Here is a 230686-nt window from a genome sequence, read left to right on the forward strand (position 1 = left end):
CAAAGGTGCTTCCAACGAATCGGGTACCAGTCGCTATGAGTGGGAAAAGGAACTTCCCCTGTCCGAAGCGGAAGAACTGATGAAGCTTTGCGAACCGGGCATGATTGATAAGACCCGTTATCTGGTACGTAGTGGCAATCATATCTTCGAGGTTGACGAGTTCTACGGTGAGAATGAAGGACTTATTGTAGCTGAAGTAGAGCTGGGCACAGAAGATGAGGCGTTTGTCAAGCCCGGGTTTATTGGCGAAGAAGTGACCGGAGATGTACGCTACTATAACTCTCACCTGATGAAAAAACCGTATAAAACGTGGTGAATGTTAACAAATAAGCTGTATATTTGTTCTTAGTACTAAAAGAGCAGTATATGGAACAGTTGTACAATTATCTACCGAGGGAACTGATAACTTTCGTTCTGGTTACTTTATTTTCTTTACTTATCGGACTGTCGCAACGACGGATCAGTCTGAAGCGTGAAGGGGAAACAACTCTCTTCGGGACTGACCGTACATTTACTTTCATTGGTATTCTAGGCTATTTGCTCTATATACTCGATCCTACGGATATGCGTCTGTTTATGGGTGGTGGCGCTGTACTCGGTTTATTGCTGGGCTTGAACTATTACGTCAAGCAGTCTCAATTCCATGTCTTTGGTGTAACGACCATTATTATTGCGCTGATTACTTATTGTCTGGCTCCTATTGTGTCTACCCAGCCTTCCTGGTTTTATGTGATGGTGATTGTGACGGTGCTTTTATTGACAGAGCTTAAACACACCTTTACGGAGTTTGCCCAGCGGATGAAGAACGATGAGATGATTACATTGGCAAAGTTCTTGGCTATCAGTGGTATCATATTGCCTATGTTACCGCACAAGAACCTGATTCCGGATATTAATCTCACTCCTTATTCTATTTGGCTGGCGACGGTTGTTGTCTCCGGTATCTCATATTTGTCTTACTTGCTGAAACGCTATGTGTTTCATGAATCGGGAGTATTGGTTTCCGGCATTATCGGTGGATTGTATAGTAGTACTGCCACGATCTCGGTATTGGCCCGTAAAAGCAGAAAGGCTTCCGAGCAGGAGGCGAACGAATATGTAGCTGCTATGTTGCTTGCGGTCAGCATGATGTTTCTGCGTTTTATGATATTGATTCTGATCTTTAGCAGGGAGATATTTACATCTATCTATCCTTATCTTTTGATTATGTCTGTGGTAGCTGCAGTTGTTGCGTGGTTTATCCATTCCCGTCATCGACGCTCCAAGGATATGGCCGATGAGTCGGAAGATGAGGACAGCAGTAACCCGCTCGAATTTAAAGTTGCTCTGATTTTTGCCACTCTCTTCGTTGTGTTTACAGTGCTGACACACTATACTTTGGTTTATGCGGGTACAGGCGGATTGAATCTGCTTTCTTTTGTATCCGGACTTAGTGACATTACTCCTTTTATCTTGAACCTTTTGCAGAATACAGGGAGCGTAGCTGTACTGGTTGTTGTGGCTTGCAGTATGCAGGCTATTATCAGTAATATTCTGGTGAATATGTTTTATGCTTTGTTTTTTGCAGGGAAAGGTAGTAAGTTACGTCCCTGGATTTTGGGAGGATTCGGGACGGTGATCGGGGTAAATCTTGTGTTGCTTCTGTTCTTCTACTTTATTTAAAAAAGATTCATTAAAAAAGGCATCTGAGAAACAGATGCCTTTTTTAATGAATCTTTTTAGAAATCAATATCGTTCATGCTATTAACCAATAACTGATATTTAATATATCCTCCACTTTTAGAAGAATATTTGGTATAAATAGCGGTGATACTACCTTCAGCACCGTCTGCAGGCAGAGGCTGAAGTGCGAAGTTTGAATATCCGCTGACACGCAGGATATAGTTTCCACCTGTAGATGTCGCATTGTCATAAGCAAACCAGGAAGAACCATAATAGCGATTACCTCCATAGCTGTAAGCATAGGTTGGAGTCAATCCTTCTTCTGCATAATATTTATTTTCATATACAGCGGTGGTTGAACCGTTCGGGTAAGTTGTTTCCAGATATTGAGGATACTTGTCGCCGTCGTATGTGCCTTCTTTGTAAGTCAGTCCTTCGAAACGTACCAAACGTCCTAATGCATCATCATTCAATGCTGTTTTATAATTATTTTCATTGATAACCAATATGTCGTCTTCTGTCAGACTGCCGAGTTCACCTTTGAATACATGTTGATCTACAAATAAGGTATTCTCGAGATTACGGTTTGCATAACCTTTGGAAATGTCTTCTGCTGTCGGCATTCCACCTACACTTAACATATAACGATAGCTACCGATAGCCAGACCTTTGGTTTTAACAAAGAGAGTCTGCCCTACGTGAAAATAAACATAGTTGCTAACCATCAATTTCAGTTCAATGGCTGATTTGGATGATTCATCATAGATGTATACTGATTTGTATACATTACCGGCTTGGTCGCTTGAGATGACTTTTCCGCTGATGACATAGTCTTCTGTGATTTCCAGAGTTTTTCCCAGACTGGCTGCACCGTTTCCGTATTCTTTATAGAAAAGTTGCTTAAAGTCCTTGATGGAGATTAGTTTGCTATTTGAGAAGTCTTCTTTTGTCCAGACTTTGGCTGGAGCAGGCTCTTCAAATTCGTTGTAGCAGCTACTGAAACCGAGCACTACTACCGCAAGCATAAATAATTTAAATATTTTGTTCATAACTGTTCTTTTTACTTATGATGTCCTTAGAAACGGAAATAAATGTTCATGTAATAGGTTGTACCGAACATATAGAAATATTTCGAATCAAACGGTTGGTAAGTTTGATAACTTTCATCCTTGTTCTTTAGCAGACGAACTTGTTCATAACCGCCGGTCTTGATATTCTGGTTGTTGAGCAGGTTCTTTACTTCCAGGCTGAAACCAAGAGTATAGGCACGGTTAATGTACCAGTTCTTACCAACACTTGCATTTAATACGCAAGCCGAGTTGAATTTCTCCTGATTACGTAAAGTTGCGATGTCTTCTGCAGTCATTCCCGGAGTCAGTACGGCGTCTGTACGATAGAGCGGACTCATAGATAAGTACATATTATTATAATAGTTCATATCTAATGACGCGAATATGTTTTTAGGACCGCGGTAAGACAAGCCTACGTTCAGTGCAGTTTGCGGAGTGCTTTCTACACGGAAGTTCTTCCAGTATACTTTACCTTGGTTCTTGATTTCTCCACTATTATCCTGAATCTGTACATAATCCGGGTTATTGTCATAAGTGAATTGTCCCCAGCTGATGGCTGCATTCAGAGAAAGTCCTGCATAGATAGGTACAGAAGCTGCTGCTTCAAGTCCGAAGTGACGTTTGTTGATACCGCTCATTGCAAAGTTGGAGAAGGTAGCTTCTACGTCATCATAGTAAGAAAGCACTTTGGACTGATCCATAAACTTCGTGTAATATCCGGAGATACGTGCTTTAACATCACCCCAACGCAAGTTGTAAGAGGCATCTATACCAAATACCTTCTCACTTGAAATACCCGGCGTCGCAGAGTTACGTGTACGGGGAGAAACAAATGAAGCCTGGAAAGCAGGAGCATCCTGCATATAGATGATGTTGGCATCAATAGAATGGGCAGCAGAGAACTTATAGCTGAAGTTGGCTTTCAGTTTATAAGTCAGGTAATTCTGCTTTTTAGAGTCTCCTTGAGAATTGTCAAGGAACAACCCTTTTTTCCAAATACCATGACGCCACAGAGTAGTATGTCCGAGTTCTCCACCCAGATTGACTCCAAAGTTGCCGAAGTTTCTGCTATATTGTGCCCAGGCGCGTGCGTTGATAATATTTCCGTAGTAGTCGTAGCTGTATTTATCACCCTTCTTGACAGCTTGGGCATGACCGTACTTATCATAGTACTCCATGTTGTTTTGGTAAAGGATTGGGTTCATACCACCCATGTCACGTTCGGCAAACTTGTCTACGTCTACCCAGTAATCACCACCCAGCAAATCTTTCACTTCGCTATAGTATTCTGTGCGATTACGACGCAAGTTCAATCCACCGTTAATTTTAGAATTGTCACGGAAGATATGAGAGAATTGTGTGTAGAGATTCCAGTCTATCTGATCGGCATGGCGTTCTTCAATCATGTTGATGGCACGATGACCGGCTCCATAGGTCGGGTTCTCTTCCTGGCTTTGGTTGATATGATACAAGTTGTCCCAGTTGATGTGGCGGATGTTATTGGTATTTCCCATCCATGCTTCATACAGTTGTGCTCCGACGTAAGTATTGTTATAGAAACTGGGTAAATAACGGTAATAGTCAGGACGTGGATCGGGACCACCGTACCAAGTCAGCGCAGAGTAACCGTTCTGCCCGAAACGTACAGAGGTTGCAACGTTTAATTGTGAACGGTCATTGATGTCGAATGTATAATTCAACATCGTAATAGGTTCATGATAGCTGCGTACACGCGCGTTGACACGCTTTCCATTCAGCCAACCCCAGTTTGGATTGTAGTAGTTGTTGCCTACTAAGTCGTAGACTTCCTGGGTAGAAGCTTGTTGTGCACCACGTTCTGTGGGAGCACCCAGGATGCTTAATGCCAAGCGGTGTTGTGAATTGAATTGCTTTTCTACAGCGGCAAAATATCCGAAGGCATTGTAGTACACACCGTTTACATAAGAGTTTCCTCCCTGACGGGTTGATACGGAGAAGGCATAAGACCAGCCGTTATCCTGTAATCCGGATGCATAGGTCAGCATACCGCGGAAGCGGTACATGGAGTTACCGTTAACTACGCTGGCGCGAAGACCTTTGCGCATCTGTGAAGGACGGGTATTGATATTTGTTGTACCTGCGATACCGCCGATACCCATATCCCCCATGTTCAGTGCAGATGTGACTTCTTGATTACGAGTCGCATCATTCAAGCCGCTCCACAAAGACCAGGGAGTATATCCTGTCATTGCGTCGTTCAGTTGAATGCCGTTCATATAAACGTCGGAGTATTGAGAATCGTAACCACGTACATTGAAACGCATTTCACTGAATTTGTAGGAAGCGATGTTATTGAATACGTCTTTTGATGCGGACAGAGACGAGGGGAGTGATTGTGCATCCTCCAGCGTTTCTGTGTCAAATTCGGCAAAGATAGCATCGTCCATTGTTGGAGCAACGTTTTCAGGGATCAAAATGACGTTATTGAGATCTCTGATCAACTTATCTACACGGACAGCCAGAGTTAAAGGTTCGAACTCTGCAGCTTCGAAAGACAGCGTGTATTCTCCTTTTGCCAGGTTTTCGATAACGAAGTTACCCGACGCATCAGTCTTGGTTGTTACATCTCCCGGGGTTAATGTCACTTTTACGCCGTCTATGGCCGCACGTGTCGTACGGGAAACGACTTTACCTTTGACTCCACCATTGTTTTGTGCAAAAACAGTGAATGACATCAAAGATAATACCATGAATAGGATTGTTTTGATTTTCATATAAACTTATTTTTTTATTTACCTATATAGATATATACGGGGAAGTGGTCACTGTAACCTCCCTGGAAGTTATTACCTACGTATGTGCGCAATGGATATCCTTTGTATTGTCCTTCTTTCTGCACCATATAAAGTTGCTTGAAGATATTTCCATAGAATTTAGATCCGGGAGCTTTCTGCAATTTCAGCTTTCCTGTCGATCCTTTTGCTAAATTCTCGGATACTACAATATTATCAAAGATATTCCAGGCATCTCCGTAGGCTAGTGTTCCGTATCCTGCTTTGAGCATATCGGCATAAGGAGCGAAGAAGTCGCCTTCCTTCAAATCTTTCAGTTTGAATTTGGCTCCTAACCCTTGTGCTATACTTTTGTCGGTCGGATCATCATTGAAGTCTCCCATCATAACCACTTTCGTGTTAGGATTGGCCTTCATTACAGAGTCTGCAATGCTGCGCATCTGTTCGCCTACAGCGATACGTTTAAATTCCGAAGCTTCTTTTCCTCCCAGGCGTGAAGGCCAGTGCGCTACCATAAAGAAGAAGGGCTCGTTTTCAATCGTTCCCCAAAGCGTCAGGATATCACGGGTTTTGAAGTCCGGAAGTGAAGGGATGACTGTTCTTACAGCTTTTTCTCCTTCTATTTTAAACACATCGGGACGATACAGAAAAGCAACGTCTACACCGCGGGCTTCAGGAGAATCGAAATGTGAAATCCGATAGTTTGCCGGAGCCAGTTTGCGGGTTGCGATAATATCTTCCAGTACACTGCGGTTCTCTACTTCCGATACACCGATAATTACCGGATAATCCTTGTTGATAGCTGCAATATCGAAGAATACACGTTCCGTGTTAGCCAACTTCTTATTGTACTTGGCTGAGTTCCATTTCTTAGGACCTTCGGGAGTAAATTCATCATCGTGAACTTCCGGATCATTGATTGTATCGAAGAAGTTCTCAAGATTGTAAAATACAACCTTATACGGTTTCTGCGCAAAGCTGAACGATATCAGCAGCGCAAAGAGCGCGGTTACTAATAACAGTTTTTTCATAAGCTAGCTTATTAGTTAATCCCCCATTGAGTGGGATTATTTTGTTGTTTTACACTGTTGGATACTTGTGGGAAGAAGGTAAATCCTGTCATCTTTTCGATGTCTGCTACAGAAGTACAGATAGACTTAGGAGGTTCAATGTTTCCATATGATTTGTGATCTACCCAAAATCCTATTGATATCAGTTCACTGTCTGAACAATCTTTGATGTTCTTTCCTGTTTTTCCACTCTTCGTACGCAGAAGTACTTTGAAGTAGTTTGTAGGAACCGGAACTGTATTTCTTGCTCCATCTGTAGTGGTGGTTGCACCTGCCCCAAAATATGCGCCGGTAACTACATACAAGGTATCAGAACAGTTATTTGCTCGAACTTTTGTTTCAAGTTTTGCCCACATATCCTGATTCAAACGATTAAGCTGCGGGGTCATATTAGACATATAGAAGGTTTGAGCATTCATTTCGTCTGTTCCTAAGCGATCGGCTGATGGAAGCTGGTGACCACGGTCATAAGATCCTCCATAAGATCTTAATGTACAATCAGCCTGATAACTTTGAGGAATGATAGGATCGAAGGCCCAACGGTCTGTACGTTCTCCTGAACCTTTGAGGTATGCGTTATGTATTGGATAAGCTACCCACAAAGCTGCTTTCTTAGTCTTATCAAAACAAATGGAATAATTACGTATTGTCTTGTTATTTAAAAGAGCATAATGAGTTACATACTGATAATTAGCATTTTCCTTGAAATCAGGTACTTCAGCCCACAGGTTAAAAGCAGGTAGGTTCTGTTGTGATTCAGATAATTGTACTAAATCAAAGACTTTCGCCTCTTGGTCTGCAAACTGGAGTGAAACTTTTGCTACACGTTGTTCTTTACCTGTATTGCTATTATAATACACGTATAAAACATTGAGTCCGTCTTTTATTTCTCCGGATTTAGAGGATAAGGTCAGATCATTGCTACTGAAAGAACACCATGTTGTGCCCTCAGTGATTTCTGCATTCCATATTGTTCCAGGAGTACCTGTGATGATTATAGCAGACGATCCAGATGCCGATTTTACAGTGGAGGAAATTTTCCAGTAGGCATCACCTGACTGTGACGAGCCTCCACCGTTGGAGTCATCGTTGCTACATGCTGTCATTAATAAAATGAGCACTGATAGCAATAATGATGTATAGTATTTGGTGAATGATATCATTTTAAGATATATATTTAGAGACAAGTAACTCTTGGCAAGTATTACCTGCCAAGAGTTTACTAATTTCTATCAGATTTTAATATAATTGGAATCCACACATTACACCTCGAGCTTTGGCTCCATTCCCATCAAAATTAGCATCAGTTGCAATTGTGATTGTTGACTCAGGTGTTAAGTCTGTAAGGTTAAAAGTGTAATAGTCTGAATCAGTAAAGGTTACAATGAATGTTCCAGTTCCTGCTACACCAGTATTTGGCTCTGCTGTAATATTATCATCACCTGACACACTACCACCTCCATTAACTTTTATATAAACAGTCATTGTCTCTTTATTCCATGCGCTAGCATAGAAAGACAATTTTTTGTTGCCACTGATTCCTAAAGCTCCTGTTGTAAATGTTCCACTTTTTTTGCTGGTACCCAATTTCAGTCCTTCAATAGTAGTTTCATTAATAGATAAATCTTGAGAGTAGGCATTTGTTTTATCAGAACCTTGAGCGAATAAGAAGGGTGTCATGGAAGTATAAGTTCCTTTTGTATCACTTCCTCCTTTTGCTGAAACTTTTATAGGCACAGTAACACTATTGCCATTAGTAATGCTGATGGTGAGGTCTTGCTTAACATCATCACTGCTTTCGTTAGCATTTGATGTAACTATTACTTTCCCATTTTCGAGTTTTGCAGATAAAATACCGCTTAATTGGCTTATTGCAAGTGTATTACTGCCTTGATTAACAGTCGTTACTTCAATTGTTTGACTTCCACCTATAGAAGAAAAACTAACAGAAGATGGATCAACCGATACAATCATTGGTTTATTGGAAGCGAATCCGCTCACGTCTTCAAGATTACGAGGTGCCAATTGTCCTGCACTTTGGTAGATGGAAGCAATACCCGTCATTGATGCTGTTGTTGCTGCATATGGCTGATTATCGAACGGAGTTGCGTTCTTGTTTATATTGACAGTGAATGATGTCCCTGCAACATTGAATGTATGATTTTTGCCAGCACCAGCATCTTTCCACACTCCTCCTGTTGCAATATTGACATTTTCAACTGTAACAGGCATACATACAAATGCTGCTAGTTGAGATAAAGTGACTTTTACAGGTGTTACGGCATTGTTTGCAGAAATAACCTCAATATTATCTGCACTGAATCCTTCAACTTGAGGTACATCATAACGTTTATATATTTTGGCTACATCTTTTTGTAATGTTACTTTAATCTCTTGACCTAATGCATACTGAGTTACATCTATTTGGTTGTTATATAAAGAAAGTGCATTACCCGCTGTGGTAGCTCCTTTGGTCATCAGATAAAGAGTACCATAAGAGTAGTTCTTGCCTGCAGGATCACCACAAATAATACCTTGAATTACATAGTTTTCATCTACAGCTGTGGAAGTACTTGTCATTTTTGTTACTAAGTCTGCTATAGAAATAGGAGTTGCAGTAGACTCGGTAGCAACAAATGTTTTAGGCTCACCGTAAATAGTACTAGATGCAGTTGTTGCATAAGCACGGAATGCATATTGATTGTCTTTAGTCAGATTAGTAACAGCTACTGTCCAAGGATTTTCTTTTACCGATGCGGCTGTTTTAGTTGCTTTTGTCCAATCAATATCTGTTACAGTTCCAGTACTGAATTCAATATACTGTACACCAACTTCGGTGGCTTCAGAAATTTCAATATTAGCAACTGAACCACCTAATGTTGCAGTAGTAGCTGTGATGGCTTTTGCATCTGTGGTTGTTACTTTAGGTTCTCCTGCTGTTCCAAAATCAATTTCAGTACCACCAGCACCTGTTGCCAAAGTGATATCATCTAAACGAATAGCTGAAGCATCTAAAGCTGTGAATCTGATATATAGGTTTTCTGGAACTTGTTTTAATGTGAAGTTTGCTGTTGCAAAAAACCAATAAGGATAATCGGCATCGCCATTATTCTTAGTATATGTAATTGGTACCCAAGCCGTACCATCAGCACTTAATGCAACTTCAAATTTGGAAACATCAAAGGTATTGTCGTATGTTCCGTTATTGTTCACAGAACGGCTGGCTCCAAATGTCAATTGCAGATTCTTTTGTCCGGAAGTAAGCGTGATAGTATTAACATTGAAGCTTGTAGGAGTTTTGCCGAAAAATACAACGTTAGGTCCTGATGCACCTGCATAAGCATCTGTATTTGCTAATCCACTATTACGGACTGAAGCATTTACGCCTGTATAAGTAACGGATTCTGAACCGATCCCTGTTTTATTCCATCCTTCGTATTTGTCAACAAAAGGCCAATTTGTTTTATCAAGCTCAATTGTACCAACATTGTCGTTGTAGATTACTACAGATGGCTCTACGCTTCCGCTCGTAATCTTAACAGTCTCTGACATCAACACACCCACTTTGTTTGAAATCTCAATAACAACGCTGGCTTCATCATTAACGTTTTCCGGAATGCTAACCTGAATAGTAGCAGAACCTTCACCTTCATATTTTGATAGAGTAACCCATGATTTGTCATCCTTTACTGTAGCTTTCCAACTACGGTTGGTTGAAATGTCAAAAGAAGCTTGGCTTCCGTTGGCTGGTTGACCGTCTAAGCCGAAAATCAAGGTTGTAGGCGAAACTTCGAGGTATGGAGCCTCGGTATCATCATTGTCGTCAACGCAACTTACGAAAGCTGTGCTAACCATTACAAGCATAAGCCCGTAGAATAACTTCAGAAAGTTCAAATTTCTCATTTTGTTGCTTTGTTAATTAATTAATAAAATTTTTGTGAATCATTTATCATTTTGTTCTCTCTCGATAATAATAGTTTAGCAAAGTTATTTTTTTCTATGAAACGTGCAAAGTTTCTAACGTCTTTTTCATATTACAACTGTGTTAAATTTTAGTGACTTAAGAACCGGTAATGAGGTGATTTTCGACATTGACGAATAGATTGATTCTTTTTATCTTCAATATATAACATTGTGAAAGAATTTAGAGATGTTTATTACTTTTTTGAAAGATTTGCATTATGCCTTTATTGGACTTGCACTTGTTAGCAATTGCACTGTTTACGGAGTATTAATAGAAATATTTTTGAATGGACTTCATTTATAATTTGATAGATAGAATCTTAATGGTATAAATTTATTTTAATATTTGGATGCTGAAATACCGTATTGGGAATGAATGCGTCTTTTTACTTTCATCTTGATGGTGGAATCTTATTGTATAAACTATTTATTTCTTCTTTTGTGCTCTGATTGCCGAATGTTTTGTGATGATCTTGTTGCTCTGATCTTCATCCACAATTTCTCCCACCATCCACTTTCAGCTTTACTTAGCGTATCAGAAGTTATCGTGATTATCTTTTCTCTCAACTTGTTCTGTTCGGTTGCCATCGCATACTGCTTTTCCAACACTGAAATTCTACGCTTTTTGCATTGAAGGTCTTGCTCTTGTAGCTCAATGACTTCAAGATAAACTTTGCATACTTCGGATTGGTTATTGCAGAGCTGTTCCAGCGTATGAATGTAGTCTTTAGTGGGAAGGGTTTCGTGCCAACACAAGAATTTCTGAAGGCTCTTTTCGTCGATGATAAGAGTAGTCTCTGTGAAAGATGCGGTGATTGCTTCCATTTCTGCCCACAAACAGATGTCTTCTTCCTTGACTCCGTACTTGTGCGCCGCTTCGTCTATGCTAATCCATTTCGGCATAGTGTTTCTTTGTTTATGCGTTTAACAAAAAGAGCGAATAACTCTTGCCAAGCATGGTGCAACAAGCATCCCTGCATTTTGCTTTCTAGTCGGAGGGTTATGGGGTATGGGGATTATGTAGGGGAACCGACCGGATACAAAAAAGACATGGATGCTGTTGAACCATTATCCGGTCTTGAGGTCTTAGCAAAACCTTTAGAAAGATAATGATAACAACAGACATCCACGTCAATCGTTTATATATAACACATCTATAACTGATATGTTGATATACAGCCATCCACGTGGAGTATCTGTTGTATCATCCCTCTTCTAAATGAAATTGCTAAGTTTCAAGACCGAGAGATAATACGTTATTTACTCCAATTAAGTTGTAAAAACCACTACCTGCTTATTACATCTCGCTGATGCGCAGAAAGTGTACAGCAAAGATATATGTTTTTTCGGAATAAAGTGGGAGAATGGGAATAAATAAAAGAAGTCTGGTATTTAGAATGATTTTTTGTGTTTAGGCGATGTTATTTCAAGGTGTTGTTTGCCATTAATATCACTTAGCACATTTATCTCCTTCGTAAAGCAACGCTTTGTATCTTCAAAAGCTATGCTTTATGGTTGCTAAAGCATTGCTTTAAATAACCATACGGTAGATGTTACGAGTGTCGTCTTCACCTTCACTTTTTCCTTTCAACCTTTTATTTATCAGTGATCTCGGGTGAAGGGGCGGCTATTCACCTAGTGAGTGGAGAAAACATTGTAAGTGTTTGAAATAAACTATCAATGGTTTGAAACAAACATTGGGAAGAAAAAAATAATCTATTAGCATCTTTTTATTAGGTTATAGCTAATACGAATATCATTATAGCAAAAACAAATTAGCTTATAGCAAAGTGAACGATGTCTTTATGATTACATATGAAAATTGGGTGAAGGATCGGTGAAGGGCGACATGTTTCACCCGTTATCACTTATGAATAAAAGGTTTCGAAGAAAAGGTGAAGGCTACCCTTCTATTTGAAAACTTATAGTATGATGTATAAAAGTATCATGGCTTTGATGGGAAGGGGGCATTGCAGCGCAAGAATTTCTGACGTTATACAACTCATACAAGTCACTTGGTATATGGTTGATGCAAACTCGAGAGAAAGGGAAATCAAGGTGATGCCTGCATGGAAGTGGATGTTGCAATAAAATAAAAAACGATTCTCAGATATATCAGGAATTACTTGATATTAATGCCAAATGAAATATGGGTTCTAAATATAATATCTTTTAGTGTACAACTTAATCTCTTTTAGTGAATGAATTAATTCGTCCGCCTATAGGCAAAGTTGCGTTTGCCTATAGGCAACCTTTCGTCCGGCTATAGGCGGACGAAAAGATGCCTATAGCCGGACGAATTAATTTATGAATGCGGTGACGTTATTTTCTACAGAGAAAACCTTTATTCAATTATGCCGTTGTTCTTAAGATTTTGAAGATGTATTTATATTGTGCAGCCAAGAAAGACCTCTGCCATTCTATGGCCTAGAAATCGGTTTCTCTTTTCGTATAATCTTTTTTATCTCTTCTTTTACGATTCTTAACTCCGAAGATTTCGTAACAATAAAGAAACCATCTACTTTTACCCCGTATTTGTAAGAAATTGAAAGAAACTTCGTCTAATAAACTAAAAACTAAAACGATTCCGGACATGAAACACAGATTGTTGCTACTATTACTATTCGTAGCCCTTGTGATGACAGGTTGGGCACAAAACTCCGCTACGCCATCCTATACTGTCAAAGGGGTACTTTTGGATTCACTGACTCAGGATGGAGAACCATACGCTACTATTAAGATTACTAAAAAAGGAGCACCGGACAAGGCTGTCAAGATGGCGGTGACGGGTGCCAATGGTAGGTTTCAGGAGAAACTGAATGTAGGTGCGGGAGATTACGTCATTACTATTTCTTCGATAGGCAAGGCCCCCGTCACGAAAGAGTTCACTTTGAAACCATCGGTTAGAGTCATTGATTTGGGGACAATGCTCTCCGCTGAGGCTAACAATGAATTGAAAGGAGTGGAAGTCGTGGCGCAAAAGCCTTTGGTCAAGGTGGATGTAGACAAGATAGAGTATAATATTGAGGATGACCCCGACTCGAAATCAAACAGTATATTGGAGATGCTTCGAAAAGTGCCTTTGGTGACGGTGGACGGAGAAGACAACATACAGGTGAATGGTAGCAGCAGCTTTAAAATACACGTCAACGGGAAGCCCAACAATATGATGAGCAACAACCCGAAAGAGGTGTTGAAGAGTATGCCCGCCAATTCCATTAAATATATCGAGGTGATAACATCGCCCGGAGCTAAATATGACGCTGAAGGAGTGGGAGGTATCTTGAATATCGTAACAGTAGGCGGTGGATTCGAAGGATATACGGCAACATTCCGGGCAAATGCCAGCAACTACGGTGCCGGTGCCGGCGGCTACGCAATGGTGAAGCAGGGGAAAATGACTGTCTCTGCCAATTACAACTTTAATTACAATGACCGGCCCCGTGGATATTCGGACAGCTACCGTGAGAACTATGAGTCGGATACGGAAAAGTATCTTGAATCAAACAGCAGTTCCAAGTCGAAAGGCAACTTCCAGTATGGAAATCTGGAAGGCAGTTATGAGATTGACACCTTAAGGCTGCTGACGGTGGCTTTTGGAATGTATGGCAGCAATAGTAAAAATTATGGCGATGGATTTACCACCATGTATGGCGCTAACCATGAGGACATTGCCTACAGCTACCGGACCGGCAATCATGGAGATGGCTCCTGGTATTCCATCAATGGAAACATCGACTATCAGCGCACGTCCAGAAAGAACAAGCAGCGGATGATCACTTTCTCCTATAAGATCAATACGCAGCCTCAGACGAGTAATTCTAATACTGGCTATGAAGATATTCACGCCAAAGAGGAGGTGGATGACCTTGTGAAACGGTTGCTGTTAAAAAACAGCCAGTCGGACGGCAAAACCAATACGATGGAACAGACCTTCCAGGTAGACTATACGACTCCGATAGGTGAGTTGCATACCGTGGAGGCAGGTGCGAAATATATCTTCCGTCGCAATACCAGTGACAACAAACTTTATGAAGCAGCCGGAGGAAGTGATGATTATTTATATAACGAAGACCGCAGCAGCGACTATCGTCATTTGAATCATATTCTGGCAGCTTATCTCGGATATACGTTGAAATATAAGGATTTCACCTTCAAGCCGGGAGTACGCTATGAACAGACCGTACAGCGGGTGAAATATATCGTTGGACCGGGTGAGAATTTTCACACGAACTTCAGCGACCTGGTGCCATCCGTTTCTCTTGGCATGAAGCTCGGCAAGACTCAGAATATGCGTGCCGGTTATAATATGCGTATCTGGCGTCCGGGCATCTGGAATCTGAATCCTTATTTTAATAATCTGAATCCGATGTTTATCACCCAAGGTAACTCGAACCTGAAAAGTGAAAAAAGCCATGCGTTCGACTTGTCTTATAGCAATTTTAGTGCGAAGTTCAATATCAATGTGTCGCTGCGCCATTCTTTCAACAATAACAGTATTGAGAATATAAGCCGATTGATTACGGCACCCGAAGGGGAGATGTTTGACAATGATCCCACGCACATAGCACCGGAAGGGGCCTTGTACAGCACTTATGCCAATATAGGAAAGAGCCGGAACACAGGAATGAGCTTGTATCTGAACTGGAACGCGTCTCCTAAAACGCGCCTGTACGTCAATGGCCGTGGAAACTACAGCGATTTGAAAAGTGAAGCGCAGGGATTGCACAATTATGGATGGAACGGTTCTTTCTATGGTGGCGTCCAGCATACTCTTCCGTTGAAAATACGGTTAAGTCTGAATGGTGGCGGTAGTACTCCTTATATTAATCTACAGGGAAAAGGTTCCGGCTATTATTATTATAGTTTGGGTGCGAGCCGTTCTTTCCTGAAAGATGAGCGTTTGAGCCTGAATGTGTATTGCAGTAATATATTTGAGAAATACAGAAGCTATAACAATCATACAGAAGGCGTAAACTTCCTGTCGAAGAGCAGCAGCAAGTGGCCGAGCCGTAGCTTTGGAGTCAGTATCAGCTACCGGATTGGTGAACTGAAAGCCAGTGTGAAGAAAGCTGCCCGAAGCATCAATAATGACGATGTGAAAGGTGGTGGCGGCGAAGGCGGGAATACAGGTGGAGGAGGTGGTCAGTAGACCACTTCCACGCACGTTGTGATTTCTTTATTTCTGCCTTACATCCTGCTTATTGGTATTGAAACCTAACTTGGTAAGTCCTGCCTGTACATCGGGATGACTCATGAAGAGTTTCCATAACAGCCCTGTCCGGTAATTCTCGATCATGACTGCAATTGGTCCCTGGTCGATGGCAAGGTAACGTTGCGGATACCAGTTGTCTGTTTCGCTGAAAGCATCGTAGAATCCGAAAGGACCGAAGACTTTGTCCCCCATATTATACAGGTGGCGCATCACTTGCATCGAATATTCCGGTGTATAGACGATGGATGAAAGGGCGGCGGTGGGAGAGATAACCCCTTTGTCATCCTGTTCATTCGGTGAATGAGCAGCGTATCCATCGACGGAATAGCTGGCGGTCAGTCCCCAGCAGTCCGGTCCGAAACCTTTGTAGTGTTTGGGGTTGCGGATGCAGTAAGCACGGTTCACTAATGTCAGATTGCGCATTTCGTGGAAGTAGCTGGGACAGTATTCGTCTTTCAGACCGACGGGGTCGAGTCCGAGGAAGGAGTATTGTGCCCAGAAAAGCGGTCCGGCTTCCGTGCCCTGATAGCGGAGATGCAGTTCGATGCCTTCCACTTTATGCGGGGAGACGATAGCTCCGTTCTGCGCCCAGCCATCGTGATAGACGGCTGCCGGTACTCCGTGGGTAGGAGAGGCTGCGGCGAGGATATACATAATCATACATTCGTTGTACCCATGTATGGGGAAGTCCATTTCCCAGCCATAGGTGGGGCTCCAGTGCCAGTATAGCACATTTTGGTCACCGTTGCGGTACCAGTTCCAGTCAACGTCTTTCCATATTTGGTCAATGCGTGCTGCCAGTGCTTTTTCTTTCTCATTACCGTTGATGTAATACTGGTGTACGGCGAGCAGTCCTTGCATCAGGAAGGCAGTTTCTACCAAGTCACCTCCGTTATCCTTCTGTCCGAAAGGTTTCACCTTTCCCGTATCGCCATACCACCAGTGCGGATATGCTCCGTGAAAACGGTCCGCTTTTTCGAGGAAGGAGACGATGCGCTCCATTCGTGCCAGACCTTCTTCGCGGGTGACGTAACCCCGGTCTATTCCGGCAAGGATAGCCATGATGCCGAAGCCGCTGCCGCCGGAAGTGACTACATTGGCATCATTCTGCGGGTATACCCCGTCTACATGATACCGTTCGGGGGCAAGTCCGCTGTTGGGCTCGGCACCTTCCCAAAAGTAGAGAAAGGTGCGGCGCTGAACGGTGTCCATCAGGGCGTCGTCCGTGAGCTCGGAACTGGCGGTGGCTGGTCCGCCGGTCTTGTTTTTGCAGGCTCCTGCTGTCAGTATCAGGCAGAGGAGCGAAATATAGAGAGATAATTTTTTCATTGATTGTGGATTTAAATGAGAGAATAAAATTTAGGCACGGATTACACGGATTTCACGGTTTTAAGAGATTTCGCAGTTAAAGACCGTGTGAATCCGTGTAATCCGTGCCTATTGTACGATTTTTATTTTAGCGTGAATCGTGCGGATTTCACGTCCCGACTGTTTGTTCCGATCATTACTTCAAATTCACCCGGTTCTGCTACTAGTTGCAGGTCGTAGTTGTAATATCTCAGCATTTCCGGCGCAATCTTAAACTTGACAATTTCCGACTGTCCCGGTTCAAGGAATATCTTCTGGAAGCCTTTCAGCTCTTTCACCGGACGGGTAGTGCTGCCGACGAGGTCACGGATATAGAGTTGTACTACTTCCGATCCCGGCCATGTACCGGTATTGGTGACCATTACTGCTGCCGTCAGTTCTCCTGTCATGTCGATGGTCGAACGGCTCAGGTCGATATCACCGTAAGAGAAGGTAGTATAAGACAGTCCGTATCCGAACGGGTAAAGCGGTTCATTGTCCACATCCAGATAATTGCTGCGGAACTTTTCGAACCACTTGCCTTGTGCCAGCGGACGTCCCGTATTCTTATGTGCATAATACAGCGGAATCTGACCGACATTCTTCGGGAAACTCATTGTCAGTTTTCCACCCGGATTGACATATCCGAAGAGTGCGTCGCCGATGGCATAAGCAGCTTCGCTGCCTCCGAACCATACGTTCAGAATAGCAGGTACGTGTTCCTGTTCCCAAGTCAGCGTCAGCGGGCGACCTGTGAATAATACCAGTACGACAGGTTTTCCGGTTTTAAGCAACTCCTTCAGCAGGTTTTGCTGTACATCCGGAATATTCAGGTCTGTACGGCTGCTGCTTTCTCCGCTCATCTCGGAAGATTCTCCGAGAGCCGCAATGATAATATCCGACTGATTGGCTACCGTCAATGCTTCGTTCAGCAATTGCTCGTCTGTCCGGTTGTCACGGTTCAGCGAACGTCCGAACATCGTGGCGCGTTCTTCGTAAGAGGCGTCGCTGATCAGATTGCTCCCTTTGGCATATAGGATGTTTGCTTTTCCGGCAGTCATCTCTTTCAGTCCTTCTACCAGTGACGGACATCGGTCGAGTACGGCAGCTACGCTCCATGTACCCGGCATATTTGTCCGGCTGTCGGCCAACGGGCCTATCACGGCGATGTTACCTTTCGGGTTAAAAGGAAGAAGAGGTTCGGCAGGAGTTCCCGGACGCAGGGTCACGTTGTCATTCTTTAAAAGAACAAAGCTTTCTGCGGCAATTCTGCGGGCAGCATCTCGGTGCGCTTTCGTAAAGATATCACGTGCGGGACGTTTTAAGTCGCAGTACTTGTAGGGATTGTCAAACAATCCCAGTTTATACTTTGCTTCCAGAATACGGCGGCAGGCAGTATTCAGTGTTTCCATAGAAACTTTGCCTTCCTGAATGGATTTCTTGAGTGTGCTGACAAAGCCTTCGCTCACCATATCCATGTCTACTCCGGCATTGATGGCACGTGCGGAAACCGTTTGCAGGTCGCCGATACCGTGGTCGATCATTTCGGAGATTCCGGTATAGTCGGTTACCACAAATCCGTTGAACCCCCACTGACCACGCAGTACGTCCGTCATCAGCCACTTGTTGGCGGTAGCGGGCACACCGTCTACTTCATTGAACGAAGCCATTACACTACCTACACCGGCTTCTACAGCCGCTTCGTAAGGTAGCATATATTCATTGAACATCCGCTGGCGGCTCATGTCTACCGTGTTGTAGTCACGTCCGCCTTCCCCTGCGCCATACAGTGCAAAGTGTTTTACGCACGCCATGATTTCGTCATTCCGCTGCATATTCTTTCCCTGATAACCGAGTACCATCGCTTCGGCGATCATGGCTCCAAGGAAGGGATCTTCACCGCTGCCTTCGGAAACACGTCCCCAACGAGGGTCGCGTGAAATGTCCACCATCGGGCTGAATGTCCATGAGATACCGTCGGCACTGGCTTCTATGGCTGCGATACGTGCCGATTCTTCTATGGCGGTCATATCCCAGGTACAGGATAATCCCAGCGGGATAGGGAACATGGTTTCGTATCCGTGAATGACATCCATGCCGAATAGCAAGGGGATGCCCAAACGGGATTGTTCTACCGCCTGTTTCTGCACATCGCGTATTTTTTCTACTCCTTTCAGATTGAACAAGCCTCCTACTTCGCCCCGTTTGATTTTGGCGGCGATGTCGCTGCTCTTGGCTTGTCCCGTGGTGATTTCTCCGGTGACGGGTAGGTTCAACTGGCCTATCTTTTCTTCCACCGTCATATTCTTCATCAATGCGTCGATGAAGCGGTCCATGTCTTGTGGCGACTTCTGCGCTGCCGCACTCAAAAAGCCGGCAGCGAGCAGCAGAAGTGAAAAAAATATCTTCTTATTTATCATATCGTTCTATCAGTTTGATTTGTATATTAATTAATAATCCGGATTCTGTACCAGTACTCCTTTGGACTTGTCAATTTCTGACTGAGGCAAAGGCAATAATGCGTTCTTATCCTGGTAGTTTACTTTTCCGGCAGCGTGCAATACTTCCGAGGCGATTCCCCAACGTACAAGATCGTAGAAACGGTCGGGCTCCAGCCCGAGTTCCACGCGGCGTTCGTGGCGGATGGCTTCCCGCAATTCTCCCTGATCGTTGGTCGTTATTTTGGGCAGTATATTCGTATTGGTGCCTCTGGCACGTGCACGTACCATTTCCAGATAATCCACCGCTTCTCCGGGGATATTCTTTTCGTTGGCAGCTTCGGCAGCCATCAATACTACATCCGAATACCGGATCAGGCGGATATTCACCCAAAAGCCTTTGTTGGTATATTCCTTACGCAGTGCGGGGTCGGTATAAGCTTTTTTGTTGAAGTAAGCTCCCATAGCCGGGGAGACGGGGGATTCACCATAAGGTTCGTTGGTGTTTTCCGGGGTGATCGGTTCATCGTCCGTTTTGCGGAAGTAGAGCAGGGTGGCGTTTTTACGCGGGTCACCTGTCTCGTAGGCGTCTGCCAATAACTGGGTTGCCATGTGCCATCCCCAGCCTAAGTCCCACTGACCGGCTCCGCGAATGCCTTGCACTTCGCAGAACTGGCTGCCGATAACGTCACTCTGTGGAAGGGCGGCAGTGGCGGTACATTGCAGTTCGAATATAGAACCGCCGCTGTTCTCTCCGTCGTCGGTGAATATTTCGTTATACGGAGTTTTCAGATTATATAAACCTTTGTTGATGACGTCAGTAGAGGCTTTGTACATATTGTCCCAGTCACTGCGCATCATATAGGTGCGGGCATGAAGTGAACGGGCAGCTCCCCAAGTCAGGCGTCCGGTATATTCGGTGCTCCATGTTTCGGGCAATGACTCTTCCGCAGTTTTCAGGTCGGTATCGATCTGCTCGTAGATTTTATCGGCGGTAGTCTTCGGGATGTTGGCTTCCGAGGCATCGTTGATCTTGTAAGTCACCAAAGGTACTTCGCCAAAGGCTCTCACTAGATTGAAGTAACAATAAGCACGGAAGAAAGAAGCTTCCCCTTTGTTGATGATATCTTCGGTTTCCGTTTGTCCGGCAGTCTCTTTCTCGGCAATGGCGTCGAGGATATCATTACACTGGTAGATGATGGCGTAATTCTTTCCCCAGTATGAACCTAGCAAACCGTTAGTCGGGGTGTATAAGAAGTCATCGTACATTTCGGCTACATCCGATCCGTCACTCGGAATACTTCCTTTCTCGGAGTCTTCGGAGCGTAGATAATGGATAGCAATGGCGGGAGTGCCGGCTGTGATGTCGAAACTTCGCATCATGGTATAGACATTGTAGATTTTACCGTTGACCAGCGCATTGGGATTATCGTCTTCGGTGAATTGTCCCTGCGGACTCCGGTCCAGAAAGTCGCTGCAACTGCTTATCAGCAGAGTGGAGGCGGCAATAAAGGTGGAAAAAAGATATTTATTTAGTTTCATACAATTATAGATTTGATTCATTAAAGTTATATTCCGCATGGAAACCTGGGTGTGGCACCTTGCCACCCGCATGGAAACTTGGGTGTGGCACCTTGCCACGCCACTAGAAGGTCAGGTTGATGCCGAAGGTATAGACAGCAGGTACGGGGTAGCTGCCGTCGTCTACTCCGAAGGTGGTGGCGCTACCTCCCAGTTCCGGTGTGTAGCCGGTGTTGTGCTTCCATGTCTTCAGGTTCTGTATGTTGACATAGACTTTCAGTGCCTGCAAGCGTATTTTGGCAAGGAGGGCCTTGTCGAACGAGTAAGCAAGTTGCACGTTACGGATGCGGAAGAAGCTGCCGTCTTCGATGTAATACTCCGAATTCAGGTTGTTGATAGAATGTTTGGAGTTCAGCAACGGCTGGCTGTTGGAGGTACCTTCTCCGTGCCAGCGGTCCACGCGCTGTGACAGATAGTTGAACTGTGCAAAGTTATAATTGTCCCAGGTACGGAAAATCTCGTTACCGTGTTGTCCCATCATATCGATGCCCAATGACCAGTTCTTGTAGTTTACTCCGAGAGAAAGGCCATAGGTGAAATCCGGTGTCGGGTTACCTATCATTGTACGGTCTTCCGGAGTGATTTCTCCATCCCTGTTGACATCGGCAAACTTCAGGTCACCCGGAGTGACGGTAGCCAATGTGTTTTTGGGAGAGGCGTCGATATCTTCCTGCGACTGGTATACGCCTGCCACCTTGTAACCGTAGAAGAAACCGATAGGATAGCCCGCCATCGTGTAACTCTGCTGTTTGTCTCCGGCGATGATGGAGTATCCGTCCTGAACGAGGCTCTTCACCTTATTCTTGATGGTGGTCAGGTTGGCGCTGACAGAGTATCCCCAGTCACCGATCTGGTCACGCCAGCTGGCTGCCATTTCAACACCCATGTTTTCGATTTCTCCCAAGTTGCCGATGCCGGGTACTGTTCCGGAGATACCGGGCACTTCGGCAAGCAAGTCTTTGGTCCTTTTCTTATAATATACTCCTTCGAAGTGCAGACGGTTGCGCAGCACGTTCGTTTCGAAACCTGCTTCCCAAGCTTCTACTTTTTCCCAACGCAGATTGGGATTGGGCAGATAGGAGAGCTGGTAACCGGGATAGATAATGGACGGCTTGCCGAAAACAGCCGAGTAAGCATTTGACAACAGCGGTTCGGCAGGATAGGCCCTGTCCAGATTCTGATTGCCTAATGTACCGTAAGATGCTTTGATTTTCAACATATCGAGCCATTTGATATCCTTCATGAACTCTTCTTCGGTCATCAACCAACCGCCGCCTAGTGAGAAGAAGTTCTGCCACTCATTGCCGGTGTATGAGAAGGCGGAAGAACCATCGCGACGGAACGAACCGTTGAACAGGTATTTTCCTTTGTAGTTGTAGATCACACGTGCCAGCATGGATACCGTAGTCCGTTCCCATTGGGTACTTCCGTTGGTAGCTGTTGCGGCATCACCGATGCTGACAAACCACTTGTCCGGATCGTCAGGAATCACCAGACCGACACCTTGTTTACGTGCTCCGTCCAGTCGGCTCAGTGAATTGTAATACGTCGTGAAACCGGCTGTAGCGGTCAGGTTATGATTGCCGTGATCAAAACTATTGGTGTAAGTCAATAGATAATCACTCTGCACTTTCGTTTCATTTTCCTTGAACTGGCTGACTTCTGTCTTGCCGGTTCCCAATGTAACTACATCTCCTGCGGCAGTATCGTCATACACCTTCATGATAGGCAGATAAGTACGTCCGTTGTTGGAAGCATAGTCCATAGAGAACATCGCTTTGAAGTTGAAATGTTTCAGGAAGTCCACTTCGCCATAGATATTACCCGATGCCCGGTAGTTTTCGGCTTTGGTCGTATTGGCTTTCAGATCGACGTCTACCATCGGATTGTTGATCTGTGCTTTCTGAAATTCGGGCAGAACGCTGTACAGGCCATATTCCTTATTGTATACCGGTGCGATAGGGGCAGCACGAAGAGCGCCGAGTACCTGCTTGGAGTCTGCCGGAAGCGTGCGTGCTCCGTTGAACTGGAAGCCGACTTTCAGAAAGTCCGTGATCTTGTAGTCATTACTTGCATTGATAGTCACTTTGCTGAACTTCTCATGCTTGATGTTTCCCTGTTCGTGAGAGTAACCTACGCCCAGGTAGAAACTATGTTTCGGCGAAGCTCCGGTAATACTGATATTATTGTTGGTGATGAATGCAGTCTGGAAAATCTCATCCTGCCAGTTGGTGTTCGCGTTCCAGCCGCTGAAGTCGAACGGAGTGTCCTTCTGATTGGCAAGCTGTTCGCTGTATAGCTCCTGAAATTGCGGACCGTTGACCAAATCAACCTTATCTACTACTTTCTTGAAACCGAAAGAGGTATTAATGTTAACCAGTGTCTGTCCTTCTTTGGCTTTCTTGGTGGTGATGATGATGACACCATTCGCACCGCGAACACCGAAGATAGCCAGTGATGACGGGTCTTTCAGGATCTCCATAGATTCGATGTCCTCCGGATTAAGGAAGTTGATATTGTCATTGAATAGTCCGTCTACCACGTACAACGGTTTGTAGCCATTGATGGAGTTTGTACCACGGATACGGATTTCGGGGTCGGCACCGGCACGTCCGGAGTTTACGATTTGTACACCTGCCACTTTTCCTTGTAAGGAAGATAATGGGTTCGTTGCAGGTTTGTTGGCAATTTCTTCTCCTTTGACGTTGGTAATAGAACCTGTCAAGTCTCTTTTCTTCGCGCTACCGTATCCGATAACGACTGTCTCGGCTAGTACCTGCGAATCTTCTTTCAGGGTGACGTTGATCACATTCTGTGCTCCTACCTTGACACTCTGTGTAGTCATTCCTACATAGGAGAATACCAGTACGTCTTCTGGGGTGACAGAGATTGAATACTTACCGTCCATATCGGTGATGGTTCCGGTGGAAGTTCCTTGTACGAGCACCGATGCACCGATCAGCGGTTCATTGGCGGCATCTGTTACCGTACCGGTCACTGTCTTTGTTTGTGCAAAGGCGGATACGGAGGTCAGCAACAAGCAAGTGAGCGCCACTATGCTCTTAAACCTGATGGTTTTCTTCTGAAGATCTTGTAAAAGTCTAGTCCTCATTGCATTAAATTTTTCCATTCGTTACTATTTAGGTTGAAGTTTATTCTGCCGTCTTCCGGCGAAAGTAACAAAGTGAACAAATGAAAGGCAAAAAAGATTAGGGAAAGAGAGAGAAAGGGCAATTTTAACATTGTAATTATGATGTGTGAAAAAATTATTTGTCTTTTTGTTGCTTGTTTGTTTTATTCTATTTACATTTGTAAAACGAAACGAACTATGAAGCTACTTCTTTCTTATATTATAGGGTTGTTCCTGATTTTGTCTCTCTCTGCTTGTCATGATGGAGGTAATGCAACTACTCTTTTACATCAGGCAGACTCACTGATGCAAGAGTTCCCCGATAGTGCCCTGTCTCTCCTCGAATCCATTTCTCATCCTGAAAAGTTATCCGGCTCTGAAAGAGCTGATTATGCTATATTTTTGACACGGGCAAGGACTAAGTTGTATGTTCATGAGTCAAGTGATTCATTGATTCGGTTTGCAGTAGATTATTATAAAAGAAGTTGGAATAATGAGCGTAAGATGCAAGCCTATTATTATCGGGGTTGTGTGTATCGAGACATGCGGTGTATGGATTTGGCGGTAAAAGATTTCTTGCAAGCATTAAAGGTAATTCCTAAAGAGAGCGAGTATCTTTATTTGGGGGCCATTTATGAGAATCTGGCGGGATGTTATGCGGAACAAAATCTTTATAAGGATGCTATGCACGCCCATCATAAAGCGCATGAAATTTATATTAAGCAAAAGAAAGATGATGGTCTATTTTATGCTGTTAGAGGGATAGGGTATGTTTTTATGCTTCAACATCAATTGGATAGTGCTTTGGTCTATTATCAAAAAGCATTGGATGTTGCAGAGAATATAGGGGAAGATTATTATAAATCTATAATATTGAGTGAATTGGGAATTTTGCATAATGAAAAAGGGGAATTTCAAAAGGCTAACCAATATCTTTCTGCATCTATATCTTCTGCACCAACTGGTACTAATTTATTTTCTGAATATCTTCGAAAAGGTTGTATCTTACGTAATATCCATCAAATGGACTCTGCACGGTATTATTTGAATTTGAGTAAATCTTCTCCTTATATATTTAACCGTGGAGGAAGTTATGGAGAATTATATAAATTGGAGAAAGAAGAGAAAAATTATCCAGCAGCTATAGCGGCAGCTGATTCTTTTATTTATTATCTAGATTCAATTTATGATACAACAAAGGCAGCTGAGATAACTCGTTTGGCTGATCAATATGAAATCGAATTTTATCAGCAAAAAATTGCGGGAAGATATAAAATTGAGGTCTTATCACTTTTGCTGTTATTTATTATTGGAGGAGCGATTTCTCTTTGGATTGATAAACGTCGAAAAAAGAAGTATCTTGAGTTACAAAATCAATTAATGAAGAGTCGTACAGATATTCTATCTGGGGACTTTGAGGATCAGGGTAATGCTGAATCTGATTTTATGAGGATGTTGGAGCCGAGTTTAGAACTTTGTCTTCAGTTGTTTCGAAGGACAGAAACCCATGAGAAACTTCTTTCTTTGGAGAAAAAGATGGGCGTTGCTACCTCTTTGAGTATTCATGAAGGACAGATGATTTGTGAAAGCATTTATGAAACTTTTGGCGACATTATGCTTAAATTGAAAATTCAATATGCTGATTTAACTAAAGAAGACTTGCTCCATTGCGTATTTTTCTTATTGGGTTGCTCCAAAGAAACAATCTTATTATGTACACGTGCTTCTGAAGGAGCATTTAAAAGTCGGAAAAGTCGCATGAAGATTAAGTTAGGAGAAGAATTCTTTGAATGGATGACTATACGCCAATATCTTGTCTCATAGGTGTTTATGTTGGATTGTGACATTCCTGTAACTTTTCTGTAACTTGCAGTCGAGATCCATAGTTATCTTGTAACTTTATTGTGACCAGGCATCTGAATTTATTTAAATCTTATCCCTTACATTTGTATCATAACCAATAAAAATAAGTATTATGAAAGCAAAACTATTATTATTACTTTGTTGCTTATTTGCGATTGAAGGATGGGCAAATTCAAATGATATTCATTTACTAAAAGATAGCCGCTCTAATCCTATGGGAATACCTATTCAACCTACTTATGAGAAATGTGCTATTCTCTCTAATATTCTTAATGTAAGCTTCGGTAGAGCAAAAGATTATGCTATCATTACTGTAACGAATAAAGCTACAGGTGAAATTGTACATTCCAAAACTTATCACAACACTAGCATTGTCATGATTGATATGTCTTCTTGTGAAAAAGGAGAATATACTATTCATATAATTTTGAATGATTGTTTGTTGGAAGGTACATTTACTGTACAGTGAAACTGAACTGAATAAGGTAATGGATAAATGTACTTTTAGTCTTAGTGACAAGAAGTAACTTTTTGTGTTCCTTTTCTGTATAGTCGATATTTCTAATTGTAAAATATTAAGTTAGAGGAAGGAGGTAATTTCCTTTGGGATCTGTTATTTATTATTGTTGTAACGTATTTATCAACCTTTAAATTCAATCGGTTATGAAAGCAATTTTTTTTATGTTTTTATTATGTTGTATTTGCTGCTTATCATGTTCGGATGAGCAAAATACTCTTTCAGAAGAACAGAATGTTATTGAGAATAAGACTTTTGAAAAAGTGAGTAGTTTAGAATTGAAACAACAACTACTGGATTACTTGAATAATTCGGTAAAAACAAGAACTACTTTTAATAATGCTGAAATGAATTACGATTTAGGTATGCAAGAAATTTTGCGTCCACAAATCCAAACCTTTGGGGAGGAAATGATAGTTGTACGAAGTAAAATGGATGCTAATAATATAATGGCATTTTATAAAGAGAATGGTGTTATTGAAAACTGTCTTATAATTGAATGTGCACAAAATGCTGAAGATGCACTTGAAGAAACTATGTTCACATGTTATGATAGTAACAATATTCCTATTTTTAAAGCAATGGTTAATAAAAGAAATAATACATGTAATGTTCTTGAAATATATGATGGACTTGACGGTCTGACAGCCCGTGGTGGAAATTGGGGGTGCAATGTATCTCTTGGCTTGGCTGGTGCTTTATGGTCAACCGCTTTTGGAATGGTTACGGCTGGTGCGGGATTTGTTGTGGCGGTTGGTTGGTGTGTGTTACAAACTTGGCTATGTAGCTCCCGTGTAGTCTCTCGCCCTCCAACGGAAATACAAATAGATACAATAGAATTTAAGCCGATGGAAAGAGATGATGATAGTATAGCGAGAGACACAATAGGTAAACTATTGCCCCTGCGTTGATAATTATTTAATATGTACAGTAAATGAGAAATAATATCAAATTAGCATTGTTTTATATTTTAATATTAGGTCTGTTCTCCATTCTTTTATGTACAGAAAATAGTATTTGGTTTTCTGCTTCTATTGCAATGATTTGTACATCAACGGGAGTTTGCATAGGACAACTTATTAAGAAAAGAAAACGATTTCATGCTAGTACTGACAAATTATGGGTTCTATCAGGACTGTTTTTATTATCTATCATAATTTCATTATGCATTTATTTCTTTTTTGATAATAACCCCAATAAAGTGACATATATTTTACTGATGAATCTAGTTCTAGCTTTAGGTTCTATATTGTATATCTATATCACTAGAGAAAAAACATAAAATAATTAGTCGTATGAATTGATAATTAGAATATTTCAATTCATACGACTTTTCAAATATAGTATTATGAGAAAACTTATTTTATTTTTCCTATTTGTGTTTTCTGTTACAGTAGGATTTGCACAGAGTTTTTCCGGAGATAAACTGTTTATTTCGGTAGATGGTGGAAAAGGTGTATTGTTCGGTAAGTCAAACTTGTCACCTTTTGGTGTTAATTATCGTGGGGAATATAATGGAGGCTTGACGTGTAATGTGAAGACACTCTATCGAATTGATAAATTTTGGGTTGCCGGATTAAAGTTTAATCTCTCCGGTACTTCTGCCAATTATACACTTGATGATGAAACGAATGTAGCTGACAATGTAGAACTTTGGTATTTAGGACCGCAACTTGGATTCAAAATTCCAATAACCGAAAGAACTTTAATTAGTTGCGTATTGGGAGCCGGATATCTACATTATCGGGATGAAGGTCGAAGTAATAGTGAATTTAAATGTACTTCCGGTGTATTGGCCGGGAATATGGACTTTCTGGTAGAATATAAATTGACAGACCACCTTGCGGTAAACGGAGGCTTTTCTGTTTTAAGTGGAGACTTTAAGAAGATTGAAATGACAGCCGATGAGAAAAAGGAAACACTACGTCCAAACAAATTGGATAGACTCTATATGAGACGTCTTGATTTTCAGTTAGGACTAGTTTTCTGCTATTGAACATCTTAGGTCAAAAGATTAGCTGGATAGAGTGAACCTTGAAAGATATTTATTACTTTTGAGGTAAAGCTTGGTTTAGCTGAAAGGTATACGAACAGTCTGAATAATAAATAAAAATAGAACAATGAAATTCATGAAAAAAAATAGGCCAGATGTGATGATTATTATACTGCTTATTCTTTGGGGAATATATGAGATATTCGTAGTACCCTTTGAATATGATACTTTGGTATCTATTTTTGTTGGCTTTAATTTGGTGTATCTTTTTCCTTGGTGCTGTAAAGAAACAAGTGCTGAATATTTAAAGATAAGAAATGCTGCCTTACAATATGCTTTCACATTAATCATTGCAGTACTTTGTGCTTTAAAGATTGTCGGAGTTCTGTGTGAACGTATGTTTGATGTTGATGGTCTGAAAATGATATTTATTGGCGTCTTCTTTCAAAGTGTCTATTTCCTGATTGTTAAATTTAAACGTTCGAAGATACATGAAAGGTAATATTAAATTGGCATTATTCTTTGTTCTATTATTGGGACTCTTTACCATTCTTTTATGTACGGAAAGTAGTCGTTGGTTCTCGGCTTCCATTGCAATGATTTTCACAATGAGTGGTGTTTTTCTAGGGCAACTTATTAAGAACAGGAGAAAAAAGTAGTTAATAAACAGAGCGCTGTTTCATCCTTTTTCAAGATAAAACAGCGCTCTGCTTATTGATATTAACGCCTGTATGGCTCTCTTTTAGTACATCTGCTCCGCAGTCTCCATACATCGAATAACATCTTCCTTATTTCCACAGAAAGGACCGGATTTCTCGATCTTCAGCGTAGACATGGCGGCAGCAAACCGACCTGCTTCTTCGATGCTCGCACCCGATACCCGTTGATACAAATATCCGATAGTATAAGTATCTCCACAGCCGGTTGCATCTACTACTTGTCCGGGTTTATAAGCCGGAATGCGATAAAAATCCGTACCGTCGTAAATGAGAGACCCCATACTTCCTAAAGTGACTAATACTTCTTTCACTCCCCATTCGTGCAGTTTACGTGCGGCCTCATGCGGATCGGAAAGTCCTGTGAGCACTTCCATTTCGTGCTCATTTACTTTAAGGAAATGAATATATTGCAGAGCTTCCCGCTTGTCAGTCCAGTCTACCGGGTATACGTGCGTATCACGTACTTCACGCAGGTATCCTTGCGAATCGACAGCTATCAATCCTTTCCGGGATAACTCCTTAATCACTTCTAAAGAAAAATCATCTGCTAACAGCGAACCAAGATGATAAATTTCCGCCTCTATCTCCTGAAGCTGGGAAGCGGTGAAAGGATCGGCTTTAGCCAACACACGTTGTGTACGGTCATCCGGATTTTCTCCATAGATGTTCTCGAAGTATACAGAGTGCTGGCTGGGTAATGCGGTTACGCTGATGCCTATCCCGCGCAGCTGGTCTACTACTTTCATTTCCGTAGCGCCGACTGCTGTCACTAATGCATAATCTATGTCATTGAAATGGCGGATAGCGTGTGAACAATAGAAAGCTGTGCCTCCAGGCATATAGACTGTGCTTTGAGGAGTGACTACCTTATCCAAAGTGATATGGCCGATGCAGCAAAGTTGATGTTTCTTCATATATGTAATCAATTAAAAAGCCCCCAAGATATTTCTTGAAGGCTTTCTAGTTTATATAAATGTGTGCGGATGATAGGACTCGAACCTACACGCCTCACGGCACCAGATCCTAAGTCTGGCGCGGCTACCAATTACGCCACATCCGCATGCGTCGCTTTTTGTTTAGCGGTGCAAAGATAGGAAGATTTTCTGATTTGACAAATAATTAGGCAACAAAGTTACTCACTTAAGATTTCAAAAGCCTTTTCAATCAGTGTGTCCCTATGTTTAGATTGGTCATCCTCAGTCATATCGATAGCTATATCAGGCAAAATACCTTCTTCCAGCGGCTGCATATTTTTGTCGAAATGAGGACTGGCGGAGAAGCGGATGCTCCATCCGTTCGGCAGTTCCGATGTGAAAGGAAGTCCCGAACCGCCACCTGTCTGGTCACCGACCTGGATGATCTTGCCATTGTCTATGCTGCGCATCAGATTGACGAAATCATTGGTTGCACTGTAGCAACGGCGGTTGGTCAGTATAACGACTTTCTTCTGCCAGCGGATGCTGTTGGAAGGTTCCAGGTAGATCGGTTCCGGTTGGGAAAAGTCACTATGTCCTGTTCCCGTTTTATGCTGTATGAATCCGGTCAGGATTTTACTATTGGTAAATCGGGCGGCAATGCGGGAAGAATTAGTCAGATTACCTCCTCCGTTGTCGCGTACATCGATAATCAGTCCGTTGCAGGTTGCCAGATAGACAAGGATTTCATCCAGATTGCCATCGCCGACCCCGGAACTGAAACTTTCGTAGCGGATATATCCGATATTATTGTCGAATATTTTGTACTTCATCCCCGCCGATGTATAGTAGTCCTTGCTGGCACTGCCCAGGTAATACTGGTAAAGAATATCCTCCCGATAATTCCACGGATACCCCTGATACCATGCGTCGTAATAAGAGACACGCTTGGCAGATGAAAGATTGACATGACCGTCTTTCAGGATATAGAGCATCTCGCTGAGTTTATCGAAAAGGTCGTCATTGGACATACCCGGTACAATCAGTTTGCTGTATTTCTCATGAACCGCATCCCAGTCAATACCTTTCGAGTCCAGAAAGCAATACCGTTCGTCAATGATCTTCCATAGTTGCTCGAAGTTTCCTACGGGATCATCAGCGTAATCATCTTCTCCGATGCACCCCGTCTGTATCGGGAGGCAGCAGAGCAGTAAAAGTAGTTGTATAATTCTATTTCTCATTCTTAATCTTTCAGTTCTTGTCCATAAATTCTCCACTCTCCACTTCTCCTAGTACGCCCTCACCGACGGAGGCAGATTCGCTCCTTTTTTGTTGGAAACCCGATACAGGTCTTTCACAAATCCTACCATAAATACATGAGAGTAGGTATGTGTCTTGATTCCGTTAACATTGGATTGTTGCAAGTCTGCCAGATAACTGAAACGCATCTTGGTATATCCTATCGGCAGATCGACAGAAAGCATCTGACGGAGAGACGGTTGATTGTGGAGAGAGGTAAATTGGATAACTCCGCTGGAGTTGCCCAGTGAGAAGATTTCGTAATAAGACTGTCCGTAGTGCGGTGAGAACATAAGTCCGATCATCGGCACGTTGACTTGATAGCGGAGTACCATCGGATAGCGCTTGATTTTCAAATGCCAGATAGCCATTCCCGAAGCGTCCAGATTGACGTATGCCCGGGCAGAAGCCGGATTGTTCGAATTGCGGAGATTGTAGACAAATCCTCCGTTGACGTCAAACAGTCCTCCTGCCAGTAACTTGAAGTTCTCGGTGAGGCGGAACTGGTAATGGAGGCCATAGTTCCAGTTGACGAGTCCGGAGAAGGTATTGTTGTTGTCTGCGCGGTTGTGTGTATAGCCGACGTCTGCCTGAAAGAAGTTCTGCACAGAAACATTCCCGTCGAACAACTTTGTCATCCGGATCGTCTCGCGGGAAATACGGAAATCTATTCCTTTATATTCCTGAGGCGAAAGATAGGTGTCGAACACATTGGTAAATCCGACTCCGTACATGGTGGCACGTGTTACGTAGCGATGTGCTTGCAGACTGTCGGTCTGCGCCTGTAATCTTGTGCAGAGGGCGAACAGGAGGTATCCTGTCAACCCTAAGTATAATAAGTTTTTCTTCATTGGCACATTGGGTATTTTTTACCGCATGTATACATTAGCTAAAACAGCTTCATCTGTCCCGTAATCTCATCGATGATGTCCCCTTCGCTCTTATCGCTGTCCGGGTCCAGATTTTCCGGTTCTTCTTCCGGTTGTTCCGGTTGTTCGTTAGTCGGTTCCGGGAAACGGGTCGGTTCAAGTTCGTTGATGGTATCCACCGTATAAGTAGTGATACGCTTTCCTTTTGCCTTGAAGCCTTTGACTGCAATAAATTCTTCCGCGTCAATTACCATCGCTTCACGGAAACTATCGTGTCCGCCGAATATGACTTCCAGACGAGGATAGTACTCATCAGTCAGCAGGATCAGACGGGTATTCTTGTTGTCTCCCAGATAGTTCTGCTTGCGGTTGGAACCTTCAAAACAGAAACGTTTCAGATACGGATAGTTCTGCTGGTCGGCATCATAAAGCGCGGCAGTCCATATCTTGTTCGGGTCGAACTTCTCGACGATGCTGACATTATCTTCGTAGTGGTTGCTCAAATCGAAATTAGTGGTGTAGAACTCGCCATTGTTGAGCACTACCAGAATGGTGTCGTCGCTTTGGAATTCTCCCAGATATTCACCCCGTCCGTCGTAGTTGAGGCGCAGGATATCGCGGTCGAACCAGACTTTTCGTCCTCCGAGGGTAGAGCCTCCTTTCTGTTTCAGGGTAATCTTATGCACCGGCAGTCGGGTGAGGATCACTCCCTGTGCCTGACGTCCCTTGATGCTGATTTCACTGAAATCACGTTCGAAGATGATGCGTCTTACACGCGGGTTCGGCTTTAATGTCACTTTGATGATTTCGGCTTCTCCGTTCGGGTTGGCGCTGAAATAAGTGATGCGTGAGTCCGGCGTTCCTTGCGTGACATCGTATTCACGGTCGCGGACCACACCTGTCACGGCAAAACGTTTGATATACGTCGTTCCTTCTTTGCCGTCCCGGTAAGTGATATTGTAGATGGTGCGTTTGTCATTCTTCTTGAATACATTGACGTAAAGAATGTTTTTGCCCACAAACTTCTTGTCGGCTACCGGAGTGACGATATATTTACCATCCCGGAAGAAGACGATCACGTCATCGATATCCGAACAGTTGGCTACGAATTCATCCTTCTTCAGTGCTGTTCCGATAAATCCTTCATCACGGTTGATGTAGAGTTTCTCGTTGGCCTCTACCACTTTGGCGGCTTCGATGGTGTCGAAGTTGCGCAGTTCAGTGCGGCGCGGGAAGTTCTTTCCGTATTTGCTTTTCAGCATCTGATACCAGTTTACGGTATAGTCCACGATGTGAGCGAGGTGATCGTCGATTTCGGCGATCTCTTCTTTCATACGGGCGATCAGTTCATCGGCTTTGTCGGTGTTGAACTTCAGGATGCGCCCCATCTTGATTTCCATCAGTTTGAGAATATCCTCTTTGGTCACTTCACGGATAAAGCTCGGGTAGAAAGGAGTCAGGCGGTCGTCGATATGTGCGCAGGCGGCGTCCATGTCTTTGGATTGCTCGAACTCTTTGTCCTTATAGATTCGTTCTTCGATAAATATTTTTTCGAGGGAAGCGAAATGGAGTGATTCCAGTATTTCCCCTTTCTTGATTTCCAGTTCCTGTTTCAGCAGTCCCAGTGTGTTGTCTGCCGACTTTATCAGTACCTTGCTGACGGTGAGGAAGTGAGGCTTGCTGTCATCAATCACACAGCAGTTGGGTGAGATGCTTACCTCGCAGTCGGTAAAGGCGTACAGTGCGTCGATCGTTTTGTCCGATGAAGTTCCGGGTGCCAGGTGTACCAGTATCTCTACGTTGGCGGCTGTATTATCGTCTACTTTGCGTATCTTGATTTTTCCTTTGTCAACAGCTTTCAGGATGGAGTCGATGACGGTAGAGGTGGTCTTGCCATACGGAATCTCCGTGATGGCGAGTGTCTTGTTGTCCAGCTTGTTGATCTTGGCGCGTACTTTTACCGCTCCGCCGCGTTCTCCGTCATTGTATTTGGCTACGTCGATGGAACCGCCTGTCTGGAAGTCGGGATATAGCTGAAACGATTCTCCACGCAGATAGCTGATGGAGGCGTCGCAAAGTTCGTTGAAGTTGTGAGGTAATATCTTGGATGAAAGTCCGACGGCGATACCTTCCACTCCCTGTGCCAGCAATAGCGGGAACTTCACGGGGAGGGTGACCGGTTCCTTGTTTCTGCCGTCGTAAGACAGCTTCCATTCGGTCGTCTTGGGATTGAATACGATGTCCAGCGCAAACTTGGAAAGGCGTGCCTCGATGTAACGGGGAGCTGCCGCACCGTCACCGGTGAGTATATTACCCCAGTTACCCTGACAGTCTATCAGCAGGTCTTTCTGCCCCAACTGTACCAGTGCATCGCCGATAGAAGCATCACCGTGCGGATGGAACTGCATGGTGTGTCCCACAATATTTGCCACTTTGTTATACCGCCCGTCGTCCAGACGTTTCATGGAATGTAGAATACGTCGTTGTACAGGCTTCAAACCGTCATTGATGTGGGGAACGGCACGTTCCAGAATCACATAAGAAGCATAGTCCAGAAACCAATTCTGGTACATGCCTGTTAACTGATGCTTTACGTTTTCGTCCCGCGCGTCCGCCGGTTTGTAGTCTGAATGTCCTTCCGTTATCTCGTTGATTTCGTCACTCATATATCAATCTTCGCTTTGCTTTAACAACAAATTTTCTTCTATCCATCAAAAAAAGGAGGATGTGCACGCAAAAATACGAAATAAATTCAATATGAGGACGAAAAGAACTCACGTTTTTTATGATGCTGACAGCTTCAGTAATCCTTTGTTTTCTTGTGTAAACTTCCCGAAGACTTGACAAAGCCCTTTTTATGTTGTATATTTGTAGTCGGCTATCCAGCTTTAATTAAAACCTGAACCAATGAAAAAAGAATTGTTTTTTGCTGCATCTGATAGGAAGTATATGCCTTTAATTTGGTATGATATACTGACAATATAACGAATAGAAGTCTGAGAAAACAGACTCTGTGAGACTCATTTATCATTGATGGGCTGCGAACTCTTAGCGGGTTTGCAGCCTTTTTTGTTGCATAAAATTAAAGATTAATCTTTGAAAAGGGGAATTTGAGTTTATAATAAACTGGGGGGACGTTTATAATAAACGATGCAGGAATTTATTAGAAACGTTTGTCTGGTTTATAAATAAAAGGTTGAAGTTTTTCATGGGAGCTTGGTCGGGGTGTTGCAGTATCTCTGCCACGGATGTGCTTATATGGTGAAATATGATAACATAAACTCTGTTCGCTTTATGATACAAAGAAGGAGCGTGTGTCAGAGTCAATAGTAACAAAATTCTCCTCCTTCAGGAAGGAGGAGTCCCCGTAGGGGGAGGTGGTAGGTGAATACATAAACTATTGATATTCAATTGTACAGTACACCTACCACCCCGGCTTTCAGCCACCCCTCCTTCCCGAAGGAGGGGAGTTTAGTTACTTTTGACATACCCTCCAACAAAACTATAACCTAATGAAAAAACGAGGAAGAGAAGGGCGGGGTTATACCCGTATTTCCCAACCTTTTTCGTATTCTCTGCCCCAGAGCTTGTTAGCTTCCAGATCATTCAGAATACGTCCGCTCCCCGGATCAATATTTAAAGAATGACCTACACGTTGTGCGATATTGCCTAACTGTACTAACTGAGTACTGATGCAGGCATCTACAATGCCGGAATTCAGCTTACCACCTTTGCGGATGGCGTCAAACCAGTTTTCGAAATGATAAGCATCCAGCTTTTCCGATGGATTTAGCAAATTACCAGTTTCAAACTTCAAGTTACTTTTTACATCTTTGATTACTTTCCCTTGTAAGTCTGTTATTTTGTACTCATTGCCTCCACTGATGAAAAGGGTGCCTGTTTCTCCGTAGAAAGCGGTACCTACTCCGTATCCGTCTACCGGTGTGCTGTTGCAACTACGCCCTTCCCAAGAGCAGGATGCTTCGTCGCCGAACTGGAAAGTGATGAGTTGTGTATCCGGAGTTTGCCAGTCGTCTTGAAAGCGATAACGTCCTCCGACAGAATCTACCTTTGTCGGATAATCAACGCCCAGCCCCCAACGGAGGATATCAACGAAATGAGTTCCGTTATTCAATGCTTCACCGGTACCCCAGTTCCAGAACCAGTGCCAGTTATAATGGACATAATTGTCTTTAAAATTGGGCACCCGTGGTGCAGGGCCTTGCCATAAATCCCAGTCCAGATAGTCGGGTACAGGAACCACTTTTCCTGTGCCGATGGAAGGACGGTTGTTGACATACCAGGACTTGGCATATCTCACTTTCCCGATTGCCCCAGACTTAATCTCTTCTATTGCTTTGATAACGTTCGGCCACGAACGGCGCTGGTTGCCGACTTGGACAATCCGGTTATATTTAAGCGTCGCCCTGACTAACATTTCATTCTCTGCCGGATTGTGGCTGGTCGGTTTTTCCAGATAAACATGCTTTCCTGCTTGCATAGCCATAATGGCTGCTTTGGCATGCCAGTGGTCAGGCGTGGCAATGACTACCGCCTCAAAATCGTCCGATTCCAGCATTTTGCGGATATCTTTTTCTCCTTTAGGAGTGCGTCCGCTTATTTTATGAATATCTGCCTGACATCTTTCAAGTGCTCTTGAATCAACATCACAAAGGTAAGTAACTTCACAACCTTTCATCTTGGCAAATCCTTGTGCCAAGGCATTACCTCTGGAGTTTACACCAATGACTCCGATTCGTATTTTTTCGTTCGCACCCAGGATTTCCTGATAACTATTTGAACCGAAGCCGGGAATAATGCTTCCCAAGGAAAGGGCGGCCGTGCCTGCAACTGTTTTTTTGATAAAATCTCTTCTTGTTGTCATAGTGTTTATTTTTCCTCAAAGTTAAGCCGTTATTAACTGATATCAGACTTCTTTTCCGTCAATCAATCTTCAAAAAACGTAAAGCTGTTACTTCTTTTTTCGAAGGAGATGACGTAACCCGATAACGAGTATACGCGGAATCCATAGTATGAAATAGATGAAAAAACTGATAACGAGCACATACCCCAGTTGAGTGAATATTTCAATCCACGGACGTGTATAGACAAGGATTGCAATAATATTGATTGCAAAAGAGAGAAGAAAGCATATCAGATAAATGTTTCTTTCCCTTTTAATTTTTTGGGAGGTGATGATGATATCTTTCATAATTTAAAATTTCATATATGGTATTTTATATTCGTCGGGGAAAAGGATATGTCGCTCTTCCTCCATTGCTTGATTGCCAAGCAGGCAAAGTACGGTGGAGCAATAGGCTTCTTCTACCACATTTTGTGCTTTTTCTCCAGTGATACATGATTGGCAGAAAGAAGAGAGAATGATATCGGAACCATCTTTGTCGGCTCCGATCATGCTCAGCCCGTTGTTGACGTTAATGTCTCCTTCAATAACAAAATGTGGCGTGTATTCCATTTTTGTTTCCGGTCTCCAACTGGGTCCGGCTGTCGGGATAGCAGCGAATACTTTATCCTTAACCTGTCCGATAAGTTGCCGGATGCCCGATGTTGAATGGTCCTCTTCCAGATAATAGATACCTTTTGCCATTTCCATAGTACCTTTGTGTCCGAGGATCTGGTCTTCCATACCGTTGAATTTATTGGAAATCAACGATTCGTAGGCAATCTTCGTTCCGTCGGAGTATCGGTAAGTCACATTTACGCTATCGTATACTTCGCGACCGTCTTTCCAGTAGACGATGTCACCCATACCGATGATGCTTACCGGCATTCTTTTAGCTGCCCAGTTGCATACTTCCAGTTGGTGACAGGCCAGTTCGGTCATTAATCCGCCTGAGCTTTCTTTGTACAATCGCCAGTTGATTTGATGTTCCAGTTCCGGTGAGGGGACGGGACGGCGCCAGTCTGCATTTCTGAACCAATGGCAGCGCATTCCTACCACATCTCCGATGAGTCCGGAATGAATCATTTGCATTCCTTTGATATACTTCTCGTCATACATGCGCTGCATGCAGAAGTAGAGAACCTGGTTGGTCGTTTGATAGGCATCATATATAGCTTTGCATTCGTCTAAAGTCCGTGCCATGGCTTTTTCACAGAATACGTGTTTGCCGGCTGCCAGGGCATCCAGTACGATGGGGGCATGCCAGTTCAACGGAGTAGAGATAATTACGCCGTCAATATCTGCCGATTCCAAAAGCTTCCGGTAGTCAGTGTATGCTTTGGCACCCGGACATAACTCTACTGCTTGTTGGAGGTTAGGAGCATAATTGTCACAAACGGCAACAATCCGGGCATGGGGAATCTCTTTTAGATTGTGGATATGATACTGTCCCCTGGAACCAGTACCGATTAAAGCGATCCGGGCTTTCTCGTTGCGGATTTCTTTAAGCTTTTCGGGTGTGCAGGAAGACAGCCAGGGTGTGCTTGCCAGCAGTGCAGTTCCTCCTGCGATATATCCCAGACTTTTGATGAATTGTCTGAGATTCAAATCGACTCCTTTTTCTATTTTGTTTCTCATATTTTATAGAGTATATATAGTTCCTTTTATATGTTTGAAGTTCTCGTTGATCTGTTCCCGTTGCTGGTCGTCGGCAATCATCCAGACTGTACTGAGTATTTCTGCATCCAGCGGATTGTCTGATAAGATACTCGTAACTTTTTTTTGTTCGTTGTGGATTCCTGTAAGCGGATTTATAATATGCCCGGTGTACTGTTCCGTATTCCCGGAAGTGGACAACGTATTGTCAGTTAGGCAGAATTCGTCAAGAGTTTGTTGAGTGTAAGGATTCTGCAAACTGACTTTCCAGCAGTCTCCATAAGGATGGTGTCCTATTCCCATAATCGAACTGTTGCCAAAATCGACGAAAGCATTCTCTATATTTCCCCGCAAGAGGATTTCTTGAATCTTTTTTAAGGCGTATCCCTTCGCGAAACCTCCAAAATCAAGTGTTACGGAAAAGTTGCTAAAAGAGATATGGTGATTGCCGTGAATTTGTATTTGTGAGAAATCGTTTAATGTGATGTCGAAAAGATGAAGAGTCTTTTCATAATAATATTGGCATGACCGTAGGATATCTTCCAATTCCGCACTGACAGAAACTGAATCTTGTTGTGTATGGCTGTTTAGCTTTGATACTTCACTTGTGGCATCAAATCGATTCAACATCTTATCCAACCTTTCTAACTCGTCGGTAATATGTGCCCAAAGCATGTTTAGGAGGGGAAGGTTGGAGTGAATCATCAGGATATCAAGACGTGTCCCCATAACATGAGGAATGAATCCATGAAACATGGATTCATCTGCATAATATTTTATTTCACTTCTTAACACGTGTCTGCGGTCTTTCTTATTTCTCTTTCTTTGCCAGCTCTACAGCTGTAGTGGTAATATAATATTTAGATATTGTATTCTCGTTTTCCCATTCCGGCATATTTTTATCATGCAAATAGCCAAGGAATGCTTCTGCTACTTTACTGAAGTGAGCTTCATGTCCCAGTCTGTCCGCCTGTGGAATATCAATCAGATAGAGTCCTTCATTCATTTTTTTGACGGATAGGAATGGATAGGTCGCTTGCAGTTGTTTGATGGCCTTTTGCAACTGGCTCTCAAATTCGGAGTGATCAGACTCTGCGGCTTTTTGGATGTAGAGCTGTTTCACAAAACCGCTTTCTTTGTCCTGAATTGTTTTCAATGTAGCCTTACTTCCTTTCTTAAGGGAGGTAAAAGTGTCGCCACCATCACTTGGAGGAGTGTAATTCCAGATAACCTTCATACCTATATGAATCCCCTTTACTGTGTAATTTAGGCTACCATTCGCTAAAACCTCCAGCGCATTATTATTGATATATTTGTTCAAGAAGGCGGGGAAGGTGTCAGCCTGCGTCGATTGCGAAAATTCAGGTAATGTAATGCGGGTAGGCCAATGTCTGGCTTTCAATACTTCTACATCCGACTGATAACGGATGGTTTCGTTGGGGAAACATTGCCAGTTGACCAGATCGATAAGATGAGTGGTTACATCCGCAATACCTTCTCCTTGTTGCTCTGTGTCATAATACCATACCGGACGAATCAGTGGCTTGCCTGATACATTCTTAAAGAAATGATGAACACTTTCCATAGAAACTGACGGATCATTCAAAGACCCTTTTTGCAATTCACCAAAAAGATCTGGATTGTTCAGTAATGCTTTTTCGATGATATTCAGGATGTCATATCGTTCAGTCATCAAGTCGTAAAGGAGTAATTTCCTTTCCTTTGCCAATTGATATGCTTGAATCAGTAAGTCGAAATCCTTCTTGTTAATGGCCAAAGGCTTGTCGGAAAGCACATTGTATCCTGCTTTGATAGCTTCCAGAATATAGTTTGTTTTTTTCTGGTTGTTTCCGGCAAGCACGACTACATCTCCTTGACGGTCGGAAAGCATCCTGGAAAGATAATCGCCCCCAATATATATTTCTTCTTTCCAGGATGTGGGATTCTCCGCCCGTTGATTATAGCTATTTATGTCGTTCAGATATTGTTTGACTTCCGCTCCTTCGGGAGCATATACCCGAATTGTGTCGTTCACTGAGGCCAGCGGATTCTTTTGCAACAGACTGGCATGAAAATGTCCTGGGTCGAGGACCACTATTTTTACGTTCGGATTCATATCTTTGTCATGATTGTTGTTTGCCTGTTTTTGGGAAAAAGAGCAGGAAGCAACTATTAATGAGATGGTCAGGATCCCGATGTGTCTGTATGTGTACCTCATGTGCTATTTTTATTTATAGGTTTTAATTAGCTTCTGTGCATTTTTCAGCCCTTTTCGGTATGCCTCCTCCATGGTAACGATTTTGCCGTTCTGCTCTTTGCTCATATTGGAAGCTTTCATAAAAGTGAATATCTCAATTGTTTCTTCTTTCGAGATCGGAGCTACTCCGGTCTTGAAAAAAGTGAGTATTTGATCGAGCAAAACTTTGTAACCTTCATATCCTCCTGCTGCTATTGCACCTTTGGGGGTATAAGCTGTACCGCCATAAATGGCCGGACCTTCTTTGATTCCCCTGAAAGTACCTATCCGCCCGTCTTTCCAACGGCCTACCACTACATCAGCATCTTGGGAAGACATACGGTTGACTGACTCGCAACCGGTTCCCATAAGAGTATAAAGCGTTTCTACTCCGTGAATGCCATAAAAACCGAAGTCGGGGTGAGTCGGTTCTACCTTGTGAGGAGAATAACAGTCAGCTCCCAGAATTTTGCCGAACTCTCCGTTTCTCAGCTTTTGATTCTGTGGAGAATATCTGAGTGCAGAAGAAGAAAAGATAGGCACATTGTACTTCTCCGCCATTTCGTAAATGGCAATAGCTTGTCCCAATGTCGCTCCAATAGGCTTGTCGATATAGCATATTTTTCCGGATTTGAATACTTCCATTGCTTGTTCGAGGTGGATTCTACCGTCGTTTGTTTCAAGCATGACGCAATCTACCTTGTCAAGCAATTCCGCTATGGAAGATGTAATCTCCACACCGTGTTTCTTGACCTCTTCTATATATCCGGGAATTCGTTCGTAACTGGACTGGATAGTCTTTGAACCATAAGGGTAAGCTGCTACGACTTCGAACTCTTTGACAAACTTATCGTCAGAGTCTCCGTTCAGTAGCTCGGTGAAAGCTGTGGAATGGGAAGTATCGAGCCCGATAATTCCTATTTTAATTACATCCTGCGCATATAGTCTGAAGCTGACAGACAAGAAAGCAAGGAGGATAAATAAGATATTTTTCATATGTATTTATAAGTTTATTCGTTCTGCACTTTCAGGATCCAAATATAAACAAGAATTTTCTTTTTTGCGTAATATACTGGCCGGACATTTTTCGGAAATTTCTCCATAAAGAGTGTTGTATACTGCATTGGCTTTATTTTTAAAAGGCACAATGCAGAACATCCAGTCGGCTTTTAATAAGGCTGGAATGGTAAGAGTCAGTGCTTTAGCAGGAACAAGGTCGAATGCTTCAAAGCATTTTTCATTCACTTGTTGCTGGCGACATATCGGGTCGAGTTCTACTACTTTAACTAAATGGGAGTCGTTGAAATTGGCTACATCCGGATCATTGAATGCAATATGACCGTTTTCTCCAATTCCCAGACAGACAATATCGACAGGATGACGAAGCAGCAATTCGGAATAACGTTTGCATTCTTCTTCAAGGTTTTCTGCTTGTCCGTTCAGATAGTTTACAGTCTTGAACGGGACTTTGTCGAAGATACGCTGACGGAGAAAATTTCCGAAACTTTGTGGGGCTTCCGGATGAATGCCGATGTATTCATCCATGTGGAAAGCGTTGATTCTGCTCCAGTCAATCTGTTTACTGTGAATAAGATGACTTAAGAATTCATTTTGTGAAGGAGCTGCGGCAAAAATCATATTGATTTCAGCTTTCTCTTTGAGAAGTTCGCATATTTTGTTAGTAACTTCTGTCGCAGCACATTTCCCCATCTGTTGGATAGAAGGGAACATTTTGACTGTTAATAGATCTTGTTGAAACAGGTATGTTTCATTGATTGTAGATAACATGGCCTTTTGATATAGTTGTTGTTACGTTAATTTGATTGTCGAAAATGACGATGTCGGCATCTTTACCTTCCTCCAGAGAACCCTTCTGGGAATCCACATGCAGAATGCGGGCGGGGGTAAGGGTTATCATTCGGATAGCATCGATTAGGGGTATGCCGGCTATATTTATCATGGTTCTTACCAAACGATCTGCGGTAGCTACGCTTCCGGCAAATGCCGAACGGTCGGGAAGCTTGGCTACTCCGTCTTCAATAATAACTTTCTGACCGTTGGTCAGGCTGCCCAATATGGATTCACCGTCCGGCATTCCCGCACCTCGCATGGCATCTGTGCAAAGTGCTGTTTTATCGGCCCCCTTGAACTTATATACGAATTGTAGTAAAGGTTTGGGCAGATGAATGCCGTCCGCAATGATTTCTACTGTCATATCATCAATCAGATAAGCTGCCTCTACCACACCTGCATAGCGATAGGCATTTCTACGGGTGATGGTTGACATCGCTGAATATAAATGGGTGACATGAGTATATCCTGCTTCGTATGCTTTTACCACTTCTTCATAAATGGCATCGGTATGTGCGATGGATGGGAGGATGTGATAGCTTTTGAGCTTTTCCCCCAGTTCAACTGCTCCCGCCAGTTCCGGAGCAATACTCCATCGTACAATATCTTGTGAAGCTTCCAGTATTGCGTTATATTCATCCGGATGAGGCGTTTTCAAATGATTGGGGTCTTGGGCTCCACACTGCTTAGGCGAGAAGTAAGGTCCTTCCAGATGCAACCCGATAAATTGGGCACCTTTTTTATTAAGACTTTTGGCTTTTTGATAAACGGCAAAGGTCATCATTAGCTCTTCGTTTGTGCTGGTCAGTGTTGTAGGTACCATGGCTGTTGTTCCATATCTGGCATGAGTTTCGGCTACTCCCAGAAAGGCTTCTACGGTTCCATCCATAAAGTCATGACCTCCGCCGCCGTGAACATGTATATCAATAAATCCTGGGGAGACATATTGTTGGTTGGCATCTATGATCCGGTCGTCAGCTTGAGGAATATATGCTTCGGATGATACAATCTGTTCTATCTTACCATTCCGGCAAACCATTATTTTATTGGTTTCGATGCCGGTAGGGAGTACTAGTTTCCCATTGATAATAATCAGTCTTTCCATTTTTTTTTATTTTTAATGTCTTACGTTCAGTCTTATCTCCAGGAGTTGATTTTATGCCCTTTGATGGCAAAGAATACCAGATAGATAAAACAAGGAATAAGTACCCAGTAACCGATGCGCAAACTGTACTGATCGGCAAAGTGACCATATACCAAAGGTAAAATGGCATTGCCGCATAATCCCATAATCAGCAGAGAGGAACCGGTTTTGGTGAATTTGCCTAACCCATGAATGGAAAGAGGCCATATTCCTGCATAGATCAGAGCGTTGGGAAAACCTAAAGCATTCAGGAAGAAGATGGAAGCATTGGCTTGATGACCGAATAATGTCATATCGAAGTCTGCCCATACCACTCCGAATGAGAGAACCAAACCTAGTAATGTACACCCTATCAGTGCATTTTTCTGGGAAATGTATTTAGGGATAAGGATGATGCCAAGTATATATCCTATCATTGTGCATCCCAGTGTGTAAGAAGGGAATACTTTTGCTTCCAGCAAATCCATCCCCATAGAGTTGGCGTAATTGATTATAGTGTCAATGGCTATAACCTGTGTACCTACATGAAAGAAAATGGCCAATGCACCTAATATGAGGTATGGAAAGTCGAGAATGCTTTTTTTGTCAGTATGTTTATTGTCCTGTTCATCAGTGGCATTCTGCTCGTCAGTATTTATTTCCGGTAATACGGAGTAGCGGATACCGATACCTGTCAGCAGTAAGATGATGCCCAGGATAATGTATGGGATAATGACACGTTGTATCAATTCATTGAGCATGGCGTTCTTTGTTGCTTCGTCCAGTGCACCGGATTCAATTAATGCAAAGAGTTCACTGTCGTTTGCTTTCAGAATAAGGGCAGCGAATATGAGCGGGGAGATAATTCCTGCCACTTTATTGCAGATTCCCATGATGCTGATACGTCGTGCAGCACTATCTATCGGACCGATAATGGTGACATAAGGATTGGCGGCTGTCTGCAAAATAGCCAAGCCGGTGCCAATAGAAAACAAGCCGATAAGAAATATTTCAAATTGCCGTGCCAGGGCTGCCGGGACAAAGATAAAAGCTCCCAAAGCAGTCAGCATAAAGCCATACATGATTCCTTTTTTAAATCCTACTTTCTTCAATAGAATGCCCGAAGGAATGGCCATGACAAAGTATGCTATATAGAAAGCAAAGGCTACAAAATAGGATTCAAAATGGGTAAGCTCGCAAGAAATACGGAAGTATGGAATCAGTATGGAATTGACCCATGATACGAATCCGAATATAAAGAACATACCGGCCAGAATAGCCAGAGATATATAATAAGTTTTTTTTCTTGCCGAAGGTTGATTGTTTCCCATAAATTGGTCTTTTATAGTATGTATTTATATAATTGATAAAACAAAGGTAGGACATTCGATTCCTTTCTTCTCTGTGAAAAACGAAAAGCTACATTCAAAAAACGTATCTTTTGAAGCGCCTGTTTGTCGAATGCCTGCCTTCATTATTGTGCTTTGGTAAAGTACGTATCGTATTTTAAGATAAGACTGTCTGCTATTTGAATCGGGTCTTCCTCTGAAACAATAGGGAAAGAGTCTTTCTGTAATGTCCAGTTGTATTCAAATTGCGTAATGTCCTGGTGGAATTTGTCTTCGTCAAAAGGCTTATTCTTCGAAACGGCAGCGATGACTCCGTCTGTGAAACGTTTCCAACGTTCCCGGTAGAAGCTTCGGGTAAGTCCTCCCCAGCCTCGATTGGCATAGTCATTCAGTTGGGTGTCCTGTTGCCCCCATACGGTCAGGATACAGCGTGCATTTTCTTCATAGTAATCCTTTTCCGATGCGGTTGCACCACAGTCTCTGGCGTCTTGTAACCATTTCCCGATGGATAGAGTCGCGTCACAGGAAAGGAGGCGGTCTACGTCAAGCAAGAGGTTGTCCATACGGGTACTCCATTCTCTCATGCCTGTTGTATCTTTCCGGTTATAACAAGCGGTAAACTGATCTCTATATTCGGAGAACAAGTTACCTAGTACTTGTCTTCCGATATTGATTACGTCAAAGCGAAAATCACTTTTGTTGATGTTCCGGGCCTTTAGTAGCTCTTTCCATATTTGCCATAAGTCGTTATTTGCGTAATGTATGCCGGGGTTTGTATTCCAACTTTTAGTTCCCGTTAGTCTGGGACGCGCGTTCATTAACACCGATTGGCCGCATGTGGCATGTTCGGTATAAATTTTCTGATGCAAGGCTCTCCACGCTTTGATGATATTGGCATCCTGATTTCCTCCTCTGCACATGGCCCAGTTGGTTATCCATTGGTCGGTAGTGACAGGATAATCCCATGCCTGGTCAAATACAAATTCGTACATAAGAGGGTTTACATCAAAGCCTTCAAGAGTTGCTCCCAAACCGTAGACATTGTCTCCTCCCTCCTTGAAGAGTCGTTTAATCTTGAAATCAATATCATTCAGATTGCCTGCTATCATCGTATTGCCGCCAAAATTACCCAGATAACACCAAATATAGGGATTCCCGTAATATTTTTCAGTATTTCGCCAGATTTCTGTATGATCGCAATAGTAATCGAGTAATATCAGTTTGTTATCCGGTACTGCCTTTAGAAAGGAATGAATACGGGGTTGAGTCCATTTCTTTTTGTCATAGAAGAACATCCAGGTCATTTGTAACCATTGGGCTGCTGAGTCTACCTGATGTATCGACTCGTAAATCTTGCTTGAGACATTGGCTAAAAAATCCTCGCTCCAGTCAGGAGAGTCGACTTCATTGAAAGGATCGATTCCATAAATATGGTCAGTACCATATACTTTGGTTTGTTCCTCTAGAAAACGGCGCTGAATGATTGAGTATAATGAGTCCATCGGATCGATAAAATGACTGCGATATTTTTCATTGAAGCCGCCCCACTGACTCATTTGATAGATTTTTGCATTCGGATAAATTGTTTTTAATTCGGCTGGTACATGACCGGCAAATGCTGGTAATACAGGAGTCATATCAAACTCACGCTCTCTTTCGAGAATACGTTTTTGTAATTCCTCCTGATCCTTTAGCCAGGATTGAGGTAGTGGGCTTTGCCAGTAATCAACATTGGACATCCGATGCCAGGGAAGATGGGCTGGCCCCGTAAAGTATGAACGAACCTGTTCGTCGCTCAAACCCATGTCTGTCCATACTTTGTACCAAATGGATTCTTGTCCGGTAATGGCAAGAGGCATGGTGACTCCGTTTAATGCCATCCAGTCTATCAGTCGTTCCCAGTCCTGCCATTTCCAATAGGGCATGGTATAGCCGAATGTACAATAGTTGAGAAAAAAACGATTGTCACATTTGGAACGGATATATACTGGCTGAGGTATCTCCGGTAGTACATCAGGCATTTTCACTGTCTCTGAGGCATACCAGGAAACATGGGTATGACAGTAGTTTTTCAGATAATGATTCAAACCGGCAGCCAATGAGTTACGGTTGTTTCCTTTTATCCGTATTTTCCCTTGGGCCGATTCCAGTATAAAACGGTCTGTATCAATAGAATCTGTCAGTAATTCAAATAGAAACGACTGGGCATGCCGGGGAAATAATCTTTGGCACATTTCTTTTAATGCAGGAGGGCCTGTTTCTACATTGCGTTGGCAACTGACTATCAAAAATAGCAGGAGTAAGTATAGGTATTTATGATTCATAGAATGGTGATGATTAAACTGTTTATACTAATGTGAACTCCGGATGGGGCGGCTGATGACAAACTTACAGAACTCATGATAGAGCTGGGTATCGGCTGCGTTCCCTGATTTTTTTAGCGCAAGCAGGGATGCGCTTCCCTGATAATAGGCAAGGCGCTTTTTCTCCCATATACCATGTTTCTTGAATGCACTCATATAGTTCTTCAAACGATAAGCCTTTCCTCTGCTATTCAGAGCATTGTCATCAAATTCCAGTTCCATGTGCATATCATACGTGAGTGCTTTCTGGCAGGCATCTTCCAGACGAGAATCGGGAACGGATTCGTTGAAGAAATAATTAGGCTGGAAATAAGCATAATTAAATCCTAGTGATTTCCACTGATTATATCCATCTGCTCCATAATAGGGGATCCAATTGAAACTATATTTTAGTTTGTTCAGGTAGTTGGCAACCGCATTTAAAATATCACGGGTGTCGGTCGCTTTCTCGGCAAGCCAATAAAATCCCGCTAATTCTACATGTTGATAGTTCTTTTCATTGAACTTGGCACGTACCTGATCGATATACCATTTGCAGGCTTTTATTCGGTCGGCAGAGTTGGAAAAGTCAAGCGTCTGGTTATCTATTTTCCCCCAATACTTGGTTGATGAGGATGCTTGTTCCGGGTGTTGGTAGACTATGGGCTCTGGTATACTGATCACAATCTGACGTTTTTGCCGTGGGGGTCCCAAAATGGTAGAGGCTTCTTTGACTGATACGTCTAATGCTCCGATTCCTGTTTCAGACTGGAAGTAATAGTCTATAAGTTTCGTCCAGTCTGCTTGGTTGGCTGATTCCAGATTATAACCTTTGGCGAACATTTTATTAGCGCCTCCTGTGCCTGTGTCCATGATTTCCAAAAAGAGGAAGCTGTCGAATAGCCAGTGGGATTGATTGTCGGTATCTACATATCTGATATAAGAACTTACACGTTCTTTATCCCATGTATAGGGAGTGCGATGGTGTCCTCCGCCATAGAGTAACACCATATCTGTAGATGTCAGTAACTCGGTGCGGTTCTTTTCCCAATCATAGAATTCTACGACTGGATCGTTTATTTCCGGATCATTCTCGGATGGGAGGGTAGGGACTGTGTGGTCTTCGTCTTGGCAAGCAGCAAGACCACTACCTATACAACAGAGAAAGAGAATAAATAGACAACGTTTCATATTTGCTTTTATTTTATAGGTGTTATTTTAATACTTTCTTTATAACCGGACAAACAAGATCTGCATATCTCATCATTCCTAAGTCTGTGAAATGAATACCGTCTACTGTTGCTTCTCCATCTTCTCCAAGCATCTTTTCGGAAGAAATCATGTATATATTCTTTTCACCTTTTGTTTTCAGAGATTTGAAGACACTGTTGACGGCTTTATTCTTTTTGTTTATTTCGATAGCTATTTTCTTGTCGAACAGAGCATGAGTGAATACGGGGTCCTCAATAAATATAATCGGAGTGCGTGGATGCTTATCCCGAAGTATGCGATAGAAGGTTTCCATCTTCTCATATATCTGATCGGAGGAAGCATTAGGGACGAAGTCTAGTACATACACTCCTGCATCTACTAAAGACATTACTTCGGCTATTTCGTAGTCTAAAAGTGCATTTCCACTGAATCCCAAATTGATGATCTCTCGATTGAGACGGCGGGAAATGATATTGGTATGTGCCATTCCGGGACGATTGGCACAGCCACCTTGAAGAATACTTGTTCCATAAAAAACGATTGGTTTAGTCCGTACTGGAATTGCCTTTCGAGGTACTGATATGGATGCTTGTTCATCTATTCCGATGGACAATGAAACTACTCCATCATAAAGAGGTAAATATAGCATATATTCTCGCTCGACCGGTTCCATATTTGCTATAATTGTGGCTTGATTCACTTTTCCGGTGGGGCGCCCACTATTCACAAATCTCCATGCTCCGTCTACCCATGTGTATAGATCGAGTCCTTTAGTACCGGTAGGTGTCATGTGATTCATCAGGTTATTATTCAAATTCTCCCATTTGGCGGCTATTGTTGTTGAATTGGAACAAAATCTGATTGCTAATCCTGCGGAGTTTCTGCTTAAATTCCATACCGGTTTACGAGAGACATGCTTTAATGAATCCGGCAATCGTTCGTAGCGATTTTCTGTATTCTTTGTGGCTTTACCATACAATGGAAACTCGGCAGCATCATAATATTTTAATTGAGCTTCCAGATATTCCGGTAAACACAAGAATGTAATGAGCAAAATGATGATATGTCTTTTCATAATAAATGGTTGTTTATAAAAGCAATGCAATATACATAAAAAGAAACTTACTATGTATATTGCTATAGCTTTTATGAATATCCGGATTGGGCTAATTTTTCTTGAAGAATCCAATTGTAGAAACGACTGCCCGGTTTCCTCCGGTTATGTCATTCAAGTGTTCGTCTCCTACAACCATTCCGGTAGAACCTCCGCCGTCAAGATTAATAGCTCCTACACAGCCTAATCCTTTCATTATTTGTGCCAGTTCTGTTAAAGTAGCTCCACCACTTGCGGTAATACGTCCGTCACAAATGAATATGACCACTTTTCCATCTTCACGATAACCGATTGCCGTACGGTCAGGGGTTACATTCGCTCCGAAAATGTCATACGGAATGATTTCATAGTTACTGAGATAGTAATCTGTGCCCTTTGATGTCTCTGTAAAATCGAATGGGATTTTTTTGTCTTTCAATAATACAGGCCCTGCACTTAAAGCATATTTAGGACTCCAATTAATTGCGGTAGTCGGATTTTCATTAGTGACAATTCCGTATTTATTTTCTCCTTTGACAGACGGCAAAGGACGGTCGAAATAGAAAACATTGTTGGAAGCATCCGTACCTGTCCAAACAACATTCGGCTTACCTGAAGCATCTACGCCGAATGTTCCTCTTGTCACATTATACATACTGTTGTATTCTGTATCGCCAGTTTTTAGTGACCCCCGAACGGCTGAAACAGAGCCCGATTTTATGGAATTGATAACAGCTATTCCTGTATGGTTGCCATTATAGAAATATCCTCCATTGACCAATAAATAACAGTCTCCATTGAATGATGCAGATTGCGTGTCGATGGTTGCGGGAGAAGATGGTATGTGGACACGTACTTCTACCTTACCGGTAGAGAGATCACCAATGGCGTACCATGCATGGAAATTACTACCATTTAAGTTACTGGTGGTTTCGTACAGTTCGATTTCTGCCGGCAATGTAGACTTAGTCAGTTTATTCCATGTCAATTGGATTGCTTGTGGCTCAGTTTCCAAGGAAACAGTCGACTCTGCACTGTAATAAGTACCGGTAGAGGTTGTCAGGAAGGCACGTACTTTATAGGATTTGCCATAGTCGAGTAAGGTATTCGGAATCACTTGAAATACTTTTCCGTCTTCGGCAACTTCCGGTCCGTTTTGCTTTTGATCATTGATAGTGGGTGTGTTTTCGGTACTCCAGCATAAACCATATTTTACGTTGGTTTGTCCAGCTATGTTTGTCACTTGATAAGAGGTACTGATACAAGTTGAGTTTGCTTTGATACTTCCTATGATTGCGATGCTTGGCTCGTCACCGAGGGCTACCAACCGATAGAGCTCGTAAATGGCACGTGAAGTATTTGTAGCCGAGAATGCTCTTACTCCGAAATAGTATATGTTTCCTTCTTCCAGACCACTTTCGATTGTATATTCTGTGACATTTGCGGATACCTTGGCTATTTCTATATTTTCACTGGTATCTGCTTTTCTTAATAAGATGCTGAATCCGGTTTCATTATTACTATTGTCTTTCCAACGGAGTAATACTTTGGTTTTTCCCATTCTTTCTATGGTTATGTCTGATGGTGCTTGTACGCTTGCAGACTGTTCGTCGCCGTCATTGTCACTTGAGCAGGCTCCGAAGGCACATGTTAATAATATTGCTATAAATATAATCTGTTTCATTATACTGTACTATTTATTGTTTGATTACAAGATTGTTTATTTGCTGATTCTGACCGCATCAAGTGCTTTGACGGTTATTTGTTTTTTATTAGGCAGTGTAACCTTGTGTTCTTGTTCACTCATGTTTACTATAAGGTATACGTGTTCGCCTGATACACTAGCCCATTCTGCCGCTAATACTACCGGAGTTATTTCATAGTTGGGTATCTCTTGCGTTGGGTTATCACCAGTTGGAATTATTTCCTGTATAAAACGGCCTCCCAAGAATAAATCATGTTGTTGACGGCGGAAATCTGTCAGATTTTTCAGAAATTTAGCTTCCCTTTTCGCATCTGGGCGCATCAACAGACTGGGCTCTACCCATCCTAACTGAGAACCCCATAACAGACTACGCATACTCATGAAATTCAAAGAACCGTCTGTGATACGCCAAGGGATGTAGGTGTATCCGCTATAGATGCAGCGGTCAGAATAAATGAGCGGAAACAACGGAACCATTTTTGTATAGCTGTTGTGCGGAGAATTGACAACTAACATCATGTCAAACAGGTCAATATAGCACTCTGCATTTTCTTCTGTTGTCATGGCTTGGTTCTCTTTGTATAGATTTGTACGCATTTCGGTGAGTAAACTGCGGTAGGCAAAAGGCCACCAGTCACCACCACCAGGTGCATGTCCGTGGTTGGTTGCATAGCAGGGTTCGCTGTTGGCGCAACCTATCTGATCCATATATACACCGTTCGTTTTTAGTTCAGTTAATATATGTTTGTTGACTCCTTTCAGAACATCTCTCCAAATATAAGAGGATGGGCAGGTTACAGTATTTAATACCTTTGAGCTATATACTTCTGTATATAATGTACCATCAGCTTTGCGACAAGAGGCATCTTTACCATTAAGCGTTTTATAGCTGTCTGTTGCTGGATCCCATAGACGACCGTTAATATATGGAGTAATAAATCCTCCAAGTTCCTGTGTCTCTTTAATCATTTCTTTGAATCCTGCTTTTTCAGGAAAGTATTCCGGATATTTAGTATCGAAACGATGATTGTGCCAATAATACCAATGCAATCCGACTCCTTTTCCATAGTATTTCATCGCTTTACGTACTGCTTCCATTGTTTCAGCATTTACTTCTCCCGGACGTAGCCATATATCAGCGTTTTTGATCCATTCTGCTATAGGACGTTCTGAAATAGTTTTTGCACCCCACAGTGTTTCGAAAGTAAATGGACGATACCATTGTACTGCAGCGTCCTGCCATCCCTTTTTGGTAAATCCCATCACTGTTTCCCAAGGAATGCTGAACTTCTTGTTTTGAGTCCAGGCATAGGATGTTGTCACGTTCTGAATAAATACAAGACTTTTTCCTTCACTTTTCATTCTGAATACTTTGCCAGATCCCCCTTTGTCTTGTGCGGCAAAGTAGACTGTGCCTCCTTTATGATGCATCAGCACTAACTGCATTGTGCCTGTACACGAAGGATAACGTGATTGCAGTTGTCCTTCATTACCGATTGTGTATTCGGTTCCGAATCCGACAGGAAGAATTCCTTTTGCTCCTTCTGGTCTGTTTACAGCAATACGGGGAAATTCAGATTCTGTAATCACCCATCCTTCCGGCATTTCTGCTTCAATGCGCCATTCAGGTAGTTCGGCATCTTTACCTAATGTGACTAATATGCGTACCGGACACGTCGGTCCTGCATCTATAACCATTTGCCAGGTGAATATTAATGTTGAGGCATCTTGAGTTTTTTGTATCTCGCCTCCTTTATATTCGCCCCATCGGGGCATTAAGGTCGGGTTCTCTCCGTTGGGCCCCCGGTAGATTAGTTGCCACGGATGCGTTGTACTTCCATTTACAGGCAATATGTTCATGCCATCCATGCGGAATTCCTTGAATAAGAATTCTTTTCCGTTGGCAAACACTAATTCAACATTCTTGTTTTTTAATACAAAGTTTCCATTTTCATTTTTAGCAGTCACTGAGGCTGATAAAGTTCCAAAACATTGTAAATAGCATAATATGCTAATAATACCGGTTATCATATTTCTCATATACAAAAGATTAGGATGAATAATTTCTATTTAATAAATTCGATGCTTTTTCTGAATAATTTTATTACTTCCTCCTGTGGAAGAGCGGTTTCCAATATGAGACGCCCTGCTGCGGGGAGGATACTTTTGCTTCCTGCTGACTGGATAGGTATTCTTTTACCACTCTCATTCATCAAAGACAGCTTGTTCTTTTCTATATCAAGAGTGAGTTGCCCTGTACCGTTCATATGCCAATAAATGATACAAGTCTTTCCTGCTTTCTGGAAAATGAATGCCCGGATTGGCTTTTCGTCATCATTGGTTATTTGACGATAGGGATATAACTGATAATTTCCTTTTTTATCTTTCATCAGAAGATATTCTTGTTCGGGATTTTTGAGTAATTCTTTCTGTTTGTCTGTCAGGACACCTTGAAGTTTTGCTTCTTCCCACATTTTGATAACTCTCAGGTTATCTTCCGTACGAGGATGATTCTGTAACTCTTTTAAATTGCCAACTAATGATATGGGAGAATTCCATGCGACAGCTTTGCTGCAAATATATTCATACATGTCTGGTTGCATGCCTATTGTCTTGTCGTTGGGAGCCAAGTAATTCACCCACCCGAAATTGACAGAAGTAAAATCTTTGGCTATCTGTTCAGCGCATCGAAGTGTATACTTCTTCATTGCCGGACGGATACGTTCCGGAGGAAATATATCGAAAGCATTCCCACGACTTAAAATATGCCATCCATAATGTGATTTCAATGCTCCTTCTGCAAATAATGGAGTTGGTTTCATTTCGTTGTATACTATCATCTGAGAGCGGGAGACATTATACCAATAAGGCATCGGTACATCTTCCGCACCATCAAAATAGACAAAACAAAAGCCTGCTTCGTGGTAGATTTTTCCTAAACGTTCGGCAATCTCTTTTTGGATTCCTGTATTTTGGTTGACACGGATAAACAGGGGCCAGTCATCTACATCCAATAGCCTGAAATGTTGTCCTTTGTCATGGGAGGCTGCTTTTGAGTTAAATACTCCCCGTACACATCCCGTAAATTGATATGGAGGCTCGGTGGTATAGTTTTCATAAGTGACAAGCTCGTTGTCAATTTGCAGGAGACGTCGTCCTTTCTCCATACGTACGCCTTCCGGATTACCTTCTATAGTGATGATAGTACTTGAATCATCTAATGGTTCCGAGAGAATAAATTCGCGTACATGGTTGGTGCGGGAGTCCGGTATGCCGTTGTTGATATATGGGTCATTCACTGCTACTTTGGAATAATGAATATGAATGCCGGGTATCATGCCTGCTGCTTTGATTTTATTAGTGATTTCCTGCAAATCTTTCATTCCATTCGGATATTCTTTTCTCCATTCATAATGTCCGCAAGCTTTGGCGAAATCAACATAATAGACGACAATGGATTTGAAGCCACCTTTTTGAGCATATGCAATATGTTCATCTATATTTTTAGTCGTGACATCACGTAGCTCATAATAGGAGTACTGATATTCTTTACGTTGGCGACTTTCTACTCCTAAAGGCATATGATAGTCACGTTCTACTTTATCAATACAGGTTAGCAGTTTTTCTTTTGAAGTAGTAATCAGTGCTGCACCGGAATTGAAAAGTTTCACTTGAAAATCAAGTCCTGCATACATCGTAGTATACTCCTTGTTTGCAAAAGCATCGATATAGGTGGTCGGATGGGTGCCTAGCAGGCATATGGCTGTCTGTTCATCCCATGATACATTCAGCCACTCACCAAAGTTCTCACGTTTACGTACTGGTAATTGTAATAATGAGATTTCATCTATTTCAGTTTTGCGTTTTACCCCAAAATCTTCGATACGATAATCAATTTGCTTCAGAGTGAAACCTATATAATAATCTGTGATATTTAACTCTATAATGGCAATGTCATAGGTATCCTGAAATTCTATACGTAATTCATTTCCGTTACGTTCAATTTTATTGGCTGGGAAGGTGCGTGGCTTTGCAGGAAACATTAGGAAGTTTTCATTATCGTAAGGACGGTATTGGGTAATAGCGCATAAAGGTACATCTGCATTTGTTATCAGACATTCCTCTCCCGTAGCTTTGTGTATCAGGCTGCGTGCTTTTCCGTCATTGCTAATAATTAGACGCATTTCCGCGTTCTCTATGACCACATCATTGTTTTCTTTCTGTTCATTAGGCATAGCTATACAAAATTGTGGCAACAATGTCGACACAAGCCAGACTAATAAAACCGGATATGTATAATATATTCTTTTCATCATTTATTTTATGTTTTTATTACCACTTATCTGTGCGAAATGGTCTGACCGGCAGATTGCGTGTATTAATCAGATTTCCTTTCAGGAAATTCCGAAAACAGTAACGAACGGCAACGGGAGATTTGACTGTTGGGGATTTGACAATTACTGTATGATCCTTCTGATTTAAAGAGGCCTCTGCCGGATAAAAGACTTTATCTGAACCTGCAATCTCAAATCCGGAGATATTCATCCAGGGGCTTAATCCTTTTTCTGCATGGGAAAAGGAGATTTCAATTGTCTCTCCGTTGATTTTCATGCTTTTATAAGATGGATATTCGGATTCTATTCCCTGACATCCGTATGTCTTATTCAGGGACATATATGCGAGGCGTTCTCCAATCCCTTTTTTATTGTGAGGATGCACTTGAGGAGCTTCGTATATCTCTACTAAGTCGTTTGTGCCGATCATACCACTATTGGGAATGAGTGAAAGCGCCTTTTGTTGAGCCTCCCGCAATAATGCTCCTATGTAGCCATCTTCTTTATATTCACAGGCAAATGGGACTGTCTCAACATAATAGAAAGGCAGGTCTCCTTGTCCCCATATTGATCGCCAATGTTTTACCATTGTAGCCAGGCGTTCGGCGTATGTTCTGCTACTTCTTACATTACTTTCTCCTTGATACCAGATAAAACCTTTTATTGTATATTTGTGACAGGGGTATAAAATTCCATTATACATTAACATCGATTGTAAATAGACTGGTGTCTTGTCACTTCCTATTAAAGTCAGGTCTTCATCTTTGTAGGTTTGTAGTATTTCCTTAGGTAGCCAACCTTCTACTCTTGAGCCTCCCCATGCACAGGTGATAACTCCTATAGGAATCTGCAAGGTCCGTTGTAAAGTTAATGCATAATGATAGGCGGCTGCACTAAACTTCGGAGCATTTTCCGTAGTTGGTTGCTGCCAGCTTCCTTCTGCATACTCCTGCGGAGATAGTTTTACTGTCGGCTTTATGGTTACCATTCGTATTCCCGGATGATTGGGAGCATCTGCTATGACATTATTGGAGTCGCTTATGGGACAATAATCAAATCCGTTCAAAGGCATTACCATATTTGATTGTCCGGCACATAACCAGACTTCTCCAATCAAGAGATGCTGTAAAGTGACAGATTGTTCTCCATCCGTCAGTGTTAATGTATATTCTTCGAAACTGGCAGCAGGCGTTGTGATCTGTAATTCCCAACATCCCTTTTCGTCAGCATGGGTTTTGACTTCCTTATTTGCCCATGAAGGAGTTACTACAACAGTAGAATTTGGAGTCGCTTTTCCCCAGATTCGTACATTGCTTTTTTGCTGTAAGACCATATTGTCACTAAGTAGTGGAGGCAATTTAACTTTTGCCTCCATATTGATGCTCCACAGTACAATTATTAAAAAGTAGATAAGAATCTTCATGTGGCATTTCTTTTTTTAGTCACGGAAATCCATTTGTATTTTTTCTTTCTTTTTGATGACAGGACCAGTCGGTTCCGGATGGTGCTGAGGATTACGATAATCAAAGTAATAAATATTCAGCTTATCAAATAGGGTGAATGCATCTTCCATGCGTGACAGGAACTTATCGTAGTCTTTGACTGTCGGCGCGGACCAAGCCGATTCTGCCAGTGCGCAGAGGCGGGGAAAGATCATGAAATCTACCCGGTCTTTAGTATGCATCAGTTCCGTCCATGTATTGGCCTGTATGCCTTTGACGTGTGATAGGTCGGAGGCTGATACTCCCCATTCGGCAAACCATTTGTCGGGGAAAGCATATACATCTTCTATTGGGCAGAATCCGTCCCAGATTCGTCCCCATTTGTGGTCTTTATATTGTACGAAGTCAAAATAAAGCGGTTTGCGCGGACACATGATAGTCGAATATCCTTTGGTCAGTGATCTGCGCAGGTAATCGGGTTTATCATGCCTCCACCACATGATGATAGTATTATCTTGCTTTACATTCAGGTCGAGAAGTTCATCCCAACCGACTAAAGTTTTGCCTAGTGAGTTTACTACATCTGTCATTCTATGCATAAAGTAGCGTTCTGCTTCCTTTACAGTTTGTAATCCTTCGCGTTTCAATAGTGCTTGTACATGTGGGTCTGTTTCCCATGCTTTGATTCCATAGGCTACTTCGTCGCCTCCGATATGTAAATATGGAGAAGGGAATAAGGCAGCTATTTCTTTTAGTATATTAGTCAGATAAGTATAAGTTTCTTCTTTGCCGACGTTAAAAGTGAATTCCGGATGTTCTTCCGTTCCTCCGCCTGAATATTCCGGGTAAGCTTTATTGGCTGCAGTGGCATGTCCGGGCATGTCTATTTCGGGTATAATTTCAATGTGACGTTCTTGGGCATATGCTATGATGTCACGGATCTGCTCTTGTGTATAATATTGTGCCGGTGTATCCGGATCACTATGGCAACCTTCTCCTCCTATGGTTGCCAATTTAGGGTATTGTTTAATTTCGATTCTCCATCCTTGTGCGTCTGTCAGATGCCAATGGAAGCGATTCATCTTATAATATGCCATCAGGTCAAGGATTTGTTTTACCCTTTTTTCGCCGGAAAAGTGACGTGCTTCATCAAGCATATATCCTCTCCATTCATAACGTGGGGCGTCTTCTATCGTTCCACATCTTAGATCTCCGTTGGTTAACTGCTGTAATAGCGTTTGAATACCATAGAAAACTCCAGCCGGGCTTCCCCCTTTGATGAGGACCTGTTTGGGGGCGATAATCAGCTGATAGCCTTCTTTGTTTTGCAGTCTATCGTCTAATGATAAGTTGATTCCTTTCGCGGCTTTTTTGCTGGGGATTACTTTCATTTTATAGTTTAAATCAGCGAGTTTCTTTTCAAGGAATGCTGCTTCTTTATATAAACTGGCATCCAGATAGTGGATTTTTTGACCCGATTTGAGTTTACACGTTTCTGCTTGCATGGTGACTTCAGCAGGATAGGGAATAACCCGTACCTGTTCTTGTGCTTGCAGGCTCATGAACAAACTTAGATAGACTATCGCCAAGGTTGTAAGTAATAGTTTCATGTTTCTTGGTTTTATTAGTTATTTAATAATGATTATAGGCTTTTCTCCATGTAAATCCTCTATGGATACTGTCGCAGTGATGGTACGGGTCTCATTGGGGAACAATGAAATGAAGTTATCACTCCAGAATACCGGGTTTACGACTTCTTTTGTATTTTCTCTTTGTATCATTAAGTGGTTGAAAAAGGATAATTTATCAGAGTCATTCGTTAAAGTAAGCGTGATCTGATACTCTTTTTCTTGTTTCTGAAGTTTTAAATCTTGCTTTAATGTAACTTTAGGCATATTTACCAGCCAATAGAAATTTTGATGTTGCGAGTAACGCCAGTATAAGTTTTCAGAAATAAGATTTCCGTTTAAGTCTTCTAATTCCAGCTTTATATAATATACAGCAGAAAGGTTACCTCGTTGAGGTACGGTTTCTAATTCTTTATATTGGTCGGCGCCCACGGATATGGTATCTGTGTATGCCCAGCATTCTTTCATTGAATAGTCTATGATTCTGGCTTTGGCTACAACAGATTTAAGTTCTTGATGAGTAGCATTTATCACAGAAATCCGGTTCGTATTTGCATTCATTTGAATATGAATGGGCTCCATTGCTTTCTTTGAGAAATAGTAAGAAGCATTGGGCGACAGATACCAATCATAAATTTGCCAGCAGACATCGGGCCAACAAGAGTTTAGTTTCCAGATCATTATCCCTGTTGTGATATCCCACATCCGGTGGTTGGCTGCCTCAAACATGGCACGATACCCTTCCGAACTTACTAGCTGGCCTTTATATGCATAATCCTCGCCACTGACCGGGTCACTATAGAAGGTCCGGATAGCATTGTCGTATGCACGATAGCAGAAGTTATTGGTGTCCCATGCTCCGTGTTCCGCCCATATACTGTCTAATGGATAAATCGGATTTCTTCGGTCGAGTGGCTTATCAATAGTAGGTATAAACTTTTTCAGACTTTCGTATACAGGTACGGAAGGCATGCCTAATTCGTTTCTGAACATTTGCAGATAAACCTCTTCTACTTTATCGAAGTAGTAATCGGAGGGTGCCCAGTTATAGTCGGGAGCGCCATCATCGGTAGTACCGGTTGGTAAGTCCGGTTTTAAATAAGGAGTTAGTTTGTCTACGTCCCAACTGATACTGGTAGTCGGTATGTAGGGTCGTGTCGTGTCGAGGCTTAATACGGCTTCTTTGGTCGGATGATACAATTCTTCATCTACCAACACTTCATTAACTCCGAACCATGCAATGATACAGGGATGATTACGGTATCTTTTGACCATGTCTTTCACGCAGGCGATAGCTAAGTCATTGTCGAGAGGATTATGCTGGTTGTCACGTCCCGGGAACATTCTGTAGCATTGATAAAATACATGCCAGTTCATCAGTCCGTATTTATCCCAGCTATCCAGCCAATCTTCGGAAGGGGAAGGCATATCTTCACTGCCGATCAAAGTAATGTTGGCATTTGCCATTAATCGTGCCTGGTCATAAATTCGTTTGGGTGAGTCGTCGAGAAGTACATCCGGTTGTATCCATCCCCCTTTACAGAAGATGCGTTTGCCATTGATAAAAAATACACGACCATATTCTTCCCCGTTTTTCATTAATTCCGAAGTTACTTCGCGAATTCCGAAGTTTACCTTCTCCCGGTCGGACGATTTCCCATTATTCATGTCGAATGATAAGTCGAGACTGTGCATATATTGCTCTCCATAGCCGTTTGGGTACCATAAGTATGGGTTCTGTATGGATAAGATGGAAAACTCCTGGGGAGATAATGTTATTTCTTTACTTTCATTGGGGAGCATTGTGACAGGCAGAGTTACGCTTATCGGTTTCATGCTTCCTGCCAGTTTACGTGTGTAACTCGGATAAACTAATTCGTTGATAAGGCGAATTGTTGCTTTAACTTTACCGTTTATCATCTTATCCGAATGATTGTGTACAGTCGCTTTGATTGTAATATCGGCAACTGTTGTATCTTTTTGGGGTAGAGTAGTGATAATATATGGGTCTTCAATAGTGACCTGGTCGGTTGCTTCCAGAGTGACGGACTGATAGATACCCATGTTCCGGTCACGCACTACAGGGGCACAATCCCAACCACCTGTGAATTTTAATGTTTCATCTTTGAATAAATCGGAAGCCGTACCACGGTTAGGCCCAAAGACTATAAATTGTGTTCCGGGGTTAGGAGTTCCGGGATGGTCCACCTGATATATTTTTATAGCAATACAGTTCTGTGTGGGCTGGATGTAATCGGTTATATCGAATTTGAAGCGGCGGAACATGCCTGCTACATCTTCTTTTTTCCCTATTTGATGTCCATTAATCCATACGTCTGCACGATAGTTAATTCCATTGAGGTTCAGCCATATTTTTTTGTTTTTATATTGCTTAGGCAAAGTGAAGGTCGTGCGATACCAATAAGGTTCCTGCCAAGGATTTTTTCCATTGCTCAGGTAACTGTATTTAGCTAAGTCCATTTTTTTATTAAACTCATCAGAGACATCAGGAATTAGAAAGTTATTCATGCCGATTCTGGGATCAGGATAAACGTTCTGTTTCACTAATGCATTCAAAACAGTAGTCGGTACTGTGGCTTCATACCAGTCGGTAGCCTGGAATGAAGGCATAGATACTTTTTCCGCATTTTCGCTTATTTCGGTCGTACTTTTTATTTCCCAATTGGTTAATTTCAACTGGTTATCTGCTTTGCTTATCAAGCAAAACAATAGAAACGGATAGAGTATAAGTAATTTTTTCATAACAATTTATTCTACAAACATTAAAGCTGCTGCACCCATAAATCCGGCATTATCTTTTAAACCTGCTGGCTTTAACTGGATGCTTGCAGCAGTTTGCGGACAAATGTACTTTTTAAATAAAGATACCATTGAATCCCAAAATATATCTGATGAATGCATAACTGAGCCTCCGATAATTACGACTTCCGGATCAACGATATTAACAGTCCAGGAAAGGGCATAAGCTAATGCCCGGGTAAACTCTTTCCATGCTTTTAATGCGTTGATGTCTCCTTCCCGGGCTAATTTACTGATTTCTTCTCCTGAAATCTTTCTTTTTGTAATTCTCTGATATAAATTTGATATTCCAGTTCCCGATACATAATCTTCTATCATTCCTTCTTTGTATGGAGACAGCCAGATTTCTCCGGCACAGCCGGTAGCTCCACGAATAATTTTTCTGTTTACCACTATAGCTGCTCCTAAGCCTGTTCCAAGAGTGATTCCTAGTATTGAATTTAGGTTTCTTCCGGCTCCCCATAGGGCTTCTCCTAACATCATTGCATTTGCATCATTATCCAGTTTGACCGGAAGTCCGAAAGTTGATTCTATTTTTTTGCATAAAGGGTAATTGTGTAACGTCGGAAGATTATTGCATTCAAGGATGACACCTTTGTTGATGTCTAATGGACCGGTAGAACCGATACCGATGCCGATTAATTCTGCTCCATCGGCTTGTTGTATCATTCTTCGGATTAATAGAGTCAATTGCTCAATAATCATTTCATCGGGTTCGTGCGCTAAAGTCCGGATAGATTCGGGGATACCGATTATCTGCCCGTTAATATCGACAAGTCCGGCTTTTATTTTAGTCCCGCCAATATCGACTCCGATTGCAATTTTCTCTGGATACACGCTTCTCATAGTTTATTCGATTGATGTTACTTTGGCACCATGTGTAAACTCTCCCGGTATTATTTCGCATTTGGTGGCCCATGCATTGATCAGAAGTTGCACGGGAATTATAGCGGGAATTGCAAATAATTCCGCATTAGTACATGGGATCGTTATGGTACATAAATTTTCATTTTCAAGCACTTGGCTCGAATCGGTAATAAAGATAACTTTTCCTTCATATTTCAGGATATCTTTTACTAAAGCTAATGATTGTTCGTAGGTTTCTGATTGCGAGTGTGCAAATAGAATGGCTATGAATCTTTTCTTTACCATTTCTAACGGGCCATGCCTGAATTCACCACCTAATAAAGCTGATGCAGGCGTATGTACTGCTTCCATGAACATCAACGCACTTTGGCTGGCAGCTGCAAAAACAGGTCCCCGTCCTATTAATTGCACAAAAGCGGAGCCGTCTATCAGTTCAATAGCTTTCGACATCCATGGAGTATTTCCATTGACCATGTTCTCAATAATTTTACTGAGTTTATGCCATTGGGTGCTGTCGATTTCTTTATTGCATAACTTCATTGCCAGTAAATATGCTACTTGATAACAGGTTATGAATGTTTTTGTTGACGTTTTTTCTTCCTTTCCAGCTTTGCACAATAGGCTATAACGAGAAAATTTGACTAAACTGCTGTCTTTTTCATTACAAATAGAAAGAACTGTGATGTTTGAAGATAACTTTTCTATTAGTTTGATTACTTCATAGCTTTCTCCTGATTGCGAAATACATATAATCAACGATTCTGGACTAATTAATGAAATTTGATAGTGCAATAATTCTCCCGCATTCAGAGCATATGCCGGGATTTTATATGAATTAAGTAGAGAAGCAGTTGCGTTAGCGATGAAGTAAGAACTGCCCATACCGGTTAACAGAATATTTCTATATTTGCCGGAACACCATAATTCTGAAATTTGTGACAAAACGGATTTCCCTTCTACGCTTTTGTAGAAGTCTGCCGTCTGCAGAAGTGCTTGCGGTTGCTCTTGTATTTCTTGGAAAAATTGTACCATCGGATTTTTTAAATTATAATCTAGTGACTTTAATAACTACTTAGCAACAGTTGTGCAATTATTCAGATGTAATTGCCAACTGTTACTGAGTAGTTTATAGATGATCTTAAATGATATTTAAATTTTCATTTATAAATTGAATCTGGTAATTTCATAAGCAAATAGTCCCTGGTCCGTGGTCAACATATAGACTTGGACGGCATTGCCATCAGCACTCCGACCGAATACAACATCTCCTGTTTCATCAATGTTGGTGCCAAGTACCTGTTTGCCAGAAACGAACGAGGCTGAAGATGTCATACCAGTTACCGCATAACCCGTTCCGGGGATACTGCCTGTTCCTGTTGTACTTCCTTCACGTGAATCGAAGATAAAGCCATTAGCCATTGCTGAAGTTCCGGGATTATTTGTGATATTGGATATATATAGGCGGTGAGACCAAACTCCATTGCTTGACAGACCATTTTGAACGCCTAACAAACATGTACCGTTAAATTCAACATATCCTATTCCCCGGACATTCTTATCATATGTAGCGCTACCGGACCACCAATGTGATGTTGGAAGTGAGAAATCTATGGCGCGTGCGCCTGTGCCTATAGGAGTGTAATTAATTGCTTGCCGGAAGTTGGCACTGGCCCAAATATATCCTAGTGGAGAAGTATTTGTCAATGGAATGACTTTAGTTGCGTTCCACATGGAGACTGATGCTCCTCCGCCCCATTCTACATAAGCGTTGCCTTGCATTGCACCATCTTTGAACATAAGGAAAACCGCACGTGGTACATTTTTGGTTGATGTGGCAATAATTGCATCCCCTGAAGTCAGATCACCTTTGACGCAGATTGTGCGTCCAAGCTCTAGTTTTTTGACTCCATTAATGCCTACAGGAGCATTGGCGAATGTACTTCCATTAATATTTGCATAAACGATGCTCTTAGGTGCATTCTCGATGCCGTTAGGCCAAACCCAGGCACGCACGTTCGGGTCGGTTACATTGGCGTCTAAAGTACTAGTATATGCCATAGCTACTAAATGTCCAGCATCATCACTGGTAATAGCATGGATGGAGCGGCCTGCATCAATACCTGTAGTGTTGACTTTTACATCAAGTACTTTGCCGTTATAACGATCCATTACAATCATTTTATTGTAATCAGTGCTATTACTGATAATTAGATAGTCGTCAATAACAGCCATTGTACGGTTCGCTCCAACCTCAAATCCATGTGTGTCATCTGTATAGATTTGGAAACCAAATAATGAAGCTGTATAGCCCACTCCCTGAGGTAATAGATCCGGGAGTTCCAGACTAGTCTGATAGACTGTTTTGTCTGTTCCATTTTGTGCAATAACGGTTATAGTCGGTTGGTTACTTAAATCTATAATGCCGGTTGCCGGATCTAATGATGATGATTCGATGGTAGCCCATGGAGAGACTGTTAATGCCGCAGACTTCAAGGCTGCATCAATAGCCGAAGAGGTTTTATAAATGATGATTTTTCCTGTACCACCCGCACTCTCAGGTTCGACTATACGTATTGTTGCACGTGAATAGTCTGTCAGTTCTACTTTACTAATACTGGCTAATTTTGATTTCACATAAACAGCCTTAAATGTATAAGTAATTTTGCTTCCATCTTCTTTGACTAATGTTGATTGGAAACCACTGACCAGATCACGAATGCCGGAAATGCTGGGGGAGAATTTTGCTCCTACAGGCAGGCTGGCTGAAACTTTCATTTGTGTCAGGTCACCTTGTATTTTTTCCGTATCTGAAATATAATAAGGAACTTGTATGGTAATCGTATTACTTGCCTCGTCTACGATAGCACTATATGTGGTACTTTCATCAGAAGCTAAGCATCCGGTTATGGTTAGTCCTGTAACATTTTCGCTGCCTGTCCTTGCCAGATCGTCCGGGTCCTCGCAGCTCATGAATGCTAGCATTGATATTAGTACCCCGGTAAATAGATATTTTATTTTCATAATTTTTCTCTTATTAAATAATTATTATTTCCACAGTTCATTTTGTTCACAGAGTGTGTTATCTTGAAGTTCTGTGTATGGAATAGGGAAAATTGTATATTTTTCAGGGAATAAACGGTCTTGTGTATCGCATTCTACTCGTGCGTAACTGAAGCTGCCACCGGCCTGTGTTATCTTAACGCCGTGCAGACGTTTATGATCAAGTGTTCTTACGGCGATTCCCCAACGGATCAGATCGAAATATCGGTGTCCTTCCATTCCAAGTTCACAAATACGTTCTTTAGACAGATCTTCCAGATAATCACTCCAATTATTTTGTTGGGCGAGTTCCGGCAGTCCGACGCGGTCACGGATCGTTTTCAGATCAGCATAGGCTTTTCCAAACTCGTTTTGTCGTGCATATGCTTCCGAACGAATCAAGTAAATTTCAGCTAAACGCATTTCAATCCAGTATTGTCCACTCAAAATGCTGCTAAAGTTGATATTGGTATCATCAGAAGCGAACTTACGAATCAGATAACCTGTTGTTGATTTGTGCACGTTATCTTGTCCGGTTGTAGCAAAATCCATATATCCGTCATTTCCATCTACATACAACTGGAGAGTACGTCCTTTCCATGTTGCTCCATTATAAAGAATGGAGGCGTAAAAACGCGGTTCGCGATTGGTAAATGGAGCATTGTTGTAAGAACTGAGATTACTCCAGTCAAAAGATTGGTAGCTACCGTTTACTTTGATATCGAAAGAGGAAGCATATTCATCAGATGGAGTGACTGCCGCACCTACACTTCCTTCTGTAACACCGGCTGCTTTCCAGTCGTATGGTGGACACACGTAGATGTCAAAAGAATGTTGCTTGGCGTTCTTTCCCTGTTGGAAGTAAACCGGAAGGATTAGCTCACTATTATTGACTGAGGTGAATATTTTGTAGTAATCATTGGCAGTCGTTCCTTGCAATAAACTGTAATTCAATTTTAATACTTCATTGCAGGCATCTATCGCATCCCCCCAGCGTTTAGCATAAAGGGCTGCACGTGCTTTCATTCCATAAGCGGCTCCTTTGGTAATACGCCCCACATTGGTACCTGTCCAGTTTTCCGGAAGGTCTTGTACTGCCTGGGTGTATTCGTTGATAATGAAATCCCAGCAATCTGATTCAGATGAACGTGCTTTAGCCCTTTCGTCAGGTCCGTCTACATAATCTTCATCAGTACGCAGGATAACTCCGCCATGACGGAGTACCAGTTCCTGGTAAGCAAATGCACGTAAGAAACGAACCTCTGCTGTACGCTTTTTCATTTCATCCTGATCTAAGTTATCTCCATAACCTTTGCTTCGGTCATAGAAATATTCGTTGAGTTGCCGGATACGGGTATACATACCACTCCAGTTGGAGCGGAAGTTACTCGTTTCAGTAACATAATTTGTCTGATAAAAGAATTTATTCATGGCACCTCCGTTCACTCCATACCAAGAGTATTTTAACAGATCTGTAGCTCCATCGTCCATTAAGCAGTAAGAATCTATATTGATAGTAGCATTATCATATAGCACGCTATATAGCCCTTTGACGTAAAGGTCTACATTTTCCAGTGAGGAATATGCTACATTCTCGCTGTACCAGCCAGTAGGATCTACGTCCAGTACATCACATTGTGTCAAGCAAATGCTAGCTGCTATGCCTATAATGTATTTTTTTATATTTTTCATATTAACTATTTGTTTTAAAATCTAACATCTATACCAAAGCTGAATGTACGTTGCTGTGGATAATATCCTGTTGCTACATTTGTACTTTCCGGGTCGATATACTTGAAATCGGTAAATGTCAGTAGGTTAGTCCCGTTAGCATAAACTCTGATGTTTGACAATCCCATCTTGTTGGTCCAGGCTTTAGGAAGCGTATATCCTAAAGTCACGTTCTTCAAACGTAAATACGCACCATTTCTTTTCCAGAAATCCGATTGTTGGGCATTGTTTGAATGAGATACACTGCTGACAGTCAGACGAGGATATTCCGCATTTGTATGATCGGGTCGCCAACTGTTTTCTACCAGATAAAGAGGAGCGTTGTCCCAATTTGCATACCAGGGTCTTGTCATAGGGGTCATATCTGTTGCGCCATTTAAGTCTTGCCATGAGTATTGAAGCATTTTATCACAAAGTGCCGCTCCTTGAAACTGAACAGATAAATCGAAGCCTTTGTAATTAGCGTCAGCCATTAGTGCAAACATCATTTCCGGGCGGATGCCACGTGATATTTTGATTCGGTCGTTGGAATCGATCTTTCCATCGCCGTTAATATCGGCATATTTTATGTCTCCTACTCGTGGTGTATTCCATGATACTTGAGGTGAGTTGGCAATCTCTTCTTCACTTTGATACAACCCTAATGCTTTTAATCCCCATAATTCACCGACTGATGATCCGAGAACACTTTGCCAGGGTAAGGTATTATCCGCCTGTGTTCTGCTTAAGATACGGTTATGAGCGTAAGATAAGTTGCCATTCAAACTATAACTGAATTCTCCTATACGATTGCGATGTTTCAGTGCAATTTCAAATCCGCGGTTATCAAATGTTCCGGTATTTTCTGAACTTGGGTAGTGCCCACCTAAAGAAGGAGGATAGATGTTACTAACACTTTGAAGAATGTCGTATGTATATTTGTAGAATACATCAAACTCAACTCCCAACAAACCGTTCCAGGCACTAAGATCGAAACCTAAGTTATATGATTTTGTTTTTTCCCAAGTCAGTCGTTCATTTGGATAAGCTACTGTGTTGCTAAGTGTTCCTTGAGTGTTAGGTGTACTGCCAAATACTACTCCATTATTAGTATAAGAGTAGGATTTTCTGTACAAGAAAGCACTAACGTTGTCGCTACCTAGAATACCAAACGAACCTCTGAGTTTAAAATAGTCTATTTTAGGAAGTGCGTCTTTGAAAAAGTCTTCTTCCGACATCACCCATCCTAAAGAAACTGAAGGGAAGAATCCCCAACGGTGTCCTTTGGCAAACTTATAAGAACCGTCGTAACGGAAAGATGCTTCGGCCAGGTATTTATTGGCGTAGGCATAATTTAGACGACCTACATAAGCGGCGTAAGCACTTTTCCCAGAAGAACCGCTATTAGTTGCAGTTTGGGCATCTCCCAAAGATATTTCGGGCAAATCGAATAAGTCGTAATCCGTACGACTAGCATTCAGTGCAGAGCTTTTTACCTGAGTTTGTTCGTAGAGGAAAAGGGCTCCTACATCATGAAGTCCGAATTTGTTGTTATATGAAATAGTCGGACGTAATATTACTTGTTGTGATTTTTGGTCACCCTGGTATAGGTTACCATCTGCCAGCAGATTTGCACTTTGTACATAGCTGTAGCTTTTGGTGGAAGAATCATAGGCATTGACAGAATAGGCATAAGCAAATGTTTTACTTGCCAGATCTTGCCAGTCCCAACTGATGAACATATTTGCTTTCAAACCTTTCAGGAATGGGGCTGTATATTCGACATTTGCAGAACTTTCTATTCTGACTGTGCGAGATTCCTGGAATCCTGAATTTGCAGATCCATAGATCGGATTGGCTGCGCTGGTTGCGCCTCGGTATGCCGAAGTAGGATAACCTTCATACTCTTTCGGAACAAAAGGTATAGAATAAAGCAACTGATGGAAAATACTATAGGCTTGCTGATTGCCATAAGAGTATCCTCCCGGCTGATAATAATCTTTGATTAATGCTGCGGTATTTAGTGACACTTTAATGTCTTTGGTCGCTTGTACATCAATGTTTGAGCGGAAATTGCTGCGTTCGTTTTTGTTGCCTTTAATAATACCATCTTGATGTAAATAGCCGCCGCTGATGAAATATCTGACTTTATTGCTACCTCCGTTTATAGACAGATTGTGTTGGTGCATAAGGGTAGTCTTATATAAGTCGGAGGTCCAGTCTGTATTTTCAAATCCATCTGTTGGGTCTCCGTTATAAGTTGCCGCAATTTCTTCGTCGGTAAAATATGGATTATCTACGCCATTATTGTCTAGTTTGCGAGCCAGATTATACCATTGCATATATTGGGTTCCGTTCATCATTTTAGGCAGAGTGGTAGCGTGTGATAGAGTCATACTTCCTCTGTAGGTGATATCTGTTTTACCTTCTTGTCCGTGTTTGGTTGTTACCAGTACAACTCCGTTGGCTGCTTTCATTCCATAAACGGCACAAGATGCAGCGTCTTTCAGGATGGTAACAGATTCCACGTCATTCGGGTCTACTTGTCCCATAGCTCGTTCTACTCCGTCAACTAAAACAAGTACCGTACCTGAACCGCTGAATGAAGAATAACCACGGATTAATATGGAAACATCATCCGATCCTGGTTGTCCGAGTGATTGTTGGGTAATAAGGCCGGGCAACTTACCGACTAATGTTTGTGACATATTACTGGCAGTTGTTTTCAACATATCTTTTTGAGATACCGTGGCTACAGATCCGGTTAAGTGAGCTTTCTTTTGTGTTCCATAACCTACTACCACCACTTCGTCCAAATTAGCGACATCTTCTTTTAAGATGATGTTGATCGTACTGCGTCCGTTCACTTTTATCTCTTGTTTGTTCATACCGATGTATGAGAATTCAAGAGTGGCAGTGTTGGATGCATTGATAGAGTATCTACCGTCAATATCGGTAGTGGTACCTGTGGTCGTACCTTTGACAACGACGCTGACTCCTGGCAACGGATCACCGGTCACGTCTGTGACGACTCCCCTAACCATGTTCTGGGCATAGCCATTTGTGGCATACGCAAAAAGCATCGACAATGAGAATAGTATGATTCTGATTGTTCGGAAACTACTTTTTTGCTTAAAGCATTGTTCCATCATAAGATAAAATTTAATTGGTTAATAAAAAAGTTTTTGGGTATTAGATTTATTGTAATTCTTCTAGTACTTTCCAGCATTGATATAAGCCCCTGGGGACATGGAAACAGCCTTTCCATTTGCCTCCCTTAAGTGGCAGAAGTACTTCTCCCTGGCGGTTTAAGTAACCGAACCATTCAGGATATTGAGCGTCTTTGAAGTGCGTCCATACATACTCATGTATTTTCTCGAACCACTCCATACATTGTTTGTCACCTGTCAATTGGTAACCTTTTAGTAGGGAAATAAGTGTTTCAATGTGTACCCACCAAAGCTTTTGGTCCCATTCCAGTTGTTGGGGAGGGCAACCTTTGCGGTCCATGAAATAGTAGATGCCACCATATTCTTTGTCCCATCCGTAGTTAATCATCGTCAAGGTTACATTTTTTGCCTTCTCGATTAGATCAGGGCGATTCAGGCGTTTTCCTAAATCCATAATAAACCACATGGCTTCAATGTCGTGTCCGGGAGTCACTTGCCGTCCTTCAAAACAGTCTACGAGATTGCCGTCCACTCCTATATTTTCAACAATAATTCCTCCGAGCTCCGGGCGATAGAATACTTCCATCACTTCGTGAATACAAGTCTCTATTGTTTTTTCCAGATACTCTTTGTCCAACAAGTGTTCTATTTCAAGTGCCAGATTACAAAGGATCATCGGAAGGGCGAAATTTTTCAGATTACGTGTGCCCGGATGGATTTTGTTCCATTTTCCTTTCGGGTTGTCTGCCTTTGAAAGAATAATATCAAACGTTTTCTTTGCAATGTCGGCATATTCTTGATTGCCTGTAGCCAGGCTGAGTTGTCCGAAAGCCATTGTAGCAAATGTATAGGAAAAGATGTTGTATGGTTCTACCAGAGGATTACCTGCCCGATCCAAAGAAAAATACCAATGATAGTTTCCATCATGTCCGTATTTCTTTAGAAACTCACCGCCTTGAATAGCGCAATCCAGCCATTCCTGTTTTTTCTCAACTTTATTGTAAAGCATTGAGAATAACCAAACTTCGCGTCCTTGCAGCCAAATAAATTTATCTGTATCGAATACGTTGCCTTCACGATCCAGACAAGTGAAATAACCACCGAATTCGTGATCCTGAGAATGCTCTAACCAGAATGGAAGAACATTATTCAGTAGTTCGTCTTTGTATTGGTTTGCCAATTTTTTAAAATCCATAATTGTTAGTTTTTTTATTTAATAAGGTCTATTTTACTGTTCCGAACGGGTCCAGTATCTTTCAATCTCTTCCAGAGACTTTCCGGTAGTTTCCGGTACGAGTTTCCAGACAATGAGCATATACGGTACACACATGATGGCGAACAGGAAGAATGTTCCGGCTGGAGTAAGATTCTGGAGCATCCAGGGGGTTAGCTGTCCGATCAGATAGGTGCCGATCCAAAGAGCGAATCCGGCAATGGACATTGCTAATCCGCGTACTTTGGTAGGGTACATCTCAGAGAGAAGTACGAATATCACAGCGCAAATGGAAATGGCGCAACAAAAAACATAACACAGAAAGAAGGCTAACAAAAACAGGCTGGAAATATTCCAGGCATTTCCGAAGAGGAAATAACTGCCAATGAGTATCAATGAAACGACCATTCCGGATACCCCATAATATACCAGTTTCTTGCGTCCTACTTTGTCAATGATGAGAAGTGCCAGGATAGTGGTCAGTGTATTCACAAGTCCTACAAGAACCTGATAGAACAGAGAATCACCTCCTGAAAGACCGGCATTCTCAAAAATAGAAGGGCCGTAGTAGAGAACTGCATTAACCCCCATAAACTGTCCCAGAATAGCAATACATACACCGATAATAACTGCTTTCAGAATACCTGGTTTCAGAAGGATAGACCATTCTGAACGGGTTTCGGAAACAAGGACGGATTTTGTCTCGTTTAGCTGGAAATCAGCTTCTTTAAATGAATTGTAAATCTTTTCCAGAATATAAGTGGCCTTCCTTTCTTGTCCTTTTACTATCAGCCATCTGGGGCTTTCGGGTATGAAAAAGATAATAATAAAGAATAGTATGGCTGGTAGTGTCTCCATGCCTAACATACCTCTCCACACTTCTGTAACTACTATTTTTTCTAACCAGGCTATAGGCAAGTGATTTCCACTCTCTGAATATGCCAATAACTGGTAGTTGACAAGGTAAGCTCCTAGAAAACCGACAGTTACGGCCAGTTGATACAGGGAGACCATCCTGCCTCTGAATTGTGCGACGGAAACTTCGGAAATGTAAAGAGGAGATACAATAGAAACAACACCAATTCCGATGCCACCTATGATTCTATAAACAACTAACTGGTTAAAGTCAATGCAAAAAGCACAGCCGATTGCTGATGTAGAAAACAGAATGGCAGAAAGTATCATTGTTCTTTTACGTCCGATGCTGTCGCTTAATATTCCGGAAAAGAGAACACCGACAATCGATCCGATCAATGCGCATCCTACATACCATCCTTGTTGCAAGGTGTCCAACTGAAACAGATGTGTCACCTGAGCTATTGTGCCGGATATGACAGCTGTGTCATAACCGAACAGAAAGCCTCCTAAAGCAGCAACAACTGAAAGGAATATGATATAACCCAGATTAATTGTTGTTTTCATATAGTTTATTTGATTTCAAAGTATTCTCTGTATCTGTCATATAAATGTCCTGCCTGCAGATAAGCTGATTGCGGACTTAAAAAGTGAGAAAACTCAAAAGTGATTGCTTTATCATATCCGGCACGTTTTGCCGCTTCCAGTTTCATGCGGAGTTTGTCGAATTTGATCGGCAGGAACCGGATGGGCATATCGCGGTCGAATGTTTCCGCGTTTGTCCAACATTGCATTCCGTATTTGTCTGCCAGTTTCTTGTTTACAGTGAAAAAAGCATCCAGTTCGTCGTAGTCAATGTGTCCGTCTTGAAAAGCACAAGCGTCTACTACATCGTGTATACCATCAAAAATTTCATTCCATTCTCTCTCATGTTGTTCTACGGATACAGCATCCTCCCTTGTCATTTTTCCGGTTCCCATGACTGCCTTTTTACCATCAATCCAAGGGGATATAAAAGTAGGGAGGCCATTCGATACATCTTTGCATTGTTTACCCATGGTATGAAATGCACCGATAGCTCCTTTGGTATTGCGGCTGATTTCCGTGCTAATATACCAGCCTCCGAAACTCTTATACTTTTCACCGTAAGTATTCCATACTTCGTCAATCACATATTTATTATATTCCACTTCCCACGACATATCACGTGTATCCCAATAATGACCGGTGTCATACAGCCCAAAATAAAACTTCATGTTATATTTTTCAGCCAGTCGTAAGTACATATCTACTAAATCCACGGAAGGCATATAGCATCCTTTTCCTAATAGATATTTGGACGGATAAGTGATGAACTTGCGATATCCGGAACGGATCATAATAACGGTATCGATACCAATCCTTTTCATGTGCTGAAAGTCGAGATCCCATTCTTTTTCTCCCCAGTTCTGGTGTGGAATATCGTGAGATATTTCATCTAGAAAAGTGCCTGTGATTTTCAGACCATTATTCTTCGGTACAATTAATTTGCTGTCCGTCCTTTTGCTCGGAGAGAGAACGAATTCACTTCCATCTTTGCCTTCAGCGGCCAGTAGTGTGGGAGCCATTAGGGCGGAGGCTCCCGCTAATGCGGCTTTCTTTAAGAAATCTCTGCGATTATTCGCTTCCATAGTTTACTTTTTTTAGTTTCTACTCTTTTTAGTATATATTTAACCTATTGAATTTTTAATAGTTTAATATTTATTACTAACTCGGAATCATCTGCTAGCTTTATTAATTCCTTTGAGTTAGCACTTTTAATTTATTAATTATGAATTTATTATTGTGTTATTTATTAATTGGACGATAATTTATGATTAGTTTTATTAATATGGCATTAATATTGCCCCATTCGCAGATGGGGCATTTTATGTTTTCTAGTGTATATTTTTCATAGGCTAATCATTTTAGTCAAGTAATTTAGGTTACTTGGATGAATTGATAGAACAAAGTTAGGCATCCAGAGTTGATTTTTTGCGCAAAAAAACGAAAAAGTGTATTCAAAAAACGCATCTTTCTACTCTTTGGTAGATTTATTTGCTGAATGCAAGTACCATTTAAAAAAATCATATATAATTTCGTTTGATTCAGGGGTTGGGTCATGATTGACTCTGTTGCTCATCGCGACATTATTGCGGTATCCTAAGAGCCGGTTGACCGCTATTGTATGGTTTAGCGCTATCCACCGGTCTGTTCCGTCAGAGTATCCTCCGGAAACAAGAAATGGGCGAGGTGCCATCAGCGTATGCAATTCATGCAAATCATATCCTTCTTTGCGGAGCTTCGGATAAATGCCTTTAGCATAATCATGCCCATTTTTACTCCATGTATTTTCCCATGGTGGCGGATAATATCCCAAATACCAGGGTTCCCAGTAATTGATATATCCCTCTTTTGTTTCGTCGAATACAATTCCGGGGTCTCCCCATGCCGCACAAGCGAACTTTTCGTATAGGCATGAGGCAAACATTGCCCACTTCCCACCATAAGAATGCCCTGTGATGCCTATTCTTGTAGAATCGACGTCCTGTACTTTGGCTAATACTTCCCATGCATTTGCGGCTGCATAAGCTAATGCTGAAAGTGGTTGGAGAGTTGCATTTTCAATGGTGGGGTAATAAATGGAATATGTCTGATTCTCTGTGGTCTTCGTTGTTCCTATTGATAATGTGACAAATCCTCTTTTCGTCAATTGATATGCAAAGTCTCTATAAGGTTTTCCACCCAATCCGATAGCCGTTTCGGGTTCATAAAAGGTAGTGATAACGGCAGGCTTTTTGCCTTCTTTGTCCGGAACCAGCAAATAACCTTCAGTCTGTTCGTTGGGAGTCCAGTAGAAGCGGACACGGTATTGCATGAAGTTTTCACGGTGGAGAGTATCCAGAATTTCAAATGTTTGTCCGGTAATGACAGGCGGCCATTGTCCTAACAGGCTCATCCATCTGTCCTTGATTTCAGTTCGTCGTCTTTGCCAGTCTTCAACGGTTCTGACTGTATCCCCATTATAATATAATAAAGGAGAGCGAAAATTCCCATATACATTTTCGTATTCTGCGGGCGGGCGGAAGTAGCTCGATAACTTATTCCATAGATCAGAGGAGTCATTATTTCCGCTATTTTTGTTTCCGCTGCATCCTGCTAGAAATGCTGCCAGATGAGTGATCAGGATGAATAGCACGATTTTCTTTTGCTCCATAAGTTGTTGATTGACTTTGAGAGTTAGCATTTACCGAACAAAGATATGCCACTTTAGTAATGCCTCCGGTACTAAAAACGAAAAGCTATATTCGAAAAACGAATAATTTATTTTTTATCTGTTCGTGATTTTTTTCTCCCGATATTCCAAAGGGGAACATCCTTTGAACTTTTTGAAAATCCGGGAGATATTATTATAGTCTTTGAATCCGGCTTCCGTTGCAATGTCTGCCAATGAACGATCTGTAGTAAGAAGTAAATCGGCCAGATGGTTGACCCGGCAGTTTAAGATATACTGATAGATGGAAGTATGCATCGCATTTTTGAATTTCACTTCAAAATTTCTGCGTGAGAGCGGAATCTGTGCCAACAAAGACTCTATGGTCAGGTCGGAATTGTAATGACTCTCTATGTATTTTACAACTTCGAGAATGTAAGGGTCCTTTATATTATGTTTTTCTGTGGATTGCCGCAATTCTATGCGGATAGGGTTGATGACGATATTGAAGGTCCCTTCATGTTCCTTTTTGATTTGTTGATGAATGAGCCTGCCTATGGAATATCCTCCTCTTTCTACTTCCAGTTCTATGGAGGAGATGGGAGGATCGGAAATATTACAGATCAAGTCATCATTATCGACTCCTAACAGGGAGATTTCTTCCGGTATGTGTATGTTACTTATCTTGCAGGTTTCCGAAATGAATAGTGCGTGTGAGTCGTCGCAGCAGAACAACGCTATGGGTTTAGGAAGCTCTTGCAGCCATTGGCTTACTTCTATTCTGATTTCGTCTTCATGCTTATCGGATTCGAAACAATAAAAGTTGCCGCCTATCCGTTTAACTTCCTGACGGAAGCCTTCGCAACGTTCGTCAGACCAGACAACTCCGTTTATGCCGAAATAAGCAAAGTTGTGGAACATCCGCTTGGCGAAGAATTGGGCGGCCATTCTGCCCGTTCCTTTGTAGTCGCCCGTCAGATTGGAGTAAGTAGTGCTTCTATGGTGATAATTCTGCAATACAATCGGAATATTCAGTTCTTTCAGTAGATTGACGGTGTCATTGTTCCATTGTCCGATGATGGCGTCAGCTTTCCATTCTTTTGCCCATTTGAGAATACCTTTTTCTCCATACATGCCGCTGTAATAGGATGGAAGCCGATAGAAAAGCCAAGGTCCGTTTTCTTTGGAATATTGTACAAGTCCGCGGAGCAATTTTCTGTCAAATTCACTGGAATAATCGATCAGCAGTAGTATTTTTATCATAGTGTGTGCGGGTATATTAAAGTTTATGGAAACAAATATATAAATATTAGTTTGTTTTCTTTCTATAATAGTCTAACTTTGTTGCGAAGAAGATATGTATGACACCCGGGTCTCGTGCTGTACGACACCCGGGTGTTGTGATGTCTGACATCCGGGTGTCATACGTGCTGACACCCGGGTGTGGTACAGAATGAAAATATAAACGAAACAAGAAAGGAGTATAAGACATGGCAATCCCTTATGTAGTAAGAAAGAAAGCGGACTTGACGTCCGGAGAAAGAAAAGAGTTATGGTATGGTGTACCAAGTAAAATACAGGATAGAGGCGGAGTACAGAACAAAGAACTAGCTCAAGTGGTGGAGCTGCGGGGAGGTTTCCACCGTGGTCAGGTTGAAGGCATATTGGTGGAAGTAGCGGATGCCATCCGCTATTTGCTTTCTATGGGACAGTCTGTGACGATTGATGGGCTGGGTACATTCCAGACTGCTTTGACCAGTCCTGGTTTTGAACGTCCCGAACAAGTGACACCGGGACAAGTATCGGTATCCCGCGTTTATTTTGTGGCAAACAGTGCACTTCGTGACCGCATGAAGAAAACAAAGTGTATGCGCATCCCTTTTAAATATTATATGCCCGAAAGTATGTTGACTAAAGAGATGAAGAAAGCAGATCAGGAGCAGGAACAAACAGAAGAATAAGATAAATTAATACCCTCCCTGTCTTATTTATGAGATAAATGCCTATCTTTGTGGCACTTTTTACGAAAAAAGGTAATTCAAATTAATAGATATAGAAAAGAAAATGGCACAAGAAGACGTTTTTAAGAAACTTGTATCGCACTGTAAAGAGTACGGCTTCGTATTTCCTTCAAGCGATATCTACGACGGACTAGGCGCAGTATATGACTACGGTCAGATGGGCGTTGAATTGAAAAACAACATTAAAAAATATTGGTGGGACAGCATGGTGCTGTTGCACGAAAACATTGTCGGTATCGACTCTGCCATCTTTATGCACCCTACCATCTGGAAGGCTTCCGGACACGTGGACGCATTCAATGACCCTTTGATTGACAATAAAGATTCTAAAAAACGTTATCGTGCTGACGTATTGGTCGAAGATCAGTTGGCAAAGTATGACGATAAAATCAATAAAGAAGTAGCAAAAGCTGCCAAGAAGTTTGGTGACTCATTCGATGAGGCTCAATTCCGTTCTACCAACGGACGTGTGTTGGAACATCAGGCTAAGCGTGATGCACTTCACACTCGTTTCTCAAAAGCACTGAATGATAATAATTTGGATGAACTTCGTCAGATTATTGTTGATGAAGAGATCGTATGTCCTATTTCCGGTACTAAGAACTGGACGGAAGTCCGTCAGTTCAACCTGATGTTCTCTACGGAAATGGGATCGACTTCAGATGGTGCCATGAAGATTTATCTTCGTCCGGAAACGGCACAGGGTATCTTTGTAAACTATCTGAATGTGCAGAAAACCGGTCGTATGAAAGTACCTTTCGGTATTGCCCAGATTGGTAAGGCTTTCCGTAATGAGATTGTTGCCCGTCAGTTCATCTTCCGTATGCGTGAGTTCGAACAGATGGAGATGCAGTTCTTCGTAAAACCGGGAACGGAACTGGATTGGTTCAAGAAATGGAAGGAAATTCGTCTGAAATGGCATAAAGCGCTGGGCTTCGGTGATGCCAGCTACCGCTATCACGACCACGATAAATTGGCTCACTATGCCAATGCTGCGACAGATATCGAGTTCCTGATGCCATTCGGTTTCAAAGAAGTGGAAGGTATCCACTCCCGTACAAACTTCGACTTGTCTCAGCATGAGAAATTCTCCGGCAAGAGCATCAAATACTTTGATCCTGAATTGAATGAATCATACACTCCGTATGTGATTGAAACTTCTATCGGTGTAGACCGTATGTTCCTGAGCATCATGAGCGCTGCTTATTGCGAAGAGCAACTGGAAAACGGAGAAAGCCGTGTTGTGCTGAAATTGCCTGCTGCCCTTGCACCGGTGAAACTGGCTGTTATGCCGTTGATCAAGAAAGACGGTCTGCCTGAAAAAGCTCGTGAGATCATAGACGCTCTGAAGTTCCACTTCCACTGCCAGTATGACGAAAAAGACAGTATCGGCAAGCGTTATCGTCGTCAGGATGCCATCGGTACTCCGTTCTGCGTAACAGTGGATCATCAGACATTAGAAGATAACTGCGTGACATTGCGTAATCGCGATACCATGCAGCAAGAGCGTGTAGCTATCTCTGAACTGAACAATATCATCGCGGACAGAGTGAGCATCACTTCATTATTGAAAACTTTACAATAAACCATTAACGAATGAGTAAAAAAATCTATTTATTCTCCTTAGTATTACTGGCTTTGGCTTTTGTTTCTTGTAGCGAAACCGAAGAAGTTGGTAAATATGATAATTGGCGTGCGCGCAATGAGGCATTTATTGACTCTCTTGCGAATGTTTATGCTACGGCTGCTGATAAAGGTGGTTTGGACCGCATGGAAATGTTGACTGCTCCCGGTAATTACATTTATTATAAAGTAATGCCGTCAATGACTGATCATGTAGTAAAGGCGGGAAGTCCTAAATATACTGACTATGTGAAGGTATATTATAAAGGAACAAATATTTTGGGAGAATATTTTGATGGTAACTTTACAGGAGACAATCCGGTTATAAACGGGGTAAATCCAGGTGAAGGAGATTCTCCTACCACTATTTTCCAGGTCAGCGGGGTAATTACCGGCTGGGGGGAAGTGCTTCAGAGAATGGAAGTTGGTGACCGCTGGAAGGTTTATATCCCTTGGGACTATGCCTATGGAAGTAGCGGTACTACAGGCATTTTGGGGTATTCAACTCTTGTATTTGATATCACATTGCTTGATTTTGCTAATACTGAAGCAGAGTTGAAATAATAAGATAAAGCTCTCTATATGTAAAAGGTGCTGTATCTATATTACGTAGATACAGCATTTTTTTTATTATTTTCCTTTATGCTGCTCTCCCTTATCTGCAAATGTGTCGGAATCACCACTTGCTTGACCGTCCTATCTCCCTTAATCTGATCAATCAGCAGTTGACAGGCTGTTTCCCCCATCTTATAAGTCTGATGCGATACGGCAGATAGCTTGGGTTCCACATAATTGGCGTGCTGTTCATCCGTGTATCCGATGATGGCGATATCGTCGGGAATACGAAGTCCGTGCTTTTTGATTACTTCCATAGCGGCAAAAGCCAATGTATCATTCATGGCAAGGATGGCATCGGGAGGCTGGGGGAGAGATAATAATGTTTCCGTAGCAATCTGTCCTTCCTCATAATCAATTTTCCGGCAGACAACTAATTCCTTTTCAATCGGAATCCGATTATCGCGCAAGGCTTCCAGATAACCATGCTTCCTTCTTTTTACAATATCCAGATGATTGGCACCGCCGATAAAAGCTACCCGTTTACTTCCATTGTCCAGCAGATGCTGGGTAGCCATTTGTGCGGATTGTGCTCCGTCTGCTATTACTGACGAGAATTGATCGGTCAGGCAAACACGGTCGAACAGAATCAGCGGCATATTGATCTCTTTCAATGCGGCAAAATGAGAAAAGTCTGTTGTTTCCTGAGACAGGCAGGCGATAATCCCCTCTACCCGCATATTGACCAGATTCTCTATATTCCTTTTTTCATGCTCGAAAGACTCGTGCGATGTCGTGATAATGACGAAATATCCGTTATCGATCGCCATGTTCTCTATCCCGTTCAGAATGGAGGCAAAGAAATGAGTGACAATATCTGGAACGATCACTCCGATGATGCGCGGCGCATTCTTCCGCAGACTCATAGCGAAAGGATTGGGACGATAATTCATCTCTTTGGCCAGCTTCTTGGCTTTGGCGCAAAGTTCACGGCTGATTTCCGGGCTGTCTTTCAGCGCTCGGGATACAGTAGGGATGGATACGCCTAATGCTTGGGCGAGGTCTTTGAGTGAAGTATGTTTCCGGTTTTCCATCTGAAGGTCTCCAACTTAGATTTATCTGCAAAGAAAGCATATTCCCTGATAAATCTCCGCATTTAAAGAAAGATTTTTTACGTAAACCGTTACGTAGCTTTTTCGCCCCTCTCTTGTCCGTTGAGAAGGGTTCACCCCTTACTTTTGTCACATACAAAATAATTTAAAACCCTATACGTATGCAATACCATGAAATCGGAAAGACAGGGATGAAAGTATCGTCTCTCAGCTTCGGAGCTTCCTCTCTGGGAGGAGTTTTCCATGATTTAAAAGAAAAAGAAGGCATTCAGGCTGTGTTTACAGCCATCGAAGCCGGAATGAACTTTATCGATGTTTCCCCTTATTACGGACATTATAAGGCAGAGACTGTTCTAGGCAAAGCGCTGAAGGATATTCCTCGCGACCGTTATTATCTTTCTACGAAAGTCGGACGCTATGGCAAAGACGGGGTCAATACATGGGACTACTCGGCAAAGCGTGCGACGGAGAGTGTATATGAAAGTATGGAACGTCTGAATATTGACTTCATCGATTTGATCAATGTGCATGATATTGAGTTTGCCGACCTGAATCAGGTGGTTAATGAGACATTGCCTGCTTTGGTCGAACTGCGTGAGAAAGGTGTGGTAGGACATGTCGGAATCACTGACTTGCAGCTCGAAAACTTGAAATGGGTGATAGACCGTTCGCCAAGCGGTACCATTGAATCTGTTCTTAGCTTCTGTCACTATTGCCTGTGCGATGATAAATTGGCTGACTTCCTTGACTATTTCGAATCGAAAGAAATCGGTGTTATCAATGCTTCTCCTCTCTCGATGGGCTTGCTGAGCGAACGTGGTGTTCCGGCTTGGCATCCGGCTCCCAAGCCATTGGTAGATGCCTGTCGCAAAGCGATGGAGCATTGTAAAGCAAAGAATTATCCGATAGAAAAGCTCGCTATGCAATTCTCGGTAAGTAATCCAAAGATTGCGACTACCCTGTTCAGCACTACTAATCCGGAGAATGTGAAGAAAAATATAGGCTTTATTGAAGAACCGATTGATTGGGAACTCGTGCGTGAAGTGCGGGAAATTATCGGAGAACAGCAGCGTGTAAGTTGGGCAAACTCTTAAAAACCGGTCGATTCTATGGATTATACGATTATTGATGCGCATGCCCATCTGTGGCTTCGCCAAGATACGGTGGTCGATGGTTTTCCTATCCGTACTTTAGAGAACGGACGCTCCCTGTTTATGGGGGAGATTCGGCAGATGGTTCCTCCTTTTATGATTGACGGGGTGAATAGTGCGGAAGTTTTTCTGTCCAATATGGATTATGCTCAAGTCTCGGCTGCGGTTATTACGCAAGAATTTATAGACGGCATTCAGAACGATTATCTGATGGAGGTAGTTTCACGCTATCCGGACCGTTTCTTTGTTTGCGGAATGTGTGAGTTTCGCAAGCCGGGCTATCTGGAACAGGCGAAAGAACTGATCGGGAAGGGATTCAAAGCGATAAAGATTCCTGCCCAGCGCTTACTTCTGAAAGAGGGACGGGTAATGTTGAACTGTCCTGAAATGATGCAGATGTTCCGGTGGATGGAAGAGCGGGGAGTGATCTTGTCTGTCGACTTGGCAGAGGGGGCGATACAGGTTCCGGAGATGGAAGAGATTATTCAGGAATGTCCTCGATTGAAGATTGCTGTCGGACATTTCGGGATGGTTACTCTTCCGGGTTGGAAAGAGCAGATTAAGTTGGCACGTTATCCGAATGTGATGATTGAGTCCGGTGGTATCACATGGCTGTTCAATGATGAGTTTTATCCGTTTAAAGGTGCCATAAAGGCTATTCGTGAAGCCGCAGAACTGGTTGGCATGGAGAAACTGATGTGGGGCTCGGACTATCCGCGCACGATAACAGCCATTACTTATAAGATGTCTTATGACTTTGTGGTGAAATCTCCGGAATTGTCGGAAGCGGAGAAAACGTTATTCCTGGGCGGGAATGCGCGGAAATTCTACCGGTTTGCAGAACTTCCGGAACTCCCGTACATTAAAAATATGTCGGAATAGAAAGGAAACAATTACAATACCACTAAACAATCACTGTACACATGAAAAAGAATACATATACCATTCCTCTCGCACTGGTTTTCAGCCTTTTCTTCTTGTGGGCGATCAGCAGCAATCTGCTTCCCACAATGATCCGGCAGTTGATGAAAACCTGTGAACTGAACACCTTCGAGGCTTCTTTTACGGAGACTGCCTATTGGCTGGCTTACTTTATTTTCCCTATTCCGATAGCTATGTTCATGAAGCGTTATAGCTATAAGGCGGGAATCATCTTCGGTCTGTTGCTGGCAGCTGTCGGCGGATTGCTGTTCTTTCCTGCTGCCATGCTGAAAGAATATTGGGCTTATCTCTGCATCTTCTTCATTATCGCTACCGGAATGTGTTTTCTGGAGACAGCCGCCAATCCTTATGTCACCGTGCTGGGAGCTCCCGAAACGGCTCCGCGCCGGTTGAATCTGGCGCAATCCTTCAATGGACTAGGCGCTTTTATCGCAGCGATGTTTCTGAGTAAGTTGATTCTAAGCGGCACCCATTATACACGCGAAACGCTTCCTGTTGATTATCCGGGAGGCTGGCAGGCTTATATACAACTGGAAACGGATGCGATGAAACTTCCTTATCTGATATTGGCTCTGTTGCTTCTTGCGATAGCGGTCGTATTTGTCTTCTCAAAATTGCCGAAGATTGGAGATGAAGGAGCGGAACCTGCATCCGGAAAGAAAGAGAAACTGATTGATTTCGATGTGCTGAAACGCTCGCATTTACGTTGGGGAGTCATCGCGCAGTTCTTTTATAATGGTGGACAAACGGCTATCAACAGTCTGTTTCTCGTTTACTGCTGCACCTATGCCGGTTTGCCGGAAGATACGGCTACCACTTTCTTCGGACTGTATATGCTGGCTTTCCTGCTGGGGCGTTGGATTGGTACGGGATTGATGGTCAAGTTCCGTCCGCAGGATATGTTGCTGGTGTATGCTTTGATGAATATCCTTTTGTGTGGTGTCGTGATGCTATGGGGAGGAATGATCGGACTGTATGCCATGCTCGCCATCTCTTTCTTTATGTCTATCATGTATCCTACACAGTTCTCTTTGGCGCTGAAAGGACTCGGAAATCAGACAAAGAGCGGTTCTGCCTTTCTGGTAATGGCAATTGTCGGTAATGCCTGTCTTCCTCAGTTGACAGCGTACTTCATGCATGTCAATGAGCATGTTTATTATGTCGCTTATGGCATACCGATGATTTGTTTTGCGTTTTGTGCCTATTACGGTTGGAAGGGCTATAAAGTAGTTGATTAATAAATTTATCTCAAACAAATAAAATGAAAGCAGTTCAAATTGTCAACCCCTCCGAAATGAAGGTGGTTGAACTGGAAAAGCCGGTCGTCGGTGCCGGTGAAGTATTGGTAAGAATCAAGTATGTCGGCTTCTGTGGCTCCGATTTAAACACTTTTCTGGGGCGTAATCCGATGGTGAAACTCCCTGTAATACCGGGACATGAAGTAGGAGCAGTGATCGAAGAGATCGGTCCGGATGTTCCGGCTGGTTTTGAGAAAGGGATGAATGTAACATTGAACCCATATACCAATTGTGGTAAATGTGCTTCGTGCCGTAACGGGCGTGTCAATGCTTGCGAGTATAATGAGACATTAGGCGTACAACGGAATGGAGTGATGTGCGAATACGCCGTGCTTCCTTGGACGAAGATTATCCCGGCAGGTAATATCTCATCCCGTGACTGTGCTCTGATTGAGCCGATGAGTGTAGGGTTTCATGCTGTTTCCCGTGCTCAGGTCATTGATAATGAGTATGTGATGGTGATCGGCTGTGGTATGATCGGGATTGGTGCCATTGTACGTGCTGCCTTGAGAGGAGCGACGGTGATTGCGGTCGACCTGGATGATGAAAAACTGGTACTGGCTAAAAGAGTGGGAGCGTCTTACGCAGTAAACTCTAAAACAGAGAATGTACATGAGCGGATACAGGAAATCACTGAAGGGTTTGGAGCTGATGTCGTGATTGAAGCTGTCGGCAGTCCTGTGACTTATGTAATGGCTGTGGATGAAGTTGGCTTTACCGGTCGTGTGGTTTGTATTGGCTACGCCAAAAGCGAAGTCGCTTTTCAGACCAAATATTTCGTCCAGAAAGAACTGGATATTCGTGGTTCCAGAAATGCTTTGCCTGCTGATTTCCGTGCGGTAATCAACTATATGAAAGAAGGGAAGTGCCCGGTAGAAGAACTGATCTCAAAGATTGTAAAACCGGAAGATGCTTTGGAGGCAATGAAAGAATGGGCAGCTGATCCGGGAAAGGTATTTCGTATCTTGGTAGAGATGTAGATCATTTGTTTTACAGAGGCAATCGTTAATTCTATCCATTCTTTACATAACGGTTAGCGTTAAAAGTTTAAAGTATAATTAAAACTCTTGCGGATATGCCGGAGAGTTTTAATTATACTTTTAGTCTTTAGGATGTTCTTCTTCTATTATTAAGGATGGAATGATAATTGGCTATGATATTGAATCAATCCTTCCATCGGACTTTGGAGAATCTTACCTATCTGAATACCTGTTTGTCGGGCAGCATCCTGTAGAATCTCTTTGTAACAGTAGGCTATCGATCCGATAAAGTGTACCGGATATTGCTTGTAATCATACTGCATCACATTCCTGCGAAAGAAAGCTATAAAGCTGTTCAGAACTAATTGGCGGATGGCCGGTTCTTCCAAATGCTGTGCGATAAAAGGAGAGAGACTGGCCAAAAAACGATTGGGAAAGGGCTGGCGATAAACCCGGTCGATGATTTCGGGAGGCGTCAGATCGAACTGCTTCAGAAACTCTTCTTTCAAGGTGGCAGGAAGTTGATTTTTCAGAATATCTCCTACCAGCAGTTTCCCAAGTACGGCACCGCTACCTTCATCTCCCAAAATAAATCCGAGAGGAGAGATGTTACTGACGATCTCTTTTCCATTGTAAAAACAAGAATTGGACCCCGTCCCCAAAATACAGGCGATACCAGCCTCCTGGCCACATAGCCCGTGGGCGGCAGCCAGCATATCCGAATTTGCTTTAATATTCCCGATAACGGGCAGACTGTCTGCAATAGCCCGTCGGAGGACGGGAGCTTTTTCGGGCGTACAACCTGCTCCGTAGAAATAAACCGCATTGAATTTCCCTTCCGGTAGTTGAGGCAGAAGGGAAGCTGTCAGCTTCTGTTGGATTTCTTCTTCCGACTGGAAGAAAGGGTTAATCCCTTTCGTTCCAAGTCTTTTGATAATTGTGCCGTTCAGTACGACACACCAGTCTGTTTTGGTAGAACCACTGTCTGCAATGAGTATCATATCTTAATGTATATTTTCTTTTTATATAGAATGTAGCCTATTGCCCAGTTGAGAAGGACAAAAAGCAGGGCAAATACAAGCGAGCCTCCTTTATCTCCGAAGACAGGTTGTAGAAGTGCACTGTAAATATAGCCATGTAAAGAAGTCGATTCACCTTGGTAGGTCATAGGAATGACTGCCAGCGTAATCGCCAGAATATCTGCCAATACATAAATAAATAGCGGATTTACTCCAAACGATTCGAAGAAACGGCTCCAGTTTTTATAACCTTTAATGTCAATGATCCATACGAGTAATGCCAGGAAACTGGAACCCAGACCGCAGGTTACGAGTACGAAGGAAGGAGACCATACTTTCTTGCAGATAGGAGAACCATAACTTAGTAAGAAACCTGCAAAAGTAAGGATGGTACCTATCAGGAACAAACGTTCCAGCTTCTCGTGAATATCTTTCACTTCCATCAAAAGCTTTCCGGCACAGAAGCCGATTAGGACGTGGGCGATGGCTGAAATAGTACTAAGCAGTCCTTCCGGATCAAGTATCTGACCGCCATAGATATGAGCTTGTCCTAATACTGCACGGTCGACGATGGAAAGAATATTTGTTTCGTCGTAGACATATCCATTGCCGAGGGCAAGGATTGCAAAATAGCTGATGAGAAGTACAGCAATTAAATAAGGTATATATTTATGCTTCATGAGCAAAGCGACTATGGCAGTAACTCCATATCCCAAAGCAAGCCGTTGCATGACTCCGAGAATGCGAATCTGGTCGATAGGGAAGGGATCGTGCTGGAAGCAGAGAATGGAAAGCCAGCTGATGCCAATTCCAATCAGGAAAATGATCACGGTCCGTTTGAGAATTTTCAAACCCGCGGGAACACTGAAGGTGAAATTGTACTTTCTCAAAGAGATGTACGTGGAGATTCCCATAATGAACATAAAGAATGGGAATACCAGATCGGTAGGAGTTAATCCAATCCACTCGGCATGTTTGAGGGGAGCATACGCATGTTGCCAGGAACCAGGCGTATTAACTAAGATCATACCTGCGATGGTGATGCCTCGCATCACATCGAGTGCCAATAGGCGTTTGTTACTTGTTGTTACATTCATGACTGTTACTTTTTAATGTGTTAAGTTATAAGTAATTCAATTTTATCTCTTTTTTCCGAAGGAACTGTCCAGTCGGTTACGGATCATCCATGAAGCAAGGATGCCGGGAATGGTGCAGACGCATACCCAGATAAAGAAGTTGGTGTATCCGAGATGTTCCTGTATCCATCCTGCCGGCATTCCCGGAAGCATCATGCCAAGTGCCATAAAACCCGTTCCAATGGCATAATGAGCTGTTTTGTGTTCACCATCTGCAATGTAAATCAGATAAAGCATATAAGCAGTGAAGCCGAAGCCGTATCCCAGCTGTTCGATGGCTACACAAATGGAGATTAGCAGGAGGTTGTCCGGAGTAGCTGCTGCCATCCAGACATATAAAAGGTCGGGGAGGTTGATGGCCAGCGCCATGGGGATGATCCATTTCTTAAAACCGTCACGGGAAACGAGGAAACCGCTGATGATGCCGCCTATCAGTAGGGCGGCGACGCCGATGGTGCCATAAATGACTCCGACGGATGCGGTTGATAATCCCAATCCGCCTTGTTCGGCACCATCCAATAAGAATGGAGAGGCTATTTTAGCGAGTTGGGATTCTCCCAACCGATAGGTGAGCAGGAAGAAAAACATAAGTCCCAGGTTTTTCTTTTCAAAGAAAGTGACGAATGTCTTAAAGAAATCTTCCAGTAACTTACCCGGTGTTAACCCCGGTCTTTTGACATCTGAAGCAGGGTGGGGGAGAATAAAGCGATGGTACAGTGTCAGTCCGAGGAATAATCCTGCCATCAGATAGAAAGTGATACTCCAGCCCATTGGAACATTGCCTTGCGATGTTTCCAACCAGCCTGCCAGCATTACGAGGATTCCCTGACCGAAGATATTGGCGAAACGATAACAAGTGTTTCTGATGCCTACAAAGAAGGATTGTTCTTTGTTGTTGAGGCCAAGCATATAAAAGCCGTCAGCCGCAATGTCATGCGTGGCAGAACTGAATGCCATCAGCCAAAAGAATGCCAGAGTGAGTTGCACATAGTGCGGAGTCGGGATAAAAAAGGCAATACCGGCGAACCCGGCAGCAATCAAACCCTGCATGGCAATAATCCAGGAACGCTTTGTCTTGACCAAATCTACGAAAGGACTCCATAATGGTTTGATCGTCCAGGGCAGATATAACCAGGAAGTGTAGAGCGCAATTTCTGTATTCGACAATCCCAGGCGCTTGTACATGATAACGGCAATTGTCATCACAGCCACATAAGGCAGTCCTTCCGCAAAATAAAGAGTCGGAATCCAGCTCCACGGATTTCGATTGTTTCTTGGTATTATGTTCTTGGCATTTCTTGTTGATATCATGGCATTAGTCTCAGATGTTATTCATATTGTTTTTCAAGTCTGCTTCCGGGATAATAGTGAGCTAAAATATCTTTGTAATAATAACCTCGCTCTCCCATTACTGCCGCACCGATCTGACAAAGTCCTACTCCGTGTCCCCAACCGGCTCCCGTCAGTGTAAAGCGGGTTGGAACATTTCCCTCTTCTCCTTTTTCCTTATCCACAAGGAATGCTGAACTATAAAGATGGGAAGGCGACAGTGTACGTCTGATCTCTAATTCTTTTCCGATGGTCAGTGTCCGTAAAGTACCAACTATCTTTAATCGTACCAGGCGTCCGGAAGTACCTCGCTCTATAGGGATTAGGTCTATGATTTCCCCGAAATCGATTCCCGAACGTTGATGGATTAGCTCAGCTAGTTCCTGTTGGCTATAGCTGACTCTCCAACGGTAGAAATCAGTTGTTTCCTGATCGTAGTTATTAAGAACCTGACTCAGAATCGTTTTATCCTGCGTATTACAGAAAGCATCCGGAGAGGTTCGTATCCATCGGTCCGCTTCTTCTTCCTGTGTCAGATCGGGAAGCTGTATTGCCGGACCTGTCATTTGTTTCTCTGAATCAGAAGCATGGGATTCAGGTATGTAATCTCGTTTACCAATCAGATAAGGATGCCTCACATTCTCCCAACAATTCTGAAACTCTTCCATTGCACCGCCACAACATTTGGAGAAACGTGCATCACAAATCTTTCCTTCATACATCAGTACCTCTCCACGGGTAGCTGAAACAGCTTCGATAGCTTGTGGAGTAGAAGTGCGGGTAATTCCCTGATAGCGCTGGCAATGATCATCCGCACAAACATCAAAGTGCGTATGCGCTTCATGATCATACCATTTGATAAGTTGAGAGTGGAGAGTGGAAAGTGGAGAGTTGGCTGCGCTGCTCGGCTGTATAGTAGCTTTCCATTCTTCATTCTCCACTCTCAACTTATTAATCAACCAGCTTCTGGAAATGACTGCATGCGCTTTCAGTAGTTCCAAAGAGGCGGTGGCACTCATTTCTGATGAGATGACACTTGTCAGGTAATCTTCTATAGAGATTACATTGATGGCGGTCAGTGTCTCTCCTTCGGCAATGATTTTCAAAGCTCCCTGGAAGCGTTGTACTTCTTTGCGTTCCCAATGAAAATTGATGCCGATGGTGACATCCTTTAGTTCAAAGAAGATCCCGGCATTTGGCTGAGGGTAGAATATCAATTCATCGTATTCTTTCCCTGACCAGTATATCTTTTCTTCTCGATAAACAGCCTTTTGTACCCCTGAAACCTTTGTGCCGTCAGGAGTTGTGAAGCTTTTGGGAAAAGAAAATTCAATTTCTTTTCCCGAAAGGATACCAACTGTTATTTGAGGTTCTCTCATAAGGCGGCTTTAATACATTTGATTACCTTCTCAAATTCTTCTTTGGACATGGATACTTCCCGGCGGATTTCATATATCTTTTCAGGAGTTAGTTTGGGCAAATCTTCTTCCCGGGCAACAGGGAATATCCCGTTCATTTCGGCAATGGCGGGGCTGATGAGGATTTGCTCATCCCCTTCTGCATAGTAACAGTCCGGACGGTGTTTGCTGCGCAGGAAGATCATACAGTGATAGCGCAATGGCACATCTTGCAATTCAGCTTCGAAGTTCCGGAAAAATTCTTTAGGTCTTTCCAAACCGTACCAGGCAAGGATATTCATCATCGGTTCTTTGCCATTTTTGTCGGCAGCAAGAATATCGTAAATCAGCTTGAATGTGCGCGACATTATTTTCTTGTCTTTGGTCCGGATCAAAATTGCGGTGACAGGATCGTCAATGGATTCTATTTCTAAACTGGCCTTCTCGATCAACGTTTCTTCATTCCAGTCAGCGCTTATTCCACCTTCCATCTCTTCCTCTTTTCCGCAAACCTGAAAATGGGCATGGTCCGGAGCAGATGCCCCACATTCGGGTCCGTTGTATAAAATGAAGCTCTCCCGCAATATATCGGAGAACTCTATCATATCGTCGAAACGTTCGGCGATGGATTGTGGTGTGTGCTTTTTGTCGACAATTGTCAGGTGTTGTTTGAATATGGGATAAGGATTCACCAATATCTGATAATTCTTATAGCTGACGAAGTCCTGTTCCTGCGGTCGGTTCTCTTGACAGAGAAAACAGGGACGTGCCTGAATGGACGAGGCATCTGTCTGTGCAGTAGCCGAAAGGATGCGTTTGGGGTTAGGGAAGATTTGTACAAACATATAGAAGTTCTCACCGGCTAGCTTCATTTCTTTCGTTTGCTTCCGGTATCCTTCCAATAATCGATAGTTCTCTTTGGCAAGTTCCCATGAACGGGTTTGGTTTTCTATCAACTGTTCGATTGCTTTTTGAGGTTTCTGTTTTGTTTTATTTTGCTGAATCCTCAGTTGTAATTCCCATGTACGGATACGGTCCTTGTATAGATTGTTCTGGTTTACCTTTTCGATGGCTAATGCGGCATCCGAGTTACCTTCCCAACGGCGGCAGAGGTAAACGACTTCATATACCCTGCCTATCTGATAATTGCTTGAAATGCGTAATCCAAGTGCGTAATCTTCTCCATAGCTTGTATTCGGAACGTTGATTTCCCGGAGAAGGGGAGTGTAGAACGCACGGGGAGCGCCAAGCCCATTGATGCGTAAAGCATTATTTCGTCCGTTGTCGGGCGTCCATTCTTTGTGGTCGATGATGCCGGGTGCTATTTCATTCATGTTGAAGTCCGTCATCATATACGTACCGACAACCATTGCGCAGTTCTGCTGATAGAAGGCGTCTATCATGATCTGCAAAGTATGTTCGTCTTTGTATACATCGTCACTGTCCAGTTGAACGGCAAATTTGCCGCATTCCTTATGATGGATACCTGTATTCCAGCAACCTCCGATGCCAAGATCATCCCTGTCGGGGATTACGTGAATCAGTCGTTTGTCCGCACTGAGTTCCCGAAGGACTTCGGTCGTTCCGTCCGTAGAGTGATTGTCTATGACGATAACGTTGAATGGGAATGATGTTTGTTGGCTTAATGCCGATTGAACCGCATCTTTAATGGTACGGATACGGTTGCGTACAGGGATGATGACAGAAGCCTCATATTCAAAAGTGGAAGCGGAAAAATCGACCGGCTGAAAATAGGGTTGCAGATATCCGCCGATTGCTTCCAAATGGCTGTTGCATACCTGCTCCATCTCTATTTGTACCTGACGGTTCTTGGGGTCTACATAGTCGAATTGCTTTTCGCCACTTTTACGGGTATCATTTTCTACTTCTGTGTATAAATATTCGTTGATGTGTACCAGCTCATGCTTCTGCGATATTTTGAGCCGCAGATGATATAATCCTGCATATTGATAGTCTTCTTTTGCCGCCTTTGCCGCTGTCTTGAACAGATCGCTTCTAAATAGCATGACAGAACCGAAATCAAAATCGTCCCGCAGACTGCCGAACTGATAATCAATAACGGGAGCCGCTTTCTTAACGCCATCTGTTTGCTGATAATGGTCGGCGTAAGTCATCCCTGCATTGGTCATTTCCATTATTTGTACCATCCGTTCGAGGGCGAATAAGCCTAATCTGAGTGCCGTACGTTTGGTATAAAGCAGGGTGTATGTTCCGTCGGCACGCGCTGCGATTGCTTTCATGGCTTGTGTGGACCGGAAGTTTTTAACAGAGATCAGTTCACATCCGGGTATGCAGACATTGGTAATTTCCGGTGCCAGCAGATAAATTTTACCTGTTAACTTCGATGCACGCAGTTCCTTTACTGTCTGTATCGTTTCTTCCAACCTGCTAAAAGGCAGGAAACAGTTGATTGTTGTTTTCATTATTTATTTTTATTAAACCGGGCGAGTTTCAGATAGAGTTTCCTTGTTTTTTCTTTTGATAAGCAGGCAAAGCCCCAGAAAGGTAAACGCAGCATTCAATATCAGTAACTCATAGCTAATTTGATATCCATCGAACCAGGCTTCCGAATTACTTTGCAATACGTAGCAAAGTGCAGGAGAAAGAATGGCTACTAACGGAATATATGGGTCATAAACTTGTTTCTTAGTAAAAATGCCGAAAGCGAATAGTCCGAGAATTGGACCATACGTATAGCTGGCCAGCGTATAAATCGCATCAATCACACTCGTATTATTCAGTAAATTGAATACGAAGATGACGATTCCCATCACGAATGCCATCCCGATGTGTACGTGTTTCCGTATTTTGCTGAGTGCCGCTTCGTCTTTCTTGTGCGCATTCAGAATATCTACGGTGAAAGAAGTCGTCAGGGCTGTCAAGGCCGATCCGGCAGCGGAGTATGCCGAAGCTATCAATCCGATAATGAACAGGATACCGACTATGCCCGGGAAGTAATTGCCTGTGGCGATCATTGGGAACAATTCATCGCTCTTACTAGGATTCTCGATTCCCTGCCGGGCGGTGAAAGTATAGAGCAATACACCCAGCATCAGGAAGAGCAGGATCACGAAGAACTGTGAAATTCCGCTTGTAATCATATTCTTCTGTGAGTCACGGAAGTTCTTGCAACTGAGATTCCGTTGCATCATGTCCTGATCCAGCCCGTTCATGGCGATAACGGTAAAGACTCCTGCCAGGAATTGCTTGAAGAAATACCGCTTGTCATTGACATCGTCAAAAAAGAACATCCTGGAGAGATCGCTGTCTGAAATCGTTGAGACCAATCCGCTGAAATTCAGATGCAGGCTGGAAGCTATATAGTAGATACAAAGTACAACGGAGACTACCAGGCAGAATGTTTTCAGCACATCCGTCCATATCAATGATTTCACTCCTCCTCGGAAAGTATAGAGCCAGACAATGAATACCGTCAGTATGACATTGATTATAAAGGGAATATGGAAAGGATCGAAGATGAGCAATTGCAAGGTCAGACATACCAGAAAAAGCCGCACGGCAGCTCCGAGCATTTTGGAAATAAAGAAAAACCAGGCTCCTGTCTTATAGGAAGAAGCTCCGAAGCGATTTTCAAGATATTCATAAATAGAAACCAAATTCATCCGGTAGAAAAGCGGAACGAGTACGAATGCGATAATGAACTGTCCGACGATAAATCCCAGTACCATCTGCAGGTAGGAGAAGCCGCTGGCTTGTACCATACCCGGTACGGATACAAACGTAACTCCGGAGATAGTGGAACCAATCATGGCGAAGGCGACAATATACCATGCCGATTTGCGGTTGCCGACGAAGAAGCCTTCGTTATCTGCTTTATGTCCTGCTATATAGGAGATAGCGAAAAGGATCATAAAGTATGCTATGATAGTAATAGATAAGATGATTGGACTCATATCTGTTGCTTAAAATTCGTTCGCGGGTGAATATATTCAAATATGCTTTTCCAGCAGATTGTACAAATGTAGGGAATTTATCAAATAAATGCATCCTTTTCTTATGAGTTTTTTATTCCGGGTGTGCCACCTGTATCATCTCTCGAAGAGTGCCAGTTTTTGTTGAGAGAAGGAAGTTCCGGAGATATCTTCTCTAATGAAATGCCTGTAGTGACTGAATTGTCGTGCATCCAGTCTATGAAACGGCAGGTATCAATCGTGCGGGGATGTTCTTCATCAGTTGCCAAGGCAAGGTAACCTCCGTCGTTGCTCAGTTGTGGAAATTTGGATATTTCGGTTATACTTTTGTCGTCAACCTTATGCTTTCTGACCAGTGTACTTGCGGAGTGAGTAAAACAAATATATCCTTTGCCGGGAATAACGAGGTTTGTATTTGCATCTTCCTGTTTGAGTATTGTGGTACTGAATATTTCTCCCGTTGCTCTCATTTTAAACAGGCGCAGAGATTTTACAGTGATATCCTGATCAGCAGGATTATAGAATTCGATGTATTCTGCACCGTCTTTGGCATTGTCATACATCACTTCGTTGAATAGTAACATATTTCTCACATTTTCAGGATATTCCGGCGATTCCGGTGTGTCAGGCTTGTCCGGCTCATCCGGAACGTCCGGTATCTCGTCCGGTTCAGTACTTGTTTCCACATCATCAGACAACTGTATATGATGGAAAGTGAAACCGTCACAGCGGCTTTTGGTATAAACGCAGTATATGCCGCAGCAGATTGACTTTGTGATACTTGCATCTTTTATTTGTTTCTTCTTCGTATATTCGGTTTCCGATTCCATGCGTGTCCAGAAAGTCCAGTAGCCGTTGGCGTCGCATTCTACTTTGATAAATAATTTCGGAGAATTATTTCCTTTCATGAGTTCTCTTCCCGAAGCCAGTAATTTGGATTGATTCCCATTTTGCCGGTAAAGTGCTACATTGTCTTTCGTTCCTCCTATCTGAATGTAATAGCCGTTCAAATCTCCGGAAAGTATTTCCGATGAAGAGGCTAAATAGAAACGGGCATAATTATTGGCGGAAGGATTAAAGGTGAGCCGTACCCCGAATTCCCATCGGGTACTTCTTACGTAAGAAGAGGGGATCGTGACATATGCTGTTCCCGCATCTTCCTGCGGATCATTCAGGTGTACGCCTTCTTTGGCATTAATCGTGAATTTCTCAGTTTCTCCTGTCCAGGGAAGTTCAGAAGTTGAGTTATCCGGTTCAAGGCCCTCTTTTTCGTCATCAGGCGGAAGTGCACAACTGTATAATAATATAATGAAGAAACTTAGAAATGTACATGCCTTGCTAATTTTCATACGGCTTTAAATTAGTGTTGTTATCTACCGTATTTGTTTGTGTTCAACGCAGAGGCAATTGCGGATCGGATAATGTTTATGCTTGCAAAGGTACAGTTTCTTGTTGAATAAATGCGAAAGGTTCTTTCATTTTTTTCTGTGAATGTCAGGAATAAAAGATACAGATTATATATTTCAAGATTGAACTTAGGGCCTCACAGTGATTTGATAGCAGTTTTGCTCTCATGCTCTAACAAACGGTCTGTATCCCTTTATTCATCGTGGTTTCCAGTGTGGTAGCAACTGTGGCGGCAGGTATGAGGGCAAACGGTTGCTCTCACTTTGCATCATGGACTTAATCTCGTTTGTTTAGCTTTATGCTTTGATTTGCAGGATGTTAATGTCTGATGTATCAACTGTTAACAATTGGTATCTCAGCTATTAACAACTGAGAAATCAGTTGTTAATAGCTGACAACTCATTCATTATGGACCGATAAATGGTTTGAAATGGCTTGAAAGGACAGGTTAAATGAGTCAGTTGTTACGGTCAAGTCATTTCAATCGACAGTTGTTCCAGATAGTTTCAGACGCTTGAAACTTTTAGTTTCGCGCCTTGAAACCAATGGTTTCAAAGGTTGAAACTATTAGTTCCAAGGCATGAAACCTTTTGTTTCAAGGCATGAAACTAAATTTGGAACTACTTCTTGGTGAATAATCTTGTAGGAGAGATGGGAAAAGGAAAGCCTTGGTGATTTCAAGGCAAATAAAGAAGATCGGCTTGCACACTGCGACGATTGTCGTATAGCAAGCCGACCTTTATTTCATTTTATCTATATATATTATACGTTCTTTACCTTGATCAGATACTCAGCGATCTGTACAGCATTCAGTGCAGCACCTTTTTTGATCTGATCGCCAACGATCCAGAATGTCAGACCGTTTTCATTTGTAAGGTCCTTGCGGATACGTCCAACGTACACAGGGTCTTTGCCTGCAAGGAACAACGGCATCGGGTATTCCTTTTCGGCAGGATTGTCTTGAAGAACGAGACCCTCGCCTTTCGCAAATGCTTCACGGGCTTCTTCTACCGAGATCGGACGTTCTGTTTCTACCCAGATGCTTTCAGAGTGAGCACGAAGTGCGGGGACACGTACGCAGGTTGCACTGACTTTCACGTCAGAGTGCATGATCTTGCGTGTTTCGTTATACATCTTCATTTCTTCTTTGGTATAACCGTTTTCTGTGAACACATCGATCTGCGGAATCAGGTTGAATGCCAGCTGATAAGCAAACTTCTCTACTGTCACAGGCTCGTTGGCCAATACCTGACGGTATTGTTCGTACAACTCATCCATAGCGGCAGCACCGGCACCGCTGGCAGCCTGATAAGTAGATACGTGCACGGTTTTTATATGAGAAAGCTGTTCGATGGCTTTCAGTGCAACTACCATCTGGATAGTTGTACAGTTAGGATTGGCAATGACGCCACGCGGACGCTCCAACGCATCTGCGGCATTTACTTCGGGCACTACCAAAGGCACATCAGCGTCCATACGGAAAGCGCTGGAGTTGTCGATCATCACAGCACCGTACTTGGTGATTGTTTTCTCGAACTCCTTGGATGTTCCTGCACCGGCAGAAGTGAAAGCAATGTCTACTCCTTTAAAGTCATCGTTGTGTTGTAAGAGTTTGACCTCGATCTGTTTACCGCGGAAAGTATAGGTTGTTCCGGCACTGCGTTTAGAACCGAACAAAACTAACTCGTCCATCGGGAAGTTTCTCTCATCGAGCACGCGCAGGAATTCCTGTCCTACGGCTCCGCTTACGCCAACAATAGCTACTTTCATCTTTTTCTTTTGTTAAATGTGAATACTGATTTATCCTCCTGCTCTGACGAATAGGAAAGATTTGGCTGCAAAATTATAACATTTTGCCATATAAACCGCATTTTTGTCGAAGAATTATTATTTGAATCTATCTACCTACGAATTGGAGGTATGCGAACTTTTTTGTTCCTTTGCATTGAAATCCTAAAACCACGGACCTATGAACCTGTTTGAATTCAATTTAGCGTTACCGATAACCGATCCGACTTGGGTGTTTTTTCTGGTGCTAATTATCATTCTCTTTGCTCCGATGATTCTGGGGCGCCTTCATATACCTCATATTATCGGTATGATTCTGGCCGGTGTGCTGATCGGCGAACACGGATTCCATGTGCTCGACCGTGACAGCAGCTTCGAACTGTTTGGTAAAGTGGGGCTTTACTATATCATGTTCCTTGCCGGGCTCGAAATGGACATGGAGGACTTCAAGAAAAACCGGATGAAAAGTGTCGTTTTCGGCTTGCTTACCTTCCTGATACCTATGGCGCTGGGTATATGGAGCAGTATGAGCATGCTGGGATACGGTTTCCTTACCGCAGTGCTGCTCGCCAGTATGTATGCTTCTCACACTTTGATTGCTTATCCTATTATCAGCCGTTACGGATTGTCCCGTCTGCGCAGTGTCAATATTACTATCGGTGGTACGGCCATTACGGTTACTCTTGCTCTTATCATCCTTGCCGTCATTGGCGGAATGTTTAAAGGTACTGTCGATGGTCTGTTCTGGGTGTTCCTCGTTGCGAAAGTAGCCTTCCTTGGTTTCCTTATCATCTTCTTTTTCCCCCGCATCGGCCGCTGGTTTTTCCGGAAGTATGACGACAGCGTGATGCAGTTCGTGTTCGTGCTGGCGATGGTCTTCCTCGGAGGCGGACTGATGGAGTTTGTAGGAATGGAAGGAATTTTGGGAGCTTTCCTTGCCGGATTGGTCCTGAACCGCTTGATTCCTCATGTCTCTCCGCTGATGAACCGTCTGGAATTTGTAGGAAATGCCTTGTTCATTCCTTACTTCCTGATCGGTGTCGGTATGATTATCGATGTCAGAAGCCTGTTTACGGGGGGCGAAGCATTGAAAGTGGCAGTAGTCATGACAGTGGTAGCTACTTTCAGCAAATGGCTTGCCGCATGGATCACACAAAAGATTTACCGTATGCAGCCCAATGAACGCAGCATGATCTTCGGACTCAGTAATGCACAGGCGGCGGCTACGCTGGCAGCGGTGCTGATCGGGCATGAAATTATCATGGAAAACGGAGAGCGTCTGCTCAATGATGACGTACTGAACGGTACGGTCGTGATGATCCTTTTCACCTGTGTTATCAGTTCGCTGGTAACGGAACGTTCCGCCCGCCGGTTTGCACTGAACGAAGATGCGCAGCCCGAAGATAAGGGAGCGAAGAAAGCGATGGAGCAGATTCTGATTCCGGTAGCAAATCCGGAAACGATTGAGAACCTGGTGAATCTCGCCCTGGTGATCAAGGATGCCAAGCAGAAGAATGGCATGATTGCCCTGAATGTGATTAATGACAATAACAGCTCGGAGAATAAGGAACTGCAAGGCAAGCGGAATCTCGAAAAAGCCGCTATGATTGCCGCCGCCGCCGATGTACCGGTGACGATGGTGAGCCGCTACGATCTGAACATTGCTTCGGGAATTATACATACGATTAAGGAATACGAGGCTACGGATGTAGTGATCGGTCTGCACCGCAAGGCGAACATTGTCGATTCCTTCTTTGGCAACCTTGCCGAAAGCCTGCTGAAAGGTACTCACCGCGAAGTGATGATAGCCAAATTCCTGATGCCGGTCAATACGCTCCGCCGCATCATCATCGCCGTTCCGCCCAAAGCCGAATTTGAAACCGGTTTTTCCAAATGGGTAGAGCATTTCTGCCGGATGGGAAGCATTCTCGGCTGCCGTGTGCACTTCTTTGCCAATGAACGTACACTGATGCGTCTGCAACAACTGGTGAAGAAGAAATTCAGCGGTACCCCGACCGAATTTTCTCTGCTCGAAGAGTGGGGTGATCTTCTGCTGCTGACCGGACAGGTGAACTACGATCATTTATTCGTTGTCATCTCTGCCCGTCGGGGTTCTATCTCGTATGATCCGTCCTTTGAACGTCTGCCGGCACAGCTGAGCAAGTATTTCTCCAACAACAGTCTGATTATCCTGTACCCCGACCAGTTCGGCGATCCGCAGGAGATTGTGTCTTTCTCCGACCCGCGTGGTTACAACGAATCGCAGCATTATGAAAAGGTGGGCAAATGGTTTTATAAATGGTTTAAGAAAAGCTGATGGAAGAAAATAACTGGCAACAACGGACAGAACTCCTGTTGGGAGAAGAGAAAATGAAGCGCATCCGTGCTTCGCATGTATTGGTTGTCGGGCTGGGAGGCGTGGGGGCGTATGCTGCCGAAATGCTTTGCCGGGCTGGGGTAGGCAGGATGACGATTGTAGACGCGGATACTGTGCAGCCTACCAATATAAACCGTCAGCTTCCTGCCATGCACTCCACCCTGGGGATGCCGAAAGCGGAAGTGTTGGCGGCACGCTACAAAGACATCAATCCGGATATTGAACTGACCGTTTTACCCGTCTATCTGAAAGACGAGAACATCCCCGAACTGTTGGACTCCGCTAAGTTTGACTTCATAGTGGATGCCATCGATACGATCAGCCCCAAATGCTTTCTGATCTATGAAGCGATGAAGCGTCATATAAAGATTGTTTCCAGCATGGGCGCAGGCGCGAAGAGCGATATTACGCAGATTCGCTTTGCCGACCTTTGGGATACCTATCACTGCGGACTCAGCAAAGCGGTGCGGAAGCGTTTGCAGAAAATGGGAGTAAAGCGTAAACTTCCCGTCGTATTCAGTACCGAACAGGCGGACCCGAAAGCGGTATTGCTCACGGATGACGAACGGAATAAGAAATCGACCTGCGGAACGGTCAGCTATATGCCGGCAGTCTTCGGCTGCTATCTGGCGGAATATGTCATTAAACGAATCTAAGAAGCTATTATGATAAAATTAGAAGGAATAACCAAGAGTTTTGGTTCTTTGCAGGTGCTGAAAGGCATTGACCTGGAAATCAATAAAGGTGAGATCGTCAGTATCGTAGGACCTAGCGGAGCCGGAAAAACGACTCTCTTACAGATCATGGGAACGCTTGACGAACCGGATGCGGGCACGGTGGCGATTGACGGAACGGTAGTCAGCCGGATGAAGGAGAAAGAACTGTCCGCTTTCCGCAATAAGAATATCGGTTTTGTGTTTCAGTTTCATCAGCTTCTGCCGGAGTTTACCGCGTTGGAGAATGTGATGATCCCCGCATTTATCGCTGGAGTATCGTCTAAGGAAGCAAACGAACGTGCTATGGAGATACTGGCTTTCATGGGACTCACCGACCGTGCTTCCCATAAGCCGAACGAACTGTCGGGAGGAGAGAAGCAACGGGTGGCCGTAGCACGTGCCTTGATTAACCATCCGGCAGTCATCCTTGCGGACGAACCTTCCGGAAGTCTCGATACACATAATAAAGAAGATTTACACCAATTGTTCTTCGACCTGAGGGACCGGTTGGGACAGACTTTCGTCATCGTTACCCATGATGAAGGACTGGCCAAAATCACCGATAGAACGGTACATATGGTGGATGGCACAATTAAAAAAGATTAATAAGGAAACCAAACTTCTAAAAATGGATACCAAATCACTAGAAGATTGTGTGAGTTCAATCTTTTAGCTATATATTTATAGTCGCTTCTCTACGTAAGTCTGTGAAGATGTCAGTAGAGTGTTTGTTTTGTTTGTGTGTGATGCATTCTTGTCTGGTGTGATAGGAATGCATCTTTTTTTATATATCACAACAAATACGATTTTAGTCGTAACAAACATAAGGCGCCATTCGTTCAAAATCTGCGGGTGTGAATTCTTCGTAAAGCATCAGTTGTTTCAAGTCTCTTACTTTCCCCTTTTTCTTCCGGTACTCTGCGATGATCTTGGCTTGATAATAGCTGATGTACGGATGATGCATCATTCGCTCTACACTTGCCTTATTGATGTTGATCCGGTGAATCTTTCCGGCATCCACGGAGAACCACGAACGGAGCTTTTCCGCTTTTAGCCGAATCTCTCCTAACTGCTCTATCTGATAGAATCCTCCCAATAACCAGCGACGGTTTACAATCGATCGGGCGATCCGGCTTCCGATCCCCGGAATCTTTTTAAGTTCGGTGGTATCCGCCTGATTAAGGTCGATGATAGTGCCCGGCGGGTATTTCATTAAAGTATCATATGGTGCGGTCGCTTGTACTACTAATATCCGGCTGGTATCTTGAAGAACCGGTGTTTCGGCAATGCGTATATACGGTTGAAGAGTCCGGTATTGTTCTTCCGTCAGCCCGTATATCTTCCGAAAGTCTTCCGGACGTCGGAATCTGCCTTGCTTTCTGCGGTATCGCAGAATATTGCCCGCCATCCAGGGAGGCAAGCCGAGGCTGAGGAAAGTGGCGGAGTCAGCGGTATTCGGATCGAACGCTGCCGGTCTGATTTCTTTTTTCGGATAGGTGGGCGATAAATACCTGTCTCTGAAAACCGGATATTTCTTGTCCTGCTTTGTTTCTTTTATGGAAGAGATAAATTCATTATATTCCTTTTCGGATTTCGCCTGTTCAGCCGGGTCGGTTTTCTCCGGTCCGGAGAAAGCCTGCAAGAGTGCGGGGATTGTGTATACCCCTATAACAAGAACGACAAGGACGATAATGCCTTGTCGTTCGGTTTTAGTAAAATAAAAAAAGTCTTTCCACATTATAGTTTGATAAGTCCCAACTCATTGATAAAGATCAGAGAGATGGCAATCGGTGCAATATATCTTAATATAAAGATGATCAGTTTGTATACGGGAACTTTCAGCGAACCGTCATTGGTAATCTCTGACCAGACGATTTTCTTGTCGAGATACCATCCGGTAAAGATGGAAATGCACAGACCGCCGAGTGTCAGCATGATCTTAGCCGTGACAAAGTCGAATAAGTCAAAGATTCCCAATCCGAAGATGGTGAATCCTTTCATCACTCCGAGCGACAATGAACAAAGGATACCTAAGAAGATACATCCTCCGGTCACCAGTCTGGCTGCCTTGCCGCGTGTGAAGTTGAATTCTTCGTGCAGATAAGCGGTGACCACTTCGTGCAGGGAAATGGTGGAAGTCAGTGCTGCCATGGCAAGTAATACGTAAAACATGACGGAGAAGATATAGGCCAATATCGGTACTCCGCTGAATGCCTGCTGGAATACATTGGGCAGTGTGATAAAGATAAGGCTCGGACCCGCATCCGGTTGTATGCCTACGGAGAATGCGGCCGGAAAGATAATGAAGCCAGCTAATACTGCCACAAACGTATCTATAATCCCTACGCTGAATGCTGTCTTGGTCAGATTGGTTTCTTTGCTGAAATAAGAAGCGTAGGTGCAGAGACATCCCATCCCCAGGCTAAGGGAGAAGAAAGCCTGTCCCATCGCACTCAGAAATACATTTCCGTCCACCTTGCTGAAATCCGGTTTCAGCAGAAACTCGATACCCGCACCCGCTCCCGGCAGGGTAACCGAACAGATTACAAGTATCAATATAATAATGAACAGAGTCGGCATCATGATCTTGGAAGATTTCTCGATACCTTTCTCCACGCCTTTGACAATAATAAAATGAGTAACCAACAGAAACAGAACCAACCACAAGACCGGTCGCCACGGACTGCTGGAGAACTGCTGGAAGGAAGAGATGAATTCTGTAGGAGTCTTGCCCGTAAAGCCGTTCGTAAGAGCTTCATACACATACTCCAGCGTCCATCCTGCCACTACGGAATAATAGCTGAGAATCAGAAAAGCTGCGAGGACTCCCATGCGTCCCACCCAGCGCCAATGCGTGCCGGGAGCTAATTTCTGATAGGCTCCCGCTGTATTTGCCCTCGAACGGCGTCCGATCAGGAATTCGGCAATCAAAATGGGAAGTCCCAAAAGAAAAACGCATCCTAAATAGATCAGTATAAAGGCTGCGCCACCGTGATTACCCGTTTCATAGGGAAATCTCCAGATGTTTCCCAATCCTACTGCCGAGCCGGCGGAAGCAAGTATTACGCCTAATTTACTCCCGAAGTTCGCTCTATCAATTTTCGTCATAAATCTTGTTTTGTCTTACAAATCGTTATAAAATGTACGTATTAAAATGCAAATATAGAAAATGATAGTTATATTTGTACCGAAATTGTAATTTTATTTAGATATGCTATCTTATATTAAGAAATATCCTATTTCACTTTTTATCATCTTAACTGTGATTTATCTGTCTTTCTTCAAACCTCCTAAAACGGACTTGAATGAAATCCCTAACTTAGATAAATTAGTTCACATCTGTATGTACTTCGGTATGTCAGGTATGTTATGGCTGGAATTCCTGCGGGCACATCGCCGTGATGACGCACCGTTATGGCACGCATGGGTGGGGGCATTCCTCTGTCCCATACTGTTCAGCGGCTGTGTGGAATTGCTGCAAGAATATTGCACGACTTATCGGGGAGGAGACTGGCTGGACTTTGCCGCCAACTCGGTGGGGGCCATCCTTGCCAGTTTAGTGGCTTATTATGTGGTTCGTCCGCGAATGATGAGAAGGGAATAGAAGACTGTAGTAATGCATAATCATAAGGATGCGTCAAAAGTAACTAAATTGGGGCTAACTAAAAAGTCGGTAGTATCTTAAATCTCCTCCTTCGGGAAGGAGGAGTACCCGTAGGGGGAGGTGGTAGGTGAATACATAATTCTTTCATTCATAGTAAATTAGAGATAACCTTGTTTTACCTACCACCCCGGCTTTCAGCCACCCCTCCTTCCCGAAGAGAGGGGAATTGGAGATACTACCGACTTTTTAGTCAACCCTTGGCCAAAAGTCAGAGTGGTAGGTGTATTTTTTCTCAAAGCAAATACTTTGAGAAATTAACAGCGATATTATAGATAATCTACAACCGAACTAAGCTTAATTCCGTTGGACCCTTTGATCAGGATAGTGTATCCTTTCGGCTTGTCGGCTTCCAGTTTCTTTATTACTTCCTGTACGTTGGGATAGGTTTGGAAGGAGTGCTCTGCTACTGCAAACTGATCTCCTACCAGCCATACTTTTTCGAACACGCATTCTTTGAGGTAGTCTGCTATCTTCTGATGTTCGGCAGCACTTTCGGCACCCAGTTCGCGCATATCACCAAGGATGAGCATTTTGTGAGGAACTTCCATGTTGCGGAAGTTCTGTAAGGCAGCCATCATACTGGTCGGATTGGCGTTGTATGCGTCGATGATCAGTGTGTTATCGTCCGTTTTCTTTAGTTGCGAGCGATTGTTCTGCGGTGTATATCCGGCTAAGGCTTCGTTGATCTTTACATCTTCCACTCCGAAGAAGCGACCGATGGTGATGGCAGCCAGTGCATTGGGGAAGTTGTATTCTCCGATCAGTTGCGTCTGAACCTGATAGGATTTACCATCCTTGCCCGCTTTCCATTCGAAAGTGAGATAAGGGGAGTTGCCGGTGATTCGTCCGTTTACGTAAAGGTCATCTTCGGTGCCGTAAGGGATCAGGTTCAGTCCTTCGGCAATGTTCATCAGATAAGCATTGTCGTGATGGATAAAGACGGTAGAACCTTCTTTCTTACGGAGAAATTCATAAAGTTCTCCTTTGGTTTTTATCACACCTTCGAAAGAACCGAAGCCTTCCAGATGGGCTTTGCCTACATTGGTGATGATACCGCAGTCCGGCTCTACAATTTCACTGAGGAATTTGATTTCTCCCGGATGATTGGCGCCCATCTCGATGACGGCAAGGTCGTGTTCCGCTTTCAGGCGGAGCAGGGTAGAGGGCACGCCGATGTGGTTGTTCAGATTACCTAGCGTATAAAGAATGTTGTGGCTCTGAGAGAGTACGGCGGAGATCAGTTCCTTCGTAGTCGTCTTGCCGTTGGTACCAGTGATACCGATTACTCGTGTACCCAGCTGGCGGCGATGGTAATTGGCAAGCTGCTGCAATGTTTGCAGGCAGTCGTCTACGAGTATATATCGTTGATCGCCTTCAATCGCGTATTCGGGTTCGTCGATGACAGCATAGGCGCAACCGGTTTCCAATGCTTTTCCGGCAAAAGCGTTTCCATTGAATGATTCGCCTTTCAGAGCGATAAACAGTGACCCTTCCGGACAGTTCCGACTATCGGTCGTCACTAATTGGCAATCCAGAAATATCTGGTAAAGAGCAGAAAGTTTCATAGCCTGAGCTTTTATTTTTAAATGTTGCAAAGATAGGCTATTCTTTCGGATTTGGTATCGGTCGGAAGCGTTTTTTACTCAACATATACCAGAGGAAGAGTCAGCACCATCCGGCACCCGTCCGTATAGGATGAATCGATGTGGAGGCTGCCTCCTAACTTTTCGGCAATCGTCCGGCTGATCGACAGTCCGAGGCCCGTGCCCTGTGAGAAGGAGTTCATTTTGTAGAAGCGTTCGAATACTTTTTCCTGTTTCTCCTTAGGGATTCCTATACCGGTGTCGGTAACGCTGATCTCGAGTTTATTTTCTGCTTCCAATACCGAATAAGTCAGTTCGATGCTGCCATGAGTCGTGAACTTGATCGCATTGTGTGCCAGATTGGCAAGTAACTGCGAAATGCGTTCCGGATTGCTGAGTATGATTAGTTTCTCCCTTTCCGGTTTGAAAAGGAATTCGACTGTATCTTGTTTCTGCATTTTAGCTACTTCGATAGATAGCTGGCAGATCATATTGATGTCCGTTTGGATATTTGTAGGGAGCTTGTTATATTGGTCGAGCTCCGATAATGCGAGCACATCGGTCACGAGTCGAAGCAGATCGTCCGTGTTGGCTTTGATGATGTTGACGAATTCTTTCGTTTCCTCATTGCCGTAGTGGTCACTTAATACTTGTGAGAAGCCTATGATCGAATTGAGCGGTGTCCGTATTTCGTGAGACATACTCTGAATAAAAGTCGTTTTCATCTGGCTGGTCGCTTCTGCCTGATCTCTGGCTTTGCGCAGTTCTTCTCTCGAATAAGTCAGTTCTTCGTTCTTATTTCTTAATTCACTTTCCGATGCCTTCAGCTTCCGGTTCAGACGGCTTTCCCGATATAAGAACAGGAAGAGGATGGCCAACAGGATGATCAATGAAAAAATCAGCGTCGTTTTATTGCTCAACTCCTTTTCTTTTGTCCGGAGCATTAATTCCTTTTTCTCTGTATTGAGCTTTTCTACATTTAGCAGCGTGGCAAATTCACTGCTCGCCAGTTGTTCATTGGCTATTTTCAAAGAATCGTCTGCTTCAATATACTTTTTCAGAAACTTCACCGCTTCATCCGGCCTGCCCATCTGTCTGTAGATTTCTCCTTTGAGGCGGTATTGTTCGCTGCTCATGGCGTACTCATTCAGCCGTTGTTCTTCAGCTTTCTGCTTTTCGGCAGCTTCCAATGCTTTGGCGAACTGTTTGCTGCGCTGGTAGTAGAAAGCCTCTGTGCGGTAAAACCTTTTTTTGAGTGAGTCCAGTCTTTTGTCCTGATCGAACAGTTCCCTGCATTCTTTCAGTATCTTTTCAGCTGCCGGAAAATCGCCGAATTCACTGTAATACTCTACATATGTCAGCTTTGCCAGTATTTTATGACTGGCGGAGTTGGCTGTTTTAACTGCTTTTTCCAGTGCTTCCAGTGCCAGTTCCGACTGATGATGCATAGTGTAGTAATTGGCAAGTTGGGCGTAAGTATTACTGATGTTATAGTTTTCTAATTTGTATTTTTCGGTCAGTTCGATTTCTTTCACGCGCCATTCAGACGCCATGACATCAAAGTTCTTGATTGTGTAAATCTGCGACATGATGTTGTAGCAGTACATGAGCCCGGTCTTGTTGTCCTTGGCTTGTGCCTCTTTCAGCACTTTTTCGGCTTCATAGAGGGCGATGTTGCTTCTTCCGGTTTTCAGGTAATATAGAATCAGCCGGTTGGCCCAGGCGAAATAGTAGTACTTGGATTGCTGTATCTCTTTTGCGAATTGTTTTACCTTATTAGTATAAAAAACGATGCTGTCTTCGTTATTGGCCTGGTAATAATAATAGTCCAGCCGGGTGGAGAGAGCTACTGCCTGCATACGCTGGTCGTTTTGCCCGGTAGCCATACGGAACAGCGTATCGGACATACTCAGCACGACCGGTTCCAGCAAATGTTCCTGGCAACGCTGATAGTAGGCATACAAAGAAGAATCAACGTTATAAACTTCAGCTTCTTTCTGGGCTTTTGCAGGAATAACGATGAACAAAAAAGAGACAAGGTATCCTAAGATAATTCGGGACAATCGGCTCATGGCATTCGTTTTCGGTAGTTCTATTGATTGCTATTGATTGCAAATATACGTTTATTTCCTAATTTTAATACGAATACTTGCTTTTTTTATCTACATTTGCAACAGTCTAACTGGAATATAATCAAGAATGAAATTGATCTCTCCAACTTATATAAATGTGAAAGGACGTCTGCTCGATCTTGCCACTCCGCAAGTGATGGGTATTCTCAATGTGACACCCGATTCTTTTTATTCCGGCAGCCGGATGCAGACGCAGGAGGAAATTGCAGCGAGGGCACGGCAGATCATCGATGAAGGGGCCTCTATCATTGATATCGGAGCTTATTCCTCGCGTCCGAACGCCGAACACATCACTGCCGAAGAAGAAATGAACCGCTTACGTACCGGACTGGAGATCGTAAACCGGAACCATCCGGATGCTATCGTTTCGGTCGATACTTTCCGGGCGGATGTAGCCGAACAGTGTGTGACGGAGTATGGCGTGGCTATCGTCAATGATATCGCTGCCGGTGAGATGGACCACCGGATGTTTGAGACTGTAGCCCGCCTGGGAGTACCTTATATCATGATGCACATGCAGGGAACTCCCCAAAATATGCAGAAAGAACCCCATTATGACAATCTGATGAAGGAAGTGTTCATGTACTTTGCCCGCAAAGTGCAACAACTTCGTGACTTGGGCTTGAAAGACATTATACTCGATCCGGGTTTTGGTTTTGGAAAGACCCTGGAGCATAACTATGAGCTGATGGCTCACCTGGAAGAGTTCAGCATCTTCGAACTTCCGCTGTTAGTCGGCGTTTCCCGAAAATCAATGATTTATAAACTATTGGGAGGAACTCCGCAGGATTCATTGAATGGAACAACCGTACTGGATACCGTTGCGTTAATGAAAGGAGCGAACATTCTTCGGGTGCATGACGTGCGCGAAGCGGTGGAAGCCGTCCGGATTGTGGATAAACTGAGAACTGAGAGTGAATATGGCAAATGATAGAATGGCATTATCCGTTGGTGATACTCTCTTGTCGTTTGTGAATTAATAACTTGTAATAAGTAATAAGTACCGTGTTTTTTGACGTTGGCATAAAAGATTTTATCGATGTACTGCTGGTCGCCCTTCTGTTGTACTACACCTACAAACTGATGAAGGCCTCCGGTTCTATCAAGGTTTTTACCGGCATTCTGGTTTTTATCCTGATCTGGCTGGTGGTCACTCAGATTCTGGAGATGAAACTGCTGGGCTCCATATTCGATACCTTGATGAATGTGGGTGTGATTGCTTTGATTGTCCTTTTTCAGGATGAGATTCGTCGCTTCCTCTTGACGCTGGGCTCCCATCGTCACGTCAGTGCGCTGGCACATTTTTTTAGCGGGGCGAGGAAAGAAGCCTTGAAACATGACGACATCATGCCGGTGGTAATGGCTTGCCTGAGCATGGGAAAGCAGAAAGTAGGCGCGTTGATCGTAATCGAGCATACCACTCCGCTGGATGAAGTGGTCCGTACAGGAGAAATTATAGATGCGGCCATCAGCCAGCGCTTGATTGAGAATATATTTTTCAAGAACAGTCCTCTGCACGACGGAGCAATGGTTATCAGCAAAAAGCGGATCAAAGCCGCAGGCTGTATCCTGCCCGTCTCTCACGACTTGAACATCCCGAAAGAACTGGGCTTGCGTCACCGTGCGGCTATGGGCATCTCGCAGAAATCGGATGCGCATGCTATCATCGTCTCCGAAGAGACAGGAGCTATTTCTGTAGCTTATCGCGGACAATTCTATCTCCGTCTGAATGCCGAAGAACTGGAAAGTCTGCTGACAAAGGAAAACTGAAACTAAATATAAGTGAACATGGACAGACGAAATTTTCTAAAAACCGGAGGTATAGCTCTACTCGGATCATTGGCGACAGGTTCTGCTATGGCTCTGACTACCCCGGGTGCATTGGGTGGCAAAGGAGCTGACAAGAAAGCAGCAGTTGCTTTGGCTATGAATCATTTCGGAGTAAGCGAGGCAGACTTGAAGAAGGTGCTTGCCGCAGCATTGGAGAAAGGAGGCGATTATGCCGACCTTTTCTTTGAACACACGATATCCAACAGCATCCGCCTGATGGATGGTGAAGTGAACAACAGCTATTCGAATATTGACTATGGAGTCGGAGTCCGTGTACTGATTGGAGACCAGAGTGGCTATGCCTACGTGGAGAATATTACTGTGGAGGATATGCTGAAAGCTGCCCGTACTGCCGCTCGCATCGCTTCTGCCAACAAAGGCAACAAACCGCTGAATCTCACCGAAAAGGAACTGAAGAAGAACTACTATACCGTTGCTTCCCCGTGGGAGGAAGTCAGCCTGAAAGATAAGATGCCTTATCTGCAAAAACTGAACGATCGGATTTTCGCCTTGGACAAACGGGTACATAAAGTACAGGCAAGTCAGAGCGATACCACTTCGCATATCTTCTTCTGCAACTCGGAGGGAGTGATGTTCTACGATTACCGTCCGATGGTGACGCTGGGGGCAGTGTGCATCATGGAAGAAGACGGAAAGACGGAGAACGGCTACGCTGCCCGTGCTTACCGCAGAGGATTCGATTTCCTGTCGGACGAGGTAGTGGACGTAATTGCCCGCGAAGCGGTAGACCAGACTTCTCTTCTGTTCAAGGCTATCAAACCCAAAGGCGGTGAAATGCCTGTCGTCATGGGTGCCGGAGGATCGGGCATCTTGCTTCACGAGGCTATCGGACATACTTTTGAGGCGGACTTTAACCGGAAGAATGTTTCCATATTTGCCGATCAGCTGAATAAGAAAGTCTGCAACGAACATATCAACGTGGTGGATGACGGTACGATTCCGTTCAATCGGGGTTCGGTGAACTTCGACGATGAAGGTGCCGAAGGACAGAAAACTTATCTGATTAAAGACGGAGTACTGACTAGTTATCTGCACGACCGTATCAGTGCAAAGCACTACGGAGTGGAACCAACCGGCAACGGACGTCGCGAATCGTTCCGCAATATGCCGATACCCCGTATGCGTGCTACATATATGGAAGCCGGAAATGTGAGTGAATCGGATATCATTTCTTCTGTAAAGAAGGGAATCTTTGTAGATAACTTTACGAACGGTCAGGTACAGATCGGCGCCGGAGACTTTACATTCTTTGTGAAGTCGGGCTACATGATCGAAGACGGTAAACTGACGCAACCGATCAAGGACATTAATATTATCGGTAACGGTCCGAAAGCTTTGGCGGATATCACGATGGTAGCTACCAACGCGAAGATCGACAACGGTACATGGACTTGCGGAAAAGACGGACAATCCTGTCCGGTGACTTGCGGTATGCCTTCAGCCTTGGTTAGCAAACTGACTGTCGGTGGAGAGAACTAGAAGTAAATGCTTACTTTAAAAAGACGAACCTATGATTACAGACGAAAATAAGAAACTGGCACAGTGGGCGATGGACTACGCCTTGAAGAATGGCTGCCAGGCAGCAAAAGTCCTTTTATACTCTTCTTCGAACACTTCTTTCGAACTGCGCGACGCGAAGATGGACAGATTGCAACAGGCATCGGAAGGCGGATTAAGCCTTTCCCTGTATGTGGACGGACGTTACGGTAGTATCTCTACCAACCGCTTGAACCGGAAAGAACTCGAAACATTTATCAAAAACGGAATAGACTCTACACGCTATCTGGCTAAAGATGAGGCGCGTGTATTGGCAGACCCTTCCCGTTACTATAAAGGTGGAAAACCGGATTTGAAACTATATGATGCCAAGTTCGCATCCTTAAATCCGGACGATAAAATAGAGATGGCGAAAGCCGTAGCGGAAGAAGCACTAGGCAAGGATGAACGGATCATCTCCGTCGGCTCTTCCTATGGCGATGGCGAGGACTTTGCTTACCGCCTGATCAGCAACGGTTTCGAAGGAGAAACAAAAAGTACGTGGTACTCACTTTCTGCCGACATCACGATCAGAGGGGAAGGCGAGGCGCGTCCTTCTGCTTATTGGTATGAGTCGTCGCTTTATATGAACGATCTGATTAAGAAAGGAATCGGTCAGAAAGCGCTGGAACGTGTATTACGCAAACTGGGACAAAAGAAAGTACAGTCCGGCAAATATACGATGGTGGTCGATCCGATGAATTCCAGCCGTTTGCTAAGTCCGATGATGAGTGCGCTGAACGGCTCGGCTTTGCAACAGAAAAACTCATTCTTATTAAATAAATTGAATGAAAAGATAGCTAGTGACCGGCTGACTCTGACGGACGAACCTCATTTGGTGAAAGCCTCCGGCGCCCGCTACTTCGACAACGAAGGTATTGCTACGGAACGTCGCTCCATCTTTGACAAGGGAGTACTGAATACCTATTTCATTGATACCTACAATGCTAAGAAGATGGGAGTCGATCCGACTATCAGCGGTTCATCTATTTTGGTCATGGAAACGGGAGATAAGAATTTGGATGGACTGATTGCCGGAGTGGAAAAAGGTATCCTCGTTACGGGCTTTAATGGTGGTAACAACAACAGTTCGACCGGAGATTTCTCTTATGGTATCGAAGGCTTCCTGATCGAGAACGGAAAACTGACGCAGCCGGTATCTGAAATGAATGTTACCGGTAACCTGATTACCTTGTGGAACTCGTTGGTTGCAACCGGAAACGACCCGCGTCTGAACTCTTCCTGGCGAATCCCTTCACTGGTATTTGAGGGAGTCGATTTCAGCGGATTGTAGGACACTGGCTTTGAACAGACTTAAGTAATGGTCAGGAGATGATGGACATAAAATGGGTATCATCTTCTGACCATTACTATAATACTACCCCTTGAATTTTATAAATATACCCTGTTATACCCCGTCTTCTGCCTAACTAATGCTTTATTAATTAACATATTATCTGATTTTTGCTTACTTGTATTTATACCCCCTCTTTGTTTGCAAATTTGTGGGATGCTGTTTACTTTTGCCTGTGTCTTAATAGCTACGATATAACTATTGAAAACTGATATACACACAAAAGTAAAAGCATGGGAATTATATATTTTGGATCGGGACTTATACTGTTAATCGCACTTTGGTATATCTGGGCAGTCAACAATTTGATAGCTAAGCGAAACAGGGTGAAGCAATGTCGTAGCGGTATTTGCGTGGCATTAAAGCAGCGGAATGACATGATACCTAATTTGGTGGCCGCCGTTAAGTCATATATGGGGCATGAAAATGAAATTCTTACCCGCATCACGGAACTTCGTTCACATTCTTTCCCACCTTCACAGGAAGCCGAACAAATAAAAAATGGTAATGAGCTGTCCGGCCTGTTATCAAAATTACAGTTGTCGGTCGAGAATTACCCTGAACTGAAAGCAAATGAACAATTCCATCGCCTACAAAACAGCATTGAGGGCATGGAACTGCAACTGCAAGCCATCCGGCGTACCTATAATGCGGCAGTAACAGACTACAATAATACCATCGAGATGTTTCCTTCTTCCGTTGTTGCCCGTCAGCAAGGTCACCGGCAGGAAGAACTGATTGATATCCCCGAACCGGAACAACAGAATGTAAATGTCGCCGAACTTCTCAGATAATATGAATATGGACACAATTGATTTTAAGAAATTATCAGAACAGCTTCATTCGGAGCTTTTACGGGTAAATGGCTGGAGAAAGGTGGTACGAACAGGAAGTATTGCAGTTTATCTTTTTGTATTCTGCTGGTTTATGTTTGTGCTGTTTGGCGGTGCGCTTGTATCTTATATAGGTCTGGAGGATTATATGCAGTTCACACAGTATATAATACCTGTATTCATCGGATTTATAGTGGTCAACTTCGTTTTCACCCGCTGTATGACTAACTTTCAGGAACGGGAGTCGGAGGCTATGCAGCACATTATGTCTACTCTGTTTCCTACCGTTTATTTCTCGGCTTCCTCTCAGGTAGACAGCCGGATATTGAGAGACAGCAAACTCTTTTCCGTCTCTTTTTCTGATCCGGCACTGGCAGCCAATACGTATGGATATATCCAGTTTCCGCACGGCGAGTACTCTTTGCACGTGGCGGATATCGGCGTGTCTTACGGGCTGTTGAACAAGTTGCAGTACAATCCTGTATTGGGATATTTTGTCATGATCTACCGTTTTGTGCTTCGTCCGCTGTTTGCTTCGCGGCTGGATAGCAGTCCGCACAATTTTCGGGGGATGTTTGGCTGGTGTAAGATAGACAAGCGATTCAAAGGAAATATTATCATACTGCCCGACCACCTGGAACAAAAGATCGGATATCTGGCGAAGAATATCCAGGGACTGAAGAAGCGTTATAGTGCCCGACTGGTGCAACTGGAAGATCAGGAGTTTGAGAACTATTTTGCCGTTTATGCCGATGATGAAGTGGAAGCACGTATGTTGCTCACTCCTGCGATGATGCGTCATATGACGGCGCTGCGTCAGACTTTCGGATGTGATATCATGCTTTCGTTCAGCAGAGGTACTTTCTACTATGCCGCCGCGATGCCTTCCGGCTTTTTATGTGTGCGTCCAAGTGCGTTGAATGACGGGAAGCTGCTTGAGGACATATATAATGACATCAGCCTGTCCTGCAAAGTGGCAGAAGAATTAAGATTGAATTAGTATTAACAATAAAACAAAAACACTATTTATGACAGACATGAGTTGGATGCCTTGGGCCGTAGGCGGAGTAATGGTCCTTTCTTTTCTTTATATGAAGGTATGGCCATTTGTTCGTACTATAATAAGAGCTTTTCGGGGGCCTCGTTTTAAATCAAAATCAAAACTATCTGTAGAACAGTATAAAAAACTGTCTATAGGTTCATTGTATGCCTTGCAGCAAGGCGGATATCTGAACACTCTCTCGTTGGACATCAAAGATAAGTTGCCTACTATTCTCGGTGAATGGTGGGGAATAAATAATGCTCATGATGCCCGCGAAACATTGGATGAATTGTGCCGGAAAGGTTACGATTATTACTTTCCGTTTGTTTATGAGGCTTTTTTGCTTGACGATGAAAATGCGCAAGACGATATTTTCCAGCAGAACATGGAGAGTCAGGAAGATTATGAGAAAGCTGTCGGGCAACTGCAAAATTTGAAAGAAGTCTATGAGGAGTTGATAGCTTATGAAGTGATTACTTCTAAAGAAGATATAGCTCGTTATGGAGTGATAGGCTGGGATGCCGGCAGAATTAATTTTGTTGCCCGTGCCTGCTGCGACATGAAATATATCTCAGAGATGGAAGCGTGGAATTATATCGAAAAGGCGTATGAACTGGCTCATTCTTCTTTCACATCCTGGTACGATATGGCGATGAGTTATGTGATTGGCAGGGCTATCTGGGGAGGAACCAATGCTCACAATTTAGGAATGAAGGGAATGGCAGACGATCTGTTGTCTAATCCTAAGAGTCCCTGGGTGCAAATAAAATGGTAAATTGATCAGGATAGTTTAATCACAAAAACACATAATTATGGAACAAAAGAACACCAAGTACTACAGTTATATCAGCGAGTATTATGCCGCCAACCCGACTAAATTTGAAAAAAGAAAGAACAATTTGAAACCTGTGTTATATTTAGGTTTGGCCGTGGTAGGAGCCGTTCTGGCTATTTTCCCCGGTTTGCTTCCATTGGCAGGCTGGTTGGTGCGTACAGCCGGAATCATCATGACACTGGTTTGCCTGATAGCTGCCTATCTGAATAACTTTGATATATACAACTTTCAAAGTGGAGGAAAAGTCAAGAGTATGGGAGTCAAGAAGTTTAAGCGCGATGAGACAAACCCTGCGAAGATAGTGGAAGCTTTCTTATCCAGGAACTTTGAATATCTGGCAGACCTTCCCGGAGGAAGAAGTGAACCGGTACAACTTCATATTGAAGAAGACGCCACAGGACGTGAAATGTACTGTTTGCTGACCACTTATGATTCAGATTCGAATATTGTAGGTTTGGCAGATGTCATCACTTTATCGGGCAATGATTATGATGATAATATTGATCTAATAAAACAAATGTTTAAAGACGAAGAAGATAATTGATTTATCGGGGCTGGATTATAAAAACAGCTCTGAGTGAGGAGAAGAAAACTCTTCTAAATGGAAGAAAAAACACAAGAAAGAAAAACATTCATACTATAAAGGAAATCGGCCGGAGGGGCGGGTACAGACACAAGTAACCTGTCAACAAAAGGCCGTATTTCCTTTAAAAACAATCTGTGTAAGGGTATTTTGCTTTATTTCTAACCTTTTTTGAATGATAATTGGTACCTGCGGCTTAGGTGAATCACCTATCTTTGCCGTATACTATTATAATTATGATTCTATATTGAAATAAAAGCCATGAGACACAGATTTATTGCTTTACTAGTACTTTTTACAATCGTTTTTTTCAGTAGTGCAGAGGCGCAGACTACTGCCCGCAAGTTTGAGGCAGGCAAGAATACTTTCCTGCTGGACGGGAAGCCGTTCGTAGTAAAAGCCGCCGAGTTGCACTATACCCGTATTCCGCAAGCCTATTGGGATCATCGTATCGAGATGTGCAAGGCGTTGGGGATGAACACCATTTGTATTTATATCTTCTGGAACATACACGAACAGGAAGAAGGTAAGTTTGACTTTACAGGTCAGAATGATATCGCTGCTTTTTGTCGTGCCGCACAGAAACACGGAATGTATGTCATCGTCCGCCCCGGTCCGTATGTGTGTGCGGAATGGGAAATGGGCGGCCTGCCCTGGTGGTTGTTGAAAAAGAAAGACGTGGCACTCCGCACGCTCGATCCTTATTATATGGAACGGGTAGGCATCTTCATGAAAGAAGTCGGCAAGCAACTGGCACCGCTACAGGTAAATAAGGGCGGAAATATTATCATGGTGCAGGTGGAGAACGAATACGGTTCTTACGGCACTGACAAGCCTTATGTTTCTGCCGTACGCGACTTGGTGCGCGAATCCGGTTTTACCGATGTACCTCTCTTCCAATGCGACTGGAGCAGTAACTTTACACGGAATGCACTCGACGACCTGATCTGGACCATCAACTTCGGAACAGGCGCCAATATAGACCAGCAATTCAAGAAACTGAAAGAACTTCGTCCGGAAACTCCGCTGATGTGCAGTGAGTTCTGGAGCGGATGGTTCGACCACTGGGGACGGAAACATGAAACACGTCCTGCCAAAGATATGGTACAGGGCATCAAAGAAATGCTTGACCGCAACATCTCTTTCAGCCTTTACATGACTCACGGAGGAACGACTTTCGGACACTGGGGTGGTGCCAACAATCCTGCCTACTCCGCTATGTGCAGTTCTTACGACTACGATGCCCCGATCAGCGAAGCTGGATGGACGACAGAGAAATACTTCCTTCTCCGCGACCTGCTGAAAACGTATCTTCCTGCCGGTGAAGCGCTGCCGGAAGTCCCTGCCGCATTGCCGGTCATTGAAGTACCCGAATTTCATTTTACCAAAGTAGCTCCGCTTTTCTCCAACTTGCCGGATGCCAAGCAGTCGGTGGATATCCAGCCGATGGAGCAATTCGACCAAGGGTGGGGAACAATCCTGTATCGTACCACATTGCCCGAAGCAGTAACCTCAGGCACTACATTGAAAATCACCGAAGTGCACGACTGGGCACAAATCTACGCCGACGGCAAGCTGCTGGCCCGCCTCGACCGCCGCAAAGGAGAATTTACCACTACCTTGCCGGCCTTGAAGAAAGGTACGCAACTGGATATTCTGGTAGAGGCAATGGGCCGTGTCAACTTTGATAAGTCCATCCACGACCGGAAGGGAATCACCGAAAAGGTAGAACTCCTTTCGGGCAATCAGGCGAAAGAACTGAAAAACTGGACTGTATATAACTTCCCCGTAGACTACTCATTTATCAAGAACAAGAACTACAAGGATACGAAGATATTACCGACTATGCCCGCTTACTATCGATCATCTTTCAAACTCGATAAAGTAGGCGACACTTTCCTCGACATGAGCACATGGGGCAAAGGTATGGTATGGGTGAACGGTCATGCGATGGGACGTTTCTGGGAAATCGGTCCCCAACAGACACTCTTCATACCGGGCTGCTGGCTGAAAGAAGGCGAGAATGAAATCCTCGTCCTCGACCTGAAAGGTCCGACTAAATCATCAATCAAAGGTCTGAAGAAACCGATCCTCGACGTACTCCGCGAGAAAGCGCCGGAAACACACCGCAAGGATGGAGAAAAGTTGAAGCTGACAGGAGAAAAGGTTGCGCACGAAGGAGCCTTCACTCCGGGCAACGGCTGGCAGGAAGTACGTTTCGCCGCTCCGGTGAAAGGACGTTTCTTCTGTCTGGAAGCACTCTCTCCGCAAGCCAATAACAATATTGCCGCTATTGCAGAGTTCGATGTGCTGGGAGCCGACGGCAAACCCGTATCCCGCGAACATTGGAAAATCCGTTATGCCGATAGCGAAGAGACACGCAGCGGAAACCGTACGGCGGATAAGATATTCGACTTGCAGGAATCCACTTTCTGGATGACCGTTGATAATGTCGCTTATCCCCACCAACTGGTAATCGACCTGAGCAAAGTGGAAACAGTGACGGGCTTCCGTTATCTGCCCCGTGCCGAGAAGGACTTTCCGGGCATGATTCGTGAATACCGCGTCTATGTGAAACCGTCTGATTTCAAGTATTAAACCAATAATAAGCCAATATCGGGCTTTTGATAATAAAGCATTCACTTTATAAATAAGCATTTACTCTCAAATGAATATGAAAAAATATACTTTACTCCTGGCACTCCTTTTAGTAGGAGTGCTGACAGGATACAGCCAGCAATCTGCCTACCTGTTTGTCTATTTCACCGGAAACAGGATGAGTGAGGAAGCCATCCGGATGGCTGTCAGCCCCGATGGATACAACTACTATGCATTGAACGGAAACCAGCCGGTCATCGATTCCCGTGAAATCAGTTCTACGGGTGGAGTACGTGACCCGCACATCCTTCGTTGTGAAGACGGAAAGACATTCTACATGGTCGTAACCGACATGGTCTCCGGCAACGGATGGAGTTCTAACCGTGCCATGGTACTGTTGAAATCGAAAGATCTCGTCAACTGGACCTCCAACATCGTGAACATCCAGAAGAAATACCCGAACCAGGAAGATTTGAAACGGGTATGGGCACCGCAAACTATTTATGATAAAGAAGCGAAGAAATACATGGTCTACTGGTCAATGCAGCATGGCAACGGCCCGGACATTATTTATTACGCATACGCCAACAAAGATTTCACCGATATAGAAGGAGAACCCAAAACTTTGTTCCTTCCGAAGAATGGCAAATCCTGTATTGACGGAGACATCATCTACAAAGACGGACTTTACCACCTGTTCTATAAAACGGAAGGAGACGGCAATGGCATCAAGAAAGCAACTACCGCCTCCCTGACTTCCGGACAATGGAAAGAATCGGAAGATTATAAGCAACAGACGAAAGAAGCTGTAGAAGGTGCCGGCATCTTCCCGCTGATAGGTACGGACAAGTACATCCTGATGTACGATGTATATATGAAAGGCAAGTATCAGTTTACGGAAAGCACCGATTTGGAGAATTTCAAAGTCATAGACAATGCCATTAGCATGGACTTCCATCCGCGCCACGGCACCGTAATGCCGATAACCTACAAGGAGCTGAAACGCCTGTACAAGGCCTACGGCAAACCTGATAAGATGTAAAGCCATCAGATGCACCATCATCAGATTATAATAGCCCATAAATAAATACCATGAAAAAACTCCTGTTGTTCATTTTGCTTGTCTGTGCAACAGTACAGGCCTATTCGCAAGAATACCCGAAAGTCATTTTGTCGGGTGACTACCCGGACCCTTCTGTCATGCGCGATGGTGAGGATTATTACATGACTCATTCTCCTTTTTACTACGCTCCCGGGTTCCTCATCTGGCACTCCCGTGACTTGATGAACTGGGAACCCGTTTGCCGCGTAATGCCCGAATACGAAGGCTCTGCAATGGCGCCCGACTTATTGAAGTACAAAGGAAAATACTACATCTATTATCCGGCCAAAGGAACAAACTGGGTGATCTGGGCAAATGACATCAAGGGCCCGTGGAGCAAACCCATCGACCTGAAAGTGAGTGGCATCGACCCCGGACACATAGCCGATCAGGAGGGGAACAGATATTTATATGTCGACAAAGGAGAAGTCATCCGACTGACGGACGACGGACTGGCCACCATCGGCCAAAAACAGAAAGTGTACGAAGGCTGGCGATATCCCAACCACTGGGAAACAGAATGTATGTGTCTGGAATCGCCGAAGCTGAATTACCATAACGGTTATTATTACCTGACTTCCGCGCAGGGAGGAACAGCCGGCCCGGCAACAAGCCACATGGCAGTTGCCGCCCGTTCGAAGAGTGTCACCGGACCGTGGGAAAATTCTCCCTATAATCCGGTAGTGCATACCTATAGCACCCATGACAACTGGTGGTCGAAAGGGCACGGCACACTGATCGATGATGTGAACGGCAACTGGTGGATCGTATATCATGCCTATGCCAAAGGCTATCATACCCTGGGACGCTCCACCCTCATCGAACCGATTGAATGGACCGCCGACGGATGGTATCGAACCAAATCCACCGCCACTCCCATCAAGACCGATTCGTCCATCAAACACGGACTCAACCTCTCGGATGATTTCGCAGGACCGGAACCGGGACTCCAATGGACTTTCTGGAAAGAATATGCCCCTCAGTCGCTCAGCTTCAAGAAACAGACCTTATGGATGGATGCGAAAGGAAGCACCCCTTCCGATGCCCGCCTACTGCTGATCACCGCCGAAGACAAGAATTACGAAACACAGGTGGAAGTCAACGTAGGCAAGGGTAACACAGCCGGACTTCTTCTATATTACAGCGAAAAGGCCTACTTTGGAGTCGTGTCCGACGGAAAGGACTTCACTATCTACAGAAACGCGGAAAACAGCTTTACCCTCCCTAACAAGTTGGGCAAACGCTTCCTCGCCAAAATACAGAATCAGGGAAACAGTGTCCGGCTGGCAGTCAGCAAGGACGGTAAGGAATGGACTACGCTGGTAGAAAACATGGATGTATCTCAGTTGCACCATAACAACTACGGCGGCTTCTACGCTTTACGCATCGGACTGCTCTCCTCCGGAAAAGGCAGCGCCGGCTTCCGTCAGTTCCGTTACCGCAACGCCATCCCGCAGGAAAAGGACATGGGGGCTTACTTGATGGTCTTCCATAAAGACGAAACGCACAGCCTTTACATGGCCGTCAGTGACGACGGATATACATTTACGGCCTTGAACGATGGCAAACCGGTGATCGCCGGAGATACCATCGCCCTGCAAAAAGGCATCCGTGACCCGCACATCTTCCGCGGTCCGGACGGAGCTTTCTACCTTTCCATGACCGACCTGCACATCTATGCGCAGAAAGACGGCTTCCGTGATACCGAATGGGAACGTGACGGAAAAGAATACGGCTGGGGAAACAACCGCGGACTCGTACTGATGAAATCGTGGGACCTGATCAACTGGAAACGTACCAATGCCCGTTTCGACCAATTATCGGCAGGCTTGGGTGAAATCGGCTGCGTATGGGCGCCCGAAGTGACTTACGATGACAAGAAAGGCAAACTGATGATTTACTTCACCATGCGTTTCAAGAACGAGGCGAACAAACTGTACTATGTCTATGTCAACGATGACTTTGACCGGATAGAGACACTCCCGCAAATCCTCTTCGAGTATCCCAACGAGAAAATATCGGCTATCGACGGCGACATCACCAAGGTAGGCGACCGGTATCGTATGTTCTACGTTTCGCACGACGGAGGCGCCGGAATCAAACAGGCCGTATCAGACCGCATCAACGGTGATTACGAATATGACCCTCGCTGGTACGACTTCGAACCCAGGGCCTGCGAAGCTCCCAACCTCTGGAAGCGTATCGGAGAAGACAAATGGGTATTGATGTATGACGTCTACGGCATCAACCCCCATAACTTCGCTTTCATCGAAACTTCCGACTTCGTGAATTTCAAGAACCTGGGACGTTTCAACGAAGGAGTGATGAAGACGACTAATTTCTCGTCGCCCAAACACGGCGCGGTGATCCATTTGACAAAAGAAGAAGCCGCCAAACTGAGAAGTCATTGGGAAAACAGGAAATAACAGAGTATCGGACTTTTTTTAGTGAATACATACTCTTTTTTTGCAGAGATCTTATATTATAATTTATACCATGAAACATTTACTTCTACTATTTAGTGTATTACTACTATCGTTGCAGCCGGCCGCATTTGCCGCAACGCATGAAACGACTGCTACTCCCGATTCAGTATCCCTTTTTGCTTACGCCACCCGAGGTGACGACGGCCGTAGCGGACTCCGCTTTGCATGGAGCATGGACGGGAAACATTGGTTTGAAATAGGACAAAACTACGGCTATCTTCGTTGCGATTACGGCCGTTGGGGATCGCAGAAGAAGATGCTCGATCCGAATCTGAAACAACTTCCCGGCGGAGAATGGCTCTGTGTCTGGAAGTTGAACGACCACGACGGATACGGTCAGGCCAGATCAAAAGACCTGATCTACTGGGAAGCCCAGCAATATCCCCGTACGACTTCCGATTTTGAAGGAACAAGAGTCAAAGCAAAGATTGCCGGACACGAAGAAACGGGAACCGTCAGCCAAGTGCCCTGGTCGGTAGTGGACGGACTGACCCGGACGTACGAACGGAACCAATACCGTAACTCCCTGTATGGCGAACGCCCTGTACAGGATAAAGAACGCTTTGCCGGACTGAAACCGATCAAAGCCACCGTCACAGCACAACCGGAAGAAACAAAAGAAATCAGCGACTTATTGATGGGTATCTTCTTCGAAGACATCAACTACTCCGCCGACGGCGGCCTGTATGCCGAACTGATCCAAAACCGGGACTTCGAATACGACCCGTCCGACCGTGAAGGGGACAAGAACTGGAACAGCACCCATTCATGGAAGCTGGAAGGAGAAAACGCCACCTTTACCATATCGACTTCGGACCCTATCCATCCGAACAATCCGCATTATGCCGTCTTGAAGACGAACCAGCCGGGAGCCGCCCTGACCAACACCGGTTTTGACGGAATTGCCCTTAAAGCAGGCGAGAAATATGATTTCTCCTTGTTTGCCCGTATCCCGGAAGGCAGCAAGTCCGGAAAACTACTGGTACGCCTCGTAGATGCCGACGGCACCGTACAGGGTGAAACGACAGTTACCGTCTCTTCCCGTTCGTGGAAAACGTATAAAGCAGTGCTGACAGCAAAAGCGTCCGCCGATACCCGTCTGGAACTTCGCCCGCAATCGGCAGGTGAAATCGAACTGGATATGATTTCTCTCTTCCCGCAGAATACATTCAAAGGCAGAAAGAACGGTTTGCGTCCCGACCTTGCACAGACACTTGCCGACATGCACCCGCGCTTTGTCCGTTTCCCCGGAGGCTGTGTGGCTCATGGAGACGGTTTGAAGAACATCTATCAATGGAAAAATACTATCGGACCGCTGGAAGCCCGTAAACCTGCCCGTAACCTTTGGGGATATCACCAGAGCATGGGACTGGGTTATTATGAATACTTCCAGTTCTGCGAAGATATAGGTGCGGAACCGCTTCCGGTACTGGCGGCAGGTGTTCCTTGTCAGAACTCCGCCTGTCATGGCGATTTGAGAGGCGGTCAGCAAGGCGGTATCCCGATGAGCGAAATGGGTGCTTACATTCAGGATATTCTCGACCTGATAGAATGGGCGAACGGTGATGCAAGGAAGACCAAATGGGGCAAGATACGTGCCGAATCCGGTCATCCGAAGCCTTTCAATCTGAAATATATCGGCATCGGCAATGAAGACTTGATCACCGATGTCTTCGAAGAACGCTTCACGATGATATACCTTGCTATCAAAGAGAAATATCCGGAGATAATCGTTGTCGGCACGGTAGGCCCTTTCAATGAGGGAACGGACTATGTGGAAGGCTGGAAACTGGCGGACAAACTCGGTGTTCCGATGGTAGACGAACATTATTATCAGTCTCCGGGATGGTTCCTGCACAATCAGGACTTCTATGACAAGTACGACCGCTCTAAAAAAACGAAAGTATATCTGGGCGAATATGCCACTCACATCCCCGGACGCAGAGCGAATATGGAAACTGCTTTGACCGAAGCGCTTTATCTGGCTGCTTTGGAACGGAATGGAGACGTAGTGCACATGACTTCTTATGCTCCTCTGCTGGCAAAAGATAGACATACGCAGTGGAATCCGGACTTGATCTACTTCAACAATCGGGAGGTGAAACCGACAACGGGTTACTATGTGCAGAAACTCTACGGTCAGCACGCAGGCGACCATTACATCCCTTCACAGATAAACCTTGATAATCAGGACAGTCGCGTAAAACTCCGTGTTGGTTCTTCCATCGTTCGTGACAGTAAGACGGGGGATGTGATTGTGAAACTGGTGAATCTGTTGCCCGTCAGCATAGAGACGGATGTCCGGTTGCCGGGAATGGATGGTATCCAGTCTTCCGCTACGCGGACTGTACTGGCAGGTGCACCCGAGACGACTCCGCTTCCGGTGACGGATACGATAGAAGCAGGAACCAGCTTCAAACAGGAACTGCCTGCTTATTCGTTCACAGTCATCCGCTTGAAGACACAACAGGTGAAATAAGAAACAATAGACTATAAACAATAAACTGGTTTTCAATAGGGGTTAGTTTATTTTGGGGAGGGGTGCTCACCTATCACCTCCCCCTGTGGGTAGGGGTTGACTAAAAAGTCAATAGTATCCTAAATCTCCTCCTTCGGGAAGGAGGAGTACCCGTAGGGGGAGGTGGTAGGTGGATACATAATCCTGTCATTTACAAAGAAATAGGAACAAATATTATTTCTCCTACCACCTCGGTCTTCGACCACTCCTCCTTCCCGAAGGAGGAGATTCGAGATAGAATCGACTTTTTAGTCAGCCTAGGTTTAGGTATTATTGACTTTTGTACCTTCTCTTTTCTTCTTCATAATAGAAAAGATGGTTTTCATCTTTCACCGAACGGGTGGTTCGTTTGCTGTCTATAGTGTAATCAGCCATAGGATAGTACTAAAGTTCTCTTTAACCTCTTGCATCTTTGCTTTTTCCTATAGGGAAAGTTGGAATAAGACACCGATATCTTTAGTTGTTCACGGCCGTGAACAGGTCTGATCACATCCGTGAAGAGCATTGCTCACGGTCGTGATCAACTCTTGCCACGGCCGTGAACAACTAACAATATCAGTGCCTTAATGGAAGAATAAAGGCACTATAAGTGAAAGATACCGGTAGTATATGGTATTTGTTGTATAGGGTCAGGGGCCGAATATAGGGGAACGTAATAAGTAATAAGTAACAAGTAATAAGTAATAGGCATTGAATCATAAGTAATAGGTAATATGTGGTAGGATGGGGAAAGGTGACAATAAAATGTGTGATATATGGCTATTGTCACCCTATTATCACCCCTTATTATCACCAAATGATTGCTGATAATCAGCTTATTATCCTTCAAAGGTGATAAGTGACAATAGAAAAATATATTATTACTATGGTACGAGTTCGATATAATCCAACAAGTTGGGCCATATCGAACTCGTGTTAGTTATCTGATTATCGTCAGTTTATAGCTTGGCAATCACTTTCTTACCTCTATAGGAGATGGATTTGTCAAAGGTGGTTGAGTCTCCGTCGCCACAGCCTTTTCCTGGTTCTACAACTATGAGGTTGAATTTGCGGCTTTTCAGCATTCCTTTATAGCTGCCTTTCCGGTCGTCGATGGTCAGTGTACGGTCTTGGTCGTTCCATTTCAAGGTAATGGTAGAGTAAGCTCCCTTTTCGTAGTTGTAATTGTCGAACTCATCTTCGTAAAGGGTAAATTCCGCGTTCGCTCCCGGATAGATACGGATGGTCAGATTGTCCCATTTCTTTTCCGTAGAGTATTGCACGGCGGGACCCCAGGGGAGAATAGAACCGGCACGGACGTAGATCGGCATAATGTCAATCGGAACTTCACGTTGCAAGGTCTGTCCGCCTTCCAGTGTTTGTCCAGTCCAGAAGTCGATCCAGCGGGCACCTTGGGGAAGGTAAACATCGGTCTTTCCGATTTTGCTCATGTCTTTCTGATGACCGTTTTGTTTCTTGTCTTGCCATGTGTACAATGAATCCGTCACCGGGCGAACCAGGAAGTTGCGTCCGAACATATATTCGGTGTCCATATCGAGCACTTTCTTGTCTTTCGGGAAGTCCATCATGAGCGGGCGCATGATGCTGCCTGCTTTGCTGGTCACTTCCCAGGAGGTGCTGTAGATGTATGGCAGCAGGCGGTAACGTAAGTGAGTGTATTTCTCCAGTGCATCGTATGACCAGTCGCCTTTCTTGCCGAACTGATAGATTTCTACGGCTACCGGACTGGAATTGTGTGAACGCATGATCGGCTGGAATACTCCCCACTGATACCAGCGGACGTGCAGTTCATGATAGGCGATGTTGTTTACGTTATTGTTATATCTCCATGCGAAGAAGCCACCTAGGTCTGTGTTCCAGTACGGGATGCCGCATAACGCATAGTTCAGTCCTGCCGCTAGTTGCTTGCGCATGACGGACCATTCGGAAGTTACGTCTCCGCTCCATGAATGGGAAGCATACCGTTGCTGTCCGAGGAAGGAGGAACGGGTAAGCAGGAATACGCGCTTGTCGGAAGTAGTGGCGCGTTGGTGTTCGTATACGCCTTTGTTGGACATTAAGGGGAAGGCGTTGTGTACCCTGCGGAAAGAACCCAGATAAGTCTGCGTGTTGAAGTCCTGGTCTTTGATATCCATATGGTCCGGTTCGGTGGAATCGAGCCACCAGGCGTCCATGCCGAGGTCGAAGATGTTCTTTTTCATCGCTTCCCAGTAGATGTCCCGTGCTGCCGGATTATACGGGTCGTAAGGTTTGACTCCGGCTTTGGGCGGCCACGTTTCGAAATGGAGCAGTGCTTTCAGACTGTCCATCTTCTGATACATTTCTGTCCACGGACCGAAGGAGGCCCATACGGAGATCATGATGTGGGCGTTCTGCTTGTGCACGTAGTCGATCATTTCTTTGGGGCTTTTGATGCGGGGAGTGCCGTAGTCGGCATTCTTGTCCTCTCCGTTCGGGAGGAATTTCATGTATTCCGGGTCACCCATCTTGTTGATGTAGCGTGGATTCTGGAATTTCATGGAGTTCCAGTTCTCGTTGCAGCCCCAGTATTGCCAGTCTTGGATGATTCCATCCAGAGGAACTTTCAGCTCCCGGTATTTGTCTACGACTTCGCACAGTTCGTCCGGACTTTTGTAGCGTTCGCGGCATTGCCAGAAGCCCAGTGTCCAGAGAGGATACAACGGGGCTTGTCCGGTCAGGTCGCGTACTCCGGCTATGACTCCGTCGGCGTTGCCGCCGTAGATGAGGTAGTAGTCGGCACAGTCGCCTACTTCCGAGTCGAAGGAGGTTTCCTGCGGATTGTCGAGGAAGGTGGTAGGGGAGTAATTGTCCCAGTAGAGGGCATAGCCTTTGATGGAGTGGATGAAGGGGATGCAGATACTCATGTTCTGGTTGCGGAGAAAGAGCTTCTGATTGCGTTGGTTCACTTTGCCGGTCTGCTGTTGCCCCAGACCGTAGATTACTTCGTCCTTATCCAGCAGGAAAGCCTGACGGACATTGTAGGAAGGGACGCCCGCGTCATTGAAAGGGGTAAACTGTGTTCCGTAGTCTTTGTCGGTCAGCAGCCGTTGCCCTAGCTTGTCGAAGAAGTGGATGCCGCCTGTTTCGGGGTTCACTTCCACTTGTATCATCTGACTGCTCAATGTTACATTTTTCCCGTTTTCACCGAAGGAAACCGGGGTTTGTTCCGGTGCTTTGATGACAACGAGGCTTTCTTTGTCGGAAGCTGTCTCACCGGGCGTCTTATATACCCGGACGATGGAAGGCGAATAAAATTCTACACTGACGTTCATTCCTTGTGCTGCATACTTGATACCTTGGGAAGTACGTTGTACGTTTTGTGCCGTACCGTTTGCGGCAATGATCATGGCCCATGCCAACAGGATGCCTGTTTTTCTTAGATTCATTTTCATGGTTTCTTTAAGTGCTTTATGATACGGCAAAGGTAGGATGGAAGGATGTTTTGCGGACAATAGCTATGTTGAAACAAACAACAATCAGGTTGATTTCTTCATTTCCTTTTCTTCCTTTGCTTTCTCATGTGGCTTCTCGTTCTCTGCTTGCCCTGCTTTTGCTCTGTTCTCTTCTTGTCCCATTCTCTTCGCTTTCTCTGTATATTCCGAGGGACGGCATCCATACATTTCTTGAAAACATTTGCTTAGGTAGCTGGAACTGCTGAAGCCGGTACGTTCCGCTATTTCGGTTACGCTCAGTTTGCCTTCGGCAAGTAGTTGCGCTGCCCGTTGGAGACGGATGTTGCGGATAAAGAGGCTGGGGGACTGGTCGAGCAAAGTCACCAACTTGCGGTAGAGTCCGGTACGTTCCATGCAGAGGTCACGGCTTAATTGCTCTACGGAGTAGCCGTTGACGTCAAGGTTCTTTTCTACCAGTTCTATCGCTTGTACCAGGAAGGCGGATTCTGCACTGTCCGGTTCGGGGATATTTTGTACAGTACGGTTGGACTCTGCATAGTCCGGTTCTATGCTGTTTGGCTTTTCATTATCATCTGCCGTTTCGTTCCTGTCGCAGACGGAAGGGTGGCTTTTCTTCTCCGAACGGGCTTTCTGTTCGGCTTCATAGCTGTTGCATTGCTCTATCAGGTTGCGGATGCGGAGCAGCAGGATTTCTTCTTTATGTTGCTGTTTCATCTTTTTCTTGGTCTGATAGATATAGAGGCGGATGCTTGCTAAGACAATCAGTAACACGATGATCGTATACAGAACGTAGGCGGTAGTCGTTTTCCACCAGGGAGCGTGGATGATGACGTGTATCTTTGTGATGTTATCGTTCCATTGTAACTGGTTGTCGGATGCAGCGACTTTGAATGTATATTCTCCCGGCGGTAAATTGGTATAGGAGGCCTGTAGGATGCCGTTGCCGACTGTTGCATTCCCTTGTCCGCTGGCGAAAGCGTTCATCCATTGTTGGTCGATGCCTTCCAGTTGGTAGCGGTAGTAGGTGCGTTCGCTGTTCACGTAGTTCAGTGCCGAACATTCGAAGGTCAGAAAGTTCTGGTTATAGTCCAGTTCTAGCTCCTTTGTGTAAGGGGCGGCTTGTGGCAGGATGATGCGGTTTCCGTACTTTTCTCCCGTGTTTACTTTTTCACCGTAGAGATGTAAGTTGGTGAAAACCGGTTTGTAAGGCAGGCCCGGAGTGGCGGATTCATGGTCGGGACGGAAAATGGTAAAGCCGTCGATGCCTCCGAAATAGAGTGTACCGTCCGAAGACTCAAAGATAGCTCCCTGTATATATTCCTCTTCTAAAGCCCCGTCCAGTTGATTGAAGTTGGTAAAGCCGATTTCCTGATTCTCCGGATTGATATGGATGCGTGAGATGCCATTGCTGGTAGTTATCCAGATATAGTTGTTTCTGTCTTCGATGATTGATTGTACGAAGTTATTGCTCAGCCCGTTTTCACGATAGAAAATGCGGTGGGCTTGTTTATTAGGTGAGGCGGATTGATTATCTGCTGTTTGTGTGGTCGGTTTGCTATCCGGTGTTTGCTCTTGATCGGTGAAGAGTTCCAGTCCGTCGGCTGTCCCTGCCCATGTCCAGCCCCGTGTGTCGGTGCATAGGGCGGTGTATGATTGCCCTCTGTAATATTTGTTTCCACCTCTTTGATCTAATTCCTTTGCCAATTCTGCAGAGACCGATGAGGCTGGTACAGGCAGCAGAGTCCGTGAACCGTCCTGATCGATAGCTAACTGATAGATTGTGGAATGGCTTTTCAGATAGATATTGCCGTTATCATCTTCTGCAAAGGCTTTGACAGCGACATCCTCTTCCGGTGATGCGGGGAAAGCAGTGCGGCTGACGTGAATCAGTTTGTGTGTGGCAGGATGATGATAGAGTAATCCCCGATTGAGTGTGCCGACCCATAACCCGCCCTGGGCATCCTGAAAGATGGTGCTGACTTCGGTCGAAACGAGCTGTCCTTTCTTTGTTTCCAGTACGGGGATGTATTGCTGTTCCCTGCTTTCGAGGTCGATGATCCAGAAACCGTGAACACAACTGATATAAACTTTATCGCCCTGCGGAGTGACGATCAGGGTGTTGAGTGTGTAGTTCTGTTCGAACAGCTTTTCCCATGTCCGGTTTTGGGGATTAAAGTAGAAGAATCCTCCTTTGCGGCCGTTGCGTAACTGGTAGAATCCTTTTTTGCTTTTGACAACGAGAGAAGTACGGTTGAAGTTCTCCTGTTCGGAAGCGGGATAAGCAGCTCTGTCATACAACTGTTTCCCGGTTTTCGGATCGTAACAAACGACTTCGCCCGTATGATAGAATAGGTAAACCGCAAGTTCATCCGAATGTATGTCCTGTAGCTTTCGATGTTCATTCTCCGGCAGGGTGAGGCGGATGCCCGTTTCCAGTTCCCGCAACTCCTGGGAAGTAAGTAGCCAGATACGTCCCGAATTGTCGACGAAAAGGTCTTCTACCGGTTCGTGTATCTCTTTTCTGCAGAAATAGGAGTCAAGGTGAGGTATGTATTTTTCTTGATGGAGATCGATGCACATCAGTTTATGATAATCTTTAATCCATAGGAGTGAATCTCCGCATTGATAGATGCGGTAACACCCTTCATACTGTTTCAGCGGGGAAACGTCTTCTGCCGTGCGGTGAAGGTAGCTGAAATGTACACCGTCATACAGATTGACATTCCCGTTGGTGGTGAATACCATTCTTCCGTCGGGGAGTTGGAGTATGTAGCGTATCTGGTTGTCGCTCAATCCTTGTGCCGTGTTGATCGATGTAAACAGGAAGTCGTTGGCGTCTACCGTCAGTGTCATCCTGATACACAGGAGGAGGAATAGTAGTATTCGGGTGTTTTTCCGGTTATTTGCCGCCATTGGGATAAGGATTATGATGTTTGATGATGCAAAGATAAAAAAAGTCGGGGTTATACTTGGATAAACGGTTCTTTTTGTAAAGAGTTTCGGGAGGGAATGTCCGCATATCAATCAAAAAAGGGGGGGAATCATGCAAACGATGAAAGTTTGTATGCGAATATAATTATATTCTCTATTTTTGCTTTCGGTACAATGAGGACATTTAATCATAAAAGAAAAAATAATATTATGAAGAAACTTGTAAGCACTTTGGCAGCGATTCTTGGTATAAGCACTCTTGCCGCACAGGATGTGATTGTAAAAGGACCGGACGAAAAGTTGCAGTTGGCGGTATTTGTGCAGAACGAGGCGAAGCCTTGTTATTCTGTGAGTTACAACGGAAAGACGATGTTGGAAAAGTCTCCTTTAGGCATGAATACCAATATCGGTGATTTTACGAAGAATCTCAAACTGACCGGACATTCCGTCGACAAGATCGATACTGTTTATCAACAGACACGTATCAAAGTTTCCAACGTACATTACCGTGCCAATGAACTGACTTGTCATTTAGAGAATGAGCAGGGACAAAAGCTGGGAGTTGTTTTTCGGGTGAGTGATAATGATGTGGCTTTCCGCTATACTTTGCCGCATCAGGGAGGAAAAGCGAGTGTGACGGTGAAGGAAGAACAAACAGGTTTCCGCTTTCCGGAGCAGACTACTACTTTCTTGTGTCCGCAGAGCGATGCGATGATTGGCTGGAAACGTACGAAACCCAGTTATGAAGAAGAATATAAAGCGGATGCGCCGATGAGCGACCGTTCGCAGTACGGACATGGGTATACGTTCCCTTGTTTGTTTCGTATAGGAGATGACGGTTGGGTACTGGTCAGCGAGACGGGTGTGGACAGTCGTTATTGCGGTTCACGTTTGAGTGATGTGAGTGAAGGGAATTTATATACGGTCGCCTTTCCGATGGCGGAAGAAAATAATGGAAACGGAACGGTCGCTCCTGCTTTTGCGCTGCCCGGTGCTACTCCGTGGCGTACCATCACGGTGGGAGATCATCTGAAGCCGATTGTGGAAACAACCGTTCCGTGGGATGTGGTAAGCCCGCTTTATGAAACAAAACATGATTATCGTTTCGGGCGTGGCACGTGGAGCTGGATTCTCTGGCAGGACGACAGTATCAACTATGATGATCAGGTACGTTACATTGATTTTGCCTCGGCTATGGGATATGAGTATGCGCTGATCGATAACTGGTGGGATACTAGGATCGGGCATCAGCGTATGAAGTCGCTGGTTGAGTATGCACGCAATAAAGGTGTTGAGTTGTTCTTGTGGTACAGTTCTTCCGGCTATTGGAATGACATCGAACAGGGACCGGTGAACCGGATGGACAATGCAATCATCCGTAAACGTGAAATGAAATGGCTGCAAAGTCTCGGTGTGAAGGGAATCAAGGTCGATTTCTTCGGCGGTGACAAGCAGGAGACGATGCGGCTGTATGAAGATATTCTGAGTGATGCGGACGATCACGGGTTGATGGTGATTTTCCACGGTTGCACGCTGCCTCGCGGATGGGAGCGGATGTATCCGAATTATGTAGGCAGCGAAGCGGTACTGGCTTCGGAAAATATGGTGTTCAATCAGCATTTCTGTGATGAGGAAGCGTTCAATACTTGCCTGCATCCGTTTATCCGCAATACGGTGGGATCGATGGAGTTTGGCGGCTGCTTCCTGAATAAGCGTCTGAACCGTAATAACGACGGCGGTACAACACGCCGGACTACGGACGTGTTCCAGTTGGCGACTACCGTTCTGTTTCAGAATCCGGTTCAGAACTTTGCACTGGCTCCTAACAATCTGAAAGATGTTCCGGCTGTTTGCATGGACTTTATGAAGCGGGTGCCCACAACGTGGGATGAGACACGGTTTGTTGATGGCTATCCGGGGAAGTATGTGGTGTTGGCCCGTCGTCAGGGAGATACCTGGTATCTGGCGGCTGTAAATGCCGGCAAAGAACCGCTGAAACTAAAACTGGATTTGGAAATGTTTGCCGGAAAGACGGTGGCTCTTTATAAGGATGATAAAAAGGGAGAACCGGAGTTAACGTCGCTGAAAGTGAAGGAAAACGGTAAGGTGCAGTTGGAAATCCGCCCTCAAGGAGGTATTCTTTGTATAAAGTAGCCTGTCAATAGGGCTTATTTGTAAATGCTATTACTGTAAATATCGGTATTGTCATATCGTAAATCGTATTTATCCTATTAAACTTACCAGAAAAAAAGTACGTTTGCATTGTCTTATTCAACTGTAATTTTTGTATGAATCAGGCATTAACTTTGGATAATAGATAATAGTATGCAAAAACAGATCTTTTTTAGTTTTGTGCTGGTAATGATGTTGTTAGGGAAAGTGAAAGCTCAGCACAATAATTCTTTTGGCAATGCGTTGATTCCGGATATGATTGCCGATGCGAGTATCCAGGAAATTAATGGTGTCTTTTATTGCTATGCCACTACTGACGGTTATGGGCAGGGACTTAAAACATCAGGACCTCCAGTAGTATGGAAATCAAAAGACTTTGTACACTGGAGTTTTGAAGGAACTTATTTTCCTTCGGCTGCAAAAGAGAAGTATTGGGCCCCCAGTAAAGCAATTTTTGCTAATGGTAAATATTATATATATCCCACTATCAATGGGTATATGTATCCGGCTGTAGCTGATAAGCCTGAAGGACCGTTTAAACTGGCACGTGGGAAAGACGAATTCTATAAGCCTTTTACTCCTTCTACTTTATTGCAGAGTAAGAATCCGGGCGGGATTGATGCTGAAATCTTTGTTGACGACGATGGGCAGGCTTATGTGTTCTGGGGACGAAGGCATGTAGCCAAACTCAACGAGGACATGATTACGGTGGACTCTGTAGTACAGGTAATTTCTACTCCTCGCAAGGAGTACTCTGAGGGACCTATCTTTTTCAAGCGTAAAGGAATATACTATTATTTGTACACTATCGGAGGGGATGAGAAATATCAATATGCATATGTAATGAGCCGGGTTTCCCCTATGGGACCTTTTGAAGCTCCTGAACAAGATATAATATCTACTACCAATTATGAACGGGGAATCTTCGGACCGGGACATGGTTGTGTCTTTCATCCTGAGGGTACGGATAATTATTATTTCGCATATTTAGAGTTTGGCAGGCGAAGTACAAACCGTCAGACATATGTGAATCAACTGAAATTTAATGAAGACGGTACGATTCGCCCTGTCGAACTAACAATGGATGGAGTGGGAGCATTGAAGAAGGTGAAATCAGATAAAAAAATAAAAATAGATACAGTTTATGCGTCTAGTATTGAAGTGCCATTGAAGATTGAACCAATGAAAGATCCGACATGTCTGCGGACAGAATATTTTGTTCCTTCTTTTGCGGTGGACGGGGCAAATGGTTCCCGATGGATGGCTGCTGCCGAAGATAGTATTAATCCATGGATTGTGGCAGATTTGGGTACTGTAAAGAAGGTTAGACGTAGTGAAATTTATTTTGTACGCCCTACTGCCGGACATGCTTATGTTATTGAAGCATCGATGGATGGAAAAGTCTGGCAAGAGTTCGCTGTCCATCAAGATAGGAAGATGTGTTCACCACATACCGATGTCTTGAATAAAAGGTTCCGTTATCTGAGAATTAAAATCCTAAAAGGAGTCCCCGGTATCTGGGAATGGAATATTTATTAATAAGCCAAAAGTGTATGAATATAAAAATGAATATGAAAGTCCCCACATGTATTGTAGTATTGATTTTTACTTTGTCAACAGTAAATGTATTTGCACAGAATGATTACAAGTGGGGAGAATGGACAACTTGGGGCGATCAGGGAGATGGCACCTATTGTAATCCTGTCCTTCCTTCCGATTACAGTGACATTGATTGTATTCGTGTGGGAGATGATTATTATGCTATTTCTTCTACCTTTCAATATTCCCCAGGTATGGTGATCATACATTCCAAGGATTTGGTGAACTGGACGATTAAGGGTCATGTAGTTTCTGATCTGAGACAGATCAGTGAAGAAATGAACTGGACACGTATGAATCGTTATGGCCGAGGTATTTGGGCAGGAGCTATTCGTTATTATCAGGGAAAATTCTATGTGTATTTCGGTACACCGGATGAAGGTTATTTTATGTCGACAGCTACCGATCCTGCGGGACCGTGGGAACCGTTGCACTGTGTAAAAGCAGAAAAGGGATGGGATGATTGTTGTCCTTTCTTTGACGATGACGGGCAACTATATTTTGTAGGTACCCATTTTGCCGATAAATATAAAACTTACCTGTACCGGATGACATCTGATGGAAAGACCTTGATCGAAGACTCTAAAATATTAATTAATGAGGGTTACGGTCGCGAAGCAAGTAAACTTTATAAAATCAACGGTACATATTATCATTTTTTCAGTGAAGTTAAAAATGGTGGTAGATATATCATGATGCAACGTTCTTCTTCAATTACAGGACCGTATCTTGAAAGGAAACAATTAAGTCATGTACAGCGTGAATATAATGAGCCTAATCAAGGCGGACTTGTTGAAGGTCCCGACGGGAAGTGGTATTTCTTTACCCACCACGGTACGGGTGACTGGGCAGGCCGGATTGCTAGTCTGCTACCGGTATATTGGGTCGATGGTTGGCCGATTATTGGTGAGGTTGGGCAGGATGGTATTGGCACAATGGTATGGCAGGCGTCCAAGCCTTCCAATGAGTATCCGGTTCGGACTCCACAATCATCTGATGATTTTAGCAAGTCGGTACTTTCTCCTCAATGGGAATGGAACTACCAGCCCCGGGACGAGATGTGGTCATTGACGGAAAGACCGGGCAATTTGCGGTTAAAAGCTTTTCGTCCATTAGTTACGGATAATTTGCTGAAAGCGGGAAATACCTTGACTCAGCGTTGTTTTCGTACAAACAAAAATGAAGTTATTGTAAAAATGAACATTAAGGGCATGGTTGACGGACAGAAAGCCGGATTGTGTCATTACTCTAAGAGTTATGCCATGGTGGGGGTACGCCAGTCCGGCAAAGACCGGAATCTGGAATTCCATACCAATAAAGAGAAAATCACAGGTCCTGCGATAAAGGGAAACAGGTTGTGGATTAAATCTGTATGGGGGCTGGATGGAAAAAGCCAATTTTCATATAGTACAGATGGTAGGAAGTTTACCCCGTTCGGAGAGGCATATCAACTTGAATGGGGATATTACCGGGGAAGCCGCATTGGGATTTACTGTTTTAATAATATAGCGGATGCGGGGTATATCGATGTGGATGAGTTTATTTATTTATATTAACTGTTTAGTGTATGAAACATTCCTTTAATTGTTTAAGTTATGAATTACTGCTTTATGTGCTCATTTGTATTCCATTCTGTTCTTGTTCTCAAAAAGATACAGATGTGATTTCTCCTAATGGGAAGATATGTCTTTCTGTTGAAATAAAGGAAGATACTGAAAAAGACGGTTTTGGCAAAGTCTTTTTTAATGTCGACTATAAAGATGGTAAAACTTCCAGAAGGGTTCTATCTGATACCCGAATTGGCTTGGAAACTCAGCTTATGTCATTTACCGATAACATCAGGTTGAAATCTGTTTCCGGTACTAAACTAATTGAAGATGATTATGTGATGCTTACCGGTAAAAGAAGTCATTGTCAGAATAGAGGAAATGAAAGGATATTTCGGTTTGAGAATGAGAAGGCAGAAACCTTAGATGTCGTTTTCAGGGCTTACGATGACGGGATTGTATTTCGATATAGCTTACCATCTGTTCAAGATAAGGATAGTCTGACATCTGAACATACAGCTTACTATATTCCGGAAGGAACGAAAAGATGGATACAGAATTATTCTGTTGGTTATGAAGGTTTCTATCCATTGAAAACCAGAGCAGAAAGAGGCAAAGATAATATGTGGGGCTATCCATTACTTTTGGAACCAGCCGATTCATTGTTTGTGTTGATAACTGAGGCCAATATACTTCGTGGACATAGTGGTTCCAGATTGTATAATGGAAATGATATGAATCAATATCAAGTGCGGATGACAGATGATAAATTAGCCTTGGGTGATTCATTCACATCGCCATGGAGAGTTCTTATGATAGGTTCTTTGTCTGATGTTGTAGAATCTACTTTAGTGACAGATGTCTCTGAACCTAACAAAATTTCTGATACAAGTTGGATTATGCCGGGCTCTGCATCATGGGTATACTGGGCGCATAATCATGGTTCCAAAAATTTCAAGATTGTAAAAGACTACATTGACTTGGCTGTTGATATGAAGTGGCCATATAGTCTGATAGATGCGGAATGGAATGAAATGTCAAACGGTGGAGATATTGAAGATTTGATAACCTATTCTCTTAGTCGAAATATAAAGCCTATGATTTGGTATAATTCGTCAACTGCTTGGATGGGGCCGGGTCCTCTTTACCGCTTGAATAGTAAGGAAAACAGAATAAAGGAATATACTTGGCTTCAAAAGTCAGGTGTAGTAGGGGTTAAGATTGATTTTTTTCCTGATGATTATTCATCTAATATGGATTATTATATCGATTTGCTGGAGGATGCAGCTAAATATAGATTAATGGTCAATTTTCATGGAGCTACTATTCCTCGTGGATGGCAAAGGACTTATCCTCATCTGATGACTATGGAAGCCGTTTATGGGGCAGAGTGGTATAACAATAAGCCAATACTTACAGATCGTGCTGCTGAACATAATGTAACATTGCCATTTACCAGAAATGTCATTGGCTCAATGGATTATACACCTGGTACATTCTCTGATTCCCAACATCCTCATATCACTACTTGTGGGCATGAACTAGCTTTGTCTGTTGTGTTTGAGTCAGCATTGCAGCATATGCCTGATAGGCCGGAGGTGTACAGTTCATTACCTCGAAAAGTAAGAGAATTCCTTTCGGGATTACCTACTGCTTGGGATGATACAAAACTGTTGTGTGGCTATCCGGGTACTGACATCGTACTGGCACGACGTAAGGGAGATGTATGGTATATTGGAGGATTGAACGGAACTAACGAGAATAAAACTCTTTCTTTTTCATTGGTTCCTCTGCAAGTTGAAGGAAAAACGATGGATGTATTTAAGGATGGGGTGGACGATAAGAGTTTTGCCATCGAAGAAGACATCCAGTTATCAAACGATAAAATGGATATGTCATGTCTTCCTCGTGGAGGATTTGTGGCAGTAATAAAGTAAGGATAATAAATGATATTGTTTTAAAAGTCGATATTGTTTTATTGTAAATCGTATTCATCCTATTTTTTTTCACTAAAAAAGCGCTACGTTTGCATTATATAATTCAATCGTAATATTTATGAAAGCAAAAAAATTACTATTACTATCCTTGTTATTTATAGCGGAGACTTTATCTGCTCAAAACTATCAGGTTCCTGTTTCGGAGCAAGATGAACCTATGATGCAAGGGAAATTCCAGCCTACTTGGGAATCATTGGCTAATTATAAAATACCGGAATGGTTTAGAAATGTAAAGTTTGGCATTTGGGCTCATTGGGGCCCCCAATGTGTGGAAGGATCTGGCGATTGGATGGCTCGTTCTTTGTATATGGAAAATTCGCCTGAATATCGACATCATATAGCGAACTACGGTCATCCTTCTGAATTTGGCTTTAAAGATATTATTCCGTTATGGAAGGCTGAAAAATGGGACCCCGATAAGTTGGTTGCATTTTATAAAAAAATAGGTGCTCAGTATTTTTTTGCTTTGGGTAACCATCATGATAATATGGACCTTTGGGATAGTAAGTATCAACCATGGAACTCGGTTAATATGGGGCCTAAAAAAGATATATTGAAAGGATGGGAAAGAGCAGCGCGTAAACATGGACTTTATTTTGGGGTCAGTCTGCATGCAGACCATGCCTGGAGTTGGTATGAGACTTCCCAAAGACACGATACTCAAGGTCCTAAAAAAGGTATTCCGTATGATGGGAAATTAACGAAAGCTGATGGAAAAGGAAAGTGGTGGGAAGGATATGATCCTCAGGACTTGTATGCTCAGAATCATCCGTTAAGTCAGGATAGTTGGGATAATGGTACAATTCATAGGCAATGGGCATGGGGAAATGGAGTTTGTTTACCAACACAGGAATATTGCACTAATTTCTATAATCGTACACTTGATGTAATAAACCGTTATAATCCGGATTTGTTGTATTTTGATGTAACTGTTGCACCTTTTTATCCTATAAGTGATGCAGGCTTAAAAATTGCGGCTCATTTTTATAATCATAATATGTCAATGCAAAAGGGTAAATTGAATGCCGTAATGTTTGGTAAGATTCTTGATGCAAATCAACGTAAAGCTTTGGTATGGGACGTAGAACGTGGAGCTCCTAATAAAATAATAGATGAACCTTGGCAGTCATGTTCGTGCCTTGGCGGGTGGCATTATAATACGTCTATTTATAATAATAATCAATATAAGTCGGCAGCTGACGTAGTGAAGCTGTTAGTTGATATTGTTAGTAAAAATGGTAACTTACTTCTGAGTGTCCCGTTGCGTGCAGATGGTACATTTGATGAAAAAGAAGAAAAGATATTGAATGAATTTGGTAATTGGATGAATATCAATAAGGAAGCAATCTATCAAACGCGTCCATGGAAAATATTTGGTGAGGGACCTATAGCGGATAAAGATGTTCAACTCAACGCCCAGGGGTTTAACGAATGGGCCTATAGTAAAGCTGATGCAAAGGAAATACGTTTTACACAAACAGATAAAAATTTGTATGCTACAGTTTTAGGATGGCCTGAAGATGGGAAAATCTTAATTAGGTCTTTAGCGGAAGGTAACGGGTTATATCCCACTAAAATAGGCAGAGTAGAGTTGCTTGGTTACGGAAAAGTATCTTTTACACGTACTGATAAGGGACTTGTTGTTGATATACCCGCTAAATCGTTGAAGAATATAGCCCCTGTCTTGAAAATTAGAAAATAAAAGTTATTACTATGTCGTCTATTCAGGGATACAAAATGAAAGAGTATAGCATGCCTACAAAGAGGTATTGCCAAACTTTAAGCCTTAAAAATAATCCGATTCTGATTGAAGAGTATCGTAAGATACATAGTGAAGAAAAGGCATGGCCGGAAATAAGGGCGGGGATACGTGCAGTAGGGATTCTGGAAATGGAAATTTATATATTGGGATCACAACTTTTTATGATTATAGAAACTCCACTGGACTTTGATTGGGAGATAGCTATGGATAAACTGTCTAATCTTCCGCGGCAGGCTGAGTGGGAAAAGTATGTGTCTAAATTTCAAGACTGTCCGTATTTGAGTTCTTCTGCTGAAAAATGGAAGTTGATGGAACGTATGTTTTATCTGTATGAAGATTAGTTGAGGATAACGTAATCGTTTACTACGTGTTGAGAAAAAAGGAATAGTGTGAAAGTTGCTATTCCTTTTTTTCTGCTTAAGAGTGATAAGAGGTGCGATATTCTTGGGGAGTAATACCTGTGATTTTTTTGAATAACCTGTTGAAGTATGAATAATCTTCAAAAGCAAGATTTAATGCAACATTTTTGATTGACATATCATCGGTTATTAGTATGAGTTGAGCTTTTTCTATTTTCTTGCGGTTAATGTATTTTAAGGGTGTATCTCCTGTCTCTTTTTTGAATAGACGAATAAAATGGTCTTTTGATAAACAGGAATTCTCGGCGAGTACTCCTAAATCAATAGTTTCATTTATATGTTTACGGATATAGTGAATGGCTTCTTCTATCCGATTGTCTTTCAATTCCATTTTTACTTGAGCTCTTTTTAAGAAACGTGCTAGCAATTGATATACGATACCTCTTGATTCTATCTTATCATACAAGGTTCGTTGTTTGTTTTTTAGCAGATTCTGCATAAGGGTGTAATTGTTATCGTAAGAAGTCGGGTCTGATTTCTGTAAGGTCATATGCGGATTTATAGTGCAGAGCCGCTGAAATAATGCCAAATCTATTTCGACAGCGGGGATTTCTATTGGAAAATCCCAATTGTCCAGTAAGTTGCTGTCTGACTGGTGTTCTTCATATATATGCAGATAATAGTGGGAAAAATAAGAGTTGCAGATATAGCTATGTTTGGTAAAAGCTGGAATAAAATACATGTGGTTAGCTTTTAGAATCTGAGTTTTACCCGATATTAAGACTTGTGCAGTACCTTCTGTCACATAATATAAACGTGTAAAAGGGCTATTGACATTTTTCCAGTTCCAATCGGCATTATGAATAGCCAAACCGATGTTCAAAACAAGCGGGTGTAATTTATCAACAAATGAAGCCATAGCATATAGGGTTTATTAATGTGAAGATAAAGATATATAAAAAATAAATATAACTCTTTTGATGTCGATAATTTTAAATAATATATCGATATTGTTTTATAATAAATCCTGCTATAGTCGTTCATGTCGATATTGTATTACTCTAAATCGTATTAGTCCTACAATGTGGACTGCCGAGTTGTTACATTTGCGGTATATAATCTAATAGGAATATTTATGAAAAGTATGAGAAAAAACACATGGCTTCCTCTTATTGGACTCCGAACTTTTCTTTTTGTGACCACAGCGTTTACAATTGTTTCATGCAGCGATGACAAAGGAGAAGACGGGTATAACCCTAATCTTCCGGTCAGAATTAGCGAATTGTCTCCCCAGGAAGGCGGATACTTTGATAAAGTAATCCTCCAGGGTGAAAACTTTGGCAACAACCCTAAAAAGGTACGTGTATTCTTTAATAAAAAAGAAGCGATTGTTGTAGGAGCATCCGGCGATCGGGTGCTGGTTCATGTCCCGAAACTCCCGGGCGATGATTGTAAGATAGGTATGCTTTTAAACGGTAACACCACCGATACTATTTTCGCAGAAAAGCATTTCGCCTATGAAAAGAATTATCAGTTGATATATGTAGCCGGACAGCTCAACTCCAATACAGAAACATTTGTAGAAGGAAGCTTGGAAACCACAACATTTGCCAATAGTATGCAGCATCTAGCGTGCGATCCCAGTGGCGTCATATATATGAACCATAAAAATACAGGTCAAAGTGGCAGTCTTATTTACATTAATGAACCTGAGAACTACTCTAAGTTTTTGGATTATGGAGCATCTACTGAAAACGGAGGCTCGCCTAGCACTCCGTATTATGATGACAAAACAGAGAAGGTTTACTTCTGTGCGCACCATGCTCCATTTTTTTGGGAAGTTGATCCTAAGGATTCATGGTCTTTTGTGAAAAGGAAGTTGATTGCCCCCGACGCCAGTTACCAGGCAAAAGGATATCGTCCCGTACCAAGCGGTCAGAAGTTGGAGTATATGTGTTCCTATGCTCGTGCAACAGATGCTAATGGCGAAAGTTTTATCTATTGCCGGACGTGGCAAGGTCAATTCTTCCGTTTCAAACTTGAAGATCGTGTCTACGATTATGTCACCACTTTTGCCAAATCAGATGCATGTCTGGCTACAGACCCCGACGACCCGACCAAGATTTACTGTGCCTTGAATGAATACAACAAAATAACCTGCATTGATTTGACAAAGAATCCGGAAGACAGCGGCTTTGAGACAGATGTCTGCGGCATACAGGGACCAGGAGCATATCAAGATGGACACGTTTCTGTGGCAAGATTGAACAATCCTCAACAGATTTTGTCAATGCACGACCCTGAAACCGGAGAAAAGGTGATATACATCTGTGATGCCAACAATAACTGTGTACGTATGTACAATATGGAGACAAAATTGATGAGTACCGTAGCAGGAATAGGCGGGAAATCCGGATATGCTGCCGGAAATCCTACAGTTTCAAGAATGAACAGACCTTATGGTATCTGTATAACTCCCGAAAATGACATTTACGTTGCAGATGCAGGCAATAAAGTAATAATGAAACTGGCATTTATGTAATGATGAGTAGTAATCGTTTAAAGAAGAAAAAAATGAAAGCTTATATAACAAATAGAATATATCTTATGCTGTTTTTCTGCTCCATTACCATAATGGCACAAGCACAGCAAAAGTTTGAGATATCCGGTATAGTCCAAGATGAAACAGGACAGCCTGTCCCGGGAGTCAGCGTATATGTAAAAGATAAAACAGGCATAGGTACGAACACCGATATGGATGGAAAATTTGTTTTGAAAGTCGATCGTGGAGATAAAGTGCAGTTCAGTTTTATAGGATATACCAGACACGAGTATCTAGCATTAAAAACTGAAAAAAAACTGGTTATCCAATTAGTACCGGATGTAAGTGCACTTGATGAAGTGGTAGTAGAAGCTTATGGAAGCAAGACTCGTAAAATAACAACGACAGGTGCTGTCACTTCCGTAGACGTAGCGACATTACAGACTCCTGCCACCAGTCTGGCTAATATGCTGGGAGGACGAGTTGCCGGTATCATCTCGACACAAGGCAGTGGCGAACCGGGTAAAAATATCTCAGATTTCTGGATACGCGGTATCGGAACATTTGGAGCAAACGCATCAGCACTTGTCCTCATTGACGGTCTGGAAGGTAGCCTGAATGATGTAGACCCGGCTGATATTGAAAGTTTTTCCGTATTAAAAGATGCTTCGGCAACAGCCATGTATGGAGTGCGGGGGGCAAATGGTGTAGTACTTGTTACCACCAAAAGAGGAAAACAAGAAAAGTTAAGCTTTACTGCACGTGCAAATGCTACTATATCATGGCTAAAGCGCCTACCGGAATATTGCGACGGATATAACTATGCAAAATTGGCGAATGAAGCACTCGTTGTACGTGGCGATGACCCTAAATATACGAATCAGGAACTGGATATCATTAAATACGGCCTGGATACGGATTTATATCCGGATGTCAATTGGCAAGATGAAGTTCTCAAAAGGTCTTATTGGCAACAAACCTATTATTTGAGTGCCCGGGGCGGTGGTAGTATAGCACGATACTTTATCAGCTTAAATGGTTCTAACGAGACTTCTGCTTACCAACAGGATAAATCCAGTAAGTATTTTAAAGGTTTGGCATATAATACCTTCGGGCTACGTGCTAATATTGATATAGATTTAACTAAAACTACCAAATTATATTTTGGTGTCAATGCCAATAAGACAATCAGAAACCTGCCGGGTGCCGCAGATACTAATCTGATCTGGTCTGCTTGCAGCAAACTGACTCCGGTTACCATACCAGTGGTTTACTCTAACGGAATGCTTCCTTCAGCCAATGGAGTGACAGATGAAATGTCCCCTTATGTACTTCTGAACCACACAGGATTGAAACAAGAAGAAGAATTCACTTCTACTTATACATTAAGTTTAGATCAGGACCTGGGTATGCTGATTAAAGGATTGAAGCTGAATATACAAGGAGCCTATACCAACGACAACGCTTTTCATGAAACACGCTACATCATCCCCGAACTGTGGTCATATGATAAGCGTAATGCAACTGGAGAACTCGCAGGAAAACGCCAGACCGAACGCATAACGACGCAGTACAGTAAATGGGAAATGCAATACCGCAAATACTTCCTTCAGGCTACCATGAACTGGGCACATGATTTAGGACACGGACACACGCTTACGGCACTGGCGCATTATGAAATGAGTGATCAAAAGCGGTCAACTGATGCCAATGACACGATGTCGGCTATTCCAGTTCGTTATCAAGGACTTTCCGCTAAAGTCGGCTACAATTATAATGATACATATATAGTCGACGGCAACTTCGGTTATACAGGTTCCGAGAATTTCCAGCCAGGACGCCAGTTCGGATTCTTTCCATCCATATCTGGTGCATGGGTACCGAGTAGTTATCAATGGACAAAAGATAAAATGCCATGGTTGAACTATTTTAAAATCCGCGCTTCATACGGTTTAGTTGGTAACGACCGTATCACCGACAAGCGTTTTCCATATCTGACCAGCATAAATGTAAATGGTTCCGCTACCACAAACTGGAAGTATACCAAGGGAGGTATTTGGGAAAACTCGATCGGGGCAGATAATCTGGAATGGGAAAAAGCAAAGAAGTTTGACGTCGGTCTGGAAGGTAAATTATTCGATAAATTTGAGTTTGTAATAGACTTCTTCCGGGATACTCGCGACGGAATTTTCCAAGAACGCAAACAAGTTCCTGATTTTGTAGGACTCGTAAATATGCCATTCGGTAATGTGGGCAGTATGGTAAGCTGGGGTAGCGACGGCAATATCACCTTCAACCAACGCATCAATAAAGACATGGAATTCACGCTTCGTGCTAATTTCACATACTCTACCAATAAGGTGAACTACTATGAGGAAGGAGATACTAAGTATGAATATACATCAGCAACAGGACGCCCTAATGGTTACATGAAAGGTTATATCGCTTTAGGACTTTTCAAGGACCAAGAAGAGATTAACAATAGCCCGAAACAAGATTTCGGAAGTTACCTGCCGGGAGATATCAAATATAAGGATGTAAACGGTGACGGTGTTGTTAACAGTGACGACCAGGTGCCAGTCAGCTATCAGGATTACCCGCGTCTGATGTATGGTTTCGGAGGAGAATTTCGATGGAAAAAGCTGACATTGGGCGTACGTTTCAGTGGAATAGGTAACACAGACTATTACAAAATATGGACATGGGGAAGCAATAATGTGGGATATATTCCTTTCTATGATGGTAAACTGGGCAATGTACTCACTATTGCAGCCAATCCTGCCAACCGTTGGATTCCGGCCGATTATGACGATCCCAGCATACCAGCCAGTATGAGAGAAAATTCCAATGCCATGTTCCCGCGGCTAAGTTACGGTAGCAATCAGAATAATGCGCAGGCATCTACATTCTGGAAAGGCAATCGCAAATATTTACGGCTCGATGAAATCAGCCTGAACTATAACTGGAACTGTAATTTATTAAAAAGTATTGGAATAAATTCGATCGATCTCGCTGTAGTAGCAAACGATTTGCACACTTGGGACAGCGTTAAATTATTTGATCCGGAACTCGCCACAAGTAATGGACGTGCTTATCCGATTCCGGGCCGCGTTAGTTTCCAGGCAATCGTTCATTTCTAAACATGATCATTAAATAACAAAATTATGAAAAAGTATATATCACACCGATCAATAAACCTATTCATCGTATTTCTTGGGATACTTACGACCGGAGGATTCACCTCATGCAATTTTTTAAGAGTCGACGACTATTTTGACGATACAATGAAGTTTGACAGTATCTTTACTAAATACGAGTACCTGGTACAATATATGTGGGGAACATCAGATCAGTTCCCCGACGAGAGCCGCATCCTTACCGATCCGGTCACTCCCGGTCCGATGGCTACGGATGAAGCTTTCTCAAGTCAGAATCCGGAGCATGGCCTTCGTGGACTCTCCTACATTCTGGGAACTATTAATGCCGATAACATCGGTAACTATAGCATGAATATATGGTCGTCCATGTATAAAGTGATCCGTAAATGTAACTACATACTGGCACGCAAAGGAGAGGCCCACATGAATACAATACAAGATGAGGAAATCACTGGCTACACCCACATGATGCGTGGTTATGCTTATTACAATCTGATCCAGTCTTATGGTCCGTGCATTATACTCGGTGACGATATCTTACCTAATAATGAATTACCTGAAACTTACAATTACTCTCGTTCGACTTATGACGAATGTGTGGATTACTGTTGTAATGAACTGGAACTTGCTGCCAAATATATGCCTATAGACTTAAATCCGACTTTTTTTGGACGTCCTTCACGTGGTGCCGCTTTTGCGTTGATAGCTCGTCTGCGGTTGCAACAAGCAAGTCCGTTATATAATGGCGGACAGGCCGCACGCACAGCTTTCGGCAACTGGAAGCGGACAGTGGACGGAGCCAATTATGTGAATCTGAACTACGATGAAACACGCTGGGCAGTAGCAGCTGCAGCATGTAAACGTGTCATTGAGATGAACAAATACAAATTGCATACTTCTCCCATCGATCCAAGCATGCCTCCCCGAGCATTGCCGGCTTCCGTGACAATCACTGACCCCGATTTTCAGAATATCGACTATTATCGTTCCTATTCAGAAATGTTCACCGGAGAAACGATAGGCAGTAAAAATCCAGAATTTATCTGGGGGAGACAGTCGGATGCTATGGCAAACATGACACAATGCAGTTTCCCGACGGAAAAAGCAATGGGGGGGTGGAACAATCTCTGCGTTACTCAAAAACTGGTAGACGCTTATTATATGGTGGATGGACGAGATAAAAATGATGCAAGTAAAGAATATCCATATCATGTAGCAAACGGTACAGTGACCGATGATTACTTTTCCACTAGTGCAGAGGAGTTCTCCGGCTACACTATTCCAATGGGAGTATACGGTATGTATCTGAATCGAGAGAATCGTTTTTATGCTACAATAGGTTACTCCGGACGTTACTGGGCAGCACGTTCCAATACCCAAGAACAATATGGCCCTTATAGGGCATGGTATCATCAAATGGTAACTTCAGGACGCGATCTGTTTTCCGGGAAAAATTCCGCCATAACCAATCCTCTGGATTATCCGGCAACAGGATATGTGCTGACTAAATGGATTCATGCGGACGACGCATGGATAGGAACCGGAAGTATGCGAACTACCAAATATTTTCCCATCATCCGATATGCGGAAATATTATTAGGATATGTAGAAGCAATAAATCACCTGAGTAAAAGCTATACCGTCGAATTACCCGCAATCAATGGTGGAAATAATGCTCCGCAAAGCTATACAGTCGAACGTATTCCAACTGAAATACAAAAATATTTCAACCCGATACGAAATCGCGTCGGTCTGCCTGGATTATCCGATGCAGAAGCCGCATCAGACGAAACAACTTTGGACAACATCATCAAGAGAGAATATATGATTGAATTCGCTTGCGAAAACCGCAGATACTTTGATGTACGTCGATGGGGCATATATGAAGAGACTGAAAAAACAGGTGTTTATGGAATGCGTCTGGGAGGAGATAAATATACTTATTATCAGAATCCGATTCCTGTGAATCAGGTTAACAACCGGAATCGCGTGATAGATAAAAGACTGATCCTATTACCCTTGCCCAAAGCTGAAGTACGTCGTGTAGAAAATCTCGACCAAAACCCGGGCTGGGAGAATTAATAATTTACTTCGTATTAAAATATAAATAACCATGAAAACAAAATATATTTATATAGCTTTTCTGACAATCTTATGTGGGGGAAGCTTGGTGGCATGCTCCAATGGCGACGAGTTCTTCAAGGATGAACGCTACAAGAAGATGATCTATGCAATCAGCGACAATGAGCAAATATTTCACGCTGAATTTGAACTGAATAATGAAGAAGATATCATAGGCGTGCAGCCTTTCGCAGTAAGCGGCACTAATCCTATAGATCAGGATGTGCATCTGACCATAGAAAAAGATCCGGAGCTGTTGACGGAATATAACTATAATACCTACATGGATGAAACAGATAAATATGCCCGTGAGCTGAAGGACGGGGATTATTCACTTTTATCTTCTATCGTTGAAATAAAAGCAGGAGTGAACCCCAGCTATGAAGTGGGAAAATTACAAGTGAAAATAAAGACATCGATCATTGAAAAACTATCCGTTGACTCTGCTTACTTTCTTTCGTTCCGCATTAAAGAGGCAACACCTTACGAAATCAATGAAGAGAAAAGGAATGTATTATTCCGGATTTATAAAAAGAATCAGTATGCATCCCAAAAGACACCCACTTACTATGCCTCTTCCGGCTTTATGGATGATGTCGTAATGCCGTTCGACTCTAAAATTATCATGCCATTGGCATATAATAAGATACGCACTTACATTGCCGGACAAATTTACGATGCGAATGATACCAAAGAAACAATCAATAAAAATTCGATGGTAATCACTGTAGATGCCGATAACCAAGTGCTGATATCTGCTTTCGATTCTGAGAATGGATTAAAAGTTGAAATGTTATCTCCAAGTTCTGATCCCAATGATGGCTCATATGGATATCGGAACTATTATAATCCAGAAGAAAAGCAATTCTACTTATATTATCGTTTTGATAATGGTGAAGGCTGGAAGGTTGTGCGTGAAACTTTAAGAGCCGAATCTATCATAAGTAAATAGTGATTGGCGACTATGGATATTTTTTCATTATGCGAAAAGAAACAGACGAATATTGCTGTGTTTTAATAAAAATACACTATCTTGCGATATTGTTTAACCTTAAAATGAGATAGTCATGAACACAAAATTATTCGGTTTGTTTATCGCATTGTTGGTATGCCTGCCTTTGCTTGCCCAGCAAAAGCCTGTAGAGAAGGTAGATAGTGATGGAGTTTATCTGATGCCCGATCAAATGCCGGAGTTTCCGGGCGGGATACAGGCGATGATGAAGTTTTTGACTACAAATATCAAGTATCCTGTAGAAGCACAGAAGAAAGGCGTTTCTGGTCGTGTGATCGTACAGTTCGTCATTATGGAAGACGGAACATTGGATCAGGCTAAAGTTGTAAGAGGAGTCGATCCCTTGCTGGACGAAGAAGCCTTGCGTGTAGTGAAGTTAATGCCTAAATGGAAACCGGGAATGGATAGAGGCGAGGCAGTGAAAGTACGTTTTACTGCTCCGATAATGTTTAATCTGTCCAGATCGGAGGCACAGAGACCTACTTTTCCCGAACTTGTAGTACCTATCGGACAAGAAGTGGAAAACAGGTCTTTGCAAGGAGTATGGCAGAGTTGCGTTGTGCAACCGGGCGAACATGGATATAAAATTCTGTTATTGCCTGTTTTAAAGATCGTATCGCCTGATCAGACATTCATGAATATAATGACAGCCGGTATGAACGGCAGGTCAAATGCCATCATCTATTGTCAGGGAGAGTACAGTTTGCCGTCGGATGGCACTTACGTGGAGATGGTGGAAAAATCGGTTGATCCGGTTTTCATACAAGGAGTAAAGAATGAAATCAGTGTGGAACGATTGCATGATAATCTGATTAAGTTGTCTTTTACGGTTCCGGGACAGGGAAGAAAAGTGACGGAATATTGGTTCCGGGCCCCTTCGCCGGATGTGAAGATAATGGCTGATTGATATAATAATATTATTTTAGGCACGGATTTCACAGATTACACGGTCTTAATGAATAAAAGCCGTGTTCATCTGTGAAATCCGTGCCTAAAAAGTTCTCTGTACTTTCTTATCTTCGACTCAGCTTATCATTAATTCTTAAAGAATCCGTTTTCTTCCCATTTGCCCGCTTCCTGTGGCTGTGCTGATGTGGCGCTTACATCGATAGGCAGCCATACTTCCATGTCACCCTCGCCCCGATGTGCCCAGGCATAATAGGGTATCAATGTGAGTTCTACGTCTTTAGTTACCAGTTTTCCAGCTTTGTCATAACTTAATGCCTGCGCATCGGTCGTTATCTGACGGATGCCGTAAAGTAACTCCGGCTTGTCTGTTACCTTGAATTGCGGATGCTGGTTGAGAAGTATGTTGTGGACGTTGAATCTGTTGTCCGGCCATTCTGCGCAATAAACGATGGGGCCGCGTTCAACGGCAACACGTCCGTGATCGGCTTCTACTTTTGGATTTGCCTTTACTATTCGGGGGATCATGTCGAAATGTACTTCTACCACATCTCCCTTTTTCCATTTACGGGCGATGCTGAGGTAGCCATCATTGACATCGCTTTCTACTGTCTGTCCGTTTACGGATATTTGGTAGGCAGGTTTCTGATTGTCAGCGTAAGAATACAGGTCACCGGGAAGTACATTGCCACGTACCCAGCCAGGGATACGGAGTTTCATGGTGAAGTCCTGATTGCCCTGCGTTATTTTCAGGCGGATGTCCCCATTCCAGGGATAGCCGGTCTCTTGTTCCAGCAGAATCTTTTTCTTGTCTACCTTTAGCTCGGCTTTGTTGGAAAGATAAAGGTTCACGTATACCTGATCGTTCTTCACGGCATACACATATCCCGGTAATGACGGAATGAAACGGCTGACGTTTGAAGGGCAGCAGGCGCAGCCGAACCAAGGTTTGCGGCTATATTTTCCGTTAGAAGACAGCGGGTTGGGGTAGAAGAAAGAACCTCCGTCCAGTGATACACCCGATATCAGACCGTTGTATAGTGTGCGTTCCAGGACATCGAAATATTTGGCGTCTCCGTGCAGCAGGAAAAGACGGTAGTTCATGTATACATTGCCGATAGCGGCGCAGGTTTCACAATAAGCGGACAGGTTAGGCAGCTCGTAGTTGTTGCCGAATGCTTCGCCTGCATGGCGTGCACCGATACCTCCGGTTATATAAATCTTTTTAGAAACGATGTTGTCCCAAATCTTGTCTATCGCTTTGATGTAGCTGCTGTCTCCGGTGATGGCTGCCACATCTGCCATGCCGGAATACATATATACGGCACGTACGGCATGTCCTACGGCTTCATCCTGTTCTACCACAGGTTTGTGTGCCTGACTATAGGCGTCTTTTCGGCTGGTATATCCACGGGTATCCAGGAAGGACTTTGCCTGATCAAGATACTTTTTGTCTCCCGTCGCCATGTATAGTTTGACTAAAGCCATTTCGGCTATCTGATGCCCCGGTACGTATTTCTTCTGTTGAGGGCCGTTGCCGATTTCGCGGCAGACACAGTCGGCATATTTAATGGCGATATCGAGGAAGTTTCGTTTTCCGGTAGCCTGATAATGCGCTACAGCTCCTTCTATCATGTGCCCCAGATTGTAGAACTCATGACTCAGGTTCTCTACCGCTACCCAACGCTCTTTTCCTGCCCAGTTGTGCGGGTGCTTCGGGTTCATGGTGCGGGCTGTATAAAGGTAACCGTCCGGTTCCTGTGCTCCGGCAACGATGACGAGTACGCTGTCAATGTACTTTTGCAGTTTCTTGTCCGGATAGGTTTGCAGAGAGTAACTGGCTCCTTCTATTGTTTTGTATACGTCGGTATCGTCGAAAGAGAAGCCCTCTACTTTGTAGGTATCGCTGGGATGTGCTGCCTTTACAAAGTTTTCGTAACGTCCCGTCTCTTCACATTTGCTGAATGCCAGAGGGATGGTTACTTCACGGCTTGCTTGAAGGCGCTGTCCCCAAAAGTTGTCCGTCACTTTAACGGAAGTAAAGGGGACAGGGTCTATAGGATACCCATGATTTATTTGCGCGCTGCCTGTTATGCAGATGCAGGTCAGGAATGTCACAGTCAGAACGTTTTTCACCTTGGTATTATTTTAATATGAATCTCTGTTGCGGTGTTATGGTGTCGGGATTACCTGTTTGATTGTTCCGTCCGGATTGAATTCCATCCGGTCAATACATACTTCGCGGTGCCAGCCCGGTCCGTCATTCAGATGGTTCTTGTTGATACGGTGGTATACGATATACCATTTGTCTTTTCCCGGTAATTGCAGGATAGAGTTGTGGGCAGGTCCGTAGATCTCGTCTTTTGGATTTTGAATGAGTACTATCGGTTCTTTGGCTACTTCAATCGGACCTAGCGGTGATTGGGCGGTACCATAAACTACGTGGTAGTTGGGTGAGCCGGTGTCGTCTACAGACCAGAAGAAGTAGTAAACTCCTTTTCTATAAATAACGTAAGGAGCTTCACGGTATGCGTAAGTCTGCAAAGTCCCTCCTTTGGGAGTTAATACTACCGTTGTCTCTTCTTTGATGGACAGCATGTCGTCGTTGAGCTCGGCTCCCGCCATGTAGCCGTTCCCCCAATAGAGGTAACTTTTGCCGGATACGGGGTCGGTGAATACATCCACATCAATCTGCTGTCCCCGCCCTGTGGGAGAAGAAGTGATGATAGGTTTGCCCAAATCAGTGAAAGGTCCGGTCGGGGAGTCGGCTACGGCAACTCCTATCTGCTTGCCTTTGTTGGTCGTTGGGTTGGCACTGTAATAAAAGAAGTATTTATACTTCCCGTCTATCTTCTTTTCTTCGATGCAGGGAGCCCATGCGTTTCCGTTTGCCCAAGACACATTTTTGCCCATCTCCAGAATCACAGTCTCTTCTTTCCATGTCTTTAAATTCTTCGATGAAAAGACCTTAAAATAACTTCCGCCCCATCCCGGAAATCCGTCACTGGTGGGGTAAATATAATAGCGTTTTGTCTGATGAGAATACAGTACTTCCGGGTCGGCATGGAACCCCGGTAGAATAGGGTTACCGGATTTCTTGTTCTGTGCCGTTACTTGTACTGCTCCGATGAGTAATAAGTGGAATAGAAAGATTCTGGTAAATAAATGCTTCATGATATTTATAGTTAGATTTTTATTATATTATAAGTACGACAAAGATAGGGGATCCACCTAAATAAAAAGGTTACATATCTGTCAAAGGAGGGTAATTATCATTCATAATAGGGAAGATGATCTAAATTTGGACTTTAATGAACGGTATTCGGATGTCCTTTTGTATCTAAAGCATTATTTTTGCGCTGCATCTAAAAAATAGTTGGTTACCATGAGAGCGAAGCTGATTTTACCTTTTCTGATTTTATATTTGTTCTGTCATTTGCTGTCGGTGCAAGGACACGAAGTTGACATTGTAAATGCCGGCAGTGATAAAAATGTAGCATCTTCTCAAGTGTATGAAGTAACTTCCGAAGGAGCCTGGTGTTGGTTTGCTGATCCGCGCGCGTTGCATTATGAGAATGAAAAAGGTACAATAAACAAGACATATATCGGCTATATTGATATACACGGCAATATTAAAGCGATGCAGTATGACTTTAAAAAGAAAAGACAGGACGAGGTACTGATTCGTTCTTATTTTCAGCCGGATGATCACAATAATCCGACGTTTCTGGTATTGCCGGATGAACGGATTATGATCTTTTATTCCCGTCACACGGATGAGCCTTGTTTCTACTATCGTATTTCCCGCATTCCCGGAGATATTACGACATTGGGAGAGGAAAAGGTGATTAAAACAAAGGACAATACCACCTATCCGTCTCCGTTTATCTTATCGGATGATCCGGAACATATCTATCTCTGTTGGCGGGGGATTGGCTGGCACCCTACTATCGCCAAGCTGTCGTTGCCCGATCAGAATGATCAGGTGGCGGTGGAATGGGGACCGTATCAGATAGTACAGTCTACCGGGGCCCGTCCTTATGCCAAGTATATGTCGAATGGGAAAGATAAAATTTATTTTGCTTATACGACCGGTCATCCGGATAATGAGAATCCTAATTTTTTGTACTTTAATTATATAGATGTTCACTCTTTGCAGTTGAAGGATGTTAAGGGGAATACTCTTTCGACTATTGCTGACGGTACTTTTAAAGTAAATAAGACGGGTGACTATGCGCGCCAGTATCCATTTACTCTGGTAGATAATCCATCCGCACGTGATTGGGTATGGCAGGTTGCTTCGGATGAGAATGATAATCCGGTCATTGCAATGGTACGAATCAGCAGTGATAAGAATTCCCATGATTACTATTATGCGAAGTGGAACGGACACGAATGGAAAAAGACATTCCTTGCCAACGCCGGCGGTCATTTTCACCAGACACCAAACTCGGAGAAATGTTACAGTGCCGGTATGACTATAGATCCGTCGAATACGAATCATGTTTATTGCTCGTTGCCTGTGGAAGGAAAGCAGGGGAAGGTTTACGAGATCGTGAAATTTATCTTGAACGAGGCCGGGGAGGTGGTCTCTACAGAAGCGGTTACGCAAGACTCGCAGCAGAATAATGTCCGTCCTTATATAATACCTGATTCAAAAAATACGCCTTTGCGGCTCACATGGATGTATGGCAATTATTACGATTGGATTGTCAGTTCACGGTATCCGCAAGGCTATTGTACAGGGATTGCCTGTGATTTTAAAGGTTTCCCGGGGGCGAAGAAGGAAAAGAATGTTGTAACGGAGAAGGATTTCAAGTTCAACCCGAAGAAGGCTTTTGTATTGGAACAAACGGTCACTCTGGATGCGGACAATTATCAAGGCTGCCTTTTACAATTGGGTGATCTTCAGTATTATCTGAATGGACAAACCATGAAACCGGAAGTTAGATATAGCGGAAAGGTATATCCTAGCACAAATATACTTGGAACATCTGATTGCTGGAAAACAGTTTCGCGCAATACAGGCGGTGAGTGGTACACTCCACAAAAGTATGGGAGTTTCAAGTTGAAGCTGGAGTATAAGAAGGGAGTATTATGTGTGTATATTAACGGATTGCTGGATCAAAAAATAGAAATACAATGAGAAGAAAAGTTTTAAGAGATTGTGTGATAGGAGTTCTTTTATTATTTGTTCTCCCGTTGGCAGAACTGTCAGGCGCTATTGCTCAGGAGAGTGTGTTTACTGTACAGCAGCCTGATTTTCAAAAGAGTCCTTATACGGGAATGACACGTCAACACTGGATACAGGCGGGAGAGTATCTGCTGAAAGGAGCATTCGGTTATATCCATACGTTGGATGATCAGATGTACTTTCCGAAGCAACTGGACAAAACATATCCCAATAATGACGGACAAGTTCCGGTTGCTAAGCTGGAGGGGCTGGCACGAACCTTATTTATTGCAGCACCCCTGTTGAAAGATAATCCGGAACTGGTAATGAATGGAATAAGAGTAGCAGATTACTATCGGCACCAATTAGTCGGTATCTCTAATCCGAAAAGTCCGAGTTTTATTTCTCATCGTAAAGGAGGACCTAGCCAGACGTTACTGGAGTTAGGTTCTTTGGCCATTTCAATGAAAGCGGCTCAGGCCGTTTTGTGGGACCCGCTGACAAAAGCGCAAAAGGATTCGCTTGCTGCAACCATGCTGAGCTACGGAGAAGGACCGACCATCGGCTCTAACTGGATGTTCTTTAATGTCTTTATTTTAAGTTTTCTGAAAGATCAGGGCTATGCAGTGAATGAGAGCTATCTGGAGTCGAATTTAAAGAAACTGCTGGCACGTTATCGGGGGGAAGGCTGGTACAATGATGCTCCGGCTTATGATTATTACAGTGCGTGGGCTTATCAGACATACGGCCCCATTTGGGCGGAAATGTTTGGAAAGAAGCAATTTCCTCATTTGGCACAGCAGTTCCTGGCAAACCAGCATGATATGGTAGCTAACTATCCATACATGTTTAGCCGGGACGGTAAAATGAATATGTGGGGACGAAGCATCTGCTATCGTTTCGCAGCGACTGCCCCATTGTCTCTGTGGGAATATGATAAAAGTGGCGATGTAAATTATGGCTGGATAAGGAGGATTGCATCTTCTACTTTGTTGCAATTTCTGGAAAATCCGAAATTTCTGGAAGAAGGGGTTCCAACGATGGGATTTTATGGTCCGTTTGCTCCTGCTGTGCAGATTTATAGTTGTCGGGGTAGTGTATACTGGTGCGGAAAAGCTTTTTTGAGTTTGCTGTTGCCGGAAAATTCAGACTTCTGGTCTGCCACCGAAAATAATGGTCCTTGGGATAAAGAACTGAAAAAAGAGAATGTCTATAATAATTTTCAGCCGGGAACCAACCTGTTGATTACGAATTACCCGAATAGCGGAGGCGCTGAGATGCGCTCATGGTGCCATGAAACTGTTGCAAAGGACTGGCAGAAGTTTCGTAGTACGGAGAATTATAACAAATTGGCTTACAACACGGAATTCCCGTGGATGGCGGATGGTAAGAACGGAGAAATATCCATGAATTACGGAACAAAGAATCAGAAAGGCGAGTGGGAAGTATTACGGCTTTATACGTTCCAGAGTTTTAAAGACGGTATCTATCGCCGTGATGCCGTACTTGAAACAGACAGTACAGTAAGATATCAACTGGCCGATATTCCGCTGCCGAATGGAATATTGAGAGTGGATAAAGTTTCGGTCTCCGAACCGACGGAAATCTGTTTGGGACATTATTCACTGCCTCGTTTGAATGGTGTATTTAAAGAAACATCCCGGAGGGTCGGCAAGCTGGATATTCCGGTTATTGATAACGGAGAGTATGAACTGGCTATGATACCATTGGCTGGATGGGATAAACTATATACATCGTATCCGAAAGGGCTGCACCCTGTCAGCGATGAGTGTGCTTTGATTATGGCTTCTGATAAATTGGCTGGCAGCAAGATTTATGTGACGCTTCAACTTTGGAAGAAGAATGAAGGTAAGAACGGCTTTACAAAGAAAGAGTTGAATCCGGTCCGGGCGATAGATATTTCGGAAGATAAGAAACAAGTGACAGTGCGTCTGGATACGAAAGAGATAAAAACGGTTCTATTTGAGTAATTTAGAAATATGAGAAGTGTGCAGTGGGAATATTTTCCCACTGTATTTTTTATGTATAATGGTGAGCCTTAAATGCCTATATGGTGAATTTTCCTTCAAAAAGTTCTACTTATCAGTATATCTGTATAGCTGGAACTGTCTAATCGTTGTTTATTAAATTTTTTATTCATAATTTTGATCGTATATGTAGTTGTCAATTATTATATTGTATTTAACGAACAAAATATGACCATATGAAAAACGCGCGAATCATTATCCTTTATTATAAGCTGAGTTTTTTGATTCTGTTTTTGCTTTTGAAGTCTGCTTTACTATTGGCGACAGAGGATGTCATCTACAACCTCAAATTTAAGCAACTTTCTGCACCATATTCCTTGCCGACAAATGAAGTACAAAAAGTGTATCAAGATAAAGATGGATTTATCTGGTTCGCTACTCGTAATGGACTTTGCCAGTATAATGGCTATGAGACCACTCTTTATAAATCCAATCTTTACTCTCCGGATTTATTGACTACCAATAGCATCACTTGTTTGGTTGATGATAATAATAATAATCTTTGGATTGGTACATCGGAAGGACTGAACGTGATGGATAAAAGAACCGGAGAAATAAAAAAGTATAAGGCACCATATCTTTCTAACAATGTAGTGTCTGCTCTGTGTGTGACTCGCGATAATACTGTTTGGGTGGGGACGGATAACGGTTTATGTCGTTATGTTGCAGAGAAAGATACTTTTGTAGTTTGTGGAGATGACTTTGGAGATAGTAGACTGCGGTATGTTACCATAAAATCATTATTAGAAGATTCAGATGGCGATCTCTGGATTGGAACCTGGGCACAAGGCTTATTTCGCTATTCTCCATCCACAGATAAAGTGGAAATATATCCGAAAATCAATGACCAATATTCTTCTCATGTAATTTATGAAGATAGTAATAAAGATATTTGGGTAGGGAGTTGGGGATATGGTCTTTTTAAATTGCAGAATCCTAAAGATATGCAACGTGTGTCTTATCAGCGTTTTCTGCATGAGAACGGTGATGATTCCAGTTTGTCTGATAATATAGTATATGATATAGCAGAAGATATCAATACTCACACCCTGTGGGTTGGTACACGTAGTGGGTTGAGTATCTTAAAACTTGATGAACCGGACGCATTTATTAATTATAAATCGGGAAAAACAGATTATCGTATTCCTTCTGACGAGGTTAACTCGATTATGCGTGATGCTCAGAGGAATATGTGGATAGGGGCTATTGGGGGAGGAGTTCTGATGGCTGATACACGTCAATCTACATTTGCTTTATATACACTTAACTTTGGAGATGAAGATATTCCGGTAACTTCCGTTCGTACCTTATTTGCTGATTCAGATCAAAACCTATGGATTGGAGTAGGAACTTATGGACTGGCCTGTAGAGAGTATGAAACAGGAAAGCTAAAGATGTATTCGCACATACCGGAATTTTCGGGGTTAAAAGATTTGCCATCCCTTTTCGCAGTTACCCAGCGTAAGAAGAGTGGTGAAATCTGGTTTGGTATGTATAATGGAGGAATCTACGTATATCGGAAAGGTGAAAAGGTAAAACACTTGACTACAAAGAATAGCGGTTTCCTTACTTCTGATTGTGTGTCGGCTTTATATGAAGATTATGAAGGGAATTGCTGGGTTGGCACGCGAGGAGGAATAGGGGTCAGATTGGCTGACGGTACAGACTATCGCTTTGAAACGATGAACTTTAATGATAGTTTGTCGGCAGGCTGGATATATGTAAGAGATATCATAAAGGATATGGATAACAGTGTCTGGCTGGCAACTTCTAATTTGGGTGTGATTCATATAACAGGGGATGTCCGTCAACCTTCCACATTGAAATATGAGAATTATAGTTTTCATAATCGTAAACTAATCACGAATACAGTCTTGTGTATACATCTTGATCGTTTTGGTCGATTGTGGGCAGGGACTGAGGGAGGAGGATTATACCTTTATAATCGTAACAAAGGAGAATTTGAGGAAAAGACGCGTGCATATAGTATTCCGGGAGACGTTATCGTTAGCATAGAAGAAGATAAAAGTGGTAATTTATGGCTGGGAACGATTTCCGGACTAGTGAAACTTTATGTAGCTGCTGTTGGGAATGATTTCTCGACCCGTATCTATACTTCTGCCGATGGGTTGCAGGATAATTTTATAGTCAATTCATCGTGTAGTCGAAATGGAGAATTGTTTTTTGGAGGACATAAGGGCTACAACAGTTTTTTTCCTGATAAAATGGAAATACCTTCTCAGGAAACCAATTTCCTGATAACAGATATTAAAATATTCAATCATTCTTTCAGTAAATTGCCGGTCGAACTGCAACAGAAGATTTCACCGGTAATGCCTACCTATACCAGTAAGGTTGAACTTCCTCATAAATACAATAATTTTAGTATTGAATTTGCCGCCCTTACCTATAAGAATCCCGAACTAAACAGATATGCTTACCGGCTACAGAACTTTGACAGGGATTGGCAGTATACAGATGCAGACCGCCGCTTTGCTTATTATAACAATCTGCCGAGCGGGACATATACTTTTCAGTTGAAAGCAACCAATGAGAACGGAGAATGGAGTGGCTATGTACGTGAATTGACAGTGGTAGTCCTTCCTCCGTTCTGGGCTACCTGGTGGGCATATCTGCTCTATGTGATAATAGTATCAGTTATAGGAGTTTCGATTTACCGTACAGCAAAGAATCGTATATTGCTTCGGAATGCCTTGCGTCTGCGTGAAATAGAAAAAGCAAAAGCAGAAGAACTGAATCATGCGAAATTGCAGTTTTTTACTAATATCACACATGAACTATTAACTCCGTTGACCATTATTTCGGCTACAGTTGATGAGCTGAAGACACAGGCGCCCAGCCATAATGATTTGTATACTGTAATGAATAGCAATATACAGCGATTAATACGTTTACTGCAACAGATTCTTGAATTTCGAAAAGCGGAAACAGGTAATCTGAAGTTACGGGTTTCGCCGGGAGATATTGCTGCCTTTGTGAAGAATGCGGCTGAGAGTTTCCAGCCTTTAGTAAAGAAACGTAAGATACACTTTTCATTTCTTTGTGATCCTGAATCAATGATAGGCTACTTTGACATGGATAAGTTGGATAAGATACTGTATAATTTGTTATCTAATGCAGCTAAATACAATAAAGAGGATGGATTTATTCAAGTCTCCTTATCTTATGATGAGACAGATAAGGATTTTGTCCTGTTGAAGATTAAAGATAACGGGAAAGGCATTTCAAAAGAGAAACAGAAAAATCTTTTTAAACGATTTTATGAAGGTGACTATCGTAAGTTCAATACTATTGGCACAGGAATTGGACTTTCGCTGACTAAAGATTTGGTAGAGTTACATGGAGGAACCATCTCGGTCGAAAGCGAAGTGGATCATGGTACCGAATTTATTGTACGGATTCCTATTGAGCGTTCTTATTATGATGAAGAGCAAATTGATGATGAGGCTATCTCTTTAATGCAAAATCCTGTAAATTACGAGGATACACAGGAGGATGCCGATGTAGAAACTCAGGAAGTGACTATAAAGGCTAACACTATATTATTAGTGGAAGATAATGGGGAATTACTACACCTGATGACAAAGTTATTGAGTCGTGAATACAATGTCTTTACGGCCCAGAATGGGAAAGAAGGCATTGCAGTATTAGAAAAAGAGGATGTTGATTTGATTGTGTCTGACGTAATGATGCCTGAGATGGATGGTATTGAGTTCTGCAAGTATGTGAAAGGGCATCTGGAGATGAGTCATATACCGATGATTCTGCTGACTGCCAAAAACAAGGAAGAGGACAGGGCGGAAGCTTATGAAATTGGTGCGGATGCGTTCATTAGCAAGCCCTTTAATCTGACAGTTCTTCATGCACGTATTCGTAATCTGCTGAAATATAAGGAACGAATGGCGCGTGACTTTAAAAATCAAATAGTTTTTGAGGTGAAAGACCTGAATTACACAAGTTTGGATGAAGACTTCATTCAACGTGCTATCCATTGTGTAAATAATCACTTGGAAGATCCTAATTTTGACCAGGCACAATTTGCAGATGAGATGCGTACAAGTAAATCTACGTTATATAAGAAATTGAAATCTTTGGCAGGTTTGAATACTTCTTCTTTTATTCGAAATGTTCGTTTGAAAGCAGCTTGTAGGATAATGGAGGAAAAAGGCACTAATGTTCGTGTTTCTGAACTTGCTTATGCAGTTGGTTTCAATGATCCTAAATACTTTAGTTCTTGTTTCAAAAAAGAATTTGATATGTTACCGTCTGAATATATTGAGCGGTTTATTCAAAATGTATAGGCATAGATAGGGGTAACCTATTTGCCAATATTATTTTGATATGCATATTTGTAAAATAGTGCATTGTAGGGTGTAACAAACCATATTCTGAGGATAGCAGAGTGAGCTATAGTTAAGTTTAGTATGGCAATAAGCTATACTCTTCGGATATTTAATCAGTTTTCTTTGTAGTATTAATATTTTTTGCCCCATTAGCTAATTCGTTCCACTATAGTTATCTTTTCGTTCTACTATAGTGGTGCGTAAAGGGAACTATAGTGCATCTTGCGTACCACTATAGTGGCACGAACTAATATGACTAACAAAAAACTTAATTGTTCGTAGCTAAGGACTTAAGAATGTGAGCGATAACCTGCAAGGAATGAACTGATTTCATTAATGGTTTACCATATAACAAATTATTGTTTTATTGATGTTATATTATATGTGGTTTTATTTTACAGATCAGATTATCCTTATTCCTTGGTCGAATTATAGTTTAAAAAGGAAGAATATCTATAATTCGACCTCAGATAACTCATATTGGACCTCATCTGGAGTGACTTAACTTACATTTGCACTTATTAATTGGTCGTTGAAATCATAAATCAATTAATGAACGGTTAATTTTTTATTTACTAATATCTTAAATATTTTTGCTATGAGAAATTGCATTTTCTATTCTTTAGTGCTAGCACTTCTCTTTTTAATAGGAAGTTGTAAAGATAGCGATGACAACAAAAGCACTGGGGCGACTTATAATCCAAATCAGCCCGTTACAGTGGAGAGCTTTATGCCGGTAGGTGGAAAGCTACGGGAAAAGGTTATCGTTAAAGGTTCTAACTTTGGTACAGACAAGTCGAAGGTAAAGGTTTATTTTGTGGATGGAACTGCCGAACGTCAATCTACAGTCATTAATGTGGACGATGAGACAATTTATTGTCTTGCACCTCGGCAGCTTCCGGGTGGTAATCACATAAAAGTGGTAGTGGAAGATAAAGAGGTGACAACTGATGCTACTTTTGAGTATGAGCAGGCACAGAATGTTTCTACTATTGCCGGGTCACAGAATGTGCGAAAATCTGAGGACGGAACATTAGCAGAGGCCTCATTCGAGTATACTTGGGGAATTGGTGCTGTAGGGAATAATACAGTGCTTGTTTTTCAACGGGATAATCCGCGTGTTCGTTTAGTATCTGTAGATGACAATAAGGTGACTACTATTCATCCGGGATTTAAAGCAGGTAAGCCTGCTGTAACTAAGGACCGGCAAAAGGTCTATGCTGCCGGATGGGAAGGTGGGCACACTATATATATGTATACCAAAGGAACGGGCTGGGCTCCTACCCGCATCGGACAACTTGGAACGCAATATGCTGGCAGAGTACTTAGTGTTGCTCTGGATACATCCGAAGAGTGGCTTTATTTTGTGGATGCTAACAAAAAATTTGCTCGTTTCAATGTAACAACTCAGGAAATTGAAGATATCGCTACATTAGACATTTCGGGAAGCCTGCATAGCAATGGCGTTTACCTTGTTTATCATCCTCTTTATGACTGTTTCTTTATGTCGAATCAGTTGACTTATTCAGTTTATAGACTAGAGAAAGACGGAACGTGTGAAGTCTTTGCAGGATCATCTACACAAGCGCGGGTACAAGATGGTTACAGAGAAGAAGCTTATTTTGCGCAGCCTAACGGAATGGCAATAGATGAAGACGGAAATTTCTTCATAGTAGAAGGTTTTAAAGCATATGTTTTAAGAAAAATTAGCGTTGAAGATGGTTATGTTTCCACAGTGGCTGGAATGGTCGATGTGGCTAGTCAGATAGATGGTACTCCCTTGGAAGCTACATTCAACTATCCTTATGATATTTGTTACGATGGCGAAGGCGGCTTCTGGATAGCCGAAGGCTGGGGACAAGCAGTTAGAAAATATGCAGTAGAATAATAACTAAGAAAAACATATTTATGAAACGAAGTATTTTATTACTATTTGGGATATTTATGTCAATCGGGATGTTTGCACAGGATAAGATAGATGTGGCAGGCCTCGTTTTTGACGAACAGGGAACGGAACTTATTGGCGTGTCTGTTCAGGTGAAAGGTAGTCAAGGCATGGGAGTCGTTACAGATATTGATGGTCGGTTTAAACTGACAGGTATCCCTGCGGGAAGTAAACTTGTATTTTCGTATATAGGATATATGCCGCAGGAAGTTAGGTATGTATCAACAAAACTAAAAGAACGAATCACTCTCAAAGAACAGGTTAATGAGTTTGATGAGGTTGTGATTACCGGGCGTACCGCTCAACGTAAAATTTCGGTAGTAGGGGCTATCACAAATGTAGATCCTGCAGGAATTCAATCTCCTGCTGTTTCGGTTAGTAACATGTTGGGAGGTCGTGTTCCAGGTATCATTGCTGTGACACGAAGTGGCGAACCGGGTAATAGCTTTTCAGAGTTTTGGATTCGTGGTATCAGCACGTTTGGAGCTAGTCAGAGTGCATTAGTATTGATAGACGGGATTGAAGGAAATATTAATGATCTTGATCCTGCTGATATTGAAAGTTTTAGTATTTTGAAGGATGCTTCAGCCACAGCTGTTTATGGAACTCGAGGGGCAAATGGTGTGGTAGTGGTCACTACTAAACGTGGAAAAGCAGGTAAATTGCATGTTAATTTCAAAACGAATGCTACCTATTCATATTCACCTCGTATGCCGGAGTATGCTGATGGATACGATTATGCAAGATTAGCAAATGAAGCCCGTGTAGTTCGTGGTGATGATCCGATTTATACAGATACCGAACTTGAATTGTTTAGAACCGGCCTTGATCCGGATTTGTATCCGAATGTAGATTGGCGCGATGTTATTTTGAAAGATCATGTAATTAATAACCAGCATCATCTGAGTATCTCTGGCGGTGGACAAAATGCTCGTTATTATATGAGTTTGGGAATTTTGAATCAGGAAGCTATTTTTAAACAAGATAAATCGGCATCCAAGCATGATGTCAATGTGAATTATCACAAATATAATTTCCGTGCTAATATTGATGCTAATTTGACGAAGACAACTGTATTGAGCATGAATTTGGAAGCGGTTGTTAAGACGCAAAATGCTCCGGGAACAGCTTCAAGTACCAAAGTGTTATGGGAGTCACAAGCGAATCTTCCTCCGGTAGTTGTTCCTGTACGTTACTCTAACGGGCAGTTGCCAGCGTATGGAAGCACTGCCACAGATAAATCACCGTATGTACGTTTGAACTATTTAGGTTATACTACAACAGAGACGTATTCGTCCAAAGTGAATGTGGGATTGAATCAAGATTTGAGCCTAATAACAAAAGGATTATCAGTTCGTGGATTGTTTTCTTTTAAAATAAACGGTCAACATGTTGTTGATAGGCACATGAACCCAGAACAATATTATGCAGACCCTAAGGACGGACGAAATTTAGATGGAAGCTTAAAGACAAAACGTACTGTAGATAAGGAAGATATGACAGCATCACAGTTCTCCAAATCAAATAGAGAGTTGTATTTCGAAGCAGCTGCTGACTATAGTCGAGTGTTTAATGTAGATCATCGTGTTAGTGGTTTGGTACATTTCTATCGGCAGGAACTAAAAGATGTTGATTGGGGAAATGGTGTATTAGTGAGTATACCAAAACGTTATCAGGCCGTTTCTTCTCGTTTAACCTATTCATATAAGGATACTTATTTTGTAGAAGGAAATTTGGGATATACCGGTTCGGAAAATTTCAATAAAGAACGTCGTTACGGTTGGTTCCCTTCAGTTTCTGGTGGTTGGGTACCTACACAGTATAAGTGGTATCAGGATTTGTTGCCATTTAATAATTTTTTAAAGTTTCGCGCTTCATGGGGAAAAGTCGGTAATGACCGTTTGAAAGACGGTAATGGCAACGATATTCGCTTCCCTTATTTGACAACGGTGGGATCTACTTCCAGTACTTGGGGGAGTGGACTTGCAGAAAGTCAGATTGGCTCATTGTATTTACAATGGGAAACCAGCACAAAAACTAACTTTGGTATTGATGCCCGTTTCTTTAATGACAAAATTGACTTAACAGTCGATTTCTTCCGTACAAAAACAGATAATATATTTCAAAGACGTGCTAATATTCCTGACGAAAGTGGATTGAGTAATGTACTGCCTTATGTTAACATCGGTGCGATGAAGTCTTGGGGTATAGATGGTACATTGGCTTATACGCATACATTTAATAAAGATATGTCTCTTACAGCGCGTGGTAACTTTACACATGCCAAAAACAAGGTACTTTATTGGGAGCAAAGTGGTGTGAATTATCCATATCAGGCATACGCTGGGGTTCCATATGGGGTGCAGAGAGGATTGATCGCTTTGGGGTTGTTTGCTGATGAAGATGATATAAAGAGTAGCCCCAAACAGACCTTCATGGACAATGTGATGCCCGGTGATATCAAATATAAAGATATCAATGGCGATGGTAAAATCGATGATGATGATAGAGTTCCTTTGAGTTATTCGAATGTTCCACGTATTCAGTATGGCTTTGCTTTAGACTGGAATTATAAGGCATTCCGCGTTAGTATATTATTTGAAGGGGTTAGTAAGGTTCAATATTTTCAAGGTGGTATAGGCTATTATCCATTTGCAAATGAGTCAAGGGGAAATTTATTGGCAATGACTGTTAATCAGAAAAATCGTTGGACACCGGCTTCTTATTCAGGCGATCCGTCAACGGAGAATCCCAATGCAAAATTTCCCAGACTGACTTATGGAGAAAATAAAAATAATAATCGGGCATCTACTTTTTGGTTGGCGGACGGACGTTATCTTCGTTTGAAAAACGTGGATATTTCTTATCGATTTACTAATAACTGGCTGAAAACTCGTGTTGGAGTAGAAGGTGCTACTATCAGTTTTATAGGCGAGAATCTTCATGTCTGGGATAAAGTGAAGCTGTTTGACCCAACACAAGCTTCCAGTAATGGAGCAGCATATCCATTGCAACGTATGTATACGTTACAGTTAAATCTAACTTTTTAAAAAGATAATAGTATGAAAAAGATAAATAAACTCATTAGAATATGGTTACTGGTATGTGCCAGTACGTTAACTATCGGCTTCCAGTCGTGTGGGGATTATTTGGATGTTGATGACTATATTGACCAAATGACTTCACTGGACTCCGTGTTTTCCCGCAAAAGTTTGCTGGAACAATATATTAATGGAGCGGCGCAATATCTTCCCAATGAGGGCAATCTGTGGACAGAATCACCTACTCCTTTCCAAGGAGCATCTGATGAGAATTTCACTTCTTGGAATGATGACCGTCATGCAGCAATCAAATTTTTACTTGATGAGATTACCCCTTATTCCACTTATTATAATAACTATCCAAGGTATTATCAAGGGATCCGCATGGCATTGACATCTCTGCAAAGAATGCATGAAGTTCCTGATGTAACGGATATCGAACGTCGTGAATTAATGGGACGCTGTTATTTCCTGGTAGGTTACTATTATTATCAATTGTTGTTACAGTACGGACCCGTTCCCATTGTGCCCGAGATTCCCTTTAATGTAGAAACACCAGTAGAGGAAATGTCTTTGGAACGTGGCACATACGATGAATGTATTGATGAAATAAAAAAATATATGCTACTTGCTGCTCAATATCTCCCTTTAGAGTCTGAAAGTTCAATAACTGCAACTATGCCTACCCGTTGGGCAGCTATTGCTACATTGTCTCGGGTTACGTTGTATGCTGCTAGTCCGTGGTATAATGGTAATGGATTCTATTCTGACTGGACACGGAAAAGTGATGGCGCTCATTTTATATCACAAGAGAAAGATGTTACAAAATGGGGAGTGGCAGCTGCCTATGCTAAGTATATCATTAATTCAAATAAATATAGCTTGTATTGGACACCTAAGGAACCAGATAGCCGTAACTTACCTGAGGGTGTGACCTCTGATCCGGATTATTATGAACCTTATCCTGAGGGGGCGGCAGGAATTGACCATTATCGTTCGTTGACTTATCCGTTTAATGGTGAACTTCCTGTTATGATTAACCCTGAGTTTATTTATGCTTGTGCTCCGAGAACAACAGGCGATTCTCCTTTATGGATTTCATCACCTTATTTGTTGGGGGGGGGTAATGGCTTGAATCTAGTCCAAGATTTGGTGGACGCATTCAATATGGTAGACGGACAGGATATCAATCATTCCAGTATTGATTATCCTTATCCAGATAATGACCACAATTATCTGGAAATAGGTGGAAGCAATCAGACATTCTCCGGTTATACACTATTGGCAAAGACTGCTCGTATGTATAATAATCGTGAACCTCGTTTTTATGCAACTGTGGGTTACTGCCATTCTTTTTGGGCAGGAACATCTTCTACAGATAATAATTTCCGTAATAAAGAGGTGACTTACTATTCTGATGGATATGCTGCTGCCAGTCCGGATCATCCTGAAGATTATAACCGTTCGGGGTATACATGTATCAAATATAATCATCCTGAAGATAATATGAAAGCGACAGGTGCAGTTCGTGCTAAATATTTTCCTATTTTTCGTTATGCGGAAGTTTTGTTGAATTATGTTGAGGCTATCAACGAAATGGAAGCTCCTTACACGATGGAAATAGTCAATGGGGATCAAGTAACAGTAGAGCGCAGTACTTCGGAAATTGTGAAGTACTTCAATTTGGTTCGTCATCGCGCCGGACTACCGGGTATCACTGAAGCAGATGCAAGAGATCGTGATGAAGTCAGAGACTTGATTAAACGTGAGCGTCGGGTGGAGTTTGCTTGCGAAGGACATCGCTATCACGATCTTCGTCGTTGGGGAAATGATGCTATGACAGCATATAATCGTCCGATTACAGGCATGAATGTAAAAGCTAGAAGTAACGATCGAAAGTCTTTTTATACGGTAACACAATTGAATGATAAGTTGACTCGCCGTACATTCTCTTATAAGAACTATTTCTATCCGATACCAAAATCAGTATTAGATAAGAATAAGAATCTGGTGCAAAATCCCGAATGGAACTAAAACTTTAAATTAGTAGAATATTATGAAACTAAATAAAATAATTTATCTAATAGGTGTGATAGCTATGATGCTAACATCTTGTGACGAAGAAAATCCTCTTGAAAATGAGCAATACATTAAACAAGTATATATAGTAGGGGCTTATGACATAGTACAAAAATTTGATGTACCTTATGGAGACGAACCACAAAATACATACATTGCTGTTGCTACGGGCGGTAGTTTGAATATCGATCAGGATGTTGATGTAACTTTAACGCACAATGATATTACCATTGACTGGTACAACAATAAGTATATGATTGACGCTCCGGTAAAATATAGAAAATTGGAGAATGAGTTTTGTGTATTCTCGTCAATGACTACTACTATTGAGGCTGGGCAAGTATATGGTCGTTTACCTTTCTCTATAAAATCTTCAGGGTTGCATTGTGACTCGTTGTATGCATTGACGTTCAAGATTGAATCTGTATCTACCTTTACAAAACATCCTAAGGATACTGTGCTTATCATGAACCTTAATTTTGTAAATGAATTCTCGGGTAATTATCAGTTGACAGCAACGAAATATACCATAGATGGTAATGGAGATGAAGTAATGCCGACCTCTATGAATATGACACGTGTTGTTAAGGCTGTTGATAAAGACCGGGTTCGCTTTATCAATGAAGCTATCTCCGAACCTGTAACTACGCTTAGTCGTGAGGCGTATTTTGAGGCTATTAATAATAATTCTGTAGTGTTCGCAAGGCAATCTGATGGAACTTTCAATGTATCCAGTTGGAAGAATCTTCCGGTTTCTAACGGGACCGTTAGTTTTGAGGATGGCACATTTACATTTTGTTACGATTACGAGTCTGGTGGAAAGAGGTATCGCCTAAGGGGTACAATGACGAAGTAATCGATAGGTATTTTTTATATAGGTAGTAAATGCAGGGGATGAGATGATTGAACTTGTCTCCTGCGTTTGATTATATGACTTCTTATATGTTACTATTCGGTATAAAATCGTGCAAAGATGCTTTTTATTGAGTCATTTTAATGAATATGATCTAAAGTTTGACCTAATTGCACGATTTCTAGTCCTTTATTTTTTATTGAAGTCTTATTTTTGCTGATGTAAATATGAATCATTTTATTTATTAGGGATAAATAGTTCAATAGGTTTGGATATACCAAAGAAAAACAACTTAGTATGAAGATAAAGAAGATTGTAACTTTAATGATGGGCTTGTCATTTTCATTATGCGCATTTGCCCAGGAAGACTGGCAACTTGTTTGGAGTGATGAATTTAATGCAGATGGTCCTTTGAACTCTTCTGTATGGAACTTTGAGCAAGGATATGCGCGTAATGAAGAAGCTCAATGGTATCAATCCGACAATGCAGTTTGCAAGAATGGGCTGTTGATAATAGAAGCCCGGAAAGAGCAGAACCGTAAAAATCCTCTTTATGTATCTGGAAGTAATGATTGGCGGAAGAAGAGAGAATTTATCGACTATACCTCTTCTTCAGTGACTACTGCCGGAAAGAAAGAGTTTCTGTATGGGCGTTTTGAGATAAAGGCACGTATTCCTGTGGCAAAAGGAGCATGGCCTGCTATCTGGACATTGGGAAGTAATATGGAATGGCCTTCATGTGGTGAGATAGATATCATGGAATATTATCAGATTAAAGGAATACCGCATATCTTAGCCAATGCTGCTTGGGGAACAGACAAACCTTGGCATGCAAAATGGGACAGTCAGGCTACTCCTTATTCGCATTTCACTGACAAAGATCCCGATTGGGCATCTAAGTTCCATATCTGGCGCATGGATTGGGATGAAGAGGCTATCAAACTATATCTGGACGATGAACTGCTGAATGAAATCCCTCTGAGCAGCACAAGGAATGGAAGTATCGGTAAAGGTACCAATCCTTTTACAAAACCACAATACCTGTTACTGAATCTCGCCATTGGCGGAATTAACGGTGGCCCGATTGATGAGGCCGCCCTGCCGATGAAGTATGAAATAGATTATGTAAGAGTCTATCAGAAAGAAAAGGGAATCGCTTCCGGAAAGGTCTGGAGAGATACGGATGGTAATGTCATCAATGCGCACGGTGGCGGAATACTTTTCCATGAAGGAAAATATTATTGGTTTGGAGAACACCGTCCTGCATCCGGTTTTGTCACAGAGAAGGGAATCAACTGTTATTCATCAACAGACCTGTATAACTGGAAATCTGAAGGTATTGCCTTAGCTGTCTCTGAGGAAGAAGGGCATGATATTGAGAAAGGATGCATCATGGAACGCCCCAAGGTGATCTATAATGCGAAAACCGGGAAATTTGTCATGTGGCTTCATTTAGAACTGAAAGGACAAGGTTATGGACCTGCGCGTGCCGCCGTTGCAGTGAGTGATTCTCCTGCCGGTCCCTATCGTTTCATTCGCTCCGGTCGGGTCAATCCGGGAGCTTACCCCTTGAACATGACCCGGAAAGAACGGAAAATGAAGTGGAATCCGGAAGAGTATAAGGAATGGTGGACCCCGAAGTGGTATGAAGCTATTGCAAAAGGGGTGTTCGTAAAGCGTGATCTGAAAGACGGACAAATGTCCCGTGATATGACTTTATTTGTGGACGATGACGGAAAGGCTTATCATATCTATTCCTCAGAAGATAACCTGACATTGCAGATTGCAGAACTGACCGACGATTATCTCAGTCATACAGGAAAATATATCCGTATTTTCCCCGGTGGACACAATGAGGCTCCTGCTATATTCAAGAAAGAGGGTACTTACTGGATGATAACTTCCGGTTGCACGGGATGGGATCCTAATAAAGCCCGTTTGCTAACCGCTGATTCTATTCTGGGCGAATGGAAGCAACTGCCGAACCCTTGTGTCGGTGAAGATGCGGATAAGACATTTGGAGGACAAAGTACTTATATATTGCCTTTGCCGGAGAAAGGTCAATTTGTCTTTATGGCGGATATGTGGCGTCCGAAGAGCCTGGCGGATTCACGCTATATCTGGCTGCCTGTTCAGTTCGATGATAAAGGAGTCCCCTTTATAAAATGGATGGATAGGTGGAATTTTGATTAATATCGTATATATAGAAGCCGGCGGATATACTTCTCGTATTCATTGTTGAAAGCAATAAATATCCCTTATGAGAAAGGGGAAAATTCCGGAAGATTATACATTTTGCGAAGAATGGTCTTTTTATATCCCTTTTTTGACGGATATTTGAACTCTTTTCTTTATGGTATAGGTTATCTTTGTGAGCGAATGATTTCACTGCGAGGTGATATGTCGGCAGAGAACAATGAGAAACATCAAAAATAATGAAATATATATGGTAAGAATGTTATTACTGGTAGTGGTTTGTATCGGGTTACTGCCAATACAGATGCGAGCTCAGAAGAATAGTTATATTATTCCCGGGGAAGTGTGGAAGGATACGGACGGTAACCCTATCAATGCCCATGGCGGGGGACTTCTTTACCACGACGGTACTTACTACTGGTATGGAGAATATAAAAAAGGCAAAACGATTTTGCCTGATTGGGCTACCTGGGAGTGTTACCGTACAGATGTGACAGGAGTAGGCTGCTATTCTTCCAAAGATTTACTGAACTGGAAGTTTGAGGGCATTGTGCTTCCGGCAGTTAAAGAGGACCCGAACCATGACCTGCATCCGTCGAAGGTTTTGGAACGTCCGAAAGTGATTTATAATAAAAAGACTGGTAAGTTCGTGATGTGGGCACATGTAGAGAGTGCCGATTACAGCAAAGCGTGTGCCGGAGTGGCTGTCTCTGATTCTCCAAACGGACCATTCACTTACTTGGGAAGTTTCCGGCCGAATAATGCGATGAGCCGTGACCAGACAGTTTTCGTCGATGATGACGGACGTGCCTATCAATTCTATTCTTCAGAAAATAACGAAACCATGTATATCAGTCTCCTGACAGACGATTACCTGAAACCAAGCGGACGCTTTACACGCAATTTCATCAAAGAGTCCCGTGAAGCTCCGGCAGTGTTTAAGCATAAAGGTAAATATTATATGCTAAGTTCCGGCTGCACCGGCTGGGACCCGAATGTGGCGGAAATCGCAGTGGCGGATTCCATCATGGGTACATGGAAAACGATAGGTAATCCTTGTACGGGTCCGGATGCAGACAAGACTTTCTATGCGCAGAGTACATACGTACAACCGGTCATTGGAAAGAAGAATGCCTATATTGCCATGTTTGACCGCTGGAAAAAGAAAGACCTCGAAGATTCGCGCTATGTATGGCTTCCTGTATTGATAAAAGACGGAGCTATTACCATCCCATGGCATGAAAAGTGGGATTTGACCGTCTTTGACAAACAGAAGAAATCTGACAAATACAAGAAATCTGATAAACAGAAAAAATAAACCATGAAACGGACACTGCTGCTTACTTTTTTACTACTATCTGTTTCTGCCTTATGCTTTTCGCAAAAACTGGTGGAAGTTGCCAAAGGATATAGTTGTACATCTGTCAATACAACGGTATTCCGCAATAATTCATTGGTGACGCATGGGGATGAGCAATATATCAGCTATTATGATGCCGACGGCTATCTTGTGTTGGGCAAACGGAAACTAAATTCGAAGCAATGGACATTGCATCGTACTCAATATCGTGGAAATGTAAAAGATGCCCACAATATCATCAGTATAATGGTAGACGGAGAAGGGTATCTGCACGTTTCTTTTGACCATCACGGACACAAGTTGAATTACTGCCGCAGTATCGCCCCCGGTTCTCTGGAACTGGGCGATAAAATGCCGATGACCGGAGTGGACGAAGGAAATGTTACATATCCGGAGTTTTACCCTCTGACAGGCGGGGATTTGTTGTTTGTCTACCGTTCCGGTTCTTCCGGACGTGGAAATCTGGTGATGAACCGTTATTCATTGAAAGACCATAAATGGGTCCGTGTGCAGGATGTTCTGATTGATGGTGAAGACAAACGAAATGCTTACTGGCAGCTATATGTAGACGAAAAAGGTACGATTCATCTTTCATGGGTATGGCGTGAAACCTGGCAGGTGGAGACCAACCACGACCTTTGCTACGCACGTTCTTTTGATAACGGAGTGACTTGGTATAAGTCGGATGGTGAACAATATAAACTTCCGATTACAGCTTCGAATGCAGAGTATGCTTGTCGTATTCCACAAAACTCGGAATTGATAAACCAGACAAGTATGAGTGCAGACGCTGATGGCAATCCTTATATTGCCACTTATTGGAGGAGTTCGGACAGTGAAGTCCCACAATATCGCATTGTCTGGAATGACGGGAAGGCATGGCATTATCGTCAGGTGACAGACCGCAAGACTCCGTTTACACTGAAAGGAGGAGGCACTAAGATGATTCCTGTTGCCCGTCCGCGTATTGTGGTAGAGGATGGAGAAATCTTCTATATTTTCCGTGACGAAGAGCGGGGCAGCCGTGTTTCAATGGCACATACTGCTGATGTTGCCAACGGTAAGTGGATAGTCACCGACCTGACGGATTTTTCCGTAGATGCCTGGGAACCGTCCCATGACACGGAATTGTGGAAGAAACAGCGGAAGCTCAATCTCTTCGTACAGCACACTTGTCAGGGTGACGGTGAACGCACGGCAGAGATTGAACCTCAAATGATATATGTACTGGAAGCGAATACGAATACAAAAAAATAAAGATATGAAGAAATTGTATGCAACTCTTTTTTTCGCACTGGTGGTAGGCTGTGCGGTGTGTGCCGGTTGCACAACCAAGAAAGTTTCATCTTCGGCAGAAGTGGTTGACATTATTTATAAAGTCAATGGCTACTGGCAGACAAATCATCCGGAACACGGGCGTTCTTTCTGGGACAATGCCGCTTATCATACCGGAAACATGGAGGCTTACTTCCTGACCAACAAACCGGAATACCTGGAATACTCAAAAGGATGGGCGGAACATAATGAGTGGAAAGGCGCTAAATCGGATCATAAAGCCAACTGGAAGTACAGTTATGGCGAAAGCAATGATTATGTACTGTTCGGCGATTATCAGATCTGTTTTCAGACGTATGCCGATTTATATAATCTGGAACCGGATACGCATAAGATAGCCCGTGCCCGTGAGGTGATGGAGTATCAGATGAGTACACCCAACAATGATTATTGGTGGTGGGCGGATGGTTTATATATGGTAATGCCTGTGATGACCAAACTATATAATATCACTAAAAATCCACTTTACCTGGAGAAACTGCATGAATACCTCGCTTATGCAGACAGTATCATGTATGATGAAGAAGCCGGACTTTACTATCGCGATGGAAAATACGTATACCCCAAGCACAAAAGTGTGAATGGTAAAAAGGATTTCTGGGCACGTGGTGATGGCTGGGTACTGGCAGGGCTGGCGAAAGTCTTGAAAGACCTTCCGGAAACAGATAAGTATCGCCAGGAATATATAGACCGTTTCCGTACATTGGCAAAATCTGTTGCGGCTTGTCAGCAACCTGAAGGGTATTGGACGCGTAGTATGCTCGATGCGCAGCATGCACCGGGACCCGAAACAAGTGGTACGGCATTCTTTACGTACGGTCTGCAATGGGGGATCAATAACGGTTTCCTTGACTCCGCCCATTATCAGCCTGTAGTTGAGAAGGCATGGAAATATTTGTCAACAGTTGCTTTACAGCCCGACGGAAAGATCGGTTATGTGCAACCCATCGGCGAGAAAGCCATACCGGGGCAAGTCGTAGATGCTAATTCTACTTCAAACTTCGGAGTCGGTGCTTTCCTGCTGGCAGCTTGTGAAAGGGTACGTTATCTGGAATCACTTATTCAGCATTAAACTCATATAAGGTTGTAATGCCTGAAATATTCTTCCTGTCAGCTCACTGATATTCATTAGTATATGTGCGCCGGGCAAACGCTCGGTGCTATACATACATTTACCATTACACAGATAGTAATAGCCATTATTTACTGACAATTGTTTATCTGATACTTCCAGTTGCATTTCGTCCTCAGGAAAAGCAGAGGCGTACAGTTGCAGCACTTCTTTGGCATTGATGATTCGCGCCATTCCCAACGGATATTGCGTCTGTTCTTTCTCCGGAGGAAGCAACTGAGTCATATGCCTGCATCCTGTAAATTGCTTGATATGGTGCAACAGACTGTGCTCGGCATCTTTGGTTTCTGCAAAAAGCTCGCTGATAATTAATTGCTTATCTCTTCTGTATACAATAGCCAATCCATTGATTTGATTTTCTGATCTGGCAGTAACCAAAATTCCGTCACTGAGGATAAGGTCCGCCATGACTACTTGAAAATCCTCAAAGGAGTGCTGGATGCAGCAAGTGCGTCCGGAAAGTTTGCTGTTTAGATATTCGTAAACTTCTTTCTGACATCCGACTTCAGAGGTGACTGTTATTTCTTTAGACGGAATAAATTCCGGTACGGTAATCTCTTTAACCGAATATTGGAATACGGAAGCATATCCCATCCGGGTGTAATAATCGAATAGCCAAGGTTCGGCGGGAATCAATGTACTGAAATACGTTCCGTTACGAAGCATCCTTGCAAAGGCTTGGGAGAGTAATTCGCGCATCACTCCGTTTCCACGAAAATCCGGATGAGTGCAGGCTCCTGAAATGTAAGAGGTCTGTACGGTATCTCCGCAGAAAGTCATTGGATAAGGAATCATCTGAAGAGCGGAAACAATCTCATCCCCACTTTCGATAGCAACGTTTATTTCGTTTTTATAGCGCAGCCTGAAGTACATTTCAACGAACTCTTCATTGTCGTCGAAACATAACTGCCATAATGCCTTAACCTTTTCTTTTGTCGTCATACCTTATATATTATTACCATCTGACCATATCCATAGGATGGTCTTTCAGACAAGCCATATACTTTTCAAGGATAGTTACCGGTTGATAAGACAACTTAGCCTTGCGTAAGCCTTCAATACCTAAATCTTCTTCCCGGTTGATATAGATATACTGTTCGGGAATGCGGTTGGCAAACTCGTAATTAATCATGGCGTAAGCACCGTCAATGCTGGTGTCTGCCTTTTCTACATGTACCCCGAATGTTTCATGGTTGATAGGCATCCCGAAAGTAAATGCCACAATTTTCCCGTTGACGTGGAGAATGCCTCCGGTCAGACCGAGTGCTTCGAAATTATGTAAGGCATAAATGAGGGCACGACGTTCATTTCCCGTTCCTTCCTGTTGGTCGCAGTTGTTCACTTTGCACCATTCGGCTTCCAGATCCAGACATTCTTGAATACGGTCGGGCGTAATCGGTGTATATTCGTAATCGGGATACGTATTACGGAACCGGTTGATATGATTTCTCTTTGCCTGAAATTTCTTTCCTTTCAAGGTAGCCAGATCACTCCTTAAATATATATAGTCGGCATAGGCACGGTCTTCCGTGAAAATGAACCGTTCGGGTAAAATCGCTTCGAGGTCGGCACGCATATTGCTGCAGACTCCCAACATGCAGAAATTATGCTTCTCCTTATCCGCATCTTCGATTAATTTCCGTAATACAGCTTTCAGATCGCCGTTTCCTATAGGCATCATATATGCCAGTTGTTCGCCGGCCCAAAATTTGAATACCAGAAAATCGTCGATGACTGCAAATTGAGTATCGTACAAGAACCTCCAGCTACAGAGGTTGGAAAATGAAAGATCGCAGTTTCGGCGGTCACTTTTCATGGTGAATGCAGTTATTGTGTCTCTATCAGCTAGTGTAATGTCTTTAAATGGAATCATAAAATGCTTTTTGCGTTTAACTCTTTATATAACGGAAAATGAAAGAATTTTGTTTTTACAAAACACCTAATAATCGCAGGATAGTCGGTGTCAGTAATGCGGTGAATATTCCATTCAGTGTCAATCCCAGGCTGGCATACGCCCCGTATTTGCTGCTGATGTCCATGGCGGTGGAAGTGCCGACAGCGTGGGCGGCTGTTCCCATCGAAAGCCCTTGGGCTATCGGACTGCCTACGTGCATGATTTTCATTGTCTTAAATCCGCAGATGGCTCCCAGTAAACCTACCGCTACTACAACGGCTGCCGTCAGTGACGGGATACCTCCGATAGCCTTGGTCACTTCCATGGCAATCGGAGTCGTTACGGATTTAGGTGCCAATGAAAGAATAACTTCTTGTGAAGCTCCCATAAACTTGGCGATTAATACCACAGAGATCACTCCGACGATGCACCCTGCCAGTTGAGACAGGAGGATAGGCAGCAATTGTTTCTTAATCATTTCCAGCTGAAGATATAAAGGGACCCCCAAAGCTACCACAGCCGGGCGTAACCAGAATTCGATGAGATGCCCTCCCTGATTGTAAGTCTCGTAAGAGATATTTGCCATTTTAAGGAAGATAATCAGAACGGCAATGGTGAGTAAGATCGGGTTCAGCAATACCAGCCCCGTTTTCTTCTGAAGCAATTTGGCAAAGAAGAAAACGCCGAAAGTGACAGCCAGCAGAAAGAAATTATTTTCTAAAAAGCTCATTTGTCTTTATTCATTAAGTTAGTTTTGTTTTTTAAATGTAGCTTGTCGGACAAGTGAAAGTCTGATAAGCGTAGGCTACGCGCCAGTTTGATCTGGCGTGCCAGTCTGAATTTGCGGACAATCTGGTGTACCCATCCCGTTACGACCAGCACGAGAGCCGTGCTAACGATTGTTGCGATGACGATAGGCCAGAATTCTGCCGCAATAACGTCGAAGTACAACATCAATGCTACTCCGGGAGGTACGAAAAAGAAGCCCAGATTAGCTACCAGAAAGTCGGACAATCCCTGCACCCACTGCAGTTTGATCCAGCCTAATTTCAAAAAAAGGGTGAGCAGCAGCATACCGATAATGCTGGAGGGGAGCTTGATCCCTGTTAAATAAACGATTAATTCACCCAAAGCCAAACAGCCAAATAAAATGGCACACTGACGTATCATACACTAATTACCTATTGATTTGTTTGAAAACACTGCAAAGGTAGAAAAAATAGAAGTACAGTGTTAAATATTATAATATTTTAGACTTGGAGAATAAAATTAGCCGGAATTGTAATGTGGATATTGCAAAATTGAGTACTTTTGCAGCGCAAATTACAAATCGTAACAAGGTTTATAATATTATTCAAATATATCTATGCTTAATTTAATCAACCAAATCGTGGCTCGTGCGAAAGCAGACCGCCAACGTATTGTTCTTCCGGAAGGAACTGAAGAACGCACATTAAAAGCTGCCAATCAGATTTTGACAGATGAAGTTGCTGACCTTATTTTACTGGGTAAACCCGCTGAAATTAACGAACTCGCAGTGAAATGGGGACTGGGTAACATCAGCAAAGCTACTATTATCGATCCTGAAACTTCTCCGAAACACGAAGAGTATGCACAATTGCTGTGCGAGCTTCGCAAGAAGAAAGGCATGACTATCGAAGAAGCCCGTCAATTGACGAATGATCCTTTGTTTTATGGTTGTTTAATGATTAAGAGCGGTGATGCTGACGGTCAGTTGGCAGGTGCCCGCAACACAACAGGCAATGTACTGCGTCCGGCTTTACAGATTATCAAGACTGCTCCGGGCATCACTTGTGTATTCGGTGCTATGTTACTCTTGACTCATGCTCCCGAGTATGGTAAGAACGGTATTCTGGTAATGGGTGACGTTGCCGTAACTCCGGTTCCGGACCCTAACCAACTGGCACAGATTGCTGTTTGTACGGCACAGACTGCCAAAGCCGTTGCCGGTATCGAAAATCCGAAAGTGGCTATGCTGAGCTTCTCTACCAAAGGTTCCGCTAAACATGAAGTAGTGGATAAAGTAGTGGAAGCTACCAAGATCGCTAAGGAAATGGCTCCTACACTTGATCTGGACGGAGAAATGCAGGCTGATGCTGCTCTTGTTCCTGAAGTAGGCGCAAGCAAAGCTCCGGGTTCACCCGTAGCGGGAGAGGCTAACGTGCTGATCGTTCCGAGTCTGGAAGTAGGAAATATTTCTTATAAACTGGTACAACGTCTGGGACATGCCGACGCTATCGGCCCGATCCTTCAGGGTATCGCCCGTCCGGTGAATGACTTGTCTCGTGGTTGCTCCATCGAAGATGTATATCGTATGATTGCTATTACGGCTAATCAGGCTATTGCAGCAAAAAACAATAAATAAGTATCAAGTATTAAGTATTAAAGACAATATGAAAATTCTAGTATTGAACTGTGGCAGTTCATCCATCAAATATAAATTGTTCGATATGACCACCAAAGAAGTGATTGCACAAGGTGGTATCGAAAAAATCGGTCTGAAAGGCTCTTTCCTTAAATTGACTTTGCCGAATGGCGAAAAGAAAGTACTCGAAAAAGACATTCCGGAACATACGATTGGTGTGGAGTTCATTCTGAATACATTGATTAGCCCGGAATACGGAGCTATCAAATCACTGGACGAAATCAATGCGGTAGGTCACCGTATGGTACACGGAGGCGAACGTTTCAGTGAATCTGTATTGCTGAACAAAGAAGTACTCGAAGCTTTTGCTGCCTGCAACGACCTGGCTCCGCTTCACAATCCTGCCAACTTGAAAGGTGTGAATGCAGTTTCTGCTATTCTTCCCAACATTCCGCAGGTAGGCGTATTTGATACAGCTTTCCATCAGACGATGCCGGATTATGCTTATATGTATGCTATTCCCTACGAAATGTATGAGAAATATGGCGTACGTCGTTATGGCTTCCACGGAACTTCTCACCGTTATGTTTCAAAACGTGTATGTGAGTTCCTTGGCGTTAATCCGGTAGGACAAAAAATCATCACTTGCCATATTGGTAACGGTGGTTCTATCGCTGCTATCAAGGATGGCAAATGTATAGATACTACCATGGGACTGACTCCGTTGGAAGGTTTGATGATGGGTACCCGTAGCGGTGACATTGATGCCGGTGCAGTAACATTTATCATGGAAAAAGAAGGCTTGAATACGACAGGCATTTCTAACCTGCTGAACAAGAAGAGCGGCGTACTGGGTATTTCCGGCGTATCAAGCGATATGCGCGAACTGCTGGCCGCTTGTGCTAACGGAAACGAAAGAGCCATCCTTGCTGAAAAGATGTACTACTACCGTATTAAGAAATATATCGGTGCTTATGCTGCGGCATTGGGCGGTGTAGATATCATCCTGTTTACAGGTGGTGTAGGCGAAAATCAGTTTGAATGCCGTGAATCTGTTTGTAAAGACATGGAATTCATGGGTATTAAACTGGACAATAATGTGAATGCAAAAGTTCGTGGTGAGGAAGCTATTATTTCTACTGCAGATTCTAAAGTGAAAGTAGTAGTGATTCCGACAGATGAAGAGTTGTTGATTGCATCGGATACAATGGATATTCTGAAAAAGTAAGAAGAACTGAGATAATAAAAAAAGGCGGCTTATCATGAAGTCGCCTTTTTTTGTTAACTCTTTTATAAGTCTCGTTTTTTTTACCTTACTTTGTGCTTCAAATCAATATTCGTTTTATTGGATTTACGCAAAATCGTTATTTTATAAATTCATTGATATGCGCTATTCTGTCATAATTCCCGTTTACAATCGTCCCGATGAGGTGGATGAATTGCTGCAAAGTCTCACTGTACAGTGTTTTAAAGATTTTGAAGTAGTTATTGTTGAAGATGGTTCATCCATCCCTTGTAAGGAAGTGGCAGATCGGTATACAGATCGGTTGGACATCAAGTATTTTTCTAAACCTAATTCCGGACCGGGGCAAAGTCGTAATTATGGAGCGGAGCGAAGCGAAGGAGAATATTTTATCATACTGGACTCTGATGTCATTTTGCCCGAAGGATATTTTGACGCGATAGAGAAAGAACTTCAGGCTTCTCCCGCTGATGCGTTCGGCGGTCCCGACCGTGCACACGATTCTTTTACGGATATTCAGAAAGCCATCAATTACTCGATGACTTCCTTCTTTACAACAGGCGGCATCCGTGGCGGAAAAAAGAAGATGGACAAGTTTTATCCTCGTAGCTTCAATATGGGGATTCGTCGCGAAGTGTATGAAGCTTTGGGGGGATTCTCTAAAATGCGCTTCGGGGAAGATATCGACTTCAGTATCCGTATTTTTAAAGGTGGCTATACTTGTCGTCTTTTCCCCGATGCGTGGGTATATCACAAACGTCGGACAGACTTGAAGAAGTTCTTTAAGCAAGTCCATAACTCCGGCATTGCCCGCATTAACCTTTATAAGAAATATCCCGATTCGTTGAAATTGGTGCATTTGCTACCGGCAGTGTTCACGCTGGGAGTCTCTTTGCTTTTATTACTGACTCTTTTGGGGTTGGGGCTCGTTCTGTTAGCTTTTTATCTGCTATATTCCAAAACGGTTCCCGGATGTGCGACAGGTGAGATGGTACTTCTGTTTTTAGGATTTGCCGCCATGTTGGCAGCACCTCTTCCCTTACTGCTTTATTCCTTGGTGGTTTGCGTGGATTCGACAATCAGAAATCGCAGTTTATGGATTGGAATGCTGTCGATTACTGCTTCCTTTATACAACTAATTGGTTATGGTACGGGATTCTGGCGTGCATGGTGGCAGCGCTGTATAAGAGGAAAGGACGAATTCGAGGCTTTTCAAAAGAATTTTTATAAGTAAGTGATTTGATCATGGAAAGCAAACACAAACTATCCATCAACCAGTGGGCGCTGGAAGACCGTCCCCGGGAGAAAATGATGGAGAAAGGAGCAGCCGCATTGAGTGATGCCGAACTACTCGCCATATTAATAGGCTCCGGAAATACGGAAGAAAGTGCTGTCGAACTGATGAGGCGTTTGCTTCTCTCTTGTGATAACAATCTGAACTCCTTGGCAAAGTGGGAAGTCTGCGACTATTCCCGTTTTAAAGGAATGGGACCGGCAAAGAGCATCACTGTAATGGCTGCTCTGGAACTCGGTAAGCGACGGAAACTGCAAAATATCCAAGAACGCCCCCGCATCTCTTGTTCAAGAGATATCTACGACATCTTCCAGCCTGTTATGTGCGACCTTGAACAGGAAGAGTTCTGGGTATTACTCTTGAATCAGGCGACGAGACTGATCGACAAGGTACGTATCAGCACCGGCGGAATAGACGGAACGTATACGGATGTACGTACCATTCTTCGTGAAGCACTGCTGCAAAGAGCCACGCAAATAGCCGTAGTGCATAACCATCCTTCGGGAAATATCCAACCCAGCCAACCGGACCGGACGCTGACGGAACACATCCGCCGGGCAGCCGACACAATGAACATTCGCCTGATAGACCACGTTATTGTTTGTGAGGATAAGTTTTACAGTTTTGCCGACGAAGGGCTGCTCTGAATAAATTTATTCTTATCTTTGCAATACATATTAATAAGAAAAGCCCTATGGAAAAATTTAAAATAGAAGAAAAGATCGTAGCCATGCTAAAGACGGTGTACGATCCTGAGATTCCGGTGAATGTATACGATCTTGGACTGATTTATAAGATAGACGTCTCCGACAATGGGGAAGCAGTGCTTGATATGACTCTGACTGCTCCTAACTGTCCGGCAGCCGATTTCATCATGGAAGATATCCGCCAGAAAGTAGAATCGGTGGAAGGGGTGACAACCGCCACTATCAACCTTGTGTTCGAACCGGAATGGGATAAAGATATGATGAGTGAGGAAGCAAAACTGGAACTCGGATTCCTGTAATCTCATCACTCAAAACATAAAACTGATAACTCTAAACTCAAAACTCATGAAGAACGTTTATTTCCTTTCCGATGCGCATCTTGGTTCGCGTGCCATAGAACATGGACGTACACAGGAACGGCGCTTGGTGAACTTCCTCGACAGTATCAAGCATAAAGCTTCTGCCGTTTACCTGTTGGGAGATATGTTCGATTTCTGGTATGAATTCCGGTTAGTGGTTCCCAAAGGATACACCCGCTTTTTAGGAAAGCTCTCCGAACTCACGGATATGGGAGTGGAGGTACATTTCTTTATCGGCAACCATGATATCTGGTGTGGGGATTATCTTTCTAAAGAATGCGGAGTGATTATTCATCGTGAAGCATTGACTACCGAAATATACGGAAAAGAGTTTTATCTGGCTCACGGTGACGGATTGGGTGACCCGGACAAGAAGTTCAAGTTGCTGCGCTGGATGTTTCACAGTGCAACACTTCAGACACTGTTTTCTGCTATTCATCCCCGTTGGAGTGTGGAACTGGGCTTGACGTGGGCAAAACATAGCCGTGAAAAGCGGGTGGACGGCAAAGAACCGGATTACATGGGGGAGAATAAGGAACATCTGGTACTTTATACAAAAGAATATCTGAAGAGTCATCCTAATATCAACTTTTTCATCTATGGACATCGTCACATTGAACTGGATTTAATGTTGAGTGCTACTTCCCGTGTGCTGATTCTTGGAGACTGGATCAATTTCTTTTCGTACGCTGTATTCGATGGGGAGAATCTTTTCTTGGAAGAATATATAGAAGGAGAAACACAAGTTTGATTCTTATTCATTAAAGTGCTGATATTTCGACTGATATAAGGTTTCTTTAAGATGGATAGAAACCGTAAAAAGTCAAGACCACGTCTTCAGATTCATTCTATTTTTTAGATGATGAATGTATGAAGACGTGGTCTTGATGTATTTAGTTGCTCAACTTGAATACTACAGAGGCATATCCTCCCAGTTTCAAGGTGTAACTGTCGCTGTCTGTATTTTGTTGCGCCTCGCCATTCACAAACAATACTTTTTCAATCTTGTCTGTCAGCGGAAGTTGCATGGCCGCTCCGCCGAAATTGTGGATGACAAGCAGTTTCTCGTTGTCCTTGGTCATATACCAGGCGGCAATCGGCTTATAGTCTTTTTCCTGTGATTCGTTGTAGACGGAATGTTTGGTCATACTTCCTTCTGCCAGTGCCGGATAGGTGTTACGCAATCGGGTGAGGGAGAGGTATATGTTCAGAAGTGAATGGGTATCGGCTTGTTGGTCTGCTACCGTTTTCACGTTTTTCGAAACGGTGGCATCTGTCTTGTCTGTGTAGTTGGTAGTGTAGCTATCTCCCCATAGCATCGGGCTGCGCACATATTCGTCTCCGTTATCCTTTGTTCCGTAAAGTCCCAGTTCTTCACCGTAATAGATGTAGGGATGTCCGGCGGAAGTGAGTAAGACAGCGGCTGCCAGTTTGCATTTGTCGGCGGATTTGCCCAACTTGGACGATGTACGGTCTTCGTCATGGTTACTCAGTTTCGTAGCTTCGATGTAGTCGCTTCGATAGTCGGCGTATTTCTGTTGGTAAGAAAGGATGTCTTTGGCAAAATAACATCCGGTATTGTTGTTGATTCCCCATTCCAGTCGGTACCAGAAAGAAAATTCAAAAAGGGCAGGCAGACCTTTATAATAAGGAGCCACTTTATCGTATTCCGACAACACTTCGCCTACCATATAGAAGTTGTCCGTATGTCCTTTTTGTTTGTAATAGGCGTTCATATCCTCATAGAACATTTTCAGGAAGCGAGGATTTTCTTCGCTGGTCTCACTGTGGTAGATGTGCTTCACGGCGTCGAGGCGGAGGCCGTCCACACCACGGGCAATCCATCCTTTGGCGGCATCTGCTATTGCCTGATATGCCGGTGATTCTCCTGCCTGGTCTACAGGGCCGTAGTTAAGGTCGGCAAACCAGTCGGTGCAGAAATGAGAATGGAAATAGGTGATCTGCTGGCTGTCGAACATGATGTTGGCAGGGCTGCCGGCGTTGGTCAGTTTGAAATCCTTGTTCAGTGCGAGTTTCTCGGACGAGGAAGAGGCGCCGTATTTTGTTCCGGATGGCCAGGAAGAAGCATTGCTGGTACGGATCAGAAGCCCCCAAGTGGACTCAAAGTCGACGGTGAGTTCATAGATGTTGTTTCCTTTGTCATAAAACTTTTTGCAGATGTCTTCTCCGTAGTATAAGTATTTGGCGTTGTCGGTGCCTGTGTCCGGATTATCCTCGTCTGCTTTGGTTCCTGTGGAAACGACAAGGATGGGGGAAGATGCGTTGCTCCAGTCCAGTGTAAATTTCAGCAGTCCTTTCACGGCAGCGGTCTCGTCAGAAACTTGAAACCATTCTGCGGCATTGTATCCGGCTGCGCCTTCTTGGGTGATCATGTCGATTTTGCCTGCTGCGATATCTGTCTTCGGGTCTTCGGAGAAAGAATAATAATTGCGATACGGGCTTTCGGATGATGAACTGGCTTCGGTAAACCACGGATGGTCTGTGCCGGTGTGGTTCATTACGTAGTCCAGATAAATCTTGATGCCCCGGTTGTGGGCTTCCGTAACCAGGCGGTCGAAGTCGCTTTCTGTGCCGAGCTGCGGATTGACTTTGGTGTAGTCTGTGACGTCATATCCGTGGTAAGACATACAGGGGTGGATGGGAGAGAGCCAGAGGGCTTTCACGCCCAGCTGGTTGAGATAGTCCAGCTTTTGGGTGACGCCATTCAGGTCTCCATATCCGTCTCCGTCGCTGTCGGCGAAGGAATAGACCAGTAACTGGTAGGAGATGTCTGCCCGTTTGGTCTCGTCCCATGTGTCGGGAGAGGCGGTCAGTGCGGTCCATTGCCCTTCGACGGGCGGTTCGGGTTCCGGAGCAGGCTCGGTGATATTTTTGTCATCGCTGCAAGCGGTCATGAATGCCATGAGCATTGACAACCACAAAAGAGATAAAAAATGAAGATGTTTATTCATAATGATGATGTATTAAAGACAATAAGTGTAGTCTCTTAAAAAACAGTGGCCGCCCCGATTTCATTGTATTCGCGACGGCCATTCCCTGTTTCTCTGATTTCTTGTAGTATTATTCGATACGGCCTGTTCCGTTGCCGAAGTTCAGATAAACCTTTTGTCCGGTTTTACCTTGTACTGCAGCTTGGTCACTGCCGTTGCCCCGATAAGCTATTTCTCCGTCGAAGATGATAAACTCTGTTTTCCACCAGTCGCCGGCAGAGACAGCTTTCGGATTTACGCAGATTCGCACTGCGCCATCTTTCAGGAATGCCGGAGAAACAAATTCACCATCAGCCGTTCCGGGCACGGTAAATAAGTCCTGTTCTACCAGTTGAGCGTCCCAGCCGTTGTATGAGGTATCGCCCATCAGATATACATTAGGCTTTTCAAATTCTACCGCTTTGTCATCGCCGATAACGGAGACATATACTAAGTACCAGCCGGCTATACCGACTTTTATGTTACCGCCTTCGTCCGACAATCCGGCAAGGTCTTTGGATTCCTGTGAGATAGCATCTACAAAACCGAAGTCATTGCCCCAGTTGGCTTGCGGTGCAAACTTCACCTGATCGTTAGCTGCGAAATAGAAGATTCCCCAGAAAGTTCCTTTCGTTCCGTTGACCGGAACAAGTGCTTTCCAAGCATTCGGATCACCGGCAGGAGTTCCCCAGTTGTATGCGCTGCCGGTCATATAAAGTTCGGTGGGCGCACTGTTGTCTTTCACTGTAAAACGGTAGTTGAAGGCATCGAACGAGATTTTGATTTTACCGTCCAGTGCTGTATTAATGGCTTCCGCATTCGTCCAGGTAACAAAATTATCACCGGAGTCATCACCGTCTACACTACTTCCCAAGGCTTTGGTCCAGTCTATCTCGTTTCCGTTAATAGCTGAAGCCGGGAAAATCTTGAAGTTCGAAGTACTTTCTATTTCTGCTTCCAGTATATACAGGTTTTCATCGAGAGCGTCCTTCTTCATCTGTTGGGCACTGTTGCCGTCCCAGCCTGTGAAATCACCGACTATATAATAGCCGTCGGGATCAACAGCCGGAGTTGTGGCAGGCTGCAAGGTGATGCTTACTTCATTTCCCACCAGTTGAATACCTTCACCGGAAGGAGTTACGGCAGAAGCATTGATAGAGATTTTCAATTCACGTACCACGCTTGCACGGCTTTTGTAGGCTTCCTGCGTCACACTGTCCAGTTGTGACAAGGCTACTTTAAAGACATGATCTTCCGTCATGGAAAATGGAATGGTGTGATTCTCATTCAGTGTCAAAGAGTTGACAGCGATCTTACTGCCTTCTTCGGCTGTGGTCGAGCTTAACTTTGCAATTTCTACGGAATCGGCTGTGGCCGCGTCCATGACGATGCTGGCGTCTTTGCCTGCTGTGAAAGTTGCAGTAAACTGTCCCGCCGACTCTTCCTGGGGATTGGACTGGGGATCAGCCCAGTCCTTGAAATCTTCGTTACAGGCAGAAAATCCGATTGCTGCCAGAAACATCCCTGTGTATATTAAATGTTTTTTCATGATGAATCGTTCTTTTTAAAGTTAATTACTTCTTTTCTCCTGTACCTGCCGTGAAGTTCAGATGGATCACATTGCCGGCTGAACCCTGTACGGAATAACCGTCTCCTTTTTCTGTCCAACTGTCAATAAGGTTGAAATCACGATAGAAGATTTCACCGTCGTGGAGTGTAAACTCAGTTCTCCACCAGTCGAGGTCTGTCTTGAAGCACATACGGACTTCTCCGCTTGCAGTCATGGCAGGAGATACGAAGTTGCCGTCTTTGGTAGCGGGAACCGCAAACTTCCATTCGTCGGTGAATGCCCACGAACCGCCGGTTGTGTTACCGAACAAATATACTTCAGCCGGATAGAAGGTAATGGTAAACTGATAGTCATCCCCTTTGACAGCCGCTTTGACGTAGAAGAGATACCATCCGGCGTTCTCTACGACGAAATTGTCACTGCCGCTGACTCCTGCTCCGGCTTTGTCGGTAACCGTCACGCGGTTGTCGTTAATGCCGATATACTCGTTTTCCTTTGTTCCGAACTTGAACTCGGAGTTGGCATCGAAGTAAATCATTGAATAGAACTGGCCGTCCATACCGTAGACACCTGCCATCGGTTTCCATACTTTCCAGTCGGCATCCAGCATAGAACCTACAATGAACATCGTCTTGGGAGGTGTCAATGAACTGGTGCTCTTGGAAATCAGAACGTTGGGCAACTCAATCACATTGGAAAGACATACTCCTTTTCCACTGCTTGTGATGTTGGCTTTCAGGCGGATATATACAGCTACCGGTTCGGTAGGGAGTTCTGCCTGCTCTCCGTTCACGGCTGTCCACAAATCGAGAAGCGCATTGTTGAGTTCGGAGGCATCCACATTGATCTTTGCTGTCGGGGAGGTGCTTTCCAACACTGTATAGTTGGCTTTGCTCTCATCTGTCGCTTCTATGAAATCCTGTTCAAATGAGGCTTGTACCGTGTAGGTGGTAGCTGCCGGAAAACCGTAGTCCGGTTGCGAACAAGTGAGTTCTACAGTCTGGGCATTCTTCAGGTCATATACATTGTTGGCTGCATACGCGGGCGTATTGAGCGTGAATGTATCGGGCTCGTTCAGGGTCGGATTGCTGTCATTGTCTGTTTCGCAGGCTGTAAATAGAGGCAGCGCGAAGGTGACAGCGAGTAATATGTTGGATATTTTTTTCATAATGGCATTCTTTTATATAAGGATGAACTCTTGGTTATTTATAGCCTTCATTTTGTGACATATTCCTGTTATTGTTTATATCCGATACAGGGATAGGATATTTGTTGTAGTATGAAGCGACAGATGTTCCGTTCATTGCTCCACCTTTCCAGTCCCAAAGATATTTATTGGTTGTGAACATACCGAAACGAACCAAGTCTGAACGACGGCGACCTTCCAGATAGAATTCACGTGCCCATTCGTCGATAAGTTCCTGTTCGGTTACGGTCTGTACCTTTCTTGTACAGTTGGCGCGTTTGCGAAGTTCATTGATGTCTCCTGTGGCGTCTCCTCCCTGACGGAAAATGGCTTCCGCACGTGTCAGGTATGCTTCTGCCAAACGGAACAAAGGAATATCTGTGTCAGGATAAGTAGCATGGCTGACGGGTTTTCCGTCAGAGCGGTAATTCTGCCATTTTACAATCGACAAGCCATCGGTGAATCCGCTGATCGCATCTGTCTGAATTTTGCGTCTGCCGCCTCCTACACCAGAGTATAGCAAGGCACGGTCGTCACCGGCAGCTTTGATCATGTCTTCTGTTCTGATGCCATATTCTGCATCGAAAGCATCGATCTGCTCATCTGTATCTAAGCCTTTGGTTGGAATCTCAACATCGGCGGGCAGCATCGGCACATCTTCGAGATTGGAGAAGAACTTTTGTACCATTGCTGCACGGGCAAAGATACAGGACCAACCGTTCGTTGTTCCCATACGGGGCATACCGGCTACACGAGTACCACAAACCAGATAAGTTGAACCGCCATAGTTACGTGTCTTCACTCCATCCTGACGGATAGGCAGAATGATTTCCTGCATGGCATTTTCATTCTCGTCGTTATCGGCCATAAAAAGTTCGCTGTAATTTGTACATAGCTTATATGCTGAGCCAATCACTTTGCTGGCATATTCTTCCGCTTTTGCATAATCGGTTTGTCCGGTGTATACGCCTGCGTTCAGGTACAAACGTGCGCGGAGCAACCAGTTGGCGGCTTTGTCTGCACGTCCGAAGGGAGCCTGGCGAGGTTCATACATATCACCTTCAATTTCGTTCAGTTCATTCTGAATGTAGGTATAGAGTTCCGTACCTTTCTTCTCGACAGGCAAGTCATTGTTAAAGTGTTCCTTGAACGGAGCTTTACCGAATAAGTCGAGGAAGTACCAATAATGGAGGGCACGCAGGAAACGTATTTCCGCACGTTGGCGCAGTGTTTCTGCATCTGTCATGCCTTCGGTCTGGTCGAGGAAGAAGTTGTATTGTGTGATGTCATATCCCAAACGGACGTAAACCCACTCTGTGCGCTGGCTGGAAGGACTCCAGCTAATGCTTGTAAGCTGGGGGATGTCCTGATTCTCCTGCCATGCCCAAAGACATTCGTCGGTAGGCAGTTCGTTGCAGTTGAAAGTGGTACGATAGAAACCGGATTCGCCTTCGTCTTGTCCGTCGAGGTCAGGAGAGCCGTCGATACCCTTTTGTCCGGTTACACCCAACATGGCATATCCTTTCACAAATACTCCCTGCTGGTCGAAACTACCTCCTGTCTGAGGGTCGATGGGACTAATATCCAGATCGTTGATACATGAAGTTACTCCCGAAGAGAGAACTGCGATCAGTGCGGCTGAAAATAGCTGTTTGATATATTTTGTTTTCATGATAAATTGATTTAATGAATGTTAGAATTGCAGACTTAAACCTAATAAGAAAGTCATTGCTCTGGGATATGGATTGGCGTCGATACCGCTTTTTACTTCCGGATCAAGGCCTTTGTACTTGCTGATAATGAACGGATTCTGTACAGTAGCATATACACGCCCGCCAACACCTTTGTAGGTTTGAGTCTTCCACAGATTCTGGAAAGAATAACCTAACGTGATGTTATCACAACGTAAGAATGATGCGTTATGTATAAAATAGTCGCTCATGTAGTAATCACCTTGTCCGCTGAAACCGAGTGCGACAGCTTCGGCGCTGGTGTTGCTATATGCATTATTGGAGTACAGTCCCGAAGTGCTGACGTTGGCTTTGTTGCTCAGGAAGTCATAGTACACATAGTTGTTCAGACTGGCACGTAAGGAGAAGCTGAAGTCAAAGTTCTTATACTGCATTTTGGAGGTCAGTCCCATCAAAACATCGCCTGCCGGTTTTTTGTAGATATATTTGTCTCCGCTGTCTATCGTTCCGTTTCCGTTACGGTCAACAAACATATTTTCAATAGGTTTGCCATTTTCGTCGTATACCTGCTGGTAAACGTAGAAAGAATTGGCAGCGTAACCTACTTTATTCGCCTGTACCTTGGTATTGTTACCTCTGGAAATCTTATCGCCTGCTTCTACGTAATAATCGCTGTCGTCGCCACCTGTCAACTTGGTGATTTCATTGTGGTTCCATGTAATGTTATAGCTGAGGTCCCAAGTGAAGTCCTTAGTCACAATCGGTTTGGCATTGATGGAAAATTCCATACCGTAGTTTTCCAGTGAACCGATATTCTGTGTCATCTGGGCATTGAAGTTAGTTCCGACGGGAATCTTAACGCTGTTCAGCAGGTCATCCGTTTTACGGAAGTATCCGTCGATGCCGCCTGTGATTCTTCCATTCAGGAATCCGAAGTCCAGTCCGGCATTCCATGTGGTCGTTTTTTCCCATTTCAGGTTTTCATTGAAAGCCTTCGGGCGGGAAGTAGAGTAATACGTATCGCCAAAAGGATACTGGGCATACTCGTTATTGACTACATACAGAGGAAGATAAGCAAAATCATCACCTATGTTTTGCTGACCGGTAATACCCCAGCCTAAACGCAATTTCAGATCAGACAGGACATTTACATCTTTCAGGAAGTTTTCTTCTTTAATCTTCCATCCCAGTGCCAATGACGGGAATGTACCCCAGCGGTTATCTTTAGAGAAACGTGACGAGCCATCCCAACGCATGGTAAAGGTAAACAAGTAACGGTTCAGCAGGGAGTAGTTCAGACGGCCGAAGTAAGAGACCAGTGTATTTCTGGTTGCATAAGCTGTCTGTTCGCGCAATTTGGCGTCATGGGGTTCTTGTGTATAGGAGTCCCAGCCCTGGCCTTCTTCAAATCCGTTGCGATGGAAGTGCTGTTCTTCACCACCGACCATGATGTCAAAGTCGTTTGCACCCAAAGACTTGATATACTGTACATATATGTTGTACGAAAGGTTGTATTTATATTGGGTTACGTCGCCATTCCAACCATAATAATTATTGCCGAATGAGTATGGAGAAACAATCGTAGTCTGCGTACCTTCCGCATATTCTCCACCTATGCTTGCGTGCAGACGGAGGTCAGGCAGGAAATGGAATTTATAGTCAACGTCTACATTTCCAACAAAGTCGTTGCTGTTTGCCTTGTCATTTTTGAGTTCCAGTGCAGCCAGCGGATTTTGGGGAGAGTTCGGATTGGACGTATATCTCCAGTCCGGATTGCTGAAACCTGTGGTAGAATTAATATTCTGCCAGTAGCCGCCTGTAAACTGGTAAGGGTCTTCGTTAGAATAAACCGGACGGGTAGGGTCGATGGCCAATGCCCCGCCAATGGCGGCACCTGTATCGGCATAGCGGTTTTTACCGTTCATGAATTTGGCATTGATGTTGAACTTCAGATGATCTTCAAAGAAGGAAGGAGCCAGGTTCACGGAAGCAGTGAAGCGTCGGAAGTTGGATGTTTTCACAATACCATTGTCGTCTGTATAACCTAAAGATACACGGTAAGGCAGGTTCTTGAATCCTCCGTTGATAGAAACATGATGGTCGGTGCTGACAGCTGTACGGAATATCTGGTCCTGCCAGTCTGTATTGGCGGTTCCTAAATCTGCCGGTAATTTGTCACCCCATAACTGATTGGCGTAAGCGCGGTATTCGTCTCCGCTCAGTACATCATAACGTTTTTGAGTTTTGGAGAAGGATACGGAGCCGTTATAGCTTACGCTGGGAGCTTGTCCGTTCTTTCCTTTCTTGGTGGTGATAATAATGACACCATTGGATGCACGCGAACCGTAAATGGCAGTTGCAGAGGCATCTTTCAGTACAGTAAGGGTTTCGATGTCCGCAGGGTTAACCATTGACAAACCGTTTGCCATCCCTTTGATACCTTCGTTGTCAATAGCCAGACCGTCAATAACGATCAGCGGGTCATTGCTTGCATTCAATGAAGAACCGCCACGAATACGGATTTGTGCGCCACCGCCCGGTGTACCGTCATTGGAGATCACGCTGACACCGGCAATTTTACCGGATAACATATCCTGAGCATTCGTCGTAATACCTTTACTTAGTTCATCGGGCTTGATAGCCATTACCGAACCGGTCATATCGTTCTTTTTCACCTGACCGTAACCGATGACTACTACTTCGTCCAGTATTTCCGTATCGTCTTTCAGTATTACATTCATTTGTGCGGCGACGGGAAGTTCCTGTGGCTGGTACCCGATAAATGAAACTACTATTATATCGCCTTGCTTGGCAGACAACTGGAAGTTGCCATCGAAATCGGTAATCGTTCCGGTGGTAGTGCCTTTCACCACAACATTGGCACCGATAACCGGTTCGCCTGTTGCGTCTTTTACCATTCCTTTGACGGCTATTTGTTGAGCAAATGCGTCAACGGACAAGAATATTCCGGCTATAAGCGTAAGCAGGACCTTGAACATAAAGTTTCCTTTTTTCATGTTTTTGTCTTTAAAGTTAATTGTAAAATCTCTATTCATTCTCTCTTAAGAAATACCTATTGAAAACCTTCTCTTCGTCATCATTTTTAGTGCTCGAAAACACTCTCTTTTACCGAATAATAATTTCTCTGTCTTTATAATCTTTTGATACCTTTTATCTCTGATTTATCTTTTACCTCTTTGATGCTGATAGCATATCCGCCTCCGTTAGCTGCGTGCAGGTTCAGCTTGCTCTTATTCGTCAGAATACCTTTCTTGATGGTATAAGCCTGCGGGTTCTCTTTCCAGTCGGCATCTTTGGCATCCGCGTAGACGGTAGCGATGTATTGTTTGCCCGGAGTCAGGAAGTCGAATACGAGTTTGGAGGTATGACCGTTTTCACCGGCTGTGCAACCTACGTACCAGTCGTCCGTACCTTTTGCCTTACGGGCAATCGTGATGTATTCTCCCGGTTCTGCTTCCAGATAGTTCGTTTCGTCCCAGTCGAGAGCTACGTCTTTGATGAACTGAAAAGCGTCCATAAAACGTTCGTAGTTTTCCGGAATGTCGGCAGCCATCTGCAAAGGACTGTACATGGTAACGTATAGTGCCAACTGGCGTGCAATGGTAGAACGTACCTGAGAATTGTTTGCCGGATTCATCTTGTTGCAATGCGTTTCGAAGATGCCGGGAGTGTAATCCATCGGACCGCCAACCAGGCGTGTGAAAGGCAGAATTGTTGTATGATATACTTTGTTGCCTCCGAATGATTCATATTCTGTTCCGCGGGCGGATTCATTGCCGATCAGATTCGGATATGTACGGCAGATACCGGTAGGGCGGGTTGCTTCGTGTGCATTCACCATGATTTTGTAATCGGCGGCTTTCTTCACTGCATACAGGTAGTGATTGTTCATCCATTGTCCGTAGTGATGTTCGCCGCGGGGGATGATGTTGCCTACATAACCGCTCTTTACGGAGTTGTATCCATTGTCTGCCATAAACTGGTAGGCTTTGTCCATGTGGCGTTCGTAGTTGCGTACAGAAGCGGAAGTCTCGTGATGCATCATCATTTTGATTCCTTTGCTGGCTGCATAGCGGTGGATTTCCTTCACATCGAAGTCGGGATAAGGAGTCACGAAATCAAATACATAGTCTTTGCTGTTGCCGAACCAGTCTTCCCAGCCTTCGTTCCAGCCTTCAACCAGTACTGCATCGAATCCGTGAGCAGCAGCAAAGTCAATGTAACGTTTCACGTTGGCCGTGTTGGCAGAATGTTTGCCGTTCGGTTTTGTTTTGGAGTAATCCGTTTCACCGAGTTTTACGCTGGTCAGTTCGTCGGTGTAAGCCCATGAACCTTTTCCGGTGATCATGTCCCACCATACGCCGATATATTTCACGGGTTTTATCCAAGAAGCGGCATCCGCTATCTTGCAAGGTTCGTTCAGGTTGAGAGTGATACGTGAAGCGAGGATATTGCGGGCGTCATCGCTCACGATAACCGTACGCCAAGGCGTGTTGCAGGGAGTCTGCATATATCCTTTGTCTCCTTTGGCATCCGGTGTCAGCCAGGATTCGAATACCATATTCTTGTCGTCCAGATTGAGGTGCATACATGAGTAATCAACCAAAGCGGCTTCGTGAAGATTGATGTATAAGCCATCATCCGTTTTCATCATCAGTGCAGTTTGTACGCCTGTTTGTGAGAAAGGAGTCTGAGAAGAGTTCGGAGTGATCGCTTCTTTCATCAGTCCTCTGATCTCTGATAAGCGGGAAATGGTGTAGTCATATTCCTGCGTATCATAGTCACCCGGTATCCAGAAAGCGATATGATCGCCGTTCATGCCAAACTGAGAATGTTCTTCCTTGATCACGAAGTAATTGAGTGACTTCTGCTGAGGAAATTCATAACGGAATCCCAGACCGTCATTGAACAGACGGAAACGGATAACGATAGAGCGGTCATTCATGGGTTGATACAGGGTGACTGCCAGTTCGTTATAGTGATTGCGGATTTCTTTTTCTTCTCCCCAAACTGGTTGCCAGGTTTCATCAAAGGTAGCCGTTTGGGTATCCTTTACTTCGAAGCCGTCGTACAGGTTGGTCTTTGAATCAAGTTTGGTCAGGTCTCTGCGGTCCACCCAGTCGAAGTCGGTTCTGGTATTATCTTCTTTTTTCAGTTCCAGTCCGAGAGTGCTGGGTTTGATTACCACTTTGTTCTTATACGTCAGTTCATACGTTGGGGCACCTTTTGAGTCTACTTGAAAGGTCATTACCAGATTGTTGTCCGGTGAGGTTAATTTCTGTTGGGCATTCGCAATGAATGAGATGCAAAGGAATGCGATGAGCGATAAAATCTTTCTCTTTTTCATTCTATTTATGGTATTAAATTATAAGCTAACTAATATTTTTACTCCGCTCTGTTCCGGATATTGCAAATATAGCAACCATCTTGAGACTTTGGGCTGTCTAGAATAAAAATACAAGTTTATATAAATCTCAATGTTTTGTTTTACAGTAGTTTATTTTCTTTCTGCATCCTGATAAATATAAGTCGAAGTGAACTTATTAAAAGGATAGGATGTATATTCCACGACTTGGAAGTGTTAATTCATTTCTTAATTCAACCTTTTTCTCTGTCAATAAATCGAAAGCAGATGAAGCGGGGAGTATTTCTTGGTAAGGAACCAGGTCGATGGTCTGTTCCCGGTCGTTTCCGTTCAGGAAAACAACGACTGACTTATCACCGTATTTGCGTTCGTATACGTAGATACCCTTATTCGGTGCGAAATGTTTGAGCTGCCCTTTGGCAATGACTTCGTTTCCTTTTCTCCATTGGAGCAATTTTTGCATAAAGGAGAATGCTTCGTTTTGCTGCGGAGTGCGGTTGGCTGCGTCAAAGCAGTTTTTTGTATCGTTCGGCCAACCTCCGGGGAAGTCGCAGCGGAGCAGTCCGTCTCCATTCGCCTTGTCGGCTGCCATCAGGATTTCAGTTCCATAATATATCTGCGGTATTCCGCGGGTTGTCAGTAAGAATGTCAGGGCTTGCTTGTACCGGTCCAGGTTCTTTGTATCAGCTTCCGAACGGTAGAAGCGGGAAGTATCGTGATTGTCGAGGAAGGTCAGCAGGTTCATTGGATGGCTGTAGACGATGTCCTGCGACAGATATTCGTAGAGTCTGAAAAGTCCTCCGTTCCATTCGGTAGTCTCTTCGTCGAAAGCCTTGTTCATCTCTTCCATTAGCGGGAAGTCCATGACAGTAGGGAGGTTGCTGTTTTTCGGATAAGCGAGTCTGCTGTCTTTCTGCCAGTAGGAGATGAGTACATTGCTGCCCAGCCATGTTTCACCTACAATGTTGAACTTGGGATATTCTTCATTGACCGCTTTGCACCAGCGTGCCATCATATCAAAGTCGGCATAAGGGTGTGTATCCTGACGGATGCCGTTGATACCGGCATACTCTATCCACCAGATGCTGCTCTGTATCAGATATGTAGCTACATGACGGTTTCTTTGGTTGAAGTCCGGCATGGTCAGTGTGAACCAGCCGTCGATAGCGATTTTCTTTTCGTAATCGGAAGCATACGGGTCCATTTGAGTGGCAGTCTTGAAACTGGTCTGCACGTAGTTGCCTTCAAAGTTAAACCAGTCTTTGGAGGGCATATCTTTAAACAGATAGTTGTCCGAACCGCAATGGTTGAAGATCATGTCCATTACGACTTTCAGCCCTTTGGCATTAGCTTCCTGAGTAAGTTTGCGGAACTCTTCGTTACTGCCGAAGCGGCGGTCTACCTGATAATAGTCGGTTATGGCATAACCGTGATATGATCCTTCTTTCATGTCATTTTCCTGAATCGGGTTGAGCCATATACTGGTGACTCCGAGGTCTGCTATGTAATCCAGATGATTCTCTATTCCTTTCAAGTCGCCGCCATGACGTGCGAAAGGCTCATTACGGTCTACATTCCCTTCCAGCATTCCGGGAATGATGTCGTTGGAGGGGTCGCCATTGGCAAAACGGTCCGGCATAATGAGATAAAGCACGTCGCTCGAATCAAAACCTTCTACTGCCGAAGCATTCGGCCGGCGCTGTTTAAGCTCGTAAGGGATTTTGGTTTGCTTTTTGCCTTGTTTCAGGATGATGTCAAAGTTCTGTGGAGCAGCCTTCGAAAGGTCTAAATACAGAACCAGATAATTAGGATTCTCCTGCTTCACCACTTCTTGCAGCGTAATATCATCGGCAGAAAGACTGACGTCTGCGGACGATATGCGGTCACCGTATAATAGTATCTGCAATTCGGGATTCTTCATTCCTGCCCACCAAAAGGTCGGGGCTACTTTCTTTATAGTGCTTGCTGCGAATACCTGGTGAAGACCGGGTAATAATAATAGTAAGATAATGAATAATAAATTCCTTTTCATGGTAACTAGATTTTTAAAATTTGTTCGGGGGAACCGATGATGCAAATGTAGGCGAATCGGGTATGCCGTATGGCAGTTAGAAAGAAAATATAAATGCTTATTTTGAATAGGCTGTTGATAATAAGCCTTTTATCATTGCCGCCGCTATCGAAAAATACAAGTGAAAATGAAAATTGTTATGGCGATATTTTTCGTTTTTATTACTATAATCATTATATTTGTCACATCTTTAAAAAAGTACCTTATGAGAAATCTAACCTATTATCTTTTGTTTCTTCTTTTAGCTTCTCCTCTTTCCCTGTCTGCAAAGCATACGGATATAAATAAGGCTGCCCTTAAAAAACTGGATGATGTTATAAGTAAGAAGGAAACTTATCAGATACGGAGAGAAAAAGACATTACTGATTTAAAAGTACAACTTGCCCATTCCACCGATCCTGCCCGGAATTATGAGTTGTATGCCTCCCTCTTTGGGGCTTACCTGCATTATCAGGCAGATTCGGCGCTTCATTATATTAACCGTCAGATGGAGATATTGCCCCAATTAAATCGTCCGGAACTGGAATATGAGATTATCATTAACCGTGCTACGGTAATGGGGGTAATGGGAATGTACATCGAAGCTATGGAACAATTGGAGAAGATTGATCCTAAAAAACTGAATGAATGGACTTTGCTTTCTTATTACCAGACCTATCGCGCCTGCTACGGCTGGCTCGCTGATTATACGACAAACAAAACCGAAAAAGAAAAATACCTGAAAAAGACCGATTTGTACAGAGATTCCATTATCGCCGCCATGCCTCCGGAAGAAAATAAAACAATTGTTCTGGCGGAAAGATGTATCGTGACCGGAAAGGCTGATACGGCTATCGGCATGCTGAACGATGCACTGAAAGATATGGAAGACGAACGTCAGAAAGTATATATCTATTATACCCTTTCCGAAGCATATAGCATGAAGAAAGACGTTGAGAAAGAAGTTTATTATTTGATACTGACTGCTATTGCAGACTTGGAATCTTCCGTCCGGGAGTATGCTTCCTTGCAGAAACTCGCACATCTGATGTATGAATTAGGGGATATTGACCGTGCTTACAAATATCTGAGTTGTTCGATGGAAGATGCTGTAGCATGTAATGCCCGTTTGCGATTTATGGAAGTGACAGAGTTTTTCCCGATTATTGATAAGGCTTATAAACTGAAAGAAGAGAGAGAACGGGCCGTTTCCCGTGCCATGTTAATTAGTGTCAGTCTGTTGTCGCTGTTTCTCCTCATTGCTATTTTCTATCTGTATCGTTGGATGAAGAAGATATCCGTCATGCGTCGGAATCTAAGCTTGGCCAACAAGCAAATGTCTGCGGTCAACAAAGAATTGGAACAGACCGGAAAGATAAAGGAAGTATATATTGCCCGTTATCTGGACAGATGCGTCAATTATCTAGATAAACTGGAAACTTATCGCCGCTCTCTGGCCAAACTTGCCATGTCGTCACGTATCGACGAGTTGTTTAAAGCAATCAAGTCCGAACAGTTTATCCGGGACGAACGGAATGAATTTTATAACGAATTTGATAAGTCATTCCTTAAACTGTTCCCCCACTTTATTACTTCTTTTAATAATCTGCTGGTAGAAGAAGCAAGAGTCTATCCAAAATCGGACGAACTGCTGACAACGGAACTCCGGATCTTTGCCCTTATTCGTTTAGGAGTAGTGGATAGTAACAAGATTGCTCATTTTCTGGGTTATTCTTTGGCTACGATCTATAATTACCGGAGCAGAATGCGCAATAAAGCTGCCGGAGATAAAGATCGGTTCGAACAGGACGTAATGAATTTGTAAGTACACTCTAATCTCTCTTCATGTCTCCAATAGACATAAACGTGATATGACTATTTGATTGTATATGAATGGTTTAGAGTTTCTATAAATTTCCTGCCTTGGAAACTGCCGTTTCCCGGTGTGGGAACGATCGTTTCCTTTAAAGGTAACTGTCGTTTCTCGGTGAGGGAACGCCCGTTTCCTAACGGGAAACAGATAAAGAGAAGGGACCCAATGAAAATCATCTATTATAATGATAATATTATTTAGGCACGGATTGCACGAATTTCACGGTCTTTAATTGAATAGAACCGTGTTAATCCGTGAAATCCGTGCCTAAATGAAACTAAAAAGTGTTTTGATTACATATTCGTGTAGTCAATTCTTTATTTATATCCGGCAGCTTTAGCTATTCGTTTCGGAATTTCCGTATTGTCAATCTTCTCACCGAACAGTTGAGAACCGGCACCGATGGCAAATACCGGCACATAACCGGCAGAGTGACCGCCGCTTACCCAGCCTACCATAGATATCTGATCCATTACTTCTTTAGCGCGTGCAGCCATCGGCTCGCTCTTAGAGTACATGCTTTCGGCAAATACCACTTTATTTCTGACAAAGGATTGTTCGAACTCGTCACGCAGCTTCTTTTCCTGTTCCCAGGAAATAGGGAACTGTTTCCAGAAGCCCATTTCTTCACCCAGGAATTCTTTCATGTCTTCCCAAGTCACTTTGTTGCTTTTTGCTTTTCTCAGTTCGCTGATACGTCTGGACAATCCGTCAGCAGAATGTTTTTGATATTGCAATGCTTTCAGGTTCAACGCATATTTGCCTGTACCCAGTACGATACCACCGGTTTCGTGGTCGGCCGTAACAACGATCAGTGTTTCTTTCGGATGTTTCTTGTAGAATTCGTAAGCTACTTTGATAGCGTCATCCATATCCTTTACTTCATTGAATACGGTAGCGGCGTCATTACCGTGGCAAGCCCAGTCAATCTTTCCACCTTCTACCATTAAGAAGAACCCTTTGTTCTTGCCTTTGGTCAGGAAGTCGATAGCACTTTCTGTGATTTGGGCAAGAGTCAGATCATCGTTTTTGCGGTCGATGGCATAAGGCAGGCAGGAAGGATCTTTGCCTTCTTCCTGTATCAGGATCATTTTGCCGGCATCCTTGCTTTTGGCTTTATAATCGCTGTAACCACGTGCTACGGTGTAGCCTGCTTCTTCGAAAATAGGGAAGATGTTGGGAGCGTCTTTCTTGTCATACGTCTTGTCCGGTTTCAGAAAACCACCGCCTGCATAGAAGTCAAAGTTCGCTTTTGTCAGGTCGACAGCGATTTCATAATTCATATTACGGTCTGCCTGATGAGCGTAGAAAGCGGCAGGAGTGGCGTGGTCTACGCTGACGGAAGTAGTGACACCCACTTTCTTTCCGGCTTTCTTGGCTTTTTCGGCTACGGTTTCAATCGGGTTTTTGTCTTCTCCTACAGAGATGGCGCTGTTGTAGGTCTTCTTTCCGGTTGCCAGTGCAGTACCCGCAGCGGCAGAGTCGGTAACGGAGTTTGTCGCGGAGAAAGTGGTTGCCATCGTTGCTACGGGAAATTGGGTGAACAATAAAGGTTCAACGCCGATGCGCCCGTTTTGCAGTTCTGCCTGATACATCTCAGTACCATTTACCTGATTGACTCCCATTCCGTCTCCGATGAAATAGAATACATACTTTGCCTGCTGACCGTTGGCTGCAACGGAAATAAGGACAAAGAGCAGTGTGTAAATCAACTTTTTCATTCTTTTGTATCTTAATATTAGGGTTAGTGATGGACAAAGGTAATAAAAACGGTGGAAGTGCCGAAGCAAATCCACCGTTTCTTTAGTTCGCCCAGCACGAACATATTCTAACGGGTGTAAGTCCCTAAAGCGCCCTGACAACGGGAAGTATATAGCCAACGGCAAGGGTGTCCATCGTGAGGTGGAATCTGAAGGAAGCCTGCGGCAAATATCTGGTCTGACGTACAGAAACTTGATATTAAGGCTTAAGGATGTGGATAAGTTTGCTAAACAAAACGAAGTCCTATAGTTGTCCGGAACATCCGAAGTAAATCAAGCAGACATAAGATGGAAAGAATATGTCCATAACTGGGGAGGTCTCACGGGCGAGGAAAAATAAATAAATACAGTCAAGCAGTAATAACGAACCGTGAGAAGTCAGCAGAGGTCATAGTAACCGACAAGGTAAAAAAATCGGCAGTCGGTGAAGGACTGAACTTTTAATCAAACAAGTACCATTTAATACTTTATGAAAGAGTCAATGCGGAAAATCAGTAAAACGAACTGCCCACAAATGGATAGGACAGCATCCGACGAGTATGTGGGAGTGCAGACTTTTATGGAGATAAAAGATGAGCAGCTTGTGGAAGTGCAATTGGAAGAAAACAATCTGTTGGAACTCCTTCTAAGTCCATCGAACTTGAATGCGGCATACCGCCAAGTCGTAAGGAATGGAGGAGTGGGAGGTGTCGATAAGATGGAGACGAGCGAACTGTTGCCATACCTTACCCTCCATAAAGACGAATTGTTGGAAAAGATACGCAGGGGGAAGTATCGTCCGTCCCCTGTGCGCAGGTTAGAAATTCCGAAAGACAACGGTAAAACTCGCCCATTAGGTATCCCGACAGTGGTAGACCGCTTTGTTCAGCAGGCAATCAGCCAAGTGTTGATACCGCTTTACGAACCTCAGTTCAGTGACAACAGCTTCGGCTTCCGCCCTCATCGTAGTGCTCACGATGCACTGCATAAGGTGCAGGAATATGCAGACCAAGGTTATCGCTACTGTATCGGTTTGGATTTGGAAAAGTTCTTTGACCGTGTTAACCACAGCAAACTGATAGAGGTCTTATCCCGAACCGTCAAGGACGGCAGTGTAATATCTTTGATACACAAATACCTTAATGCAGGAGTTGTAGTATCTCACAAATACGCGGAGACTGCCGAGGGCGTCCCCCAAGGTGGTCCATTGAGTCCTATATTGAGCAATATTCTTCTTAATGAGTTGGACCAGGAATTGGAACGCAGGGGGCACCCGTTTGTCCGCTATGCCGATGATTGTCTGATCCTTGTCCATAGTCTTCGGGCAACGGAGCGAGTCCGTGATAGTATTTCCGAGTTTATAGAAAAGAAGTTATTCTTGAAAGTAAACAAAGAGAAGACAGAAGTCGGTTCCATCTGCGGCAAGAAGTATCTTGGACACTCCTTCTACTGAAGAGCCGACCGTAAATGTGGTCTTAATCTTCATAAGAAAAGTCAATCCAAGTTCAAACGCACCATCAAGCACCTGACCAGCCGTAGTAGTGGTCAAGGCTACGCTTGGCTGAAACTCCACCTGACGCAATACATCCGAGGTTGGCTGACATACTATCGTTATGCCGATATGAAAGATTTTATAATCAAAACAGCGAAGTGGTACAATCGTCGTCTTAGAATGTATATATGGAAGAGTTGGAAGCGGGTACGTACACGTTTTGCCAGCTTGCAGAAGTGTGGCATCCCTCGTCGGAAATCTTGGGAATGGGCGAATACCCGTAAAGGCTATTGGCGCATTGCGGATAGTTGGATATTGCATAGAGCAATCACAACAGATAAGCTTGTAATGGCGGGTTATCCGTCAATGATAATTCTTTATACCCAATTGCATCGCAGTTAAGAGAACCGCCGTATGCCGAACGGCACGTACGGTGGTGTGAGAGGTCGGAAAACGAAAGTAGGAGGAAAACTTCTACTTCGTTTTCCTCCTACTCGATTGTCATTTGTATGACATTTATGCTTTCACGCGTCCTACGTAAGAACCGTCACGAGTGTCGATTTCAATTGTTTCACCTTCGCTGATGAACAAAGGCACACGTACTGTTGCACCTGATTCTACGGTAGCAGGTTTCAGTGTGTTGGTAGCTGTATCACCTTTCATTCCCGGTTCTGTGTAAGTAACCTTCATCTGGACCTTGATCGGCATATCTGCATAAAGTACTGTTTCGGTAGAAGCGTCAGAAACAACTTCCAGTGTCATACCTTCGAGCAGGAAGTCTACACCGTTGATCAGGTCGTGAGCGATAGGGTGCTGGTCAAAAGTTTCCTGGTTCATGAAGATATAGTCTTCTCCTTCTTTATACAGGAATTGGTATGGGCGACGTTCAACGCGTACATCTTCCAGTTTTTCACCGATATTGAAACGGCGTTCGAGAACATAACCGCTTACTACGTCTTTCAGCTTGGTACGCATAAATGTGTTACCTTTACCTGGTTTTACATGCAGGAATTCTATACAGAAATAGAGCTTTCCGTCCATACGGATACAAGTTCCGTTTTTGATGTCTTGAGCATTAATCATACTGCTGTTTTTCTTATTATATTATTGTTATTTAATTGTCTTCGTCGTAATTCGAGTGCAAAAGTAATCTAAATCAGTAAAAAACACAAAAACTTTTGAGCAAAAATGACTTATCGCTTGGTTAATTTAAAAAAAGTCTCTATTTTTGCAGCCCGATTACGTAGAATAATAACATAAAAACAAGATACAGTAATGAAAAGAACATTTCAACCCTCTAACAGAAAGAGAAAGAACAAACACGGTTTCCGTGAGAGAATGGCATCGGCTAATGGTCGTAGAGTATTAGCAGCCCGCCGTGCGAAAGGCAGAAAGAAACTGACTGTTTCTGATGAGTACAACGGACAGAAGTGGTAATCATCACTCAGAAACAAAAAAGGCGGGGTTCAAAACTCCGCCTTTTTTGTTTGCTCCAATTCCCATTAAAGTTGGTCATAATTACCTTTTTATCATAAAAGTACAGGAACTTGGTTCCGGTAGTTAAATAGCGTATTAAATAATGTTTAATGCAGTGCTCTTTATCACTTTTTAGTTTTCTTTGTCACAGATCGTAGACGAATATATGCGACGGATGATGGGATGTAGAGAATCCCGAAGTCGCATCATACATATAAGGTTGTTGAAATCTATAGGTGTGGGGAATATAGTTGCAACAATTGTGGTGATGACAGGTGTCCTTGCATTTATGCAGGGACATTTTCATTGCCCACTATTCCGAAATTCAACTAATTTGTAGTATCTTTGGCGCGGATTAACAGCAAAGCGTATGACAATCAAAGAATTCTTTTCTTTTAAAACAAATAAATATTTCTGGGTGAATATCCTTGTCATGATTGTGGCAGTAGTGCTGATCGTGTTCGGCGTGATGAAATGGCTGGATGTTTATACTCGTCACGGTGAGGCGGTGGTTGTGCCCGATGTAAAAGGGATGACCGTGGATGAAGCCTCAAAAATGTTCCGCAATCACGGGTTGGTGTGTGTCGTATCCGATTCCACTTATGTGAAGAATAAGGCAGCCGGTATCGTGCTTGACGTCAATCCCGGAGCCGGACAAAAAGTGAAAGAAGGCCGCACCATTTACCTGACTATCAATACGCTGAGTATTCCTTTGCGTGCTGTCCCTGATGTGGCGGACAACAGTTCTCTGCGCCAGGCACAGGCGAAAGTGCTTGCTGCCGGATTCAAGTTGACCGAGATTCAGCTGATGCATGGTGAGAAGGACTGGGTGTACGGCATTAAATATCAGGGTCGCTCATTGAATGCGGGAGATAAAGTACCTTTGGGAGCCGCATTGACACTGATGGTAGGAAACGGAGAAAACGAACCGTTGGAAAGCGACTCCATGGAAAATGTTGAAGGGGCAGATGAACCTGTTTCCTCAGAATCCTCTTCAAGTCAGGATGATAGTTGGTTTTAATTGATAAATAACGAAACAGATTCACATGATCGAGGAAGAACTTCCGGATGAACTGGAGAATGATTTGGATGATATAGAACCTGTCGGTGACGAATCCCAGCTTTACGAACATTTTCGGGTGGTCGTAGACAAGGGACAGGCAATGGTCAGAGTCGACAAATATCTGTTCGAACGTATTGTCAATGCTTCGCGCAACCGTATTCAGAAGGCTGCCGAAGATGGATTTGTCATGGCTAACGGTAAGCCGGTGAAGAGCAGCTACAAGGTAAAGCCGCTCGATGTCATTACCGTCATGATGGACCGTCCTCGTTACGAAAACGAGATTATTCCCGAAAATATTCCTCTTAATATCGTTTACGAAGATCCATATGTAATGGTAGTGAACAAGCCTGCGGGACTGGTGGTACATCCGGGACACGGAAACTATCACGGTACGCTTGTCAATGCACTGGCATGGCACATGAAAGATATTCCCGAATATGACGCCAATGACCCGCATGTCGGCCTTGTCCACCGGATTGATAAAGATACGTCCGGTCTGCTGGTGATTGCCAAGACGCCGGATGCCAAGACCAACCTTGGGATACAATTCTTTAATAAAACGACCAAACGCAGATACCGTGCCCTTGTCTGGGGAAATGTGGAACAGGATGAAGGTACGATCGTAGGCAGCATCGCCCGAAATCCGAAAGACCGGATGCAGATGGCGGTTATGTCCGACCCGACGATGGGCAAACACGCGGTCACTCATTATCGGGTGCTGGAACGGCTGGGATATGTTACGCTGGTAGAGTGCATACTCGAAACTGGACGTACTCATCAGATTCGTGTCCACATGAAACATATCGGGCACGTACTTTTCAATGACGAACGCTATGGCGGTCACGAAATACTGAAAGGTACTCATTTTAGTAAATACAAACAATTTGTAAATAATTGCTTTGACACTTGTCCCCGGCAGGCTCTGCATGCCATGACATTGGGGTTCGTACATCCCGTCACAGGCGAAGAGATGTACTTTACTTCCGAACTTCCGGATGACATGACCCAGCTTATCGAGAAGTGGAGAGGCTATATAAGTAACAGAGAAATAGAATGAAACGCACAATTGCTATCGTAGCTGGAGGTGACACCTCCGAATTTCATGTATCCCTGCGTAGTGCACAGGGAATATATTCCTTCATAGATAAGGAAAAGTACACACTGTACATTGTCGAGATGCAGGGGACCCGTTGGGAAGTACAATTGCCGGATGGTGCAAAAGCACCGGTAGACCGCAACGATTTCAGCTTTATGCTGGGAACGGAAAAGATTAAGTTTGACTTTGCCTATATTACCATTCACGGTACTCCGGGCGAAGACGGCCGTCTTCAGGGATACTTTGACATGATGCACATACCATACTCTTGTTGCGGAGTGCTGGCTGCGGCGATCACCTATGACAAGTTTACCTGCAACCAATATCTGAAAGCCTTCGGAGTGCGTATTGCAGAATCGTTGCTGCTGCGTCAGGGGCAATCGGTTTCCGACGAAGACGTGATGGAAAAGATCGGTTTGCCTTGTTTCATCAAGCCGAGTCTGGGCGGTTCGAGTTTCGGCGTAACAAAGGTTAAGACGAAAGAACAAATACAGCCGGCCATTGTTAAGGCCTTTGAAGAAGCCCAGGAAGTGCTCGTAGAAGCATTCATGGAAGGAACGGAGCTGACCTGCGGCTGCTATAAAACCAAAGACAAGACCGTCATCTTCCCGCCTACGGAAGTAGTGACACATAATGAGTTCTTTGATTATGATGCAAAATACAATGGTCAGGTAGACGAGATAACTCCTGCACGCATCTCGGACGAACTGACGAATCGCGTGCAAATGCTGACCTCGGCCATTTATGACATATTGGGCTGTTCCGGTATCATCCGTGTGGATTATATTGTGACTGCCGGCGAAAAGATCAATCTGCTGGAAGTGAATACAACTCCGGGGATGACCACTACAAGCTTTATTCCCCAGCAAGTGCGTGCTGCCGGACTGGATATAAAGGATGTGATGACTGATATAATAGAAAATAAATTTTAAGTATTAAGTATTAGGTAATAAGTATTAATTCCATGCGGTTTACAGCGCAGCCTAATACTTTATACTTAATACCTAATACTTTTTTATAAACTTCATAGCTTATGGATACTACAGAGTTTGATGAGATTCGTCCTTACAATGATGAGGAACTTCCTCAAATCTTTGAGGAGCTGATTGCTGATCCTGCTTTTCAGAAGGCGGCTACTGATGCGATACCGAACGTCCCCTTTGAACTTTTGGCGCAGAAAATACGCGCCTGTAAGAGCAAGCTGGATTTTCAGGAAACATTCTGTTATGGTATTTTATGGAAAATAGCGGCGGACCATACGGATGGGCTGACTCTGGATCATACGGCTGTGCCGGATAAGAGCAAGGCTTATACATATCTCTCCAATCATCGGGATATTATATTGGATTCGGGCTTCCTCTCTATCTTGCTGATTGATCAGGGAATGGATACGGTAGAGATAGCGATTGGCGACAATCTGCTGGTTTATCCATGGATCAAGAAGCTGGTGCGTGTCAACAAATCATTTATAGTGCAACGGGCGCTGACCATGCGGCAGATGCTGGAATCTTCAGCACGGATGTCCCGTTATATGCATTATACCATTAGTGAGAAGAAGCAGTCCATCTGGATTGCCCAGCGCGAAGGGCGTGCCAAAGACTCGAACGACCGTACTCAGGATAGCGTACTGAAGATGCTGGCGATGGGTGGTGAAGGCGACTTGATCGACCGTTTGATGGAGATGAATATCGCTCCTCTTGCCATTTCGTACGAATATGACCCCTGTGACTTTCTGAAAGCGCAGGAGTTTCAGTTGAAAAGAGATATAGAAGGATATAAGAAAACCACTCAGGACGATTTGATCAGTATGCAGACCGGTCTTTTCGGATACAAAGGGAAAGTGCATTTTCAGACCGCTCCCTGTATCAATGACAGGTTGGCGCAGCTGGACCGTTCGTTACCGAAGCAGGAACTGTTCTCCAGTATATCTGCCTGCATCGACCAGAGGATTCATAGTAACTATCGGATCTATTCGGGCAATTACGTTGCCTATGACTTGCTGAAGGGTACATCCGAGTTTGCCGGTCATTACACTCCCGAAGAGAAACAACGATTCGTAACCTATATCGAGCAACAACTGGGCAAAATAAAGATTCCGAATAAAGACGAAGACTTTTTGCGTGGAAAATTGTTATTAATGTATGCCAATCCGTTGGTGAACTATTTAGCTGCTTGCCAATGAATAAAGTAAAGTTACATACACTCTGGCTTTTGGGAATGCTTTTCCTGATGACTGCCTGCGGGGATGATGATGATTACTATTATCCTTCTGTGAAGTTGGAATTTGTCACAGTGAAGGCTGGGGCGGATGGTCTGATACAGAGTCTGCTTCCTGACAAGGGAGAGCTGTTGACTGTTGCGAAAGACCGTACCGGATCAACCATATCTCCGAACTCGGCCAGGCGTGTGATCAGTAACTATGAAGTAAATCCGGAGGATGCTACGGCTGTCATATATTCATTGCAGTCGGTGGTGACACCGGAGCCAAAGGGGGCTGACGATCCGGCTTTCGAAGGCGGACTGAAGTATGATCCGGTAGATGTGACCAGCATTTGGCTGGGGCGTGACTATTTGAATATGATTCTGAACGTGAAGATCAATATCAATAGTGGCAAACAGCACGTGTTTGGTATGATAGAAGAGAGCGTTGAGGCGGAAGGGGATGAGACAGTCGTAACCTTGTCTCTGTTTCATGATGCGAATGGGGATGAGGAGAACTATAATCGCCGTGCCTACATTTCTGTTCCTCTGACGAAATATGTGGATGAAGAAAATCCTCATCAAACCATAAGGATAAAATTCAAGTATCATACCACAGATAAAAGTGGTGTGGTGGTAGAATCAAGCAAGTATTGTGATCCGGGATTTGAATATGTTCCGGGCGTGAACTGATTAATATAGTACGTATGTTTAAAATGAATCAATTAGTCGTGGGATTATTTTTATTTCTCTCTTCTCTTTTCTCCTGTCAGCAGAAAGGAGACTTTAAAACGGTGAATGTAGAGGATTTTGACTCTATCATTCAGGATGAAGAAGTGCAGCGTCTGGATGTTCGTACACTGGCTGAATATTCAGAAGGACATATTGCAAAAACGATTAATATTAATGTGATGGATGACTCTTTTGCCTCGATGGCGGATTCATTGTTGCAAAAGAGCAAACCAGTTGCGTTGTATTGCCGTAGCGGTAAACGAAGCAAGAAAGCTGCGGCGATCCTTAGTGAAAAAGGATATAAGGTTGTGGAGCTTGGTAAAGGATTCAATGCCTGGCAGGCGGCAGGAAAGGAGATAGAATACTAAACTGTGAGCGGTGGAAGTCTCGTCTTCTTTACTGAAAGTTCATTCTTATACGTTTTTTCAATTACTATCAGATTGCTTTATATCTGTTATTTATGCAAATCAATAGTTGAATTTTGTTCCTTTCCGCATGGATTTGAACTAAATGATAATCAATAGTATCTTAAATCTCCTCCTTCGAGAAGGAGGAGTACCCGTAGGGGGAGGTGGTAGGTGAATGCATAATCCTGTTATTTACAAAGAAATAGGTATAAACATTATTTCTCCTACCACCTCGGTCTGCGACCACTCCTCCTTCTCGAAGGAGGAGATTCGAGATAGAATCGACTTTTTAATCACCCCCCAATGGTGATACTACTGTTTGATTCATTTTTGTTCAATTATGAATTATTCACTGTTTACACTTTTTTATAACTCATAATGATAAAAAATCTTCTGAATAAACAGCTGTACTACGGTTTATTCCAATCCCTCAATCAATCTCTTCAAAACCACTGTAGCCGAGATTTCGCGGTTGGCAGCTTCGGGGATAACGATAGACTGAGGACTTTCGATTACATCATCCGTAACGATCATATTTCTGCGAACAGGCAGGCAGTGCATAAAGAAAGCATTGTTGGTTACTGCCATCTGTCGGTCGCTGACTGTCCATTCACGGTCTTTGCTTAATATCTGGCCGTAATTGTCGCCTGTATAGGCAGCCCAGTTCTTGGCATATATAAAGTCTGCTCCTTCGAAAGCCTTCATCTGATCATATTCTACTTTGGCATTTCCTACGAATTGCGGCGCCAGCTCATATCCTTCCGGATGAGTGATAACGAAATCATAATCAGTGGCATTCATCCACTCTGCAAAAGAGTTGGGAACAGCCTGCGGCAATGGACGGGGATGCGGAGCCCAAGTCATTACGACTTTGGGACGTGCCGTCTTTTTATATTCCTCAATGGTGATTAAATCGGCAAAGCTCTGCAATGGGTGGCGGGTGGCTGCCTCCATCGAAAAGACAGGACGTCCGGAATATTGAATAAATTGATTCAGAATAGTCTCCTGATAGTCAAAATCACGATCTTCGAAGCGGGCAAAAGAGCGTACTCCGATGATGTCACAATAACAACCCATCACAGGAATCGCTTCCAGCAGATGTTCCGGTTTGTCACCATCCATGATGACGCCACGTTCTGTTTCCAGTTTCCATGCACCTTGGTTGATGTCCAGTACCATTACATTCATTCCCAGATTGAGAGCAGCTTTCTGTGTGCTGAGGCGGGTACGGAGGCTGGAATTAAAGAAGATCATCATCAATGTCTTGTTTCGTCCCAACTCTACATATTTGAAGCGGTCTTTTTGAATTTCAAATGCTTCTGCAAGGGCTGATTTTAAATCGCCGATGTCCTGTACACAAGTAAATTTCTTCATTTTATCTATCATTAATCGTTATTGTCCAATTGATCATTTGTCGTTTCCTCACTTTACCATCTGGTCTGTCCGTCGCCTTCGATCACCCATTTGTAGGAAGTGATTTCCTCCAGTCCCATCGGACCGCGGGCATGCAGCTTTTGAGTACTGATGCCGATTTCAGCTCCCAAGCCGAATTGTGCACCGTCGGTGAAGGCGGTAGATACATTGGTATATACGCATGCCGCATCTACTATCTTAGTAAACAAGGCGGCACGCTCTTTGTTTTCGGTCACGATACATTCGCTGTGCCTTGAACTGTTTTCCTGTATATGCCCTAGTGCGTCTTCAAAGCTTTCCACCGTTTTGACAGCCATCTTATAATCCAGAAACTCTGTTCCGAAGCTTTCCGGAGTGGCAGGTTGCAGCAACTCTGCCGGATAATGTCCTTCCAGTGCCTGATAAGCCTGTGTATCTGCATAGATAGTAACCTTGTTTTCTTTCAGTTGATCGCAGAGCGCAGGCAAATCCCCCAGACGTTTCTCATGAATGATGGTGCAGTCGAGCGCATTGCAGACACTGACACGGCGTGTCTTGGCATTATGGATAATATCCGCTCCTTTCCGGGTATCTCCGAACTCATCAAAATAAGTATGGCAGATACCTGCTCCTGTTTCAATGACAGGAATCCGTGCATTCTCGCGCACGAAATTTATCAGATTGCTGCTTCCTCTCGGAATAATCAGGTCTACATAGCCTGTCGCATTCAGTAATGCTGCCGTAGCCTCTCTGTCTGCCGGGAGCAGTTCTACTATATGCGGGTTAACATGAAACTTTTCAAGTACCTTGTGAATGACGCTGATGATGGCACGGTTGGAATCGTCTGCGTCACTTCCACCTTTCAGGATGCAGGCATTTCCGCTTTTCAGGCAAAGGGAAAAGACGTCGAAGCTGACATTAGGACGCGCTTCATAGATGATGCCTATTACTCCGAAGGGGACACTGACTTTGGTCAGCTTCATTCCATTGGGGCGGGAGGTTTCCTTTAATATCCTTCCCAGCGGGGAGGGGAGAGTGGCTACATTACGTGTGTCGGCAGCGATGCCTTTCAGCCTCTCTTCCGTCAGTTTTAACCGGTCGTACTTCGGGTTACTCTTGTCCATCCGTGCCAGGTCCTTTTCATTTTCTGACAGGATAAAGGGTGTTTCGGCAATGGCAGCATCAGCGACCGCATTCAGTATCTGATTGATGGTGTCGTCACTCAGCAACGCCAATTCCCGGCTGGCAGCTTGTACAGCAGCGAAAGTTCCGTTTAAATTTGTAGTCATTTGCTCCTTTTTACGTTTTATATTTTTTATTCGATATATAGATAGTCGTAATGTACTACAGGCTTTTTGCCATGTTTGCCCATTGCTTCCCTGGCTTGTGCGGAATCGCAGTTCGCTTTTCCTACACCAACCTGATTGCCCAGGAAGTCCATGATGCGTACAATATCGTCTTTCTCAAATTCGCCTTCGATGTGGGTGATTCCGACCGGAAGAATGCTGGCTGCCTTCTCCGAACTGAGGATATCCGTGGCACATTCGTTAATATGAATTTCCCCTTTGGCGAATCCTTCGCTGTGGGCAATCCATTTCTTTACACTGGATACCGCCTCGGTGGAAGGGATAAAGCGCGTGCAAACCGTATCGTCCGGCTGTTGCAACAAGTCTACGAGAATATTATCCCGTTTTCCGTTGGCGATAATGACCGTAATCCCTTCGTCGGCTACCTTGCAGGCAATATTCGTTTTCGTCAGCATACCGCCACGACCGAAGCTCGATTTGGTAGCCTGGATATAGTTGGATAAATCCTTTCCATGCTCGATCTCCCGAATGACAGCGGAGGCAGGATCGGAGGGTGAACCGTTGTAGATTCCGTCTATGTTACTCAGGATAATCAGTGCCTGCGCATCCATCATGGAAGCGATCAGTCCGGAAAGCTCGTCATTGTCCGTGAACATAAGCTCGCTGACCGAAATCGTATCATTTTCATTGACGATAGGGATGACGCCGTTTTCGAGCATCACCGTCATACAGTTCTTCTGATTCAGATAATGGCGGCGGGTACTGAAATTCTCTTTGGTAGTCAGTACCTGACCTACCGCAATGCCGTGTTCACGGAAAAGCTCATAGTAGCGGTTTATTAATTTAGCTTGTCCTACGGCGGAGAATAACTGGCGCTGGTCTACACTGTCGAGCTTTTTCTGCGGGTGTATTTCGCTGCGTCCCGAAGCAACTGCTCCCGAAGAAATGAGAATGATCTCTACTCCGGATTTATTTAATTCTGCTATCTGGTCAACGAGTGCCGACATACGGGTGACGTCCAATGTACCGTCACGGCGTGCCAATACGTTACTGCCTACTTTTACTGCTATTCGTGTAAACTCTTGTTTCATCCTTACTAACGATTTGAAAGCACAAATATAGAGCTTTTTGTCGATATGTTACAAAAACAGGCTGAAAAGAATTATCTTTGCAGCCTGACAGATAAAAGAAAAACAATGAAACATACGAATCCCCAAGTAGAACAAATGACCTCCTTTATCGTGATGGATGTATTGGAGCGTGCAAATGAATTACAGAAACAAGGTGTGGACGTTATCCACCTGGAAGTCGGTGAGCCGGACTTTGACGTTCCGGCTTGTGTGGCGGAAGCTGCTAAGGCTGCCTACGACCGGCACCTCACACATTATACTCACTCTTTGGGGGATCCGGAGTTGCGTCGTGAAATAGCCGCTTTTTATCAGCGTGAATATGGAGTCACTGTCGATCCGGATTGTATTGTCGTCACTTCCGGCTCTTCTCCGTCTATCCTTCTGGTCTTGATGTTGCTTTGTAACTCGGACAGTGAAGTGATTCTCTCCAATCCGGGGTATGCGTGTTATCGTAACTTCGTTTTGGCCGCTCAGGCAAAACCTGTCTTGGTGCCTCTGTCCGAAGAAAATGGTTTGCAATATGATATAGAAGCGATCCGTAAGTGCGTTACTCCGCATACGGCTGGTATTTTTATTAATTCACCGATGAATCCGACGGGTATGTTGCTGGATGAGAGTTTCCTGAAAAGTGTGGCATCTTTAGGTGTTCCTATTATTTCGGATGAGATTTATCACGGACTTGTATACGAAGGACGTGCGCATAGTATTCTGGAATATACGGATAAGGCTTTTGTCCTGAACGGATTTTCCAAACGATTTGCGATGACAGGGTTGCGTTTAGGTTATCTGATAGCACCGAAATCCTGTATGCGTTCTTTGCAGAAGTTGCAGCAGAATCTGTTTATCTGTGCGTCCAGCATCGCCCAGCAAGCGGGAATTGCCGCATTGCGACAGGCTGACTCGGATGTGGAACGGATGAAGCAGATCTATGATGAACGCCGCCGGTATATGATCAGCCGTCTTCGGGAAATGGGATTCGAGATCAAAGTTGAGCCTCAGGGTGCCTTTTATATTTTCGCTGATGCACGTAAGTTCACTACCGACTCTTATCGCTTTGCATTCGATGTTCTCGAAAATGCGCATGTCGGCATCACTCCCGGTATAGATTTTGGAACGGGAGGTGAAGGATATGTCCGTTTCTCCTATGCGAATTCGCTGGAGAATATCCGGGAAGGACTGGACCGTATCAGTCAGTATCTTTCTCGTTGCGGCTTCTGATCAGTTCAGTAGCGGCTTCGTACTGGTCTTCAGTGACCAGAACAGATACAGATGGAGCAATATAGGGGGCTAATGTCCCCATGATACCATCTTTAATGACGCAGCGGATATCATTACTTTCCAACAATCCCTTGATAATTTCTGCTTCCCATGGCGAACCGGAGAATACTTCTATGGCCTTGCTATAATCTTCTTCTTTCATAATCTTATGCTATTTGAGGTTATGTATACAAATATAACAAAAAAGAAGGAAAGATTGATCAGCTTTCCCATATTTATTCGAGAGAGATTCTTTTTACGTCGATTTGCTGGTTCAGGAAGGAAGAGGCCGATTCGACAAACTTCTCTTCCGCTTCTGTGGTGTAAAACAGACAACTGCCGTTTTGGGTACATTTAGCATTCATCTCCGGATGTCTGCTCAGGTAGTCCTTCAGACTTTCGGCTACATATTCTCCTTGTGCGACAATGCGGATATGCTTCGGAGTGTATTCTTGTATCTTAGGGAGCAAGATAGGATAATGCGTACAGCCCAGAATCATCGTGTCAATTTCAGGATCTTTGGATAGCAACTGGTCAATGTATTTCCGGATGAAATAATCGGCCCCTTCGTTCTGTGATTCATTATTTTCCACTAGCGGTACCCACATGGGGCATGCTATTCCGCTCACTTGAATATCCGGGAATAGCTTATGTATCTCTAATGGATACGATTCGGACTTGATGGTACCTGCTGTTGCCAGTACTCCGATATGACGGCTTTGAGTAATGCCACCTATACACTCAACGGTAGGGCGGATAACTCCGAGCACACGGCGTTCAGGGTCAATGCCGGGCAAGTCGTTCATTTGTATGCTGCGCAATGCTTTGGCAGAGGCTGTATTGCAGGCCAAGATAACGAGATGACATCCCATTTCAAACAATTTATTGACTGCCTGCAAAGTGAATTCGTACACGATTTCAAAAGAACGTGTGCCGTAAGGAGTGCGTGCATTGTCTCCCAGATAGACATAATCATATTCCGGCAGTGCCTCTCTTATCTTGTTGAGGATAGTCAGCCCACCGTATCCGGAATCGAAAACTCCGATTGGTCCGGGTGTATGAGATAGATGTTGCTTCATGACGAGTACGGTTTTATATACGCAAAGTTACATGAAAAAAGGGAAAGAGAAAAGAAGATCATACTTCTTTCTCTTTCCCTTTCGGTATTTTATAGCTTATAGCTTCTTATTTGATGCCGAGCTGTGTCTTTACCTTAGGAGTCAGATTAATACTTTGTGACTCATTAACGTAAGCAACCGGTGTTCTTGCAAGGTCGAAGATGTAGATTACGCCTTCGGCAGCACCTACGGCTTTAATTGCGTCGTCCAACTTTTTGTAGATAGGAGCCATTGCGTCAGCCTGAGCTTTTTGCATCTGCTGTTGAGCTTCCTGTTGGAACTGCTCTTGTCTTTGCATCATATCCTGCAGTTCTTTTTGTCTTCTCTCAGCGATGTTAGCAGGAAGAGAGTCCTTAGCGATAGCTTGCTGGAATTCCTGATATTTCTTGTTGAATTCTTCCTGAGTTCTTTGTAATTCGCTAGTCAGTTGTTTGTCTAGTGCTTCAATATCAGATTGTGCCTTAGCAAATTCAGGCATTGCTGAAACGATTTCTTGGGCATTAATATGACCGAATTTCAGATTTTGTGCAAATACACCCATTGGGAGTGCAAGCATCAATACAAGTGCAATTTTTTTTAGCATAGTTCTATAATTTATTTGAATGATTTTTAGTTATTTTCGATGCAAATGTATGAAATTAATTTGAATATCCTAATTTTCTCAGCACTTCATCACTAATATCAATACGTGGATTGGCAAAAATGATGCCTGCAGCAGAGGCTCTGTCGAGTACAAGGTCGTATCCGTGTAGTTGCGACAGTTCCTTTACGGCACCATATATTTCATCCTGAATAGGATTAATCAGCTTCTCTTGCATCTTAGCCAGTTCGCCTTCCGGACCGAAGTATTTGCGCTTCAGTTCGGCAGCGGATTTCTCTTTCGCTACAATCTCATCTTCCTTCTTAGTCTTCTGAGCCGCAGAGAGAGTAGAGGACTGAGCTTGATAGTCCTGGAACATCTTCTGTGCTTCCTTGGCAATTACCTCCACTTCGCTTTGATATTTCTTCGTAGCTTCCTGCAATTGCTCATTAGCGCTTTGATATGCCGGAATATTTTTCAGAATATATTCCGTATCGATCAATGCAAATTTTTGTGCACTAGCTGCCATACTGATGGCAAACAGTAACATAATGGATAGAACAGACTTTCTCATGACGTTTAGTTTTTAGTTTTTATATTAGAATTCTTGTCCTAAGATAAAGTGGAACTGGCTGCCGCCGTATTCCTTACTACCATTTATCTTGTCGAAACCGTAACCCCAGTCGATACCCATCATACCAATCATCGGCAAGAAGATACGAACACCGATACCGGCAGAACGTTTCAAATCAAACGGATTGAATTTAGAGATATCATGCCAAGCGTTACCAGCTTCCAAGAAACCTAACACATAAATGTTAGTACTTGTTTCCAGCATCAATGGATATCTTAATTCGATACCAAGACGAGCGTAAGCATATCCTTCTTCTCCGTACGGTGTCAATGAACTGTTTTCATAACCACGCAAGGCAATACTTTCCGTTGCATAGCTTGAGTAACCTGTCATACCGTCACCACCTACGTCGAATGTACCGAACGGTGATTTTTTGTATTTATTATAGTGACCTAACAAACCGAACTCTGTACGTGTCATCAATACCAGACACTTAGGATGTGCTATATAATCCATCAACGGAGTATATGTTTTGGCTTTAAATTTCCATTTGTGGTACTCAACCCATCTATGAAGTTTATTCATATTATCCTGAGTGATGCCTCTGTCGCTTTCGGGATTATAGAAATAACCTTTATAGTCTTTACCATCAAACAATGAGTACGGAGGAGTAAGCTGAACTGACAGCGAGAAGTCCGAACCTGTACGTGGGAAGATCGGGTTGTCAATAGAGTTACGTGCCAAAGTCAGTGAAAGGCTGAGGTCATTACATTTACCGTTGGTTACCGGGAAATACTGCCAGTCTTTCAGGTTGTAGCGTTGGTAAGCTAGCTCTGCAGACAAAGTAAAGTAGTCATCCGGCCATTTCAGACGCTTACCCCAACCTAGAGAAAGTCCCCACATCTTGATAGACTTATCGGGGTCATAGTAGTTCTCATAGTTGTTGTAATTGCCATAGTTGTACATACCATAGCCGCCATAACCGCTATACATACTATTGTAATAGTTGTTGAAATAGCTTGAGTTGTAGTAACGGCTGCTGATGTCAGTCTGAACTGAGAAGAAAGCCGATACGGAAAGTGAGTTCGGTCGTTTACCTCCAAACCAAGGATCGAAGAATGAGATACTATATGACTGATAGTATTTAGCATTCGTCTGACCGCTGATGGTCAATGTCTGTCCGTCACCTTGCGGCAGGATACCACGGTAGTTTTCACCTGGACGCAGCAAGTTGGCAACAGAGAAGTTGGTAAATTTCAGGCTCAGTTTACCGATGATACCTGTTTGTCCCCAACCGGCAGAGAACTCTACCTGGTCATTGGCTTTAGATGTCAAAGGCAGACCTATATCAACCGTTCCGTTTACAGGGTCCGGCTGAATATCCGGCTGCAGTTTTTCAGGGTCAAAGTGTCCCATCTGCTGGATTTCACGTAATGAACGCATCAGGTCATCCTTGCTGAACAACTGTCCCGGACGAATGCGAAGCTCACGACGAACTACGTTTTCATACAGACGGTCGTTACCGCTGATGTTGATCTTATTAATCGTAGCCTGGCGGCCTTCATAAATTCTCATTTCGAGGTCGATGGAGTCGCCGACGATATTTACTTCTACCGGATCAAGATTGTAGAACAAATAACCGTTATTATAATATAAGTTACCGATTGCGTCGTCATCTGTAGAGGTTCGTTCTCCCAGTAACTTCTGGTTATAAACATCACCCTTCTTCATGCGGAGCAGGAAGTTCAGCTGTTCTGAAGGATACAGTGTGTTACCTACCCATGTTACATTACGAAGGTAATATTTCTGACCTTCGTCTATATCCATATATACATCTACAGTCTTTTCGTCGTATTGTGCTACACTGTCCTTTACGATCATTGCATCACGATATCCCAGCTCGTTATACTTATCTATGATCAGCTGCTTATCTGCTTCAAAGTTTTCCGGAACAAATTTCTTGGTGCGGAACAGATTCAGAAGTTTACCTTTTTCATTGGTCTTCTTCATCACTTTCTTCAACTTAGATGTTTTGATGGCCGAGTTTCCGGCGATATGGATAGCGTGCACTTTAATCTTTTCCTTCTTGTCGATATCAATGTCAACAATCACTTGATTTTCGTTAGATGGATCGTCCTTTTGCGCGATAATCACTTCCGCATTCTTAAAGCCTTTATCATCAAAATAACGTTTGATCAATGTCTTTGCACGGTCAACGGTATTCGGAGTGATCTGCATACCTTTTACCATACCCAGCTTGCTTTCAAGGTCTGTACGTTCCGACTTTTTCACGCCATGATAGCGCACATCCGCAATACGGGGACGCTGTGTCAGACTGATTTTTAACCAAATCTTGTTGCCTTCTATCTTTTCGGCAGTAATCTGTACGTTAGAGAACAAACCATGTTTCCAGTAGCGCTTGATTGCTCCGGTAATCTCATCACCCGGCACGGTAATCGTCTGTCCAACGGACAGTCCGGATAATCCGATTAACACATAGTCTTCATAATTCTTCACGCCTTCAACCTTGATGTCTGCTATCTCATACTTTTTAGGCGTTCCTGAGTATAAGATGACTGGCTTAGAGTCTTCGTCAGTGTTGGTATTCTGCGTAAAGCCCGTGGCTGCAAAGCAGAACAGGCAGATAAACGTTACGAATATAAAGGAAATACGATAATGCATTTATGTTATAATTTGATGTTTCGAATTATGTTAGCTGATTTGTTCACTTGTTTTGCCGAACCGGCGCTCTCTTTGCTGATACTCATAAATGGCTTTGCAGAATTCTTCTTTATCGAAGTCCGGCCAGAATGTATCACAAAAATAAAGCTCCGAATAAGCACATTGCCATAGCAGGTAGTTGCTTAGTCGGATTTCTCCTCCCGTGCGGATCAGTAAATCCGGATCGGGCATAAAGTTTGTGGTCAGATGAGCAGTTATGTATTCATCTGTTATTTGTTCAGGAGATATTTCTCCCGTTTTCGCAAGCGTTGCAATCTGTCGGACTGCTTCAGTCATTTCCCAGCGGGAAGAGTAGCTGAGTGCCAGTACCAGACAGGTTCCTGTATTATTAGCTGTGTGTTCTATACATCTTGACAGACCTTCCTGTACTTCAGCAGGTAATTTCTTTATATCGCCAATAATGCGGAAACGGATATTGTTCTTCATCAGAGTTTCTTCTTCGATAGAATCCAGCAATAGATTCATCAAAGCTGCTACTTCTTCCTGCGGACGGTTCCAGTTCTCAGTGGAGAAGGTATATAAAGTCAGATATTTGACCCCCAGACGTGCAGCATCTTCGATAATTTTATGTACCGTTTCTGCGCCTGCCTGGTGACCGTAAGTTCGTTCTTTTCCCCGCTGTTTAGCCCATCTCCCATTCCCATCCATAATGATGGCTATGTGCTGGGGAATCCGATTTTTGTCTATTTTCTCTATATAGGACATGTTTTGATTATAAGGTTCGTATTTAACTACTTCTTATTATTGTATTAGAAATCCGAGTTTATTAACTCTACCACGCCAGATTTTGTCAATACCTTGACCGCCTACCATCCATATATAATGGTTTCTGTCAACTACCATTGTGTAGTTTGCTTCTTTTCCCTTGAAGCTAAACTCGGAATAAGGATATTGTATTACTCCTCCTTCAAGTTTTACCGGAGGAAGAATTCCGGGAAGCATGAACATTCTGTCTACCCCTTTCCATACAAGTAATGTCGGGGAGGTATAGAATTTCTGGAATCGCTTAGCATCATCTTTTGTCTCTTTTCCGCAAATGTAAAATGCGTCATTATAATGTATAATAGACGGGTCTACTAATTTCGGACAGTTATTATTTGATGGAATCTCCATTGGAATCCAGGCTTTACCATCTTCTGAAGCCCAAACGACTGTAGCTGTGTCATTGTCTAAACCGTCTTCAGTATTACCTACAACGATTGCATTCAACGTTCCGCTTTCAGTTGCATATACATCGGCTGACAGATTGTTTATCGGGAACTCAGCAGGGACAGCTGTTAATTTGTCTATATCTTTCTCCCATGTTGCATCTTTCTTTGCAAAACTAAAATATTTCTTTCCATTGATCTCTACTATACCTGCTATTCCATTTATCTTTTTATGGTTACTGCCATCACTGTCAGAAAAGCTGGTTATCAGATTAGTAACGGAAACACCATCGGAATTGAGTACTTCATCTTTTGTCCAAGTCAAACCGTCATTAGAATTATATACTTCCTTATTCTCAGCAAGTAAATATAACTTGTCAACGAATCGGATAATGGATGTAATATCAGCACCAACAGGAAGTTTTCCTGTCGTTTCTTTATCCCATTTTTGACCATAGTTTAAACGATCAGTAGGAGAGCCTGCCGGTATTGCTGTGCTATAAATATCATCACTGTTTTGAGTGAATAGTAATATCTTATCCCCAAGCGTTACTATCTTTTGTTTTTCAGTAGTGTTGCTCATAGGATTATTCGCTATCGGCTCTTTTCCCCAACTGAGTGAATCGGGAACCATCGTATGCATCCGTATATTAACTTTGTACTCATTCTGAACCTCCATATTCGGTGCCCATACCTTCAGTACCAGAAAGTTGTTTTTCTCGGTTGCATTTACATACTTAGTCAGGTCAATAGAGTCATTAATATTAACGATTGAATCCTGATCGTTCTGATCTTTCATCGTCACAATACCGGATGCTGTTGTCAACGTCTTGATCAGAATACTATTAATGATCGTGTCGGCATTGACAGGCAGCGAATCCACATTATATATTAAACGACTAACTTGGTCAATTGTGAATTTATAGTTTACCCCATAACCTATAGTGTCAAGTTCAAATGCGCGTATAGTCGCATCCGGACTATAATTGACTTCGTTATCATTGTCAAGGCAAGACGTAATAACGAATGACACCATGAAAAAACTCGCAATGATTGATAAAAACTTTATTCTCATTTGAAAGATTGTGTTTATTTACAAGTTGCAAAAATAGGAACATTTTTTCCGATATAGAACATTAAGGGGAAGTTTTATATAAAATTATAGATAATAACGCTGTTTTTATCGACGTAGAACCCCTTGAATAGAACTATTTTAGCTATTTCTCGAAAACATAATGCCAAATCTGTCTGTCGAAGTGTTCTTCTGTCGAATAACTAAAATTATCGCTTATTTCAGGTGCTTTAACACCGGAATTCAGCTTGCACGGACATTTCTCAATATATACTTCGTCCCATAGTTCGGCATCGATGAATGATTGGAGCAACTGACTCCCCCCCTCTACCAGTAGGGACTGTATTTTTTGTTGATATAGCACTTCCATGATCTGTGGCAGAATGTCCTGTGTGAAGTCAATCGTGCGATATGTGACGTTCTTCTTGTCCGGATGTTTTTCTGCTGTAAATACGATGGTGGGTACTTCTCCGTCAAACAGACGCAGGCTGTGGGGAAGAGACAGGGCACAGTCCAAAACGATGCGTACCGGATTCCGGCCGTACCAGTTGCGGACTGTCAGCGACGGATTGTCCAACAATGCTGTTCGCCTGCCTACCATGATTGCATCAGCCTCCGCTCTCTTTTTATGTACAAGCATGGAAGTAAGAGGGGAGGACAGTATTACGGGATTGCCGTATGTTCGTTCTACGTCAATGAAATGATCAGCCGATTCTGCCCATTTTAGTGTGATAAAGGGGCGGTGCAGCGTATTGAAAGTAATAAAGCGCCGGATCAGATGTTTGCATTCCTTCTCCAGTACGCCTACTGTCACTTCTCTTCCGGCGTTCCGCAACTTCTGAATCCCTCGTCCGGCGACCTGTGAGAACGGGTCCTGACAGCCGATTACAATACGGGGAATCTTTTCCTCGATAATCAAGTCGGCACAAGGAGGCGTCTTTCCGTAGTGTGAGCAAGGTTCCAGGCTGACATAAATGGTGGAACGGCTCAATAAAGACTTGTCTTTGACGGAACGAATCGCGTTTACTTCGGCATGCGCCTCTCCGCAGCGGATGTGATATCCTTCGCCGATAATACGTCCGTCACATACGATAACGGCTCCTACCATCGGGTTCGGAGCAACATTGCACAGTCCGTTTTTTGCCAGCTCAATGCAACGTCTCATGTATTTTTCTTCTTCCATTTTGGTGCTCTTCGCTATATTATTCTTACTTTTGCACTCCGAAATCGTAAAATATGAACCGCATCACTACTTACATCCGTCAGTCACTACAGGATATTTATCCGCCGGAAGAGGTCAAAGCTCTTTCGATGTTGATCTGTTGCGACATGTTGGGGGTGGATGCGCTTGATATTTACATGGGCAAAGATATAATTTTATCTGCATGCAAACAGCGTGAATTAGAAAACATTATATTCCGTTTGCAGAAAAATGAGCCAATACAGTACATACGGGGATATGCTGAGTTCTGTGGAAGGAACTTCCGGGTAGCTCCCGGCGTGCTGATCCCTCGTCCGGAGACGGCCGAACTGGTGGGCCTGATTGTGAAGGAGAATCCGGATGCACGTCGCCTATTAGATATAGGTACGGGAAGCGGATGTATCGCCATCTCTTTGGATAAAAATCTGCCGGATGCGAAAGTGGATGCCTGGGACATTTCGGAAGAAGCGTTGGCTATTGCCCGTAAGAATAATGAAGAGCTGGATGCTCAGGTCACCTTCCGTCGACAGGATGTTTTTTCTGCTGACGGAATGCAAGGGACATCTTACGATATAATTGTCAGTAATCCGCCCTACGTGACGGAAACTGAAAAAACAGAGATGGAGGCCAATGTACTTGACTGGGAGCCGGGACTTGCCCTGTTTGTTCCCGATGAAGACCCTCTGCGTTTCTATCGCCGGATTGCGGAACTGGGACGAAAACTACTCCGTCCGGGCGGCAAACTCTATTTTGAAATCAATCAGGCATACGGACAAGACATGATACGCATGATAGAAATGAACCAATATCGGGACGTTCGTGTTATAAAAGACATATTTGGAAAAGATAGAATACTTACAGCTAACCGATGAGTGCACAATTAACAGATGAAGAGGCGTTGAATCGTGTTGCCTCTTATTGCTCCGCTGCAGAACATTGCCGGGCAGAAGTAAATGAGAAATTACAGCGTTGGGGAATAGCCTATGAGACCATAGCGCGTATCCTTGAACGGCTGGAAACCGAAAAGTATATTGATGACGAGCGCTATTGCCGTGCTTTTGTGAACGATAAGTTTCGTTTTGCCAAATGGGGTAAGATGAAAATCGCACAGGGACTCTACATGAAGAAGATTCCTTCCGATGTGGCATGGCGTCATCTGAACGAAATTGATGAAGAGGAATATCTCTCCATCCTGCGTGACTTGCTGGCTTCCAAACGGAAAAGCATTCATGCGAAAGATGATTATGAACTGAACGGAAAACTGATGCGATTTGCGGTGAGCCGTGGTTTTGAACTCAAAGATATACGTCGTTGTATCGAAATTCCGGAGGAAGAGGAACAATTCAGTTAAAAAATAAACGGATTCTTCTTTCTATTCTCGTTCAATTTCTGTACTTTTGCGGCAAATAATTAATAGTTAGTTTAGTTATGAAAAACTTAGAGAGACTATTTGCGGAGAAACTTTTGAAGATTAAGGCTATTAAACTTCAACCCGCTAACCCTTTTACATGGGCTTCTGGATGGAAATCCCCCTTTTACTGTGACAACCGTAAAACTCTGTCCTATCCTTCTCTTCGTAATTTTGTGAAGATTGAAATTACACGTCTGATATTGGAACGATTCGGACAGGTGGATGCGATTGCAGGTGTGGCTACAGGTGCTATCCCGCAGGGAGCATTAGTGGCTGACGCGTTGAATCTGCCGTTCGTGTATGTTCGTTCTACCCCGAAAGACCACGGCTTGGAAAACCTGATTGAAGGAGAACTTCGTCCGGGTATGAAAGTCGTAGTGGTTGAAGATTTGATTTCTACAGGTGGTAGTAGTTTGAAGGCTGTGGAAGCAATTCGTCGCGATGGTTGTGAAGTGATCGGTATGGTAGCTGCTTATACGTATGGTTTTCCCGTTGCTGAGGAAGCATTCAAGAATGCCAAAGTACCTTTGGTGACGTTGACCAATTACGAAGCAGTGCTTGATGTAGCACTTCGTACCGGTTATATCGAAGAAGAAGATATTGCGACATTGAACGATTGGCGTAAAGACCCGGCTCATTGGGATGCAGGGAAATAATATTGTATTATTTGATCGGAAATTTTAGTAAGAAAGAACCATTCGGACAATATCTGTTCGGATAGTTCTTTCTTTGATTTTATACGAATAAAGAATTATGGCTAATTTTGAAAGTAGTGTAAAGGTAATACCTTACAGTCAGGAACGTGTGTATGCCAAGCTATCGGACTTGAGCAATCTGGAATCGGTAAAAGACCGTTTACCGGAAGATAAAATACAGGACTTGAGTTTTGATTCGGATACACTGAGCTTTAGCGTTTCGCCTATCGGCCAGCTGACCTTGCAGATTGTTGAGCGTGAACCTTGCAAATGTATTAAACTGGCAACTACCAACTCTCCGCTACCTTTTAATATGTGGATTCAGCTAGTTTCAACAGCAGAGGAAGAGTGCAAGTTGAAAGTGACTATCGGTATGGATATCAATCCGTTTATGAAAGCAATGGTACAGAAACCTCTTCAGGATGGTCTGGAGAAGATGGTTGAGATGCTGTCGATGATTCAATATTAAATAAGTATTAAGTATTAGGTATTAAGTATTAACCGTAGCTACGTTGATATTTATGGTAATACCTAATACTTAATACCTAATACTTAAATATTATGGCGCAGAAACTTTGGGAAAAATCCGTGCAGGTAAATAAAGACATCGAACGTTTCACGGTGGGACGTGACCGTGAGATGGATCTTTATCTGGCTAAACATGATGTACTCGGTTCTATGGCTCATATTACGATGCTCGAAAGTATCGGTCTGTTGACCAAGGAAGAACTGGAACAGTTGTTGGCTGAGTTGAAGAATATTTATGCTTCGGCCGAAAGAGGTGAGTTTGTAATAGAAGAAGGAGTAGAGGATGTGCATTCGCAGGTAGAATTGATGCTGACCCGCCGTTTGGGAGATATCGGTAAGAAGATTCACAGTGGTCGTTCGCGGAATGACCAGGTTTTGCTGGACCTCAAACTCTTTACCCGTACGCAGATTCGCGAGATCGCGGAAGCGGTGGAACAACTCTTTCATGTGCTGATTCTTCAGAGTGAGCGATATAAAAATGTCCTGATGCCGGGATATACCCATTTGCAGATTGCGATGCCTTCATCCTTTGGATTGTGGTTCGGTGCTTATGCCGAAAGCTTGGTGGATGATATGCAGTTCCTGCAGGCGGCTTTCAAGATGTGCAATCGCAATCCGTTGGGTTCTGCGGCAGGATATGGCTCCTCTTTCCCGTTGAACCGGACGATGACAACCGATTTGTTAGGTTTCGATTCGCTGAATTATAATGTCGTTTATGCGCAAATGGGACGTGGCAAATTGGAGCGTAATGTTGCTTTTGCATTGGCTACCATTGCCGGAACGATCTCCAAACTGGCCTTTGATGCTTGTATGTTCAATAGTCAGAACTTCGGTTTTGTGAAGCTGCCGGATGATTGTACTACCGGTTCGAGCATCATGCCTCATAAGAAGAATCCGGATGTATTCGAACTGACACGTGCCAAATGTAATAAACTGCAGTCTCTTCCTCAGCAGATAATGATGATAGCAAACAATCTGCCATCCGGTTACTTCCGTGACCTGCAGATTATAAAAGAGGCTTTCCTTCCCGCTTTCCAGGAACTGAAGGACTGCTTGCAGATGACGACTTATATCATGAATGAGATTAAGGTGAATGAACATATCCTTGATGATGATAAATATCTGTTTATTTTCAGTGTCGAGGAAGTGAATAGGCTGGCTCGTGAAGGCATGCCTTTCCGTGATGCGTATAAGAAAGTAGGTCTTGATATAGAAGCCGGAAAATTTACTCATGACAAACAGGTGCATCATACACACGAAGGAAGTATCGGTAATCTTTGTAATGATGAAATCTCCGCATTAATGCAACAAGTGGTCGATGGCTTCAATTTCTGTGGAATGGAGCAGGCCGAGAAAGCATTATTAGGGCGATAAAATATTTTCTGCCAAACTTTTTTAATCGAAAGTTTGGCAGAAACAAGGAAACTCCTTATCTTTGCACCCGTTGAAAAAAAGCGGAAATAGCTCAGTTGGTAGAGCATAACCTTGCCAAGGTTAGGGTCGCGAGTTCGAGTCTCGTTTTCCGCTCTCTTTGAAAGGATGCTCGAATGGTGGAATGGTAGACACGAAGGACTTAAAATCCTTTGGCCATTGCGGCTGTGCGGGTTCAAGTCCCGCTTCGAGTACGAGTATTCTTGATTAAAAGCTCTGTAAATCATTGATTTGCGGAGCTTTTTTTATATACCTGTCATGGGGCTATCTTGTCTCTAGTGCTGATTAAAGTTGGATTTATACTACTAAATTAAACTGAGAGTTAAACCAAGAGTTAAACCAAGAGTTTATGCGAATTAAGCTGTTTATGTATACCAAAACGGAAATTGGAAAGATACATGATTATTTGTATTAACATATAATTATTAATTTATTCAGTTGTTATTTGATTAATATTTTCATATTTTTGCAAATGTGTTTTTGGAATATTTTACGACAATCATGAGAATATTTATGAAATTCAGAAAGCCTTTGTTACTTCTAGTTCTTCTCGTTTACGGAACTTTAGGTAAGGGGCAAATTTATAAGTATATAGGACTGGAGGACGGTCTGAATAACCAGAAAATATACAATATTCAGAAAGACCGACGAGGGTATATGTGGTTTTTGACTCAGGAAGGGGTTGATCGTTACGATGGGAAGCATATCAAACATTACACCTTTTCAGATGACAGTATGAAACTGGACTCACGTATTGCTTTGAACTGGTTTTATATGGATAGAGGGGATGTATTATGGGTAATCGGTCAGAAAGGTCGTATTTTCAGGTATGATTCTCAACATGATAAATTTGAATTGGCTTATGTACATCCGGAGTTAATTAGAAATAAATCCCAAGCATTCCTTAATTATGGTTATCTGGATAAGAATGATCATATTTGGCTGTGTTATAAGGATACAATTACTTGGTATAATGTTCGTACAGGCACAACATCGCATATGCCAACGCCAGTCGACGGTGAAATAGCTACTATTGAGCAGACGGATGGCAATCATTTTTTTATAGGTACGGGAAGCGGCCTGTTTCGTGTTGGCGTGGAAAAAGGGGAACTGAAGCTTATTCCTGATGAAGTGGTGAAAAGTATAACTACACCTGTGCATGAACTTTATTACCATGCTATTTCAAAACAGCTGTTTGTGGGCAGTTATAAAGAGGGAATACTTATATATGATATAGGTCAAAGTTCAAAAATCACTTCCTGTTATTCACCTAATAATGTAGAAATTAATCAGATTGTTGCTCTGAATGCTGATGAGTTGTTGATAGCTACGGGTGGAAAAGGAGTATATAAGCTGGATGTAAATTCTTGCAAGAGTGAACCTTATATAACAGCTGACTATAGCAGTTATAATGGGATGAACGGAAACAATATCAATGATATCTATGTGGATGAGGAAGAGCGTATTTGGCTTGCCAATTATCCTACAGGTATTACCATTCGTAATAATCGTTATGGAAGTTATGATTTGATAAAGCATTCCCTCGGCAATAACCGGTCATTGGTGAATGATCAGGTCCATGATGTGATGGAGGATAGTGACGGTGACCTTTGGTTTGCAACCAGTAATGGTATTAGTTTTTATCAGACCGATAGAAGAGAATGGCGTTCCTTCTTTAGCTCTTTTGACCCGGTGCCGGATGATGAGAATCATATCTTTTTGGCGTTGTGTGAGGTTTCTCCAGGAGTGATATGGGCCGGTGGTTTTACGTCGGGCATTTACAAGATAGAAAAGAAGAAAGGGTTTAAAATAAGTTATCTTTCGCCTGCGGCCATTGCAGGAATACGTCCTGACCAATATATTTATGACATTAAAAAGGATTCGAGCGGTGATGTATGGTCCGGTGGATATTATCATTTGAAACGCATTAATCTTGAGACTAAAAATGTTCGTTTGTATCCGGGAGTAAGTTCCATCACTACCATTCTGGAGAAAGATGCCCGGCAAATGTGGATTGGTACAAGAATGGGACTCTATCAACTTGACAAGCAATCCGGTGTTTACCGGTATATTGACTTG

The 230686-nt window shown here is 43.4% G+C and carries 158 protein-coding genes, 3 tRNA genes and 1 pseudogene (2 of these 162 only partly in view); 77 read left to right on the forward strand and 85 right to left on the reverse strand.

Annotated elements, in window-relative coordinates:
• Positions 1–316: the 3' portion of a CYTH domain-containing protein gene (locus ACHLI0_RS15580; protein WP_048698949.1), read on the forward strand. The gene continues 152 nt to the left of window position 1, outside the view; 316 of the gene's 468 nt are visible here — the last part of the coding sequence; the start codon falls outside the window, past its left edge; it ends in the stop codon at positions 314–316.
• A gap of 50 nt (positions 317–366) precedes the next feature.
• On the forward strand, positions 367–1662 hold the full coding sequence (locus tag ACHLI0_RS15585; RefSeq protein WP_055220684.1) for an MgtC/SapB family protein: 1296 nt from the start codon (positions 367–369) through the stop codon (positions 1660–1662).
• Between the two features lie 56 nt (positions 1663–1718).
• Here ACHLI0_RS15585 and ACHLI0_RS15590 read toward each other — a convergent pair whose 3' ends face one another.
• From ACHLI0_RS15590 to ACHLI0_RS15615, 6 genes are all read right to left on the reverse strand, one after another.
• A complete protein-coding gene (locus ACHLI0_RS15590; RefSeq protein ID WP_178067840.1) occupies positions 1719–2711 on the reverse strand; it encodes a DUF5689 domain-containing protein in 993 nt (330 codons plus the stop codon).
• Positions 2712–2737: 26 nt separating this feature from the next.
• Complete coding sequence (locus ACHLI0_RS15595; RefSeq protein WP_490749615.1) at positions 2738–5485, reverse strand: carboxypeptidase regulatory-like domain-containing protein; 2748 nt, start codon at positions 5483–5485, stop codon at positions 2738–2740.
• 14 nt (positions 5486–5499) lie between these two features.
• Positions 5500–6534, reverse strand: a complete 1035-nt coding sequence (locus ACHLI0_RS15600; protein WP_178067835.1) for an endonuclease/exonuclease/phosphatase family protein — start codon at positions 6532–6534, stop codon at positions 5500–5502.
• A gap of 11 nt (positions 6535–6545) precedes the next feature.
• Positions 6546–7736, reverse strand: a complete 1191-nt coding sequence (locus ACHLI0_RS15605) for a DNA/RNA non-specific endonuclease (protein ID WP_490749616.1) — start codon at positions 7734–7736, stop codon at positions 6546–6548.
• Between the two features lie 76 nt (positions 7737–7812).
• The gene (locus tag ACHLI0_RS15610) at positions 7813–10476 is read right to left on the reverse strand and encodes a DUF5689 domain-containing protein (protein WP_490749617.1); all 2664 of its coding nucleotides are present in this window, start codon (positions 10474–10476) and stop codon (positions 7813–7815) included.
• A gap of 483 nt (positions 10477–10959) precedes the next feature.
• On the reverse strand, positions 10960–11439 hold the full coding sequence (locus ACHLI0_RS15615; RefSeq protein ID WP_490749618.1) for a hypothetical protein: 480 nt from the start codon (positions 11437–11439) through the stop codon (positions 10960–10962).
• A 1690-nt stretch (positions 11440–13129) separates the two neighbouring features.
• Between ACHLI0_RS15615 and ACHLI0_RS15620 the strand changes: the two genes are divergently transcribed.
• The gene (locus tag ACHLI0_RS15620) at positions 13130–15688 is read left to right on the forward strand and encodes a TonB-dependent receptor (RefSeq protein WP_022472120.1); all 2559 of its coding nucleotides are present in this window, start codon (positions 13130–13132) and stop codon (positions 15686–15688) included.
• A gap of 27 nt (positions 15689–15715) precedes the next feature.
• Here the strand turns inward: ACHLI0_RS15620 and ACHLI0_RS15625 are convergent, their stop codons facing one another.
• From ACHLI0_RS15625 to ACHLI0_RS15640, 4 genes are all read right to left on the reverse strand, one after another.
• A complete protein-coding gene (locus ACHLI0_RS15625; protein WP_055229072.1) occupies positions 15716–17080 on the reverse strand; it encodes a glucoamylase family protein in 1365 nt (454 codons plus the stop codon).
• A gap of 122 nt (positions 17081–17202) precedes the next feature.
• Positions 17203–19518, reverse strand: a complete 2316-nt coding sequence (bglX, locus tag ACHLI0_RS15630; RefSeq protein ID WP_490749619.1) for a beta-glucosidase BglX — start codon at positions 19516–19518, stop codon at positions 17203–17205.
• 30 nt (positions 19519–19548) lie between these two features.
• On the reverse strand, positions 19549–21078 hold the full coding sequence (locus tag ACHLI0_RS15635) for a RagB/SusD family nutrient uptake outer membrane protein (protein ID WP_490749620.1): 1530 nt from the start codon (positions 21076–21078) through the stop codon (positions 19549–19551).
• A gap of 103 nt (positions 21079–21181) precedes the next feature.
• The gene (locus ACHLI0_RS15640; protein ID WP_490749621.1) at positions 21182–24247 is read right to left on the reverse strand and encodes a SusC/RagA family TonB-linked outer membrane protein; all 3066 of its coding nucleotides are present in this window, start codon (positions 24245–24247) and stop codon (positions 21182–21184) included.
• A 198-nt stretch (positions 24248–24445) separates the two neighbouring features.
• On the opposite strand from ACHLI0_RS15640, the gene ACHLI0_RS15645 reads away from it, so the two are divergent.
• From ACHLI0_RS15645 to ACHLI0_RS15665, 5 genes are all read left to right on the forward strand, one after another.
• On the forward strand, positions 24446–26071 hold the full coding sequence (locus ACHLI0_RS15645) for a tetratricopeptide repeat protein (RefSeq protein WP_022472115.1): 1626 nt from the start codon (positions 24446–24448) through the stop codon (positions 26069–26071).
• A 151-nt stretch (positions 26072–26222) separates the two neighbouring features.
• Positions 26223–26579 (forward strand): DUF3244 domain-containing protein, encoded by a 357-nt coding sequence (locus ACHLI0_RS15650; protein ID WP_008762522.1) that lies wholly within the window; start codon positions 26223–26225, stop codon positions 26577–26579.
• A gap of 194 nt (positions 26580–26773) precedes the next feature.
• Positions 26774–27538, forward strand: coding sequence for a hypothetical protein (locus ACHLI0_RS15655; protein WP_061473625.1), 765 nt, complete (start codon positions 26774–26776; stop codon positions 27536–27538).
• Between the two features lie 437 nt (positions 27539–27975).
• Positions 27976–28623: a hypothetical protein gene (locus tag ACHLI0_RS15660; protein ID WP_490749622.1), complete on the forward strand. Its 648-nt coding sequence runs from the start codon at positions 27976–27978 to the stop codon at positions 28621–28623.
• Positions 28624–28747: 124 nt separating this feature from the next.
• Entirely contained in the window at positions 28748–29122 is a 375-nt protein-coding gene (locus ACHLI0_RS15665; protein WP_008767119.1) for a hypothetical protein, read from the forward strand.
• A 240-nt stretch (positions 29123–29362) separates the two neighbouring features.
• On the opposite strand, the gene ACHLI0_RS15670 is transcribed toward ACHLI0_RS15665, so the two are convergent.
• The 33 genes from ACHLI0_RS15670 to ACHLI0_RS15830 form a co-directional block, all read right to left on the reverse strand.
• On the reverse strand, positions 29363–30253 hold the full coding sequence (locus tag ACHLI0_RS15670) for a carbohydrate kinase family protein (protein ID WP_008762527.1): 891 nt from the start codon (positions 30251–30253) through the stop codon (positions 29363–29365).
• A gap of 64 nt (positions 30254–30317) precedes the next feature.
• Positions 30318–30399 (reverse strand) — tRNA-Leu (locus tag ACHLI0_RS15675).
• A gap of 72 nt (positions 30400–30471) precedes the next feature.
• Positions 30472–31494: a S41 family peptidase gene (locus ACHLI0_RS15680; RefSeq protein WP_011108892.1), complete on the reverse strand. Its 1023-nt coding sequence runs from the start codon at positions 31492–31494 to the stop codon at positions 30472–30474.
• 48 nt (positions 31495–31542) lie between these two features.
• The gene (locus ACHLI0_RS15685) at positions 31543–32403 is read right to left on the reverse strand and encodes a DUF3316 domain-containing protein (RefSeq protein ID WP_008762529.1); all 861 of its coding nucleotides are present in this window, start codon (positions 32401–32403) and stop codon (positions 31543–31545) included.
• A gap of 38 nt (positions 32404–32441) precedes the next feature.
• On the reverse strand, positions 32442–35087 hold the full coding sequence (locus ACHLI0_RS15690) for a DNA gyrase/topoisomerase IV subunit A (protein ID WP_061473624.1): 2646 nt from the start codon (positions 35085–35087) through the stop codon (positions 32442–32444).
• A gap of 875 nt (positions 35088–35962) precedes the next feature.
• Positions 35963–37306 carry a Gfo/Idh/MocA family protein gene (locus ACHLI0_RS15695; RefSeq protein WP_016269714.1) on the reverse strand — a complete coding sequence of 448 codons (1344 nt, stop codon included), beginning with the start codon at positions 37304–37306 and terminating at the stop codon, positions 35963–35965.
• Between the two features lie 87 nt (positions 37307–37393).
• A complete protein-coding gene (locus ACHLI0_RS15700; protein WP_011108895.1) occupies positions 37394–37633 on the reverse strand; it encodes a hypothetical protein in 240 nt (79 codons plus the stop codon).
• Positions 37634–37636: 3 nt separating this feature from the next.
• Complete coding sequence (locus ACHLI0_RS15705) at positions 37637–38962, reverse strand: Gfo/Idh/MocA family protein (protein ID WP_008767112.1); 1326 nt, start codon at positions 38960–38962, stop codon at positions 37637–37639.
• A 3-nt stretch (positions 38963–38965) separates the two neighbouring features.
• Entirely contained in the window at positions 38966–39736 is a 771-nt protein-coding gene (locus ACHLI0_RS15710; protein WP_196071145.1) for an FAD:protein FMN transferase, read from the reverse strand.
• Between the two features lie 55 nt (positions 39737–39791).
• The gene (locus ACHLI0_RS15715) at positions 39792–41198 is read right to left on the reverse strand and encodes a putative oxidoreductase C-terminal domain-containing protein (protein WP_490749623.1); all 1407 of its coding nucleotides are present in this window, start codon (positions 41196–41198) and stop codon (positions 39792–39794) included.
• Positions 41199–41207: 9 nt separating this feature from the next.
• Complete coding sequence (locus tag ACHLI0_RS15720) at positions 41208–42212, reverse strand: Gfo/Idh/MocA family protein (protein WP_490749624.1); 1005 nt, start codon at positions 42210–42212, stop codon at positions 41208–41210.
• Between the two features lie 6 nt (positions 42213–42218).
• Complete coding sequence (locus ACHLI0_RS15725) at positions 42219–43004, reverse strand: glucosamine-6-phosphate deaminase (RefSeq protein ID WP_008762537.1); 786 nt, start codon at positions 43002–43004, stop codon at positions 42219–42221.
• Positions 42985–44172: an N-acetylglucosamine-6-phosphate deacetylase gene (gene nagA, locus ACHLI0_RS15730; protein WP_070750674.1), complete on the reverse strand. Its 1188-nt coding sequence runs from the start codon at positions 44170–44172 to the stop codon at positions 42985–42987. Before nagA ends, ACHLI0_RS15725 begins: the two co-directional genes overlap by 20 nt.
• Positions 44173–44204: 32 nt before the next feature.
• Entirely contained in the window at positions 44205–45521 is a 1317-nt protein-coding gene (locus ACHLI0_RS15735; protein ID WP_278715095.1) for a sugar MFS transporter, read from the reverse strand.
• Between the two features lie 143 nt (positions 45522–45664).
• Positions 45665–47863, reverse strand: a complete 2199-nt coding sequence (locus ACHLI0_RS15740; RefSeq protein ID WP_490749625.1) for an alpha-N-acetylglucosaminidase — start codon at positions 47861–47863, stop codon at positions 45665–45667.
• Positions 47864–47890: 27 nt separating this feature from the next.
• Positions 47891–49072 carry a DUF4855 domain-containing protein gene (locus tag ACHLI0_RS15745; protein WP_490749626.1) on the reverse strand — a complete coding sequence of 394 codons (1182 nt, stop codon included), beginning with the start codon at positions 49070–49072 and terminating at the stop codon, positions 47891–47893.
• A 22-nt stretch (positions 49073–49094) separates the two neighbouring features.
• A complete protein-coding gene (locus ACHLI0_RS15750; RefSeq protein WP_490749627.1) occupies positions 49095–50168 on the reverse strand; it encodes an SGNH/GDSL hydrolase family protein in 1074 nt (357 codons plus the stop codon).
• 91 nt (positions 50169–50259) lie between these two features.
• A complete protein-coding gene (locus ACHLI0_RS15755; protein WP_490749628.1) occupies positions 50260–51870 on the reverse strand; it encodes a phosphodiester glycosidase family protein in 1611 nt (536 codons plus the stop codon).
• Positions 51871–51906: 36 nt separating this feature from the next.
• Positions 51907–53931, reverse strand: a complete 2025-nt coding sequence (locus tag ACHLI0_RS15760; protein WP_490749629.1) for a DUF6259 domain-containing protein — start codon at positions 53929–53931, stop codon at positions 51907–51909.
• A 26-nt stretch (positions 53932–53957) separates the two neighbouring features.
• Positions 53958–56207: a hypothetical protein gene (locus tag ACHLI0_RS15765; protein WP_490749630.1), complete on the reverse strand. Its 2250-nt coding sequence runs from the start codon at positions 56205–56207 to the stop codon at positions 53958–53960.
• 16 nt (positions 56208–56223) lie between these two features.
• On the reverse strand, positions 56224–57648 hold the full coding sequence (locus tag ACHLI0_RS15770; protein ID WP_258971318.1) for a sialate O-acetylesterase: 1425 nt from the start codon (positions 57646–57648) through the stop codon (positions 56224–56226).
• Between the two features lie 15 nt (positions 57649–57663).
• Positions 57664–59277: a beta-N-acetylhexosaminidase gene (locus ACHLI0_RS15775; RefSeq protein ID WP_490749631.1), complete on the reverse strand. Its 1614-nt coding sequence runs from the start codon at positions 59275–59277 to the stop codon at positions 57664–57666.
• A gap of 18 nt (positions 59278–59295) precedes the next feature.
• Positions 59296–62058 (reverse strand): glycoside hydrolase family 2 protein, encoded by a 2763-nt coding sequence (locus ACHLI0_RS15780; RefSeq protein ID WP_490749632.1) that lies wholly within the window; start codon positions 62056–62058, stop codon positions 59296–59298.
• Positions 62059–62064: 6 nt separating this feature from the next.
• The gene (locus tag ACHLI0_RS15785) at positions 62065–62961 is read right to left on the reverse strand and encodes an ROK family protein (RefSeq protein ID WP_490749633.1); all 897 of its coding nucleotides are present in this window, start codon (positions 62959–62961) and stop codon (positions 62065–62067) included.
• Between the two features lie 3 nt (positions 62962–62964).
• Entirely contained in the window at positions 62965–64014 is a 1050-nt protein-coding gene (locus ACHLI0_RS15790; protein WP_490749634.1) for an SIS domain-containing protein, read from the reverse strand.
• 129 nt (positions 64015–64143) lie between these two features.
• The gene (locus ACHLI0_RS15795) at positions 64144–65964 is read right to left on the reverse strand and encodes a DUF5018 domain-containing protein (protein ID WP_490749635.1); all 1821 of its coding nucleotides are present in this window, start codon (positions 65962–65964) and stop codon (positions 64144–64146) included.
• 63 nt (positions 65965–66027) lie between these two features.
• The gene (locus tag ACHLI0_RS15800; protein WP_008762551.1) at positions 66028–67713 is read right to left on the reverse strand and encodes a RagB/SusD family nutrient uptake outer membrane protein; all 1686 of its coding nucleotides are present in this window, start codon (positions 67711–67713) and stop codon (positions 66028–66030) included.
• Positions 67714–67727: 14 nt separating this feature from the next.
• The gene (locus ACHLI0_RS15805; RefSeq protein WP_373246087.1) at positions 67728–70880 is read right to left on the reverse strand and encodes a SusC/RagA family TonB-linked outer membrane protein; all 3153 of its coding nucleotides are present in this window, start codon (positions 70878–70880) and stop codon (positions 67728–67730) included.
• Between the two features lie 49 nt (positions 70881–70929).
• Positions 70930–72096 carry a n-acyl-d-glucosamine 2-epimerase gene (locus ACHLI0_RS15810; protein ID WP_141408781.1) on the reverse strand — a complete coding sequence of 389 codons (1167 nt, stop codon included), beginning with the start codon at positions 72094–72096 and terminating at the stop codon, positions 70930–70932.
• 33 nt (positions 72097–72129) lie between these two features.
• Positions 72130–73536, reverse strand: a complete 1407-nt coding sequence (locus ACHLI0_RS15815; RefSeq protein WP_490749637.1) for a sugar porter family MFS transporter — start codon at positions 73534–73536, stop codon at positions 72130–72132.
• A 5-nt stretch (positions 73537–73541) separates the two neighbouring features.
• The gene (locus ACHLI0_RS15820) at positions 73542–74639 is read right to left on the reverse strand and encodes a DUF4434 domain-containing protein (RefSeq protein WP_008762555.1); all 1098 of its coding nucleotides are present in this window, start codon (positions 74637–74639) and stop codon (positions 73542–73544) included.
• A gap of 386 nt (positions 74640–75025) precedes the next feature.
• Entirely contained in the window at positions 75026–76204 is a 1179-nt protein-coding gene (locus ACHLI0_RS15825) for a prolyl oligopeptidase family serine peptidase (protein ID WP_011108907.1), read from the reverse strand.
• A 114-nt stretch (positions 76205–76318) separates the two neighbouring features.
• Positions 76319–77464 (reverse strand): AraC family transcriptional regulator, encoded by a 1146-nt coding sequence (locus ACHLI0_RS15830; RefSeq protein WP_008767092.1) that lies wholly within the window; start codon positions 77462–77464, stop codon positions 76319–76321.
• A gap of 227 nt (positions 77465–77691) precedes the next feature.
• On the opposite strand from ACHLI0_RS15830, the gene ACHLI0_RS15835 reads away from it, so the two are divergent.
• From ACHLI0_RS15835 to bamJ, 3 genes are all read left to right on the forward strand, one after another.
• Positions 77692–78162, forward strand: a complete 471-nt coding sequence (locus ACHLI0_RS15835) for an HU family DNA-binding protein (RefSeq protein WP_008762558.1) — start codon at positions 77692–77694, stop codon at positions 78160–78162.
• 103 nt (positions 78163–78265) lie between these two features.
• On the forward strand, positions 78266–79807 hold the full coding sequence (locus ACHLI0_RS15840) for a glycine--tRNA ligase (RefSeq protein WP_490749639.1): 1542 nt from the start codon (positions 78266–78268) through the stop codon (positions 79805–79807).
• 11 nt (positions 79808–79818) lie between these two features.
• The gene (bamJ, locus tag ACHLI0_RS15845; protein ID WP_055220604.1) at positions 79819–80409 is read left to right on the forward strand and encodes a BamJ family beta-barrel-assembly machinery protein; all 591 of its coding nucleotides are present in this window, start codon (positions 79819–79821) and stop codon (positions 80407–80409) included.
• Positions 80410–80450: 41 nt separating this feature from the next.
• Here bamJ and ACHLI0_RS15850 read toward each other — a convergent pair whose 3' ends face one another.
• Positions 80451–81494 carry a LacI family DNA-binding transcriptional regulator gene (locus tag ACHLI0_RS15850; protein ID WP_413554563.1) on the reverse strand — a complete coding sequence of 348 codons (1044 nt, stop codon included), beginning with the start codon at positions 81492–81494 and terminating at the stop codon, positions 80451–80453.
• Between the two features lie 179 nt (positions 81495–81673).
• On the opposite strand from ACHLI0_RS15850, the gene ACHLI0_RS15855 reads away from it, so the two are divergent.
• From ACHLI0_RS15855 to ACHLI0_RS15870, 4 genes are read left to right on the forward strand one after another with little or no spacing between them, the layout of a single operon-like run.
• Positions 81674–82606 carry an aldo/keto reductase gene (locus tag ACHLI0_RS15855; RefSeq protein ID WP_234118991.1) on the forward strand — a complete coding sequence of 311 codons (933 nt, stop codon included), beginning with the start codon at positions 81674–81676 and terminating at the stop codon, positions 82604–82606.
• Positions 82607–82621: 15 nt separating this feature from the next.
• Complete coding sequence (locus ACHLI0_RS15860) at positions 82622–83545, forward strand: amidohydrolase family protein (protein WP_490749640.1); 924 nt, start codon at positions 82622–82624, stop codon at positions 83543–83545.
• Positions 83546–83586: 41 nt separating this feature from the next.
• Positions 83587–84843: an L-fucose:H+ symporter permease gene (gene fucP / locus ACHLI0_RS15865; RefSeq protein WP_490749641.1), complete on the forward strand. Its 1257-nt coding sequence runs from the start codon at positions 83587–83589 to the stop codon at positions 84841–84843.
• A 23-nt stretch (positions 84844–84866) separates the two neighbouring features.
• Positions 84867–85883 carry a zinc-binding alcohol dehydrogenase family protein gene (locus ACHLI0_RS15870; RefSeq protein ID WP_490749642.1) on the forward strand — a complete coding sequence of 339 codons (1017 nt, stop codon included), beginning with the start codon at positions 84867–84869 and terminating at the stop codon, positions 85881–85883.
• Between the two features lie 149 nt (positions 85884–86032).
• On the opposite strand, the gene ACHLI0_RS15875 is transcribed toward ACHLI0_RS15870, so the two are convergent.
• From ACHLI0_RS15875 to ACHLI0_RS15910, 8 genes are all read right to left on the reverse strand, one after another.
• Complete coding sequence (locus ACHLI0_RS15875) at positions 86033–86884, reverse strand: ATPase (protein WP_490749643.1); 852 nt, start codon at positions 86882–86884, stop codon at positions 86033–86035.
• A complete protein-coding gene (locus ACHLI0_RS15880) occupies positions 86881–87999 on the reverse strand; it encodes an acyltransferase family protein (protein ID WP_055220591.1) in 1119 nt (372 codons plus the stop codon). Before ACHLI0_RS15880 ends, ACHLI0_RS15875 begins: the two co-directional genes overlap by 4 nt.
• 42 nt (positions 88000–88041) lie before the next feature.
• Positions 88042–89349, reverse strand: a complete 1308-nt coding sequence (locus ACHLI0_RS15885) for an AmpG family muropeptide MFS transporter (RefSeq protein ID WP_490749644.1) — start codon at positions 89347–89349, stop codon at positions 88042–88044.
• Positions 89350–89366: 17 nt separating this feature from the next.
• A complete protein-coding gene (locus ACHLI0_RS15890) occupies positions 89367–90746 on the reverse strand; it encodes a SpoIID/LytB domain-containing protein (RefSeq protein WP_490749645.1) in 1380 nt (459 codons plus the stop codon).
• On the reverse strand, positions 90743–93208 hold the full coding sequence (locus ACHLI0_RS15895) for a DUF4922 domain-containing protein (RefSeq protein ID WP_490749646.1): 2466 nt from the start codon (positions 93206–93208) through the stop codon (positions 90743–90745). The genes ACHLI0_RS15890 and ACHLI0_RS15895 overlap by 4 nt, the downstream gene beginning before the upstream one ends.
• Before the next feature lie 12 nt (positions 93209–93220).
• Positions 93221–94699: a sodium:solute symporter gene (locus tag ACHLI0_RS15900; protein WP_258971350.1), complete on the reverse strand. Its 1479-nt coding sequence runs from the start codon at positions 94697–94699 to the stop codon at positions 93221–93223.
• Positions 94700–94800: 101 nt separating this feature from the next.
• The gene (locus ACHLI0_RS15905; protein ID WP_490749647.1) at positions 94801–96066 is read right to left on the reverse strand and encodes a lamin tail domain-containing protein; all 1266 of its coding nucleotides are present in this window, start codon (positions 96064–96066) and stop codon (positions 94801–94803) included.
• An 820-nt stretch (positions 96067–96886) separates the two neighbouring features.
• Positions 96887–97894, reverse strand: coding sequence for an aspartate-semialdehyde dehydrogenase (locus ACHLI0_RS15910; protein ID WP_008762581.1), 1008 nt, complete (start codon positions 97892–97894; stop codon positions 96887–96889).
• A gap of 199 nt (positions 97895–98093) precedes the next feature.
• Between ACHLI0_RS15910 and ACHLI0_RS15915 the strand changes: the two genes are divergently transcribed.
• The 3 genes from ACHLI0_RS15915 to ACHLI0_RS15925 are packed head-to-tail and all read left to right on the forward strand — an operon-like array spanning position 98094 to position 101611.
• The gene (locus tag ACHLI0_RS15915; RefSeq protein ID WP_008762583.1) at positions 98094–100229 is read left to right on the forward strand and encodes a cation:proton antiporter domain-containing protein; all 2136 of its coding nucleotides are present in this window, start codon (positions 98094–98096) and stop codon (positions 100227–100229) included.
• Positions 100229–100945: a tRNA threonylcarbamoyladenosine dehydratase gene (locus ACHLI0_RS15920; RefSeq protein WP_349089461.1), complete on the forward strand. Its 717-nt coding sequence runs from the start codon at positions 100229–100231 to the stop codon at positions 100943–100945. Before ACHLI0_RS15915 ends, ACHLI0_RS15920 begins: the two co-directional genes overlap by 1 nt.
• 9 nt (positions 100946–100954) lie before the next feature.
• Positions 100955–101611 (forward strand): ABC transporter ATP-binding protein, encoded by a 657-nt coding sequence (locus tag ACHLI0_RS15925; RefSeq protein WP_008762585.1) that lies wholly within the window; start codon positions 100955–100957, stop codon positions 101609–101611.
• Positions 101612–101813: 202 nt separating this feature from the next.
• On the opposite strand, the gene ACHLI0_RS15930 is transcribed toward ACHLI0_RS15925, so the two are convergent.
• Positions 101814–102743, reverse strand: coding sequence for a ComEA family DNA-binding protein (locus tag ACHLI0_RS15930; RefSeq protein ID WP_490749649.1), 930 nt, complete (start codon positions 102741–102743; stop codon positions 101814–101816).
• Positions 102743–104113, reverse strand: coding sequence for a sodium-dependent transporter (locus tag ACHLI0_RS15935; protein WP_008762587.1), 1371 nt, complete (start codon positions 104111–104113; stop codon positions 102743–102745). The genes ACHLI0_RS15930 and ACHLI0_RS15935 overlap by 1 nt, the downstream gene beginning before the upstream one ends.
• A 103-nt stretch (positions 104114–104216) precedes the next feature.
• Between ACHLI0_RS15935 and ACHLI0_RS15940 the strand changes: the two genes are divergently transcribed.
• Positions 104217–104609 (forward strand): VanZ family protein, encoded by a 393-nt coding sequence (locus tag ACHLI0_RS15940; RefSeq protein WP_008762588.1) that lies wholly within the window; start codon positions 104217–104219, stop codon positions 104607–104609.
• Positions 104610–104935: 326 nt separating this feature from the next.
• Here ACHLI0_RS15940 and ACHLI0_RS15945 read toward each other — a convergent pair whose 3' ends face one another.
• Both ACHLI0_RS15945 and ACHLI0_RS15950 read right to left on the reverse strand, forming a co-directional pair.
• Complete coding sequence (locus ACHLI0_RS15945) at positions 104936–106234, reverse strand: UDP-N-acetylmuramoyl-tripeptide--D-alanyl-D-alanine ligase (protein ID WP_490749650.1); 1299 nt, start codon at positions 106232–106234, stop codon at positions 104936–104938.
• Positions 106235–106308: 74 nt separating this feature from the next.
• Positions 106309–108324, reverse strand: coding sequence for a tetratricopeptide repeat-containing sensor histidine kinase (locus ACHLI0_RS15950; RefSeq protein ID WP_490749651.1), 2016 nt, complete (start codon positions 108322–108324; stop codon positions 106309–106311).
• 127 nt (positions 108325–108451) lie between these two features.
• On the opposite strand from ACHLI0_RS15950, the gene folP reads away from it, so the two are divergent.
• The 12 genes from folP (at position 108452) to ACHLI0_RS16010 (ending at position 125083) form a co-directional block, all read left to right on the forward strand.
• Positions 108452–109315: a dihydropteroate synthase gene (gene folP / locus ACHLI0_RS15955; RefSeq protein ID WP_151209963.1), complete on the forward strand. Its 864-nt coding sequence runs from the start codon at positions 108452–108454 to the stop codon at positions 109313–109315.
• A gap of 74 nt (positions 109316–109389) precedes the next feature.
• Positions 109390–110154, forward strand: coding sequence for a diadenylate cyclase CdaA (cdaA, locus tag ACHLI0_RS15960; RefSeq protein WP_008762592.1), 765 nt, complete (start codon positions 109390–109392; stop codon positions 110152–110154).
• A gap of 18 nt (positions 110155–110172) precedes the next feature.
• Positions 110173–111714: a TldD/PmbA family protein gene (locus ACHLI0_RS15965; protein ID WP_264383185.1), complete on the forward strand. Its 1542-nt coding sequence runs from the start codon at positions 110173–110175 to the stop codon at positions 111712–111714.
• A 31-nt stretch (positions 111715–111745) separates the two neighbouring features.
• Complete coding sequence (locus ACHLI0_RS15970; RefSeq protein WP_022472075.1) at positions 111746–113065, forward strand: TldD/PmbA family protein; 1320 nt, start codon at positions 111746–111748, stop codon at positions 113063–113065.
• Between the two features lie 293 nt (positions 113066–113358).
• Positions 113359–113919: a LemA family protein gene (locus tag ACHLI0_RS15975; RefSeq protein ID WP_055220530.1), complete on the forward strand. Its 561-nt coding sequence runs from the start codon at positions 113359–113361 to the stop codon at positions 113917–113919.
• Position 113920: 1 nt separating this feature from the next.
• The gene (locus ACHLI0_RS15980; RefSeq protein ID WP_229094152.1) at positions 113921–114958 is read left to right on the forward strand and encodes a DUF3137 domain-containing protein; all 1038 of its coding nucleotides are present in this window, start codon (positions 113921–113923) and stop codon (positions 114956–114958) included.
• A gap of 28 nt (positions 114959–114986) precedes the next feature.
• Complete coding sequence (locus ACHLI0_RS15985; protein ID WP_490749652.1) at positions 114987–115775, forward strand: DUF1266 domain-containing protein; 789 nt, start codon at positions 114987–114989, stop codon at positions 115773–115775.
• A 37-nt stretch (positions 115776–115812) separates the two neighbouring features.
• A complete protein-coding gene (locus ACHLI0_RS15990) occupies positions 115813–116379 on the forward strand; it encodes a hypothetical protein (protein ID WP_055220525.1) in 567 nt (188 codons plus the stop codon).
• A gap of 300 nt (positions 116380–116679) precedes the next feature.
• Positions 116680–119016 (forward strand): beta-galactosidase, encoded by a 2337-nt coding sequence (locus tag ACHLI0_RS15995; protein WP_490749653.1) that lies wholly within the window; start codon positions 116680–116682, stop codon positions 119014–119016.
• A gap of 70 nt (positions 119017–119086) precedes the next feature.
• The gene (locus ACHLI0_RS16000; protein WP_225693601.1) at positions 119087–120058 is read left to right on the forward strand and encodes a glycoside hydrolase family 43 protein; all 972 of its coding nucleotides are present in this window, start codon (positions 119087–119089) and stop codon (positions 120056–120058) included.
• Between the two features lie 50 nt (positions 120059–120108).
• The gene (locus tag ACHLI0_RS16005) at positions 120109–122544 is read left to right on the forward strand and encodes a family 43 glycosylhydrolase (protein ID WP_490749654.1); all 2436 of its coding nucleotides are present in this window, start codon (positions 120109–120111) and stop codon (positions 122542–122544) included.
• A gap of 70 nt (positions 122545–122614) precedes the next feature.
• The gene (locus tag ACHLI0_RS16010; RefSeq protein ID WP_490749655.1) at positions 122615–125083 is read left to right on the forward strand and encodes an alpha-L-arabinofuranosidase C-terminal domain-containing protein; all 2469 of its coding nucleotides are present in this window, start codon (positions 122615–122617) and stop codon (positions 125081–125083) included.
• Between the two features lie 977 nt (positions 125084–126060).
• Here ACHLI0_RS16010 and ACHLI0_RS16015 read toward each other — a convergent pair.
• Both ACHLI0_RS16015 and ACHLI0_RS16020 read right to left on the reverse strand, forming a co-directional pair.
• The gene (locus ACHLI0_RS16015) at positions 126061–128535 is read right to left on the reverse strand and encodes a glycoside hydrolase family 31 protein (RefSeq protein ID WP_490749656.1); all 2475 of its coding nucleotides are present in this window, start codon (positions 128533–128535) and stop codon (positions 126061–126063) included.
• Positions 128536–128619: 84 nt separating this feature from the next.
• Positions 128620–131469 (reverse strand): ligand-binding sensor domain-containing protein, encoded by a 2850-nt coding sequence (locus tag ACHLI0_RS16020; protein WP_490749657.1) that lies wholly within the window; start codon positions 131467–131469, stop codon positions 128620–128622.
• A gap of 228 nt (positions 131470–131697) precedes the next feature.
• Between ACHLI0_RS16020 and ACHLI0_RS16025 the strand changes: the two genes are divergently transcribed.
• The 6 genes from ACHLI0_RS16025 to ACHLI0_RS16050 all read left to right on the forward strand — a co-directional run bounded on the left by ACHLI0_RS16025 (position 131698) and on the right by ACHLI0_RS16050 (position 140905).
• Positions 131698–133641, forward strand: coding sequence for a glycoside hydrolase family 97 protein (locus tag ACHLI0_RS16025; protein ID WP_490749658.1), 1944 nt, complete (start codon positions 131698–131700; stop codon positions 133639–133641).
• A gap of 171 nt (positions 133642–133812) precedes the next feature.
• Entirely contained in the window at positions 133813–135198 is a 1386-nt protein-coding gene (locus ACHLI0_RS16030; RefSeq protein WP_413554584.1) for a family 43 glycosylhydrolase, read from the forward strand.
• A gap of 14 nt (positions 135199–135212) precedes the next feature.
• Positions 135213–136814 carry a glycoside hydrolase family 43 protein gene (locus tag ACHLI0_RS16035; protein WP_490749659.1) on the forward strand — a complete coding sequence of 534 codons (1602 nt, stop codon included), beginning with the start codon at positions 135213–135215 and terminating at the stop codon, positions 136812–136814.
• Between the two features lie 11 nt (positions 136815–136825).
• The gene (locus ACHLI0_RS16040; RefSeq protein ID WP_490749660.1) at positions 136826–138742 is read left to right on the forward strand and encodes a glycoside hydrolase family 97 protein; all 1917 of its coding nucleotides are present in this window, start codon (positions 136826–136828) and stop codon (positions 138740–138742) included.
• 118 nt (positions 138743–138860) lie between these two features.
• On the forward strand, positions 138861–140504 hold the full coding sequence (locus ACHLI0_RS16045) for an alpha-L-fucosidase (RefSeq protein WP_008767035.1): 1644 nt from the start codon (positions 138861–138863) through the stop codon (positions 140502–140504).
• A gap of 11 nt (positions 140505–140515) precedes the next feature.
• Positions 140516–140905: an L-rhamnose mutarotase gene (locus ACHLI0_RS16050; RefSeq protein WP_008767034.1), complete on the forward strand. Its 390-nt coding sequence runs from the start codon at positions 140516–140518 to the stop codon at positions 140903–140905.
• 76 nt (positions 140906–140981) lie between these two features.
• Here the strand turns inward: ACHLI0_RS16050 and ACHLI0_RS16055 are convergent, their stop codons facing one another.
• A complete protein-coding gene (locus ACHLI0_RS16055; RefSeq protein WP_490749661.1) occupies positions 140982–141842 on the reverse strand; it encodes an AraC family transcriptional regulator in 861 nt (286 codons plus the stop codon).
• A 216-nt stretch (positions 141843–142058) separates the two neighbouring features.
• On the opposite strand from ACHLI0_RS16055, the gene ACHLI0_RS16060 reads away from it, so the two are divergent.
• The 5 genes from ACHLI0_RS16060 to ACHLI0_RS16080 all read left to right on the forward strand — a co-directional run bounded on the left by ACHLI0_RS16060 (position 142059) and on the right by ACHLI0_RS16080 (position 150663).
• Positions 142059–143465, forward strand: a complete 1407-nt coding sequence (locus ACHLI0_RS16060) for an IPT/TIG domain-containing protein (protein ID WP_008767032.1) — start codon at positions 142059–142061, stop codon at positions 143463–143465.
• Positions 143466–143497: 32 nt separating this feature from the next.
• Positions 143498–146605, forward strand: coding sequence for a SusC/RagA family TonB-linked outer membrane protein (locus tag ACHLI0_RS16065; protein WP_490749662.1), 3108 nt, complete (start codon positions 143498–143500; stop codon positions 146603–146605).
• A 24-nt stretch (positions 146606–146629) separates the two neighbouring features.
• Positions 146630–148705 carry a RagB/SusD family nutrient uptake outer membrane protein gene (locus tag ACHLI0_RS16070; RefSeq protein WP_490749663.1) on the forward strand — a complete coding sequence of 692 codons (2076 nt, stop codon included), beginning with the start codon at positions 146630–146632 and terminating at the stop codon, positions 148703–148705.
• 31 nt (positions 148706–148736) lie between these two features.
• Positions 148737–149696, forward strand: coding sequence for a BT_3044 domain-containing protein (locus tag ACHLI0_RS16075; protein WP_008767029.1), 960 nt, complete (start codon positions 148737–148739; stop codon positions 149694–149696).
• A gap of 115 nt (positions 149697–149811) precedes the next feature.
• On the forward strand, positions 149812–150663 hold the full coding sequence (locus ACHLI0_RS16080) for a TonB family protein (protein ID WP_490749664.1): 852 nt from the start codon (positions 149812–149814) through the stop codon (positions 150661–150663).
• 128 nt (positions 150664–150791) lie between these two features.
• Here the strand turns inward: ACHLI0_RS16080 and ACHLI0_RS16085 are convergent, their stop codons facing one another.
• The gene (locus ACHLI0_RS16085) at positions 150792–152798 is read right to left on the reverse strand and encodes a glycoside hydrolase family 127 protein (protein WP_490749665.1); all 2007 of its coding nucleotides are present in this window, start codon (positions 152796–152798) and stop codon (positions 150792–150794) included.
• Positions 152799–152834: 36 nt separating this feature from the next.
• Entirely contained in the window at positions 152835–153836 is a 1002-nt protein-coding gene (locus ACHLI0_RS16090) for a family 43 glycosylhydrolase (protein WP_490749666.1), read from the reverse strand.
• A 211-nt stretch (positions 153837–154047) separates the two neighbouring features.
• Here ACHLI0_RS16090 and ACHLI0_RS16095 point away from each other — a divergent pair, with 211 nt between their 5' ends.
• The 11 genes from ACHLI0_RS16095 (at position 154048) to ACHLI0_RS16145 (ending at position 176128) form a co-directional block, all read left to right on the forward strand.
• On the forward strand, positions 154048–155808 hold the full coding sequence (locus ACHLI0_RS16095) for a BNR repeat-containing protein (protein ID WP_490749667.1): 1761 nt from the start codon (positions 154048–154050) through the stop codon (positions 155806–155808).
• Positions 155805–157826, forward strand: a complete 2022-nt coding sequence (locus ACHLI0_RS16100; RefSeq protein WP_490749668.1) for an exo-beta-galactosidase/exo-beta-(1,6)-glucuronidase — start codon at positions 155805–155807, stop codon at positions 157824–157826. Before ACHLI0_RS16095 ends, ACHLI0_RS16100 begins: the two co-directional genes overlap by 4 nt.
• A 233-nt stretch (positions 157827–158059) precedes the next feature.
• Entirely contained in the window at positions 158060–162205 is a 4146-nt protein-coding gene (locus ACHLI0_RS16105; protein WP_490749669.1) for a hybrid sensor histidine kinase/response regulator transcription factor, read from the forward strand.
• 640 nt (positions 162206–162845) lie between these two features.
• Positions 162846–164135 (forward strand): IPT/TIG domain-containing protein, encoded by a 1290-nt coding sequence (locus tag ACHLI0_RS16110; RefSeq protein WP_490749670.1) that lies wholly within the window; start codon positions 162846–162848, stop codon positions 164133–164135.
• A 20-nt stretch (positions 164136–164155) separates the two neighbouring features.
• The gene (locus ACHLI0_RS16115) at positions 164156–167242 is read left to right on the forward strand and encodes a SusC/RagA family TonB-linked outer membrane protein (protein ID WP_490749671.1); all 3087 of its coding nucleotides are present in this window, start codon (positions 164156–164158) and stop codon (positions 167240–167242) included.
• Positions 167243–167254: 12 nt separating this feature from the next.
• A complete protein-coding gene (locus ACHLI0_RS16120) occupies positions 167255–169267 on the forward strand; it encodes a RagB/SusD family nutrient uptake outer membrane protein (protein WP_490749672.1) in 2013 nt (670 codons plus the stop codon).
• A 64-nt stretch (positions 169268–169331) separates the two neighbouring features.
• Complete coding sequence (locus ACHLI0_RS16125) at positions 169332–170168, forward strand: BT_3044 domain-containing protein (protein WP_490749673.1); 837 nt, start codon at positions 169332–169334, stop codon at positions 170166–170168.
• A 294-nt stretch (positions 170169–170462) separates the two neighbouring features.
• Positions 170463–172358: a family 43 glycosylhydrolase gene (locus tag ACHLI0_RS16130; protein ID WP_490749674.1), complete on the forward strand. Its 1896-nt coding sequence runs from the start codon at positions 170463–170465 to the stop codon at positions 172356–172358.
• A 253-nt stretch (positions 172359–172611) separates the two neighbouring features.
• Entirely contained in the window at positions 172612–173679 is a 1068-nt protein-coding gene (locus ACHLI0_RS16135) for a glycoside hydrolase family 43 protein (RefSeq protein WP_055220483.1), read from the forward strand.
• 3 nt (positions 173680–173682) lie between these two features.
• On the forward strand, positions 173683–174978 hold the full coding sequence (locus ACHLI0_RS16140; protein WP_490749675.1) for an alpha-l-rhamnosidase: 1296 nt from the start codon (positions 173683–173685) through the stop codon (positions 174976–174978).
• 4 nt (positions 174979–174982) lie between these two features.
• Positions 174983–176128 (forward strand): glycoside hydrolase family 88/105 protein, encoded by a 1146-nt coding sequence (locus ACHLI0_RS16145; RefSeq protein ID WP_234118940.1) that lies wholly within the window; start codon positions 174983–174985, stop codon positions 176126–176128.
• Here the strand turns inward: ACHLI0_RS16145 and ACHLI0_RS16150 are convergent.
• From ACHLI0_RS16150 to ACHLI0_RS16165, 4 genes are read right to left on the reverse strand one after another with little or no spacing between them, the layout of a single operon-like run.
• On the reverse strand, positions 176111–177130 hold the full coding sequence (locus ACHLI0_RS16150) for a GNAT family N-acetyltransferase (RefSeq protein WP_490749676.1): 1020 nt from the start codon (positions 177128–177130) through the stop codon (positions 176111–176113). The two genes, ACHLI0_RS16145 and ACHLI0_RS16150, sit on opposite strands and share 18 nt — an antisense overlap.
• A gap of 13 nt (positions 177131–177143) precedes the next feature.
• Positions 177144–178061, reverse strand: coding sequence for a DUF2156 domain-containing protein (locus tag ACHLI0_RS16155; protein ID WP_008767013.1), 918 nt, complete (start codon positions 178059–178061; stop codon positions 177144–177146).
• 55 nt (positions 178062–178116) lie between these two features.
• The gene (locus tag ACHLI0_RS16160; protein ID WP_008762629.1) at positions 178117–178812 is read right to left on the reverse strand and encodes an LrgB family protein; all 696 of its coding nucleotides are present in this window, start codon (positions 178810–178812) and stop codon (positions 178117–178119) included.
• On the reverse strand, positions 178809–179252 hold the full coding sequence (locus ACHLI0_RS16165) for a CidA/LrgA family protein (RefSeq protein ID WP_008767012.1): 444 nt from the start codon (positions 179250–179252) through the stop codon (positions 178809–178811). The genes ACHLI0_RS16160 and ACHLI0_RS16165 overlap by 4 nt, the downstream gene beginning before the upstream one ends.
• 196 nt (positions 179253–179448) lie before the next feature.
• Between ACHLI0_RS16165 and pta the strand changes: the two genes are divergently transcribed.
• From pta to ACHLI0_RS16195, 6 genes are all read left to right on the forward strand, one after another.
• Entirely contained in the window at positions 179449–180468 is a 1020-nt protein-coding gene (gene pta, locus ACHLI0_RS16170) for a phosphate acetyltransferase (protein ID WP_490749677.1), read from the forward strand.
• A gap of 28 nt (positions 180469–180496) precedes the next feature.
• The gene (locus ACHLI0_RS16175) at positions 180497–181696 is read left to right on the forward strand and encodes an acetate kinase (RefSeq protein ID WP_008762632.1); all 1200 of its coding nucleotides are present in this window, start codon (positions 180497–180499) and stop codon (positions 181694–181696) included.
• A gap of 157 nt (positions 181697–181853) precedes the next feature.
• Positions 181854–182945, forward strand: coding sequence for a glycosyltransferase (locus tag ACHLI0_RS16180; protein WP_490749678.1), 1092 nt, complete (start codon positions 181854–181856; stop codon positions 182943–182945).
• Between the two features lie 11 nt (positions 182946–182956).
• On the forward strand, positions 182957–183652 hold the full coding sequence (radC, locus tag ACHLI0_RS16185; protein WP_008767010.1) for a RadC family protein: 696 nt from the start codon (positions 182957–182959) through the stop codon (positions 183650–183652).
• A gap of 47 nt (positions 183653–183699) precedes the next feature.
• Positions 183700–184011, forward strand: coding sequence for a metal-sulfur cluster assembly factor (locus tag ACHLI0_RS16190; RefSeq protein WP_011108936.1), 312 nt, complete (start codon positions 183700–183702; stop codon positions 184009–184011).
• 46 nt (positions 184012–184057) lie between these two features.
• Positions 184058–184822, forward strand: a complete 765-nt coding sequence (locus ACHLI0_RS16195; RefSeq protein ID WP_490749679.1) for a UDP-2,3-diacylglucosamine diphosphatase — start codon at positions 184058–184060, stop codon at positions 184820–184822.
• Positions 184823–184964: 142 nt separating this feature from the next.
• Here the strand turns inward: ACHLI0_RS16195 and susG are convergent, their stop codons facing one another.
• The 7 genes from susG to ACHLI0_RS16230 form a co-directional block, all read right to left on the reverse strand.
• Positions 184965–187043 (reverse strand): alpha-amylase SusG, encoded by a 2079-nt coding sequence (gene susG / locus ACHLI0_RS16200; protein ID WP_490749680.1) that lies wholly within the window; start codon positions 187041–187043, stop codon positions 184965–184967.
• 109 nt (positions 187044–187152) lie between these two features.
• The gene (susF, locus tag ACHLI0_RS16205) at positions 187153–188610 is read right to left on the reverse strand and encodes a starch-binding outer membrane protein SusF (RefSeq protein WP_490749681.1); all 1458 of its coding nucleotides are present in this window, start codon (positions 188608–188610) and stop codon (positions 187153–187155) included.
• A 25-nt stretch (positions 188611–188635) separates the two neighbouring features.
• Positions 188636–189799 carry a starch-binding outer membrane protein SusE gene (gene susE / locus ACHLI0_RS16210; protein WP_490749682.1) on the reverse strand — a complete coding sequence of 388 codons (1164 nt, stop codon included), beginning with the start codon at positions 189797–189799 and terminating at the stop codon, positions 188636–188638.
• A 34-nt stretch (positions 189800–189833) separates the two neighbouring features.
• The gene (gene susD, locus ACHLI0_RS16215; RefSeq protein WP_490749683.1) at positions 189834–191489 is read right to left on the reverse strand and encodes a starch-binding outer membrane lipoprotein SusD; all 1656 of its coding nucleotides are present in this window, start codon (positions 191487–191489) and stop codon (positions 189834–189836) included.
• A 21-nt stretch (positions 191490–191510) separates the two neighbouring features.
• Positions 191511–194525: a starch-utilizationTonB-dependent receptor SusC gene (gene susC / locus ACHLI0_RS16220; RefSeq protein WP_113747940.1), complete on the reverse strand. Its 3015-nt coding sequence runs from the start codon at positions 194523–194525 to the stop codon at positions 191511–191513.
• 134 nt (positions 194526–194659) lie between these two features.
• The gene (locus tag ACHLI0_RS16225) at positions 194660–196876 is read right to left on the reverse strand and encodes a glycoside hydrolase family 97 protein (protein ID WP_055220458.1); all 2217 of its coding nucleotides are present in this window, start codon (positions 196874–196876) and stop codon (positions 194660–194662) included.
• 196 nt (positions 196877–197072) lie between these two features.
• Positions 197073–198926: a glycoside hydrolase family 13 protein gene (locus ACHLI0_RS16230; protein WP_490749684.1), complete on the reverse strand. Its 1854-nt coding sequence runs from the start codon at positions 198924–198926 to the stop codon at positions 197073–197075.
• Between the two features lie 244 nt (positions 198927–199170).
• Between ACHLI0_RS16230 and susR the strand changes: the two genes are divergently transcribed.
• Complete coding sequence (gene susR, locus ACHLI0_RS16235) at positions 199171–200769, forward strand: SusR family glycan utilization regulator (protein WP_490749685.1); 1599 nt, start codon at positions 199171–199173, stop codon at positions 200767–200769.
• 365 nt (positions 200770–201134) lie between these two features.
• On the opposite strand, the gene ACHLI0_RS16240 is transcribed toward susR, so the two are convergent.
• Entirely contained in the window at positions 201135–202538 is a 1404-nt protein-coding gene (locus tag ACHLI0_RS16240; protein ID WP_490749687.1) for an alkaline phosphatase, read from the reverse strand.
• Between the two features lie 508 nt (positions 202539–203046).
• On the opposite strand from ACHLI0_RS16240, the pseudogene ltrA reads away from it, so the two are divergent.
• Positions 203047–204450, forward strand: a pseudogene (ltrA, locus tag ACHLI0_RS16245) (group II intron reverse transcriptase/maturase).
• Between the two features lie 114 nt (positions 204451–204564).
• Here the strand turns inward: ltrA and efp are convergent.
• Complete coding sequence (gene efp, locus ACHLI0_RS16250; RefSeq protein WP_151209712.1) at positions 204565–205131, reverse strand: elongation factor P; 567 nt, start codon at positions 205129–205131, stop codon at positions 204565–204567.
• Positions 205132–205323: 192 nt separating this feature from the next.
• Here efp and rpmH point away from each other — a divergent pair, with 192 nt between their 5' ends.
• The 7 genes from rpmH (at position 205324) to ACHLI0_RS16285 (ending at position 210982) form a co-directional block, all read left to right on the forward strand.
• On the forward strand, positions 205324–205485 hold the full coding sequence (rpmH, locus tag ACHLI0_RS16255; protein WP_005678985.1) for a 50S ribosomal protein L34: 162 nt from the start codon (positions 205324–205326) through the stop codon (positions 205483–205485).
• A 409-nt stretch (positions 205486–205894) separates the two neighbouring features.
• Positions 205895–206545: a PASTA domain-containing protein gene (locus ACHLI0_RS16260; protein ID WP_151209711.1), complete on the forward strand. Its 651-nt coding sequence runs from the start codon at positions 205895–205897 to the stop codon at positions 206543–206545.
• Positions 206546–206570: 25 nt separating this feature from the next.
• A complete protein-coding gene (locus tag ACHLI0_RS16265; RefSeq protein ID WP_074859326.1) occupies positions 206571–207644 on the forward strand; it encodes an RluA family pseudouridine synthase in 1074 nt (357 codons plus the stop codon).
• The gene (locus tag ACHLI0_RS16270; protein WP_055220445.1) at positions 207641–208615 is read left to right on the forward strand and encodes a D-alanine--D-alanine ligase; all 975 of its coding nucleotides are present in this window, start codon (positions 207641–207643) and stop codon (positions 208613–208615) included. The genes ACHLI0_RS16265 and ACHLI0_RS16270 overlap by 4 nt, the downstream gene beginning before the upstream one ends.
• 101 nt (positions 208616–208716) lie before the next feature.
• A complete protein-coding gene (locus ACHLI0_RS16275) occupies positions 208717–209865 on the forward strand; it encodes a hypothetical protein (protein WP_008762650.1) in 1149 nt (382 codons plus the stop codon).
• Positions 209862–210575 carry a NigD1/NigD2 family lipoprotein gene (locus ACHLI0_RS16280; protein ID WP_490749688.1) on the forward strand — a complete coding sequence of 238 codons (714 nt, stop codon included), beginning with the start codon at positions 209862–209864 and terminating at the stop codon, positions 210573–210575. The genes ACHLI0_RS16275 and ACHLI0_RS16280 overlap by 4 nt, the downstream gene beginning before the upstream one ends.
• Before the next feature lie 14 nt (positions 210576–210589).
• Positions 210590–210982 (forward strand): rhodanese-like domain-containing protein, encoded by a 393-nt coding sequence (locus ACHLI0_RS16285; RefSeq protein ID WP_016269804.1) that lies wholly within the window; start codon positions 210590–210592, stop codon positions 210980–210982.
• Positions 210983–211438: 456 nt separating this feature from the next.
• Here the strand turns inward: ACHLI0_RS16285 and ACHLI0_RS16290 are convergent, their stop codons facing one another.
• From ACHLI0_RS16290 to proB, 3 genes are read right to left on the reverse strand one after another with little or no spacing between them, the layout of a single operon-like run.
• On the reverse strand, positions 211439–212395 hold the full coding sequence (locus ACHLI0_RS16290) for a Rossmann-fold NAD(P)-binding domain-containing protein (protein ID WP_008762653.1): 957 nt from the start codon (positions 212393–212395) through the stop codon (positions 211439–211441).
• A 53-nt stretch (positions 212396–212448) separates the two neighbouring features.
• On the reverse strand, positions 212449–213702 hold the full coding sequence (locus tag ACHLI0_RS16295) for a glutamate-5-semialdehyde dehydrogenase (RefSeq protein WP_490749689.1): 1254 nt from the start codon (positions 213700–213702) through the stop codon (positions 212449–212451).
• A 26-nt stretch (positions 213703–213728) separates the two neighbouring features.
• Positions 213729–214811: a glutamate 5-kinase gene (gene proB, locus ACHLI0_RS16300; protein WP_490749690.1), complete on the reverse strand. Its 1083-nt coding sequence runs from the start codon at positions 214809–214811 to the stop codon at positions 213729–213731.
• A gap of 105 nt (positions 214812–214916) precedes the next feature.
• Here proB and ACHLI0_RS16305 point away from each other — a divergent pair, with 105 nt between their 5' ends.
• Positions 214917–216068 carry a pyridoxal phosphate-dependent aminotransferase gene (locus tag ACHLI0_RS16305; RefSeq protein WP_074859318.1) on the forward strand — a complete coding sequence of 384 codons (1152 nt, stop codon included), beginning with the start codon at positions 214917–214919 and terminating at the stop codon, positions 216066–216068.
• Here the strand turns inward: ACHLI0_RS16305 and ACHLI0_RS16310 are convergent.
• The 8 genes from ACHLI0_RS16310 to ribD form a co-directional block, all read right to left on the reverse strand.
• Entirely contained in the window at positions 216037–216270 is a 234-nt protein-coding gene (locus ACHLI0_RS16310) for a DUF2007-related protein (protein WP_011108946.1), read from the reverse strand. The genes ACHLI0_RS16305 and ACHLI0_RS16310 overlap by 32 nt on opposite strands.
• A gap of 73 nt (positions 216271–216343) precedes the next feature.
• Positions 216344–217186, reverse strand: coding sequence for a glutamate racemase (gene murI, locus ACHLI0_RS16315; RefSeq protein ID WP_490749691.1), 843 nt, complete (start codon positions 217184–217186; stop codon positions 216344–216346).
• Between the two features lie 106 nt (positions 217187–217292).
• Positions 217293–217808: an OmpH/Skp family outer membrane protein gene (locus ACHLI0_RS16320; protein WP_008762659.1), complete on the reverse strand. Its 516-nt coding sequence runs from the start codon at positions 217806–217808 to the stop codon at positions 217293–217295.
• Between the two features lie 55 nt (positions 217809–217863).
• A complete protein-coding gene (locus ACHLI0_RS16325; protein ID WP_008766991.1) occupies positions 217864–218379 on the reverse strand; it encodes an OmpH/Skp family outer membrane protein in 516 nt (171 codons plus the stop codon).
• Between the two features lie 24 nt (positions 218380–218403).
• A complete protein-coding gene (locus ACHLI0_RS16330; RefSeq protein WP_055220431.1) occupies positions 218404–221061 on the reverse strand; it encodes a BamA/OMP85 family outer membrane protein in 2658 nt (885 codons plus the stop codon).
• A 30-nt stretch (positions 221062–221091) separates the two neighbouring features.
• Positions 221092–221826 (reverse strand): isoprenyl transferase, encoded by a 735-nt coding sequence (locus ACHLI0_RS16335; protein ID WP_016269810.1) that lies wholly within the window; start codon positions 221824–221826, stop codon positions 221092–221094.
• Between the two features lie 36 nt (positions 221827–221862).
• The gene (gene bamI, locus ACHLI0_RS16340; protein ID WP_490749692.1) at positions 221863–223344 is read right to left on the reverse strand and encodes a BamI family beta-barrel-assembly machinery protein; all 1482 of its coding nucleotides are present in this window, start codon (positions 223342–223344) and stop codon (positions 221863–221865) included.
• 142 nt (positions 223345–223486) lie between these two features.
• Entirely contained in the window at positions 223487–224524 is a 1038-nt protein-coding gene (gene ribD, locus ACHLI0_RS16345; protein WP_490749693.1) for a bifunctional diaminohydroxyphosphoribosylaminopyrimidine deaminase/5-amino-6-(5-phosphoribosylamino)uracil reductase RibD, read from the reverse strand.
• 53 nt (positions 224525–224577) lie between these two features.
• On the opposite strand from ribD, the gene prmC reads away from it, so the two are divergent.
• The 8 genes from prmC to ACHLI0_RS16385 all read left to right on the forward strand — a co-directional run.
• Positions 224578–225414: a peptide chain release factor N(5)-glutamine methyltransferase gene (gene prmC / locus ACHLI0_RS16350; protein WP_055220424.1), complete on the forward strand. Its 837-nt coding sequence runs from the start codon at positions 224578–224580 to the stop codon at positions 225412–225414.
• Positions 225411–225893: a regulatory protein RecX gene (locus ACHLI0_RS16355; protein WP_008762666.1), complete on the forward strand. Its 483-nt coding sequence runs from the start codon at positions 225411–225413 to the stop codon at positions 225891–225893. Before prmC ends, ACHLI0_RS16355 begins: the two co-directional genes overlap by 4 nt.
• Positions 225894–225970: 77 nt before the next feature.
• Positions 225971–226609, forward strand: coding sequence for an orotate phosphoribosyltransferase (gene pyrE / locus ACHLI0_RS16360; RefSeq protein WP_008762667.1), 639 nt, complete (start codon positions 225971–225973; stop codon positions 226607–226609).
• Between the two features lie 97 nt (positions 226610–226706).
• The gene (locus ACHLI0_RS16365) at positions 226707–227117 is read left to right on the forward strand and encodes a polyketide cyclase (protein ID WP_055220422.1); all 411 of its coding nucleotides are present in this window, start codon (positions 226707–226709) and stop codon (positions 227115–227117) included.
• Positions 227118–227209: 92 nt separating this feature from the next.
• A complete protein-coding gene (gene argH / locus ACHLI0_RS16370) occupies positions 227210–228550 on the forward strand; it encodes an argininosuccinate lyase (protein WP_490749694.1) in 1341 nt (446 codons plus the stop codon).
• Positions 228551–228630: 80 nt separating this feature from the next.
• A tRNA-Gly gene (locus ACHLI0_RS16375) sits at positions 228631–228703 on the forward strand.
• Positions 228704–228717: 14 nt separating this feature from the next.
• Positions 228718–228801, forward strand: a tRNA-Leu gene (locus ACHLI0_RS16380).
• Positions 228802–229108: 307 nt separating this feature from the next.
• On the forward strand, positions 229109–230686 hold the 5' end (the start) of the coding sequence (locus ACHLI0_RS16385) for a hybrid sensor histidine kinase/response regulator transcription factor (RefSeq protein ID WP_490749696.1). It continues 2415 nt past the right edge of the window; 1578 of the gene's 3993 nt are visible here — the first part of the coding sequence; it begins with the start codon at positions 229109–229111; its stop codon lies off the right edge, out of view.

The sequence above is a fragment of the Bacteroides sp. RCH18 genome, from assembly GCF_058231005.1.

Bases quoted from the DNA above. Each gene is read 5' to 3' on its own strand.
- ACHLI0_RS15585 (WP_055220684.1), top strand. From the start codon at position 367: ATGGAACAGTTGTACAATTATCTACCGAGGGAACTGATAACTTTCGTT.
- ACHLI0_RS15590 (WP_178067840.1), bottom strand. From the start codon at position 2,711: ATGAACAAAATATTTAAATTATTTATGCTTGCGGTAGTAGTGCTCGGT.
- ACHLI0_RS15595 (WP_490749615.1), bottom strand. From the start codon at position 5,485: ATGAAAATCAAAACAATCCTATTCATGGTATTATCTTTGATGTCATTC.
- ACHLI0_RS15600 (WP_178067835.1), bottom strand. From the start codon at position 6,534: ATGAAAAAACTGTTATTAGTAACCGCGCTCTTTGCGCTGCTGATATCG.
- ACHLI0_RS15605 (WP_490749616.1), bottom strand. From the start codon at position 7,736: ATGATATCATTCACCAAATACTATACATCATTATTGCTATCAGTGCTC.
- ACHLI0_RS15610 (WP_490749617.1), bottom strand. From the start codon at position 10,476: ATGAGAAATTTGAACTTTCTGAAGTTATTCTACGGGCTTATGCTTGTA.
- ACHLI0_RS15615 (WP_490749618.1), bottom strand. From the start codon at position 11,439: ATGCCGAAATGGATTAGCATAGACGAAGCGGCGCACAAGTACGGAGTC.
- ACHLI0_RS15620 (WP_022472120.1), top strand. From the start codon at position 13,130: ATGAAACACAGATTGTTGCTACTATTACTATTCGTAGCCCTTGTGATG.
- ACHLI0_RS15625 (WP_055229072.1), bottom strand. From the start codon at position 17,080: ATGAAAAAATTATCTCTCTATATTTCGCTCCTCTGCCTGATACTGACA.
- bglX (WP_490749619.1), bottom strand. From the start codon at position 19,518: ATGATAAATAAGAAGATATTTTTTTCACTTCTGCTGCTCGCTGCCGGC.
- ACHLI0_RS15635 (WP_490749620.1), bottom strand. From the start codon at position 21,078: ATGAAACTAAATAAATATCTTTTTTCCACCTTTATTGCCGCCTCCACT.
- ACHLI0_RS15640 (WP_490749621.1), bottom strand. From the start codon at position 24,247: ATGGAAAAATTTAATGCAATGAGGACTAGACTTTTACAAGATCTTCAG.
- ACHLI0_RS15645 (WP_022472115.1), top strand. From the start codon at position 24,446: ATGAAGCTACTTCTTTCTTATATTATAGGGTTGTTCCTGATTTTGTCT.
- ACHLI0_RS15650 (WP_008762522.1), top strand. From the start codon at position 26,223: ATGAAAGCAAAACTATTATTATTACTTTGTTGCTTATTTGCGATTGAA.
- ACHLI0_RS15655 (WP_061473625.1), top strand. From the start codon at position 26,774: ATGAAAGCAATTTTTTTTATGTTTTTATTATGTTGTATTTGCTGCTTA.
- ACHLI0_RS15660 (WP_490749622.1), top strand. From the start codon at position 27,976: ATGAGAAAACTTATTTTATTTTTCCTATTTGTGTTTTCTGTTACAGTA.
- ACHLI0_RS15665 (WP_008767119.1), top strand. From the start codon at position 28,748: ATGAAATTCATGAAAAAAAATAGGCCAGATGTGATGATTATTATACTG.
- ACHLI0_RS15670 (WP_008762527.1), bottom strand. From the start codon at position 30,253: ATGAAGAAACATCAACTTTGCTGCATCGGCCATATCACTTTGGATAAG.
- ACHLI0_RS15680 (WP_011108892.1), bottom strand. From the start codon at position 31,494: ATGAGAAATAGAATTATACAACTACTTTTACTGCTCTGCTGCCTCCCG.
- ACHLI0_RS15685 (WP_008762529.1), bottom strand. From the start codon at position 32,403: ATGAAGAAAAACTTATTATACTTAGGGTTGACAGGATACCTCCTGTTC.
- ACHLI0_RS15690 (WP_061473624.1), bottom strand. From the start codon at position 35,087: ATGAGTGACGAAATCAACGAGATAACGGAAGGACATTCAGACTACAAA.
- ACHLI0_RS15695 (WP_016269714.1), bottom strand. From the start codon at position 37,306: ATGACAACAAGAAGAGATTTTATCAAAAAAACAGTTGCAGGCACGGCC.
- ACHLI0_RS15700 (WP_011108895.1), bottom strand. From the start codon at position 37,633: ATGAAAGATATCATCATCACCTCCCAAAAAATTAAAAGGGAAAGAAAC.
- ACHLI0_RS15705 (WP_008767112.1), bottom strand. From the start codon at position 38,962: ATGAGAAACAAAATAGAAAAAGGAGTCGATTTGAATCTCAGACAATTC.
- ACHLI0_RS15710 (WP_196071145.1), bottom strand. From the start codon at position 39,736: ATGTTTCATGGATTCATTCCTCATGTTATGGGGACACGTCTTGATATC.
- ACHLI0_RS15715 (WP_490749623.1), bottom strand. From the start codon at position 41,198: ATGAGGTACACATACAGACACATCGGGATCCTGACCATCTCATTAATA.
- ACHLI0_RS15720 (WP_490749624.1), bottom strand. From the start codon at position 42,212: ATGAAAAATATCTTATTTATCCTCCTTGCTTTCTTGTCTGTCAGCTTC.
- ACHLI0_RS15725 (WP_008762537.1), bottom strand. From the start codon at position 43,004: ATGTTATCTACAATCAATGAAACATACCTGTTTCAACAAGATCTATTA.
- nagA (WP_070750674.1), bottom strand. From the start codon at position 44,172: ATGGAAAGACTGATTATTATCAATGGGAAACTAGTACTCCCTACCGGC.
- ACHLI0_RS15735 (WP_278715095.1), bottom strand. From the start codon at position 45,521: ATGGGAAACAATCAACCTTCGGCAAGAAAAAAAACTTATTATATATCT.
- ACHLI0_RS15740 (WP_490749625.1), bottom strand. From the start codon at position 47,863: ATGAATCATAAATACCTATACTTACTCCTGCTATTTTTGATAGTCAGT.
- ACHLI0_RS15745 (WP_490749626.1), bottom strand. From the start codon at position 49,072: ATGAAACGTTGTCTATTTATTCTCTTTCTCTGTTGTATAGGTAGTGGT.
- ACHLI0_RS15750 (WP_490749627.1), bottom strand. From the start codon at position 50,168: ATGAAAAGACATATCATCATTTTGCTCATTACATTCTTGTGTTTACCG.
- ACHLI0_RS15755 (WP_490749628.1), bottom strand. From the start codon at position 51,870: ATGAAACAGATTATATTTATAGCAATATTATTAACATGTGCCTTCGGA.
- ACHLI0_RS15760 (WP_490749629.1), bottom strand. From the start codon at position 53,931: ATGAGAAATATGATAACCGGTATTATTAGCATATTATGCTATTTACAA.
- ACHLI0_RS15765 (WP_490749630.1), bottom strand. From the start codon at position 56,207: ATGATGAAAAGAATATATTATACATATCCGGTTTTATTAGTCTGGCTT.
- ACHLI0_RS15770 (WP_258971318.1), bottom strand. From the start codon at position 57,648: ATGAAGATTCTTATCTACTTTTTAATAATTGTACTGTGGAGCATCAAT.
- ACHLI0_RS15775 (WP_490749631.1), bottom strand. From the start codon at position 59,277: ATGAAACTATTACTTACAACCTTGGCGATAGTCTATCTAAGTTTGTTC.
- ACHLI0_RS15780 (WP_490749632.1), bottom strand. From the start codon at position 62,058: ATGAAAAAATTACTTATACTCTATCCGTTTCTATTGTTTTGCTTGATA.
- ACHLI0_RS15785 (WP_490749633.1), bottom strand. From the start codon at position 62,961: ATGAGAAGCGTGTATCCAGAGAAAATTGCAATCGGAGTCGATATTGGC.
- ACHLI0_RS15790 (WP_490749634.1), bottom strand. From the start codon at position 64,014: ATGGTACAATTTTTCCAAGAAATACAAGAGCAACCGCAAGCACTTCTG.
- ACHLI0_RS15795 (WP_490749635.1), bottom strand. From the start codon at position 65,964: ATGCTAGCATTCATGAGCTGCGAGGACCCGGACGATCTGGCAAGGACA.
- ACHLI0_RS15800 (WP_008762551.1), bottom strand. From the start codon at position 67,713: ATGAAAAATATAAAAAAATACATTATAGGCATAGCAGCTAGCATTTGC.
- ACHLI0_RS15805 (WP_373246087.1), bottom strand. From the start codon at position 70,880: ATGGAACAATGCTTTAAGCAAAAAAGTAGTTTCCGAACAATCAGAATC.
- ACHLI0_RS15810 (WP_141408781.1), bottom strand. From the start codon at position 72,096: ATGGATTTTAAAAAATTGGCAAACCAATACAAAGACGAACTACTGAAT.
- ACHLI0_RS15815 (WP_490749637.1), bottom strand. From the start codon at position 73,536: ATGAAAACAACAATTAATCTGGGTTATATCATATTCCTTTCAGTTGTT.
- ACHLI0_RS15820 (WP_008762555.1), bottom strand. From the start codon at position 74,639: ATGGAAGCGAATAATCGCAGAGATTTCTTAAAGAAAGCCGCATTAGCG.
- ACHLI0_RS15825 (WP_011108907.1), bottom strand. From the start codon at position 76,204: ATGGAGCAAAAGAAAATCGTGCTATTCATCCTGATCACTCATCTGGCA.
- ACHLI0_RS15830 (WP_008767092.1), bottom strand. From the start codon at position 77,464: ATGATAAAAATACTACTGCTGATCGATTATTCCAGTGAATTTGACAGA.
- ACHLI0_RS15835 (WP_008762558.1), top strand. From the start codon at position 77,692: ATGGCAATCCCTTATGTAGTAAGAAAGAAAGCGGACTTGACGTCCGGA.
- ACHLI0_RS15840 (WP_490749639.1), top strand. From the start codon at position 78,266: ATGGCACAAGAAGACGTTTTTAAGAAACTTGTATCGCACTGTAAAGAG.
- bamJ (WP_055220604.1), top strand. From the start codon at position 79,819: ATGAGTAAAAAAATCTATTTATTCTCCTTAGTATTACTGGCTTTGGCT.
- ACHLI0_RS15850 (WP_413554563.1), bottom strand. From the start codon at position 81,494: ATGGAAAACCGGAAACATACTTCACTCAAAGACCTCGCCCAAGCATTA.
- ACHLI0_RS15855 (WP_234118991.1), top strand. From the start codon at position 81,674: ATGCAATACCATGAAATCGGAAAGACAGGGATGAAAGTATCGTCTCTC.
- ACHLI0_RS15860 (WP_490749640.1), top strand. From the start codon at position 82,622: ATGGATTATACGATTATTGATGCGCATGCCCATCTGTGGCTTCGCCAA.
- fucP (WP_490749641.1), top strand. From the start codon at position 83,587: ATGAAAAAGAATACATATACCATTCCTCTCGCACTGGTTTTCAGCCTT.
- ACHLI0_RS15870 (WP_490749642.1), top strand. From the start codon at position 84,867: ATGAAAGCAGTTCAAATTGTCAACCCCTCCGAAATGAAGGTGGTTGAA.
- ACHLI0_RS15875 (WP_490749643.1), bottom strand. From the start codon at position 86,884: ATGATACTCATTGCAGACAGTGGTTCTACCAAAACAGACTGGTGTGTC.
- ACHLI0_RS15880 (WP_055220591.1), bottom strand. From the start codon at position 87,999: ATGAATGTAACAACAAGTAACAAACGCCTATTGGCACTCGATGTGATG.
- ACHLI0_RS15885 (WP_490749644.1), bottom strand. From the start codon at position 89,349: ATGATATCAACAAGAAATGCCAAGAACATAATACCAAGAAACAATCGA.
- ACHLI0_RS15890 (WP_490749645.1), bottom strand. From the start codon at position 90,746: ATGAGAGAACCTCAAATAACAGTTGGTATCCTTTCGGGAAAAGAAATT.
- ACHLI0_RS15895 (WP_490749646.1), bottom strand. From the start codon at position 93,208: ATGAAAACAACAATCAACTGTTTCCTGCCTTTTAGCAGGTTGGAAGAA.
- ACHLI0_RS15900 (WP_258971350.1), bottom strand. From the start codon at position 94,699: ATGAGTCCAATCATCTTATCTATTACTATCATAGCATACTTTATGATC.
- ACHLI0_RS15905 (WP_490749647.1), bottom strand. From the start codon at position 96,066: ATGAAAATTAGCAAGGCATGTACATTTCTAAGTTTCTTCATTATATTA.
- ACHLI0_RS15910 (WP_008762581.1), bottom strand. From the start codon at position 97,894: ATGAAAGTAGCTATTGTTGGCGTAAGCGGAGCCGTAGGACAGGAATTC.
- ACHLI0_RS15915 (WP_008762583.1), top strand. From the start codon at position 98,094: ATGAACCTGTTTGAATTCAATTTAGCGTTACCGATAACCGATCCGACT.
- ACHLI0_RS15920 (WP_349089461.1), top strand. From the start codon at position 100,229: ATGGAAGAAAATAACTGGCAACAACGGACAGAACTCCTGTTGGGAGAA.
- ACHLI0_RS15925 (WP_008762585.1), top strand. From the start codon at position 100,955: ATGATAAAATTAGAAGGAATAACCAAGAGTTTTGGTTCTTTGCAGGTG.
- ACHLI0_RS15930 (WP_490749649.1), bottom strand. From the start codon at position 102,743: ATGTGGAAAGACTTTTTTTATTTTACTAAAACCGAACGACAAGGCATT.
- ACHLI0_RS15935 (WP_008762587.1), bottom strand. From the start codon at position 104,113: ATGACGAAAATTGATAGAGCGAACTTCGGGAGTAAATTAGGCGTAATA.
- ACHLI0_RS15940 (WP_008762588.1), top strand. From the start codon at position 104,217: ATGCTATCTTATATTAAGAAATATCCTATTTCACTTTTTATCATCTTA.
- ACHLI0_RS15945 (WP_490749650.1), bottom strand. From the start codon at position 106,234: ATGAAACTTTCTGCTCTTTACCAGATATTTCTGGATTGCCAATTAGTG.
- ACHLI0_RS15950 (WP_490749651.1), bottom strand. From the start codon at position 108,324: ATGAGCCGATTGTCCCGAATTATCTTAGGATACCTTGTCTCTTTTTTG.
- folP (WP_151209963.1), top strand. From the start codon at position 108,452: ATGAAATTGATCTCTCCAACTTATATAAATGTGAAAGGACGTCTGCTC.
- ACHLI0_RS15965 (WP_264383185.1), top strand. From the start codon at position 110,173: ATGGACAGACGAAATTTTCTAAAAACCGGAGGTATAGCTCTACTCGGA.
- ACHLI0_RS15970 (WP_022472075.1), top strand. From the start codon at position 111,746: ATGATTACAGACGAAAATAAGAAACTGGCACAGTGGGCGATGGACTAC.
- ACHLI0_RS15975 (WP_055220530.1), top strand. From the start codon at position 113,359: ATGGGAATTATATATTTTGGATCGGGACTTATACTGTTAATCGCACTT.
- ACHLI0_RS15980 (WP_229094152.1), top strand. From the start codon at position 113,921: ATGAATATGGACACAATTGATTTTAAGAAATTATCAGAACAGCTTCAT.
- ACHLI0_RS15985 (WP_490749652.1), top strand. From the start codon at position 114,987: ATGACAGACATGAGTTGGATGCCTTGGGCCGTAGGCGGAGTAATGGTC.
- ACHLI0_RS15990 (WP_055220525.1), top strand. From the start codon at position 115,813: ATGGAACAAAAGAACACCAAGTACTACAGTTATATCAGCGAGTATTAT.
- ACHLI0_RS15995 (WP_490749653.1), top strand. From the start codon at position 116,680: ATGAGACACAGATTTATTGCTTTACTAGTACTTTTTACAATCGTTTTT.
- ACHLI0_RS16000 (WP_225693601.1), top strand. From the start codon at position 119,087: ATGAATATGAAAAAATATACTTTACTCCTGGCACTCCTTTTAGTAGGA.
- ACHLI0_RS16005 (WP_490749654.1), top strand. From the start codon at position 120,109: ATGAAAAAACTCCTGTTGTTCATTTTGCTTGTCTGTGCAACAGTACAG.
- ACHLI0_RS16010 (WP_490749655.1), top strand. From the start codon at position 122,615: ATGAAACATTTACTTCTACTATTTAGTGTATTACTACTATCGTTGCAG.
- ACHLI0_RS16015 (WP_490749656.1), bottom strand. From the start codon at position 128,535: ATGAAAATGAATCTAAGAAAAACAGGCATCCTGTTGGCATGGGCCATG.
- ACHLI0_RS16020 (WP_490749657.1), bottom strand. From the start codon at position 131,469: ATGGCGGCAAATAACCGGAAAAACACCCGAATACTACTATTCCTCCTC.
- ACHLI0_RS16025 (WP_490749658.1), top strand. From the start codon at position 131,698: ATGAAGAAACTTGTAAGCACTTTGGCAGCGATTCTTGGTATAAGCACT.
- ACHLI0_RS16030 (WP_413554584.1), top strand. From the start codon at position 133,813: ATGCAAAAACAGATCTTTTTTAGTTTTGTGCTGGTAATGATGTTGTTA.
- ACHLI0_RS16035 (WP_490749659.1), top strand. From the start codon at position 135,213: ATGAATATAAAAATGAATATGAAAGTCCCCACATGTATTGTAGTATTG.
- ACHLI0_RS16040 (WP_490749660.1), top strand. From the start codon at position 136,826: ATGAAACATTCCTTTAATTGTTTAAGTTATGAATTACTGCTTTATGTG.
- ACHLI0_RS16045 (WP_008767035.1), top strand. From the start codon at position 138,861: ATGAAAGCAAAAAAATTACTATTACTATCCTTGTTATTTATAGCGGAG.
- ACHLI0_RS16050 (WP_008767034.1), top strand. From the start codon at position 140,516: ATGTCGTCTATTCAGGGATACAAAATGAAAGAGTATAGCATGCCTACA.
- ACHLI0_RS16055 (WP_490749661.1), bottom strand. From the start codon at position 141,842: ATGGCTTCATTTGTTGATAAATTACACCCGCTTGTTTTGAACATCGGT.
- ACHLI0_RS16060 (WP_008767032.1), top strand. From the start codon at position 142,059: ATGAAAAGTATGAGAAAAAACACATGGCTTCCTCTTATTGGACTCCGA.
- ACHLI0_RS16065 (WP_490749662.1), top strand. From the start codon at position 143,498: ATGAAAGCTTATATAACAAATAGAATATATCTTATGCTGTTTTTCTGC.
- ACHLI0_RS16070 (WP_490749663.1), top strand. From the start codon at position 146,630: ATGAAAAAGTATATATCACACCGATCAATAAACCTATTCATCGTATTT.
- ACHLI0_RS16075 (WP_008767029.1), top strand. From the start codon at position 148,737: ATGAAAACAAAATATATTTATATAGCTTTTCTGACAATCTTATGTGGG.
- ACHLI0_RS16080 (WP_490749664.1), top strand. From the start codon at position 149,812: ATGAACACAAAATTATTCGGTTTGTTTATCGCATTGTTGGTATGCCTG.
- ACHLI0_RS16090 (WP_490749666.1), bottom strand. From the start codon at position 153,836: ATGAAGCATTTATTTACCAGAATCTTTCTATTCCACTTATTACTCATC.
- ACHLI0_RS16095 (WP_490749667.1), top strand. From the start codon at position 154,048: ATGAGAGCGAAGCTGATTTTACCTTTTCTGATTTTATATTTGTTCTGT.
- ACHLI0_RS16100 (WP_490749668.1), top strand. From the start codon at position 155,805: ATGAGAAGAAAAGTTTTAAGAGATTGTGTGATAGGAGTTCTTTTATTA.
- ACHLI0_RS16105 (WP_490749669.1), top strand. From the start codon at position 158,060: ATGAAAAACGCGCGAATCATTATCCTTTATTATAAGCTGAGTTTTTTG.
- ACHLI0_RS16110 (WP_490749670.1), top strand. From the start codon at position 162,846: ATGAGAAATTGCATTTTCTATTCTTTAGTGCTAGCACTTCTCTTTTTA.
- ACHLI0_RS16115 (WP_490749671.1), top strand. From the start codon at position 164,156: ATGAAACGAAGTATTTTATTACTATTTGGGATATTTATGTCAATCGGG.
- ACHLI0_RS16120 (WP_490749672.1), top strand. From the start codon at position 167,255: ATGAAAAAGATAAATAAACTCATTAGAATATGGTTACTGGTATGTGCC.
- ACHLI0_RS16125 (WP_490749673.1), top strand. From the start codon at position 169,332: ATGATGCTAACATCTTGTGACGAAGAAAATCCTCTTGAAAATGAGCAA.
- ACHLI0_RS16130 (WP_490749674.1), top strand. From the start codon at position 170,463: ATGAAGATAAAGAAGATTGTAACTTTAATGATGGGCTTGTCATTTTCA.
- ACHLI0_RS16135 (WP_055220483.1), top strand. From the start codon at position 172,612: ATGGTAAGAATGTTATTACTGGTAGTGGTTTGTATCGGGTTACTGCCA.
- ACHLI0_RS16140 (WP_490749675.1), top strand. From the start codon at position 173,683: ATGAAACGGACACTGCTGCTTACTTTTTTACTACTATCTGTTTCTGCC.
- ACHLI0_RS16145 (WP_234118940.1), top strand. From the start codon at position 174,983: ATGAAGAAATTGTATGCAACTCTTTTTTTCGCACTGGTGGTAGGCTGT.
- ACHLI0_RS16150 (WP_490749676.1), bottom strand. From the start codon at position 177,130: ATGACGACAAAAGAAAAGGTTAAGGCATTATGGCAGTTATGTTTCGAC.
- ACHLI0_RS16155 (WP_008767013.1), bottom strand. From the start codon at position 178,061: ATGATTCCATTTAAAGACATTACACTAGCTGATAGAGACACAATAACT.
- ACHLI0_RS16160 (WP_008762629.1), bottom strand. From the start codon at position 178,812: ATGAGCTTTTTAGAAAATAATTTCTTTCTGCTGGCTGTCACTTTCGGC.
- ACHLI0_RS16165 (WP_008767012.1), bottom strand. From the start codon at position 179,252: ATGATACGTCAGTGTGCCATTTTATTTGGCTGTTTGGCTTTGGGTGAA.
- pta (WP_490749677.1), top strand. From the start codon at position 179,449: ATGCTTAATTTAATCAACCAAATCGTGGCTCGTGCGAAAGCAGACCGC.
- ACHLI0_RS16175 (WP_008762632.1), top strand. From the start codon at position 180,497: ATGAAAATTCTAGTATTGAACTGTGGCAGTTCATCCATCAAATATAAA.
- ACHLI0_RS16180 (WP_490749678.1), top strand. From the start codon at position 181,854: ATGCGCTATTCTGTCATAATTCCCGTTTACAATCGTCCCGATGAGGTG.
- radC (WP_008767010.1), top strand. From the start codon at position 182,957: ATGGAAAGCAAACACAAACTATCCATCAACCAGTGGGCGCTGGAAGAC.
- ACHLI0_RS16190 (WP_011108936.1), top strand. From the start codon at position 183,700: ATGGAAAAATTTAAAATAGAAGAAAAGATCGTAGCCATGCTAAAGACG.
- ACHLI0_RS16195 (WP_490749679.1), top strand. From the start codon at position 184,058: ATGAAGAACGTTTATTTCCTTTCCGATGCGCATCTTGGTTCGCGTGCC.
- susG (WP_490749680.1), bottom strand. From the start codon at position 187,043: ATGAATAAACATCTTCATTTTTTATCTCTTTTGTGGTTGTCAATGCTC.
- susF (WP_490749681.1), bottom strand. From the start codon at position 188,610: ATGAAAAAACATTTAATATACACAGGGATGTTTCTGGCAGCAATCGGA.
- susE (WP_490749682.1), bottom strand. From the start codon at position 189,799: ATGAAAAAAATATCCAACATATTACTCGCTGTCACCTTCGCGCTGCCT.
- susD (WP_490749683.1), bottom strand. From the start codon at position 191,489: ATGAAAACAAAATATATCAAACAGCTATTTTCAGCCGCACTGATCGCA.
- susC (WP_113747940.1), bottom strand. From the start codon at position 194,525: ATGAAAAAAGGAAACTTTATGTTCAAGGTCCTGCTTACGCTTATAGCC.
- ACHLI0_RS16225 (WP_055220458.1), bottom strand. From the start codon at position 196,876: ATGAAAAAGAGAAAGATTTTATCGCTCATCGCATTCCTTTGCATCTCA.
- ACHLI0_RS16230 (WP_490749684.1), bottom strand. From the start codon at position 198,926: ATGAAAAGGAATTTATTATTCATTATCTTACTATTATTATTACCCGGT.
- susR (WP_490749685.1), top strand. From the start codon at position 199,171: ATGAGAAATCTAACCTATTATCTTTTGTTTCTTCTTTTAGCTTCTCCT.
- ACHLI0_RS16240 (WP_490749687.1), bottom strand. From the start codon at position 202,538: ATGAAAAAGTTGATTTACACACTGCTCTTTGTCCTTATTTCCGTTGCA.
- efp (WP_151209712.1), bottom strand. From the start codon at position 205,131: ATGATTAATGCTCAAGACATCAAAAACGGAACTTGTATCCGTATGGAC.
- rpmH (WP_005678985.1), top strand. From the start codon at position 205,324: ATGAAAAGAACATTTCAACCCTCTAACAGAAAGAGAAAGAACAAACAC.
- ACHLI0_RS16260 (WP_151209711.1), top strand. From the start codon at position 205,895: ATGACAATCAAAGAATTCTTTTCTTTTAAAACAAATAAATATTTCTGG.
- ACHLI0_RS16265 (WP_074859326.1), top strand. From the start codon at position 206,571: ATGATCGAGGAAGAACTTCCGGATGAACTGGAGAATGATTTGGATGAT.
- ACHLI0_RS16270 (WP_055220445.1), top strand. From the start codon at position 207,641: ATGAAACGCACAATTGCTATCGTAGCTGGAGGTGACACCTCCGAATTT.
- ACHLI0_RS16275 (WP_008762650.1), top strand. From the start codon at position 208,717: ATGGATACTACAGAGTTTGATGAGATTCGTCCTTACAATGATGAGGAA.
- ACHLI0_RS16280 (WP_490749688.1), top strand. From the start codon at position 209,862: ATGAATAAAGTAAAGTTACATACACTCTGGCTTTTGGGAATGCTTTTC.
- ACHLI0_RS16285 (WP_016269804.1), top strand. From the start codon at position 210,590: ATGTTTAAAATGAATCAATTAGTCGTGGGATTATTTTTATTTCTCTCT.
- ACHLI0_RS16290 (WP_008762653.1), bottom strand. From the start codon at position 212,395: ATGAAGAAATTTACTTGTGTACAGGACATCGGCGATTTAAAATCAGCC.
- ACHLI0_RS16295 (WP_490749689.1), bottom strand. From the start codon at position 213,702: ATGACTACAAATTTAAACGGAACTTTCGCTGCTGTACAAGCTGCCAGC.
- proB (WP_490749690.1), bottom strand. From the start codon at position 214,811: ATGAAACAAGAGTTTACACGAATAGCAGTAAAAGTAGGCAGTAACGTA.
- ACHLI0_RS16305 (WP_074859318.1), top strand. From the start codon at position 214,917: ATGAAACATACGAATCCCCAAGTAGAACAAATGACCTCCTTTATCGTG.
- ACHLI0_RS16310 (WP_011108946.1), bottom strand. From the start codon at position 216,270: ATGAAAGAAGAAGATTATAGCAAGGCCATAGAAGTATTCTCCGGTTCG.
- murI (WP_490749691.1), bottom strand. From the start codon at position 217,186: ATGAAGCAACATCTATCTCATACACCCGGACCAATCGGAGTTTTCGAT.
- ACHLI0_RS16320 (WP_008762659.1), bottom strand. From the start codon at position 217,808: ATGCTAAAAAAAATTGCACTTGTATTGATGCTTGCACTCCCAATGGGT.
- ACHLI0_RS16325 (WP_008766991.1), bottom strand. From the start codon at position 218,379: ATGAGAAAGTCTGTTCTATCCATTATGTTACTGTTTGCCATCAGTATG.
- ACHLI0_RS16330 (WP_055220431.1), bottom strand. From the start codon at position 221,061: ATGCATTATCGTATTTCCTTTATATTCGTAACGTTTATCTGCCTGTTC.
- ACHLI0_RS16335 (WP_016269810.1), bottom strand. From the start codon at position 221,826: ATGTCCTATATAGAGAAAATAGACAAAAATCGGATTCCCCAGCACATA.
- bamI (WP_490749692.1), bottom strand. From the start codon at position 223,344: ATGAGAATAAAGTTTTTATCAATCATTGCGAGTTTTTTCATGGTGTCA.
- ribD (WP_490749693.1), bottom strand. From the start codon at position 224,524: ATGGAAGAAGAAAAATACATGAGACGTTGCATTGAGCTGGCAAAAAAC.
- prmC (WP_055220424.1), top strand. From the start codon at position 224,578: ATGAACCGCATCACTACTTACATCCGTCAGTCACTACAGGATATTTAT.
- ACHLI0_RS16355 (WP_008762666.1), top strand. From the start codon at position 225,411: ATGAGTGCACAATTAACAGATGAAGAGGCGTTGAATCGTGTTGCCTCT.
- pyrE (WP_008762667.1), top strand. From the start codon at position 225,971: ATGAAAAACTTAGAGAGACTATTTGCGGAGAAACTTTTGAAGATTAAG.
- ACHLI0_RS16365 (WP_055220422.1), top strand. From the start codon at position 226,707: ATGGCTAATTTTGAAAGTAGTGTAAAGGTAATACCTTACAGTCAGGAA.
- argH (WP_490749694.1), top strand. From the start codon at position 227,210: ATGGCGCAGAAACTTTGGGAAAAATCCGTGCAGGTAAATAAAGACATC.